Below are 230,686 nucleotides of genomic sequence, written 5' to 3' on the forward strand. Positions count from 1 at the left end.
CAGGGTAAACTGGCTGGAGCAACTGTTACTCAACGTTAGTGAACTCTGGATATCAGTGAATGACGGATAGTAAGCAGTATTATTATATCCGGCTATAAGTAACAGGGCAAGCACTGTCAGTATCGTACCACCACCGGCAAACCAGATTCCTTTATCAAATGTCTTTTTCAGAAGGGTACGCAGAATACCGAATAATACCAGTACCACACCGATCAGGAAAGTAACCAGTACCGCAGGCATCGCCAGGAAGTTATTCAGATACTTATACGGTTCCATATAAATCTCTTTAGTATCCGGATTTACAGCATATCCATCAGCCAATAGTGTACGAATAACGAAAGCCAGGAAAAAAACAAGGAAAAGCCCTGCATTGGCGTAAAGCGCCCGACGACATTTAGTAATCAATGCATCATCTGCAATATTATTAATAAAATAAAGCAATCCTAAAACACGCGCCAGAAAGAACACTGCCAACCCCAGAACAACATTCCATGGATTAAGTAAGGCATCCAGTCCGTGCCAGCCGTTGCCCCACTGACTGATAATGGGCATCATTATATTGCCCATATTCGCTTTATTGATATAGAAATCAGAACCGGTAAAGAAAGTAGCCACAGCCCCACCAAGCAGCAACGGCCCTACTACCCCATTGATCACTAAAAACGTCTGATATGTCTTTTTGCCCAACAGGTTACCTGCTTTACTCTGAAACTCATAACTGACAGCTTGCAGCACAAAGCTGAATAAAATAATCATCCACAGCCAGTATGCACCACCAAAGCTTGTGCTATAAAACAAAGGAAAAGAGGCAAAGAAAGCTCCGCCAAACGTTACCAGGGTAGTAAAAGTGAACTCCCACTTGCGCCCGGTAGAATTAACCATCATTTTACGGTGTTCTTCTGTCTTTCCCAGACAGAAAAGCAACGAATTTCCACCCTGCACAAACAGCAGGAATACGAGTATAGCCCCTAATAAAGAGACTATCAGCCACCAATAATGTTGTAGGAATATATATGTACTCATAATTTAAAGGAGTTAGAAGTTAGTAATTAGTAGCCAGAATCCTTTTCAGAAACCTGAGGTCCTTTCTTTATCTCACGCAACATGATACCGATCTCTGCAATCAGCATGACGGTGAACAACACTACAAAGATAAAGAACGTGGCTTGCACAGAACCAACATCCAGTTTGGAAATAGCCACTGAGGTAGGCATCATATCACGTATCGCCCAAGGCTGACGACCACATTCTGCTACTACCCATCCCGCTTGTCCGGCAATATAGCCCAACGGAATAGTCCACAAAGCGATGTATTGCATCCAGCGCATCTTCGACAAGTCTTTCTTATAAACAAAGAAGAGAACCAGCATAAAGAACAGGATAAAATACCCGCCAAGCATTACCATCACGCGGAACGCATAAAAGTTTAACGGAACATTGGGTACTAACTCGTTCACATCCTTGATATATCCATAGCCAAAATACGGAACATTCTCTTTTAATACCGAATAGGCAATCTGTGCATCGGCTTCATTGCCTGCCGCCTTTGCCGCTTTATAGGCATCCAGTGCAGCAATCGCCGTTCGTCCACGTTCCATCTTTTCGGCAGCAGAAAGGGCTATCGTACCATCCTTCTGCATATACCCTCCTTCAATAATATTATTGATACCGGGGACAAAAGCATTCATCTCGCGTTCCGCCAGCAAAGAAAGCAGTTTGGGTACTTCAATACGGAAGAGAAAAGGTTTCACCCCATCATCATAGGTCTTCTTCTCAGGGTTCAGCATACCGATAGCCACCAGTCCGGCACCCTCCTGCCCTTCATAATAACCTTCTACAGCAGCCAGTTTCATGGGTTGCGTTTGTGCAATCTGATAGCCGGAACCATCGCCCGTCCACAAAGCAAGCAAAGAAGCCGTCAAACCAAAGATTGCTCCGATCTTAATACTCGACATGGCAAACTTCGTATTCCGCTTCTTTAAAAGATACCAGCAACTGACACCTACCACAAAGATAGCACCTAATACCCATCCACTCAGCACCGTATGAAAGAATTTATTGACTGCCACAGGCGAAAGGGCCACTGCCCAAAAGTCCACCATCTCATTACGAACACTATCCGGATTGAACTCCATCCCTACCGGATGCTGCATCCAAGCATTGGCAACTAAAATCCACCAGGCAGAGATTGTCGCTCCTAATCCGGTGAGCCAGGTAGAAGCAAGATGGAATCGTTTGCTTACTTTATCCCATCCAAAGAACATTACAGCAATAAACGTAGCTTCCATAAAAAAGGCCAGAATACCTTCAATGGCAAGCGGTGCTCCAAAGATATCTCCTACAAACCAGGAATAATTACTCCAGTTGGTTCCAAACTCAAATTCGAGAATTAACCCGGTAGCAACACCGACGGCAAAGTTAATACCGAATAGTTTCATCCAGAACTTAGCTGTGTGCTTCCAGAATTCAAACCCTGTCTTGTAATACAGTGTTTCCATGATAGCCATTACAACCGCAAGCCCAAGGGTGAGCGGAACAAAGATCCAATGGTACATGGCTGTCATCGCAAATTGGGCTCTCGACCAATCAATCAATGAGGTGTCAATACTTTCAATCATATTATTTTGTAGTTAGTTGTTATTAGCTCAAAGTAGTAAAAATGGAGAGAAAGAGAGTAGAATCACTCTTCCGGCGGAATAGCCCGCCGAATCAGTTCTTCACCCACGTATTCGCTTTTTTCTTCATCCGAAGACAGATGTCCCAAGAAATTTGGAAAGAAAAATATTCTAAGAATAAAAAACATGATAAACAACTTCACGAGAATGATAAGCCACAAAGTACGACCTAAGGTCATGCTACGAAAGCCCTCAAGATAGAAGTTCCAGATATTCAGGAGTGTATTCTTCATAAACAAAACACGTAGTTAATGATAGCAAACGCTAAAGTACGTTATATATGAAGAATAACAAACAAAAGGAAGAAAAAGTTTAAAAATAGTGAGCAGTGATAAGTGAGTAGTGATTAATGATTAGTGGCTGCGCTATTATGCCGCATGGCACTAATCACTCATCACTACTCACTAATCACTCATTTTTAATACTCTTCACCGGATTCTCATTCGCCACATTCCATGCACGAAAGACAACGGTGCATATAATCAGTGCCAATACAAAGAGTGCTACCCCGATATATGTACAAATACCCAATTGTACGGAGTCACTGAACTGCTCCAGCCATTTGTTACTGATAAGATGAGCAAGCAGTGTACCGATGATTACAGCCGGCAATGCAGTCCACAGGATATTTTCTGAAAGTAATCGTAAAATCCCCGAAGCTTCTGCCCCATTCACTTTACGAATGGCAATCTCTTTACTGCGGTAACGAACTTCGTCATTGGTATAGCCAATCAATCCCATTAATGCTATCAGGAAAATAGAGATGGAAGCCAAGACAACTGCATTCCGAAAACGACGGACATCTGTATATTGTTCCTCCAACATCTGGGGTAATGACAAGAACACAACATCATCGGTAGGAAAGGCTTCTGCCATCTGTCGGTTGAGATCTGCAAGATTTTGCTCGAAAGGCTCTTTCAGACGAAGGTAATTAAAACCGGGATTCTGGCTGGTCATTAATAATATAGGTTCTTGGGGATGATAAGCACTTCTTATGGCATAATCTCCTACAACACCCACTACAAGAAAGTCTCTCCGTCCGTAATGAATCCTCTTCCCTATAGGACTATCCGTCCAGCGTGCCTGCCGTACGAATTCTTCATTCACCAGTATTTCACCTTCAACCGCAATATTCTTTCCTTCCAGAATAGGAATGCCCATCATAGGTACAAAATCCACGCCGATCCAATCTACACGGGCATCTACCATTCTACTCTCACCCACATCAAAAGTATCGCCACTATAACCGTAACAAATCATTTGTGCAGCTGCCGCATAGTCTTCTACCATCGGGAGGTTCTTAAAAAAGCTTTTTGCATTCCCCTCTTCATTTCCAAACTGATGCCAACACATGACTACCCGGTCAGGGTTATATCCCAAATCTTTATTCATTACCGTTTGATACTGTCCAAGTACTATAATAAGGAAACCAAAGATAAACGTCATTCCCATAAACTGGATGAAAAGCAACGGGCGTTTCCATGCGGTTCTCCGTTCGGTATAACGATGGAATACCTGTGTCACAGGAATAGAAGAGAACAATCCTGCGGGCATAATACCAGCCAGTAAAAGTACAGCAAGCACCACCAGAACCGGTACCCATAACGTACGCCATGCAAAGAGTGATACCAAACGGGCAGCTGTAGTTTCTTCAACAAAATCCCGGAACTGGAACATGAGCAATACTGTTAACAGGATAGCAAGCAAAACAATCAGAACAGTCTCTGTGAAAAACATCCGGAATACGGCACCTCCGGTAGCCCCGCTACACTTATGTACTCCTACAGCTTTGGCACGCCTCGCCAGAGAGGCAACCGATATTAATACATAGTTGAATGCAGCTATCAGCAAAATCACAATGGCAAGAACAGACATAACAAGCACCATTGTCCTCACCGTAGGATTGGTAGAGTGGAGATCGGACAAAGGACGGAAAGAACATTCCCAACGATTATTTTCCCTCTTGTTAAAGTTCGGCATATACTTCTTCAACATATCAGGCAGACGGGCTTCTACCGTTTTCATACCGACCTCATCACGGAAACGGATAATAGCCATATAACTAATATCATATCCCCAACCTGCACGGTTGTCTCTCCACAGAGAAGCCATAGGCATTACTACATCAAAAGAGATATCTGTGTTCTCCTTCAAGTCTTCAAACACTCCGCGAACCATCATGGGTTGTTTACGATCCTGATACAGATTCTTGCCTATGACGGAAGATAATTCACCATCCATCGCTCCTATCTTCTTTGCCAAAGTATGCGAGATAAAAATAACATCCGGAGACACCAGGTCCTCCGGTTTACCTGCCAATACCTTCAAGCCCAATGTAGCAAACAGGTTTTCATCTCCATATGTCATATATTCCTGCAACCTGGTATCTCCATTATACAATACTACCTCCCCCCAGTCACGCAAGATCGTAGCATTCTCTACTTCTTTTGGGAAATTCTCTTTCAACGCAGCAGAAAGCGGGCCAAAAGTATAAGAGAATGCTTTCCCTTCTACTCCATTCTGGATATTAGTCATATAAGTAAGATACAACTGTTCCGGCTGGCGAAAGAAGTTATGAAAACTCAACTGAAAAGCAACACTGGCAAAAAGCAGAATACCAACGAATAACCCCAGGGTAAGAGAGATTATCTTAATAAGATTGGAACCTCTCCCACGAATAAGGGTCTGTATCGTGTAATAAAGTTGTCGCATGATCACACAAATTAGTGATAAGTGAGTAGTGATTAGTGATGAGTGATAAGTACCATCCGCCATAATAGCGCAGCCACTAATCACTCATCACTACTCACTTATCACTCATTTTTAATACTCTTTACCGGATTCTCATTAGCAATGTGCCATGCCTTGAGTACCACACAGGCAACGATGAGTAGCAACGTTACGAATGCAATGCCCACGAAAAGCAGTGGATTCAAGTCAATCTGCTCGGCAAACTGATCAAGCCAGGCTCGCCCTATAAAGTAAGAAATAACCGTACCAAGTACTACAGCCAACACCGATACATACAGAATATCACCTGCCAGCAACCGCAGTATTTGTGAAGCCTCAGCACCGTTTACTTTCCGGATGGCTATCTCCTTACTGCGACGTTGCGTTTCATCATTCACATAACCAATCAGTCCCATGATAACAATAAGCAGGATAAAGCCGGAAGTAATCCATACAGAATTGCGGAAACGATATACATCTTTATATCCATCCCTCACCATACGGTCCACCGGAACAAAATGGAGAGATATATTAGGAAAAGTCTTTCCCATAAACTCGTTCAGGCGTTTCAGGTTCTCATCATAAGGTTCTTTCAGGCGGACATTGAATGCATGGAAATTCTGTTCTTCATTTCCTATCAGAACAATAGGTGACTGGGCAGAATAGAAACTTTCGTTGCGTACATCACGAAAGACTCCTACAATCGTTCCTTGCACATCATTCAGATTTTTTCCTACTCCCCCGTCTGTCCACTTCATTAAGCGCACTAACTCTTCATTTACCAACAAATCTCCCTTTTTCTTCAAAGCGGAACCTTGCAGTATTTCCATCCCCATTACTTCGGGATAGTTGTAGTGACAGATATTAAAATTGAGTGTGGCAATGCGTTTCCCTTCATTACTCATCAATCCCCGCGTCCAGTATTGCCCCAGCACACTATGCGTTGCAGCTGTCACATCCTCTACCATTGGCTGACGGCGTAATTCATCTTTAATGTGTTCTACCGTTTCTCTGGAAACCCAACTTTCGGCTTCTGTCAATCCCGGGATCTTGATTCCCATATCACGATTCATCAGATGACTATATTGCAACAAAGTGACCAATAACAAACCAAGTACAAAAGATACTCCTATAAACTGTATAAACAGTAAGGAACGTTTCCAGCTCTTTTTACCGTCAGTATGCCGGCGAAACACCTGCGTAACGGGAATACGTGAAAACAAACGTCCCGGTATACATCCAGCCAGTACAAAAAGTATCCCAATAGTCAGTAGCGGAACCCAAAGCGTATCCCATACAAAAAGAGAAGAAAGACGAACGGAAAGCAGGTCTTCTATAATCTCGCGTGCATTGACTATCAGCAACATGCTAATCAAAACCGAAATCAAGACAAGAATTCCTGTCTCTGCCAGAAACATACCGAATATGTTGGCAGAACTGGCACCGCTACATTTATGCACTCCTACGCCTTTGGCACGGCGACTCAGTGTAGCAATTGAGATCAGCATGTAATTCATAATAGCCACAAAGAAAATGGCAAAGCCCAGGAAGCCATAAATAATCAGCCGCTTTTGTACCTCGGAGGAATCCAAGTGGCGCTTTACAAGTGGAATAACGCTAAAGTCTATCTTCCAATCATCAAACTGGCTCTCCGTATATTTCTCTATTACCCGTTGGATATTATTATTCACCTCATCCACATCCGAAGCATGACGCAAGCGTAAGAATGCATAAAAGACGTCATTCCCTTTCCAGCCGTATCCGCCCTGATATCCTCCATCCTTATGGACAGAGACTACAAAGTCATGAGTAAGCATTGTATTTTCGGGAACATCCTTATAGATACCACGAATGGTAAAATCATGCTGTTTGTCTGCAGAGAGAATTCTGCCGATAGGATCTGTGTCTCCAAAAGTTTCACGGGCAAAGTGCTCGGATACGAAAACACTTCCGGGCATAATCAGGTCTTTGGGGTTACCTTTCAATACCGGTATACTAAAAGTCTGAAAGAAACAGGTATCTACAAATATATAATTCACATCAGGCAGCAGTTTGTCTTCATTATATATGTGGTACTCTTTGGTAGGATAAACACAACTGGCACTCTCAATCTCTTTCGGCATATCTTGTGCCAATACAGCAGCTACCGGATCAAAGACGGTGTAATCGTAATTGGTTCCATCGTCTCCCATTACCTCACCTGTACTGAGATTGGTCATCTGGCAACGTACCATCGCCAGACGCTCTGCCTCCGGGTAGCACTTCTCATAACTCAGTTCGAAAGCTATTTGCGAAAAGAGCAGAATACCAATGGTAAGTCCCAGAGAAAGGGAGATAATCCTTATGATATTGGAGCCGCGTTCGCGCAATAGAGTTCGTATACTATAATAGATTTGTCTCATTGTTCTTCTTATTTTATGCCGTTACACTTGCCACAACACTACCATCGAAGAGGTGTACCGTACGATGTGCAAACGAAGCATCGTGCTGAGAGTGAGTTACCATAATGATAGTGGTTCCTTCTTTATTAAGTTCGGTAAGTAAAGCCATCACTTCGGCACCGTTCTTTGAGTCCAGATTACCGGTAGGCTCATCGGCAAGAATCAGTTTGGGGTTAGTGACTACCGCACGGGCAATGGCTACACGCTGTTGCTGTCCACCCGAGAGCTGCTGAGGAAAGTGTTTGGCACGATGACTGATATTCATTCGTTTCAGAATGTCTTCTACCATGCGGCGACGTTCGGATGCCTTTATACCGAGGTACGTCAGGGGAAGTTCCACATTCTCATAGACGTTCAGTTCGTCTATCAGGTTAAAACTCTGGAATACAAAGCCCAGTTTACCTTTACGCACGCGGGTACGTTCTTTTTCTTTCAGCCCGGCTACTTCTTCTCCCAGCAATTTATAGGAGCCTTCGGTAGGGTTATCCAATAGCCCAAGAATATTCAATAGTGTAGACTTTCCACAACCCGAAGGTCCCATAATGGCAACAAACTCCCCTTCCTTAACATTTAGGTTAACATGATTCAATGCTACGGTTTCTACTTCTGAAGTGCGAAATACCTTACTAATGTTTTCAATCTGTATCATACTGCTATTTATTTTATTGATTTATCTTCTGTTTATTCACTCTTTATACTATTCACCGGATTTTCATTGGCTATACGCCATGCCTTCCAGATAACACAGGCAACAATAACAACGAGGACGCCTATAACCACCCATACATACACCATCCAGTTAAGCGGTACGTGTTCGGCAAACATATCCATCCACATCGTATTGACGTACCACGATGCTACGCTGCCGATAACTGTTGCCGGCAATGCCACATAGAGAACATCTTTGGACAGAAGTTCCAGAATACCGGATGCTTCGGCTCCATTTACTTTGCGGATGGCAATCTCTTTACTACGTCGGCGCACCTCATCTGCCGTGTAACCTATCAATCCCATCAGCATCACAAAGAACATGGCTATAGTTGCCATCAGTGTGGCATTACGGAATACGCGTAATGCGTTATAATTCTCTTCCATACTCTGCTCCAGACTACGGAAACTGACTGTTTTATCGGGGAAAGCTTCAGAGGATTCCTCATTCAGCTTACGTAAATTCTCAGCAAAAGGTTCTTTCAGACGGACGTGGATACAATTGCCAAAGTTTCTGTAGCAATGGACGATGAGCGGTTCCTGTTCGTTATAAAAACTATTGGTACGAAAGTCTTTCAAAACTCCCACAACTTTGTAAGTACTGCCTTCAGCATGGACCATACGACCTACTATCTCATTTCCCCAACGCATCCGTTCTGCAAAGTTCTCATTCACCACCACTTCATCCTTTTCGCGGGCCATACGTCCCTGTTTCATCTTCATTCCCATCATAGCGGGATAGTTTTCTTCTTCCTCACAAAAGCGGGAAGAGAAAAGTGCCTGTCCACCCTCATTCTGTATCATCATACCACTAAAACCAATGCACGGAGGGTATGAAGCAGATGAAACACCCTCCACATAGGGCAATCCTTTGAAGAACTGACGGGCATAATTACTATCTTCTGATGTACCGCCAAAGGTGGAATAGCTATAAACAACCTGTTTTGGATTATAGCCCGTGTCTTTGTTCAATACATATTTGTATTGAACCATCACCACACACATCAATCCGCATATAAAAGTTACTCCGGCAAACTGAATGAACAGTAACGGACGTTTCCAACCCTTTTTTCCCTCCGTATAGCGATGGAATACTTGCGACACAGGTATCCGTGCAAACATTCGTCCCGGCAATATGCCACCTACCAGAAACAATAGGAACACAGTAAATAATGGTACCCAAAGCCTGTCAAAAGCAAACAATGACTCCAGTTTGGCAGCGGTTGTATCTTCAAAAAACTCGCGGAAGTTCACTAATATCAGTAACATCAACAACAGTGCCAGCAGAATAATGATACCGGTCTCCAGCAAGAACATTCCAAAAACCTTACCACCGCTCGCGCCACTACTCTTATGCACACCCACGGACTTGGCACGGTAAGCCAATGAAGAAATAGATATAAGCACATAGTTCAATCCGGCAATGAAAAGAATCGCAAATCCTAAAATACTCATTATACTCTTCATCCGTTTTACCTCATCATAGTTGCGGTATACGTCACGGATTGGTTTCACCATAGCTGTATAGCCATACATTCCTTCTCCTTCTTTGGGAAGATATTTTTGTATCATACCGTCCAGACGTGCAAAGACAGCTTCCTTATCTGCCCCGGGCCGGAAACGGATGTATTCAAAGTAACTGTCGCCACCATCCCAGGAATAGTTGCCTATATCACGACTCCACATGCTGGGCATAGATATCACAGCCTCAGGGCGTAAGGTTGTGTTTTCGGGTAAAGCGGCATAGGTACCTTTTACCGTCATTTCCATGGATTTATTATATCTGAGTACTTTACCGACAGGATTCTCTCCACCAAAGATTTTTGTAGCCAGACGATCGCTCAGGAAAATAACATCCTTCTGCATCAGATCTCTCGGATTACCGCTAAGCACCTCAATACCCATTGTCTGAAAGAAGAGCGAATCTGCCATTATCTTATTATCATCAAACCGGACGCTTCCGTTATATAGAGGTAATGATGCCGCCCATTTACAAATACTGGTAGCAGCTTCTACCTCTTCAGGGAAATTATCAAGGATAGCACCTGCCACAGGACCGTAATTCATATCCTGCGGTTCGCTCTTTTCACCGTTAACAGTGAAAATAGAGAAAACCTGATAAAGGTTGTCATAATCTTTGTAGCATTTGTCGAAACTCTGTTCGAATGCCACACGGGCAAACAACAAAATGCTCATCGTCAATCCCAGTCCAAGAGAGATGATCTTGATAAGATTGGAACCGCGTCCCCGAAGCAATGTTCTAATTACATAATAAAGTTGTCTCATATATCTTGCAAAGTTAATTGTTCTTTTCAGAAACGGAGAAGAAACGTTTCGCAACGTCACTTCTCCCACTGGCAATGCATGAAGCCAGTTAATCTTAAAGAAATCATATTAATTGTTTTATTCATCAGCATTTGTTTCATAAAAACAGATTCTATGTTTCTCTTTATAAAGCAGAAAGTATGCCAAAGCAATTAAAATATTGAGAAACAAAGAAGTACAAGAAAACAGGTTTTATACAGCTGTCTAATTATTAGACAACGTTCGTCTAATTATTAGACAATACTTCTCCAAAATTGTTCTATAACACTGAATCGGAGTAAGCATCTATTGTTCGCCAAGAAGAAAACTTTATCTTTGCGCGAAGTTTTCAATTAACGAATTAGGAGTATGAAGAAAAAAAAGATTAGTGGCTTCTTGATTTATCTGTTTCTACTTTCAGGATGCGATATGATAGATTATCATCCATACGATGTACATATCAAAGGAGAAACAGAGGTCAATGCCAAAAACATCAAAAGAATAGAAGCCAACTGTAAAGACAAAACAACCATCCGTTTTGTAGCCATGGGCGATTCGCAACGGTGGTATGACGAAACTGAGAAGTGTATAAGCTCCATCAACCAACTGGAAAACATAGACTTTGTCATTCACGGAGGAGATGTAAGCGATTTCGGTGTCACCAGTGAGTTTATATGGCAGCGCGATCTCATGAATAGCCTGAAAGTTCCTTATGTGGTTTTATTAGGAAACCATGACTGTCTGGGAACGGGAAACGAGGCATATACCAAAATATTTGGTCCGGCAAATTTCTCTTTCATTGCAGGAAACACAAAGTTTGTTTGCCTCAATACAAATGCATTGGAGTTTGATTATTCCGAGCCGATACCTGATTTCAATTTTATTGAGAACCAACTGACGGAGCGACAAGATGAATTTGAGAAGACCGTAGTAGCAATGCACGCAAGACCCGGTTCCGACGTATTCAATAACAATGTTTCAAAAGTCTTTCAACGTTACATAACACAGTATCCCCAGTTACAGTTTTGCCTGAATGCACATGACCATAGAGTAAGCACGGACGATCTTTTTGACGATGGCGTTATATACTATGGAAGCGATTGCATGAAACACCGTAGCTACATGTTATTTACTATTACCCCTGACAATTATACTTATGAACTGGTCAACTTTTAAATATGCTCTTTGTGCCGGACTAATGCTTCTGCTATTCAGTCCCGGCAGCTTTGCACAACAAGATTCAATTGTAAAACCCAATAAATATGACAAACGTATCCACCGCTACCGTGGACACTGGGAAAAACTAATACCCACACATACCAAAGTACAGTTTGCCGGGAACATGGGATTACTGTCCTTTGGCACAGGATGGGATTACGGAAAAAAGAATCAGTGGGAAACGGATGTGTTTTTAGGATTTATACCCAAATATGATTCCAAGCGTACAAAGGTGACCATGACACTAAAACAAAACTATATGCCCTGGAGCCTCAACCTGGGCAGAGGTTTCTCTACTGAACCATTGACTTGCGGTATCTATTTCAACACGGTATTCGGTAATGAATTCTGGGTTCACGAACCAGACCGGTACCCCAAAGGATATTACGGTTTCTCCAGTAAGATACGTTCACATATCTTCCTGGGCCAACGGCTTACTTATGATATAGATCCCCAACGACGATATACAGCAAAATCAATTACTTTCTTCTACGAATTAAGTACCTGTGACCTGTATCTGATAAGTGCTGCAACAAATAGTTATCTTCGTCCCAGAGACTATCTTAGTCTTTCATTTGGATTGAAATTACAACTGTTTTAATAGGGGGTACGAATCGGTAGTTGACTATTCATTTATCACGAATCACTACTCACAAATCATTTTATTACGTATATTTGTTCCGATATTAACTCTCAAATTTATGAGTAAACAAGGAACTATTCTTATCGTCGATGATAATAAAGGAGTACTGACAGCCGTTCAGCTACTCCTGAAAAACTACTTTACAAAAGTTATCACTCTTCCTTCACCCGTCACTTTACCGGCTGTATTGCGCGAAGAAGCTCCCGAAGTGATTCTTCTTGATATGAACTTTACATCTGGTATCAACAGCGGAAATGAGGGACTTTTCTGGCTACATGAAATAAAGAAACTACGTCCGGCACTACCCGTTATCCTTTTCACGGCTTATGCCGATATTGACCTTGCTGTAAAAGGTATTAAAGAAGGTGCTACAGACTTTATCGTAAAACCTTGGGACAACCAGAAACTGGTAGAAACCTTGCTATCTGCCGCCACCCAGGCAAAAGGTGGAAAGAAAAAACACACAAAGCAGGAAAGCAATTCTTGTAATTCCATGTATTGGGGAGAAAGCAGCGCCATGCAACAACTGCGCCAGCTTATAGAGAAAGTAGCTGTCACCGATGCCAATATCCTCATCACCGGTGAAAACGGCACAGGTAAAGAGATGCTGGCAAGGGAAATACACGCCCTCTCCCAGCGAAAACAAAAGGAAATGATAGCAGTGGATATGGGTGCTATCACAGAATCATTGTTTGAGAGCGAACTATTCGGACATGTAAAAGGCTCATTCACGGATGCATATGCCGACCGTACCGGTAAATTTGAAGCTGCCAACCACAGTACACTTTTTCTGGATGAAATAGGAAACCTCCCCTACCACCTGCAAGCCAAACTATTGACTGCTATCCAACGACGGAGCATCGTCCGGGTAGGTAGTAATGAACCGTTACCGATAGATATACGTCTTATCTGTGCCACTAACCGTAATTTACAGGAAATGGTAAACCGGGATGAATTTCGTGAGGACCTGCTCTATCGTATCAATACGATTCATGTAGAAATCCCTCCTCTGCGTGAACGAAAGGAAGACATTGTTCCACTGGCCGAACGATTCATCGCCCGATTCTGCAAACAATATGATAAGGCTTTGATAAGCCTCGGACCTTCTGCCAAAGACAAACTGACCGCTCATCCCTGGTATGGTAATATCCGCGAATTGGAACATGCTATCGAAAAAGCAATTATCATCTGTGACGGAGCAGTAATACCTGCTGAAATATTTCAGCTCTCCCGCCGTACGGAAATGCCTGAAACAACCGCTTCCACTCTTGAAGAGATGGAAATGAAGATGATACAAAAAGCGTTGGAGAAATGCGGAGGAAATCTTTCTGCCGTTGCTGCTCAATTGGGCATTACACGGCAGACGTTGTACAACAAGATGAAAAAGTTCGGCTTATGAGTTCACTCCTCCGGCAACTAACAGACAAATACTGGTTTCGCGTGCTGCTAAGCCTCTCTCTGGGCATCACCACAACCTTGCTTGCCACAAATGGAACCTTCGTCTGGATGGGCATATGCCTTTGTACCCTGCTATGGAGTCTTTGGTGGCAGTTACGACTTTATCGTCATCATACCCGTCAGGTACTTTTCATGATTGATGCGCTGGAGAACAACGATAACTCCTTTCATTTTCCCGAAGAAGAAAGTACATCCGATAACCGGGAAATAAACCGTGCCCTTAACCGTGTGGGACGTATATTATATAATGTAAAGGCAGACACGGCACAACAGGAAAAATACTACGAACTCATACTCAACTGTATCAGTACCGGATTGCTAGTACTGAATGACAACGGTGCGGTCTATCAGAAAAATGAAGAAGCCCTCCGTCTGCTCGGATTGAGTGTATTCACCCACGTGCAACAACTAAGTCAGATAGATACAGGATTAGTAGAAATACTCTCTTCCTGTCGCCCGGGAGATAAACTGCAAACCACTTTCAACAACGAACGGGAAACAGTGAATTTATCCATACGTGTATCAGACATCACCGTACGGAAAGAGCACCTGCGTATCCTGACACTCAACAATATCAACACCGAACTGGATGATAAGGAAATAGACTCCTGGATAGGCCTGACACGCGTACTGACTCACGAAATCATGAACTCAGTTACTCCTATTACCTCTCTGAGTGATACCTTGCTCTCTCTTGCCGATACAAAAGACGAAGAGATATGCAACGGTTTGCAAACAATCAGTTCTACCGGAAAAGGATTGCTTTCTTTCGTCGAATCCTACCGCCGTTTCACACGTATCCCCGTACCCGAACCATCGTTATTCTATGTCAAGGCTTTTATTGATCGCATGGTAGAGCTGGCAAAGCACCAGAATCCGGACGGTAACATCTCTTTCCGGACCGACGTATCACCCGCCGACCTGATTCTGTATGCAGACGAAAACCTCATCTCACAGGTGGTTATCAATCTGTTGAAGAATGCTATACAGGCAATAGGTGACCAACCGGACGGTTGCATCTCCATCCATGCCTGTTGCAACGAGGCAGAAGAAGTAATCATAGAAGTAAAGAACAATGGTCCTGTGATCCCGCCGGAAGTAGCAGAACATATCTTCATCCCTTTCTTTACCACCAAAGAAGGGGGAAGCGGCATTGGTCTCAGTATATCCAGGCAGATTATGAGGTTGTCCGGCGGAAGTATTACACTGTTGCCGGGAAAGGAAACCAGGTTCATACTGAAGTTTAAATAACCTCTGTGACAATACTTTCTCAAACAAAAAAGTCCGTTCATCTGTTTATATAAGTGTAAATTAACAGAAACACCACTCATGATAATACTTGCCAACAACCCACTATTCAATGGTATTGCTCCCAATGTACTCACCGAAGATCTCAGAGAGATTAATTTTCATACCCGGATCTATCGGAAAGGAGAAATTCTTGCTCACCAGGGCGATGTATGCAACCGCCTCGTAATTCTCATAAAAGGTAGTGTACGCGGAGAGATGATTGACGACTCCGGAAGGTTGATAAAGGTAGAAGACATTGCCGCACCAAGAGCGATAGCACCGCTTTTTCTTTTCGGAAACGAGAATCGTTATCCGGTAGAAGTTACTGCTAATGAGGCTACTGAAGTGATTGAAATACCTAAGACAAGCGTACTAAAGTTATTCAGAAAGAACGAGAAGTTTCTGGAAAATTATATGAATCTCTCTGCTAATTACGCCCATACCCTCTCGGATAAACTGTTTTTCATGTCCTTCAAAACAATCCGGCAGAAACTGGCATCCTATCTGCTTCGCCTATCCAATCAGCAGCAAAGTGAACATATCACACTCAATCGCTCACAACAACAATTGAGTGATTACTTCGGAGTATCCCGCCCCTCACTGGCACGGGAACTGGCTCACATGCAAGAAGATAAGCTAATAATAGCAGATAGAAAACAAATAAAAATACTACAAAAGCAAGCACTGATTCAATTGACGGTGAGTGCTTCCCACACGTGAAAGTGCCATTCGGATGACAGGGAGGAATAAAGTTACTCCTGCACTACACCCACGCAGCCCATTTTCAACTTTCAATTTTCAATTTTCCACTAACTTGTAACATTGGTTACAGAATTGCCTCAAACCATTCCTCTACCTTTGCGTTCAATTAATAACCAATAAATACGTAGAAATTATGAACATGTTCTGTTATCAATGCCAGGAGACAGCAAAAGGCACTGGCTGCACCCTAAGAGGTGTTTGTGGAAAGACATCCGAAGTTGCTAATCTTCAAGACCTTCTGCTCTTTGTAGTAAGAGGTATTGCCGTGTATAACCAAAAGTTACGTGAGGAGAAGCGTCCTTCGGACGAAGCGGACCGCTTTATCTTTGATGCCCTCTTTATAACGATCACCAATGCTAACTTTGATAAAAAAGCCATCATTCGTAAAATCAAGGAAGGATTGAAGCTCAAAAGTAAACTCGCCCAGGAAGTAACGATTGAACATGCCCCCGATGAATGCACCTGGAATGGCAGCGAAGACGAATTTGAAGAAAAAGCCCAAAGCGTAGGAGTGCTCCGCACACCAGACGAAGACATTCGTTCTTTAAAAGAACTGGTACATTACGGGTTAAAAGGCATGGCAGCTTACGTAGAACATGCCCACAACTTAGGGTATGAATCCCCGGAAATATTCGCTTTCATGCAACATGCACTTGCCGAACTAACCCGTGACGACATCACCGTAGACGAACTCACCAGCCTGGTTCTTGAAACCGGAAGACAAGGTGTATCAGCTATGGCGCAACTGGATGCTGCCAATACAGAAACCTATGGTAACCCGGAACTGTCGGAAGTTAATATCGGTGTACGAAATAACCCGGGTATCCTCGTCAGCGGACACGACCTGAAAGACCTGGAAGAGTTGTTACAACAGACAGAAGGTACGGGCATTGATATCTATACTCACAGTGAAATGTTACCGGCACACTATTATCCGCAACTTAAAAAGTATAAACACCTTGCCGGAAACTACGGGAACGCCTGGTGGAAGCAGAAAGAAGAGTTTGAAAGCTTCAACGGTCCGATACTGTTTACCAGCAACTGTATTGTACCTCCCCGCCCGGATGCAAACTACAAAGACCGTATCTACATTACCGGTGCCTGCGGACTGGAGGGTGCAACTTATATTCCCGAAGCCAAAAACGGAGGACAAAAGGATTTCTCTGCTATCATTGAACATGCCAAACGCTGCCAGCCACCCGTAGCCATAGAGAGCGGTAAAATCGTTGGCGGATTTGCACACGCACAGGTTATTGCACTGGCAGACAAAGTGGTAGAAGCCGTCAAGAGTGGAGCCATCCGCAAATTCTTTGTTATGGCAGGTTGTGACGGACGTATGAAGAGCCGTGAGTATTATACTGAATTTGCTGAGAAACTACCTCACGATACAGTAATCCTTACCGCCGGATGCGCCAAATACCGTTACAATAAATTACCATTGGGAGATATTAATGGAATTCCCCGCGTTCTGGATGCAGGACAGTGTAATGACAGTTACTCATTAGCAGTAATCGCCATGAAGTTGAAAGAAGTATTCGGGCTGAAAGATATCAATGAGTTACCAATCATATACAATATTGCCTGGTATGAACAAAAGGCCGTGATCGTACTCCTTGCCCTGTTGTCTTTAGGAGTAAAGAATATACACCTCGGCCCTACTCTTCCGGCCTTTCTTTCACCTAACATCAAGAAGGTACTGATTGATAACTTCGGAATTGCTACAATAAGTACGGCAGACGAAGATATTATGAAGTTTCTGAGCTAAAAGAAGACTATTCTAACCGGTGCTTCCCGCACGGGGAGGTTCGGTAAGCGATGTAGTGGCGGAAGTTTCCGGCACCCCGGTTTGCTCCCCTCCCCTCTCCCTTCTCTTCCTCCCTCTCAATAGATGACTTCTAAAACACAGTAGTTTTCAACAGAAGCCAGACTTTGCGATTATCTGTGTTTTAATAATAAAACAGGTAGAAATATAACATTTTTAAACTATTTAACCTCCTTCCGGGATACAAAATACATCCAAAAGGGGGTTTTATTTGTTATCTAAATTACGTAACTTCGCACGGTGAAGCAAAAAAAGACTTATTTATAACCCTTATAATATATAGCCCATGTTATTCACTGCAGAAAATATTCTACTTGTAGGTTCTATCTTACTTTTCGTCAGTATCATTGTCGGTAAAACCGGATATCGCTTCGGAGTGCCTGCCCTGTTATTATTCCTTGTTGTTGGTATGCTTTTTGGAAGCGACGGCTTGGGCTTTCAATTCCATAGTGCAAAAACCGCACAATTCATAGGTATGGTGGCACTTAGTATTATCCTCTTTTCCGGTGGTATGGATACTAAGTTCACAGAAATACGTCCGATATTGACTCCGGGTATCGTGCTCTCCACCGTTGGAGTGTTACTTACGGCCCTGTTCACAGGGCTATTTATCTGGTGGCTCTCCGGTATGAGCTGGAGTAATATCTACCTGCCAATCACAACCTCACTGCTACTTGCATCTACTATGTCGTCAACAGATTCTGCCTCCGTCTTTGCCATTCTCCGTTCACAGAAAATGAATCTGAAACACAACCTTCGCCCGATGCTTGAGTTGGAGAGCGGTAGTAATGACCCTATGGCTTATATGCTCACGATTGTTCTCATACAGTTCGTTCAGTCTTCCGGTATGGGAGCCGGTGCCATATTAGGCTCTTTCTTTATTCAGTTTCTGGTAGGTGCAGCTGCCGGTTATGTACTGGGTAAATTGGCTATATTGATCCTCAACAAAATCAACATTGATAACCAATCACTCTACCCTATCCTCCTTCTGTCATTTGTATTCTTTACGTTTGCTATCACCGACAGACTACATGGAAACGGTTATCTGGCAGTATACATTGCCGGTATAATGGTGGGTAATAATAAGATCATGTTTCGAAAAGAGATTGCTACCTTCATGGACGGACTCACCTGGCTTTTCCAGATTATCATGTTCCTCATGCTCGGCTTGCTTGTCAATCCGCACGAGATGCTCGAAGTAGCTTGTGTAGCATTGCTTATCGGGGTATTCATGATTGTTATCGGTCGTCCGTTAAGTGTATTTCTTTGTCTGCTCCCATTCCGGAAAATAACATTCAAGTCGCGGTTATTCGTATCATGGGTAGGATTACGCGGAGCTGTTCCGATTATCTTTGCCACCTATCCGGTAGTGGCCAATGTGGAAGGATCAAATGTTATATTCAATATCGTATTCTTTATTACCATCATTTCGCTGGTAGTACAGGGAACTACAGTTTCTTATGTAGCACGTTTGCTTCATCTCTCCACCCCGCTCGAGAAAACCGGAAATGACTTTGGAGTAGAATTACCCGAAGAGATAGACTCCGATCTTCGCGACATGACTGTAACGCAGGAAATGATAGAGAAAGCCGATACACTGAAAGATATGAATCTTCCAAAAGGCACACTCGTTATGATCGTAAAACGTGGAGACGAATTCCTTATTCCGAATGGAAGTCTGAAACTACATGTAGATGATAAGCTACTACTCATTTCAGAGAAGAGCAAAGAATAAAAATCTCCCTTTCAAAAGCCGGATAAAGCTATCAACATGTGACTTTAGAAATGCAGGTGATCGCTAATTAACGCAAATACAATTTAATATTTGCGTTAATTAGCGATCATCTGCGTTTTAATAATGGCTGATTTTACCTTTGGCACACCTCCGTTTATAGCCTATGTGACTTCTATATGCAATCGAGTAATTACTCTATTTTCGCATTGGTTACCCGTTCCAGCAGGAAGCGGCTTTTATTCCAGTGAAACGACTTATACTCCGTATTCATCCGGATACTATTATTACGGAATACAAGTCCGTCTACCGACTTGGCATAAAGAATCGGTGCATCAAAGGTATCGAATTCATTGTCTTCAATCACGATGCCTTCTTCAACTCCACCATGAAAATACTTTTGTTGCGATTTCAGGTCAGGTATTTCAGGATAGATAGAAATTACAGCATTTGTGAACTGAAACATATTTGTAAGTGCATTCACAAAACGATTTTTCCGGATAATTACATTCCGGCAAGCTCCTGTTTCATACCAACCATTACAGTCACCACACAGCAGAATGGCTGTACCGGATGTATGGTCAAACAGGTTATTCTCTGCAATCGTTTTCTTAGGAGTGCTAAACAGTGCACCGCGAGCACGGTTATTACGAATCACATTATCAGCAAATAGCACTTCCGGAGTCCAGGTCAGGTTCTCAATACCAAAACCACTTTCAGCATTGACAACCGCATCAACAGGATCACGGAAAGAAATAACAAACTCACGCGCGCCCTGAACCTCCTCTTTATCATAGGGAGCGATCGCCGTAATGCTATTCTGACTCCCCACAAGCTCCATTGTTAACGAACGTACAAACTGCACTTCATCCTCCGGTCGTCCCCACTCAAATCCCCAGGCCTGGTCGTGCATATACCGTCCTACCAAAGTACGGTCGTCTATCCGCTTGATAACTTTCAGGTAAGTACCATGTACATTGATAGCATCGTCCATCATGCCTTCATAAAGGCCATTCCGGGATATAATCTTTCCTTTACAACCCGAAAAATGAGTGGCGTCGGCCTGAGTAGTGAAATAACGGGGATCATTTTCCCCACGAAGACAGACGTTAAATCCATCTAAGGTTATATTCTCACACAATTGTGCCAATAATCCCATTCCTTCGGCATAATGTACTTTCACGTTTAATAATTGCGTATCTACATCATGTGAAAGAAATATTCCGGGAGTAGGCCGGAAGTAAGTACGCAGAGCAATTACTGTACCTGGAACAAGCCGGTTGTCCTTCCAGCTCTTTATATTGAGACGACGTGAAGCCACTTGGGTTACTCCCTTATTCGGATAATATAAATCACTGGTGTTATAGACTATATGACGGCTTTTAGGATCAAAGGCAATGCCGGAAGAAGGACGAAGTTTCCAACCTTCACCCAATGTCTCAAAAACTGAATCTTTACTGATGTGATAGTTCACCCAGGGAGCTACTTCAAAAGTAATACCATTCTCTACAGAATTCTCTACTATTTGTACCTGTGCTATATGCGGATTCTCAAAGTCAATATTAAAATCTTTCAGTATGCAGTTTTCCGAATACAAAAGAGAGACAGGAATCATGCGACCATGGAAAATAAAATCAGATCCTTGTCCATCCAAAGTCAGATTTTTCATATTCTCAATAGCAATACCTACCTTCTTCGGATTTGTCTGGTCATGGTTAGAAATATAATACTGGCGAGATGCTGCATTCTTTTCAAAGAAATGATACCTGCCCGTCGGAAAACGTAATGTGACATTATCTCCTTCCTGGTAATCTCTTTTGATCTTCTCTAAAATCTTTTGCAATACAGGTGATGCATCTTTCTTTCCATTGGCTTTCAAACCAAAATCAGAGACATCATACACACGATTGGCAGCACATATATCAACGGGAGGTAAAACTCCTAATAGGAGTACAAGCAGAGATGTAAGAACAGTTTTCATAGTAATCTTTTTATCAGACAAGTTTAGTATCCGGTTACAAAGATATACCTTTTGATTATAATTACATTCAGTTCTTACTTAAATTCGTACGGTTTTGAGTATATTTCACCACAGAGTAACACAGAGTTTAAATCTTTATTGAACGCAGAATTAATGCAGACTTTCATCTAAGAGAACTACAGTCTTTTAATCTGTGTTTATCTGTGTTAATCCGAGTTTCATCAGATAAATACTACTCTGTGGAACTCTGTGTTACTCTGTGGTGGGTTTTACTCATTTCTGATCAGTTCCACCTCCCGTTAATTTACCGTAAAACTTTCCGGGAGAACCCCGTCTTTGTTAATGAAATATTAATTTTGCGCAGTTTTAAAACAAATGTGCAAAAAGCAAATATGGAACAACAACAAGGGTTCATAGACTATATAGAGCAAAGTATCATAAACAACTGGGATCGTAACGCCCTGACAGACTATAAAGGAATCACCCTTCAATACAAGGATGTTGCCCGCAAAATAGCAAAATTTCATATTGTACTTGAGAGTGCCGGCATTCAGTCCGGTGATAAAATAGCTGTTTGTGGACGCAATAGTGCACATTGGGCAGTTGCTTTTCTGGCAACAGTAACTTATGGAGCCGTTATCGTTCCCATTCTTCATGAATTCAAAGCCGATAATATACACAACATCGTTAATCACTCCGAAGCTAAACTTCTGTTCGTTGGCGACCAGGTATGGGAAAACCTGAATGAGGATGCCATGCCTCTATTAAAGGGGATCGCTTCTTTGAAAGACTTCTCTGCACTTGTGTCCCGTTGTGATCAACTGACTTATGCCTTTGAGCACCGGAATGAGATCTATGGAAAACGTTATCCCAAATGTTTCCGGAAAGAACACATTTCATATCGCAAAAGCGATCCCGAAGAGTTGGTAATCATTAACTATACCTCAGGAACTACCGGCTACTCTAAAGGAGTGATGCTGCCTGCCCGTAGCATATGGTCCAACATTACTTACTGTTATGAGATGCGTCCTCTGCAAGCCGGAGATACGGTTGTATCTATGCTTCCGTTAGGCCATGTATTCGGTATGACCTATGATTTCCTGTACAGTTTCTCAGCAGGCGCACATCTGTATTTCCTCACCCGGATGCCCTCTCCTAAAATCATAGCACAGTCTTTTGCCGAAATCAAACCGAAACTGATTTCATGCGTACCCCTGATTGTAGAAAAGATCATCAAAAAAGAGGTATTACTCCGGCTGGACAACAGGATAGGCAAACTATTGTTGCGGGTTCCCATCCTCAACGATAAACTGAAAGCAGCCGCCCGACAGACAGCTATGGAAATTTTTGGTGGTAACTTTAATGATATTATTATCGGCGGTGCTCCTTTCAATGCAGAGATTGAAGCTTTCTTAAAAAAGATAGGTTTCCCTTATACAATTGCCTACGGAATGACTGAATGTGGTCCTATTATCTGTTCAGACTACTGGCAAGATCTCAAAAAAGCCTCATGTGGAAAAGCTGCCAGTCGCATGGAAGTAAAAATAGATTCTCCTGATCCCAACACACATGCCGGAGAAATCATCTGCAGAGGAGACAACCTCATGCTGGGATATTATAAAAATGCGGAAGCTACTGCACAGATTATAGATAAAGACGGGTGGCTGCATACAGGCGATCTTGCCACAATAGACGAACAAGGGTATGTGACAATACGCGGACGCAGTAAGAATCTTCTGCTTAACTCAAGCGGACAGAACATCTATCCCGAAGAGATTGAAAGCAAACTGAACAATATGCCGTATGTAGCAGAGTCATTGATCGTATTGCAGAATGACAAACTTGTTGCTCTCATATATCCTGACTTTGACGATGCATTTGCCCATGGTTTGCAACAACCGGATATTGAGAAAGCAATGGAGGTAAACCGGCTGGAACTGAACCTTCAGTTACCTGCATTCAGCCAGATAAGCAAAGTAAAAATACACTTTGAAGAGTTTGAAAAGACAGCTAAGAAAAGTATCAAACGGTTTATGTATCAAGAAGCGAAAGGTTGATTGCCCTTTCGCTTCTTTTACCATCTTTATTATTACCATGCCACTGCGATGTAATTAAATCGAGCGGTTATTCGACCGAAAAACCACACGAGTCTAATTTCCATTCCACTACGGTGCAATTAAAATACATACTATGACTTTCGGTTTTTACTGCTTATTCCACCAATTCTTGAAATAAATCATTCAGTGTCTGATCCAGATTGGCAGAAAAACCTACGTGTGGCCTTGAAGTCTGGATGCAGGAACTTCTCAGAGCCGTCAGCCACCGGAAACGTTCCGGAATATCCAACAGAGCAATTGTTCCTCCAGTCTCATGCCCCGAACAGACCTTACTAAAAGCCTCCATATGCTCGCGAAACGACTCTATATCCAGTTCCGGAGAAAAGGCTCTAAGCCTGTTTTCATTTATCTCATAACGCATTTTTATAAAGTCAGCCTGTTTTGAGAACAGGATAACTCCAACATTCATAAACTCCTCACGTTCCACCTTCGGTACAATGCGGATTACTGCATATTCATATAAGTGCTTTTCTGGCATCCTGTGCTTCTTTTACAAATAGTTCGGAATGACGTATCCTTTCTGTTAGAAATTGAAAATAAATATCTCGTATATCCTGCTGTGTTTCTTCTTTATCCCGCCAATGCAACCAGTCATCGGGTATCAGATCTACTATTTCCCGCAATATTTCATCAGTCAATATCTCTTTGTATTCCCGGTCCACTTCCTCCAGGTCACTCGCTTCGGCCAGCAATGCATGTTCCTTTATCTGTGTAAAAGGACTCAGTGCATGTTTCTTCCAGTTCACCCACGAATGATGGAAAAACAGAGAAGCGCCATGGTCTATCAGCCACAGTTCTTTATGCCACATTAACATATTGGTATTCTTGGCTGTACGATCCACATTAGTTAAAAAGGCATCCAGCCATACTATCTGTGAGGCTAACTTAGCATCCACTTTTGTTACCACAGGATCAAACGGTAATGCTCCCGACAGGAAATGCAACCCCAGGTTCAACCCACGACTTCCTTGCAACAGGTCTTGTATCTCTTCATCTCCTTCCGAACGCCCGAAAGCTTCATCCAGATTTAGAAAAACAATTTCCGGAAGACGCAAACCCAACACACGGGCTACCTCTCCTCCTATCAGCTCAGAAATAAGCGCTTTTGTCCCATGCCCCGCCCCACGAAACTTTACCACATATTTAAATCCATCATCAGCTTCGGCAAGAGCTGGCAACGAACCTCCCTCACGTAAAGGCATGATGTAACGAATTACATCAACGGTTCGTATATCGATCTCATTTCCTCTTATTATCATAGTGTTTCTCTCCTTTCTGTTTATATCATATTTATATAAACAGTTGTGCTTTTAAATAGTTTCAGTTAAAACTTAAATGAAAACAGGAAGACAAATATACTAATAAAAGGCAAACAACATTGTTTTATCCTCATCTTTATAGTATACAGATATTAAAGATGCGATGAAAGTAAAATACACATAAAGAGTGAAAAAACATGATTATACATGCTATATTAGCGTGTATCATGCAAAAATTATATACCTATTACGTTCAATCAGATGGATAAAATAAAAACAAGGGATTATTACTACAATATTTTTTTATAGTTACTAAAACATTTTCGATGAATGAAGTAATAGAGTAATAAGAGCAGAAAAGCGAAATATCAGACAGGTATCTTATTAGAAATCAAGCATTTCAATATAGATATTTATCGCATACAAAAGTACTATTTTAAGTATGCGTTAAATAGGTAATTAATAGTGACTTAAATACGTACTTTTATACCTATAAAGTACGTATTTTTACAATGCTTGTTTAGTATGTTTATACTTCAAAGAATTTGTATCCTTTATTAGCAGCCACATACACCACATACATTTGTATATTATAGTATGGGAATTGTACGCGAATTGTTTCCGCATATTGCTTCACCTGTTCCACATCTTCGCGACGTGGAGCATTGAGTGCCAGTACTTTCTTTGCTTCGCTTGCTTTGAAATACTTGAACTCTACAATCCGGTGATCCTTATAATATTCCGTTCCGGGAATTCCTGTCATCTCAAAATCCGAACGTCCGGCAGGATGGTTCTGTTCTAATGCAAAGGTGTAGCATTGGCTCAGATAACGCGAACACAGTTCAAAGAACGAACAACGAATGAAATTCTCATTCATCTTATCGAATACCTGTGCGGGAAACTGCCCAAGGTATTGATCGTAGTAGTTATGGAAAATACCTTCCATACGCCGGTCGTGAGTAAATTGCTCAAAGGCAGGAACGTAGCGGTTTGCAAAGTTATCAATGTCATTCAACTGGTTATAATAATCCATATAAATGCTACGCATGGTCAGGTTGGGCAACGTCATTCGGAAGGAATTCTTCAATGTCGTCATGCCCAAATAAAACAAGGAGACAGGATAGAAATTCTTGTCGAAAAACTTCTGCTTATTGAACTTGCTTCGCAAATCAGGCTGTGCATAAGCTATTTCATCTTCCATCACCAATGTATTGAGCAACTGTTTGGCATTCTCCTGACTCAACGCAAGTCGACGAATCCAATGGATGTCTGTACGCAAATTCTCATCAATCATTTCATCGGGAACAATACCATTAACAGCAAACTTTTTAAGAAAGTAAGTCAGTATGGTAGAATTAAACAAAGGCTCCGCATTAGGCTGAAACCGGTAACCGTCATAGTTGCTCACGATCAGTTTCCATATTTCATCGAATTGTTCTTCGTTACCGGAATATTTCCGGAGTACATAGCGTAGGTACACTTCTGCCTCTGCATGAGTAAAGCCAAGCATATTTAGAAAGTCAGGTTCAAGTGTCAAGATCTCCGCAATGTTGTATCCACTGGTCAAATCGTCCATTGTGACGGGAAGTACTCCTGTACAGAAACAGGTACGTATGCTTCCCTCGCCGATACCTGCCTTTATTATTTTAAAGAAAGTACGTAAGAAACTGTCGGCAGTAGTCACTTGCTCATAGAGCGGATCTTTGTAAGCAGTCAACAGCTGGTTGGTAAAATTGTCATATTCATCAATAAGAAGATATACCGGAGGAAGATTATGGGACGATACATAACGCAACATATCCTCCAACATCTTTGTGACATCGGTTTTATCACTAAATTCAAAATCCGGGAATAAACGTGCATATCTGGCATCGGCTTTCACCATATCATAGATGACTCCGCAATTCAAATCATTAAAGTTCTTTTGTAACCCTTCCAGTGTATCGGTTACTACCATTTTAGAGAAGTCGAAGCGAAGCACGAGATATTTATTATGCTCTTTTGTAGGATTACTTCCAACGTATGTATCTCTAAACAGTTCTGTAAAACGATCTGCCATATTCAAATCATAGTAAGCGGCCAACATAGACACTAACAAGCTCTTTCCGAAACGGCGCGGACGCAAAAAGACAGGAGCTTTATATAGTTCCAGATCGGGAATAAACATTGTCTTGTCCACATAGTAAAATCCACGTTCGCGCATTTCTACATAGTTTGCCACAGCATAAGGCACAGTGATTCTTACAGTTGATTTCATAACCTACTCTTCTTATATGAATTTGATATTGCGAATATACACCTTTTGGATGAGATAATTTAAGTTTATTCGTATTTTTGCATTTTAATTGAAAAAGCATGAACTCCATAAAACCACGTATCACTAAGCTTCTCAATGCCCTCAACGAAGGCGTGTTTGAGAAAGAACACACCATAGCCCTTTCCCTTCTGGCAGCCATTGCCGGAGAAAGTATCTTTCTGTTAGGTCCTCCGGGAGTTGCCAAGAGCTTGGTAGCCCGAAGACTTAAATATGCATTCAAAGAAAACAGTGCATTTGAGTATCTGATGTCCAGGTTTAGCACACCGGATGAGATATTCGGTCCGGTTTCCATCTCTAAGCTGAAAGATGAAGACACTTATGAACGAATCACGGAGGGATATCTGCCTACGGCCTCGGTAGTCTTTCTGGATGAAATATGGAAAGCCGGTCCGGCAATTCAGAACTCTCTGCTGACCGTTATCAATGAAAAGATATACCGTAATGGGCAGTTCACAGTAAAAGTCCCCCTGAAAGTATTGATTGCGGCTTCTAACGAATTACCTGCCAAAGGAGAAGGACTGGAAGCTCTCTATGACCGCTTTCTGATCCGGCAGTTCGTGGGATGTATTGAACAGGAGTTTGCTTTTGATCGCATGATTGCTTCTACACGGGACACAGAGCCTTGCATTCCGGAGAAACTGACAATCAGCCCTAAAGAATACTCGACCCTGCAGGAGGAAGCGGAAAAAGTAACATTACATTATACCTTCTTTGAACTGATACATACCATCAAACGAACCGTAGAACAGTATAATACACAACGGGAGGCGAATCTTCCTCCTATTTATATATCAGACCGCCGCTGGAAGAAAATGGTTGGGTTGCTACGCACTTCGGCCTATCTGAACGAATCATTAACGGTCTGCTTTGCCGATTGCCTGCTGATCCCCTATTGTATCTGGGACGAGGTAAGCCAATTTCCCATTGCCGAAGATATTGTACAGCGGGCCATCACTGATAGTATCAACACCTATCTGTTAGGCGAAAAACAGCTGGAACAAAAACTGGATGCACTCAAAGAAGATATGAAAGCAGAACACAGTCTGCGGGAAATCAGCGACCCTGCTATTCAGGTGGTAGATACTTTCTATCATCGCATCGAAGGATATCGCATTGCCGGAAACCTGCTTATGTTTGCGTCCGATTATCAGAATCTGAAGAAAGACAGCAACCGCCTGTTTTATATCCAGCAGGATAAATTCCGTCCGGTAAACAAAGTACTGAAGGTATATGATTTTGTAAAAAACCGCAGTATCGCTCAGAAAGATATTTATTCCCTGCGAAAAGGAAACCGTTCCGTGTTTGTCAATAACCAGGAATATCCGCTACTCTGCTATGACGATTGTGCTCCATTACCCGAACAGAATGAAGATACGAGTACCCCCTTTGAGTTCCGGTTACAAGAGGTAATAGATTTACTGCATAACATGGAAACAGAATTTAAAAAACTATCTGAACGGGAAAACGAATATGCCAAGGAGCACCTCTTTCTGAGCGCCAAACAAAAAGGGGAGCTGAAACGAATCCTGAATGGTACAGCCCATATCATTGAAAATTACCGGAACGAGTTGCGAATCATTGCCCATGCCCATGAACAAGAGAACAGGGACTATTAGGCTGAAAGAACTGCAAGACAGGTATTATGACCGTTTGCAGGATATTGCCTACGAGGTATATGATGAGCAGTTGCACAACCTCATCATCAAGCCCGAAGAACTGGATACCGACATCCGGCAATACTTTCGTCATACTCTGCCCTCTCTGCAAGAATTTTATTCAAGGTATGCCAGTCAATGGGAGTATTTTCATGAAACGGATGAAGCTTCGGATACAAAGTTTCTACGTTTTCTGGAGAATAGCGCTTATCCACTTTCCATGAAGTATAACCTGGTAGATCTCAATGTGAAATACTATCTGGAACGATTTCATGCCCTCAAACCCCGTTCTAAAGAGTGGAAAGCATTGCGAATACTTTTCTTCGACAAATGGCACCAACTGTTATCCAACAATGAGTTCAATTACCAGATGGAGCATATCAACCACCTGTGCGAAGAGTTTTACCGCCTGCAATTATCGCTCTCTAAGAATCTGCCTGTCCGGGGAGGTTCCCGGTTGGTATGGTTGCTCCGAAACCATAAACAAATAGCGGAACAGATACTGGAGTATGATGAGACAATCAAAAAAACGCCAGAAATACAAGAGCTTATTGAGAGATTAGGCAAACGGCATCAAGGTATACAGAAACGTTTTAAGATGACAGCCGGAATCCATAAAGAACAGATCATCACTCACTCTACCCGGAGTGACATTACCGGTATTTGTGAAGGTAATGACCTGAACAGCTTGTTACCAATTGAATATTGTTATCTGGCGGAAAAAGCCCTGCAACCTGTTTTCTTTGAGCGATATGCCGAGAAAAAGCTTCAAATGATTGATTATGCCTCGCGTGAGCTACGGGCCATGGATGATAAAAAGATGCCGGGTAACCAGGTTTCCGAGGAAGCCGAAGGTCCCTTTATTGTCTGTATTGACACCTCCGGATCAATGGCAGGAAAAAGAGAGAAACTGGCCAAATCGGCTCTGCTCGCTATAGCCGAACTAACGGAAAAACAACATCGCAAATGTTATATCATAATCTTCTCTGACGATGTGGAATGTATCGAAATAACCGACTTAGGAAGCAGTTTCGATCGTCTGGTAGATTTCCTGTGCCAATCTTTTCACGGAGGTACAGATCTTGCTCCTGCCATAGCTCATACGATCCGGATGATTGAAACACAAGGATATCAGGAGGCAGATATGGTGATGATATCCGACTTTGAGATGATGCCAATAGATAAAGAATTATCAGCCCACATCCGACATATAAAAGAGAACCAAACAAAAATATATGCCCTCTCTATGGGAGAAGAGCCCAAACAAAGCTACCTGGATATTTGTGATAAATACTGGGAGGTGCTTCCCGCACGGGGAGGTACGCCGGGCGATGGAAAATGAAGAAAATTATGTAAAAGAGAAGAAAAATAGACGATTTAATTATTAAAACATGTTATATAACAGGGGATTTTTCTTGGTTAATTTGCAAATGTGCAAAAAGGTGGTACCTTTGCAATGTGTTTTTCATAGTATTAGATTTAAGGTTAACAAAGGTTGGAGCAAGGCGTTGCTCCTTTTTTTATGCCCATACCTGAAAAACATAAATTCTTTTCTACTATTTTAGTCCAAAGAGCTATTTCTTTTTTCTACTTTTGCCCAAACAATCAATACATTTAATAAGAACTATCATGAACAAAAAATCGATCCTCGGAACTCTGACTATAGCCACCGTTTTCCTCTTTTCGTACACTATTATCTGTCAGGCACAAACTATAGAATCCGTCACACCGAAACAAGCCCGTAAATGGACAGAACAAGGTGAATGGACAAACGGATTCAAAGCCACGCCGCATAAGACAACGGATTACGTGGAATTTGCTACCCAGTATCGTAAAAACAAAGAGCTGTGGGATAAAACCTTTCGTTGGCTGGCCGAACATGACCTGACAACTATCCCAGTAGGAAAATATGAAATTGACGGCAAAAGATGTTATATTAATGTACAGGAAGCCAAGACACAGGATGCCAGCAAACGTAAAATAGAATCACATCGCCACTGTATCGATCTGCAATATGTAGTAAAAGGAACCGAACGATTCGGCCTTGTAGCTTTAAAGGATGCCACCCCTATTACAGAATACAAACCGGATGTCACTTTTTATAAATCATCTAAAGTTAAATACATAGATTCTACTCCTGATAAGTTTTTTATGTTCTTCCCTAAAAATTGCCATCAGGCTTTGGTTAAAGCCAATAAGGAAGAAGATATACGTGTTATCGTAGCCAAGATTGAATATATACCTTAGAAAAAACTTCTTCTTCAAGATATCTGCCATAAATATATTCGGAAAAAAAGAGGCGTTTTAACAAAAAAGTAGAGTGACCATACACACATAAAGTCACTCTACTTATAGTTTAAGATGATATTGAAATAGGAGAATTTCGTCTTATCACTTACTCTTTTCCAGCGTTAAGACAAATTGCCGGAGATATACCTGTTGCTCGTCATTACTCATATTCGTAAATCGAACGAATTTCACCGGAGCCCTCCGTAGTTCAGCTGTATATCTGCTACCTTTTTGTACCAGATCAATCGTTTTCCATTCTTTACCATCAGAAGATATATCAAAACGTCCCCACTCACAAGGTTCTTTCTTTCCAAAATCAATCTGGATACTTTCTGCCGGATAAATATGATCCAGTTCTATTTCAACTATATTTCCTGCACCCCATTTCACTACTTCATTTGCAGGTGAAATAAGCACACGGTTTATCTTTACCTGTAACGGCAGGTTCTTTATCTGCTCTACGTTACTAATAAGTTTGTGGGGCATATAGTCTGAAGTAGCATCCAGGGTAGTTCCGTTCTTTTGATTATAACGGTCAACAGTCACCGCAAAAGTCTGATCGATCAACGGTTTTATAACTTTTGTAGCAGTCTTTACTCCCGGTTGATAGGGATTCTGGTTATATGTCTGGTCAATATCAAACATCTGTTGCTGCAAAGCCTTTACATGTTTATATTTGCGTAAGAAAGAAGAATGAGTATCCCGGCTTTCTACCATTTTAAATACTTCCTGCCCGGTTTCGGCTAGCAACCTGAACTGATACAACCACGGTGTTATCTCCTGAATCAATGGTTTATTTTCCGTATTAACCAGCAGAATATCACTGGATTCTATCATTCGCTCAAAAGTGTTCAGCAATGTTTCAAAATCTGCTTTATCATACTCTCCGTTCTTTATATAACTTCCGAGGAAACGTTCAGCAGCAGGCTGAATATCCTGTGACTCTTCTCGACGATATTTATGTCCGTTGATGCCCAAATCCGAATTATGAATAGCGAAACATTCAAGTTCTTCCGAAGCATTCGGCAGAATGGTACGGATAGCCTCTTTCCATGTTCTCCAGGTATCATACTTAGTAGGATTCCATGCATAACTTGCCACACCATAAATCGCAATTTTAGATGCTTCGGCGTGCTCCATCGGATTGGTGACGAAACCCGACATCTGCTTGGCAATTGTAGTATCATTGCCATAAACAGGGCCAAGAAGTAAATGATCGCGTACATAATCGGATACAGGAAAATTCCACCAGATGTAGGCCGGGCGCTTGATTCGTTCGTTAATCCAGTCAATACCGTCGCGGGTAATATCAGAAACAACACGATCGCCTGTCCACATGATCTGAATAGAAGGATTCAAGTTATCCCCCAAAGTAGTCAGATAGTTACCATCCGGATTTGCCCAACTTTTATTATATTCGGTAGGACACATGATCAGCGGAGTAACATCAGGTTTTGTTTGTACAAAGTTCTCATCAATATAGTTCAATAACTCCGCCTGTTTCTGTGGATTGGTCCCTTCACCGGAAATATCATCAAAAAATACAGCAAATGAACGTATGCCGAGCTGATACATTTTCTCGAACTTGGCAATCAGAAAGTCACGATCTTCCTGATTCCATTTGATATCCTGTCCCGGATGAATTGCCCACACAAAGTCTACTTCGTTATCATTGGCTACTGTTACCAATTCCTGTAATTGGGCAGCCTCCTTTTCGGGATAAGGCAAACGCCAGTTGGGAGCACTGTGATATGGATCGTCTTTAGGACCATATATATAGGTATTCATTTTGTTTTCACCATAAAACTTCAGCTGCTTGATACGTGCCTGATGATTCCACGGAGTTCCATAAAACCCTTCTACCACCCCACGATAACGAATAGAAGGATAATCTTTAATTTCCACTTCAGGCAATTTCCCGTCTTTCAGCAGTTGTGCTAAAGTTTGTAAAGCATAGTAAGTGCCTCGCTCATCATTTCCTGCCAATACGATTTCTTTTTCGTTAATGGAGAGATAATAACCCTCATCGTATTTAGGAATCAGATGAGTATACTTATGTACGCTTTTATCTCCTTTCTCACCAATGTTTATCCGAATCCCATTCTTACCCGGTTGTTTATCTGCAAATAGTTTTTTCAATACTTTTATTGCATATGGGTTTGCTTCACTTTCACCATTTACCTGATAGGTGGAGGGTAAGTCTACACTTTTGTCAAGTACAATCATTTGTTGAGGAGGTGGCTGCAAACTGACATTTTGTGCAAAAGCACCGGTAGTACACAGGAGACAGACTCCTACTAAATAAATTTTGCTGTTTTTCATACGTAAATAATTGTTTTGTTCCTCCATTAAATGGGAACATTTTTATACCATCAATAACTATTTTGTCAAATCAGGACAAAAGAAAGTACTTTTAATCCTAACAGATAGTATACGGTCAATCATTTTTCATTTTTTTATAATTTTACAACATCCAATGCTGTTAAAAAATTCAATAGCACATGTTTGTTGCTACATTAATAAAGTAATCTGATGAGAATCCGACAAAGTACATCACCACCTAAAATTCCAATAGCAGCTACTATCCACAAATGAGACTTCTTTAGGTTGCAAGACACTTTCAATGCCTGTACCATCCAGATAATAGAAAAGACCAGAAACGGGAAACCAATCAGCGACAAAACTATTGCCAAGTGAAAATAAGGCATGGAGAGCATTTCCGCCGGTGACATCGTAGGATCTATTTGTGACAATACTTGCATGGGTGGTAGGAAATTTATCAAATTCATCACAAGCATCGGGAGCTGAGCAAACAATACAGTACCAAACACATCTATAATCCGAATTTTAGAGTGTGAGAAAATAAGACCACCCAAATAGAATAAGGTAGCCGGAACTAACCACACAAGAAGATGTTCTGCCAAGTAGCACCACCAGGCGGGATTGGGAGCGGGACCAAAATGAAGCAAGCCGTGATAATGGTAGCCGGATGCCCAACTCAATAATGTAGAAATTACCAATCCCAGTATCCCCCAGACTAATGCCTGCATTCCTGCAATCCGAATAAACGGATTAATAAGTATTTCTATTCTTTTCTTCATTTTATATATTCATTTTAGTTAGTTTTTCAATCAAATCATCCAATATATTACGTACGGTTGGATAACTCACTCCCATACTTTTGGCCATATCTTTCAGGCTTCCACTGGATTTCACAAAATCAATAATAAACTGTTGCTCTTTCTCTGGCAAACGAGCCAGTAAAGGTAATTCAAAACTACCACAGACTTCTGTGGCACATTGCTCACAAAACATACGTCCTACTTTAAGCGGGGCTTCACAAGAAGGACATTTCAACGGTAGACGTTTCTTTAGTTCACTCATTTCTTATTATATTTCTTTATAAAAGTATTCAGTGACGATATAAGAGTCGCATTGACTGGTAAAGAAGGGTTTGTATATATAGACATTTGTTTCTGTGGTTCCATTGTCTCACAATCTTTTAATACGTGATTCATTGAGTCAATCAGAAGTAATTCTGCTGTAGGCTTTGATTTCTTCAACAGTTCGGCATCTTTTACAGAAACCTGAATATCCTTTTTGCCCTGAACTATCAATACCGGTATCTTTAGAGAGGCAATAACCGTCTGAGGGTTGTATTTATACCAGGAAATTAAATAAGGCTGAACCGAAGCACGAAACAGAGACTGCACATACATAGACACTTGCTCTACTGTTTTACCACTCTTCAAAGATTCATTGATAGAAGCAACTTCTTTCTTTATCATTTCCGGCTGAGAAGCAACCTGCTCTTCAATCACTTCATAAGCCGGACGCCCTGCCCCTGCCAGAGAAACCAAAGCTTTCACTTCAGGCTGATTCACGCAAGCCAACATCCCGATCAGAGAACCTTCGCTATGCCCTACCACAGTAATACCAGTAAACCTTTTATCTTTGGCCAGATAATTAATCCACCCTTTTACATCGTTTACATAGTCTTCAAAACGCAGCAGAGATTCTTCTTTTCCGGCAGCCGCACTGGTAGCTATCCCCCGCTTATCAAAACGCAGTGAAGCGATTCCATTGGCAGCCAGTCCTTCTGCAAGAAACTTTAATGAATTGTTTTTCATATTACCAATAGCCGAATTTCCATCCATATCCGTCGGACCGGAGCCAGCAATTAATAACACGACCGGATATGTCTTCCCACCATTGGGAAGAAGCAATTTTCCATTAATAACTCCTTCCTTGGTATCCAGAGTCACGGTCTCACCATTCAATGGCATCAATTGTGCCTGACAAAGAAAGCAACAACAAGAAAATAAACTAACGAAGATTAAACTGATACGTTTCATGATATTTTTTTTAGAAGTTCATCATTATATTTGCAAATATAGATAGATAATTAAATAAATCAAATATATTATTGAACAAAATTAAATACGATATTAATTTTATTCAAAGTTAATTCTTCATTATGAGTTAAACACCATACAAGTTATTCTCACCAAAATACTTTGTTGATGGAGCAATCGGTTTATCTTATGGGAGTAATGATCAGCTTTTCGGATCTTTCAACTATAGAACTCTACACATAGCAGGTCACTACCTGATTGATTTTATCCTAACACATAAATCATATAAAATAGCATAGGAATATACACTCATAAAACACTGATAATCAACACCTAAAAGTGTACACTTTTACATAGCAGGATTGTACACTTTAGTATGACAAGACTGTACAATCCTGTTATACTAAAGTGTACAATCTTGTTATTCTTCTTCAATTCAAGATAAATTCTATATAAATTGGGAGGCATTAATCATAAAAAAAGGTCATCTCAGTTTTACCTGAGACAACCTTCTATTTTTCCCCAAAAAAGGAAGATTCCTTTATTTCTTAATCACTTTAACAGTACTTGTACCATCTTCCGTAGTAACTTTAACAATATACTGTCCGTTTATCAAGTCAGATACATTTAAGTTTGATACGTTCTCAGCCTGTTTTACTGTTACTCCCATTAAGTTAATGACAGCAACATTACAAGGAGTTGTAAAGTTCAATACATCAACTACCGGATTAGGATAAACAGATACACCAGCTCCCTGCTCAGTAGAAGAGATACCTGTGCCACCGCCACCTGTAACTTCGTTTAATGAGAAGATATTTTCCAACTTATCATTAGCAACTTTTGTTTGAGCAGTAGCCAATTTAGTTCCTAAAGCAGCTACACCAGTAGTAAGGTTGGCAGGGTTTGATTGAGTCATGGTACCATTAGAGATATTAACCCAGAAAGCAAGAGGAGTTTCGGCAGCATGAGAAGCTATATCCGAAGAATAACCTATTGCATACACATAATCTCCTGCAAGAGCCATACCACTAAAGACTTCATTCTTCTTTTTCTCTTCACCTTCATTAAATGCAGAAATTGCACTCCAATTCACATCTAATGTATTTGGATTCAAACCAACAACATAGATATCATTAGTAGAAACAGATGTTTTGTTAGTATCAAAGGGTAATTGTTTATTAAAAGTTCCACCAACTAACAATACATTATCCTTGGCAATCATCGATTTAATGATAGAGCTATTGGGTAATATATCGTGTGTTGTAGTATACTTCTTAGTCAAAGCAGATGTACCATCAGTCAAGTCTATGACAGACAGAATATACCCATATTCAGTCATACCTTCTTCTTGAAATAAATTAAATTCCTGCTTTTGAGAACCAATAGTCAATGTTTGTCCACCTGAAACAACAAAACCAGAATACAACTTTCCACCCACAATAGCAAAAGAAGTTGATGATACAGATGCTTCTTCTATACTTTGGCCTCCTGTAACACCTATATTAGCTATAATTCCACTCACTTCCAGTTGATCATTTAAAGAGAAAATTGCACCACACTTCAAATCTCCATAATAAAATCCACCTCCAAAATAATCGAAATAACCACCTTTAAAAGAAAAATTATTATTTTCAGTCAATCCTGTGTATGAGGCTGAAGCATACAGTTTTCCACTATCATATACCAGTGTATTTATGTCAAAACGGTAATCACCAGCCAAAGGATCATACATTCCTGTAGCTTCTAATTCGGGTAAAGCGACAGGTACAAAGCTCTGTACAGCCTTCAATATACCTTCAGGATCATATTTAGCTATAAAACTAGCAGCTTGTTCAGTGATAAAAGCACCGCCCATTTTCACCCCTTCTTTTTCTATCGCCTTTCCATCAGTACTACCAAACTCTACTACATCTGCAAAGTTTCCGGCAATATAAACATTCCCAGACGCATCAGTAGTTATAGCCTTAATAGTAGCAGCACCAGCTAAAACTACCCCCCACTTTTCTGTGCCATCGGCGCCATACTTCAACAAGTAGGAACTCACGGCAATCGGAGCCAAATCTGTACCCGCAAATGAAAAACCATCTCCAGCAAATAAACCCGTTACGTACATATCTCCCTGTGCAGAAAGAGCTACAGGATTACTGTTATTTACATCCTTAACAGGAAGAATACCCATCTGAGACTTTGTCCAACTGTTATTTACAGTCGGCTGTGCCTGTGCTACAACTGATGCAGCCACACATAAAGCAAAAAGTAATACTTTTCTCATAAACAATTTTTGTTATAAATTAGACATACAAAATATATATAAGTCTTTGTTATGGTTAAATGAAAAACATTACAACCATAACAAAGATACCTCCAACTTAGTTTGCCAACCCAGGATTGGCTTCTATTGCTTCACTTGGAATACGAATGGTATAGCGAGAATCATTTTCCTCAAGTACATAACTTGTCCCACCAAACGTCTTTTCCAAACGGGGACGTGTTGTCCTACGAAGATCAAACCAACGATGTCCTTCAAAAGCCAATTCACGGGTACGTTCATTATATATCTCCTGCAATAACTCATCGCGGCCCATGGCATTTACGGCTGCTTCTTTTGTTGCATAAGCATTAGCCGTATATCTTTTCTCCATAAGAGTAAGTAAGTTTTCACGAGCTACATCTATTGCAGCCTCACCTGTCATCAAAGCAGCCTCAGCAGCATTCAAATATATTTCACCAGTTCTAAAAGAACATGCGTATTGATTACTTCCTCCTTTAGCTACTAAAATATTGGAGGCGGTCACCTGATTGAAATATTTTGATCTACGTAAATCGCTCGAACTATACATTCTCCATAAAGTTGTATTCACTTTGGCTGCACGTACATATGCAGAAGTCATCACTTGTTCCAATGCCAAAATATTCTCCGAAGAATTATATTCATTAGGCAATACTGTAGAAGTAGCCATATCTTCCAAATCATGCTTAACATCCAATACAGCCTGTGATGCTTTAAGAGATTTTGCCCATTCGCCCATATATAAATATACACGGGAACGGATAGCATTTACACTCAATGTATTGAAACGATAATTATATCCTAAATCCCACTTATCTACATTCAGATACTTTTCAGCTTCCGTAAGATCAGACAAAACAGAGCTATATACTTCACCTACTGTGTTTCGGGATAAGGTAGCTTCAGTATCACTGTCCAGTTTCAACGGAATGGCCTTTGATGTAGCAGGATCACAATGTGTATAAGGTTCGCCATGAAGATTTACCAATAAGAAATGCATATAAGCACGGAGCATATAAGATTCTCCTACCAGTTGATTTACCTCATCCATAGTTCCTTCCTCTATCCTATCTTTGGATTCAATAACATAATTGGCAATAAACAATGTATGATAGAACTGACGCCACTTAAATGCAGCCGTATTTTCAGACGGACTGACATCATTCCATGTCCATATATCCTTGTAGGAATTCAAATCCTCAGCAGCAAGTGTACCATCCATAATCATTTCGTCTGAACGAAAAGTTGCTAATCCTCTATCTGCCGGAACAGATGAATAAGCCTGAGTTAGTAATGCCCTGAACTCTTTAACTGTCCGGGGAATAACCTTTCCTACCGGTTGTATATCTAAATACTTATCACAACTGTATAAGGCCGCCATACAAAACACAGCACACAGTAGTTTTATATTTTTTAGTATCTTCATAATCTATTAAAAATTCATATTAAGACTGAAAGTAAACGATTTAGGTATAGGTTGTGCAAACTGATTACTCATTGTTTCAGGATCTAAAAAATTCTTGTAATTAGCACCGAAAACAAACAGATTACGACCTTCGAGAGCAACTGTAGCCGAACGTATACCCAATGTATGAATAAACGTTTCAGGAAGTTTATAACCTACCCGGATATTTTGTAACCTTACATGATCCGAACGTTTCACCCAAGTATCCATCATCTGATATGTCGTGAACAAGTCATAATTCGAATATTCAGCCTTACGTTTTGTGTCGGACAACAATGCAGGGAGATTTGTATTTGTATTCGTAGGTGTCCATCTATTCAATATATCCCGATTTGTATTCATTCCTCGGTCAAACTGAGTTAAGGAATAAGAAGGGGAAACCCTTGAATACATTTTCAAATTAAAAATAAAATTGACTACTACTTCAAAGCGTTTAATATTGAATGTATTCACAAAGCCTCCGGAGAATAGTGGATCACTGGAACCTATATAGGAATACAAGTTACGTTGTTCTTCAGCAGATAATGTACTGGCACCTGCACTATTCAGTTTCAACAGCTCTAATGAGGTTACTTTTTCACCTTCTTTATTATAAAACAAAGGATAACCTTCATCGTCCAGTCCCGCTGATTTATAAGCAAATATAGCACCGACAGGATAACCTTCGCGCCCAGGAGTCGTTTGATTAGCTGGTACAGACTCGCGTAAAACTTTATTTTGATTATATCCCAAATTAAAATTCGTAAACCATGTAAAACCGTTACGATTGATATTACGGGTAGTCAAAGCTACTTCAAAACCGTCATTACGCATACTTGCCCAATTGACAGTAGTAGATATAAAACCCGTTTCAAGAGGTAACATTTGCATAGCAATCAAATCGGTACCTTTACGACGATAATAATCTACCGTAACATTCAAAGCGTTATTAAACAATGCAATATCTGTTCCGAAATTCATAGTCTTTGTCTTTTCCCAACGCAAACGCTTATTAGGTGGAGAATCTAACGAAATTAGTTCTTCAGTTATTCCCGGTAACATACTTATATTCTTATAAGTTCCCATTACATAAGAAGAAGTATTTTTATCTATATTTCCTTGTATCCCATAAGACGCTCTAATCACCAGATTATCGATTCTCTTGAAATTTTTCATGAACGGTTCATTACTGATTCTCCAAAGTCCACTAAATGAATACAATGGTAAGAAGCGATACTTTTTAGAAACCCCAAAAATATCAGAGCCATCAAAACGAACGCTCCCTCCTACTGTATAGCGTTGCAACAAAGAGTAAGAAGCTGTTGAAAAGAAAGAAGCATAGGCATTTTCTACATAAGTTTTAGTATGTAACGGATAACTACGCGCCCAGGATTCATTTGGAAATATCACAGGCTTTGTAGTTAAAGTTTTACGGTCATACCCATAGCCTGTACTATTCAAAGAACTATACCAGGTTTTTCGGATCTCAGTACCTGCCATCATTTCAAATTCATGAATATCGTTATATGAATCACGATATTCAGCCTGAGCTTTCCAGTTTACTTGGGAATTGGTGTTTGCAGCCTCCGTATGTTTTCCACCATCAGGCAAGAATGATTTATATTCATTACCTATCCACATAGAAGTGAACTCTTTATCCTTACGCATAGCATATGTGTCATGATCGGCAACAGATTCTTTAGACACAGCATCTAACTGCAATCCTACCTGAGAAGTAGCTTTAAATTTATCATTAAAACGAAGTTCTACATCAAAGATAGCTGATAAAGCATTAGTAGTTTGTTCGTAAGAGGTATTATCCCTCTCTTCAAATACATTAAATTTCATACCTGCTTCACCTTTTCCCTGAACATTCATATCGTAAATATAATTACCATTTTCGTCAAAAGGCAATTGGTAAGGATTGGCTCTACGAGAGTAATATACCGGATTAGTAAAACCATCCGCATCGGTAAGATTAGATTTATTGGTTCTCCGATTAGCAAATAAAGAAGCTCCTACCTTCAATATCTTATTCACTTTATAAGAAGTTTTCAATACCAAACTCAAACGATTGGCTTCTACCCCCTTCACATTGCCTTTTTCATCATAATAACCCAAAGAGGTATAATAAGTAGCTTTTTCTGAACCACCGGAAAGACTTGCATTATATTCCTGATTGAATGTACCTCTAAAAAGAATATCATTCCAATCGGTATTAATTCCTCTTAAATTTGTTATCTCATTCTGAGCTGCAGTAGAAAGAGCATTCCAACCGCCTGCTTTATAAGCATCAGTTAGCCCATAGCGTGAAATAATACCAGCCACATCTCCTTTATTCTCACGAAAAGTATAATCACTTTGTAGCAATCCAAGTTCCAGATTTACCTTCTCGTCAGAGTTCAACAAATTCAAACGATCAATATCAAATTTAGGAGAGTAAGACAGCTTGGTAGAGAAAGTAATCTGAGGTTTACCAGCCTTACCATTTTTCGTAGTAATCACGATCACACCATTGGCAGCACGTGCACCATAAATGGCCGTTGCTGCAGCATCCTTCAATACTGTAATACTTTCAATATCCGCAGGATTCAAACCCGCAATAGCCGACTGATATATATTGTCTATATCTTTCAAGTCTTCCATTGTCGGAATCTCTGTTCCTGTCATCGGCACACCGTCAAGCACCCAAAGAGGGTCTTGCGTACCATTCAAAGAGGCAGTACCACGAATACGGATCTTAGGAGCTGCCCCAGGAGCTCCCGAAGAAGCAATAGAAGACAATCCGGCTACCTGGCCTGAAAGTGCCTGATCAATGCTCATTACCGAACCAATCTTATCATCTGTAATATCCAGTTTAGTAACCGCAGCTGTCAGTTTGCGGCGTTCAATCGTTTGATATCCTGTTACGACAACCGCATCAAGCATATGCGCCGACGGTTGCAGAACAATCTCATAACTGCTTTTTCCGGCAACCAGATGTATGGTTTGTGATTCATATCCTACATAGCTGCACTGAAGAGTGGTCACTCCATCAGGCACGTTGATAGTGAACTTTCCGTCCATGTCTGTTATCACTCCTAAAGTAGTCTGGGAACTCCCTGCTTTCTTTAGGATCTCTGATGACACAAATACCGAGGCTCCAATCAGAGGCTCTTTGTAATCACCAGCAATAACCACACCTGTGATCTTCCTTTCCGCTGCATTTGCTCCAAAGGCAATGATGCAGCAAAGAGAAAATAATAAATAACTGATTATTCTTTTCATCAATAATTACGAATATAATTTTAATTAGCTACTATTTCAATGATTATTTCAAACCCAGTGCAGTGTTAATGCGCAGAATCATATCTTTATAATGATACTTTGTAGCTGTGTCTGATGTTCCCAGACGACTTTGCAACAAGTCTTTTATACGAAGCAATTCACCGCGTTTCACAGAGATTGCATCTGAAATACGATTCAACTGCGAACCGTAGAAGTTTAATTCGCGACGAGCCCCCATACGATCACTATCTAATGAATGATGTGCATACTCATCACAACTACACGCAGGTTCCTGATGATTCAACAAGAAATGATCATTCATCAGCTTTTTGTTAATCTTTACACCTTCACTTTCGGCAGCAGCAGTAATCAAGGCATCCAGGAAATTCTTCTGCAGCGCACGAGTCATAACGTCAGGTATTGCACCACGTTCGGTAGTAGCAAAAATACTACGATGCAAACCATCCATCAGATCCACAGCAGTAAAAGCCTTCTTACCATTCACCGACTCATTTTCGAGCATACGCATCAAACGATTGTTTGATAACAAATCCCATAGAATATATGATTGTGCATTCTTTAATATCAGCGTAGGAGCATTCTCTACTACACCCAACGGAGTGTTGCGAAGCAAATAAGTGTACTCTCCTACTTCTGTATCAAACAGCCATTTAGGATAAGTCAGAACTTCATCAAGCAAGAATTTCAATGCAGCTTGTTGTTTCTCTTTCTCTACGAAAGTATAAGTCTTCTGGCCATCACCAACAGCCGTATTCTCAATATAGATACCACCAATGTTGGCCATCACATGATAAAGATAGTTGTTCCACTGATTGATAACAGCATAGTACAAACGCGAAGCTTCCTCGTAGGTTTGTCCTTTCTCGCCGGTAGTAGTCCACTGGATAATCTGCGGAACAATACGCTTCAGATTCTCAATACCCAAAAGAGAAGAACGTACTGCATCATCACCTAAATCTTCGTTCTGAGCACGTGGATCTACTGCATCACGTACATCCTGCGCTTCGCTATACTTATAAAGACGGTCAGTATGACGACCTAAGAAATCATAAAGCAGTTCTTTTTCCGCTTCCGGAGTTTCCTTGCCGTACCAACGATATCCGTACTCAATAGCAAAGATATCATACGGACCAATATGCGGAGAAAGCACCGTCACCCCATCACCCGGCTGTGCCACATAGTTGAAACGGGCATAGTCCATGATAGAGGAAGAAGTGGAATTCATACGGTCTGTAAATGACTTGGAACGCAATGAGTCTGTAGGAAATGCCCATGACCCCATCATGTTATGACGAAGTCCCAAAGAGTGACCTACTTCATGGCACGCTACGAAGCGCATAGCATCTCCCATCAGTTCATCAGAGAGTTTCACTCCACGAGCCTCAGGACGGATAGCACCCGTCTGCACCGTAATCCATTCCTGCAACATACCCAATACATTGTGCCACCACATGATATCTGCCTCAAGAATTTCTCCCGAACGCGGATCAAGAATAGACGGTCCCATCGCATTGGCTTTTGTAGAAGCAGCATAAGTCAGCACAGAATAATTCACGTCATCCATATCTATCGTCATGCTATCTGTAACCTCTTTTGCGATAATGGCATTTTTAAAACCGGCACGTTCAAAAGCAATCTGCCAGTCTTCAATACCTTGTTTGATATACTTACGCCAACGGTAGGGAGTAGAATTTTCAATATAAAACACAATCGGTTTAGCAGGTTCTACCAACTCACCACGTAAGTAACGTTCACGATCTTCCGGCTTCGGTTCCAATCGCCAACGAGTGATAAATCTTTTTGTATCCACTCGTTGTTGCCCGTCACTATAGCTCAGTAGCGGATTCGTAAAGTAGCCTACACGTGCATTATCCAGTCTGCCTGTCATTGGTTTCTCCGGAAGAAGCATCAGTGAAGAGCTTACTTCTACAGTGACGTATACGGAAGTGGTTCCTTCTGTTACTTTCGTTGTTAACTCGGAAGTAGCTACCACATTGTTTTCAAATGACTTAATAGAAAGGATCCGTGATAAGTTCTTTATAGAAGATGTACCCAGATTAATATTAGTAAACACATTATTGATGCTTGTTTCCGTACCATCATAAATGTCGTTCACCTTAACAACCATCATTGTTGAGTCATTATTAAACGCCTCAATCTTAAAACCAGCGATCAATGGAGAAATATAATTATCACGTACCGATTGACTGATAGCATCTTCGATAGGTGAAAGAGGCAACGGACGACTCTGACGGATAAGCAACTTATTGGTTGCTTTATCAAGTTCGAAACGTACCATCTGGTTTTCGTAGTTAACGCCACGGTTCACTCCCGCTTCATTCAATTCAGCAGGAACGCGTTGCAGTTTATTCACTACCAACATATCTCTACCCAGCAAACTCGCCGGAACCTCAAAATAATAGTCGTTCTTTTTCTGATATACGTTAAACATACCACGACGAACGATGCTACCATCTCCGGTCAGTTTCTCATACTCATTTTTGGATTTAATACTGTCGTTGGATTCACTTTTCTTTTTCTTGCGGAACCATCCCATAGAATCGGGAGTCGGATTTCCGGCATACAATACAACGGAAGGACCGCACAGGAAAGCACCTGTGGCCACCGTAATCAGCAGGCTTGTTCTAAATTTCATCAAGTTAATCTATCAATTATCAGTTATTTCATTCTACTCTATAGAATAAAGGGGACGACAAAGATAATAAAACTATCAATATGAATCATTATTAGCAACAAGTTTTGACCTTTTTTCTTAATTAAAACGAATTTTACTTGCATTTTCATACAAATGCATCCTGCTTTCTATTACACTTTAACAAAGTTTCTCTAAATTGAAATATAAAAAGAGAAGAGATATCACATATCAATCTGCCAATAATACGAATCAGTAATTGAAATTCTATTTTAACCTAATTGGTTTTAGGGTTTAATAACCTCTGCCGTTACTTTCTCCTGTATTGATAAATTCCTGTCTCATAGAGTAACGTACGAAGTCTCGGTAGGTAACGTTGTTTTAGATGTACATGTAAAGCAGTACGACATGTGCATGTGGGACAGTATGACATGTACATGTGGGACAGTATAACATGTACATGTAAAACAAAACAGGGCACCGAGAAAAAGAATGTTCCTTTTCGAGAAAGACAAAGTACAACACCGGGCAAGGACAATAATACCGTTTAGAGGCATCCCATAGCAAAATTAAGCTGCACCTTCACATAAAAAATAAACTCTTTCATTTTATTCTGCACTCAGTTTGTATTATCTTTGCCTACAAATCGAAACTACATGGAACTCTTAGTATATAAAGCCTCTGCCGGCTCCGGGAAGACTTTTACGCTTGCTGTAGAATACATCAAACTACTTATTCTTAATCCGCGTGCCTACCGCCAAATACTTGCTGTGACCTTTACGAATAAAGCTACGGCCGAAATGAAAGAACGTATTCTCAGCCAGCTTTATGGTATTTGGACTGAAGATCCGGATTCTGATGCTTACCTGAAGCGGATCATAGAAGAAACGGGAAAGCAAACTGATGAAATACGAAAGTCTGCCGGAATAGCTCTTAGCTATATGTTACACGATTACAGTCGTTTTCGTGTAGAAACAATAGACTCTTTCTTCCAGTCCGTGATGCGTAACCTGGCACGCGAACTTGAACTAAGCCCCAATCTGAATATCGAACTGAACAACAGCGAAGTGCTGAGTGATGCAGTAGACAGCATGATTGAAAAACTGGCCCCTACCTCTCCCGTGCTTGCCTGGTTACTGAATTATATCGATGAACGTATTGCAGATGACAAACGCTGGAATGTATCGGAAGAAGTGAAAAGCTTTGGCCGCAATATATTCGACGAAGGATACATAGAAAAGGGGGAAGGATTTCGGCAAAAGCTGATTGAAAATCCGGAAATTATAAAAAACTACCGTCGTGAACTAAAGGAAATGGAGACGGAGGCCCTTGAACAAATGAAAGGCTTCTACGATCAGTTTGAAGGAGAACTGGACGGACATGCATTAACTGCAGACGATCTGAAGAATGGTTCGCGCGGAATAGGAAGCTATTTTCGAAAACTCAATAATGGGATACTTGGTGATGATATCCGTAATACAACGGTAGAAAAATGTTTGAGTGATGAGAAGAACTGGGCAGCAAAAACCTCTCCGCGTTATGAAGATATACTTCGTTTAGCTGCTGACAGTCTGATGCCTTTGCTGAACGAAGCAGAGAAATTCCGGTCCAGGAATAACAAGATCGTAAACAGTTGCCGGCTCTCCATGCAACATCTCAACAAAGTGCAGCTACTGGCCAATATAGACGAAGAAGTACGCCAACTGAACCGGGAAAATAACCGCTTTCTATTATCAGATACCAATGCCCTACTCCACCAATTGGTCAAAGACGGTGACTCTTCTTTTGTATTCGAAAAGATAGGAACGAATATCCGAAACGTAATGATAGATGAGTTTCAGGATACCAGCCGGATGCAATGGGGAAATTTCAAATTGTTATTATTGGAAGGACTCTCCCAGGGAGCCGACAGTTTGATAGTAGGTGATGTGAAACAATCTATTTATCGTTGGAGAAATGGTGACTGGGGAATACTTAACGGATTGAATGACCGGATAGAACACTTTCCGATTCGTGTGGAAACACTAAAGATCAACCGAAGAAGCGAAACGAATGTCATACGGTTTAACAACGAACTATTTACAGCTGCAGTAGAGTACCTGAACACTCTGTATAAAAGTGAATTGAACACCGACTGTGAAGCGTTGCAAAAAGCCTATTCGGACGTAGCACAAGAATCTCCTAAAGAGAAACAGATGGGATACGTCAAAGTCTCTTTCCTTGAACCGGATGAAGAGCATGACTACACAGAAAAAACACTTATAAGCCTGGGTGAAGAAGTGGAACAGTTGCTGAGCTCAGGAGTGAAGCAGAACGATATCGCCATTCTTGTCCGCAAAAATAAAAGTATCCCCCGCATTGCAGACTATTTTGACAAAACACTACAATACAAAATTGTATCTGATGAAGCCTTTCGGCTGGATGCTTCGCTTGCCATCTGTATGATGATAGATGCACTGCGCTACCTTTCTGATCCGGAAAACCGGATAGCAAGGGCTTCACTAATTATGAATTACCAATTAAAAATTAAAGGTTTTGAGGGAGAATTGGATGCATTGCTTACAGGAGCACCCAAAGAGTTATTACCGGAAGCTTTTATTGAAAACATAAAGACTCTAAGGTTAATGCCTCTTTATGAGTTGCTGGAAGAGCTATTCAGTATCTTCGAAATGAACCGTATCAGTGCTCAGGATGCTTACCTGTTTGCTTTCTTTGATGCTGTAACAGATTATCTGCAAAGCAATTCTTCTGAGTTGGATAGTTTTATCCGCTTCTGGGAGGAAACATTATGCAACAAGACTATTCCCAGTGGAGAGATAGAAGGAATCCGTATCTTCTCAATTCATAAGTCGAAGGGATTGGAATTTCACACAGTACTCCTGCCTTTCTGTGACTGGAAAATGGAAAATGAGACCAATAATCAGCTCGTGTGGTGTACTCCGGCAGCAGCACCATTCAATGAGCTTGATATCGTCCCCGTCAACTACTCTACACAGATGGCGGAGTCCGTATACCGGGAAGACTACCTGCAAGAACGCCTGCAACTATGGGTGGATAATCTGAATCTGCTTTACGTAGCCTTTACCCGTGCCGGAAAAAATCTGATAGTATGGAGTCGAAAAGGACAACGCAATACAATGTCGGAATTACTCACTGCAGCCCTACCAGAAGTAGCGCGCAGAAATGGGACAGAATGGGACGGAGAAGAACCCTATGAACAAGGAGAACTTTGTCCCTCTTCGGAAGAGAAGAAAAAAATATCTGCCAACAAGCTTACCCGGAAAGCAGAGAAACTGCCGGTCAGAATGGAGTCCATGCGGCATGAGATAGAGTTCCGGCAATCCAACCGCTCAGCGGACTTCATCAAAGGAATTGAGGAAGAAGAATCGGATGACCGCTTTATCAATCGCGGACGGTTGCTACATACTCTGTTCTCGGCTATTGAAACAGAAAAAGACATTGATACGGCCATAGAAAGATTGATCTTTGAAGGGGTTATTGGCAGCAGGGAAATGGAAGAAGAAGTGAGAAAGCTAACACGAAAAGCATTCGCCCTGCCAGAGATACAGGACTGGTACTCGGGATGTTGGCAATTGTTCAATGAATGTGCCATTATATATAAGGAAGACGGAGTATTGCAAACCCGCCGTCCGGACAGGGTAATGATGCGGAACGGGCAAGTAGTGGTAGTGGACTTCAAATTTGGTAAACCCAATAAGAAATATAATAAACAGGTACAAGGATACATGCAATTACTAACGAGGATGGGATATACCAATATTACAGGGTATCTGTGGTATGTAGACGAAGAATTAATTCAAAAAGTGGAAAAGAGATGAATACTGTTCCCATCATAGGTATCAGCAGACATCGGCTTGCAACAGACGGAAAAGGCGTAACCACCCTGGTCGCTTTTCATGGATGTCCGTTGCGGTGCAAATATTGTTTGAACCCACAATCATTGCAACCTGCCGGAATATGGAAACACTATGATTGTCTGCAGGTATATGAGGAAGTAAAAATAGACGAACTTTATTTTATAGCTACCGGAGGAGGTGTTACTTTCGGCGGAGGAGAGCCTTTACTGCAAAGTGATTTCATCTGTGATTTCCGCGAACTATGCGGACCGCAATGGCAACTTACAGTAGAAACATCTATGAATGTATCACAAAAGCAGATAGAAAAACTATTACCCGTAATAGATCATTATATCATAGATATCAAAGACATGAACTGTGATATTTATAAACAATACACAGGAAAAGAGAATCAACAGGTAATTAGTAATCTCCACTGGCTCATATCACAGGGAAAGGCAGAACAAATTACAGTCAGGATACCACATATCCCGTCATATAATACATCTTTGGATATGGAAAAGAGCATGTATCAATTGAAGGAATTGGGTCTATCTCACTTTGATCAGTTTATATACCACACTTAAAAACAAAAGACAGTCATGAAAAGAGGAAAACAGACTTGCAGAATCCTAAAAGAGATTCGCCGGCAAATTGCCGAAGTAAATGACATAGAGTTTATTACTTCTGAATGCCAGTATCAGGGAGACTGTCTGGGTACTTGCCCGAAGTGTGAAACAGAAGTTCGTTATCTCGAACAACAACTGGAACGGAAGAGAATGGCAGGAAAAGCAATCACAATACTGGGAATATCGGCCGGAGTTATGACCATGAATGCACAAAATACAAATTCTTCCAAATGTCAATCTCCTAAAGATACAATAGAAACAATAGTCCAAGGAAGTGATACTTTGGCAATCCCCAAAAAGGTTCCAACCTCCCAACCAGTAGCAGAAGAAGCAGAAGAAGAGGAAGACTTTTTATTAGGCTATATAAATGAAACTATGCCGCAGTTTCCGGGAGGAAATGCTGCACTGATGAAGTTCATTGCAGAAAACTATCAATACCCTACCACTCTACAAGACTCCAATATAGTAGGACGAGTTATCGTCCAATTCACAATAGATAAAGAGGGATATGTGGTCGAGCCTAAAGTAGTACGTTCTTTGCATCCGGATTTAGATAAAGAAGCTCTGAGAGTAATTAGACTTCTCCCCCAATGGAAACCTGCAAGCCAGAGAGGAATACCTGTATGTGTCAAATATACAGTTCCTGTGACATTTAAACAAAAACCGTTATAATTAATTCACATATAGTAAAACAACTATGAAAAGAGGAAAGCAAACTTGCAGAATCCTAAAAGAAATTCGCCGGCAAATTGCCGAAGCAAATGACATAGAGTTTATTACTTCCGAATGCCAGTATCAGGGAGACTGTCTGGGTACTTGTCCGAAATGTGAAACAGAAGTTCGTTATCTCGAACAACAACTGGAACGGAAGAGATTGGCAGGAAAAGCAATTACGGTATTGGGAATATCGGCCGGAGTTATGACCATGAATGCACAAAATTCAAATATAGATTCTATCCAAAAGCAAAGTCTAACTGACATAATAGAAATTGTATCAACAGAGGTATCTGGCACAAATAACACAGACTCATTATTTGTAATAAAAGGAATTGTTACAGATAGCATGAGGAATCCAATTACTGGTGTACTCATTATTGAGAAAGGAACTAAAAATGGAACAGTGACAGACGAATTCGGAAACTTCACATTAAAAGTCTCAGGGAAACATCCATTGGTCGTTCAATCTATAGGCTTTCAGTCTCAGGAAATTGAGATACAAAAAACAGCTTATATACAAGTGGTACTCCAAGAAGATAGTACTCTAATGATGGGAGAAATATTAGTGGTAAATACCAAGAAGAAATCACAGAAAAAAAAGATACTTACTACCTGTGTAAGCGAGACCATGCCGGAGTTTCCAGGAGGAAATACCGCATTAATGAGCTTTATACAGCAAAACATACAATATCCAGATCCTGATATTTGTATTACAGGAAAGGTTATAGTACAGTTTATCATATCAACAGACGGCAATATTACAAATGCTAAAATTGTACGAGGTGTTCATCCTAAATTTGACAAAGAAGCGTTACGTGTAGTCAAACTCATGCCAAAATGGAAGCCCGGTACCCAAAAAGGAAAACCAGTAGCCATGGAATACACAATACCTGTCAGTTTCAGATATCAATAGTTATATTCAAAGTATGAAAACATTTCTCCAACTGGTCGCTCAAGACCTTCATAGCAAAATAGGAAACGATTTATCGCGTGTAGCAATCGTTTTCCCCAACAAACGTGCAAGTTTGTTCTTCAACGAACATTTGGCTTCACAATCCGATCATCCTATCTGGTCTCCTGCTTATGTCAGCATTAGCGAATTGTTCCAGCAACTGTCCGATCAGAAACTGGGAGATCCCATCCGCTTGGTGTGTGAGTTGTATAAGATTTTTCGTGAGGAAACAAAAAGTGAAGAATCTCTGGACGACTTCTACTTTTGGGGGGAACTACTTATCAGTGACTTTGATGATGTAGACAAAAATCTTGTAGATGCAGATAAACTCTTTACCAATCTGCAGGATCTGAAAAATATTATGGATGATTTCGACTTTCTGGATAAAGAACAGGAGGATGCTATTCGTCAATTTTTCCAGAACTTCTCCATAGAAAAACATACCAAACTGAAAGAGAAATTTATTTCTCTTTGGGACAAGCTTGGGGACATTTATCGGAGCTACCGTTCACAACTTGCCTCTTTAGGTATTGCTTACGAAGGAATGCTCTACCGTAATGTCATTGAAGCACTTGATACGAATGCTTTGCGGTATGACAAATATGTATTCGTAGGTTTTAATGTGCTCAACAAAGTGGAAACCCGCTTCTTCTCCCTACTGCAAGAGGCAGGTAAAGCACTTTTCTATTGGGACTATGATTTGTTTTACACCCGTCTGCCCCAGCAAAGACATGAAGCAGGCGAGTTTATTCTTCGTAATCTGGAGAAGTTTCCGAATGAACTTCCCGAAACTGTATTCGATTGTCTGCGTCATCCCAAGAAAGTACGTTTCATCTCTTCTCCCACAGAAAATGCCCAGGCACGCTATCTTCCGGAATGGGTCAGAGATACATTGTTAAACAAAGATCTTCAAGAAAAGCCTTGCGAAGAAAAAGAAAACGCAGTAGTACTTTGCAATGAATCTTTATTACTTCCTGTCCTGCACTCTATTCCGTCAGAAGTAAAAAACGTCAATATCACTATGGGATTCCCATTGGCACAGACCCCGGTTTATAGTTTTATCAATGCTGTCGTTGAGTTGCAAACAACCGGTTATCATTCTGAGACTGGTCGTTACAGCTATGACACCGTACAGGCCGTACTAAAGCATCCCTATACCCGCCAAATCTCTCTCAAAGCCGAACCATTGGAACGTGAACTGACAAAGACCAACCGCTTCTATCCTCTGCCTACAGAACTGAAGCAGGATGATTTTCTATCACTGCTCTTCACCCCAAGAAGTGGTATCCGGGCAATCTGTCTTTACATTACAGAGTTACTGAAAGAAGTATCCACCCTCTATCGCCAGGAATCGGAGCAGGATGATATTTTTAATCAACTCTATCGTGAGTCATTGTTCAAGAGCTACACAATGGTAAATCGCCTGCTCAACCTGATTGAGAACGGAGAGTTACAAATACGTATCGATACTTTGAAGCGCCTGCTTAGCCGTATCCTGAATGCAGCTAACATCCCATTCCACGGTGAACCGGCTATCGGCATGCAGGTAATGGGAGTACTCGAAACCCGTAATCTCGACTTCCGTAATCTCATCATACTTTCGCTCAACGAAGGGCAATTACCTAAGTCCAGCGGTGAATCTTCCTTCATCCCTTACAATCTCCGTAAGGCTTTTGGTATGACAACCATTGAACACAAGAATGCAGTATATGCTTATTACTTCTATCGCCTTATACAGCGGGCAGAGAATGTAACATTGGTATATAACACCTCGTCAGACGGCTTGAACCGCGGAGAATGGTCACGTTTTATGTTACAGTTCCTTGTAGAATGGCCACACGACATCAGCCGGGAATTTCTTGAAGCCGGTCAGTCACCACAAAGCAGCCGTGATATCTGTATTGAAAAAACACCGGAAATATTGAATCGCCTCCGCAATACATACAACTTCGAATCTAATCCCAAAGCATTTGCTCTCTCTCCATCGGCGCTCAATGCCTATCTGGATTGTCGCCTGCGTTTTTATTATCGCTATGTAGCCGGGCTAAAAACTCCCGATGAGGTAAGTGCGGAAATAGACTCAGCCCTGTTTGGTACCATTTTCCACCGTTCAGCGGAACTTACTTACGGTGATTTAAGTGCTAACGGCAAAGAGATAAGAAAAGAAGATTTAGAACGCCTTCTACGTGATGATGTTCGTTTGCAAGGATACGTAGATCGTGCCTTCAAAGAAGAATTCTTCCATGTTGATCTCAACGAACAACCGGAATACAATGGAGTGCAATTAATAAACTCCAAGGTAATAGGCTCATATCTTCGGCAACTGTTACGCAATGACCTGCAATATACACCTTTCTCTATGGTAGGTATGGAAAAGAAGGTACAGGAAGAAGTGACAGTAAATACTCCTGAAAGTCCGATAAAAATACGGATAGGCGGAACCATCGACCGTATGGATTGCAAAGGTGATACACTTCGTATTGTTGATTACAAAACAGGAGGAAGCCCCAAAACACCAACAAACATTGAACAACTGTTCACTCCCGCCGAAGGAAGACCGAATTATATCTTTCAGACCTTTTTGTATGCAGCCATCATGAGCAGGCAGCAATCCCTAAAAGTAGCTCCTGCCCTACTCTATATTCATCGGGCTGCTAATGAAAACTATTCTCCCGTTATCGAAATGGGTGAACCTCGGAAGCCAAAGATACCAGTCAATAACTTTGCCTTCTTTGAAGACGAATTCCGGGAACGGTTACAAACTCTGTTGGAAGAAATCTTTGGGAATGAAACGCCCTTTACCCAAACAGAAAACACGAAAGTCTGCGAATATTGCGACTTCCGTGCTTTGTGCAAAAGGTAAAGATCTCAACGCAACGAGGCCATCACCAACCGGATATCTGCATACGACACGTCATCGCCTAAGCCTGCTTTTATAAGCGTAATGCTTGGGGCATCGGCGTGTTGTTGTAGATACTGTGTTATTTTATTAACCTTCTCTTGTGGGACCAGATCATTAATTCTAATTACTCCTGAACGTACATAATGTTCCAGATGTCCGGCTATCGTACCGGTTACCAATTCACGGGCCTTAGCGATCTCCTCAATGTTCATGCCTTGACGGAACATAGAGAAGCTCACCTCTTTCGTATCTTGCTTAGGAGTTTTAACTATTACTGTTGCATCCGGCTTTGTGGTAACTATCTCCTCTTTTATCTTTTTCTTAGAGGGCTCTGGCATCTCAGGACGTTCCACATTGTTCTCTTTCACATAGTTATTTACCATATTCAGTAATACATCCCCATATTTCTCGGCGCCCTTCTTTCCAAAATAAGGAATACGAACCAGAGAGGGCACATCCACCGGCAACAAATTGACAATACCCAATATGGCTTTCTGTTGGATAATTGTATACACAGGAACTCCTGCCTGTGCGGCTTCTGAGTTTCGCCAGGCTATCAATTGTTTATAGAGCTCAGGATGAAGAATATCGGTAGGAACTTCTATCTTATCGGCTCTCTGTCCTCCTCTCTCCCTCTTTCCTTCTCCTCTCTCTCGTCTCCCCTCACCATTCTCTTCTGTGATCGTCAATATAGCTTTCTGTTTCAAATAGGTTGATACGGAAAAGCCATGTTCCTCCGTTGAGAGCAGAGTTCCCTTTTTTACATGCAATGCCACCCGCAACACACCTAAAGCCTCGGTGATTTTCTTCTTTACCTCTTTATTATCTGTCTGTACTTTGGTTTCAGAGACCAAAGGAAAGACTATCTCCTCCAATTTTTCTCTAAAATAACGGGCACCGGATATTAAACGGCTCTGTAATTGCCGATCACCCACATAATCATCTGTCGCATTCACCAATTCTGTATACTGTAATCGAAAAGTATCTCCTACCTTCGTTATGTTTGCCTTATATAACTCATAAGTTTCTTTATATCGTTCCAACAACTTGGGATAAAGACGATAAAGATGTTCATCCAACAAGCGAAGTACCAATGCAAAATGCCGTTCCAACGAATGAAAGTCAAACTGCTCGCAAAGTAATTCATAAAAATACTGGCGTTGCAACTTATTCAACTTCTGCCGATCCGGAGACAACGCTTCCACCTCACGCGTAAAGTGATCTATTGTATCATCACTGATTATTGCCTCTTGTCTTAGCGGAGAACCCAACACCAATCCTTCCAGACTTTTACAGCGACTCAATGCCACATACACTTGTCCATGAGCAAAGGAAGCATTCGCATCAATGATAGCCCGCTCAAAAGTAAGCCCCTGGCTCTTATGGATAGTGATAGCCCATGCCAAACGAACAGGATACTGTCGGAAACGTCCCTCTACCTCTTCTGTTATCTCTTTCGTTACGGGGTTCAAGGTATATTTACTATTTGTCCACTCCTCAGTCTCTAAAAGAAAAGATTCTGCATCTCCATTACCACGCACCCTAATGCCATCTTTACATACGTCTGTCACCAACCCGATCTTACCATTATAAAACCGATGCTCACCCGAAGAATCATTCTTAATAAACATAATCTGTGCCCCTTTCTTCACCGTCAATATTTCATCGGCAGGATAAGCAGACTCAGGGAATGTACCTTCCGTCTTTGCACGAAAACTATAAGGTTGTCCCGGCAACGCTATCAGCTGGCGGTCATTATATTGCTGAGCCTGGTAATTATGAGTAGTCAAACGGATATAACCCTCTTCTTCTCTGGGACGAAAACCGGGAAGATAACGTTTGTTGAGTTCGGCAAGTACTGACTCATCCGCTGTATTCTCCCGTATCTTATTCAAAAGATTCAAAAAAGTACTATCACTCTGACGATATACTTTTTTCAATTCAATCGTGACATATTCTGTCTCTCTCAAAGTGCGGCTACCAAAAAAGAAAGCAGTATCATAATACGGACTCAACAATTGCCAGTCTTCTTCTTTCACCACAGGAGCCAACTGCTGTAAGTCTCCGATCATCAGGATTTGTACACCACCAAAAGGTTTATGGCGATCACGATATTGCCGTAGTACTGCATCGATAGCATCCAGAAGATCTGCACGTACCATACTGACCTCATCAATCACCAACAGATCCATACTACGTATAATGTTAATCTTCTCTTTACCGAATTTATGAAAAGTTTGTGCCGACATAAACTTTGTATCGGGCACATAAGGTGCAAAAGGAAGCTGGAAGAAAGAGTGTATTGTCACTCCACCGGCATTGATAGCAGCAATCCCGGTAGGTGCTACAACTACCATACGTTTTGGCGATTTTGCTTTCAACTCTCTGAGAAAAGTAGTCTTTCCGGTTCCAGCTTTTCCGGTAAGAAACAGGTGGGTACCAGTATTTTCTATAAACTGCCAGGCAAGTTGTATTTCGAAATTGGTTTCCATGTATATAGTTTTTCCGTCAAAGATACTGAAATTTACAGTACCCCTGCCCCTGTAGTAAGAAAATATTAATATAAATGAAACAGAAATGTAATACTGTATGCAATTTCATTTCACAAAGCTATCCCTATCTTTGCAAACATCATTTATAAAACACAATTTTCATGGATTTTATTCAATTTATTATCGATTTCATTTTACATATCGATGTCCATTTAGCCGAACTTATAGCTCAATATGGAATATGGGTATATGCTATCTTATTCCTGATTATCTTTTGTGAAACAGGGTTAGTTGTTACCCCGTTCCTTCCGGGTGACTCACTACTGTTTGTAGCCGGTGCACTAGGCTCACTCCCTACAAACAATATTAATGTACATATAATGGCACTGGCATTGATACTGGCAGCCATCCTTGGAGATTCGTCCAACTATCTGATAGGACGATTCTTCGGAGAGAAATTATTCAGTAACCGGGACTCCAAAATATTCAAACAAAGTTATCTGGAAAAGACACATGGCTTCTACGAGAAGTACGGAGGAAAAACAATTATCTTAGCCCGTTTTGTACCAATAGTACGTACCTTCGCTCCTTTTGTGGCAGGTATGGGACATATGAACTACAGGCATTTTTCCGTCTTTAATGTAACCGGAGGTATAATATGGGTAGTAATTTTCATCTATGCAGGCTATTTCTTCGGTGGCCTACCTTTTGTTCAGGAAAACCTTAAATTACTCATTCTGGGGATTATTGTAGTATCCGTACTCCCAGGAGTTATTGAAGTAATAAGGAACAAGAGAAGTAAATAAACAAATACAGAGTAAGCCTATTGATAAAAATAAAGAGCAATGTAACACAATCACATTGCTCTTTATTTTTATCAATCAGTCTCCTTTACTATTTCATCGATCCACCTATAATATCCAGCAGTTCATTCGTAATAGCTTGCTGGCGTCCCTTATTATATTGCTTCGTCAGATCCTGAATCAGTTCATTTGCATTGTCCGTAGCTACCTGCATTGCCAACGTACGCGCAGCATGTTCAGATGCATTAGAGTCCATTGCAGCCGTAAAGAGTTTCTGTTTCAATACCTTCGGAATAAGATCAGCTATAAATTGCTCTCTCGAAGGCTCTACGATATAATCCTTTACCACTTTATCTTCCTCTATATCTTCTTCATGCTCCTCCTCTATTTGTGTCAGATCAATAGGTAAATAACGTTCCCGGAGCAGCTCCTGTACTCCCATCGACTTAAAATGATGATAGATCAACTCTACCCGGTCTATCTCTTTGGATACAAAAAGTTCCATCAGACGTTCGGCCAGTGCAGCTGCTTCCTGATAAGTCGGTTTATCCGCTAACTGCTGGTAACTTCCTTTGGGAACAAACCCCATCTTCTTCACAGCCTCTTCTACCTTGCGTCCAACCGGATAAATAAAAATATTATCTTGTCCCAGTTTACGATATTCGCCAACTGTATGTAGAAACATTTTAATAACATTGGCATTGAAAGCTCCGCACAGCGAACTATTGGATGAAAACATGACAATAGCTACGCGTTTTACCTCTCTTCCTTGAATGTAAGGCGACTCTATAGAGAGTTCGCCACTAAGAAAGTTGCGCAAAATCTTATTCATCTGCCTTTGATAAGGCAACATATTTCCAATGGCTCCCTGTGCTTTATGCAATTTGGCAGAAGCCACCATCTTCATTGCTGAAGTGATCTTTCGTGTACTCTGTACCGAATTTATTCTGGTTTTTACTTCTTTAAGTGAAGCCATATTCTTTAGTAGTTAGAAGTTAGTAGTAAGTAGTTAGTAGTCAAGCAGTAAACAGTTAAATAGTAAGTAGCAGATAGTTTAGCGTTAAATACCGCAGTAGTATCCTACTTACTACTTAACTACTTGACTACTTAACTACTGAATAAATTGTTTAGCCACCATCTCTGCTGTTTCCCTGATACCTTTCTCTACATTTTCGTCAATGACACCTGCTTTGAGTACATCAAGTACATCTGCCTGATGATTAATGGCAAGACTCTCCTGAAAGCTACGTTCAAAATCTTCTACCTTATCAAGAGGAACATTACGCAATAGCCCATGAACACCGCAATACAGAATTGCAATTTGTTTCTCTACCGACATCGGACTATACTGCGGCTGTACAAGCAAACGGGTATTCTTCTGCCCCTTATCGATTATATGAGCAGTCACAGGATCCATATCGCCACTAAACTTCGTAAACGCTTCCAACTCCCGGTATTGTGCCTGGTCAATCTTCAATGTCCCAGCCACCTTCTTCATGGCTTTAATCTGTGCATTACCTCCTACACGCGATACAGAAATACCTACATTGATAGCCGGACGATTACCTTGGTTAAACAGATCAGTATCAAGGAAAATCTGTCCGTCGGTAATTGAAATCACATTAGTAGGAATATAAGCAGATACGTCACCGGCTTGCGTCTCGATAATCGGTAAGGCAGTCAAAGACCCACCCCCTTTTACCAATCCTTTCAAGCTATCAGGAAGATCATTCATTTCACGGGCTACTTCCTCCTGGTTGATAATCTTGGCAGCACGCTCCAACAAACGTGAATGCAGATAGAAGATATCTCCCGGATAAGCTTCACGACCAGACGGACGACGAAGGATCAGAGATACTTCACGATAAGCAACCGCCTGCTTGGAAAGGTCATCATAAACCACCAATGCATCCCGACCGGTATCACGGAAATACTCCCCGATAGCAGCACCGGAGAACGGTGAGAAATATTGCAAGGCAGCAGGATCACCAGCTGTAGCAGCAACTACAATCGTGTAATCCATTGCACCATATTCACGCAATGTATTTACAATAGAAGCAACAGTAGAACCTTTCTGCCCAATAGCAACATAGATACAATATACAGGTTTACCGGCCAGATAATTATCGCGCTGGTTGATTATAGTATCAATAGCAATGGCTGTCTTACCTGTTTGGCGGTCTCCAATAATCAACTCACGTTGCCCACGACCGATAGGGATCATAGCATCAACTGCTTTCAGCCCGGTCTGCAACGGTTGATTTACCGGCTGACGAAAAATAACTCCCGGCGCTTTACGCTCCAGTGGCATTTCATACAACTGTCCTCCAATCGTACCTTTACCATCCAATGGTTCCCCCAACGGATCAATAACACGCCCTAACATGCCCTCTCCTACACGGATAGAAGCAATACGTTTGGTACGTTTGACGATATAGCCCTCTTTGATTTTATCTGTAGGTCCCAATAACACAGCACCCACATTATCTTCTTCCAGATTCATCACAATGGCTTTAATACCATTGTCAAACTCCAGCAATTCATTCGCTTCGGCATTGCGCAATCCATAGATACGCGCCACACCATCACTGACCTGCAACACTGTACCTATCTCATCAAGTTGCACGCGTGTATCAATGCCTTCAAGCTGACGGCGCAGAATATCGGAGACTTCGCTTACTTTTATATTTTCAGACATGGTTCTATTTACAATTTGATAATTTACAATTTACAATTTACAATTTACACTCTTACCACATGGCGAATTGTAAATTGTAAATCGTCCAATTGTAAATTATACGATTCTTCTGTTCTTATCAATAAATTGTTGTTTCACTCGTTTCAGCTGGGTAGTTATACTGGCATCAAGACGATAATCATTGACATCGAATATAAAACCACCTTCAATAGACGGGTCTATTACGGTTTCCAGTTCCATTTGGGCATGAAGAATCATACCTGCAGAGTTACGTATCCGTTCTTCTGTCTCTTTGTTGACCGCTACTGCCGTAGTAAGCCTACCCACTCCAATGTGTTTCAACTTCCGGTATAAATCCAGAAAAGATAAACAGATAAACTGCAGAAACTGTTCCCTGTTGTTTTTCAATACCAAAGTGACGAAACGTGAAAACTCACGACTGACTTTCTTATCACCGGTAGCTGCCGTACAAATCAATGAATACTTCTCCCGAATGTTCAAAACAGGATTTGCCAAAGCTTCCCTTAGACGGGGAACTGCACAAAGGCTCTTCGACAACATTTTCATCTCTCTGTAAAGCACATCTTCCGTATGTTTTTCCTTCGCATATTCAATCAGTGCTTTGGCATAACGCATTGAAACAATTCCTATATCCATACTCTTTCACTTAATTCTTGTTGTCCAACACTTCATCCAGCATCCGGTCTATCATAGCCATCTGCTCACTATCTTCATCCAGATTTTTACGGATCACCTTTTCGGCAATATCCACCGAAAGTAAAGCTACCTGGCGACGAATATCACGAATAGCTTCCTCCTTTTCAACCTGAATCTGCTTCTTCACCTCATCCAGTTCTTTCTGAGCTGCGGCTTCTGCTTTTTTGCGGGCCTCGTGAATAATTTTATCACGCTCCTGCATGGCCTCTTTCAAGATACGTCCCTGCTCCTTGTTAGCGGCAACCACAAGTGCTTCACCCTGTTCTTTGAGTTTAGCCAACTGGGCATTCGCCTCCCTTGCCACCTCCAGAGACTGGTCGATGTATGTTTTACGGCCATCCACCATCTTGACGATAATAGGAAAGCCATATTTTGCCAATACAACGAACACAATCCCAAACGAGAGAAGCATCCAGAATAACAGGCCACTATCGGGTAATAACAATGACATAAATTTATTTACAATTTACGATTTACAATTTACGATTTAATACTCTCTACTCTTCTATTTACAAGATACAACTTACAAATCACCAATCGCCAACGTCATAACCGCATGGCAAATTGTAAATTGTAAATTGTCTAATTGTAAATTACAAGAAGAATACCAACAGACAAACAACTACTGCCAACAAAGCCACACCTTCAATCAGCGCAGCAGCAATAATCATATTCATACGAATATCGCCCGAAGCTTCCGGTTGACGGGCAATAGCTTCCATTGCCGAACCACCGATTTTACCAATACCCAAACCTGCACCGATAACGGCAAGACCAGCTCCAATTGCTGCTCCCAACTTTCCGATAGCAGCACCTGCGGCTGCTTGTAATAAGACTGATAGTAACATAATTTTCAGTTTTAAAATGGTTTATATTATTAATTTAAAATTCAGATTAGTCTAACTTACTTTTTTTTATTCAGTCGCTTCTTCTGACTTTCCACCCTCTTGTGCCAATCCGATAAACACAGCAGACAACATGGTAAATACATAAGCCTGAATGAAAGCCACCAACAACTCAAGTGCATTCATAAATATATTAAACAATACAGAAGCAACAGTCAACGTACTATTCAAGGCAGGCCCCATACTTGCCGAGATAAAGATAAGACAAGTCAATACCAACATCGCCATATGTCCCGAAAGCATATTTGCAAACAGACGGATCATCAAAGCAAATGGTTTGGTAAATACACCGAAAAACTCAATAAATGGCATCATCGGTATAGGCACTTTCAACCACCAGGGTACATCAGGCCAAAAGATATCCTTCCAGTAATGTTTGGATCCGAAGATATTTACAGCAAGGAAAGTACAGATAGCCAGCACCATTGTTATGGCAATATTACCTGTTACATTCGCTCCTCCGGGAAAGAAGGGTATCAATCCCATAATATTATTAATGAAAATAAAGAAGAAAGCTGTCAATAAATAAGGAGCAAATTTTTTATAATTAGGACCAACACAGCTCTTTATTACATCATCATGTATCATCATGATAAACATCTCCATAAAGCCTACAAAACCACCTGGAGCCGCTGCACCCTGTTCACGTTTACGATACCAATGTGCCACACCTAAAATAATGATCAGTAGCAGAGCACTGTTTATCAACAATGACAACGTAACTTTAGTAATAGAAATATCCCATGGACGTATTTCCTCACCAGCTGCATCATGTTCTATTATTTTGCCCTCATACCGGCTTCCTGCGGGAGCAATAGAAAATCCTTCGTAGGTTCCTCCATTCTCTTCTAATCGTGAAGATAAAAATGAATGCCAGCCACTATTAGAACTGTACACAATCACAGGCAATGGAATTGTTATATGAGTATCCCCCCACGTAGTGATATGCCACTCATAGGAGTCTCCTATATGTCCAAAGACTATGCTCTTCACATCAACCGTGTTCTCCTTTTGCTCCTGAGGGGTAACATCCTCTTCCTGCGCTACTGCAGGAGAAGCAATCAGCAACCCAAGTATGAGGAGTAATCCTGTGAATATGTTATGCAACTGTTTCATTTTTTGTTTTATTTTTCTTTTGTCGTTTCTTATTCAGTTCATAACCGGCAAAGAAACTTGTCTCAAATATCAAATACAGCAGATAGTACACTATAAAAGTAAGCATAAATGCCACTGCCTCTTCTCTAACTACCATACAATAAATAACAAGTACTATAACAGACAAAATCATTTTAAGCACTTTCATTGCCAAATGCAGCAACAACATCTTGTCCGGAGCAAACCTCCTGCAAGCATCGAACATATAAATATTAAATACTCCAAAAATATAGAAGTATACCGGAATTAACGGATATCCTCCAAAATAATGTTCGGGTACCAAAGAAAAGTAAGTCACACCACCTACCCCACTCAATAAAAGAGTAAGGATCGTAAGATAGAGCAAATACTTACGCTTCGTTAAACTAATGTTCATCTTATATCGCTGTGTTTTTCTGTTAATCTTATTTTTGTCTTGTCAGGAGATGCACACGGAAACCGTTTCATCGCTCATCTCTACAAAACCACCTTCAATATCAAGCGTACACTCTTCATTATCCTCCATCACATAACTCAGTTTTCCTTCCTTTAAAGAAGAGACAATCGGAGCATGCTGTGGCAGAATAGTGAACGAACCTATAACTCCGGGCAGCGTCACGCTATTCACTTCCCCATTATATATCTCTTTTTCCGGAGAAACAATACTCAAATGCAGCCTTTTCATTAACTATTATTTTTTAATTATTTATTTGCCTGTTCAAGCAACTGCTTACCCTTCTCAATAGCTTCTTCTATCGTACCTACGTTCAAGAAAGCCTGTTCCGGCAAATTATCAACTTCACCATCCAGAATCATACGGAATCCTTTTATAGTATCCTCTATAGAGACCATCACTCCCGGCACTCCTGTAAACTGCTCAGCTACAGCAAAAGGTTGCGACAGGAATCTCTGTACACGACGCGCACGGTTTACAATTGTACGGTCTTCATCCGAAAGTTCCTCCATACCCAAAATAGAGATAATATCCTGTAATTCCTTATTACGCTGAAGAATCTGTTTTACCCTTTGAGCCACCTCATAATGTTCCTGCCCTACGATATGCGGATCAAGAATACGAGAAGTAGATGCCAACGGATCTACGGCCGGATAAATACCCAATTCCGTAATTTTACGGTCGAGTACGGTTGTTGCATCCAGATGCGTAAAAGTTGTTGCCGGTGCCGGGTCAGTCAAGTCATCAGCCGGTACATATACAGCCTGTACAGAAGTAATGGAACCATATCGGGTTGAAGTAATACGTTCCTGCATAGCTCCCATTTCCGTAGCCAAAGTCGGCTGATAACCTACCGCCGAAGGCATACGTCCCAACAATGCTGATACTTCAGAACCTGCTTGTGTAAAACGGAAAATATTATCAATAAAGAACAGAATATCCTTCGGACCTTCATCTCCCGAATGCATATCACGGAAAGACTCAGCTACTGTAAGTCCCGATAAAGCCACTGAAGCACGTGCTCCCGGCGGTTCATTCATCTGACCGAACACCAGAGATACCTGAGATTTCTCCACTTCTTCATAGTCCACCTTCGAAAGATCCCAATGTCCTTTCTCCATGCTTTCCTTAAAAGCTTCTCCATAGCGTATAACTCCGGACTCAATCATCTCACGAAGCAAGTCATTCCCCTCACGCGTACGCTCTCCTACTCCGGCAAAAACAGAGAATCCGTTATGCTTTTTAGCAATATTATTGATTAGCTCCTGAATAAGCACCGTTTTACCTACACCAGCACCACCAAACAAACCAATCTTACCACCTTTTGAATAAGGCTCCAGCAAGTCGATTACTTTGATACCTGTATAGAGTACTTCCTGTACAGTTGTTAAATCTTCAAATTTAGGGGGATCACGGTGAATAGAATAAGCTCCTTTACGGCTGAGTTCTCTCATACCATCAATAGAGTCACCAACGACATTCATGAGTCGTCCTTTAATTTGCTCACCTACCGGCATAGTGATAGGGCCACCTGTCGGATATACTTTCATACCACGTTGCAGTCCATCGGTACTATCCATTGCAACGGTTCTTACCGTATTTTCACCAATGTGTTGCTGCACCTCTACAATCAGAATTTTGCCATTCGGTCTTCTTATCTCCAATGCGTCGTGTATACTTGGCAACGCAATCTCAGCTTCCGTAGTTTCAAAGTACACATCAACCACAGGTCCGATTACCTGAGAGATATGTCCGATAATCTGTGACATAAGCAATCTTTTTATATATTATTTTCTAAACTTCATAGTATAGTAAGCCGCGTTTTTACCAACTTTACTATAAACATAACATCTGAGTTTTTCTTTTGTTCACTAACGTATACAAACGAGTAGTTAAACAAACAACTGTGCAAATGTAGAAACAAATGTGATTCATTATTCTGATTTGCTTTTTTTTTGTTTTAGATAACATTCGTTAGTCTTAAAAATCCTACTTTTTGACCTAAATTTACAGTAAACCAGAAGTATTATAATCAAAATATCATTCAGAGATTTATTTCATCAAAAAAACGTTTTCACACAAAAGAGTTTTTTTCTTTCTACGACGGAGTCAACAGATTAAGTTAAAAGAGAAAAAGTAAAATAGACAACGAGTTTCGTGTCCGAACACGCAATAATTCTATATATAATGCCGATCACATAAGAAATACAACAGCAATAGAGTATAAAAAAGACTATATTAATTTTTGCAAATAATAAAAAAATCTCCCGGCAGATTCTTTTTACAGATCTACCGGGAGATTACTTTATTTTTATAATGTAGAATGGAGTTACTACATCCCTACAATCACTTCTACTACCCTTCTGATATCATCATCGGTCAACGTAGGTCCCGAAGGCAGACACAAACCGATATCAAACAAATGCTCACTCGTACCGTTTCCATAAAAAGGAGCATCCTTAAATACCGGTTGCAGATGCATCGGCTTCCACAACGGACGGGTCTCTATATTCTCTGTATCCAGCTTCAGACGAATATCCTCACGGGTTTTACCTGCTATCGAAGGATCAACCAGGATACAAGTCAGCCAAAAGTTAGAATTGAAATTATTGTCTGGGTTTTCCATAACAGTTATCCCATCTATATTCTTAAAGAGCTCTGTATACAAAGCATGAATCGCCCGTCTGCGTGCCACATGTTCCTCCAGCACAAACATCTGTCCACGGCCAATACCCGCACAAATATTGCTCATACGATAGTTATAACCAATATGTGTATGCTGATAATGCGGAGCTGCATCACGAGCCTGTGTAGCATAAAACTTTGTAAGTTTAGCTTCCTCTTCCGTTTTACACACCAAAGCACCACCACCCGAAGTAGTGATCATCTTATTGCCATTGAAAGAAAGTGCAGCCAATTCTCCAAACGTACCACATTTCCGCCCGTTCAATTCCGAACCTAAGGCTTCAGCAGCATCTTCCAACACGGGGATGTCATAACGTCCGGCTATCTCCATAATCTCATCCATCTTGGCAGGCATACCATACAGATGCACGGGAAGAATTGCTTTCGGAAGTTTTCCTGTTTTTCTCAAACGGTCTTTGATAGCCTCCTCCAATAATACGGGATCCATATTCCAGGTATCCGTCTCACTATCCACAAACACAGGTTTTGCTTCCAGATAAGAAATGGGATTGGCAGAAGCAGCAAAAGTGAAACTTTGGCAAATCACTTCATCTCCCGGTTTTACACCAAGAAGTATTAATCCTAAATGAAGTGCAGCCGTACCGGCACTCAATGCTACAACCCTTCTATCACTGTCAATTGTCAATTGTCCATTGTCAACTAAGAATCGCCTTAGCGATTCTTCAAAGGCGTCTACGTTAGGTCCCAAAGGAACAACCCAGTTCGTATCAAAAGCCTCTTTTATAAAGTCTTGCTCACGGCCACCCATGTGAGCAAGCGAAAGCCAGATTCTCTTGTTCATTTTATTTCTATATTTATAAGTTCTTTATTATCTTACAGCGATTACCCACCGCCAATACATGATCCGGAATATCTTTGGTTACAACAGAGCCAGCGCCTATTACACTCCAACTACCAATTTTCACACCCGGAGCTATTGTAGATCCGGCACCAATCAACGTACCTTCGCCCACATATACATTGCCACAAAGTGTAGAGTGTGGAGCGATGTGTACATAATCACTTATTACGCAATCATGATCAACCGATGCACCAGTATTAATGATACAATGCTTCCCAATACTGACACAAGATTGAATAATGGCACCCGGCATTACAACGCTACCTAAATGAATGTTTGCGACTTGTGAAACAATAGAAAGCGGATGAATAGCCCGGCCGAACTCTACTGACAACATCTTCGCTATATTAGAACGTATCCTGTTGTTTCCGATACTGATTATCAACGGTCCTCGGACTTCCGACGGACGTAGTACGGGATAGTCAAGAAGATGAGTAAGCGACTCATCATCGTCAAACAAAGCTTCAATCGATTCATGATTAGCTTTTAAAATATCAATGATCACTTTGGCATGACCACTTGCACCATATAAATACATTCGTTTAATTATTTCCAGTAAAAGGTTCCATTGTAACAGAAGTATCAGAACTGATTCCTTCACGAACAAAAACTTTCCTGATAGTCAAGAGGAAAATCCTCAAATCCAACAGAAAAGAACAATGATCCACATACCACACATCCAGTTCAAACTTCTTCGTCCACGAGATAGCATTACGACCATTCACTTGAGCCCAGCCTGTTATACCCGGACGAACTTCGTGACGCCGAGCTTGCTCTTTATTGTATAAAGGTAAATATTGAGGTAATAAAGGACGAGGCCCTATCAAAGCCATATCACCTTTTAGCACATTTATTAATTGGGGTAGTTCATCAATAGAAGTAGAACGGACAAACTTACCAACTTTTGTCAGACGCTGTTCATCAGGTAAAAGACAACCTTTTGAATCACGCTCATCCGTCATGGTTTTGAATTTTATAACTTTGAAGATTTTACCATCTCTGCCGGGACGATTTTGCAAGAAGAAAACGCCCGCACCTTTATTAGCAAAATGTAACCAAAGAGCAATAATGAAAAGTACAGGACAACAAATCACCAAAGCACAAAAAACAAGACTAAAGTCAATTAAACGTTTCAAAAAAGAACGATACATATATTATAGCCAGAATTAAAAAATTAATCTGTCGAAGAAATTTCTTCAAGAAACGATACAAAATCATCAGCCAGTTTTATTCTTGAAAAATTAGCTTCTGCAAACCTCCTTGCGTTTTGTCCGGCATTCATTCTATAATTATCATCATCTACCAGCTTAATCAAACCATCCGCAAAAGCTTTTGCATTATTCGGTGGTACCACTACTCCCAATTCATTTTCTTCAATCATATCGGCCAACCAACCGGGATAATTATTCAAAACAGCTAATCCCGATGAGATATAATCAAAAAACTTATTAGGTGAAGTTCCATAGTAAAATGCAGGAACATTCGCCAATACCATTAACCCCACATCTGCCGATGCAACAATTGCATTTAATTCTTTCTTAGGTATCGGGGCATAAAACCGACAATTATCCAGTTTTTCTCTTTCCACCCGTTCCTGTAGATGAGGTTTCATTTTTCCATCCCCGATAAACGCCAATACAATATCATTTCTGCCTCTATTTTTTAATTCATTTGCAGCATCCAATATCGCATCCAACCCATTAGCAATTCCATGTGCTCCTGTAAATACAGCAACTTTGTCTGTTGGTTTTATACCCTTTAGTTTCAAAAGCTCCCTTGGAGCGGGTTTAAATATATCCAAATCACACCCGTTGGGTATCATAGCTATGCGTTTTCCTGATTGACTACGCTTTCGAATACCTTCACAAATCCCCGGTGAAAGTCCCACACAAGCATCCGAATAATGATAACTTAACCATTCCAGAACACTCATTCCCCATAAAAGTAGCGGATTCTTCATCCCCAATGCTTTAGGAAGTTCCGGCCATAAATCGCGTACCTCGAATATAAATTTCTTCTTTCGGAACAGTTTCATCACAATTCCCGGAATACCAGCCGTCAATGGCGTTGAAGTGGCAAACAATAAATCGTACTCTTCTTTTAATGCGATTTGTACTCCTTTCCAGCCAAACTTTATAAACGTTAATGCTCTTTTAGCTATCCCATCCTTATTCGAATAGGGCAAAGCTATTTGTATCACGTCAATTCCATCTACCATCCCTCTGTGTACATTTTTCATTTGAGTGTGCGGTAAGTCCAACTTTGCAGTTTCACCACATACCATGCAAACCGAATGTCCACGTTCAACGAGCCGTTTTGCCAATTCATAAGATCGTGTACCTCCAGCCTGAGTAGGAACCGTAAAATGTTGATGAAAATAAAGAACTTTCATTTTAAATCACTTGAATAATTGTTGTTATAGATTTAGATTCTGAATCACTTATAAATTCGATTTCTTTATTCTCTTTTTTTTGTCCATAATATTCAGAGTACATACCCTTGGACGAAATGTAATTATGACTTACAGATTTAAAGTCTATTCTTGAAGACTGGGTATGCCACAGTTGGCGTATTTTGCTCCCTTGAGGTTTATTCAAAACAATATCCTCAACCATCCATTCCGGAGCATTTTTCTTCTTTATAATCTTTCTTGAATGAGCTATATCGTGTCCTAATTGCCTGAAACAACTTACTACTCCCGAAAAACAATAAGAATCATCCAACTCCTGTATAGAGGCCTTTAAAGCTTGCGACCAATAAAACCACATAAATCTTGCCCCTTTCAACATTTGGTTATTATTGCCCAACATGATTGTGTTGTGAGATTGGGTCCCCATAAAGTAATTGATATCCGAAGCATCCGTATTATACTTATAACTACCTCCATCCATCAATATATTTTCTCCTTTATACCAAACATCCATATGCAAATTATCTGCATGTGCCGGACGATCCTTATATTTACCGCAACGAATAAAAGTCAATGTATCCTGTTCACGTATCAAATAGTACCCTCCTACATCAAAAGAGATACATCCTATCTTCTGCTTGAGAGGAGCAAATTCAGCATGTATACAATTCCGATTATTTGCATACCAACCTCTATCCTCATATACATCATCATAAAGATTTTCACCGGTAAGCAGGTAATGAAGTGCATCAAGCTGAGGACGGTAATCTCTATAATCCGAATCATTTAATTTAAAAAACAGAGCTCCATCATTCGAACCATAATTAGGTAAATATCCATTTGATAATTCCTGGCACTGATATAGAAAATTGACAGATTGATAAGCGCGCTGATAGACATGTTCGCTAAAACATTCTCCATTCCTTTGAGCAAGAGCAATGCCCCATGTCAGTAATTGAATCACCACCCTGTGATAATTCATGCTAAACTGAAGGTACGTTCCATCTTCTGCTATCTGATATTCGATCTCCTTTTCGAACCACTTTTTTCCCTTTACTTTCCATAACTTCGCATCCGGAAACCAGGGAAAAAGTAAACCTACAATATATAATGTTAATGTCTCTGTTATAGCATGATTATTACGAACTGCTATTCTTGAGAAATTAATATTACCATAGACGTGCTTTATCTGCCAGTATATGGAATTTATGATCTTCTGAAAACAACTTTCTGTTAAAAGAGGAGATGATTTGTAATAATACAGAGCAAAAATCCAATTGAGAACCCTTAACGAAATCTCTTGACTACACTTATAATTCGGTCCGCAATTCAGAGGATTTTTATCAATCCAGTCCTGTATCTGATCAAATACGAACTGACTATGATCTTCGCCGGTTGAGTGGTCATATCTTATCACCGTATAGAGATATGAGAATCTTGACTTCTCCCATACATACTTGATATCTCCGGCTTCTTGTACAATGTCTTCCACCTCTGTCCAATGCTTGGATACGTCATATTTATAATTTGTATCAGGATTAGTCACCCAATCATAATCAGTACCCAAATCATACCATGCAGATGAAAAAAAACAGCACTCCCCTTTTACAACCCGATGGAAATCAGAAGCCAAATTATCTGTATGCACTCTACTGAATGAGACCTCTTTTGACGAATCAAAGAAGAACGGTAGTGCTTTCTCTTTCCATTCCTCCAATGAAAAAAACTTCTGCAACGTATAGTTCACCGGATATCTAAACCGTAATAAACCCGATTTATGTTGCATTTCATAAGAGGCACGAAATAAAAAATATCTTCCTCCCATATTTTTCAATATCTGGGAGTAGAGATTGAGTCGATTCATCACTTGACCTCTATCCAGCTATTCTGCTTCAAACTTTCGATACAAGCAAACGAAGCTTTAGTAGTATTAAGAATAGAATCGAAACTAATCAGTTCCTCTCCACCTTTAATGATTCTTTCATTCAGCAAAGCAAACTGAGCAGCGTGTCCTTTATCCATCGTGCTTTTCATTTTACTGAACCCCTTAAACCCATATCCTCTTAACTCTCTCCAGTTATCCAAAACCAGTGTTTTTTCTTGTGAGTACACTTCTATTCTTTCTTTCGAATATGCTTTACTACCATTGGCAAAATAGTTTATCACGGCATTTGATCCGTTCTCATATCTCAATATAATACTTACATTATCCGTATTTTCAGCAGGAGTTACCCCCATTGAATTCATACAAACAGATACAACTTTACTATCAACCAGGTACGAACACAAATCAATAAAGTGGCAAGCCTCTCCAATAATACGCCCCCCTCCTACTTCCAAATCATGCACCCACACATCTGATGGAATAAAACCAGCATTCATAGTAGCTATTATATTTTTGACTCCTTGTCCAGATAACTGTTTCATTTTCCGAGCAAAAGGAGAAAAGCGACGATTAAACCCAACAGTTAATGTAATACCCTTTCCACTAATCTTTTTATAAGCATTCGTAATTTCCTGCAACTCCTGATCTGTCAAACACAAAGGTTTCTCAACAAAAACACTTTTGCCGGCTTGCAATGACTCCAATACCATAGAAGCATGCAAGTTGTGCCGGGTTGTAATCATTACTAAATCTACCTCCTTATCTGACAAAATCTCTTTATAATCAGAAGTTGCTTTCAAAGCACCTGATTTCTTTGCCAATATTTTAGCAGATAGCCCTTGAGCGCTGGCAATGTATCTTATCCTCGCTTTGGCTTTCATCAAAGCAGGAATCATTGTTGCAGAAGTAAAGTTACCTGCCCCTATTATCCCTATCTGACCGGCAGAAGCCGAAAAAGTAGAAGAGTTCACATCAATAACAGAATCTGCTACCGTATCTTCCGGATATTTAATAATAGAAGCAATGGAGCCATGCTTACGCATATCACCATAAATCAAATTATAATCTTTCAATTCTACCTCTTCTGTAATCAACGACTTTACGTCCAAATTACCCATTGAGATAGCTTGCAATATCGTATCAAAATTTCTCTTCTCCGTCCATCTCACAAAAGGCAACGGATAATCAATTCCCTTATTTTCATAATTCTCATCATAACGTCCGGGACCATATGAACATGACACCTGAAAAGTGAGCTCTTTCTTATAAAAATCATCTCTGCGTATATCGAGACCTATCACCCCGACAAGTACTATACGTCCTCTCTTACGAGACATCTCAGCGGCCTGATGAATGACATCATTCGTTTTGGCAGAAGCAGTTATCAGAACAGCATCTGCACCTATCTGATCGGTCTCTTCCATTACAAATTTTACAGGATCTGTTCCCTTAGCCGGATTTATAGCAACAATCCCCTTTGCCCGTGCCAGTTGTATTTTCTCTTCATCAAAATCTATTCCGATAACCTTACAACCATTTGCTTTCAATAATTGTGCAGCTATCAGTCCAATCAGTCCCAATCCTGTTACAACTACCGTTTCTCCTAATTGCGGATTTAACAATCGGATACCTTGTAACCCTATCGAACCTATCACTGTAAATGCAGCTTCTTCATCCGATACATTATCAGGGACTTTTGCCACCAAATTCTTAGGAACACAAACAAATTCGGCATGTTGTCCATTAGAGGCTACCCTATCTCCAACCTTTAACTCTGTAACCCCTTTTCCAATAGCCACAACTGTACCTACATTGCAGTAACCTAAAGGTAAAGGTTGCCCAAGTTTATTAAACACGGCTTCCAAAGTAGGTTGCAAACCATCCGTTTTTATTTTATCTAACACTTGCTTTACTTTGTCTGGTTGTTGACGAGCTTTCTCTATCAGATTGGCTTTACCAAACTCTACAAGCATTCGTTCAGTACCTAAAGATACCAAAGATCTTGAAGTCTTAATTAATACACTGCCTGACTTCACTTGTGGTGACGGAACTTCTTCGAGCATAGTTTGCCCGGATTTCATATCTTGAATGATTTGTTTCATTATTACATTACTGATTTATAAACATTTAAAATTTCGTCCACTGTATTATCACTAATATAAATCTTATCCTTTACTAAAATATTTCGATTCATATAACAATCCCAAACTTTCCGTTTCAAATCTTCAAAATTTCTATTTCCAAATAAAATAGCTTCTTTAGGTCTAACACAAACATCACTTGCTATTGCCAATGTACCGCAAAATAGAGCTTCTTTCACTGATATACCCTCTATATCAGTAGAAGTAGGTCGAATAAACAAATCTGACAATTTCCAAACTTCAAAACCATTAGACAACTCTTTTTGTACTATTAAAATATTATTTTCTAAACCCCAATCTACAATTTTAGATAAACATCTATTATAATATTCTACATCACCAATAGCTGGTAAACAGAAAATTAAACCTACATCGACTTTCTCATCTTTCAACTCTTTAACAAGCCTTATTAGTAAATCCAATCCATATACATCAATATTATTCTCCAAACGTAATTTATAGGCATTTGCAGACAATACAAAAGCATGATTATTTCTGAAATTATGTATATCAGCACTCAAACCTTTATATTCCATTTTCATAGGAGGGAAAAAGGCAGGCAATATAAAAATATGTTTTGACTCACATTGAAATGATTCAATCAATTTATCCTTATAATCTTGATCATTTAAAATAATAAAAGCAGAACTTCGTAGAAACCTTTTTATTACTTTCTTTTTAACAAAAGAAGTCTCTTTTATTAAGTTTTTATTATGGATAGTAACCCCAACCTTATGTCTAAAACCAAACAAAATAAATAAGAAGAACGCCAATACATTATTAGAATGTAAATGGATTACTCTTCTGGCTCCAAACAATAATTTAACAAATTCAACCCAGAAATTATTTAAAGGCTTTATATAGGTAAATGGAGGTAAAGTCTTTCCAAAGTTTCTAAGAATAATGGAATCATCCTTTTCATGTAAATAATGAATTAATCTATAAATATGAATGGAGACCCCTCCAATGGGAGGAGGATAGGTTCCCCAAAGTTCTATACGCATATTACTTATATTTAATAAATCGCTAAGAAAACCATGACTCAAGTTTCACTATGTATTTAATAGAAATCAACAAATATTATATCCTGTATTTTTTATATTGCGTTCAATCATTCTTTGAGATTTTCAAAATATTAAAAGACAAGTATAGGTATTCCTACAAATTTTATTTATTTTCAAACTCAAAAAAAAATAGACAATACAAATAAGGTAATACAGATACATTTATCAACTTAACCATTGGAATTGAAATATAATTAATTGTCCTATAACCCATACAAAATTGTTTATTAAGCAAACTACTTGTATTTATAGTGTTAAACACAAAAAGTAATACCACTGTAACAGTTATACAGACCCACAACGCAGGATATATTCTAAGAAATCTATTCTTGAAATATTGCTTCAAATTTGCGTTTCTATTAAGCGAACCATATATCAAAAGCCCCACTAATTGTAAATAAAACAGTAACACCAGGGAAATACTTTATTATTTCCCGAAAATAAAATAAATCAATCTCAAGAGACTCAGCTGTATACCATATACCACTTGGAGTGCGGCAACCAATCTCAATAAGTCAGAATTATTAAATTGGGAAATTTTTGTACTCATATTGTATAATCTAAAACATTATATATTAGTCCAAAATGGGGAATTTAACCATTGAAAACACAAGATTATCTATAAAATAATTTAAAGATAAATATTATATAGCTATAAAAATATTCTAAAAGATAATGTCTTCAATTGAGATATAAGCTTAGCTATTCCATCCTTAAATAGAGTAAACAAACTTACATTAAATTCGCGTAAAACAAATTGCGGCCATCTCCAATTATTATATGATAATTGAACAATAAAATGAGCAAGAATAAGACTCATAACTCCCCAGCTAGTAAGAGTAATCAGTAATATAGCTAAAATAGTAGCCAATAATGCAGACACACAATAAGCATTAGAATAAGGAATATAATTAGATGTAGATATATATGAAGTAAACAAGGATTGATTAGCTTCCAAAAACATATATATAGCCAGAAATAAAAACATATTTATATTCAAAAGAGTATCGTGCTTAATTAGATTAACCAAAGGAATACCAATAGTAATCATTACCAATATAAATAGTACATACATCACAATAAAAATAACCCACGATTTCGAAAATATATTATACTTCAGAGAATGATTCTTTTCAACACTTGCTGCGTTCAATAAAGGTTGTTGTGTTGTATAATAAATAGATGAAATGGATGAAACGATTGTCAGTATCTGTACAGAAAGGGCATACCCTGCCGTCTCTGTTAATCCCAAATAGAGAGAACATAGTACAGTATTTGATTGTGTAACAAAATACCTGGAGATCATTACTAACCCATCTTTTCTTGCATTACTCCAAATAAGCTTAAAATTCTCATACCTTTCATTAATAGTAAAATTATTTTTAGATTTATAATATTCTTTACCCACTTCCGTTTTTTTCCGAAAAGCATGCGACAAATAGAAACGAAACATAATTCCACTAAGCAAATAAGCAATAGTAACAGCCATTATATTTCTACATAACACTAAAAGAGTAACAGATGCGATTATCTGAATCAATTTTGATAAAGCAAGAGCTTTATTTAAATCGACAAAGTTTCCAATTCCTCTAAAAATAGCCGTATAATACAAGTATAATATATTTATAAAACTAGCTATTACAAAAACACCCCAAGCATATAGAATGTACGCTGACAAATGTCTGTCAGATACGGTATAGATGTAATAAGTACCTCCTGTCGAAAGAAGTATAAAAGCCAATAATGCAATAATTAAATATATACTCTTAGCCGTACAAATTACTTTTTTTAAAAGATATATATTAGAATCTTTTCTATCCCCCAATGTAGCTGAAACAACTCCAACTTTTTGTATTTCATCCGCACCCGCATAAGAATAAGTTATAACTCTCGCAATTTGTGGTGAAAACCCAAAGTCAAACATAGCAACAAAAGCCCCTACACTCAAAAATATATACCATAAGCCCAATTCTTCCGTAGGTAAATAATATAGAACAATCGGCAACAATAAAATATTAGTACCAAATGAAAAACCATATCCCAAATAATTCCAAATAATATCTTTGCGAGATATGCTAATTCTATTTTTCATTGAAACAGAATTTATTTGATTCATAAAATCCCAATACTAAGGAGGGAATCCCAAAGAAAGCTAAATTAAAAGAATATCCCCAAAATAAAAATAGCCACAAAACACCAATAATTACCCATGGAGTTAGAAAGAAACACCTTATCCCTCTTCTTATACATAAAAAAAAACAAAAAAGGCCCCAAAGACCAAATTTAAGAAAAAGAACATTAAATGCTTCATGCATTAGAATAAAAGTCCCATTCTGATATTGATCCGGGCTAAATGCAGCATCATTATAAAATCCCATTGTATTTCGATGATCTTTTATACTTCCTCCAAAACCTTTACCCAACAATGCATAATAAGGTTTCTTGATATATTCTGCTGCAATATTAAAAAACTCTTCAATCCTATATTTAGGAGACAATGGCATATTCTCATACCAATCAAGATCAAATACTGAAATCAACATTGTTGCCTGTATCAATTTAGTAGAAGATAATTTATCCATATTTTTTTGCGTTTCAAACAAACTACCTAATCCTATTAAGAAAGGAACGAAAAATACAAATATTGATAATAGAACTAATTTCTTCTTCCGCTGATTTAAAATAATAACTATAGAAAAAATTATATATATCAATGCTAACCAAGACTTTCCCCCCAAAGCATTGGAAGTAGTTAATTGTAACCACAAAGCTAAAACAGAACAGATAAATAACAACAATCTCTTTCTATATTCCTTATAAAAGAAAAAAAGAATAATTAACGGCGAAAAGAAAAAAACTAAAGGCATCAAAACAATTTCCTCATCTCCATAATATCCGCGTTTACCTATTATTATAGATATAAATGCCGAAAAAATTACTCCTACCAAAATGGAAAACATCATTCTTTTAAAGCGTATATAAGTATCTTTCTGAACAACACAATATGAGAAATAAATTACAAGCAGACTATAAATACTTAACTTTAGAAAGTCTAAGAAAAAATATCTAATATTACCTGTATTTATAATATCATTATCATTTATCAAGATAGAAAAAAATCCTGTAATCCCCCCAATAGGTATCATCAAGATTGCAAATTTTAAAAGAAAGAAAAGATTTTTACTTTGATGTTTAATTTTATTTATCCACCGAAATTTATCCTTTTTATATATCATTAATAGAGGAATTAACAACAAGATAAAGAAAGGGTAACCTTTAACAAGCGGCAACATAAATATAGAATATGCTACAAATTCTGAATTACCAGAAACAAAAGAAGAAACATCAAAACTAGAAATACTAAACAACATCAAAATCAATAAAAAATCTTCCACTCGCTTTTTTATCAAATAAATCAAACAAATGGAAAATTCTATAATACTAATCAATGCAGCTATAGCAGGAAAATTTACAGTAAAGACATGAAGCAAACATAAAAATATAGTTAAACATATTCTTCCTATATAAGAAACATCTTTATCTTGTAATTGATAAAAATTCATTTTAATGAAAAAATTTCTATTATTTCTTTTCTAATTTTCTGATCACTATGATTAGTAAGAAATTGATTATACTCGGCATCACTAAAAACAGTATTATTAAATTGTATCAATTTCAGAAACAAATCCTCCACAGAATTAAACGTTCTACAGTTATTAGGATACAAACAAGAAAAATATTTTACTATAGGGATATTAATTCCTATAATTTTTTTCTTATGTCTGAAAGCATCCAATATAACTCCTGAGTATCTGTTCATGTATTTGACAGAATATAGCAATAAAACAGCTTGAGAACTCTCATAAATAGATTCATATTCGTCTTTTGGTAAATGTCCATTTATAATTCTTATATTCTTATATTCGTAAGCTTTTTGAACACGAGAACGAATAATCAGCAATATATCATTCTTATATAAAAGATGATATTTATTTTCATAATTTATAATTTGCGAAATAAGTAGTTCATCATTTGCATAACCCAATCCTATATATATTTTCTTATTTATATTGTTTTTATTTATATCACTACCTGTAAAACCATTTAAGGGATGAGTTAACACATATACATTACTTTGATTCACTCCTATGCCAACCAAATATTTACCAATAAAATCTGCAAAAACGATATGTTTCACCTTATTTTTATAGGTATCAAAAAATCTTTTCTTATATTTATTCTGTAAATGATCTGTGTTATTATGATGCAATAAGTATACTTCTTTTTTCCCAAAAAGAAATCTCATTATAGCAATATTTAGTGTATCAAAAGTAAAAAACACAACAATATCTGATTTATATGAGTATGAATAGATAATCCCTATTAATGTATTAATAGCCAGAACGATTTGATTTAACAATAAATTCTTCCTTTCTTTTAAATGTATAATCTTTTTATATTGAATAGAACTATTTTCATTTGATTCATTATAAAAATCACTAGCATTTAATATTAAGAGCTCAACATTTTCTGGAAATAATGTTATCAAGCTTTGATATAAATCTTTATGTCCAATTGGGAATATTGTATCAAATATGAGTATTTTTTTCACCATCATATTCTAATTAAGTGAATTCAATACTGAATAGTAAAACATATTTTAATCAATGAAAACAATGAATATTATATTGATATCGCCGACTTTACAATAGCCTCCAAGTTCACCCCATTGTATAAACATCTCGTTCCAGCAACATATCCTTCATAATCATGACCTATCTCCTTCACAGCTTTACAAATATTTTCAACAGTTAGCTCTTCTATGCAAATTCCTGCTTTATAAGTTGTAAAAGCATCCTTTAGTGCCGGTACATTATTAGATATCATTGGGATCTGAAATTTTGCGTACTCATATAATTTATTAGGAGCACAATAAAGGGCATTTATAATCATCCCTATATCATAAGGTATTGGCGTATAACTCAAGATACCTATATATGCATACTTAGTGACTTCTAAATGCAAAGGAGGAGGGAGAAATGGCATAAAAACGATACGTTCATTTTCATATGTACCTTTTAATAATTTAAAATACGAATTATTAGGTCCCATCAACATCAGTACATAATCTTCCGGTAATAGCTCCATTGCTCTCATAAAATCATCTAATTTTCTTTCTTCATGAAACCCTCCTTGATAAAGAATAATCTTCTTATTTTCATATTTCGATAAAATAGTTGATACATCTTGTGGCAGGTTTAGGAAATTGTCTAAAATTCCGTTTTCATATGGTTTATTAGGTAATACTATCGGACATGTCGATAAGTTGAATAGATATTTTGTTATTAACGCTCTATTATATTCACAGCAAATAATTTTTTTAGCATACGAAAAATCATGAATAAAATCTCTAAACGGATTCAATAGTTTATATGCTAATTTTAATCTTGAATCTCTAAATTCCAATAAATGAGCAACTGTATCATACTTTTTCAAAAAGGAAGAAAATAAAACAACTGTTTCAAAATGAACCAACCAAAGTAAAGAATTATCAGAAAAATATTCTTTTTCTATGATTCTTTTTACTCTTTCTCTAAATTGTAATTGTTGTAAAAACCTCTTAACTCCATTTCCACCATATTGAGGTTGCTTATACACTTTTACATTAAATAGCAACAATTCTTTTTCTATATTACTATCAGAACAGGCTCCAATATATACAATGTCGCAACCTAAATCATATAAGATTTTACACACGGATATTACTGGTGGATAAAAAGTAATATCATGCTTCATAACAATTATAATTTTCCGCCTTTCCATCTTCATCTATTTAAATATTCAACTATCCGTTCACACGCCAATCCATCTCCATACGGATTTACAGCCTTACTCATCTTATCATAATATTCTCTATCATCCAGTAAAGCAGAAACTTCATTTACAATCTTATCATAATCCGTACCCACCAGTTTTACTGTTCCCGCTTCTAAAGCTTCCGGACGCTCCGTGGTATCACGCATAACCAAAACAGGCTTACCAAGTCCTGGCGCTTCCTCTTGAATGCCTCCACTATCGGTAAGAACAATGGTAGATTTCTCCATCAAATAAACAAACGAAAGATATTCCAATGGCTCTATAAAGAACATATTATCCAAATCGGATAAGTCTTCACCAAATACTTCGTGAATGGGTTTGCGAACATTGGGATTTAAATGCATCGGATAAACAAAATCAACATTCGGATACTTCTCAGTCAAAGCCTTTATTGCTCTGCACATCGAAATAAAACCTTCACCAAAATTCTCACGTCGATGTCCGGTAATGAGAACTAACTTTCGAGTACCATTCAAACGATTTACGTCATAACCGGATTCACGAAGTAGGGTCTCCAACTCCTTTCCTAACTGCTTATCCGATTTAATCTTATCTACCACCATATAAAGAGCATCAATCACAGTGTTGCCTGTCACGATAATTGATTCTTCACTTATCCCTTCATCCAATAGATTTTGTTTACTTAATGCAGTTGGAGAAAAATGATAAGTAGCAATACGACCGGTTATCAAACGATTCATTTCTTCGGGCCAGGGACTATAGATATCATGGGTACGAAGTCCTGCCTCTACATGACCAACAGGAATTTGCTGATAAAAGGCAGCTAAAGCTGAAGCTGTGGATGTAGTGGTATCACCATGTACTAAGACAACATCCGGATTTGCTTCTTTTAAGACGTCACGCATACCTAAAAGTACTCGGGAGGTGACATCATAAAGATCTTGCCCCTGTTTCATGATATTCAAATCATAGTCCGGCTTAATGTCAAAAAGATGAAGCACCTGGTCAAGCATTTCACGATGCTGGCCTGTTACACACACAATGGTTTGGAATGTTTCCGAATGCTTCTGGAACTCCTTTACTAATGGAGCCATTTTTATAGCTTCGGGACGCGTCCCGAAGACTAACATTATTTTCTTCATAATAATATACTTATTTTTTATAGATCCCACAAAAATCAAGTATCACTTTTGTGTCATCATAAGGCAAAGCTTTAAATACAGAATGAGCTACCAAGAATACAACAATATCCGCCTGCTTATAAGCTTCTTTATAATCAGTGAGTTTAAACACTTTATGCTCTGTCACATTCGGTTCAACTACCAATATATCTGCATTATTGCAACTTTGCATCACCTTTGTTGTGATGTATTTTGCCGGTGCTTCACGTAAATCATCAATATCCGGTTTGAAAGCCAACCCCATCATGGCGACAACAGGCTTGCGATGGTGCTCTAACTCAAACTTCAACATTGCATTTTCTACTTTCTCTGCACACCAGAAGGATTTATAGTTATTAATCTCACGGGCTTTTGATATTATCTGAGATTCTATCGGAAAATCGGCTGTGATAAAATAAGGATCCACAGCAATGCAATGCCCTCCTACCCCACAACCCGGCTGGAGAATATTTACACGCGGATGCTTATTGGCTAAACTGATCAATTCCCAAACATTGATACCTGCCTTATCACAAATGAGAGATAATTCATTTGCAAATGCTATTTGGACGTCTCGTGAAGAATTCTCTGTCAGCTTACACATCTCAGCAGTTTTACAATTAGTCCGATGTAATGTACCTTGTACAAATTGGCTGTAAAACTCAATTGCTTTATCTGTAGATGCTTCATCTATACCGCCAATCACACGATCGTTGTGTACCAACTCATGTATTACATTTCCCGGTAATACACGTTCCGGACAGTACGCTATAAATATTTTGCCTTCCAATTCTGGACGAAGGCTAAATATTAAATGAACCATTTTATCTGTTGTGCCTACCGGTGAAGTAGATTCGATAACATATAAGTCACCTTCCTTCAACAAAGGGATTACTGCACGGGTTGCGGATTCCACATACGAAATATCCGGTTCGTGATTACCCTTAAAGGGAGTGGGTACTACCATAAAATAGGCGTCACTGATTTCAGGAGTAGTAGAAGCTTTTAACTGCTTGGCAGAAACAACTTCCTGAAGAAGTTCCTGCATACCCGGTTCAATGATATGTAATTGCCCCTGATTGGTCATCTCAACAACTTTCGGATTAATATCAACACCGGTAACTTGAATACCGTGTTTAGCTGCTATAATAGCAGTAGGAAGGCCAATGTAGCCTAAGCCCATAAAACAAGCTTTCATTTGAGTATCTATTTAAGTAAGTATCTTGTGGGGTTGACCTATAATATATAGATATACTATAAACTTTTATACAGGTCAGTTATCATATAGGTAAAAAAAACAAATTTGTAACGAATTAAAAAATATCAGACAATGGTTTCTTAAAAAAAGTGCTATTTCTATATTAAGAAATATAAATACATTTATAGTATTACATAAAACATTAGTTATCAAGTAATTGCATATAACACTTTTTTCTCTACGAGGAATGATAAGAAACTCTACGAGAAACATCCCGATTCTCTACGAGAAAAAGGATTATTCTCTACGAGAAATAAATCAAAAAGTCATATTATGTAACAAAGGGAATATAAGTTATGAAATCCTCAATTCATATTTGTAAAAAAATAAGGCAGAACCATTATTCAAAATCACTATATGGATATTGATTTTCCTCCAAATTCCGAAGATTCTCAACAACCTCTTGCTCTTTGGCCGTCAGCTCTCGTCCCTGCCAACTATCAATGATTGCATGAGCTTCTTGTGCTAACTCTTCCTCAAAAACTTCACCATAACAATACGTCAGCAACTGACATTTTAATAAAGAAGGAGGAAGTTGCTCTAATACCTCCCAAGCACGGTCGAGAATGGACTGTTTTTTCGCTTCTTTATCTTTATCACTATAGATAGTGGCATTGTAACCCATCAACAAAGCCAGGCAAATGCCGGCTTCTTCTTCGGGAGTATCACCCTTAACAGAATAAAGAGCATCGGAAAGAATCTGAATTTCTTTATTCAAACGACTAAAATGCTCTGCGTAAATTGGGTCACCATCCAAACCTAAGTAGAGTGATTTTTGAGCAAGTTGCTGCAATTCTTCTGTTTTATTCATAAAATTAACTGATTACTTTCAAATAACTTTTCGCCACTTTTACGCTGGCTGTCAATACACCTTCAATACGAATGATGACATAAGTTTTATTAGCCTCTAAAGCCAACTCACCTTCAACACCACATAAATCACCTTTCATCACACGAACTTTACTACCAACAGTGAGAACTTCATTGTCAAAGCTGATATTATCGGGATTAAGATCCATTATTTGTTTAAAGTCCTCCATCTGTTTATCGGGAACAATAAGCATAGCACGAGTCACAAAATCCTTTATATAATAAAGTTGAACACCATACTTATTTGATAAATCGCAGGCATCCTGTTTAGTGGCACGAACAAAGATCAAGTTTCTAATAACAGGAACTTCAACACATTTACGACGGTATTTTAATTGGCGAATAACAAATTGAGTAGGAAGATAATATTCAATATTAATATCGGCTCTCAATTTTTCTAAAGAATCCCGGATGACAAATTCTTGCTTGTCGCGAGTACGGGCGGCAAACCAATATTGTTGTTGTTCAGACATTTACGAGAAATGATTGGGAAGTTTTTTCCTTAGTTTCGGGTGCGCTTCGCGGTTTGAATGAGACATAGAACCTCTTTCAAACCGTCAACTTTTTAGAATTTATTTAATATTGGAAACGAAGCGTTTAGAAGATAAAAACGTTTCAATAAACGTTCGTTTAATGGCACACTTTTTTTGAGGTCTTTTTAAGAGAAATATTTAATGGAGGAATACATGAAAATATTAATTTTTCCGGAAGATCATATTATTGAATATCAAAGATATACAACGTAAAAAAATAATGTTTTGAATTTTATATATAGAAATATTTTGTACTTCTAATTATACGTTTTACCTTTGTGCCATTAAACGAACGTTTATTGAAACACTTTTCTTAATAACAACCAGAATTCACAAATCATCAATTATCTCTTTATTATAAATAATGAGTTGAATATATCTCTATAGTATTTCAACGCACTATTTCATTGATAAACAACGTTTTATTATATACCATTTATTCATTACAAAGTAACGTATTTAAATCTCCGTTAATTACCTAATTAACCCATATTTAATATGCATAATTTACACCTATAAAATACGTACTTTTATAATATAAAGAATAGGATGCCTGATGTGGCGTTAACAATGTTAATACAAAAAGGGCTACACACCAGAATTAAACATCCTGCATGTGCAGCCCTCTTATTTTATCTATTTTCTATAATTATCAGAAAACCTCTACCTTTTCAGCAATTCGTTTTGCCTTATCGCGTAATGCATCCAAATCCGAACCCAAAGGAGCATAACAAAGCACCACTCCCATACGACGATTAACACGGGTAAAAGGCTTACCAAAAATACGCAGATATGTATCTTCTTCGCGTGTCACCTCTTCCATCCCTCGATATTGAGGACGCTCCTGACTGGCAATTGTTGATAGAATAACAGCACTGGCTCCTATCCTCTCCTGCTTGATGTCCGGAATAGGTAAACCAAGTACGGCACGCAGGTGAAGCTCAAACTCATTCAGATTCTGTGTTCCTGCCAAAGTCACCATACCCGTATCATGCGGACGAGGAGAAAGTTCGGAGAAATATACTCCGTTCTCATGGCTCAGAAAGAACTCTACTCCCCACAAACCAGCACCGGTTAAAGCACGAGTCACTTTTTCAGCCATTTCTTCCGCTTCTTTCAAATGAGCAGGATCAATATGTGCGGGCTGGAAGCTTTCACGATAATCTCCTCCCTTTTGTACATGTCCGATAGGCGGGCAGAAAAGAGTGGGACCATTCTTTTGAGTAACAGTAAGCAATGTTATCTCACTGTCAAACTTAATAAATTCTTCAATAATAAGCTCACGAATATCTCCACGGCTACCACTGCAACCATACTCCCAGGCATGTTCCAATTCATCGGCACTTTTCACCAATGACTGACCTTTACCGGAAGACGACATCAATGGCTTCACCACGCATGGAAAACCAATTTTAGCAGCAGCCTCTTTCAATTCTTCCAGAGAAGTTGCATAAAAGTACTTAGCCGTTTTCAAGCCCAACTCCTGAGCTGCCAAATCACGAATAGCTTTACGATTCATTGTAAAGTTTACTGCACGCGCACTGGGCACTACTTGTATTCCCTCCTTTTCAAAGTCATACAGGCGTTCTGTACGAATGGCTTCAATTTCCGGTACAATAATATCCGGCTGATGTTTCCTGACTACACGTTCCAGTTCTTCTCCATCGAGCATGTTGAACACCTCATACTCATCAGCCACTTGCATAGCAGGAGCTCCGGCATACGAATCACATGCAATGATATATTGCCCTTTACGCTGGGCAGAAATAACAAACTCTTTTCCTAATTCACCGGAACCGAGCAAAAGTATTTTCTTCATTGGTTTTGAGTGTTTAATTTTAATGCTACAAAATTAGTACATTTAGAGAAACATTGTATACATAAAGAGAAAAACAAAAGATTTTATGTACATTTGCGTAGTTATTCATCCATATAACCTAAGAATTCATGAAGTCGATAGTCATTAAAAACTATAAAAATATCAAAGACCTCTCTATTGACTCATTGGCACCAGTCAATCTGATAGTAGGACGAAACAATGTAGGTAAATCAACCTTACTGGAAGCCATCTCTATTTATGCTGCCGGTGGAAATATCGAATGGCTGAAAGAAATCCTTGAATTTAGAGGAGAATCTGTTAATATCGGATATCCACTTAGAGATACAGATATTGAATTCGAAAATATTATGACAGAACATTTCTTATCCTTCTTTCCGGAAAGAAAAGCAATTTTTTCTGAAAACAATAGTATCATTATCGGAGAAATAGAAAATAATTCTACCCATACCGGAACCTTATCCATACGATTAGCCCATATAGCTGAAGAAATATTTAAAACCGAAACAGGATCTCATAGAAGTATAACAACTTTAACCGACGAAGAATTATTAGCAGACAAATCTTCTACCTATTCCAGTAATTTGGTAGGAGACGGACTGGAAATAACATTTGCCGAAGAAATAGTTATAGTTCCCTTTTATAAACGAAATCCATATTCCATAGCCAAGATAAAAGGAATACCATTTGAATATATAAAAACAAATGACTTCCAAAGTACACAAAATGCATCTTTATTCGATAAAATTTCCCTCTCACCCGAAGAAAAATACATTATTGAAGCATTGCACATCATAGAGCCGGATATAAACAAACTAAACTTTCTCAATGATGATTTGCGTACAAAAAGAAGAATTCCCTATGTCACATTAAAAGGTAAGGAACAGCGCTATAGACTTAGCTCTATGGGAGACGGCATAAATCGTATTCTTACCATTATTCTTGCACTTTTAAATTGTAAAGGCGGTATTTTATTACTGGATGAGTTTGAAACCGGATTACATTACTCTACACAAATTAAGTTGTGGAAAATCATTTTTATGCTTTCTGAGAAGCTAAATATTCAAGTCTTTGTTACATCACATAGCCAAGACTGCATTAACAGTTTCGTAGAAGCCAACAACAAACAAAAGGGCAAATTGATACGTCTTGAGAACAGGAACGGAAACGTAGTGGCAGTGAATTATGATGACGAAAAGGAACTGCGGTTTGCTACCGACAATAACATAGAGATTCGCTAAAATGAAAATCACAGAAAAACACACTTACAAACTATTGGTAGAAGGAAATGACGATCAACATGTTATATGGTCGTTTTGCCAGCATCATCAATTAGCAGAAAATTTCGATGTAATAGATTGTAATAGTATAGAAAATGTATTGGGACAATTAAAAACAAGGCTATCCAACCCATCAGCACATCAAAGAATAGGCATTGTAATAGATGCAGATGTTGATTTAAATAAAAGAAAAGCACAAATTCTGGAGGTTTTAAGACAAAGTCAGAAATATAACTGTGCCGATTGTGAATGGCCTGCATCCGGACTTATTCTCAAACCTATCGACAGTTATGACGCAACAATTGGAATTTGGATTATGCCTGATAATAATATAAATGGAATGCTCGAGGACTTCATAATTAGCTTGGCACCTGAAGCTGACCCTTTAATGCAAAAAGCAGAATCCATACTAAACGAATTGGAAGAAAGCCAGATACAACAGTACAAATCAGTACATCGTTCAAAAGCAAAGATCCATACGTTCCTGGCTTGGCAAGATGAACCAGGTAAGCCTATGGGAACGGCTATTACTGCAAAAATATTAAATCCAAATTCAGAACATGCAGAAGTATTTGTGCATTGGATTAAACAATTATTTACCTAACAAAAATATTTCTATTGTATTAAAAAAGCCAGCCTCCTTTGCATGGAGTCTGGCTTTTTTTTTTCTATTTCAATGCGTTTATTGATGTTGCTCACGCAATAAATCATTCACAGTTTTTACAGGATTGAAAGTAGAGAGTGGCACTTCTACAAACACGGTGCTCCAGTCACTCATTGCACCATTCCACAATCCGGGAAGTTCAAGAGCCTTGAGATCTTTGCCATTCTTGGACTTATAAGATATGAACCCGGTAGCTTTATCTACATACTTCGTCAAATCAAATTTATGGCCTTTATAATCACGCACGGCACATACCAGATCTACCGGATTAAAGTGAGTACCTTTCTCAAACATCTCTTTGGCAGTAGGATCATTCATATCAATCTGAGAGCTTTCCAGAATCTGCAATGAGATAGTACCATCATTGTTATAGGCTAAGAACGGACCACCTCCCGGTTCGCCTACATTCTTTACCATACCACAAACACGCATCGGACGATTCAGTTTCTTTCTCAGATACATCACCAATTCTGAATCTTCCAGATTCTTGGTCTCCGGATTCTTACAGAATAGTTTCTTTTGTACGAACTGAAGAATTTCCATCACCTGTTCATGAGAATAATCACCGCTATCCAACAATTCCAGATATTCAAAAGCTTGTTTTTGCAAAGCAACCAGCACTCCGGCAATCAGTTTCTTATAAAGCACCGTATCTGCTTTCAATCTATCAGGTACTACATTATCGATGTTTTTGATAAAGATAATATCGGCATCAAGATCATTCAGATTCTCAATCAGTGCTCCATGACCACCCGGACGGAACAACAGCTTACCATTATCACGGAAAGGCTGGTTATCCATATCGGCAGCAATCGTATCTGTACTGGGCTTCTGCTCTGAGAAAGTGATATTGTAATCTACCCCATAACGCTGGGCAAACTCTCCGGCTTTCTCTGCTACCAGAACTTTAAACAGTTCACGATGCTCAGTAGAAACAGTAAAATGCACATTCACCTTGCCACACTTTCCGGCAGCATACATAGCACCTTCGGCCAGATGTTCTTCAAGCGGCGTGCGTGACCCTTCTTCATATTTATGGAATTTGAGTAGTCCTTTAGGCAAAGCACCGTAGTTCAATCCGGCTTCTTCGAGCAGAGCAGATACCACTGCTTTGTAATTTCCTTCGGCTATTAATCCGCAAATGTCCTTTCCGGCTGTACGCTGACAGGCTACATTCAAATCATCATAAAACGCAAACTTCTCAATACTCTCAAAGAAAGCCTGCTCAAATTTCGTTGTAGGCTGGTCATAGTCGGCTCCCAAAAACTCAAACAAATTCTTAAACATACGACTGGCTGCTCCGGAGGCAGGAACAAACTTCACAATCGTCTTCTCTGTATTCTTATATGCATCCCAGGCTGCAAGATATGCCCCCTGCTCATCTGCATCAGGAGCAAGAATCCCCTTCTCAACCGATGCAGCTGCATCCAATTTCAAAAACGGAAAACCTTTCTGAAAGCATGCCAGTTGTTCGGCTATCTGAGTTTCCGAAATACCTTTTTTGGCAAGCAACTCTTTGTCTTGTGGTGTCATCATACGTATCTATTTTTATTAATTGATGCCCAAAAATACAAAATGTTATTTAGTTATGCCCTTTTACTAAACAAAAAAAACTACTTTTACATCGAAATAATGTAGTAATGTGCCAATATGCCAATGTGCCAATTACCATTCGGTATCACAGCGCAGCTAATTGGCACATTGACATATTGGCACATTAAATAATTATTTATCATGGAGGATATTTCATTTTTCACAGAAAAAGAGAAAGCTGAGTTATTCGCTTTATATAAACGGCTGATACGGTCAGCAGGAGAAAGTATCACGAAGGACGATACCCGGAAGCTGAAGAAATACCTTATTCATGCTGCACAGTGCAATAGTCTGTGCCGTAACAATTTTGGGATGAATCCTGTTATAAGGGATTTACAAACGGCTGTTATTGTGGCCGATGAGATAGGAATGAAAGGATCGTGCCTGATAGGTATCATGCTGCACGAGATTGTAAAAAATAACGTATTATCTCCCGCAACTGTCCGCAGTGAGTTTGGAGAGGATGTTTCGAGTATTATCACAGGATTGGTAAAGACCAATGAGTTGTATGCTAAAAGTCCTGCCATCGAATCAGAAAACTTCCGTAACCTGCTTCTTTCTTTTGCAGAAGATATGCGCGTAATCCTTATTATGATTGCCGACCGTGTAAATGTAATGCGGCAAATCAAGGATTCGGAAAATGAGGAAGACCGTATCAAGGTAGCCAATGAAGCGGCCTATCTGTATGCACCGTTAGCTCATAAGTTAGGGCTCTACAAACTGAAGTCGGAATTGGAAGACTTGTCTCTGAAGTATATTCACCGGGATACTTATTATTTCATTAAAGACAAACTGAATGAAACAAAAGCATCGCGGGACAAGTACATTGCTGCTTTTATAGAACCGATACAAAAGAAAGTAAAAGAGGCCGGGCTGAAATTCGACATTAAGGGGCGTACCAAGTCCATCCACTCTATCTGGAACAAGATACAGAAACAAAAAACGCCTTTTGAAGGTATCTATGACCTTTTTGCCATTCGAATCATTCTCGATTCGGATCCGGACAAAGAGAAACAGGAGTGTTGGCAGGCTTATTCTATCGTGACAGATATGTATCAGCCCAATCCGAAGCGTTTGCGTGACTGGCTGTCTATCCCTAAAAGTAATGGATATGAATCGCTCCACATCACCGTAATGGGACCGGAAGGAAAATGGGTGGAGGTACAGATACGTACCCGTCGCATGGATGAAATAGCCGAACGGGGTCTTGCAGCTCACTGGCGGTACAAAGGTATCAAAGGAGAGACAGGACTGGACGAATGGCTGACCTCTGTACGTGAAGCACTTGAGAATCCGGACAATGATTCAATGAAAGTGATGGACCAGTTCAAAATGGATCTGTACGAGGATGAAGTATTCGTATTTACACCCAAAGGAGACCTTTTCAAACTGGCCAAAGGAGCAACTGTACTCGATTTTGCTTTCCATATCCATAGCAAATTAGGTTGTAAATGTATCGGTGCAAAGGTCAATGGCAAAAACGCCCAGTTGAAACAAAAACTGAACAGCGGTGACCAGGTGGAGATCATGACATCGAACACTCAGACACCCAAGCAGGATTGGCTGAACATTGTAACCACCTCCAAGGCTCGTACCAAGATTCGACAGGCACTGAAAGAGATGGTGGCACGCCAGCATGACTTTGCCAAAGAAACACTGGAACGTAAATTTAAGAACCGGAAGATGGAATACGATGAGGGTACAATGATGCGCCTCATCAAGCGATTAGGATATAAGGTAGTGACAGAGTTCTATCAGGCGATAGCCGATGGTACACTGGATGTAAACGATTTGCTCGACAAATACATAGAACAGCAAAAACGAGACAACGATACACATGATGAAATTGTATATCGCAGTGCCGAAGGATATAACCTGCAAAACCAGATAGAAGAGACGAATGGCAAAGAAGATGTACTTGTCATTGATCAAAATCTGAAAGGACTGGAGTTCAAACTGGCTAAATGCTGTAATCCGATCTATGGAGATGAAGTATTCGGGTTTGTTACTGTATCCGGAGGTATAAAGATTCATCGCATGGATTGTCCGAACGCAGATCAAATGAGAGAACGCTTTGGATATCGTATTGTAAAAGCCCGTTGGGCCGGAAAATCACAGGGAACACAATACCCCATCACACTCCGTGTAGTGGGACATGATGACATTGGTATTGTCACAAACATTACTTCGATTATTTCTAAAGAAAACAATATCACGTTACGTTCCATTGGCATTGACTCCCATGATGGCCTGTTCTCGGGTACAATGACTATCATGGTAGGTGATACAGGTCGTCTGGAAGCTTTGATAAAGAAATTAAGGACGGTAAAAGGAGTGAAACAAGTGAGCAGAAATTGAAAAATAATGAATCAATGTGCCAATATGCCAATGTTTTATTGAAACGCGAATGATCGCAAATTTTCGCAGATTAGATGGCTTGCTACATTTGAGAGACGATATTCTTTACGTAAATTTGCGATAATCTGCGTTTCAATGATACGATCATTTAATTAGGATACAGTACTTATGGAATCATTCAGTATAAAAAAACGTCTGAAAAGCTTTACCTATGCATGGAAAGGGATCAGAGGCTTTGTATGTAGGGAACACAACGTATGGATTCATCTGACAATTGCTATGTTAGTAATTATTGCAGGCTTTATTTTCGATATAGAGAAGTTCGAATGGGTAGCAATTATTATCTGCATAGGGGGTGTTATCGCGGCAGAAGCATTCAATACAGCCATTGAGCGACTCGTGAACTTAGTATCTCCTGAATGGCATCCGATAGCCGGTGAGGTAAAAGACATTGCAGCAGGCGCCGTACTGATATGTGCTATCGCAGCAGCAATCGTAGGATTGATTATCTTTATACCATATATTAATTGAAAGTTGAAAGTTGAAAATGGAAGAAAGGCAGAAGAAACATGCTGGAGATTTACCAGCAGTCTTTCATTTTCAACTTTCAATTTTCAATTATTCAACTATCGTACCCGCTTTTTCTTAAAATAAGGATAGGTCAGCAATATGAAAAATAGCAAAGCTATCGGAGTCAGAATACGCCCTAAATGATAAACGGCATCTACAGAAGACTCAGTGCTCAGATAGCAAGCAGCAGCAACTCCCAAAGACATGCCTGTTTCCCATGCTAAAAGATGAGTGGTATTGGCAGTGCCACGCTGGCAATGTTGTGACAGTTTTACAAACATCAGCAAGAACTCAGGAGTAACCAATCCAAGTCCCACTCCCAACAATATGGCAGTTACAATAGCCGGCAGTTCTTTCAGTAAAATAAAAGAAACCATCATCAGGCTAATTCCTAAAGTAATAACCCTCAGCGTTTTCTCCTCACGATAAACAAACCTTGCCAGCAATACAGAAAACAGGAACCCCACTCCTACTATTGCAAAAAACGGAATTTCGATATTACCTATAAACACATCACTCAATGAATTATGAAAAACAGGTAACAATAATCCCGGAATAAAAGCTATCAACATAAGATTGAAAGCGGGCAACCATCCTCGTAAAAGTAAAAAACGGTCGGACGAACATAGGTTAGTCACAATCGGTGCACGGAAAGGTACATAAACACGGGAAACAAAGAAAATGCCTGCCAATCCGGCAATAACCGATACATACAATAAGGTTTTAAAATCATACCACTGATACAAACCTACCCCCAATGCTATGCCGATAAGCATTCCTAACCGGGCCGTCCACGAGAAAGCAATATTCCCCGAACTACGCAGATTAGTATTGGTAATATCAATAGCCAGCGTAATGCCTGCCGTAGTAGCCATACCAAATGCAATACCTTGTACGAAACAAAGCAGCAACAGCTGTGTGATATCATTAACAAAGCCATATCCCACCGTAGCCGCTACCATCGTTGCAAAAAAGAAAGCACAGACATACTTCCGCTTGTATGCATCTACCAGGTATGCATGAAAGGGACCAATGGCAAACATTCCCAAAGTAAGCAACAAAAACATTGCTCCGGTTTGAGAAACTGGCACACCCAAGTGGTCCGCCATCTCTACCGGAACAACCGGAAATAGCATATACAGGGATATGAACAACAGCAAATTAGCAACACATATCCGCATAAAATGAATTGTCCACAAATGGTTTGTCATAAATATTAATATTGTTCCTTCTCGTTCGGGAAGTCACAGTTCTTTACGTCCGATACGTAGTGACTGATAGCATCCGTCATCACTGTGAACAAGTCAGCATAACGGCGCAGGAAACGAGGACGGAAACCATTGTTCATACCCAACATATCCTGAATAACAAGCACCTGACCATCTACATCACCACCGGCACCAATACCAATGACAGGAATAGTCAGTTCACTTGCCACACGTTTAGCCAGTTCGGCAGGGATCTTCTCAAGAACCAGTGCAAAACAACCGGCTTCTTCAAGTAAGTGTGCATCACGAATCAGCTTTTCAGCTTCTGCTTCATCTTTAGCACGAACCGTATAAGTACCATATTTATTGATTGACTGTGGCATCAGTCCTAAGTGACCCATGATAGGAATACCTGCACAAAGAATGCGCTTTACAGTTTCGATAATTTCTTCGCCACCCTCTAATTTTAATGCATCGGCATGGCTCTCTTTCATAATACGAATAGCAGAAGCAAGACCCTCTTTTGAATTTCCCTGATAGGAACCAAACGGCATATCTACTACCACCATAGCACGTTTCACTGCACGCACAACAGACTTACCATGGTAAATCATCTGATCGAGCGTAATAGGAAGAGTTGTCACATTACCCGCCATCACATTGGAAGCAGAATCACCGACAAGAATCACATCCATTCCGGCACCATCAACAATCTGTGCCATTGTGTAATCGTAAGCAGTCAACATAGATATCTTCTCGCCTCTTTCTTTCATTTCTATTAGGCGATGTGTAGTCACTTTTCTGGTGTCATCTGATATATATCCAGCCATGTTTCTATATATTTATGAATTAATAAATTGGGCGCAAAGGTATAACTTTTAATTTATAACAAACAAGAAAAGAAGAAGAATTCATATTTTAGAGAATTTCCCAATCCGTTTAATTACTTTATTATCAGAATTATTACAACTTTGATGATACTCCAATAAACCAAACAAGAAACAAGCAAGCTCCCGGCCCTATGCAACGAGAGTACTTGTTGAAAACATTAAATAAGTTAGTGGCAGAATAAGTTTCATTTCACCATAGACAGTAACTTCTCATAGGTCATTCCCATGAAATCATCCATGATAACATCTGCTTTATCTGTGATCGTTTCACGGGAATTTGTGGTTGCCAATCCTATAACAGTAGCACCGGAAGAACGCCCGGCTTGCAAGCCATGAAAAGAATCTTCAAATACAAAACTGTTCTCCGGAGTAGTCCCAAAGATCTTCATTCCAAGCAAAAAACAATCCGGAGCCGGTTTAGAATGTTCAAACATCTCTCCGGTAAGAATACGATCAAACTGTGTCTTGAATTCGGGATGAGCATGATAGACATTTTCCATCTTCTCTTCGTTGGAACTGGTGACAAGAGCGATCTTCACACCATGACGACGAAGATCGGCAAGGAAACCTTGTACCCCCGGAAGATATTCATAGACCATATCTTTCTCAAACTTATTTAGTTCACGAGTAATCTGCTCACGTACCGGAACAAGATCTCCGGAAAAGTATTTATCATAAATCTGCACCAGGGTCTGTCCTTTTATTCCGGGACCAAAATTCTCTTTATGCAGATACTTTTGTCCCTGTTCATTCCAAAAAATAGTATACTGTGATTCTGTGTCCATTATAACACCGTCAAAATCGAACAGTGCAGCAATTGTCTTTGTAGCATCCATAAACATCTTTTACCTTTAAACGTTAAACGTTGTATTTACATCGGCGCAAAGTTCAGAATAATCAATGGATAAGGCAAATTATTTGTACCTTTGCGCCACTTAAAAAACCGTAACGACTCAATATATGGCTCAACAAACCGACCCACGCATTCTGGGAACCGAAAAAATCGGGAAACTTCTGTTACAATACTCTATTCCCGCTATTATCGGAATGACTATTACTTCACTTTACAACATTATTGATAGTATTTTTATCGGGCACGGTGTAGGAGCTATAGCCATTTCCAGCCTGGCCATTACATTCCCGCTGATGAATCTTGTGGTAGCTTTCTGTGTACTTATTTCGGCCGGTGGGGCTACAATTTCTTCTATTCGCCTGGGGCAGAAAGATATGGAAGGCGCAACAGAAGTACTAGGTAACACATTAATGCTGTGCCTTATTAACTCGGTAGTATTTGGCGGCATTGCTTTTATTTTTCTGGATCCTATACTAAATTTCTTCGGTGCCAGCCCTGCTACATTACCCTACGCACGCGATTTTATGCAGGTAATCCTACTTGGTACTCCTGTGACATATACCATGATAGGTTTGAATAATGTAATGCGTGCCACCGGATATCCAAAGAAAGCGATGCTGACTTCTCTGGTAACTGTATTAGCCAACGTAATTATTGCTCCTATATTCATATTCCATTTCCATTGGGGAATCCGGGGAGCGGCTATGGCAACTGTAGTATCGCAATTTATCGGTATGGTATGGGTAGTGCAACATTTCCGCAACAAGGAGAGTTTTGTACATTTCCGTCCTGGTTTCTGGAAAATGAAAAGACGTATTGTAGCCAGTATCTTTTCTATCGGTATGTCCCCTTTTGCAATGAATGTAACCGCTTGTGTCATCGTGATCCTTATCAACAACAGCTTACAAAAGTATGGTGGAGACATGGCTATCGGCGCATACGGTATTATGAACCGGTTGTTAATGCTCTACGTTATGATTGTAATGGGACTGACCATGGGGATGCAACCCATCATCGGTTACAACTACGGTGCACAAAAACAGGATCGTGTAAAACATACGCTCCGCCTGGGTATCATCGTTGGTGTACTGATCACAAGTAGTGGTTTCATTATCTGCGAACTCTTTCCGCACACCGTTTCTGCTATATTCACTGACAGTGAGGAGTTGATTAATATGGCAGCAACAGGACTGCGTATCTGTATCTTGATGTTCCCTCTGGTTGGTGCACAGATTGTTATTTCTAACTTCTTTCAAAGTATCGGGAAAGCAAAAGTCAGCATATTTCTCTCGTTGTCCCGCCAATTGGTATACTTACTGCCCTGCCTTCTGTTATTTCCCGGTTGGTATGGGTTAAATGGCATTTGGATGAGTATGCCGGTATCAGACGGACTGGCTTTTATCACAGCAGTAATTAGCCTGATGATCTATATAAAAAGAATAAAACACAATGCCTAAAACCAATTAAGATTTCGGATTCAGTGTCCTTGTTTTATAGCATTTGTACGAAAAAGAAAGATATTAATTACAACTGTTTTCAAAACAATCCTTACAAACAGTAGGTTTATTTAAAAAAAGCATTTATATTTGTTAGTCAATAAAACCTTTGAACTATAAAACAAATACCTAAGCTTATGAAAACTATAAAAAAACTAATCTGTTTATTATTTTGCATTTTGTCATTGTTTGCATGCAGTAAAGAAGAATCCAATCCCCAATATGATCCGTCTAATGTCTTGTTCAAGGACATCCCTATTAGCGCCATAAAAAGTTGCGTTATAGGCCATTGGATACCATTCCGTCAATATGGAGGAGTTGCCGGTATAACAGAACTCAAAGATATTTATGAAGAATATCAAGAAAATGCACTTATTATAGAAAATAGAGCAACAAATGATTATACAAGAATAGAAATAAAAAAGTGGATTAAACAGGATGATGCTTGCATACTAATAGGGACAGATAACACTCCTATTTTGTATATGTATGGCATAAAAAAAGATATACTTTCTACTTCAATGGGAAAAGAACCTTCACCTGATAATATGGTAACCCTGAGTTCACGAACAAAATAAAAGCATGAAAAGAAATCCATTATTATGGATCATTTGTCAAATGTATAACTCGATACAATAGCGTTAATATTGTTAACGCTATTTTTAACATCCGAGTTTTATTTCATAAGAGTGTACACTTTAGCATATCAAGAATGTACAATATAGTATAGTAAAAGTGTACAATTAACACTTACAAAACTGTACACTCTTGACAACCTATAAACAAGAGTTTCTGATTCATTATAAATCAGGCTATTACATAGGTATAAACATTCATCGTCTTCCCTCATTTTTCTCCTTAAAGGATTCATATAATTACTTTTTTGACAACTATGTATTTAGCGGATAAATCATAGTTATCTTATCGACATAAATAACTCATTCGGCGGCGAAACTTCCCCTTACGTCTATCATTTTTGCAACAGTTATTATAGGTACGTACCTTCGCATACATCAAAAAGAATAATAAACTGTAAGAAGTATGATAAATGTAAGAAGATTGACAGTAATAACACTCTGCGTAACCAGTAGTAGCATAGGTGGCAATGTCCTCAGGGCACAAGATAATCCTGCTATGAACACTTACGCTACTCCAGCCACAGAACAAGCGGTGGAGAACAACTCTCTACAACTCCCTGCCGAATGGACTTTACAAGACTGTATCGACTACGCTTTAGAGCAAAACATCACTCTACGTAAAAGCCGTATTAATGCAGAAAGTACAGCCGTTGATGTAAAAACAGCTAAAGCAGCTCTTTTCCCAAGTCTCTCATTTTCTACCAGCCAGAATATGGTGAACCGTCCATATCAGGAATCAAGCAGTACGGTAAGTGGAACCGAAATTCTACGCAGTAACAGTAAAACCAGTTACAATGGTAACTACGGACTAAATGCACAATGGACCGTGTACAATGGCAGTAAACGCCTGAAAACAATTGAACAGGAAAAGCTGAACAACCGTGTAGCAGAACTGGATGTAGCTACCTCAGAAAAGAATATCGAGGAAAGCATCACACAGACCTATGTACAGATTCTCTATGCTGCCGAATCGGTGAAAGTTAATGAAAGCACCCTTGCTGTCAGTGAAGCACAATGCGACCGTGGAAAAGAGTTACTTGCTGCCGGTAGCCTGTCTAAAGCCGATCTGGCACAATTGGAAGCACAAGTAAGTACTGATCGTTATCAACTTGTTACTGCACAAACTACTTTGCAAAACTACAAGTTGCAACTGAAACAATTACTTGAGCTGGACGGTGAAGAAGAAATGAACCTCTATCTGCCTGCGCTGGATAATAGTAAAGTACTCTCTCCCCTACCTACCAAAACGGATGTTTATCATGCAGCTCTTGCCGTACGTCCGGAAATTGAATCGGGAAAACTGAACATACAGGCATCCGAATTAAATATCGATATCGCCCGTGCCGGATACATGCCCAGTGTCAGCCTTAGTGCCGGGATTGGTACAAACAATACCAGTGGTTCTGACTTTACCTTTGCTCAACAAGTAAAGAATGGCTGGAACAACTCTTTGGGATTATCTATTAGTGTACCTATCTTCAATAATCGCCAGACGAAAAGTGCTGTACAGAAAGCTAAATTACAACGTGAGACCAGTATGTTAAACCTGCTGGACGAACAAAAAACATTGTATAAAACCATTGAAGGGTTGTGGCTTGATGCCAATAGTGCTCAGCAACGTTATGTAGCTGCACAAGAAAAACTCCGTAGTACTCAGACCAGCTTCGATCTGGTTAGTGCACAGTTCAACCTGGGTATGAAAAATACCGTAGAACTGCTAACGGAAAAGAATAACCTTCTCAGTGCCCAACAAGAAACCTTGCAGGCTAAATACATGGCCATATTAAATGCTCAGCTACTAAAATTCTACCAGGGAGGGAATATCGAATTATAGACAGATTACGTGTAACCTGCCTAATGGTATACGCAAATCAAATAGTAAATAGTAAACAGTAAATTATAAAATAGTAAATATAACCATGAACAAGAAAAAAATCATCCTCATCGGTGTTACCATAATAGTGGTGGCAGGTGTAGCGATATGGGCTTTAAGTGGTCGGGTAACCAAGCACAAAATCTCATATGTCACAGCTACCGTGAGCAAAAGTGACATCTCTAACTCTGTAACGGCTACAGGAACGATTGCGCCTGTAACGGAAGTAGAAGTCGGTACACAGGTATCCGGTATCGTAGATAAGATTTACGTCGATTACAATTCTGTAGTTACAAAAGGAGAACTTATTGCAGAAATGGATAAAGTGACACTCCAAAGTGAACTTGCTTCAGCACGTGCAACTTATGACGGAAATAAAGCTGAATACGAATATCAGAAGAAGAATTACGAGCGTAGCAAAGGATTGCATGAGAAAGCTCTTATCAGCGATACAGATTACGAACAAGCCGTATACAATTACGATAAGGCTAAAAGCATGTTCGACAGTAGTAAAGCCGCTTTAGCCAAAGCCGAACGTAACCTTTCATATGCTACCATCACTTCGCCTATTGATGGTGTAGTTATCAGCCGTGATGTAGAAGAAGGACAGACAGTTGCTTCCGGATTTGAAACGCCTACCCTGTTCACTATTGCCGCAGACCTGACACAGATGCAAGTTGTGGCCGATGTGGATGAAGCCGATATAGGTGGTGTAGAAGAAGGACAACGCGTAAGTTTCACTGTAGATGCATATCCCAATGATATGTTCGAAGGTAAAGTCACTCAGATACGCCTGGGAAGTACAAGCAGTAGTACAAGTACGAGTAGTAGTACAACAACAAGCGTAGTGACATATGAGGTAGTCATCTCTGCACAAAACCCGGACTTAAAACTCAAACCTCGCCTGACAGCCAACGTCACAATCTATATCCTGGACAAGAAGGATGTTCTCAGCGTACCTTCCAAAGCATTACGCTTCACTCCTGAAGTTCCTCTCATCGGTAAAGAAGACATTGTAAAAGATTGCGCGGGCGAACATAAACTTTGGACAAAAGAAGGTAATACGTTCACTGCACATCCTGTACAAATAGGTATTAGTAATGGAATCAAAACTGAAATCACAGGTGGAATCAACGAAGGTACCCAAGTGATAAGTGAAGCCAATCTCGGTGCAACTACAAGTAATACAGCAGAAATGGAAGCTGGCGGCAATACAGAGAAAAGCCCCTTCATGCCTGGCAGACCGGGAGGAAATAAGAAAAAATAAATTAATGTTCTCAATAATATGAGCAAGAAAGTAATTGAACTACATAACATCAAACGGGACTTTCTGGTGGGGGAAGAGATTGTACACGCCCTGCGTGGGGTCTCCTTCACCATCAACGAAGGAGAGTTTGTAACCATTATGGGTACGTCGGGTTCAGGCAAGTCAACCTTGTTAAATACGTTGGGGTGCCTGGATACTCCAACAAGCGGAGAATATCTGCTTGACGGAATATCTGTAAGAAGCATGAGTAAATCTCAACGGGCCGTACTACGAAACCGGAAAATAGGTTTCGTATTCCAAAGTTATAACCTGCTGCCTAAAACAACTGCCATAGAAAATGTGGAACTTCCTCTGATGTATAATGCCAGCGTCAGTGCTTCCGAACGTCGTAGACGGGCCATTGAAGCATTACAGGATGTAGGACTGGGTGATCGACTGGAACATAAATCCAACCAGATGTCCGGAGGCCAGATGCAACGTGTGGCTATTGCCCGCGCATTGGTCAATAATCCGGCTGTAATACTGGCGGATGAAGCAACGGGTAACCTTGACTCACGTACCTCATTTGAGATACTTGTACTGTTCCAGAAACTTCATGCCGAAGGGCGTACTATTATCTTTGTCACCCATAATCCGGAATTGGCACAATACAGCAGTCGCAACATCCGGTTGCGGGATGGCCACGTGATAGAAGATACGATCAATACTCATATCCTCTCCGCAATTGAAGGATTGGCGGCACTGCCGAAAAATGATGAGGACTGAAAGGATTTACGATTGGACGATTTACAATTTACGATTGAAGCCACTCTTTAAATTATAGATGAAAGTAATCTCAATTGTAAATTATCTAATCGTAAATCAAAATGACTTCAATCGTAAATTGTCTAGTCGTAAGTCGAAGTACCCTCAATCGTAAATCGTAAATTGTCTAATTGTAAATCAAAATAATGAACGGAACCAATTTATTCAAAATAGCCCTTAGGGCATTAGCCAACAACAAGTTGCGGGCTTTCTTGACGATGCTTGGTATTATCATTGGCGTAGCATCCGTTATCACCATGCTGGCTATTGGTCAAGGCTCCAAAAGAAGTATCCAGACGCAAATAGCCGAAATGGGATCGAACATGATCATGATACATCCCGGAGGTGACATGCGTGGTGGTGTACGTCGTGATGCATCCGAGATGCAGACGTTAAAGCTGGAAAACTATGAAAAGCTGCGTGAAGAAACAAACTATCTTTCAGGGATAAGTCCTAATGTATCTTCTTCCGGACAGCTTGTTAATGGTAACAGCAACTATCCGTCATCCGTTAATGGAGTAGGACTGGATTATCTAAAAATCCGCCAATTGGATGTAGAAAACGGAGAGATGTTCACCGAGGCAGATATACAGAGCTCTGCTAAAGTCTGCATCATCGGAAAAACAATAGCTGACAACCTCTTTCCTGACGGATCTGATCCTGTTGGAAAAGTTATTCGCTTCAATAAAATACCTTTCCGCGTAGTAGGTGTACTCAAAGCCAAAGGATACAACTCCATGGGCATGGACCAGGACGATATTGTACTGGCACCTTATACTACGGTAATGAAACGTTTGCTGGCCGTCACTTACCTGCAAGGTATCTATGCCTCTGCTCTCTCCGAAGATATGACAGATTATGCCATTGAAGAAATCACAAGTATCCTGCGTCGCGAACATAAGCTGAAAGACAGCGATGATGATGATTTTACTATACGCAGCCAACAGGAGCTTAGTACAATGCTCAATTCTACAACCGACCTGATGACTACCCTACTCGCTTGTATCGCCGGTATTTCATTGGTAGTGGGTGGCATTGGTATTATGAATATTATGTATGTATCTGTCACAGAACGTACCCGTGAAATCGGACTCCGTATGTCGGTAGGTGCACGAGGGATAGATATCCTCAGCCAGTTTCTGATAGAAGCTATCCTGATAAGTATTACCGGAGGTATTATAGGCGTAATTATAGGTTGTGGTGCCAGCTGGATCGTTAAGAGCGTAGCCCATTGGCCTATTTTTATACAACCGTGGAGCGTATTCCTATCATTTGCCGTATGTACTGTCACAGGAGTATTCTTTGGTTGGTACCCGGCTAAAAAAGCAGCGGACCTTGATCCGATTGAAGCAATACGATACGAATAAACAGCAATAGTAAAGAATGAGTAGTGATAAGTGATGAGTACTATGATCCGCATGGAACTAATCACTTATCACTACTCGTTAATCACTAATTTTACTATCTTTGCAAATATGAAACAATCTACAAACAGCCGCGTTCGCTTTGCCATGGTACTAACCCATATCATTAGCTGGGGTATCATTTTTGGCTTCCCGTTCTTTTTCATCAACCGGGGAGGAGAACCTATTGACTGGATAGGATACATACGCCGTAGTGGAGTACCTCTTAGCTTTTGTATCGTATTCTATTTAAACTATTTCATTCTTATCCCCCGTTATCTGTTTAATGAACGCATTCAAAAGTTTCTATTGCTGAATCTCACACTAATCGTTCTTATGAGCGGTGGGCTTCATTTATGGCAAACCATCATGTTTGTTAACGATATTCCCAAAACTCCCCATAAAAACATGCCTCCCGGCTGGATCTTTTTTGTTCGCGATATGTTCTCGATGGTACTTACCATAGGACTTGCTGCCGCTATCAAAATGAGTATCCGATGGGGACAAATTGAAGCTGCACGACGGGAAGCGGAAAGAAGCCGTACTGAAGCCGAATTAAAGAACTTACGGAATCAGCTGAATCCTCATTTCTTACTTAACACACTGAATAACATCTATGCCCTTATCGCCTTTGATACAGACAAAGCACAACAAGCCGTACAAGAGTTAAGCCGGCTTCTTCGCCACGTATTGTATGATAATCAGCAGACATTTGTCTCTTTAGGGAAAGAAATGGATTTCATTCGCAATTACATAGAGCTAATGCGTATCCGCCTCTCCTCCAATGTAGTAGTAGAAACAAATATCGATATCTCTCCGGATAACCGGACAGAAATCGCTCCGCTCATTTTCATATCACTTATCGAGAATGCCTTTAAGCATGGTATCTCTCCTACAGAACCCAGCTTTATCCGCATTGCTTTTTCTGAAGCCAACGGAGAAGTGAGATGTGAAATTACAAACAGTTACCATCCCAAAGCCGAAACAGATAAAAGCGGTTCGGGTATCGGACTGGAACAAGTAAGCAAACGTCTGGAATTAATCTATCCCGGACGCTATCAGTGGCAACACGAAGTGAGTAAAGATAAAAAAGAATATTCATCAAGATTAGTGATTAGGGAGGAGTGATTAGTGATAAGTGATTAATGATTAGTGACATGCGGTTCACAGCGTAGCCCACTAATCACTTATCACTAATCACTATTCACTAATCACTATTCACTAATCACTAATTATTAAAATCATGACTCTAAATTGTGCCATCGTAGACGATGAACCTCTGGCTCTTGATCTGTTGGAAAGTTATGTCAACAAAACTCCGTTTTTGTCTTTAACCGGTAAATATTCGAGTGCTGTACAAGCAATGAACGAGCTTCCGGAAAAGAAAGTTGATCTGCTTTTTTTAGATATTCAAATGCCGGAACTTAACGGGCTTGAATTCTCCAGAATGGTAGACAAAAATACCCGTATTATATTCACCACTGCTTTCAATCAATATGCCATCGACGGGTATCGGGTGAATGCTCTCGATTATTTACTAAAACCCATTTCATACGTCGACTTCCTGCAAGCAGCCAACAAGGCGTTACAGTGGTTTGAGCTCGTACAGAAACCGGAAGAGATCGAAAGTATCTTCGTAAAAAGCGATTATAAACTGGTACAAGTAGAACTTAAAAAGATTCTTTATATCGAAGGATTGAAAGATTACATTAAAATATATACCGAAGATCAGCCCAAACCCATCCTTTCGCTGATGAGCATGAAATCTATGGAGGAATTGCTCCCTCCCACTCGCTTCATGCGAGTACATCGTTCATTCATTGTGCAAAAGGATAAAATACGGATCATAGATCGTGGTCGGATTGTCTTTGATAAGACATATATCCCCATCAGTGATAGCTACAAACAAGTTTTTCAAACTTTTCTTGATGAAAGAAGCTAAGAAATAACCCGTTTATCGGTAAAAAGCCCCCATTTGTCTATTCTTATTTGCAAAATAGATGACAAATATGTATCTTTGTACCGAACAGAAAGGAGTTGTGAAACTCTGAGAATAGAATAGTTTAGTTAAGTCTAGTTTAGTTTTTGTGTTAAGAGGCTTCCTCGTCGGCGGACGAACAAGGAAGCCTCTTTTTTATTTACTTATTTTCAATTAATTACAAATACAAATCGGGTATTTTCTTTCTTAATTAGTATTTATCATTGAGAACCCCAAAACGTCACTTTGGGCGCTATTCTATTGCCGTTTTATTGCTGCAATACTAAAACAAAAGAAGAAGAATAAATTAAGGCAGCTTATCAGGCTGCCTTAATTACTAATTCGCTACTACCATTCGTTTGGTATCAATCAAACAATCATCAACTATAAGAGAATACATATAAACTCCATTAGTTAGTTCTGTAGTGTTTACATCAATACTATTTTGGCCAATAGAAGTTATTGGTATTTTCAGGACTAAAACTCCCATCATATTGTAAAATTGTAAATAAGCACTTTTTCGAATCTCAGGTATCACAAAAGAGATGGAAGTCATGAATGAAGCCGGATTAGGAATATTCTGACCCAATTCCGAATTATCTTTTACCTCATCATTAATACCAGTTACAGAACTTCTTGTAAACAAGGGTGGAGCAGAAGGAAGTTCATTATATATTCTAACTACGCTTCCCTGTTCTGCTATGAAGCCTGGTAAGATTCTAACAGAACGATATCCATTAAAATTAACAGTTACATTATTCCTAACTTGAACATTTATAAGAGTCAAATATGTCCCACTCTCATTATCGTTATATTCATACTCTTTATTGGCAATTGCCACATTACAAGGTTGCACACCAATACTCCAAGAAACATCCCCCACCCAAACGTCATGTTTCAATATTAATTTAGCTTCCTCATTCGTACCAATACAATCCCAGATTACAGAAATAGGTTTATAAGTAAGATCCATGTAATCTCTATTTACCGTAGTCAACGTATAATTTCCATCTTGATCTCTTATCTTTCCATTGATAACTTCCCAAGTATAAACATCTTCTGAAGCTTTTGATACTCCGCCAGTAATTAATCCTGCTGCATATTCGTATGGAATACCCGGTATAGGATTATAATCTCCAAACAAGTGCCACTGCGCATTTAGCTTTGCAGAAAAGCATATTAGAATTAATATAATCTTGAATTTCATGATAATCTATTTATTATTTAATGCCTTTAATTGTTCTATCTCTTCCTGTTGTTTTATTACATACAGAGTCAATTCCTCAATCTTTTGAAGTAATAAAGCATTCACTTCACCCAAACTAACTCCATTGGCTTTAACATCTGATTCACTAGGAATACCTGGTAAAGTACCTTTTTCTGTAATATGCTTCTTTACCTCTCCTAATGTTGGAAGTTTATAATCCTTCTTAAAAACAAAGTCGGCCCAATCAGAGTCTACTTTTATTTCTTTTGCACGAATAGTACCATTAACAGCTAATTTATATCCTTGCGGATCCAGTGTACCAATACCAACATTATTATCTTTTGAAAATAAGACAACTGGAACATCATCGGTTATTGATCCATTACGAAACCTTAAATCTCCGGAATAATTAATATAACAGGAACCATTATTATCATTCCCATTATATGATATTCGTAAACTATGATTTCTATCAGAAGTATTACCAAAAATCAATTCTTTATTAGAAGGAATAAACAAGTATTTGTTTACATGTATATTTCCATTAACATACTGGTCTCCATTAATTGTTTGAACCCCATTAAAAGTATTTACTCCTCTGGTGGCAAACTCCTGCCAATTGTTATTATACTCAGTATCCGTTTTCAAGTGGGCCAGTTTTCTAAAAAAGATTCGGTCGTCATGTTCAAAAGTTGTGGAAATTTGAAATTGATAATTAAGGTTTGAATCATTATGACGCATAACAAATAAATATTTCCAAGGCCATTGAGGAATTTCATAAGGATAGTTTGTTTGAACTTTGTCTGAATCATAAATACCTGTATTTAATATACTATTAAAACTATTAATAGTTTGTGCATAACCATCTCCTATTTGTTGAGCAAAACCCAATCCCACACTAAATAGTGACACAAAAAGTAGTAGAATCTTTTTCATAACCTATAAATTTAAAAGTCAGTAAATTAATAGCTATTATCTTTTTTTTAACTCATTGATTTCTTTCTTCATTTCAATTATGTATAAAGTTAATTCTTCTATCTTTTGAAGTAACAAAGCATTGGTTTCAGCTAAATTCACTCCATTGGCTTTTACTTCTTCTTCCGAAGGCATACCCGGTAAGGTACCTCTTTCACCGATGTGTTGCTCTACTTCCTCCAATGTAGGGAGTTTATAGTCTTTCTTAAAAACAAAATCAGCCCAATCGGACTCTACCTTGATCTCTTTGGCACGGATAGTACCATTTACATCCAATTTATTTTGAGGATTAGTTGTTCCAATTCCAATATTCCCATCTGTCACTAATATGCTATTACTTCTGATTGTACCATTTACATCAAGCTCATACAGAGGATTATCATTCTTTACCCCAACTTTACCGTCAGCCTGTACAACAAACATTGGTGTAAATACAAAACCAAATAAATTGGTAAAGCCAACAGAAAATTTATCACGCCCATCAATACAATCGCCGATACTCACCCTTAATTCACTTGCATCTAATCCGGTATTATACCTAGCCATAAAAACCGGATCTGTATTATCATCCAAATGGCTAAACCACAAATAATGCCCCCAGTCTTTCACCCAATCTCCAGATGACACAGTTGGACCAAATTGAAAATCACCATTTAATTCCAGTTTATTATTAATTATTTCTTGGGAAAATAAACTTGCACTACTCAAAACAAAAGCTAATAAAAGACTACTTCTTTTCATAATAATAAATTTAAAAAGTGAACACTAATAAAGATTATCTCAATTAATAAAATATCGTAGTAAGTATATACTATCAGAAGCAATGGCTTCTTAAGTCGGAAAACAATCATTTTAGACAAAAATAAAGAAAAAGATCAAAATATCCTAAAAAGCTACCCGGACAATTACAATGTTTATACATCATAATAAAAATCTGTATATCAATATCATATACGTTTCACAAAAAAAAGAACCCGGACAATTCAAGATTTATTTTTATGCTACAAAATGAGATTGTAGAAAAAATAGGCAGATAGTGTTAGTTTATTAGAGTATTCATAAAAAATAAACCTTGATTCTGAAGAAACGAAACCTGCTTAAAATGCTTCACTTATCATGTGACTCACACATAACTCATCGTAAAGTGCCTCACTCCTACAGTTATCCTCAACCCTAATAGCATGAACATCACAAATCACAATCCTCTCTTATTTATTTCTCATAGCATTTATTAGCCACAAATAAAAATCATATCAGTTGTTTACAGAGTAGGCGTAGTCTACATGCAGGTAAGGTATAACCTCTAAACAAGCCTTATAAAAGGATGATAATGGGGTATTATTACAGCCTAAAGCATACAAATCTTAAATCCCCTCATCATATTTTTTCATTATTCAATTATTTATATTATCTTTGCACATATAAAAGCCATAAAACAACTTCGTGCTGGCTTATAAGGTTGTCTTTTTCTATTTTTTGGGCACCTCTATTTACTTATCAAACAACAATAATATATCACTATTTGAAATTCTGATTAATATATTAGTCAGGCTTGTGAAAGTCTGTATATATACTTTTTTAAATTATAGCATAAGATTTGATAAATCTCTATGTAAGAGATTTCTTGTCCGCCCAGCCTGTGAAGGTAGGGCGGATTTTTGTTTATATAGCTATCATACTTAATAATTCGTTAAACAGGACTAAGAATTAAGCTAAATACAGAACCTTTTTAACCAAATATCTGTTTTGATTTAAAACTTAAACTTTTTATACGGCAGGCCATCTGTGAAGACAGCAAGCCGTAATATTTTATTTCTATTCATTTATTATTTAAAAAGCGACTTAGTAAAAAAATAATATATCACAAATAGTACAATTTTATTATTATAGCATTATCTTTGTACCCGTTAAAACAGATGAGATGAACGAAGAAGAATTAATGCTAAATGGCCTCCTGATTGACAAATGCAAAGAAGAAGGAATTATGATAGCTTTGGTTGCTATCAACAGAGAGACAAAAGAAATTGAATTACCACAGAGCTTTAAAGATATAGTAAACGACCCTAACTACTATATTTGCTACTGTCATAGAAATGAAAAAGAAGAATACCTTATTGAGAAAATAAAAGAAGTACCCGATTAAAAAACAGATAAGAATGAATTATACAAAGCCATTCTTATCACAGGTTTCAATACGAAAAGAAAGCCGTTTCTTATCGTATTGAAACAACTTTCTTATATAGATATTTCAGAAGATACTACAATCAACTTATTAACCGATCAATCCGGTATTTCTTCTCTATTTATTTTCGCAGCCGCATAATCATCAAGAAAGAGCTCTACATTCTTAGCATGATGGGCAATATATGCAGCAGGGCCTGTGTCACCAGAGGTACAAATCTCCTCCACCACTTCAGCTTTACTTCTGCCTGTGATCAAGAAGATTACCCGACGGGCATTAATAATAGGACACCCCGTCATCGCAATACGTTTCTGGCCATTATTCGGGTTATAACTTACTTCATAAATCCGATCAGCAGACAATAGTTTCTCTTGTCCGGGAAAAATTGATGAAGTATGCCCATCTCCACCTGCTCCTAACAATATTATATCAAATACAGGCCAACCATCCTGCAAAGGAACCTGGCTTTCTACTACCCGGGAATACCGGACCGCTTCCTTATCCGGTCTATCCTCTCCTCTGATACGAAACACATTTTCATAATCAATAGGAACCACGCCCACCAACAATGAACGTACCATTCCATAATTGCTATCTGAGTTCTCGGGTGGAACACAGCGTTCGTCTACAAAAAAAACTTTCATCCGCGTCCACGGAGTAATATCGCTATATTCGTTTGCCCACAAGTCAAACATCAATGCAGGAGTACTTCCACCACTTAAAGCAATATTGAAAGTCTTGCCGGGTTCATCTATCATAATCTTTATCAGATGAAGAATCAGTGCGCGTGCCGTCTCAATGGACGAAGGATAAATAAAAGGTTTCATAGTTCACAATATTGGTCTGTGTTTGTCAAATTTTTACAAGGATTAGTCCATTCAGCACTATGTTCGTGCATCATAGCTTCACTTTCGAGAGGACCCCATGTACCGGCCGGATAACCATAAAGCGGTGCATCGGGATGTTCTTTCCAATAGTGGAGAATTGGATCAAAGAACCGCCAGGACGCCTCCACTGCGTCACTTCGTGTAAAGAGCGTAGGATCACCCTGGATACAGTCATCAATCAAACGGGCATAAGCATCGCCACCAGGTACGCCACCAAGCTGGTTATAACTGAAATCCATTGTTACTTGTTTCACTTCAAATCCTGCACCAGGTACTTTCATACCTATTTTCAGAACAATACCTTCATTGGGTTGAAGGCGAAGGATTAGTTTATTGGCACGAGGACAATTACCTCCCGCACAATGAAACATCTGATGTGGTGTTTCACGGAAGTGTACCACTATTTCCGTAACCTTGGTAGGCATTTGCTTTCCGGTACGGATGTAGAATGGAACACCACTCCAACGCCAGTTACTAATTCCCAGTTTCATAGCAATATACGTCTCCGTCCGTGAATCGGGATTTACATTTTTCTCTTCACGATATCCCTTCTTATTACCAGAAGCGGTGTATTGCCCCCGAACAATATGTTCTTCAAAATCCTCTTCGGTCAATGGAGTCAGAGATTCATACACTTTCACCACTTCATTACGGAATGTATCAGCATTAAAGATGGCAGGTGGTTCCATTGCCGTAAGTGCCACAAGTTGTATGAGATGATTCTGCACCATATCACGTAAGGCCCCGGCAGTATCATAGAAACCACCACGCTGCTCAATACCCAGATTTTCAACAGCCGTCACCTCTATATAATCGATATAATTACGATTCCACAGAGGTTCAAATATCCCGTTAGCAAAACGGAAAGCAAGCAGGTTTTGAGCAGTTTCCTTACCCAAAAAATGGTCAATACGGTAAATCTGATGTTCATCGAAAACAGAAGCATAAATACGATTCAACTCTTCAGCAGACTGAAGATCGTATCCAAATGGCTTCTCTACTATAATACGTGCCCTTCCGCGATTAAGATGCGCTTTTTTAAGGTGCAACGGAATCACTCCATATAAAGAAGGAGGTGTAGCCAGATAGAACAACAGATTATCCGGTTCCTTCTCTCCGGCAAGTTCTTCAATACGCTGACGAAGGCGGACATAGCCAGCCTCTATAGCAGGATCAATAGCCAGATAATAAAGATGTTGTGTAAAGCTATCCATCAACTCTTTATCCTGTTCTTCGGGTTTCACAAATTGTTCAAGTTCTGTATATATGTAAGCACGATAGTCAGTATCCGAGTACACAGTACGTCCCACACCTATCACAGAAAACTCCCCTGTGAGACGCTTATCTCTATACAAAGAGTACAAGGCAGGCATCAGCTTACGTTTAGTAAGGTCACCCGAAGCGCCAAAGATTATCATTACAAATTTATCCATCATCTTAGTGATTAGTGATTAGTCGTTAGTGGTTAGTGATAAGTGATTAGTGATTAGTGGCTGCGCTATTATGCCGGATGGCACTAATCACTAATCACTTATCACTAACCACTAATTATTGTATATTCCTGATTTCGTATCACCACCATGTCCTGTCCAGTTCTCATGGAAGAACTGTCCGCGGAGTTCATCTTTTCGTTCAAAAGTATGTGCACCAAAGTAATCGCGTTGCGCCTGTATCATATTAGCAGGCAAATTGGCGGATACCAATGAATAGAAATAATTCAATGCCGAAGAAAAAGCGGGAACAGGAAGCTCCTCATGCATAGCCTGTACTACGAGCGTTTTCCATCCGGATAACAGCTCCTTTATTTCATCCCGGAAATAAGGTGCCAACAAAAGATTTTTCGGTTTATCCTTTGCCTCGAAAGCAGCAGCAATGTCATTTAAGAAGATACTACGAATGATACAACCGCCACGCCACATACGTGCAATAGAAGCCAGATCGAGTTTCCAGCCAAAAGTATCAGAAGCACGCTGAAGTACAGCGAACCCCTGATCATAAGAAACCAGCTTGGATGCATATAATGCAGCATAAATTTCCTTCACCAATTCCGGTTTATTATAAACAGCTTGTGCACGTTTGCACTGAAATTGCCGTGAAGCTGTCTCGCGCAACTCTTTCTGAGCCGACAAACTACGTTCAAATACCGCAGTAGCAATCAGTCCCAAAGGCATACCCAGCTCCATGGCATTAATAACGGACCATTTCCCCGTACCCTTCTGTCCTGCAGTATCCAGAATTTTATCCAACAAATACCCTCCCGACTTATCTGTATGCCGCAAAATATTTGCTGTAATTTCAATCAAATAACTACGAAGTTTCCCTTCATTCCAATGAGAAAAGACATTTGCCATCTCTTCATTCTCCAGGTCAAGCAGATTCTTCATCACCCAGTACGCCTCAGCAATAAGTTGCATATCGCCATACTCTATGCCATTGTGTATCATCTTCACAAAATGTCCGGAACCAGCCGGCCCAATCCAGTCGCAACAAGGTGTACCGTCTGATGCTTTTGCTGCAATACTTTGCAGAATAGGTTTCACCTCCGACCAGGCTGCTACTGAACCGCCTGGCATAATGGAAGCACCATTCAAGGCTCCCTCTTCACCACCAGACACACCTGCACCGACGAAAAGAAATCCCTTCGACTCAGCCAATTCCACACGACGATTGGTATCCTCATAATTGGAGTTACCACCATCAATCAAAATATCACCCGGAGAAAGCAAAGGAAAAAGTTGTTCCATTAATTCATCTACAGCACTACCGGCACGAACCATCATCATTATCTTTCGAGGCAAGGCTATTGAATCTACAAATGCAGCAATATCAGTAAAACCTTCGATGTTTAGACCTTTAGCCCGCCCATTGAGAAATCGTTCTACCACTCCTTCTTCTACTCCGGGCACTGTACGGTTGTATACCGATACATTCCATCCTTTACTTGCCATATTCAAAGCTAAATTTTCGCCCATTACAGCCAAACCAATCAGCCCAACATCTGTTTTATTCTGTATTGACATAATTGTAAGTTTTATCTAATTAGTTGTTTATTCTTTATTAATTTACTTATTTACTATAACATATACAATAAAATTTTGTTCGGCTATTTACAGAAAAAATGCTACTTTTGTAGCAATTAAATAAAGTTTCGATCATGAAGAAAATCCATATCGGGCTGTTACCCCGCATTATTATTGCCATTTTGTTAGGAATTGCAGTTGGACACTTCTTTCCGGCCTCGTTAGTTCGCATATTTGTAACATTCAATGGTATCTTTAGTGAATTTCTAAATTTTTCTATTCCGCTCATCATTCTCGGACTGGTCACAATTGCCATTGCCGATATCGGAAAAGGAGCCGGCAAAATGCTGATTGTAACTGCACTGATTGCCTACGGAGCGACATTGTTTTCGGGTTTCCTCTCCTACTTTACCGGTGCTACTTTATTCCCATCCTTGATAGAGCCCGGAAGACCACTCGAAGAAGTGAGTGAAGCACAAGGCATACTTCCTTTCTTCTCCGTTGCCATCCCACCGCTAATGAATGTAATGACATCTTTGGTTCTCGCTTTCACACTGGGATTAGGATTGGCCACACTACGCAGTGATGCCCTAAAGAATGTGGCAAGAGATTTCCAGGAGATTATTGTCCGCATGATCAGTGCTGTCATTCTGCCTTTGCTACCGCTCTACATCTTCGGTATATTTCTCAACATGACACACTCCGGACAAGTATTCTCCATCCTAATGGTATTCATCAAAATCATTGGAGTTATTTTCGCTTTGCACATTTTCTTATTGATTTTTCAATACTCTATTGCTGCACTGTTTGTTCAACGCAATCCTTTCAAATTATTAGGACGGATGCTACCGGCCTACTTCACCGCATTAGGAACTCAATCATCTGCTGCTACCATCCCTGTCACCTTAGAGCAGACAAAAAAGAATGGAGTATCAGCTGATATTGCCGGTTTTGTCATTCCACTCTGCGCCACGATCCATCTTTCGGGCAGTACACTAAAGATTGTAGCCTGTGCTTTGGCTTTAATGATGATGCAAGGTATGCCATTCGATTTCTCTCTTTTCGCAGGATTCATTTTTATGTTAGGCATCACCATGATAGCCGCACCTGGTGTTCCCGGAGGAGCTATTATGGCATCTTTAGGTATTTTACAATCCATGTTGGGCTTTGACGAATCAGCACAAGCACTAATGATAGCGTTGTACATTGCAATGGACAGTTTCGGCACAGCATGTAATGTCACAGGTGATGGGGCAATTGCATTGATCATTGACAAAATCATGGGAAAAAGTAAACTATGAAACTATACGAATTAAACAAGCAGGGAGGATCTCCTCAATACCCGAAATGAAAAGGATAGCGACTGCCCTCCCTCTCAATAGTCAGAATATTAAAAAAGGCGAACAATAGAGATGATACCCTGTTCTTTCAATTCCTGTAATATTTTGCTTTCTTTGTTACTACGGGCCTTAGAACCATGTGCCAGCTCATAAACCCGCCATGGAGCAGTTTTAAATTGAGATGCCACCTTAATATAAACCATTCGTCTACTCGAGAATAAAAAACAACCAAACCACTTAATCATAAGTTAACAGTTTTACTTGTTATTAATACATGCTTTAAACAAAACAGACGCGTCTATGCATAGTACGCATCTCGCCCAGATATCTGCATACAAAATTAATTGCAAGCCAGATGCTTTCCAACAAAATCAATCTTCAGTATATACCATCTTGTCCAAAGATTATATCACTTTGTCCCTCTCAATTCATATCACACTTATTCTCAGGAAGTTTAAATATGTCACTAACTCTGTTATACAATGACATAAGGATTTTCTCCTCTTCAACCGGTTTTCATATCTCACCGCCCATACAGGTATCACAAAAGTATCTCATAATGAACACATAAGCAAGCTACTCCTCTTAATTTAATGATTATGTAATATGTATTTCAAAATTACAAAAAGACAAAAACAGACTCCTCCTCCAATCTATTTTTTATATCAGAAAAACAGATAAAAAAGAATTGTTGCAAACAAAAAATCTCTCAATAGTTTTTGCGTATTGAGAGACTTTTATTACATATCATCTCAAAAAGAGACTTATTAACAAGATGGTAAAGGAGAAAAATATTTCTTCATAAACAGAAATGGAATACTGGTATTTCCGATGCGACAAACCGATATTCTCATGAAGTATCAAGTGATGGATGATATAAGCACATTATCCACCCCATAAACAACTAACAGATTGTTTTATCTAAAGAGTTTATCACTTTACAGTGAAGTTATTTGATACAATGGTAGAAACAGACTATAAAACACTGAAAACCAAGCAATAAAAAAGTACGTACTTTTGGGGTACAAAAGTACGTATTTAAATCACTATTAATATGCATTTTAAGTCACCGTTAAAATACTAAGTTTGCAAACAAGAGATTAAAGAGTTGTGGCAGATAATAATAAATGTTACAACATTTCTGCCAATTTCCACACCTGTATATGTCGTATGCCTTCTTTTGACGGCAATGCTACATTATCAAGAGATACTATCCACTTTTCATAATTATCCTGTATTGCCTCCAACGAAGCATACAAAGACTGCATCGTCAACTCATTATCCAAAGCACACACACACTGAATGTAGATAATCCGGTCTCCTTTCCGTGCAAGAAAGTCAATCACTTTATTACGATGTACACCTACATAAACAGCATATCCGGCACGTCGTAATTCAAGATAAACATGATTTTTGAACTTTGCGTCCTGTTCGCGGACAAAGAACGGATAAAGAAAACGCATGAAAGCCCAATCATTAATATAATAACGACAACTGCCCAGCACTACTTCTTTACTACGAACCTGACAGCGCTCTACACGATGAATCAGGAAAGTATTCTCGAGGTAACTGATATAATTGGCAATCGTATCATAACTCGTCTTTCGCTGCTGCGAATTAAAATGAGTAACCAGATTAGTAACAGATACCAATTCGGACAGATGTGCTGCTAAATAGATAAGTACATCTTCAAAAAGCCGGGGATCTTTCACACGATACTGTTGCACAATATCACGAAACAGTGCGGTATCTTTAATAGAGGAGACATAATTCCATTTTGCATCTTCCGTTGATAAAACAGAAAGCCGGGGCAAGGAACACCCTTCCATATATGCAGCATAGCTCTTACCGGAAGCTTCTTCCCGCACACGTTCTCTATACTCTGCATAACTAAAAGGAAAAACCTCAAAACTCACATAATGCCGGTCCGGCATCCCTTCCGCATCGCAAGGAAGTATCTCTCTACCGGACCCACTGATAAACAGCTCACTACTGTTGACATAATCCTGCGAATGAGAATATACAAACTCTTCCCAACCTATGATGTTCTGTATCTCTTCAATAAATAGATAGATTTTTCCTACCGGATGAATTCGTTCCCGATAAGTAGATAAAAGTTCTTCAAGTCCTTCACGTCCGGATATGAAACCAGAATCGGTGAATGAACGATTTATATACAATATATTCCGTGCCGATACTCCCTCATCAAGTAAATGAAGCATAATCTGCCGAAGCAGATATGATTTCCCTGCCCCACGTTGGCCTATCAGTAACTTTATCAGTTTATTACCGATATAGCCAAAAATACGATTGGTATAACTCTTACGAATGAATCCGGCTTCCGGCAACCGTCCGTTCCAATAGTTAGAGAGACTTAATTCATTAAAACAATCATTCATATCCGAATATATTAATACTATAATTAAAAAATTCAAATAAAAATGATATTTACAAACCAAACAATATAATTTTCATTTATACTTGAATAATATTCGGCAAATATAAATATTTTCTGTTTAAACTAAAAAATTCCATCCTTATATATAGCTCTTATCCGAAAGAAAATACCGAATATTGCAACGATATTAGAAGCCAGAGTTAGAAGTTGGAAGTCAGTAGTTAGTAGTTAGAATCTATGCAGCGTGATTATTTTTATGCCGAAGGGATTCTAGCTACTAACTACCAAATTCTAACTACTAACTATTAGCTTCTAACTACCAACTACCAAATTAATTATTTATAATATGAAGAAAGCTCTTATTTCTGGGATCACAGGGCAAGACGGTTCATTCCTTGCCGAATTTTTATTGCAAAAAGGTTATGAAGTACACGGTATACTCCGTCGTTCTTCTTCTTTCAACACCGGACGCATCGAACATCTTTATTTTGACGAATGGGTGCGCGACATGAAACAGAAACGTACTATCAACCTGCATTATGCCGACATGACTGATTCAAGTTCATTGATACGTGTCATCCAAATGGTACAACCCGACGAAATATACAACTTAGCTGCACAAAGCCATGTTAAGGTATCTTTTGATGTACCCGAATACACTGCGGAAGCAGATGCTATCGGCACACTACGTATGCTCGAAGCAGTACGTATCCTGGGACTGGAAAAGAAAACACGCATTTATCAGGCTTCTACCTCAGAGCTTTATGGCAAGGTACAGGAAGTGCCTCAGAGTGAAACAACTCCGTTCTATCCACGTAGTCCGTATGCAGTGGCCAAGCAATATGGCTTCTGGATTACAAAGAACTACCGCGAAAGTTACGGTATGTTTGCTGTAAACGGTATCCTCTTTAACCATGAGAGTGAACGTCGCGGAGAAACATTCGTAACCCGTAAAATAACACTGGCAGCAGCACGTATTGTACAAGGTGAACAAGACAAATTGTACTTGGGAAACCTGGATGCACGCCGTGACTGGGGATATGCGAAAGATTACGTAGAATGCATGTGGCTTATCCTGCAACATGATGTTCCGGAAGACTTTGTGATTGCTACCGGAGAAATGCACACCGTACGCGAGTTCTGTACACTTGCTTTTGCCGAAGCAGGAATCAACCTGCGTTGGGAAGGCGAAGGAATAGATGAAAAAGGTATCGACACCGTTACCGGAAAAGTATTGGTAGAGGTTGATCCGAAATATTTCCGTCCGGCTGAAGTAGAACAGCTACTGGGTAATCCTACGAAGGCTAAAACCGTATTAGGCTGGAATCCGTGTGCCACTCCATTCCCCGAATTAGTAAAGATTATGGTACGCCATGATATGAGAAAAGTACAAAAAATGATTGCAACCAAACAGGAGTAAGATCAATGGATAAAAATGCAAAGATATATGTAGCAGGACACCACGGACTCGTGGGTTCTGCTATCTGGAAAAACTTGCAGGAAAAAGGATACACCCATCTTGTAGGACGTACACACAAAGAGCTCGATTTGCTGGATGGTGTTGCCGTTCGCAACTTTTTTGATGAAGAACAACCGGAATATGTATTCTTAGCTGCTGCATTCGTGGGTGGCATCATGGCCAACAGTATTTATCGCGCTGACTTTATTTACAAGAATTTGCAAATACAGCAGAATGTTATCGGCGAAAGTTTTCGTCACCATGTGAAGAAACTGTTATTCCTGGGCAGCACCTGTATCTATCCGCGGGACGCCGAGCAGCCAATGAAAGAGGAGGTACTGCTGACTTCCCCGTTGGAATACACCAATGAGCCCTATGCCATCGCCAAAATTGCAGGATTGAAAATGTGCGAAAGCTTCAATTTGCAATATGGAACGAATTATATCGCTGTAATGCCTACCAATCTATATGGTCCGAATGATAACTTCGATCTGGAACGTAGCCATGTGTTACCGGCCATGATACGCAAAGTCCATCTGGCACACTGCCTGAAAGAAGGAAACTGGGAAGCAGTACGTAAAGATATGAATGCCCGTCCGGTAGAAGGAATCGACGGTAATAGCCCCCAAGAAGATATTCTGAATATCCTGAAAAAATATGGTATCAGTGATACGGAAGTATTGCTTTGGGGCACCGGAACACCGTTACGCGAATTCTTATGGAGTGAAGAAATGGCCGATGCCAGCGTATTCGTGATGGAACATGTAGATTTCAAGGATACCTATAAAGAAGGTAGCAAAGATATTCGCAATTGCCACATCAACATTGGTACAGGCAAAGAAATATCTATCCGCCAGCTCGCCGAACTGATTGTAGAAACAGTTGGTTATAAAGGTAAACTAACTTTTGACAGTACCAAGCCGGACGGTACGATGCGCAAGTTAACAGATCCTTCCAAACTACACGGATTAGGATGGCATCACAAAATCGAGATAGAGGAAGGAGTACGAAAAATGTACGACTGGTACCTTAGTTGAAAACTTCTTTAATTGAAAGTTGAAAATTGAAAGTTGAAAATTAGCTGCGCAAACATGCTGCATAGCAACTTTCAGCTTTCAATTTTCAGCTTTCAACTCTATAAGTTTTCAACTTTCAATTAAAGAAGTTTTCTGTTCTCAATTAAATACCTATATTTGCACAATTTAATACCAAATGTGCAAAAAACAATGGAACAAAGTTTTATAGCTTACATTGAAAACAGTATCAAGAATAACTGGGACCTGGATGCCCTGACTGATTATAAGGGAGCCACCCTACAGTATAAAGACGTAGCCCGCAAGATCGAAAAGCTGCATATCATCTTTGAAGAAAGCGGTATTCAAAAAGGAGACAAGATAGCCGTCTGCGGACGAAACAGCTCTCACTGGGGAGTCACTTTTCTTGCTACATTAACCTACGGTGCAGTAATTGTACCGATTCTGCACGAATTCAAAGCAGACAATGTACACAACATAGTCAATCACTCTGAAGCCAAACTCCTTTTCGTTGGCGATATGGTATGGGAAAACCTCAATGAATCGGCTATGCCACTACTCGAAGGTATCCTGATGATGACAGACTTCACCCTGCTGGTAACACGCAGTGAAAAACTGACATACGCCCGCGAACATCTGAACGAATTATTCGGCAAGAAATACCCGAAGAACTTCCGAAAAGAACATGTAGAATATCACAAAGACCAGCCCGAAGAGCTGGCGGTTATCAACTATACATCCGGAACAACAAGTTATTCGAAGGGGGTAATGCTCCCCTACCGTAGCCTGTGGTCAAATACCAAATTCGGTTTTGAAGTGCTAACGTTAAAACCGGGTGACAAGATTGTATCTATGCTGCCAATGGCGCATATGTACGGGCTGGCATTTGAGTTCCTGTATGAATTTTCCGTAGGTTGCCAAATCTACTTCCTTACCCGGATGCCAAGTCCCAAAATTATCTTCCAAGCATTTGCAGAGGTGAAACCCAATCTGGTAGTAGCTGTACCACTTATCATCGAAAAGATTATAAAGAAGAATATCTTGCCTAAACTGGAAACTCCCACCATGAAGCTATTGCTGAAAGTACCTGTTATTAATGATAAGATCAAGGCAACAGTACGCGAACAGATGATACAGGCCTTTGGGGGCAACTTTGAAGCTGTGATTGTGGGTGGTGCCGCTTTCAATCAGGAAGTGGAGCAATTTCTCAAGATGATTGAGTTCCCCTACACAGTGGGCTATGGAATGACAGAATGTGGTCCGATCATCTGTTACGAGGATTGGAAATATTTCAAACCGGGTTCATGTGGAAAAGCTGCGCCCCGTATGGATGTGAGAATTCTTTCATCGGATCCTGAAAACATACCGGGAGAAATTGTTTGCAAAGGTCCCAATGTAATGCTGGGATATTACAAAAATGAAGAAGCTACCAAACAAGTAATTGATAAGGATGGCTGGTTGCATACCGGTGATCTTGCTTTGGAAGATGCCGAAGGAAATATCACGATCAAAGGTCGCAGTAAGAATATGCTATTAGGTCCAAGCGGACAAAATATCTATCCTGAGGAGATTGAAGACAAGTTGAACAATCTGCCTTACGTATCGGAAAGTATCATCGTGCAGCAAAATGAGAAATTAGTGGGTCTGGTATATCCCGACTTCGACGAAGCTTTTGCACATGGCTTGAAAAATGAAGATATGGAACGCGTAATGGAAGAAAACCGCGTTGCACTGAATGCCATGTTGCCGGCATATAGCCAGATTTCAAAAATGAAAATATATCCGGAAGAGTTCGAGAAAACTCCGAAGAAATCAATCAAGAGATTCCTGTATCAGGAAGCAAAAGGATAAGAAAAAAAAGATTTACGATTGTCAGCATTATGAGAAACAAACTATTACTATCCGCAGCCATACTCCCGGCGTTAAGCATTAGTAGCGATGTTCATGCAGCACAAAATCAGAAACATCCTAATATTATTATGTTTCTGGTAGATGACATGGGATGGCAGGACACCTCTCTTCCCTTTTGGACACAGCGTACACATTATAATAATATTTATGAAACGCCCAATATGGAGCGTTTGGCGGCACAGGGTATGATGTTTACACAGGCCTACGCTTGCAGTATCAGCTCTCCAAGCCGTGTCAGTTTGTTTACAGGTATGAATGCAGCACGTCACCGGGTAACCAGTTGGACACTGCGCAAAAACACAACGCATGAGCAACCGGACTCCGTTATGATATATCCGGAATGGAATGTAAATGGCATTTGCCAAGAACCGGGAATAGAACGAACAACTCAAGTCACCACGCTGGCGCAAGTTCTGAAAGACAACGGTTATCACACTATTCACTGTGGGAAAGCTCATTTCGGAGCAAATGATACTCCGGGTGAAGATCCGCTGAAAATGGGATTTGAAGTGAATATAGCCGGACATGCCGCAGGTTCCCCTGCAAGTTATTACGGTAAAGAGAACTTTGGAAATAAACCCGATGGTAAAAGCCCGTTAGCTGCCGTACCGGGTCTGGAAAAATATCACGGTACAGATACATTTCTGAGCGAAGCACTCACACTGGAAGCAGAAAAAGTTCTGGATAATGCACAGAAGAGTGACAAGCCATTTTTCCTGTATATGGCTCATTATGCCGTACACACGCCTATACAACCTGATCTGCGTTTCTATCAGAAGTATCTCGATAAGGGATTGCCTCCGGTAGAAGCTGCCTATGCTACTCTTATAGAAGGGATGGATAAAAGCCTCGGTGACCTGATGGACTATCTGGAAAAGAACAATCTGAAAGAAAATACCGTTATTCTTTTTATGTCAGACAATGGCGGACTGGCTGCGCATACACGCGCAGGGCAACTCCATGTGCAGAACTATCCACTCAACAGTGGTAAAGGCTCTGCTTATGAAGGAGGGGTTCGTGAACCAATGATTGTCAGTTGGCCCGGTAAAGTTAAACCCGGAAGTAAATGTAATCACTACCTGATGATCGAAGACTTCTTTCCATCCATATTGGAAATAGCTGGTGTATCGGACTATAAGACGATACAGCAACGGGATGGTATCAGCTTTGTACCTCTTCTTACTGAAAAAGGCAAAGTGCAGGATAGGGATATCTATTGGCATTATCCACACAGCTGGGGACCTTCGGGACCGGGAATCGGGGCAACGTGTGCCATTCGTTCGGGAGACTGGAAGCTGGTCTACTATTTTGACTCCGGTAAACGGGAGTTATTCAATATAGCCAATGACATTAGTGAAAAACAGGATCTGGCAGCAAAAGAGCCATGCATCACGAAACAGTTGGCAGAGAAATTAAGCAACTACCTCCGTTCTGTTGATGCACAACGCCCCGTATTACGTAAAACTCAACAATTGGCACCTTGGCCGGATGAAGTAAAATAAGATGTATTCACCCTTAAAATTAGTAGACAAACAGATGAATAAAAGAATATTTTTTCTACCTCTTTCACTACTTTTCATAGTCACAGGCATAGCCTCCGCTCAAAACAAAAGTGCAGGCATTAATTTGTCTGTATGGAAAGGGATCAGCACCCAACCGGCTGACAGTGCACAGACAACCTATTTTAACCTGGGGATCCTTTCCACCATGAATAGGTTGAACGGAGTAGGATTTAATGCATTTGGCAGTGTCATTGGTGGTAATATGAACGGTATACAATTCTCCGGACTTGCCAATATGGTAGGCGGAAGTATGCGCGGCATACAATTATCGGGTATTAGTAACATCAACGGAAACAATATGATGGGATTATCCGCCACTGGTCTTGTCAACATTGCAGGTAATCAATCGAAAGGTGTCATGCTATCCGGAATGACGAACATCAGTGGAGACAATACATCCGGCGTGATGGCAAGCGGTATTATGAATATATCGGGAGACGGAGCAAGTGGTGTACACCTGGCAGGACTTGCCAATATCACAGGCGCTACTTTCAGCGGAGTAACAGCAGGAGGTTTACTGAATGTGATAGGTGAACACCTGAATGGCGTACAAATATCCGGACTCGCCAACATAGTGGCATCACGAATGAACGGTGTACAGATTGGATTGGGAAATTACGCAACCAAAGCCAAAGGGGTACAGATTGGATTAGTGAATTACTATAAAAATGAAATGAAGGGATTCCAATTGGGACTTGTCAATGCCAATCCGGACACAAAAGTACAAATGCTGATCTTTGGAGGTAACGCAACGAAGGTCAATATAGGTGCCCGATTCAAAAATAAACTGTTTTATACCATTATAGGTGCCGGAACGTATTATCTGGATTTCAGTGATAAATTCTCTGCAGCATTATTCTATCGGGGTGGTATTTGGTTACCTCTCTGCAAAGACTTGACAATTAGCGGCGACTTAGGATATCAACACATTGAAACATTCAAAAACAAAGATTACGGTATTCCGGCACGCCTCTACGGACTACAGGCCCGTTTAAATCTGGAATATCAAATTACAAAGAAATTCGGCATATTTGCCTCCGGTGGTTATGGTGGCAGCCGTTACTACAATAAAGACATCACATATGACAAAGGGGTGATTGCAGAAGCAGGAATCGTATTGTTTTAAGTGATAAGTGATTAGTGATAAGTGATTAGTGGGCTGCGCAATCGTTGATACAGCGCAGCCCACTAATCACTTATCACTAAATCACTTATCACTATTTATTGCTTTTCCTTAATCAACCCCGTCCTATACGCCACCAACAGTTTTTTCAGATCCTGAATCTGCGTAACCAATTCCTTCCCTTTATCCGTATCTTTTACCATCATACGCTGAGAATTGAATTCAATTACAAAAGTGGTTGATTTGATATCCTGTCCTTCTTCTATGGCTTTTTGTGTAGACTGAAAGGGCTCGTGTTGCACCAGCTGTAAACCATGAGAGTGATATACCAATGTATATCCGGCAATACCAGTTTCCGGCTGATAGGCTTTTGAGAAGCCTCCATCAATCACAAGTAACTTTCCTCCGGCTTTCATTGGTTGTTCGCCTTTAATGGTTTTCACCGGTACGTGTCCGTTAATGATATGTGTATGCACGCCTGTCACACCAAATTCTTCAAGTATCTGGTTACATATCTTCTCATTATCACGCAAAGTATAGTAATACCCTTTCTTTTCCTTATGCAACTTTTTGTCGGCAATAAAATAACGTTCAAAAGTAGCCATCTTATCTTTATCGAACGAAGGAGCATCGGGGCCACACCACATATACCAGATGTAATCCATCGCAAAAAGCCTGTCACCATCCTCGTCTTCGTCAAAATAGGCCGTACGGATTAACTGATCAATCTTATCCATCAGATTCTTGCCCCAGTATTCTTTCCCGCGAATAGTTACATGCTTGAAGCTACCATCTTCATTTAGAGGAACAGAAGCATGATACAGAAGATTGGAATTGCACACCAGATACATCCCTCCATACGTAAACAGGCAACGCATATGTTTCTTCAACTTCTCGCTATTCATAAACGAATAATGCAGCTTATCTACCAGTTCCCTTTCTTCATCGGTCAGGCGATATGGATCTTTGGGATCTATGGTTGGGAAATTAGTATCACGCATCTCATATTCCACACCTTCATAGACAAATACGCCCCGCTCGAAATCAATCTTCTCCAGCAGCTTCCGGTTCTCCATACCAAACTCCGGGCGACGATTAATAATATCCGCTTCCAGCTTAAACTGTATAATTGTAATGGCCTTATGCATCTGCGTGATAAGACGCAATGTCTTCTCATTATATGCCGAATCAGCAAAATTCATTTTCGGTGCAAAAATAGTACAGGGATCATCGGCATAAGTATCCATAGCAAAGGTTGCCAGTGGTAAAAGATTAATGCCATATCCATCTTCAAGTGTACCCAGATTACCATAACGCATGGACATACGAATCACATTTGCCATACAGCTCGTATTGCCTGATGCAGCTCCTATCCAGAGAATATCATGGTTGCCCCACTGAATATCAAAATTATGATAATTACACAATGTATCCATAATGATATGTGCACCGGGTCCACGATCGTAAATATCACCAACAATATGCAACGAATCGATAGTCAAACGCTGAATCAGATTGCACATAGCTATAATAAAATCATCAGCACGTTTGGTAGATATAATAGTACTGATAATGACATTGATATAAGCATGTTTATTGGGTTCAATGCTCGATTCGTGCAATAACTCCTGAATGATATAAGAAAATTCTTTAGGTAGAGACTTACGCACTTTGGAGCGGGTATACTTGGAAGATACATTCTGACACACTTTTACCAATTGGTTAAGAGTGATCAAATACCAATCATCAAGATCTTTCTCACGAGCCTTGACCAGTTGCAGTTTCTCTTCAGGATAGTAAATCAGTGTACTGATCTCCTTCTTCTCTGATTCACGCAAGGTATTACCAAAAATCTCATTTACTTTTCGCTTCACCGCACCCGATGCATTTTTCAATACATGTTGAAAAGCCTCATATTCACCATGAATATCTGTCAGAAAGTGTTCTGTACCTTTCGGTAGATTCAGAATGGCTTCCAGATTTATTATCTCCGTACTAGCGTCGGCAATAGTAGGAAAACTACGTGACAACAACTGCAAATAACGCAGGTCGCTCACAATACTTTCAGGGGTTATATTACTTTGGGCAGTCATGATATTTACAATTTATTCCCTACGGTCATGACCATTATTAATCTATAACACATAGGTACGTTGACAATTTACAATTTTACGATTTAAATTACTTATTTGTTTATTTTAAAGCCTATATACAAACTTCACAGCGCAGCCAATTTTCAACTAAATAAGATTTTCAACTCAGCAAAAACATGAGTAATATCTGAGCAATAATGACACGCAGAAACATACACAACGGATATACCGTGGCATAAGCTACAGACGGATTATCACCCGGAATAGTATCATTCGCATAGTTCAATGCCATTGGATTTGCCATACTTCCGCATAACATACCAGAGACTGAGCCAAAATCAATTTTCATTATCTTGAAAGCAAACATTCCAACAATTACGGTAGGAATAATAGTTAACCCGGCACCCAGACCTATCCACAACAATCCTTCAGGACGGAATACCGTATCGAAGAAATGCGCACCGGCATCAAGCCCCAGGCAAGCCAGATACATGGAAAGTCCTAATGCACGAAGCATCAGATTGGCACTACGGGTAGTATAAGTGATCATGTGCATACGCGGGCCGAACGTACCAATCAGAATACCAACAATGATAGGTCCACCTGCCAATCCCAGTCTCACAGGAGCACTAATACCAGGAATAGAAATAGGAATAGCCCCAAGAGCCAATCCTAATATAATGCCGATAAACACAGCCACCAGATTGGGTTCTTTCAAGCTTTTTACGGCATTTCCCAATACTTTTTCTACATTCTGAATGGCAGCCGCCTCGCCTACTACTGTCAGGCGGTCACCAAGTTGTAAAGTAAGCTCTGAAGTAGCAAGTAGCTGTACACCCGAACGGTAAACACGGCTGATATTAATTCCATAGTGGTTTCTCAAACGAAGTGAACCAAGTTTCTTACCGTTCAGTTCGGGGCGGGTCACCACAATACGCTGCGAAATAAGCTGGCTGTCAATAGCATTCCAGTCAATATCTTCTTTATTCCAGTCTGTGTTTTCCTGTTCCCCAAACAACACAGTCAGAGCCAATACATCTTTTTCAGAAGTTATAACTAACAGACGGTCACCCTCTTTCAGAATCTTTTCAGAGGTAGGGATACTCACATTGCCGTCTCTCCACAAACGAGATATAACAAATTTAGGATAGCTCATATGGGCTATATCCTTGACACTTTTATTGAAAACAGCAGGATTGTGTACCTGAAAAGCAGCAATATAAGTTTTGTTAGTATCGTCTTTTTCTTTAATGGTGAGATCCTCCTTGCGCACTAATACTTTCCGGATAAGTAACACTGCAAGAATCACTCCTATTACCCCCAATGGATAAGCAACCGCGCACCCCAAAGCAGGAGTACTACTCTCCAACCCCATCTGTTTTAAGGTTTGTTGTGCTGCTCCCAAAGCAGGAGTATTAGTGGTAGCCCCGCAAAGAATACCAACCATATTAGGCAAGGAAACACCTGTTGTATAACTGCATAACACCGTAAGAAGGGTACCCAAAAGCACTACGGCAAGGGCCAGCATATTCAGAGTGATACCACCTTTACGAAAAGAACTGAAAAAACCGGGGCCCACCTGAAGGCCCAATGCATAAACAAAGATGATAAGTCCGAAACTCTCGGCATAATTCAACATCTGCGGATCAACTGATAATCCGAAATGTCCGGCAAAGATACCCGCAAAAAACACGAAAGTCACTCCAAGGGATATACCGCAGATGTGTATTTTGCCTAATCCCAACCCGATGGCAGATATAAGTGAGATAACAACTACGGCCTGCAAGGCTGAATGCTCAATGAAGAGACTATATAACCATTCCATAAATATAATTATTCAATGTGCCAACATGCTAATGTGCTAATTAACTGCATTGTAACATGCCACATGGTAATTGGCATACTGATACATTTGCATACTGGCACATTAATTTTTGCAAAGATAGAAACTATTTATGCGCGTACAAAACTTTTGTGTATCCATTTCATACTGTACCAACGGCGAACAAAGATGATACCCCGAATGTTTTCGTCCAGCAAAAAGGCCACCCACATACCACACAAACCCCAACCCCAATGAACTCCAAACAGATAGCCTCCGCCTACTGCCACAGTCCACATTACAACCAAACCGACGTAAAAAGGATAGTTCACATCGCCTGCTGCACGCAAAGCATTGGTAGCAAAAATATTGATAGGACGCCCTATTTCCAGTACGGTATCTATAACCAGCACGATAACTCCCATACGAATAATCTCCGGATTGGTCGTTAGCCACCCCAAAATAGTATGCCCGAAAGCAGCAAGGATACAAGAAAGAATAAAAGTGATCATCACCGATTTTTTCATCACATACTTTCCTAACAGAAAAGCAGCATGAGGTTTCTTTTCTCCTATCAGGTGACCGATACAGATAGCTCCTCCCTGTGCCATTGATATACTGAAAAGATATACAAACATGATGATATTAACACAATAAGTTCGCGTTGCCAACGCTTCTACTCCCAGCATATTAATAAAGAATGTAATGACTACCTGCGAAGAGCTGTAAGATAACTGTTCACCCGCCGAAGGTAAACCTACTTTCATCAGATTTTTCAGTTCTATCCAGGGAAAAGGACGGAAATAGACAAGCGGAAAACGATGAATATGTTTGCGGAAAAGAATTATGAACAGAATTACCATTGCTACTCCCCGGCTGAATGCCGTAGAGATAGCAGCTCCTTCCACACCTAATTCCGGAAAACCAAACTTACCGAAAATCAATGAATAGTTCCCAATGATGTTGATAATGTTGACAACCACTGTGACCAACATCGGATAAATAGCTTTATTAGCACTACGAAGCGATGCCGATAAGGTGAGAGATATAGCCTGAAAGAAAGCAAACGAGCCAACAATACGCATATACTCTGCACCATCTGCCATTAGTTCCGGACCAAGCCCCATCCAACCGAGTATGGTTGTATTCATTGAATAAAGAAAAAGACTGATTATTCCTCCTACAACCAGATTCACTAACAGTGATACTCCAACAACCTGTACCACTTTTTTTTCGAGCTTTGCACCTAAATATTGTGAACATAAAACGGACGTTCCCAGATTGATTACCTCAAATACCAGGAACGTCAGCATTATAATTTGATTGACTACCCCTACGGCAGCAACACTGTTATCGGAATGACGGCTTAACATGATAGTGTCTACTGCACCAAGCATCATGATAAGCAGCGTTTCTATAAAGATAGGAGCAGCCAGCTTGGCCAGCCTCTTCTTAATACTCTCCTGCTGAATTTTGTGTGTCACTTTTTACCTCGTCTGAATTTCGGGGTGCAAAGGTATTCAATTTTAACGAAACCGAGAGTTGATTTATATCAAATAAGTTAGAGCCTGCCTTTATAGACTACATAGTTATCCCATCCATCCAGATATCCTTCAAGGCGATTCCCCCAAAGATTTACTTCATCGAGATAAGACACATCATTCGGGCCATATACCATGCGAAGAGATGACTGTACTGCATTTTCCCAGTTCCAATTGAAACGATATTCATCCTCCCGTATTCTTCCATCAGGATACTGTATACGAATGTAATCCACTCCCCTCCTATCCAGATAAAAATCAATCTCCTGCCGGCAGTAATAACCATCCATATTATAGTAAGTTCTCACCCAGGTACGACTGCACAGATCACGTGACTTATTATAATAGCTACCGCCAATATCGTCATCATCATAAAAACCATCTATTTCAATCTCACAGGCTGTTAGATTAACCATAGCAAAGGTCAGCAATACCAGTTTCAAATATTTAAAAGCTTTCGTTTTCATAATCTTTTTCCTTTCTTTTATGTGTTTTTGCATAAAACAAAAGTAGGCAAACGTTTGATTGAGCCCAAAAGAAAAATCCCACATTCAATAAGGGAATAGCCTAATCCTTAGAGGGAAATCTCACCTTTTTACTACCAAACGTTAACATCGACACCAAACTTCTTAATTCATGTTATAAATCAAGCTATTAAGCCTCAAAAGTTTGCTATTTTCCCAGAAGCATGTATCTTTGTACTGTGTTTTTCATAGTATTAGATTTAAGGTTAACAAAAAGATTGGCTGTCTGGGATAGATAGCCTTTTTTTATGCTCTTATTTTAATTGCTATCCTCTTCCCTCCTGTTCTGAACAAAATCTCCTTTTAAGTGTATATAGGAAAATCATTCATTCTAAAACACTTAATTATGAAAATCTATTTTGTAAAAGCTGCTGCATGGACAATACTTACATGCACTACTTTATTTTTCACCGCATGTTCCAAAGACTCAATCAATATCAATATTGGCGAAAATGGGACAGAAGAAGGCCAATCTGATAACGGAACAGGAACTCCGGATCAAAAAGCATTAATCACTTTTCATGCTTCTATAGAGAGTAGAAATATGACACGCTCTCTTTCACCGATGCGTAAAGGAATAACAAGTTCCATATACGCATTCAAATCACCAGTTACTTCACTTGAAACTCCTTCTGCCGAGGGTATCTATACCACTGCTACTGTAGGCGTACTAACCGGGGTAGAAGGATATAAAATGTATCTGCCCAATGGCGTTTATTATTTCTACGCCATCTCTAACAACGCTTCTACGACTTCTGCTAAATTCATCAACGAGCGTTCAGAGCCTTTGACCAACGGAGTAGATTATTTGTGGGCAAGTAACAAATTACAGGACGTTACGAGTACACAAGTGAGCATGCCTGTTCTTTTTCAACACTGTGCCACCCAGATAGTATTCAACATCTCTGCCGGTAGCGGAATAAAACTGGACAAACTGGTATCAGCTTCCATCACTCCAACAACCCCGGGTGCTACTATGGATATGATTACCGGAGAAATAACTCCGTCTACAACGTACAGTACCGAAACAGCCAATATGGGAATCAATGGTTTCACAGCTCAATATATCATGCTTCCACTAAAAACCAATACAGCGATGCCGCTGACCCTGCAAATACTGGCAGATGGCGAAAATACTCCACGTACCTATAACGTAAACATTCTTTTACCCAACGGAGAGTTGGCAGGAGGAGATTCTTACGTATTCAGTGCAGTGATTGATGGAAATTCTGTTTCATTTCCTAATGTTGAAGTATTAGGTTGGACCGAAGTAGACGAAACTGGTAAACCTCTTTATCCATTACAAAAACCGGACTAAAAAAGTTTTCGCGTTTAACATTTGAAACATAGCCAATTAACGATATGTGGAAGAAAAAGTAGAAAAAAATCTTGCAGAAAGGTTTGCATAGTTCAAAACTTCCTTCTATCTTTGCACCGCATTTGAGAGAGAATGCGGGTTCAAGGAAGTTTGGGTGAGTGGCTGAAACCACCAGTTTGCTAAACTGACGTACGGGTAACCGTACCGCGAGTTCGAATCTCGCAGCTTCCGCTTAATCTCAACAAAAAAAGAGCTAAGTTATTAAGACTTGGCTCTTTTTAAATCTAAAATCGGTGGGTTCGTCTAACGGTTAGGACACATGCCTCTCACGCATGTAATACGAGTTCGATTCTCGTACCCACTACTAACTAAGAATCAAGCAGTTACAAAAATAAGTAACTGCTTTTTTTATGCCATTTTAGTTTTTTAATCCCGCTTTATAGGGTTTCTGAGGGGTATTATTTATCTTTGTGGTGCAAATTTGGTGCAAATGATTTGCACCAAAAAACATTCTTTATGGATTCATTAAATAGACTATTCAAGAAGTTAATTAGTTTATTTGCACCAAATTCCCCAAAAATAATCGTTATGGCAACTGTTAATTTCTATTTAGACACACGTAGAGCTAAAAGTGATGGCTCCTACCCTATTAAACTACATGTCCGACACAACGGTAAATTTCTAATCGGAACAGAGTTTACGGCATCACCGAACACATGGACGGGATTTGAATACAACAAAGATGCAAAAAATTATAAGGCTAAAAATGTAGCAATACGAAATCTTATTAATAAAGTAGAGACCTATCTTATTAGCCTTGATGCTACTGAAAGATTAAAATCGACAAGCGATAAGGCACTAAAAGAACAAATAGAGAACCTTATCAAAAACAATGCTGTCAGTAAAAAGAAGTTCATAGACTACATAGACGACTTCATTGCAACTAAAAACAAAAAAAACACAATAGACTGCTATAACAGCACTAAAGTAAAATTATCTTTTTATGATCCTGATTGTGCATTTGAAACGATGGATCGCAAATGGCTCGAAGCCTTCAATAAGTGGATGTGCGATTCTGGAATGAAAACAAATTCGCGCTCAATACATTTACGCAACATCCGCGCTGTCTTTAATTATGCTATCGATAATGAAGACACCGACCTGTATCCGTTTCGAAAATTCGCAATAGAAAGGGAGGAAACACGCAAACGATCACTCAAAGTAGAACAATTAATCCTGCTACGAGACTATGTAGGGGAAGAGTATCAAAAAGAATATCAAGACATGTTTATGCTTATGTTTTACCTTATCGGCATAAATGGGATAGACCTATTTAATATAAGGGAAATACATGATGGTAGAATTGAATATAAACGCGAAAAAACCGGAAAGCTTTATTCAATTAAGATAGAACCGGAAGCAATGGAAATTATTGAACGCTATAAAGGGGATAAATACTTATTAAATATAACTGAAAAAAATAAAGGTAACTATCGAAATTATATGGCGGCAATGGGAAGAGGGCTACAAAAGCTTGGAGATTTCGAACGAAAGGGTTTAGGAGGGAAAAAGATAAGAGAGCCATTATTCCCTAAAATAACATCGTATTGGGCCCGCCACACGTGGGCTACCATTGCTGCTTCACTGGATATACCCAAAGAAACCATATCTGCCGCCCTCGGACATGAGATAGGTAGTAAAATCACGTCTATTTATATAGATTTCGATCAAAAGAAAATAGATGAAGCTAATAGAAAAGTAATAGACCATGTAAATAACTCACGAAAACAAAGGACTACATAGAAATGAGGGCGGATATAATGATGACGAAAGGATAACCTCCCCCACCCTTATTTTAACAAAATCAAATATCTCACCTAATCTTAGTCTGAAATATCTGAGATATCTGATTTACTAAAAACAGAAAAACAACGAAGAACAAGCTACAACCATTGCCCGTTCTTCGTTGAATTGATAGCTTAGATATCATTATTCCACATCTATATTCGATGTGAAACTAAGCCCTTTAGCACGATTATGGAAATAGTGTAAGGATCTATCAGTTGTGATTCTCCCAAACTGCGTTTCAAGTACAATCCACTCCCAGCTTTCACTATAAGCATCACGAGGAATGGTACTAGTGAGTTGACGTACCACAATTACATTATCACCATCGTTGATAACCATCGGACTCTCACCAGAATATATCAAACCATTGACATAACCCTTATCGACCGGTCCGTATTCGTATTGATCAATGTGATAAAGAGCTTGATTTATAAAAGGTGCACCCGTGATGGTAAAGTGAAGGTAATAATCATACCACGCCGAACCGGGAACAACAACATTTTTACCTGTTTCAGGATCATAAGACGTAGCAGGATAAGGACCTTGGAATACTTCATAATTATCAAACTTCACTGACACAGGTTGGTCATATACTAACACATATTCTTCCGGAGCGCTATACTCATACTCCGGCAATCCGTTTTGCACATCTATAATGTTACGGCGGAACCATGTACCAAGCTGTATACGTTTTTTAGCTATGTGATTAGTACAGTCGAAAAGATCCATTTCATTTACCCCATACTTTACATAAATTTCCTGCACGAAAGCAGAAGCACCTTCCGGAGCTGTGTAACAAGAACGATAGCCGTTTTCCATCCAATACACTCCCCACTCTTTTACTTCTTCCGAATTACTCATTGTCGCAGTCACATTACCATGAAAATAAACCAGATCGATCATAGACCCTTCAGAAGTGGCTTTAAAATCGGTAATACCTGATTTAAATGTACTGTAATACAAAGTCTTTCCATATCGGATAAACGGAAGCGAATGTCCTTCCTTGTCAACTTGCGAGGAACGAATATAAGGACGGAAGTAATATGATTTACCTATACTAACAAGAAAATCAAAGTTCTCAAACTGTTGTTGAAACCCACCTTCCGAGTCTTTTTGAAGGAGACGTTCATCCGCACGATAGTGACAATAGTCCAAGCGCGGTTCAGGTAGAAGCTGTGGACCTTCAAGCACAACCACACCTACATACACATCGTGCTTCCCAGCATCAAGATAGTTATCCGGAATACTCTCAATACCGGATATTTCAACCATAGCTTGTAATGTACAGTGTTGACTGGAGTGAGTATTTTGCGTAATTTTATAGACATCAGGACAAGCTTCGCCATAAATCAATTCAATATAGTATGGAATTAGGAAAAAACGTTCATTGAGAGCATCAATACTGATCACAGCACTAATCTCCTCGGGAATAACAAATGCGCCAACAGCCATCGCCGCAACACTTTGAAAGAAAGTACCAAAATCTTGCTCAGCAAGATTTTGTGCCAAATCAAGAAAATCAGGTATCGAAAGCACTGTACCTATACCACTTGCCACTTGTTTAGGACGAGAAGTAACGACTACACGCCCTTTCGTATTTTGTTTGAGAGAAAAGCGTAAACATTCCTGGATATTCTCTTTCGTTGATTTGGCAAGCGTGAGTTTCTTGGAAGCTGTATCTACCAAATAGAGTTTCGAATCAATCTGTACAGCCAAAGGCTCATAATCCCAGTTAAAAACAAAACAAATGGCTTGTTCTACCGTATTCCCACTCTTATTAATATAAGCGTACTGCAAACCACGAAGCGAGTCAGCTTCATAGGTGATATAAAAGCCGGAATCATCAGTGTAACCTTCGTCCCAACCGTTGAGTTGATCTTCTGATATTTTATACCACGTGGTTTCGCTATTAGTTTCTGACAAATCCGCCAATGGATCATTTGAACAAGCGTATAGCCAAACGAATAACAAACTTAAAAAGAAAAAATTAATTATTTTCATATTCACTCCATAATATAAATTTACACAAAAGTTTCATTCCAAAAAGATAATAAAAGTAGAGCAAAATTACAGATAATACCTGATTTCAAAAACAAAATTTACAGAAAAAGGCAGCTTATTCGGCTGCCTTTCCTTCCATCTTTTCCTTAAACTCCCACAAACATTCAATATATGGGTGGAAAGTGGGATTCTCCCAATGCGCCGAGATGGTAGCTATTGCACTATCGAGATAATGCGCACAATCAAGTATCTTTGTACATTTATTAAGCTGATAAGGAACTTCAGGATATGCCTTGTTTTCAAGCATATTCTTTGCCCAAGAGAGTAGTTCTTGTACTGATTCGCGGTCGTAATTATGTGCCATGATTATGTATTTTTTAGCAAAGATAGTAATATTTGAAATATAAAGATTACCCTCGTAATATGAAATACCTACTAATACTTTTCTCGATTGTAGCTGTCAGTTGCAGCCGTGAAGAAATTACAGAGACAAACAAACAAGAGTTAAAAACAGATACAACTCCTACTGTAGTGGATAGTACTGAGAACGATCTTGATCCTGATATTGGAGATTGGAAACCAGGAAGTCACGGAGAAGTGGATCTGGAAGAAAAAGAAGAATAAACAGTAGGCAGCTCAATAAGCTGCCTACTGTTTACTTATTTATTATTTATGGTAGTAATAGTTATGAAAGCTCTATTTAGGTGCCCATTTTGTTCTACACTTTTCACTGTTACTTTAAATTTTTTATATTTAGAATCATGAAAGACCTTACTATGAATAGTCTTAACATACCCTATATCAATCCCGTCTTTAAAAAGTTGCACTGCATATTTATCATATGGGTTCTTTTTATCAAGTTTCCATTCAAGAACATCTCCTTTTTTCAATGTTCCAGATGGTAACTGGCGCCTAGTTAATCCACAAACTTCACTAGTAAAATTCAATCCTCGTACAGGGAAATATTCAGCTACAAATTCAAAGTTATCAGTAGATAGTAGTCCCTGCGTTTGAGCTAACACATAATACTTATTATCTTTTAATGTCGGCAATATTTCCCAATAATCATAATATTTTTGTATATCAGCTCTTTCCGTATTTGTCAATCGCTGGGCAAATGTCTCAAGTACATTATTTTTATATATAACATAAGGATTAGGAAAATCAGGATACATATTAAAACCTTTTTCTAAAGCTTCTTTCACTCCATCAGATATATATTCAAACTTAACTCCTTCAGTTTGATTACGAGTTATTTTGCCAACCTTTATACGACTGTCATTTCTTCCACGTCTCCACACTAGATAGATATGTTTTATATATCTCTTCATAATAATATGTTTTTTAATTTCAAAAAGCGTTCATTTATCAACCTAAAAATCAATTCCTTACGAGAAGTAGAAAGACCATATTCTTCCCGTAAACCTTCAGGTAACTCTCTATCTATATTAAAAACAATCTCACGTATTTTGTTCTCATCGTACAAAGATATAACATTATTTATTATGCCATCCACAGTTTCCCGAAATTCACCTCTTATATTTTTAACAAGATCAAAATGATTTAATTTAATCCCATTATTACCCCATCTTATTTCCGACTTTCCCCTATTAATAAAACTATCAAACATAGTCTTATCGTTTAACATTTGCTTCACAGCGACTTCATTTTTTTCTCTAGCTAAACAACAACCACTATCATATATAGGAGAATATTTACCTTCCATCCTGAGAATTTTCATCTTTACATGTCCATTTATAGTAAAGCTTCCATTCTTTGTTAGAAAATCCTTTATCTGTTTAAACCTATCCTTTAATTTAGAAAAGATACGACTTGCTTCTTCACTAGTTAATTCTGTTTCCTTATAAGGTGTAATAAATCCCCAATTTTCCTGATGTCTATCACTATTTCCTATAATGCTATCAAATATGATTGTTTTTATAATATCTTCAATATGTTCACCAAAATTAAAACTCTCAATAGCCGCTTTTATAAAATGAAAAGTATAAGCAGAATACGAAGCTTTATTTTCAGGTTCATAGGTATTGTCGTAACCAGTCAATATACTTACTCCCTCAGTCAAACATTCTTCCTCAGTATTCATAGACTTAGAAATACACCCAACTTCATCTCCATGTTTTGCTATATTATATTCTAACACATTAAATCCCAGAAAACGGCCAATTTCAGAAGATATAATTTCAGACCAGAACTCTGGTTTATAATCTTTCCCTTCTTTCAACATCGAAGTCTTAAAAAAATAAACACTGTCGTCTACAGGATCACTAACTACACACTTATTACGTGTTCCCTTAGTATTAAAAAAAGGTTTTTCATTCCATTCTGTAATATCGTAAAATTTAGCCATATCATTTTTTTTACAAACATACAAATAAGATACAGTATTTACAAAAAAAACACTAAAAAGCCCCAATTCAAAAAAAACTGAGGCTTTGCCACTTGTCGCTACAAGTAAGCTTCTACACATATATAACAATTACCACATAAATAAGTTGTAACTAATGCCTGCACCGATATACCAACCATGCGGATAACCGTATCCAGCCTGTAATCCAATCCCCCAACGTTTTTTCTTCGGTATAATAGAATGATAAATATCATTTGTTACCGTTTGGTACACTGTTCTCGGAAATATCTGCATACTATCCAGTCTCGGCCGATAACCGGACACCCATACCCGGTAAAGACTATCCTCATAGTATGCTTGCTCACGATGAATCACAGTATCACCTACATGCATCGTGTCTGTCAACCTAATGATTAATAGAGGCACCATAGGGGAAGGAATCAATAATGTATCAACCTTGACAATCGTCTTTACCTTTGTCTCGGTCTTGATTTCTGCCGGAAATTGCTTGAGTGGACGGAACCAAGCCGCCACACAAACAATTAATAATAGAATTACAAATATCCACGGAAGTACTTTCATAGTTTCACTACTACATTACGCAAAAAGTTACTGAATTCACTACGTACATCGAAACACGGGCAAGCCTTGATATACTCAGCCGGTTCAACTTCACCATTTCCATTAAGATCAGGAGATGTATCCCGGTGGCCCAATAGCTCAATGATATCGTACTCTTTGCATAGTTTGGCTACAAGATCACGAAGGGCGTTCTTCTGCGCTTCAGTCCGAGTGTCTGCCGGATGTCCGTTTGCATCCAATCCGCCGATATAACAGATACCAATACTGTGTTTGTTGTATGATAGCCCGGAGAATCCTTTGGTATTACAGTGTGCACCGTCAATAGAAAGTGGGCGACCGTTCTCTACAGTACCATCAAGATCAATTACGAAGTTATATCCGATCTGGGAAAAGCCTCTTTGTCTGTGCATACGATCAATGTCTTTTGCACGCAGATCCTGCCCGGTACGTGTGGCCGAGCAGTGGATAATAATGGAATCTATTTTATTCATGTCTCTATTTTCTTATTAATTAGTAATCACTCGGTGGCTGCCGGTTAGCACACCCTCTCACATCACACTTCTTTATCTCGGCCTCTTTTAATCGTAGTTCAAGTTCATGCCTATCCTTTATCAATTCAAGTTGTTCTGAACGCAACTTATTATTCTCAGAATAAAGGAAATCAACCTTAGCGTCTCTGGTAGCCATCCGTTTCTCCTGATTATCAATCTGCGATGACTGAGCATTGATAATATTCAATAGATTCTGTATCTCCATTCCATCAGCAGAAGCGTCTTCTTTCCGGGCATTCGTCTTACGATTCACCCAGAAAGTGATTAACCATGTGATCGTAGAACTACCTCCTATAGCCCCGATAATTGCCAGCCAGTCATTTAATCCCATCTTTTATTGTTTATAAATTTATTAATACTTTATACCATTTGTCATTACTATTACAAGCAATTACCGTTTGTATCTGCCCGGACTGTGAAACTCGAGCGAGATTTTTAATCAAAAGGAGTATCAGGATAAAATCTAACTAATATTCCATGATCATTAGTTAGAACTTCCTCCGCTTAGATGTATCCATTTTATATTTTGCTTCTTAATATCATCAGAGTCATTCGAATTACCTCTTTCTAATACTACACATTTCAATCGAACCAAGTCAATGGGATTTAAGATTATATTTTTTTCCTTTTGCTTATTGATATCATAAGCCCCAACGATGATGGCATACGAAATTAAAGTCCTATATGACGCTATGTTAACTTCCACTCCATCATTATCGTAATCATATGGAAGGCTTATAACTACAGGTTCAATAGATAAATGATTGCCAATCTTATAATTAAAACCATGTTTGTTTGATATGTTTATAAAGATTCCCGTGTTATCCGGATATATTACCGAGTATTCTTCATAATTATCGTCCGTTATCTCAATAAAAGGAGTCGCAACCGAACCATATGCAACAATATTGTTAGCTATTACTTTGCCATTCTCATCTACCCTAAACGGAGCTGTTTGCGGATCATCCGATCCGGCATAGAACCTTATACCGGAATCACCCGAACCGGAACCGGAAACCCCGGCCGTAACCTTATCGTTTGTATCGAGGATACGTATCTCGTTACCAGACAGGAAATCCAACTTCGCGTCACGGGCAATAATCAAGGATGCAAGGATACCGACAGTATTGGTAGGAAATTCCTCCCAATAATCTGTATTTCCCGGAGCATTATCATTCGTACTGACATGTGTCTGCAAACACTTGTACCCTCGCCATCCCAAAGCATTTTTTGCACGTACCAAAACGGTATCGATATAACGTGTATTGACAGTTTTTAATCCTTCGTCATTCCGATACTCAATACCGGATTTCCACTCTGAACGGCGTATGGCACATCCGGGAATGCCATTTTCACCGGGCTTGCCTTCTGTTCCGTCGTATGTTCTAAGAACGGTTATCTCTGCAACCGTCTTTTTAGATGCTTTATCAAAAAACGATACGGCAAAGCTGTCATAATAGTTATCCGCTACTTCAAATTCATAATCAGATACGGGGACACCGCTTTCTTCTTCGTCACTGATATCGACATCTGTATTCATTGACACTACCTTGCAATAGAAGTCGGAACATATAGTCCTTTCACCATTGCCGACCTTTTTATACAGCCTTGCAAAAGCAGTTGGCTCTAATTTAGGATATCCTTCCGCGTCACTGGCTATCGTATTAACAGGCTTTCCGTTCTGCAATATATCAATACTGTACTGCACAGCCGGAGCACCGTCATATACCTTTGCCAAACTGGTATCTATGATGACCTTTCCGGATGGCGAATCAATAAATCCGACATGAATCAAATCGTAATCACCGGATACATCAAAAGTATAGCTACCAGATGGAGAGGTACTGACGCTTGCATCACTCTGCGTACCATTCTTATAGTAAACGACTACGCAATAAAAGTCCTCGCAAAGAACCTCAGTGTTTCCGGTTATCTTATACAGATATGCCGTAGCCTGATTATATATCTTCGGATTTCCATATGCATCGCAAGAAATCGAATCAACGACACGGTTTAGTTGGCTTACCACTATCTTGTATTGTACGGGAGACACGCCATCTTCCACTATAGTAAGGACCTCAGACGCAATTATCGCGTTAGGTACATTGTCACCCGTGACTTTTACAGCCACCACCCCTGCATGCACCGGAGAAGCAATCATATGGCTGTATACTACGGAATACGGCTGGAAGCTGCCTCCTACAATGCGCCCCCACTGATATTTGGGGTTATCCACATTCTGTACGACAGCTTCAAGCGTAATCGTAGCCGGCTCATAAGTCCCGTCCGAAAGCTTATGGAACACCCGTTCACCCGGAAGGATTGATACTGACGGGGTATTAGAAATCCTTTTTAAAACAACACTACCTCTTGACCTCATATTTAATTAGGAGTATCTGATGCTTCTATTTCAAGATTCAGTAAATCATTCTTGGCTTTATTAAAATCGTCTTTTGTAGCCTTGAAGGAATTGTTCTGTAGTTTAGCACCTCCGGTACCATTAATATAATCAGAACCACTCATCAATGCAAAAGCAAACCATTTGAATTGGGTAGCTTCTACTCTTGAATCCCTATGTACAACCTTTACCGTAGTAGTTATTCCGTTCTGCTCATCTAATACTCCTTCAAACTGAGTATCATACGAAAATTCCATTTCGTAAGGATCTGACCTGTCTTCTACTGCTACAAATGCAGAGTATTGCTCTGCCCCGTTTACAATAAATTTAGCGACGAGTACGCCACGGGTGTCAACATCAGAACTGTTAATTGTCAAAGGATTGGTTTTACTTTCAATCTCTTCAAGTCCATCAACAGTACCGTCGGTGTCATTCGGCACTACCCAATACCAGTTTACACTAAAATTCGAAATACTATCACCTCCTTTTTCCAACTTAGCAGTCGCCTGTATTTCAGTAATAGACGCATCGAATACAGGAGGGTTAAGTGAGATATATCCCATATATGTAGCTTCTGATCCGGATTCTCTGCTTACTTCAATAGTAGCAGAGACATTCTCATTAATACCATCAATATTCACTACAGCAGTACAGGATATTAACTTAAAACTTGTCATATCAAGAGCCAAGTTAGATTTAATGGTAAGACATGGAATCTGAATGCTTCCATATGATACCGTCTGTGTAAGGTCAAAACGTTCATCGGAATCCGAAATAGGTACACCGTCATAAGACCATGAAACGCTGACAAATTCTGATATAAAATCTGAATACCTTGAATATTGGGCTAATGGATATACTTTGGGATGATTACCTTCTTGAGTCCAATCATCATTGACCATATTACCTGTCACAGTCTGTTTTAAAGGACGACCTCCTTCGGTAAATAACTGCATGGATAACATTCCTGTATTTCTTATTCTCTTTAGTACTACACTACCTCTTGCTGTTCCCATAATAAATCTCCTTTTTGTTATTTATATACTTTAACTTTAATTCCATTCTCTCTTCTGTAGTTCTCTTAATGCCTGCTTTGTATCCATCACAGTCGCACCAAGCTCTTCAATCACTTTGTCAACGTTGTTACCGAGCTTTTTAAGCTCATCCTCGATCAACACCACTGTCGTTGCATTCTGACGACAAGCGGATTCCGAGGTGATAAGACCCTTTTCAAGGGCTTTTTTTCTGTCTATAAATATATATCTTGCCATAATTTTTGATTTTTTTATTATACAGGGATCAGTTCATATTCTCCCCCTTTAATGAAGTTTATTTTATTTTCTGTATCCGCTTTGTCTGAAAATATTTCATCGTTGGAACTTCCTTTGAAATCCCATTTATGCAGGAGCACATTCTCCGGAGAATAAATTTCTATTAATGATGCACGCGAATCTGCATCGACAATAAAGGAATCCCCTCCACCATTTTCGATATCACCAAATGTACCGGTATAAAGTTTTCCGTTTAAAAAAAGCTGACACTCTTCCAAGGTTGCACCGATTCGTAACTCATAACGCTGAATTACACTTTCTACATATTTTATAATGGTTGACATTCTTTTATTATAGCCATATATAAACAGAGAAACATTTCCATTAGGATTATACAATATCAATAAGCCAACTCCATTCTTCCGGGTACTAATGTAAGCATTACTATTAGGGGTATTAGGTGGAACTTCTACAACAATCCTGCTTCCTTCGACAAAATCTTCCAAATTATCAACTAGTAAAAATATTCCACTTGCCGCATACTTCACATACTCAAGCCCTTCAACCACATCCGGCTCAACCTCCTGTATACCCATACCGATATCGTCAGCATCCAAAAGCACATTCATACCCTTCAAGCCATTCCCCCAGTCAGCAGAGAAGTATCTCCCAGGATTGTCTAGCGTACCAATACCAGCAACGTCTACCTGTATCCAAGCAGGGAATAACTTAACGTTATTGGGGATAGAAATCACACCGGAATCATCTCCATAAGGGGTGACAACTTTGACGTTATATGCCGGCATTTCAGATGTCAATGCAAATTCATGATCAAACGTCTTTCCTTGCACGTCCGGACGGTATCCCTCCGGCAATTGTATCGATTCAGACTCTACCTCAATATCCGGTGCGGATGGAATGAAATGTGGAGTATAAGCCGGCATGGACGGAAGGACTGTCTCACCTTGCAAAAGACGGATGTTTGTGAATTTAACTGTGTTTCCGGCAGTATTATTCCCTCTCCCTGCGTAAACAAGAATAATAACATTTTCCGTATTCGGATCATATTTATCATTAATTGTCAATGTAAGTGTATGATTATCTTTCGTCACAATCCCGCTTGCCAATATTTTGCCTTCTTGGGACACAGTAACAGCATACTCTGTAGCTTCACCGGATATATTGACGATCTCATCGAAGCTGGCAGTGTATTTACCACCCACTGTCAGCTTCTCTTTTACCTTAATTGTCTTATATGCATTTGAATTTTCACCAGCTTCAATAATAACCTCTTCTATATCCTCACCAAGCACATTCCATGCGTACTCGCCTTCAAGGAGTTGGACGTTATTGTACTTGACAGAGTTGCTGGCAGTAGATCCTGATCTACCTGCATAAAGCATAATAATAGCAGGCTGCGAAGCGTCATATTTATCTGTTAAATTTAATACCCCTGTCTTTCTACTTTTAGAAAGAACAATAAAATCTGCAACTATCGAATTGACTGTTCCGTAATTGTACATAGATACTGAATACTCTGTTGCATCACCTGCTATATTTACAACATCATCAATACCAACAGTCACTTTTTTTGAAGATATTTTCGGGCTTATAGGCATAGATGCATAGTTAGTATTACTATCACTTGGATTTACAGTCACCTCTTCCGTATCCCCTTCAAGCAGGTTGTAGTTGTAATCCTCGGTGATCTGGATGTCGTAGATGTAAGATATAGCAACAGCGATATATGTACATGAAATATGTGATATGGTTTTCCCAATATCACTTTTTATAACATATTCCATTTTTTTATTTGTATCCCCAATTTTAAAATGATTTGATTTTGAGCCATCTGTATACATCATATTTAGAGTAAGCCCCATTTGGTTTATGTATTTACCACTAACTCGTATAACGTATACAGTATTTTCTTTAAAAGAAATCTTCCCACCAAACAAATCACCATATTTTCCTTGACCTACATATGCATAAAGAGCAGCAGGATTAGGTATGCATATATACTTCCCATCCGCATCTTCCCCTTCAGTTACTACACCGGGATTGATCTCATCATTCAGGTCAAGGAAGTACTGCTTAGCCAACAAGTTACGCGGATAGCCGGATATCTTGTCGAGATTCTCCTGCAAGTATCCGTTTCGTACTTCTGTCAAATCCTGACGGCAGTCCTGCACCTTGCAGAGGTAATTGTTCAGTGTACCTATTTTCAAGCTTGCCGAAGGAACTTGCAATTCGCGAAGGTTATGTCCGACATAATCAGTAATTAGGTTATTCTGTCCGTTTTCTTTCTTGTACCACCAGTAAGCGGCAGGAATGATGGTGTTTCCGGAATATAGGTCTGCCGATAGAGTCATGTACTTCAATTCTGAAAGAGGATTGTATCGTGTTCCTCTTAGAGTTTCCGTTTTGAGTACAATCGGAGAAGAAGCTGATATGCTGGAAGATAATATTACACTTCCCAAGAATGAAACTTTTCTGCGTACTTTCCCATTAACGATATCGGCATAGTTTGCCGTAAAGAACAATGTAATGGGACTATCCGAATTTACATTCTTATAAACCGTTATTCTTCCCCGATTATTCGTTTCAGAAGAATAATCTATTTTATAATGAATACTTGTTGGCGATATCAGATTTACGTCCTTAATTCCGTTCTCATACCACTTCACATCCGTAATATAGCGGTTTACTATTCCGCTCTCAATTATTTCTGATGTATCTGTGATGCCACATACCGGAAGTATCGCCGTAGGACGTATGCGTCTGTCCGGTGTATAGATCTTGTTGTTAGCATCATACTCCTGCGTTAATGTCCCTTCCGCTACATCCATTGAGAGCTGGGTGCGTAATGGGGAATAAACTCTGTTAATTATTGCCATATATATTTCTTTTTAAAATGTTACTTCTTCTCTGACCTTTGCCACACCTACCGTGGCTTCACATATGAATTTCACAGAATCGGTCCTTACGTCGTCTTCAGTTATATGTACACTCTCACGGGCGGAGGAATGATTTTCATTCCAGATTGCATCACTCGCTATGTCTACCAAGTCTGTCCCGGATTCCCTGGTCCATTCCCATCTGGTCGCTTCACCTGTAACATTCTTGAAATAGCGTAATACTTTAGCTGTGAGTGTCGTATCTATCTTATTGTCGATAACAAAATATCCGTCACTTGAATCAATCTCCATACGTAAATCACCCGTACCCAAAGTATCTTCAACGATCTTTTCCAACTGTTCTATCTTTCCGGTAAAATACAAGCTATCGACATAAGCCGAATACCCGGTCATGTCCGCACCGAAAACAGAGAGATTGGCAAGATCACCGAACTGCATTGCAATGTTAGAGAAGGAATATTCCCACCAATCAACATTCTTTAGATAGCGCGTATAAGTACGCGTCTGGTACATGCTTGACTGACGGGACTTATTGCTAACATTACCAAAGCATACGAAGTGCATCATTGCAGTAGGCGATACGGGATTAGGATAGTTATCCGAAGCATTACGAAGCTCAAAACGGAATTTACTGTTAAGTCCCGTTCCTATGATTTCAGTAATGCGGAAAAATACAGTCGTGAACCCGGCGAACCTACGGTTACCCTTTCCGTCATCGTAATCCTCCGTAGCATTGCCTGATTCATAATGGTACATGCCCATTGCCAGGTCATCGAAAGCGACCGCGCCAATCTGCCCGGCTTCCAATTTCAAGGTCACGACACCGGTATTCAGTTCATTCCCTTCCGGATCGGTATCCATTACAACGGACTCTATAATGCCGCCACCCGGGGCAGACCACTTCTCACCGGTGGTAACGTCCACATAGTTGTACCTGAATTCAGAAGTTTCAAACCACTCATTGACACGTAACGATCTGAGTTCGCCGTGACCGGATGCGGTAAAGAGACCGCCATGTCCGGTTATACCGCCGGCAAAACTCTCGCCCAACTGCATACCGCCACCTGCGGTGACCAAGCCTTGAGAAATCAAGCCTTTTATGAAGGTGATAAGCTCGGATGCTGAATTCGGGATGTCTTTACGAAGAAAAACATCATAGAGTTTTTCAATCTTACCCAGTACAACTTTTATAGCTGCATCAATTTCCGCAAGTGTACGAAGAGAAGATAGTGTGTTATCATCAGTCAGTTCCGCATCCTTATTGCCTTTCTCGATAATACGGGATCGGATCTCAAGAAGAGTACGTAATGCCGATAATACATTTTTATCTGTTAATGACTTTATATCAGTAGTTTTTACTATATCAACAGATTCGCTTCCACTGCCCCCACCAGGGATAGTTACGGTATTACCATCGGAAGAACGTATAACCGTAGTTCCGATCGGATAATTTTTCGATCGTGGTTGGGCAGGAATAGCCTTTGTTTTTATAGTTACATCTTTCATACTTCAAGCATAACACACCGGAATTTGTTCATTTTATAATCTATGCTGCCTCCGGTATTAATAAATATCTTACCAACCATAAAGTTGTCCGACAAACGGGTAATAGGTGCTAATTCTGACGTCTCTTGTATTTCTTGGGTAAGCTTTGTATGTATATCCCCATAGCGATTTATTATACGCCGTATAAGTTGTTCCTCTGGACGGATCGTTTTTTCTTCTATTGCTGAATAAAGATTATCTTCTAAGTATTTATCTCCAAGCATGACTTTACTATAGCAGGCACCATCATTGTTATATGAGGATATTTTAAACTCTATTTCGTCAAGTTCGTTGATATAAACCTCATTGACTACATTTTCATAATAACGGTCTGAATTCGATTCTTCATTATCGGAATTATCTTCCTTTTGATAAACCAATTTAAAATCTTTAAGAAAAATCCCATAAGGAATTTCCCCATTAGGGTACTTCCCTCTCAAATTTATACCAATCAGTTCCAATACCAACTCACCTACCATTTGTTCCGATATTGGTATTACATAACCCGATAATCCCGTATAGGGCATCGATAACGTTTTAGTGTTTCTAAAAGGGATATATTCTGAATTATTATCCTGTTCATACGGAAGGCGAAAAGAAGCAATTTCATCAACCCACACTGAACCATTAAAATACTTTTGCCCTATTCTTAATCTGAATAACAACTGGTCTGATGTTTTTAAATCCGATGAGGATATATCAGCATTCCTAAATGGAGACATTTCTTTATCAACAAAGAATTTGACACTACCTGAAATACTTAGCGCCCCATCCGAATAAGACCCGGTAACTCCCTTTAATACTAATATAGAATGTTTGTTATCAAATCCAGAAAATGTACTATCAAGCCTTTGCCTAATCTGGATAACATCAGTATAATTATAATCGCGTATATTGGGATTACCATCTTTTACTTCATAATTACAATATTGCAATGGAAGTGCTCCAAGAAGATTACCTACATCAACCTTACCTTGATAGCTTTCAAGATTTTCAACAAGAGTTAAAGTGGCACGATCATAGGTATATTGTTTCATATCCCATTTACAAGGTATTTTATACCGTCGGTGTGACACTTTTTCTCCTTCCGAGATATCGGTTATGGATAGTATTTTTAATTCATCAATATCCTCTTCTGGTATAGCATTGTTAATAGGATAATTACTGGTCTTAACGGTCACTTTATTAAATCCGGGGACAAGATCCAAAGTATGGTCATTTCCTGCAAACCCGGCCTTTTGTACATTCAACACTCCCGGAAGAGAGACGGGTTCCCACGTTTCTAAATTAGAGGAATAACGACGGTAATCCCCTTGGTAGTCCATATCTACAAAGTACAATTCACCTTTCCAATCAACGCACGTCCAATTTAACAATTTACAAATCTCTTCCAATACCTCTTTATTGGTCATGGCCTTATCGTCTTCATCAAAAAAATCTTGTTCGCTGACTGTCATCTCGGACAATACATTATCTGTACTGGCTTTATAGTCTGATTCTGATTTTGAATACACATACGGAATATATACAGCGTTATATCTCGCATTAGACAGTTCTATTCCTTTTTTCACCAAATTCCAAAGGGACACAAAGTCCTTTCCGCCTTCTTTCATTTGTTTATATGGAATAAACTCTAAGGTAGACATTGCAGACTGGCATTCTATTTCCAGCTCGAACAACGCTGAGCTATAATCTTGGGTATAAAGTTCTGGCTTTATGAATCCGCACCAAGTAACAATCCCGTCCCTTTTGAAAGTAACACGATATTGCTGATAAGAAGTGGAATACAGATGTTGGAGGTAATCACTGCCGACGACACGGATATTGGCCGTACTAAACCTTGTGGGAACATACGCAAAATCATCATCGTCAATCTCTACCGTAAAAGGGGATCCGGCAGGTATGAGTTCCATAACTTCACCGACATAATCCTCTTTTTCAATTTCGATCGTACAAGATTCATTCCTAAGAGTCGCAAAAGATATTGTATAGATCAATCCGTAATTCATAATGGTTTCTTTCCTTGTGATTTAAGTTCATTATTTATTGTCAATAGCAAATCCTTTCCCCTCACTTTCGTTGTCATGGATTGCGATACAGACGGTGTACCAGCCATCGTCCTTCCCGATTGTATTGCCTGCCATAACCTTGACTGCTGGCTTTGGTTCAATATCATTTCACCGGCATTGACACGGGCCAATATTTTATCTCCCGAAGTAGGACCACCGGTAACAATACCACCATTAGCAAATTTAGGAACGGCAGCCATAGCGATAAGACTCTGCATCGCAGCAATCTGTGCTTCTGCAAGTCCTACACCGACAAAAGGTATGGCCGCATATGCTGCAGTACTTTTTGCAGCCATCTCGACAGAAGCGGCTCCTGCCTTTGCCGTACTTGCCGCCACCTCCGTGACCGCTTGTGTGGCCAAAGCAGCTGTTTCTGTGGTTATATTGGTAACTTTTGCTGCTGTTGCCGCCGACTCTATTGCAGTTTCCGTCTCTTTAGCCTTGACTAATTTATTTGTCAGATCGGTCATGTTCTCAATCATTTTGGCAATGGAGAGGAAGGAATCAACGACATTGGTCATCGCATTCCAAACAGCCATAACCTTTTCCCATCCGGATGCGTCGACATCGTTCATTATATCCCGGAGTTGTGAAAAAGCATTCACTACACGATCAGAGCTACCGGCAATCTCTTTTATCCCGGAATATACTCCTTCATTAAGCTCTTTAGTGAAATTCTTAATGTCCTGCTTTACTTGTGCCAGTTTCAAGGCTTCTTCCAGAGTAGGAACGTTAGCTATAGCATTGGCTATTTCATCCGATAGGGTTTTTCCTATGCTACGAGCCTGTTCTTTTAGTTTATCTGCATATTCTTTTGCTTTATCCAAATTCTCAGTGGCAATATCCACTTCACCTTTCTTGTAATCAAAAGTGGTATCACGGGGCTCAATTTTAATGGGACTTTTCAACATTTCCGCATTCATTTGCATCGCGGCAATAAACAGATTAGCTTCATTCCCTATCCCCTTAATGCCCGCAGCAGATTTCGCTGCGTCCAAAGCTAAAGAAGCAAGATTCTCATTCAATTCTTTTTGGGAAATAAGCCCTTTTCCAAACTGAACCTGATACTCCTTTACCTTATCACTATAGCCCTTTTGTATTCTCTCGAATTCAACAAGAGCGGCATTCTTATCCTGATCTTTAACTGCTTTCTCGGCAGCCATCTTCAGATTTTGATAATACTCACTTTCGAGAACATCTTTATCCCCAGTACCTTTAGCCTGGGTGAACATTTTTACACTTAACTCGCCTAAAGACTTATTATATTCAGCTTGAGTAATCTTACCGATCTCTAATTCAGCACCTAATTCCTCTAATTGTTTATCGTATGATTCCTGTTGTTTTTGAAGAGTGGTTTTCTTTTTATCATCATCGGATTCAATAATAGAAGACGTGGTGTGGTCTACTTTTATTTTTTCAGAGTCAAGCCTTCCTTTGGCGTCTTTTAATATTTTAGCATATTCAATAAAAGAATCAAGATCATTACGTAATCCATTTTCCCAACCAACGGCATCAACCATTGAAACTTTGTATTTCGCTTTAAACTTTTCCTCTTTAACCATATCTCCACGAGCCATAGCCCAATCAGGAGCCATATCTTTAATAGACTTTCCATTATAGGATTTCTTTCCTATTTTTCTTAATTCGTTTTCACTACTTGCCACCTCTTGTGCTGCCAATTCCGCACGTGCTACCCCTTCCAGTATTGCAATTCGATCAGCTATTACTTTATTTACATCTTGATTTACAGTAAGCTGTGTACCAAGTATGCTATTGATCTGACTGAGTATGCTTTTTTTCTCCGATAAAGTCACGTTAGCTGCATTATAAGCAGACTGTAGAGATTTTATTTTAATAATTTCTGAATGAGACTCAGATACATTATCTATCCGGCCTTTGTATTCATCAAATAATCCTTTTATTCGCTTGGACTCTTCATAGGCGTTATACAGCTTGGCTACTACAGCGCCAATCACCGATAATATAGCAGTCGGAGCTAATGAAATAAGAGTTGCTTTTATAGAAGATATAGCTCTTTTAAACGCCATCCTTACAGATGCGCTCATTTTATTAGCTTTCCATTCAACTTCATTAAATTTTTGTCCGGTTTCTTTAGCCGTACGACGTGCCGCAGATTTAGCTGCAAGTTCTGCCTGGGAAATAGCAATAATTATTTTGTTAACTAACCTGCTTGTAACCATTACTAATATGGCCGCAACCAAGTAAGTTATAATACTTCTTATATTATCAGACGCCTTCTGTACACATCCAGCCAACCAATCTATCAAAGCTTTATACTTACTTTGTACATCTGTTCCATTGACGAGCTCTGTAAATACGTTCTTTAAACGATTCACAGATGTTTCCAAATTATCCGTATCCACATTCGGAATCATCTCATTAAGAGCATTTGCAAATTTAGGAAGGATATCAGCACTCATCAGCTTACCTTGCTTCATCAGCTTGTCAAGTCCAGCAACAGAGGTTCCTGCCGCTTTAGCCATTGCCTGTAATGCAATAGGTAGTCGTTCTCCCATCTGTAAACGTAACTCTTCAGAACTGATCTTTCCTTTACTCATCATCTGAGAAAGAGCAAGGAAAACACCATTACTATCATCAGCACTCATACCGAAAGCTGTAACAGCCCGGGAAACAGATTCAAAGATTTTACGCTGGTCCATCATGGAGATACCGGAAATGGAAGCAGCAGCCGTAAATTTGGCAAAATTCCCGGTCAAAGCGTTAATCTCTAATCCGTACTTCTTTGCCATATCGATCAGAAACCTTTGATTATCGGCAAACTGTGCCATTCCTCCGGAAACATTCTTCAATGCTGTAGTTACCCGGTTGGTCTCCCTGGCTACATCGATAAGACGGGAGACGAAATTACTCAGCCCTAAACCACCGGCACCCAAAGCTGCTGCAAAAGTTAAAAACTGCATCTGCATCGATTTGAATGCAGCCTTCACTTGACTTGTACCTCTTTTAAAGTTCTCTGTCAAGAAATTGATCGCTATCGAAAATGATAATCTACCTGCCATTATAATCGGATTTTTTTGTTTTCATAAATTTTTCAAATCTCTCAGAATCTTTGTTGATAGCTCTTTCCGCTTCACGTTTTACCTCTGCTTCCTCCCAGGGGAACATGATAAGATCCCGCGCCCCGTTCTTCATTTTCTTTGCGTCGATATGCGGCAGCATGGTGAAGAATGTCCAAAGGCGACTACTCTCCATATTCTCTTTTTTTTGCTGTTCGTGTGAAGCGATATACATAGGGAGATCGCATAGTTCCATCTCATTCAATGCATAGCTTGCATCTAACCCCACCATAATAAGAGTCGATACAATATCCTTGATATAGCTCTGCGAACCGATATCTGTATCACCTTCTGTTTGCCTCTGCTCTTGGAACTGCGCCAATACAGCAGTTTCCCGTTTTAATGCCATTACCATTTCGCGGGTAATCTTATTGTTTGATAGCGTTTGTCGAAACACCTCAAAAGTGAACATCTTCCCCGGAGAATTACATATTGTAGTAGTATACAATAATACCTCTACATCTTCCTGATTCGCATAATCCATAAGGGAAAAAGGCTTCTTGCGAAATTGTTCCCAACGTATAATCGCTTTTATTGTCAACCCTATTTTCATCGCTTGCTAATTAAAAAAGGCGGCCATCATAGACCGCCTTTACGACATTTTCTAATATTTCTTTAAACCGGACATTTCCATTCTTACCCACCGGAAACCACTATACTTTCTACAGGTTTTAATGCGCCAACTCCCTTGAAAGAAGCACTGACAGACACAATCTGTCCGTTATCAGACTTGATAGACAAGGATGTGATTATCACTTTACCGGTATAATTCTTTTCTGTCGTATCTTTATTGAATGTCCCTCCAAAATTATCTTGATCTTCCGCTTTTGCACTCCCAAAGAAAAAGTCCAAAGGATCGCCGGCTATTTGCTTATCCAACAAGGTATCAAAGCTCATAGCACCCTGTTTACGTGTCAACAGGGATTCACTCGAAATAGTGAAGCTTTTTTTGCCGGCCAGTGAACCGGCCCAATCACCCATCATTTTGTTTGAGATATCAAGTTCTTCCGTGTTGATGTCAAGTCCTGCACTTGATCCGAATGCTATCGGATCTTCTCCTATGAAAAGCATGAGTTCACCATCGAAGATGTCTACACTCGAATCTAATTTCTTATCGGCCATATTTACTTAAAGTTTTAATATTACGTTTCATTTTATTCTACTGAAAATTGAAGCACTTGAAAATATTTTCCATCCGAATAATCTTCTGTGGAATCTTCCAGATGTATGGTCATATCCGGATTAGAAAAGCTACCTTCCAAAGCCTCGTATATAAGAGAAGCCAATTGCAGGCTACGTTCATAATCATCACTGACCGCGTTTACAAATACTGTAGGAATCTGCCGGGCAACCCCCATCTTCGTATATTCCTGTTTGTAACCATCACGCTGATAAATGATAAAGTCTCCTTCCGTATTCATTGGAGCAACAACAGGAAACACCTTCTGTCCTATCAAAGAGGTAATTTCTTCTGTTTCAAGCAGAATGCCCCTAACCTCGGTTGTAATTGCCAGTTTATTCATTTTTTAGCTCCTATTATTAATTCGCTGGACGGCTCTTTGAACACCTTTATAAAGAGCGTCCATAGCCTTGTTTTCTTCGCTTACCTTTGCATCAGACCAAAAACGGTTGGCCGGCATAATACCCCGGTTAGCCCCTCCTTTTGTTCTCCTTACTTTCGTACCGGAATCAACCAAATGCGCGTGGTTACCACCGGGACGGGCAAAACCGGACAGCGCTCCTAACTTATTACGCTTTACCCGGTTGGTAAATGAATTCATCAGGTGGTTTGTCTGTTTTCCGTGACGGAGAATACGAGACCGGAGGTTAGCCCGTCCCTTAACCCTAAAAACATTAACAGCAGACCGGAGACCGCTCCTAATAGCCTTATCCTTTTCAAAATTCTCCAAATTATATATGAAGTATTGAATGTTTTCACGATCTATTTCCTTGATCTCAATCATGTGTCAATTTTTTCCAGGGTTAATAACAAACTGTTGTCGTTTATCTGCAAATTCACCATTTTAAGATTATACTCATTACCATTATAGACAACATGCTGGTTTTCTTTAATAACCGGATAATTACGTACTTGAAAAACAAGCGTATGCCCGATAAATTGTTCCATCGCACTGACGCCGTCCCTGTCTGCAATAAGTGACATCTTCTTTCTACATGCCCGGCATTGAAATACCTCTTTATACTCTCTCCTTACCGCCCCTGTAGGTCCCTGTGTTTCTATCGCAGACTTGAATACAAGCATCTCGCGTAATAATCCTGCTCTCATTTTGAATAATCCCTATAAAGATCAACTAAGTATTTCGCCCCTTGAGGGATTTCTTTCAAAGTGGCGTATGCCGTATTTTCCCGATTTGCATAATAGGCACCAAGACACAACAACATCGCCTGAATCAGTGGAGCAGGAATAACCTTACCACCATCAATGGTGGCAAGGTCTTCTACAGACACACAAAGCTCTTTCGCTGTTTTTTCTTCAGCTACAGTAATCAGAGCTTCTATATAAGAATCTTCATCCGTATACGAGGGCTCTATATTCAAGTGCCTTTTTGCCATATCTAAGGTCAAGTATGCCATGCTATTTCATAGAGGCGATAGAGAATGATTCTGAACGAATCATACCCATATTCCAATAAGAATTAACAACCAAACGAACTACACCTTCTAACATACGGGAATATGGGTCTACTTTGATTTCCAAAGCTCCCCACTGACCAATGAAATAATCATTCCAGTTACCAAAGATTATTCCATATTCGTCTTTACTTTCTTGTAAGTCCTTAGGTAAATTGTTAGTACGCAGAGAACGATAACCATTCAACATTCCCATCCCGTTTTCTCCGAAAATGAAACCACCGGCACCAGAAGCATCTTTTACTTTCGTCTTAGCCTTCCCGACTAGGGCCGGATGCATAATATATGCCAGATTACCGTATAAAGCATTTTGCAAATCAGCATTCGTTTCCAACTCTACGACCTTTGCCCAATCCATCGTACCGGAAATAGTCGGTACGTCTCGAAATAGCCCATCGGGTTTGTTATCATCATGCGCATGAGTCCCAAATGCTGTCTGTTCCACTTTTTGGGCGATAGCGGTTGCCAGAGTCTGGCGAATAATAGCTTCAACGGATGTATTTTCCTGAATAAGTAACTGCTCGGAGATATCAACATAGGCAGTCAGACGTTTCGGTTTGTACGCATCCCCTTTGGAAAATTCACCTGCTCCATCTTTTGCTTTAGCGTTCTCACCTTCCCAGAACACATTTGAACCGCTATATTTAGGCCAATAGATATCTCCCTGCAATCCTGTCATGAACCGGGCTCCGGCTTTCGCCAGCACTAAAGATGCCTGTAAGGGCAACAACATTTCTTGTTGCTCCTGATCTATTACAACTCCGGTAGTTGATTCTGTAGCTGCTGTAAATGTGGCGCGTGACTCAATAGGAAGCACAAGTGATGTCTTAGAAGCCCGCTGAACACCACAACTGTTATGAAAATTCGTTGTTGATTCAATTACGGATGCATCAGCTGCATTTTGTTCTTGACCGGACACATAATTAGCCAATGCTCTACGGAATGAAAATCTTTCTTGTCCAGGTTGTACATGCGGTTTTGCAATTCCACGGTTCATAATTTCACGTTCCTCAATCTCAAGCTCGATCTCAGCCCTACGGCGCTGGTTTTCTCCCAGTTCTTCCGTTTCTTCCGGCTTAAACTGGCGGTTCTCAGTTCTAGCTGCGTTAATAATTTCCTTAGAACGGGTAATCAACTGATTCCTTTCGTCCTTTAACTCTGTGATACTCTTCTCTTTTGCCATAAATTTATAAATTTAGTGATTTCTCTATAACCTGATAGTACTCCTCCGGTACTGCCTGTTCACGCTTACGGAGTTCCTCTTCCGCCTGTTCTTTACCGCGAAGACACACGGATGTCTTACTGTATGCGGCATTATATACCGGTGCCACATCGTACAAATTGCCGATTTTGTGAACAGTACGTTTCCATGTTCCGTTGTCCTTTTTCTCCCAAGTGTCACTTTCTACGTCAAAGCAGAAAGAACTCTGATCTATCTCCCCACGACGGAGATTTTCTAATAATTCCTCCCCTAGTGCCGTTTTAGGAGCTTCAAACCGATATTTAAGCCCTTTGTTATCTACCGATAAATGCAATGAACCGGTACCCTCCTTACTTCTTGCAAGGATTCCCCGGTTTTTGTCATGGTTAAGAGCAGCAAACACATCACTCCTTGCAACAACACCGTCCAAAGCTCCGCGTTCTATAACCTCCTCAAACCACAATCCGTCAGAAGGAGTGTCAAACAGTAGCGCATACCCCTCTACAGTCCTTTTTTCCTCCGCATCCCCAGTAAGTTGCACTTGGAATGCAGTATTTCTTATTTCTCTTTTTTCGTCCATAACTACATTTTTAATCAATAACCACAGAGTTGTCCGACACTTTTTGATTATTTTGTGCATCTACTACTTTTTCCTTCACGGCATTGTCAATGGTCTGCACATTCACCTGTACAAAAGCCTTGTCACCATTCTCTATCCTTGGAAGATTGTTCTCCCTGCGGATCTCGTTCGGAGTGGCTGCACCAACGTTGGCCATATCTTTCCAATAAGCAGCCTGGGCACTTTTATCTGTCCTTAATATGGCGGACGTATCGAACTCAGAGATAAACTTCCCGCGTTCGGAAGGCAAGAATACTTTACGGTTGATCTCAAGTTCTATTTTGGTAATAACCGCCAATGCCGTATCGGTAAGATATTGTAGTTGTGTAGCCTCAACTGTGGAATAGCTTGATTTGGAAAGGTCGAACGCTTTTACCGGAGATACAGAGAAAAAACGGCAAAGGTCTACAACGTTAAACTGCCGGCTCTCGATAAACTGGCTGTCTTTCGGGCTAATGGAGATAGGCTGATATTTCATATTCCCCTCAAGAACGGCAATACCGTTCGGATGCCCTGTTATGGGGTTCGTGCGTTCTTCCCATGTCCGATAAATCTGATCCTTTTTATCTTTATCCAATCTCGCCCCCTCCACAGTCAAAATACCGGCGACACTCGCACCGCTTTTAAAGAAACCTTCGGCGTGCTCCTCCGTACTGGTTGCGATACCAAGTGATTGCCGGGCATGCTCCAACGTAGATACACCAATTATGCCGTCATAAGAGAAATTAAGCACATGGATCATGTCGCGCGGCTCTACCAATTCCTTGAACCCCGTCACCTGATACCGTTTACGCATAATACCATTAGGATCCGTCACCCATGTAATCGCCACTTGGTTGGACGGAAGATATATGAGCTGTACGGCATTCATCTTGCCGTCCCTCTCGATATAGGCATAGCCGTTTCCCGTTAACAGGACAGAAGCCATCAGCGTCTTGAAAAAGACATACCTCGTCATGTCTTCATTAGGTTCCATATCAAGCAGGTAATATGCCGGATGTTCTTTCGCTTCCGATTTAAAGCCTTCCTTGTCGAGATGGTAAGTCTTCAAAGGAAGCACAGCCACACTATCTGAAATAAGGTCGACACACCTGTATACAGTAGAAAGAAGCATCGGTTTACTCCTGCTTGTGAATATTGGGCGAGCACCGTTGGAACTCCATGCCGTTACCCGTGAAGTTTCCTGTTTTGTCGCTTTTCTGATTTCAATATTGGTAAATGGTATTTTCATTGTGACATATTCTTAAATTCATGATAAAAATCCTCATCTACAAATGGGCATATGTGTTTAAACTTTTTGCGAGTATTGTCTAATGAAAAGGGTTTATATTTCTCTCCTACCTTATGCCATCCATTCAAGATACCATACGTGGCATCTTTGGTGTTATCGTTCCATGCAATAACCAACTTCCCCAAAAGTTTATCTACCCCTGTTTTCTCCCTGCGAATCATATACTTGTTCCTCCTTTTTCATGTTAACCAAAAGATTGTCCGACACCCTAATAAAATTCTCCATATCTCGGAGAAACCAAGTACACCCCCAAGGCTTCCAGCTTAGCTATTACGCCGTCTATTTTCTTTTCCTCAAACTGTTTTGACGGTTTGGTATTGCCATTACGGTCACGGGCCATAACCACATTACGGAAACAGTGCCGGTTAATGACATTGTTATCAATGACAGCTTTACCCGATAATATCAGACGTTCCATCTCTTTTGTCGGACGGTTAAAATTACCAAGAGCCTGACTAAAGGGTTCCATTGGTAATCCCTGTTCTTCGGCATTGATCACAAATTGGGTGGAGTTCCAAGAGTCATATGCAATTTTCTGGATGAATACTATTTCCCGGATACGCATTATATCATTCAAAATGTAATCGTAATCCGTCACATTGCCGGGTGTAATGGTGATAAGCCCCTGTCTCCGCCATTCTCCATACAGATCCTTGAAACGTTTTTCATACAAAGCAGCTTCCGGTAGGTAATAAAGAGTTTTGAAATAGTATTTATCCTGCGTTGGGAACATGAAGTCGACACAGGTAAGGTCACTTGTACTCGACAAGTCAATGCCGCCATAACAGTCCATGTCCCGGAATTGCTCAAAGTCGAGGTTGGCAGAAGCATTCAGGATATAGTGGTCCGGAATCCAAACCGTTTCCGCATCGCACCACATATTGATATTCTTGGTTTTGATACTCACTTCCTCAGACGGCGAGTTAATAGCTTTCCGCACCTGTTCACGCAAATATTTCGGTTTTACAGTAACCCCCAGATTAGGATTACTCTTAGCCCACACCTTTTCATCTTTCCAATCATCGCCTTCATCCAAAGAATAAATTAAGGCAAAAAGGGTATCATCCTCTTTCAATTCCATTAAAACCTCGGTACACATCTCCCTGAATTGATAGCATGGCCCCAACTTATCAAAACCGGCGGTAGTGATAATGATCAACATCGGATCATCACGCATTCCCTGTCCGGATTGAAGTACATCTTTCAGTCCGGAATTTTTGGCCGCATGGTATTCATCGAGCAAAAACATGGACGGGTTTGGCCCGTCCAATTTGGATGAATCGGCGGCCAATACCTTCAGGAAAGATAAGGTCTTGTCGAAATTTATCTGATCCCGGAATGATTCTAAGTATTTATGTTTCGGGTCAAGTCCAGATACAAAGTTCCGGCACATTTTAAAGCTGACTTTTGCCTGGTCCTTACTATTGGCGGCAAGATAGACCTCGGCAGCAGACTCACCGTCGGCGATAAGATGATAAAGGCAAAGAGCTGCCGCAAAAGCAGATTTTCCGTTTTTACGGGCCATTTCAATGTATACGGACGAAACCATCCTGCACCATGAGCCGTCATCGTCTTTTTTATAAAACCCATAGATACTCGCTACTGCAAACTCCTGCCACGGTAACAGTTCAAAAGGTTTTCCTGCATGCCTGCCTGTATAATGCCGTAATAGGGCAATAAACTCAATGGCATAATCCGCACGTTCCTCACGAAATTGAATGTCATCACGCTCAAACAGGGAATAAAAACGCCCGACAGCCAATTTTATGAATTCACCTACAAGAACATTACCGTCACGCACATCAGCGGCATACTGATAATACCCTTTCATCGCTTTTCACGTGCGCCTTTCTTTAAAAACCGGTCTAACGGCGAATCGTCTTTTTCTTCGGACTTCATAGCTTTAATACTTCCGCGACTTTTGATCGTAAGACCGTATTCCGTCATGATCTTCATCACTTGGGAATAGTTTTTTGTTGCGATATTCTGAGCAGGATTAGCCGCTTTCTCGTATTTAATCTGAATAACCGGCCCTTCCTCAAGCAATATTTCCGTAGCCTGCAAATACATCTCGTAGCTGGTTGCCAACATACGGATGGCACCAAGATCAATATTCTGAATAGCTTTTCTGGCATTCAGTTCTTTCACGACATCCTTGATAAACTTCTGAGTTTCATCGGATAAATTATCTGGCATTGCAAATTTCACCATAACTATTTTTTAGAACAACCATACAGATGTCCGACAAATAGAATTGTTAATAAATTAACAAATTCAAAATTTGAAAAAGTGCCGTGCGTGTAAAGAAGGCTGGGGCGAGGTTTCGAAAGAATTATTTACAAAAAAATGACCCCATATCCCCTACTGAATAGTTTGATAGGGAAATCCCTATTTATTTACAATCACATAATCTTTTGCATATGATTTCTTTTGCATATACAAAAGATTATGTATCTTTGTACTGTCAGATAAACGAAGTATTAACCATTAAAAAGAAAGGAATGAAAGAACTTAATGAAATTGAAAGAATTGAATTAGAAATCGAAAAGGAGAAACAAAATCTCAGAGAATGGAAGCGTAAGGTATTTATATTGGAAATAGGAAAAGAGGATGATGAAACCAGAACAAACGCTATTCTTGAAAGAATATCAGAACTCCTTAAGAGAAAAGAGAATTTAAAAAAGTAATTAACAACCCCTCTTCGGAGGGGTATTAAAACATTATGATATGAGAACTTTAAAAGATGATTTATTAAAAATGGATACTTTGCACGGGGAAGAATTAGATGCACATTTGATTGAAATGAAGGCCCTGTATACAAAGCCGGAAGAAAAGGAAGCTATAAGAAAACATCTTGATGCAGAACTTAACGCAATAGAGAATAGGGTTGATTCATTAGATAAAAGTATTACCATCAGAGAACAAATGAATGAAATCATAGATTTAGTCCCTGTATCGTACATTGCAAAGAACTACTTTGGCAAAAGCCGTGCATGGCTCTACCAGCGGATCAATGGATACAAGGTAAGAGGACGTGTTTATTCTCTCAATGAAAAAGAAGTTGAAACATTTAATCGTGCATTAAAAGATATTAGTAATAAAATCGGTTCTCTTTCAGTAAGTTAATACTGGATGTTATCTGACACTGCCTTTGTCTTGAGCCGTACAAAGGCATTTAGGGAGTAGTTATTTGCTACTCCCTTTTTCATTATACTTTATCAGGATGTCGGAACATATAACCTTTAATCTGTTTAATGTTACCTTTCTCTTTTCTATTCAGGTAGAATATGATGCTTTCTTACTAAAATAGTCACAATATCTTTCATGTCTTCTTTTATCACCTTAAGTTCCATTTCTTTTTTAATAGCATCAGATAAAGCAAACCAACCTGCAACAGTATTACAGTGAAATATATTAATTAAGTTTTTCAAATTAAAATCTAATCCAGATTTGACATCTACACTATACCCAGTAGATAAATCACATATAGGCAACCCATTCATTCCTATATCTTGCATATATTTCATAGCAGAATTCCGGATATCTCTATTATGCTTGTTAAATTCTCTTTTGAATTTCTTTAAAATATATTCTTCATTTACACCATGGTATATAGCCTTTTCCATCTCATTGAAAGCATTGATATAATTCTCTTTAAACTTAGCTGCTACTTTTCCTGTAAAACCCATTGCAAGAAAAGTAAAGCCATCACGAGTAAGGTAATACATAGGCTCTTTCTTTTTTGCATTATTAGGTAAGTCCCTAATATAGAACGAAAGCGAAAAATTTCGCTCTTGAAAACTGCTGCTACATTCTATTTTTCTAATTGAAGTCAAGACATCTTTGTGTGATTTCCCAAAATAATCGGAGACTTGCAATGATGTAGTTACCACTTGATTATTACGAATAAATACTAAAGCCGTATCGTGGCCGGACGTGTTTGTAAGAATACTATTATTCTTCTTACTTACATTTTCATTTGTTCTTGGCATTTACAGAATGAAAAATAAATCAAATAAAAAAGGCTATCGCCTCCCGTTCCGCCAAGAACAAATTACTGACAATAGTCGAGCAATCCTGTAGGGATTTGATAGCCTTATATCTTTTGCAGGTACAAGCCGTAATGACACAAAAAAAATGCATCAACTATTAATCAATATATCTGTTCTTGGCGTGAACTCTGCAAAGTAAACTACTATTTTTCATATCTGCAATAATTTTAATCATTTCTTTTATTATGAATATTTTGATGGCATTTTTTGCATAGACTCATAAGATTGTCAAAGTCATAGGCTAAGAATATACGCTGATCCGTATCATCTACACTCATAAAAGAGATAATGTGGTGTATATCCTCCGCCGGAGTAATCACGTCTTTGCTCAGACAAACCTCACACAACGGATTACACGCAAATTTCCATGCCCGCAACCGTCGCCATCGTTCTGAATTATATATTTTGCGACGTTCCGTGTCATAGAAATCACCTGTTTTCTTCTGTACCCTTTTGGGTCTGGATATAGTCGGCATAAGGAGTGATATTTATTTGTTGTGAATCTTTAATTGTCTGATATTCTATCATTCTGTAACGGTACATGAAGTATTCTATTAACTCTGAATCTGTTTTACCCAAAGCTCCGACATCTTGTATGACATACAAAACTGTATCTTGAAAGATATCTTCATAGCTACGGGAACCATAAAAGCCATGAGAACCTTTATAACATAAGGCTCTCAGCTTTTTATAATTGCGCCCTATTGCTTCAGAAACAGATGCATAGTATTTAGCCTTTTTGTACCGGTTTCTCATTTATTTTAAAATTACCAGAATCATCCATAATTTCGTCCATACCGCGAATAACCATTCCACGTATGATTACCGATATGCTCGCACCTGTTTTCTTTGACAATTCGTTAAGCAACATCCATGTGCGCTCATCAAATCGAACTGATCGTCTATTATTTCCCATATGATAATCTTATTTTATTCATTGTATTTCTTATCGGTTTTGACCATTATATTCCTTTTTTCGATATATTTGCATAACATCTAATATATATGTCAAGTAAATATAAAATTATAAATGTTATTGTCTGGTTTATAGCAATCATAGTAATCATGTTGATTGCTCTTCTTATTATATCGGTAATAATACTTGGAGACCAATATGATATCCATTCATAAATACTTATTTCTTGTTTATTACGTAAGATATTTATTAATTCTTCGGTTCTATTTGTCTTTTTCATAAACCACCATCCATATTGTTATATAAAGTAAAACTATTTCAAAAACGAATAGTTCCCTTCTTATAGCGAAAGGATTATCAAACATAAGTTCTATTTTGAAGCCTCTGAATTTCTTTCCTACCCCAACAAACCAGCGTATCCTACCTGAGAACTTTTTTATTACTCTCATTATTTTATTATTATGCTGTTAATCTTTGACGAATCAAATTCAGATTCTTTCTCACAAGACTCATAATACGCTCATGATATTCCGTATTTTTGTTACAAATGCCACGAGACTGAATAATTTCAAAAGTCTTCAACGACATCTCTATTGTCTCAATACGCTTTTCTCCAATACGAGCTGAAAGAATAAGACAATCATTACGCTTGTAGTATTCGTTAGTGTATACGCAATGGTGCATTGCTTTCCCTTCTTGGTAGAACTGGACTATGCTTTCCAATGGACGAATAGTTATACTTCCGTCCGTTATCTCCAAGCCGAAGAACTTTTCCATTCTCTTGTAGAACTTAATGATGTTCTCTCTACGTTCCTTTTCACGACGGATTGCCGCCATCCTTTCCCGTTCCCTTCTCTGCTTGGCTTCAATGTTCCTTTTCTTGTTCATTAGTAAATCATGTTCGGCTTCCAGGTTCTTAGGACAGACATATTTGGCGTTACGTACGTCTTTCTTGAAATAGAGTAGCAAGTCAATATAATCATTCCACATACCGGCATCCTTAATGATATAGTGATTGCGATTACAAATATTGAAAGACGGTTTATAACGAAGTTGGCAATACCCCTCTTTAAACATATGCTTGAGCATAGACATTTGCCCTGTCTTCAGGCAAAGTTCAGCATCGTTATTCCCCTGCAAAAGAGAACGTATGAGCCTTGACGGGTTAACATCAGGAAATTTTCGGCCAATACCACGTTTCTTCAACTCCGGTATTAGTTCTACCTTGGAATATAGATATCCGAATATAGCATATACATCCCCATAACGATAATAACTATTACCACCGTACTCATCCTTTATACTCATAGGCTCAGAATACAGCCATCCGTTTCCACCCATATTCATAGGCCTGGCCATAACCGTACGTTTCCCGTCCACCCTAATCCATTCCTGAACAGTTTCCGAAAATGAATAATGAATATGGGAAGATATATTCGGGTAAGCGCTCTTTTTATAGCTATCCCTGCAACATAGTATATGTCTTATCACCTGGAATCCTTCTACAACCTGCAGAACGGACATATACACCCCATCAGAACTTTTCTTCTTCCGGCTTACCTTTACCTTTAGTTTGTGATGACAATACGGACACTCGGTATTGTCTCCTAAAACAATAGTACCAAGCTCACTATTATTTGTATCTATCCACACTCCACCACAATCCGAACACCACAACTCTCCTTTACATCTATAGGCCTCATGGGCAAACAGGTGTTCTTCGGTCCAACGCTTATGAACATCAGTTATACCAGACAACCTGCTACTGAGTTCTGAAACTGTTTTCTGTAATTTAGTCCTCGGTTTCATAAGTTAAAACAATGACATTTGACGTGAATCTTCCAGTTCTTTCTTTAATGTTCTTTTCCTCTTTGCCGGTTCTTTCTTCTGTTGTAATTGAACTGGAGCAAGTTCCGACATACGGTTCACTACCACACGAGCATTGACGGGCTTTACATCTTTAATGTTATCCTCATCATAATAATGAACGGCCATACCATATATCTCAGCGTCCGTAAACCCGTTACAACCTGACTTGTGTACAGTACTTAGAATATAATTGCAACATTCATCAATGCTTTTATTCGCCTTAGCATATGACACAGCAAACAGTCCATCTTCTTTTGCACGCTGCTCCAGGTACTCTTGTATTGCTTTCTTAAATTCCTGTGACGATTTCATATATTTCACTTTTATAGTTATCAGCCTTATAATGTCGGTTCCCGACAACCCTCCGGGCTGTATAGGACAAGTTGCCGTAAAATGTTAAATTCTCATCTTTTAAAACATAACCAACTGATTATAAGATAGTTATTCATGCACCATAAGGTGCTTTTTACAAAACCACATAAACAATTGATTATCAAACACTTACAATTTCTTACAAATGGGCATAAATATCCCTGTCTGATAACCGGCCAGAAGTTTATCTTTGAATTCGCGTTCCAATTCACCAATTATCTCTACATACTTCTCACGCTCCTCGGGCCAATTACGAATAAAGACACGTATTGTCTCCCATTGTTTTTTGGTCAGTTTCCTATCCAAATAGAGCTGCTTGTAGCGTTCTTTGTAACGGGTCACTCCGATCCGGTATATCTCCCTGGCACGGTCAAGCTGGGAAATCTTTATCCCCTTCGCAGCAGACAATTCCCTGACAAAGCGTATCTCTGACCAGTCTTTATAAAAAATACGTCCCATTTTATTCAGGAATAAATTATCTGTGAATTCCATCATCGGAACAGACTGATGCTTATATATCGTTTCTATGCGTAGGATATTGGCCCCTACATTTCGTCCTTTCTCACCAGCCTCAAAGGTCTTATCATAAACCTTTAAAACCTTACGGAAATACTTGCTTTTTTCTGTAGTCTGCTGCTTGAATGCAGAATAGTTCGCATCATTCCAAAGGTATTTCCCGGAAACCTCGTACATCTGCTTTATGTATGAATCCGCAGGGAGAGACATCTTCATTGTAATCCCGATTTCATAGTATGTTACCACTGCATTCTCCATCCTTACACATAACCTTAACAAGACTTCCTTAATTGTCCTTACCGCCATCGCAAAGGTTATCGGGCGGCTGTTATCCAACTTCCCATACTTCCCTTTAAAATAAAGCTTGCAAATAGAACAGGTGCACCGCAACCTATTCCCACGTAACTCAATAAAGCAACCGTCAAAATTCGCATATGCCGTCGATTTGTAATAGACTTCATCACCTTCCGTACATTGCTCAAGGTAATTCCGAAGTATAATCGTATCGATATCAGATGTATCAACCGTTGCCTTTATGACCACTTTATCAAACATAATGCCGACTGTTCTTCATTTTACATAATGTATCTTGTATCCTATGGCCTGTTGGGTCTCTATGACAAAGTTTGCGATTTCCCCGGTATCAACCAGCAATTTTATTGCCACGAGCCCCTCTGTTTTGGGCTTTTGAAACAACAGCGAACATGGTTTGTCATACTGTACCCAGTGATAGAGGAATTCGGCCAAAAGAGAATCCTGTATCTGGATGATCAACTTTTCGGGTTCCATCACTTCACCACAAATATAACCGGAGTCCGATCCGGACGTAAATGTCCCATACAGAATGCTGCCATACGACAATACTTTGCCCCAAAGCTATTTTGAAATGTACACCCTTTGCATCCTTCGGTAGAAGGCAGTACCTTAATCCTCTTATCTTCTGAATATTTCATGGTAGGACCGCCCACCCTGAGCCATCTGAAATTTTCTTCATTCATATCATTTATCTTTTATATTTATCACCATAATGGAATTTCATATCATTCACTCCCGGAATACACTCTACCATGTCCCTACTGAAAATGGCCCAATGCAAATCTTTCAACGCATCCGATGGCAGAGCAACCTGCACCTCTTGATTTCCTTGATATGGCTTCATACTAATCTCGATAGTCTTTGCTATCTGGTTAGAACCACAATAATATACACCGTACCGTATTCCTCCCTGTTTCCGCTCATACATCTTATTTGTAATAAGCGGATCTGTACGTATCAGCTTAGTACCCAATTTCCTAAACATCTCATACGCTTCTTTAAAAGAATCAGCATAATAAGTCCTTTGGCAATTCTCGTAAAAGCGAGTATCTATTTGATATATCACTATTTCTCTCTTTAAAAAGTACAGACACATTCTTGCTCCCACAGAGCGATTACATCCATGAATCGGACAATAGCACATTAAGTTCTTCACAGGACCGGCACGCAGACAATGCCGGCAATCACATTTGATCTTTCCAATATCCACTTTACCCATAACCAAAGATTTAAAACTCCCGGATATTTCACCGGGAGAGATTGATAAAATTAAAACTTAAACCGGGGCTGTCCCGACGGTGTCCTTTTCACCGGCTTTTTAAGTGATTGATTATTTCCTGCATCTCAGCAGGGTTGATTTGATTATGATTGCTTTCCCTGTCAAAATCGTAGTCTCGTTAGAACGGTGCAGAAGGGTACTCTTCTTTATCCCCACTTCACTTTCATCCAAGTAGTCATAGACAGCACTTAAAGAACCGAAGTAGTAATTCTTCTTTTTGAAGATCAAATACACATGTACGACTTTCATTATACCAAAAGTTCCATATATGATTTATTTAGAAACCTTACGCAATTTCTTTCTCATCTTATTACACCTCCGTACCAGATCCCTGGCCGGCGACGTAGGAGAAGAAAGAATTTCAATTTCTTCTGAGCATTGCCGAAGCAACCGCTCTATAACCTGTATATCCGTTTTGCATATTTCCGGCATAACTCAACCTATTTGCTTTTCCAATTTCAACCGCTTAACCTCTTTCTTGTAGTAGTCGATCATGGCTCTATACTCAAAATCAGAGATCTTATTCACCTTGTTCTTCATTGATTCAAGTAAAAGGACGACAGATTCCCCATACTTGGCTATAAGTCCCCTGCGATATCCTTGCATGTTTCCTTCATCAAAGCGGTTACAAGACCGGCATTGGGCGTTACAATTCTTCTCACTAAATCTGGTTGCCATATGCTGGCGGTTGATATAATGGCCGCAATCGGCCTGGTCGAACGGAAGAACCCGGTTACAGGATATACATCGAAACGTACCATCCTTACGCGCATCCCGTAAACGGATATACTGGCTGAATACCACATCAAGCTTCGCTTTCAAATTCGCCTTCTTTACCATGACCGCTTTGGAGTATCTTGTTATACTGTTCTTCATTGCGAAATCTAATAGCATGGTGATACCATAGTCCATTGGATGATCGAAACAGGCTTTCTTCTTCGGAGAAGTTATAATCACTTAATTGAGCGATAATGGCTGCACCCGGCCTTTCCTGCCCCCAGAATATAGAAAGATCACCCTTTTCGGGTATATACTCTAAATCATCTGTGATGTCACAGAAAAGGGCATTGTTAGCTTGAGGTTCAAATAGTAATATCAAACTATTATCTATTACTTCAGCCGTAACAAATTCACTACCTTCCGGAATCCTGCATACTTTCTTCATTGTTACTTACTTTACTGATTATTTTCCAAACAATTCATCAATCTCACTTTCAAGCCTTTTACTATTCTTACCCATGTAAATACAGTCGGCAGCAAATACAAAAAATGCTAACCAGAAAACAAGATCACAATTCATGCAGGTGATAGCCATTGTAACAAAGGATATACACCATATAAAAGTTAAGGGTAACACTTTCATACTACTTTGTTTTTAAGTATAAACCGATCAAGACTTGCTATATCATACCATATCATTCTGCTACCGAATTGAGAGAAAGAGACAAGCGCTTCATTACGCAATCGATCAAGAAAATCCTCCCCTACTCCCAGATAGGCCATCGCCTCCTGTTTGTTGAGCCAGCGTTTGGGAGCCGGCTCTACTTTTACTGTTGTTCTTGTTCGTCCCATAATTCTATTTTTATTTCAGATCAAGACTATTCAAATAATCCCGCAACCTTATCGCCTCATTAATATCAAAGGTGATTGACCCATTCTCTTCTGAATGAATCCAGAGTTCCTTACCAGTTGGAAAGCTTAAAAGTTGCATCTCTACACCTCCTTCTATCGTAGAGAATGAATTACTACTTAATACTGTATTATTCATATTCATTGTCACAAATTTATTATACATTTTCAAAATATAAAAATCTAATTTTCAGCTAATTAAATAATCAAATTAATAACCTGTAATAATCGTAAATAACCTTCTTAAACGGGATTTTAATTTAGAATCATTCTAAATATATTTTAATTCTTCAAATAACAGCCAAAGCACATGATTTTGTTTTTTTTCAAGTCCTAAAAGATAATTCTCTAAATTTCTAATTGGGTCCTCTGATGCCATATACGTCTCTGGACTCATTTTATCCCTATATATTTCTTTGCCATTGACTGTAACCGTTCTGCTTACAGATGATAATATATGATAGGAACTACTATCGCTATTGGCTTCTACCTCACCGGATATTGTAATTTCAATAGAATTTAATAATAATGTTTCCATGGTTATACCTCCTTACTTTTTTCTACATGCACTAATCTGAATAAATCAGGATTATAGCCACTAATAATAGATTGTATATTACATTTCCTAGGTAATAGTATCGTTATCATCTGTTTAAACTCGATGGGGTTTCCGTAAGCATCCCATACGCCACGCATCTTTATTCCTTTTATAACTACAGTTCCGCTGACAGCTATTACTGTCGTTTTTGTTATATCTCGTATTATACGATCAACATTGACGGCTATTCCTGCGATTAAGGCATATTCTTTATTGCCAATGAGTGAATTAAAATCAAATTCTTCCTGATTGCTATTTTCAGGAAAGAAAAGAAAGTTTGAATTTTCCATAATCATTTAAAATTTATAAGTTGAAGTATTATTTTTTTGTTCCTCTTTCTTCTCTCCCCAGATAAGATCCCATATATAGCAGACATTAAAAATAAAAACTATATCGAATGTTATTGTACTCATTATCCCAAAAATAACTACCCAACCAGGTAACTCGACCCCTCTTATTCTTGCATCACATATAAAAAAAACTATAGCTATAAAACCAATTATAACCAAAATCAGAATGGTGATAAACACCGATACTTCCATAACTTTCCTCATACATTTCCCTCCCTACTCTATTCTTGTTACAACCAGATTGGGACGATCAATCTTAGTCTTGAATACTTTGCCAGTAGTTACTGATACCTGACCACATACAGACTTCACTGTATTCATTCTTGAGAGTGGATAAGAATGAGTCTCTCCTATTTCCATCTTTTTTAAGATTGGAAGAATAGGCTCTTTCACTTCTTTCTGATTAACTTTTTCCATCTTTCTAATAGTTTATTTGGTTTATTAATTAACTTTATGGTGCAAATGTAATCATCAATATTACATGTAATACAAAAGTATTACATTATTTATATATATTAACTTTTTATTTATTACATCTTAATTTTTGCAAATAAAAAACCCTCAATAACTTTATTGTATGAAAATCAACAGATTAAACATTGGTCAGGTAGTCCGCAAAAAGGTGGAAGAAAGTGGAATCTCAAAAGCTAAATTCGCTGAATTACTGGGAATTGCTCGACAAAACATAGAAAAAACAGTATTTCAGAAGCATAGCCTTGACACGGATTTGCTCTGTAATATAAGTGAAGTCTTAAATTGTAATTTTTTCGATTACTATAAATCAGACAATCAATGTAATAAAATAGATTACACTGAGAATAAAGAAATTAAAGCAACCTTATCTATAGAAATGGGGGCAGAAAAAAAAGAACAAGTACTTCGATTCGTATTTGGTGATAATAATATTGAAATATTAAATAAATAATATCAATGGAAAAAATTAATAAGAACTATCCTTGTAGTATTCAAGTATGGTGGGGCTCAGACGAACCAATTTTAGAAAAAACAGATTTATATTTCTCTAATAAAAATGAAGTTATTGAATATTTGAATACACACCTTCAAGAATATAAAGGAAAAGATGTAGAATGTTACGTTTATCAATTTTACAATAATAGCCCCCATGAAATTCCCGTCAATACAATTATTAAATAAATACAAATAATTTGAAGATGAAATAATACAAACATCTTTCCTTAACTACATATATCAATATATAAACTATAATACAAAATACCATTTAATTATTTCAAGATCATGGATGAATTAATAAAAGATCTAATTCAAGCAGATATTATCGGCAAAGTTCTGTCAAATCAAGGAGGGTGGATTAATACGTTTATAAACTCTTTTAGCAGTAATATTCAAAAGGCATTAAAGTTTCTCATGAGCAAAAAAATTGCTCAAAAAGAAGGTGAATGTGCTTTAATAAAAGCCATTTACGAACAAGCAATAGAAGAGGTTAAAAACAATGCAACTCAAAGAGATATTTTTGAACTTAACAATTTATTATGTATTGCTGGAATAACAGTCAAAGAAATTCCAACTCCAAACAAAACTGGAATTAATTTCGATTGGATGTGCCAATTCTCTGATAAAGCAAGATTTGTATCTAATCAAGATATGAGATTAATATGGGGAAAAATCTTAGCAGGAGAAATAAATAATCCTGGAAAATATTCTATTAATACATTATCAATATTATCAAGAATGTCAAAAGAAGACGCGGAAGAATTCTCTTCATTGTCTTCTGTGTTATTCAACGACAATTTTATTGTAATAAGTGAAACTACCAACAAAAGTTTAATTGACTTTGAAAATATCAAAAGATCAATCAATCTTGGGTTGATTACCCCCATAGAGGTTACTGAAACTTATACAATAGAAGATAGAAACCACATTTCTATAGGAAACAAATATATCACTTTAATGTTAAAAAATAAAACATCCGCATGTTCATTCAATGTTAACGGTTACACACTATCCAGCTCTGGTACAGAACTTGCGCAATTAGTAACAAATCATCCCAAAATAGAGGAACTTACATTCTTCAAAGAGTATATTGAACATAAAAATAACAATATAATAGTAGACATTAATTAATAATTTTATCTATCCCCAAAACATCTATCGGCAACTACACCTCTCAAAGCGTTTAACCCAGTTGAGTTTGGTTGTTGGGCTTATAAGATTATAAAAATTGATTAGTTACTATTACTACATATAAACAAAACAGTATTATGAAGAAATTATTACTTGCTTTAATTTTACTGCTCCCATTAAGTGCATATGGGCAAACAAAACCTAAATCACAGAAAAGTGTAAAGCATACGGTAGATAACATCCACAACCGTAAAAGTAACTATGGTGACACTTACGTAGATCCTTTGAAAGAAAAGAAAGAATCGCGCAAAAAAGAGTTTCTTGCAATGTCCAATACGGCCCGTGCAGGTGTATATATGAATAAATCATATAATTATCAATATGGAGCTATTGGGTGTGCTGGCGTATCCGCCGGACTTCTGATCGGATACAGTAGTCTGAAAGATAAATTTGAACTCAACGATAATGGTAAACCTAAAATGACCAATAAGGCTAAAGGGTTAATTATTGGCGGAAGTATATTTGCCATTACCGCAATCGCATTAGAAATTAGCGCAATAAATTATAAAACAAAAGCAGGAAAGTGCTTACAGTTACAAGCAACAGAAAACGGAGCTGGATTGGCGTTTGTATTCTGAGACAGCCGATAAATCAAGATTAGTTATTATTACATAATAAACAAAACATCATGAGGAAGTTTTCAACATTATTAATCATGACTGCTTTATGGTTAGCATCTTGTTCAACTCCCCAATATTATAAAGGAGTGAACTTTTTAGACTATTCAGTATTTAAAGCAAAAAATATATTTGTAACAGAATCAAATAGCACTACTTTTGAATATGAAGCAAAAGGACATATATCTATAGTAGAATTATCCGGATACCAAAAGGGGAAAGAAATAAAATCAAAGCAATTAAGCCCTTATGACGAAAAGAAATATGAAATGAAGTATCTTTCAGTGGATTATACAGAATTATGTAAATCTTTATGCGATAAAGTAAAAGAAGTAGGAGGAGATGGAATAATTAATCTTATGATCATTGATATTCCTGCTACTTCTAACAATGGATCTGGCATCAAATTATCAGGTATGGTTATTAAGAGAAAATGAAATAATTCGCCTCATCAGTACCATGCCTACGTAGGCATGGTTTTAAAAAGTCAGTGCAAATTTGGTGCAAATAAAAATACATCTACCTACAACACACTTATTATCAGAGATATACATAGTACAAAAAATCGCCTCTCACGCATGTAATACGAGTTCGATTCTCGTACCCACTACTAACTAATGATAAAGCAGTTACAATTCATTGTAGCTGCTTTTTTTTATTATATTTATTTTTTAATTCCCATTTAATAGCAGTTTTCAAAAAGTATTAACTAAATTTGTAGTAATTATTTAGTAAGAAAATATCTACAGAATTAAAAATGATAAAATCATAATACTATGGAACAAACAATATGGATTTTTTGGATCATATGGCTTATAGCAATAATAGCCCAGTTAGTAATGGTTATTAAATTCTTTCAGATGTCCTCAGATATCAAAGACATAAAAGAAATGATGAAGTATGATTTACGAACAAAATATCCCGAACTACAGAAAAACAAAGAAACAGAAGCACAAGTAGAAGATATAATAAAAGATAACCCAGGAAAATTCACGTGGCAAAGTTGGGTAGCTTTAGCTATCCTATTAATAGGGATATTTGTTTATCTTTTTAGCGACAAATAGATTTACTCATAAAATAATGATTATTAGGAAAGGGGGGGGGAATGCCTTTTCCACCCGATCCATTGATTTACGTCAACTAACTTCATGCTTTTGCAAACAATATCAATTACTGCTTATCAGAACACGTTATAGCTCTATTTAGAAAATAATTCACATAAATGATTCTTATTTGTAATTTATAAATGCATGCCGATATCCTTGTATTTTATTCCAGTTCCCTCTTGTAAAATCCGGTATCTCTACAGGGACAGATCCGTTCTCTATCGAAAGTTTAGTCAAAGGAATTAGTGAACACCATTCTGCAAGATCATAAACATCCATATCTAATGGTAATCCGTGATGCAGACAATAGATTAATCTCGAATCCATGATGAAGTCCATACCACCGTGTCCACCTACTTCTTTAGCCTGTGCTTCCATGGTTTTGACAATAGGATCTTTATACTGATTCATTAACCGGTTCTTTATTTCTTCGGGCATATACTCATGAGCAGTAAAATTTTGCCCGTTTGTAATATCCGAAGGCAAATCACCGCTATTCAATGCATAGCCTTCCACCGGATATTTATTGGCAAATCCTTTAGTACCTGTGAGTTGGTATAAGCGACTGTAAGGACGTGGCGAAGCTACATTGTGCTCAATCTGAATTGTCTTTCCTTTTTCCGTACGTATTAAGGTAAGCGTGACTTCTCCATTTTTCACCTTTTGTGCATCTTCACTATTTCCATGTTCTTTCAAATACTGAAGTAAAGAGAGAGGATCACTATCCATTGCCACCAAATATTTCATCCGATCACCACGATGAATATCGAGTAGCTGACAAGCTGGGCCCATACCATGTGTGGGATACACATCTCCCCTATTATTGAGATTGTATTGCATACGCCAGTCTGCATTGTAGTCTCCCCAGTAATCTTGCAAACAATGATTATAAGCACCTTTTACATGGGTAATATCTCCAAATAGTCCTTGTTGTGCCATGTTCAGAGTTGTAATCTCAAAGAAATCATATACACAGTTCTCCAACATCATACAGTGCTTTCGAGTACGTTCTGCTGTATTTACGACTTCCCATATCTCTTCCAAACTCATGGCTGCAGGCACTTCGCAAGCTACGTGCTTGTCATGCTCCATAGCATAAACCATCATGGAGGTATGATGCAGCCAATCAGTAGCTATATAAATAAGGTCGATATCCGGTCTTTCGCACATTTGTTTCCAGGCATCCTCACTACCATAGTATTCAGTTGCTTCAGGCATATCGGCCTGATGAAGCATTTGTTGGCAACTATCTACTTTCGATTGATGTAGATCACATAGTGCTTTTATTTCGATTCCTTTTTGGTAAGTAAAACGCCGGATGGCTTCACTACCTCGTGAACCTAATCCGATAAATCCAATACGTACAGTTTTAATAGGAGGACAAGTTAACCCAATAACATCTTGCTGCCCGAAAGGGCGTTCAGGAGTAAATATAACAAGAGACTTGACATCCTTTCCCTCTTTTTGCATATTTGCAGTGAGAAACAAACCTGCCGCTATGCAAACAACTACAAGTATAATAGTCAACGGAATGTATTTTTTCATGATAATAAAATTGGGAGATTGATAATTAATACTTCTTTTCTTCTTTTATGCTCTAAGGTTTATATTTTAAAAGAGCTATTGAGTAATTAAAATACTCACAGGAATATAAAAATAAAATATTAATTAACACTTTAGCTTATATGAGTCTTCAAAAGGCTTTCAAAATGATGTGAGTAGGCTATAAATTCGTTCTTTTTCTTGGTAGACAATGTAGAATTATCTATATTTGAAGACTTCTTTTTAATGCTTAGGTTCTATTCTTTTATGAACTTAAATAATTCAGGTATGTCTATTATAAAACTATTATTTCTGAAAGGAGGCAAGTATGGAAGAACGCATGCTTTTCTCTAAGATACAGCAAGGGGACACAGCATCTTTTGAATGGTTATATAAGAAGTATCATCCCAAAATGTATATGTTCTGCAAAGGGTTTCTACACGACGAGGATAAAACAAAAGATCTTGTTCAAGAATGTTTCATTGCCTTTTGGGAACATCGTACTCAGATTAATGCACCAGAAGCAATAAGCGTCTATTTATTCCGCATCATGAAGCATCTTTGCCTAAAACAAATTCGGCGGGATTCATTACTCAACAATTTCTCTAATATAAATGAAGTGGCACTGAGGGAACTGGAACTTTCTTATTACACCCCGGAATGCAATATTCTAAATGATTTGTATTTCAAAGATCTGAATGAACAATATCAAGAAGCACTTGATAAGTTGCCCAAACAGTGCCAGAACATTTTTCGAATGAACCGGAATGAAGGTATGAGAAGTGAAGAGATTGCCGCAGCACTGAACTTGTCAGTTCGTACTGTTGAAAATCAATTGTATAAAGGACTAAAACAAATTAAGAAGTCAATGCAGGAATATCTTCCTTTATTGACTATCTTATTAATTAAGAACTTTTTAAAATAATATTGTGATGATTAGTATCAATGAAGATTATTTTATGAAATATCTGAAGAATGAACTTACTGAAGATGAGACACGCCAATTAGTAGCATGGCTGCGTGATAACAAAGAGAATCAGAAGTTTCTTTTTTCATTGAAAGATTCTTATCTGTATCTAAATTATGAAAAAGATAAGAAAGAAGCCGATACTGAACATGAGTGGAAGAAATTCTCAGAAAGAACCGGTCTTACTCCTAAATCAGCTCCTTCCGGCAAGTATTTATCCTTGAAACATGTTTGGTTCTCTGCAGCTATCATCCTGTTGTGTATTCTAAGTGGCTGGATAGCCGGAACTATTTACACAGGGCTGAAGATGCCGCAAGGGCTGGTGACTTTAGAGACAGAAGTAGGACAACAAGCAAAAACAGTATTACCGGACGGCACAACAGTGCTTCTGAATGCTTGCTCCAAACTGACCTATTCTCTGGAAGGCTGGAATAATACACGCAACGTACGTTTGGAAGGTGAGGCAATCTTTGATGTAGTACACAAAGAAGATAAACCTTTTTACGTGCATACCCATAACTATTGTGTCCGCGTATTAGGCACTAATTTTAATGTAATGGCATATGGAAATGATCCGGAAGGAGTTGTTACATTAAAACATGGTAAGGTAGAGATTGGCATAGCGGGCAGTAATAAGAATATGTTTCTTCAGCCGGGAGAAAGTTTTGTATATGACAACCAAGCCGGAACTTATCGGATAGAACAACGTTCGCTAAAGCATGTCTATGCCTGGGAACGCAAAGAGATTATCTTTGAAGGGCATACGCTGGAGGAAAAGAAAGAAGAGCTTTCAAGACATTTCGGATATAAGTTTGAGGTAGCTCCGGAATTACAGAAAATGAGTTATAAAGCTACACTTCGCGACGAAAGTCTGAACGAATTTCTTGCGGCATTGGATAGTATTACTCCACAGATGTCTTACCATATTGATGTAAACCGAAAAATAGTCAAAGTGAGAAAATAAACGTATGGAAAAGATAAAGACTACTTTGATAGGTGCAGGATACCGAGGAAAACAATTGCTAAAATTTCTACAAAACTCTTCTTTTTTTGAAGTAATGGCAGTTGCCGATCCGTATATTGAAGAAACCGATATACCCGAAATTGTTTGCTACAACAATGGCGAAGAAGATTATTTAAATATGCTTGACCAGTATAAACCGGAGTTGGTGTTCATTACCTCTCCCTGGCAGTGTCATGTTCACCATGCAATACAGTGTGTGGAGAGGCGGTGTCATGTTGCTTTAGAGATAAAAGGCGGGCTTTATTTAAACGAGTATCAACCTTTGATTGATTTGGCAGAACAAAAAAGTTGTCGTGTTTTTCCTTTAGAGAATACGCTTTTCCGACGGGATATTTTGGCTTTATGCAATATGGTGGATGCCGGTGTATTCGGAGAAATTATATATATGCGCGGTGGATACCGGCATGACTTACGTTCTTTATTGCTAGATGATTCCGGTAACATCGGTCATCGTGGTAAAACAGAAAGTGTATGGCGAAGCAAATTCTACCAGAGCGAAAACGGCGATCTTTATCCGACACACGGATTAGCTCCTCTTTGCATGATTGCCGGTATCAATCGGACGGATCACTTCAAATCTTTGACCTCGCTCGCTTCTAAGTCGGCTGGTTTATTGCAACGAATAAAAGACTTAGGTGGAGATACAAATGTAGAAATCAAGATGGGAGATATTGTTTCTACTCAAATAGAAACTGAGAAAGGAATTCTTATCTCGCTAATTCATGATACCACGTTACCTCGTCCTCGTAGTTTGGATTTTGAAGTACAGGGAACAAAAGGTATATGGCAGGGAGATAATAGCCGTATCTATGTGGAAGGTGTCAGTCCGGATGAAACCTGGGAACCTGATCTCTCCTACATTGAACGTTACGAAAGTTTATATTGGCAACAGTGGGGTGAAGATGCTCTATTGCGGGATGCGCATCATCAAGGCATGGATTATATTATGTTGAAAGCATTAGAAGCTGATTTACAAGGAAAACTCGTCTATCCGGCAACTCTCAACGATCTTGCTTTGTGGACTTCCATTTCTCCGTGGTCAAAAGCTTCAATTGCTGAGCGGAAAACAATTTACTTTCAATAAAAGAATCTTTATTCTGAACTGTTTCAAAAATTAAAGAGGTCCGTCGTTTCCGACGGACCTTTATTAGTAGCGTTATTCAAAAATTAAGCTACCTATTGAAGCGTGTATCTCAACGTAAAATTACCGCTACCATTAGGAGTAACTGTGGCAGGATTACCTTCTGATATAGTAATTCCATCTTTCAAATCGACACTTACCTTATAATATCCTTCAACAGTCGGTAGTGTGAAATGAGTTGCATTGCCGTTTAGTATATTAGAATTTGCATCGAAGTTTGCATTCGGTAATTCTATTTTTGTTTCACCGGAAGGATTTGTCAGTATAAATGCTATATCTCCTCCCCAACTGAACACGTAACATGTACCTTCGTAAACAAAACTGTTTCCTACGCGTACTAACGGGAGTGCGCTATCTGCCTGCCAGTTCTGAGCTGTACCCGTTTGCGAATGTGCCCAACTCCATCCATACATATAGATTGCATCCGGATATCCACTTGTCGGACGGGTATAAGAGCTACCACTGAAAGCATCTATCTGAATAAAATATTTGCCGGTAGAGCTTGTTAAGGTCCAGTTTGCGTTGCCACCACCCGTGAACAAATCTTTATTTGGAGTGCAAAACGATAAATCTACAGTATTGGAACTAATCGTCTCTCCTTTTGTTAGTTCAACTTCACCTTCATAGATATAGCTTGTGCCACTCTTTAATTGTAGTTGAGTGCCGGCAAAATCAATTCCATTACCCAGAGTTACACCATTTGCCTTTACTTGTTCACTTGCAAATTCAAGAGTACGTTCACTACCTATAACAGAAACTTTGGTACATTCATCTCCTTCAAAATATACACGGATTTCAAAAGCACCACCTGCAGTAACCGGGAAGCTCTTACTTATATCATATGCCGAACCAGTCGTGAGCTGAGTACCGTTCCATAATATAAATGAATCTTCTCCGGCCTTCTTCAACTGGAAGGTTCCTGCAGCAATAGAACCCCACATTCCAGTTTCTACATTATCTCCTTCGGGTGGGAACCAGGTATAGTAACGTAAATCACCGCTTTCATATCCTTGCATACGCATCTTCGCTTTCTCTTCTTTTATTTCTCCATCTTGCCAGTGACCGGAAATAGTACCGAGAATATAATAACTATCTATAGATGGAAGAGATGTCCAGCCATGTCTTTCTCCAAAAGTCAGTTCAAAAGTTTTAGGATTGAATGTGATTTTGCAAGAGGCTTCAATATCACCACCAATAACAATGGAGTCTTTAGCCATTGTCTGGATCTCTCCATTGGTGGTTCCCCAATATAATCCTGTATTGGTAGGAGTTGGAGAAATAATACCTTTTATGTTGGCAGGAAAAGTCTCATCAGCTTCAAATACATCTCCGTTCGGATATAATTCGACTACAGACTTATTGCCCAACAAGAGGTATAACCTATTGAAGGTTGGTACTTGTAAGGATGTTAAATCAAAACTTTGCACCGCCTCTCCATTCCGGCTGTTTTCCAGAATCACCTCCACTTTAAAAGTTCCTTCTTCTGCATTTTTCGGAAGAGGGATAGAGAATGTTTCATTCATTTGAAAACTCTGTCCCAATAACATCTGCTCTTTGCGATAGAGTTCTGTATCATTTCCGTCTTTCAAAAGAATGGTATACATTTTAAGATTCTTTTCGTCTGTTAATGTACCCGTTACGGAGACCTTATCTCCATAGAAAAGTCCACTTTGCGGAGATACAATAATGTTCATCTCCGGCTTGGGGGCGTTACCTGCATTTGCAGGTTCATCGTCATCACAACCGCAAAAAAGTAACGGTAGTATAGCTGATAGTAATATAAAAAATCTTTTTAAGGACATAATTATATTTTTTAAAGGGTTAAGCTTTAAGGAATATTTTGTGGTCATACATCCACTTGACAATCAACAGTACGATAGCTGATTGAAAGCAAATGCCAACCAAAGGATAATACACTCCGAACCACTGTTCCAGCCCGAAAAACAGAGAGTCTGATATACTGCGGAAGTTCACCACTTCAAATAAACAGTATGCAGCTATGGAATTCATTCCATAATAATTGAGCCAATTTACTGCTCCCGACTTCCATCCTTTTATATCAATCAGATAATAGAAGATACCCATGAGTAAGAAGCAGACACCGCCATAAAAGAGGGTCATCGAGCTGCTCCATATGTGTTTGATAATTGGGAAAAAGGGATCCATCAACAAGGCTGTGGCCACAAGGAAGCCACCCGTCAGCAGTAGCACTTTCAACCGTTGAACAGGCTCTTTCCGAAGCCGGAGGATATGACCGGCAAAACTGCCGAGCATTACAGTGACAATGAAGTTCAAACTACTTAATATCCATGTGTAGTGGTAAGACGAATCGAAGCTCCATGTTCCGTTTGTCCAGGTAACTCCATCACGCAAAGAGCCCAACACACAACGGTCTATCTCCTCTGCAATATTAGTTCCCGGTTCATAATTCATGTTACCTACTGTAACGAAAACTAATAAATAAGCTATGAAACATAGAACCGTAAAACCAATTTGCGTACGAAATGGGCACCATACGTAAAGCAGAGCTGCTACCACATACCCCACAGCAATCGCCTGGAGTGTATTTGCAAAAATGTGAAATTGCCTGATGTCTAATGCTAATAAGTTTCCTTGCACTACCCAGCCCAAAAAGAACAAGACAAAGAAACGCTTAAAAAGCCGGAAATAGAAATGACGGTCTATCTTTTCTCCTTGTTTGTATTTTGACATGGCAAACGGGATGGTGATGCCGGACATAAACATAAACAGTGGCATTATCAAATCCCAGAATGCAACACCCTGCCATTCTACATGAGTGAATTGGTTGGCAATAGGATCCAATGACGGATTATTCTCTATTTCCAGCCAGGTCATAAGGATGGGTTGAAGCATCAACAAGCAGAACAGGTCAAAGCCCCTTAACAGGTCCAAGGAAGCCAAACGTTTATTAGCAGTTGCCATAAGTTATTTCTTTAAAGTAAATCTAATGGATGATTGGCTCGCGGGCAAATCTGAAGATTCACTTACCTGAATGTCTATGCCCAGGTCATTGTATCCGGTTGCTGCTTCCCAACAATCTTTATTACCCAACCGAATAGCATATTCCGGTCGGTCATGTATAGTACTCACCGGATCCGGCAGATACAAATACAATGTGTAATCCCCTACCGCCAAATCAGTGGGCAATGCAACCTTTGCATTTATAGTCTCAACTTTATAGGGCTGCCATTTCCGTGGATCATCCGGCAAGGAGGCTACATAAGTAGTCTTTCCATCTTTTGAACGTAAAATCAATTCAACTTTTCTCGCATTGAACGGAGGAGCATAGCCTAAATTCTGCAAGGTGATAGCCGCATAAAGCTCACTACCCGGAGCATGTTTTTCAGAAAATTCCCCTTTTTGCAAGACAATCCTATACCCCATTTCACGGATAATTCTGTCCATACATCCACCTGTGATCCAGGTATCGTTTACCCCTTTGTAATAATCTTCATTCAAATAAGACCAACGAAGATTACGCATCTCTGCTTGTGCTTTGTCACAATCAGCAGGATCTACCCCATCCGGCGGACAAGTTTCGCCACCTATCGGCAGATAAAGTCCCTCCGCATTCAAATAACTTTTATCAACAGCTGCGTCTGTATAAGTACCATAATCATCAACACTGGCCATGAAGCAATCGTTATGATGTCCTATTCGGGCAACAACTTTACCACTGAATGCATCCTCTGCTTTGATAGCGGTCTTCACTCCTATATAATTGCGTTTGTAATTGGGGGTCCTCACTTGCACGGTACGGTCTGTCGGCAAAACTTCCAGAATTTTATCCAGTATCGCTTTACGGGCTGCATCATTATTCAGATTATTGGTCGTATAGTACCATTCTCCCCATGAGCCGATAAAACCCGCCTGCAATACAGCAATCACATCTTTATCTTCCTGGAGTATAGGTTTGATTTGATCCAGATGTTGCAGGATGACCGCGAGTGGTGCATCCGGTTCATCCATAGCCAGAGAATAGGCAAAACGCAGAATCATTTTTATACCTGCCTTACGGGCTACCTCCATGTCTTGTTTAATCTGTGAGAGGAATGCATCGCTAATCGGTGCATTCTTGAAATCTTTCAGATAATACAGACGATAGATAAGGGAAATCTGCTTTTGCCGGTAACTACGCAATGTTTGTTCCGAAAGTGCGGGTGTGCCCTTGCTGTCTGTATATTTGTAGAAACCACGTTCAGGGTTAGGGAACAGGTCGTTCGTTGAGATATAATTCACCGTTTTTATCGGGCCTGTTACCGTTTCATTAGAACCCTCGTCGTCAGTATTCGACTGATTATCACCACCACATGCCATAATACCCAAAATAAACAAGAAAGGTAATAAGGCCATTAAACTGCTTCTTTTAAACATTCTATTTATCATAACCTGGATTTTGTTTTACTTGTCCTTTACCGTCTGTTATGACAGAAAGAGGCAACGGATATAATTCTTTATATTTATTCGCATAAGGAGTTTGAGCTACGTCAATAGCACGCTGTACAAATTTATCATGACGGATTAAGTCTGCACGGTATTGACCATTCTCACACCAGAATTCATGGCTTCTTTCTGTCAGAATCTGATCAATAAACTTCTCTTGAGTATTGACATCTTCCAATTTTAAAGCTTTCAGTTTAGCGCGTTCACGTATTTTGTTGACATACCCCAAGGCTTCGGCGTAATCATTTGAAGTTGCTTCCGGTTTCATAATAAGCGCTTCTGCCAATGAAAGGTACACATCTGCATAACGATAAATGATCACATCAATATCAGAATAGCCACCCGAACCTAATACCGCAGGATCATATCCGATCTTCAACGGAATAGGACCTGTTGCCAAAGGTGAGCCGGGAGTATTGCGATCCACTACTTCTCCGGCTGCATTTGTGTAATAGCTGAGTAAATAAGTCTTTCGGGTATCAGCAGACTCAAATGTATCATAGAACCACCAGGTACTGGTACATATACCCCAACCGGCTCCCATACCATTCTGGTTAAAATCAGTAGGAAGTGCTCCCATATGCCATTGATTCATACTCGGACCTTCGCCAGAAGAAGGGATAGCCCAAATAATCTCTTTATTGGCACTCCCTTGCCCACCAAGTTCGAACATAGCAGGATAGTCACTCATCAGTCGGTATCCATATTTGGAGTCCATTAGTTCGCGAGCTAAAGTTTCTACCTTAGTATAGTAATCTTTGTTATTCACCGTTTCATGCAAATAGAGACGGATAAGCAACATTTTAGCCAGCCCTCTGCTGAATTTACCATACTCCGCAGCTCCCGGATAAGGAAGGTGTTCAGAGGCAAATATAAGATCATCTTCAATGAACTTCACCATTTCTTCATGCGACAGTCGTGGCAAAGGAACTTCTTCCAGAGGATTTAGTAAGACCTCAATCGGAGCCACAACCAAAGGTCCATACATATCAAATAAAATATAAGAAAGCATACCGCGTGCACATCTGACTTCTGCACTATAGCGGGCTTTCAAATCGTCTGATAATGAACTTTTTTCAATGTAATCCAATACGAGCGTACAGCGGCTAATTTTATTGGCATATCCGTAAGGTTCTTTATTTTCATAATAAAAGAAAGTCACTCCTTCTGTTTCCGGAAAGAAATTGAGTAACGAACAGTCGTATGCCGGCCCCCACGTTTGGGTCAGAATTTCAGTGGTTGCATCATTTACAAACATCACTCCCCGTTCAGAAGGAGAATGTATTCCATCCCACCAGTTACCACGAAGTGGATAATAACAGGAAAGAACCAGGGCTTTCAGGTCTTCCTCACTTTTGGGGAAATTTGAAGGATTGATCTCTGAATAATCTACAGGATCAAGATCAATACAGCTACTTAGGCAGGTACCTATAAATACAATGGCTGCCAGATATGTTTTAATGTATCGTTTCATTATACTTGATTTTAGCGTTAAAAATATCAGAATGAGATATCAACTCCGAAGCTGAATGTTCTCGCATTAGGATATGAAGCGGTATAATAGTCCGTTTCAGGATCCAAACCGTCATAAGGAGTGATAATAAAGGCGTTGTTTATGCTGGCATGTACGCGAAGGTTGGAAATCACTTTAGTTTTTGCCAACAAGTGTTTGGGCAATGTATATCCTAAAGTAATATTCTGCATACGGATAAACCATGCTTTCTGGTAATAAAAATCACCGGAACTATACGTATTTTCCCATCCCTGGAATGTACTGGGATTGGTTGTAGACGGATTATCCCAAGTCCAGCGATCTTTAACCGATCGGAGAGCATTCAAGCCATACCGTGCAATACCGTCGCCGGAAATTCCATACTCCATTGCAGTAGGATCTTCCATGATACGGTCAAACATCCCATTGAGATGGAAGCTAAGATCAAAGTCTTTGTACTTGAAAGTATTCGTCATTCCTGCCAGCCAACCCGGATCACTGGTTCCTATTAATTCCATATCAGCATCATCAATAATGTTGTCCGGATGGCCCAACAACTGGAAACGTCCGTTTTCGTCAACCACCGGGTCACCATTTGCATCGCGTACATATCCGTTGATATCTTTGATTACCAATTGTCCCGGAAGCAATAAAGGTTGTGCATCGGGCACTTTCTCACCAATTTGCAGAATATGATCGGCACGACGGGAGTAAATGGCTCTGATAGGTGCGTCATATTTTTCATATACGGCTGGTTTCCAGTCTGGGGTACGCTCCTTCCAACGGTCTTTGTACTTTGTAAAAGTAAGGTCGGTAGACCAAAAAAAGTCTTTAGTCACAATATTTTTGGTATTCAGAGTTACTTCAATACCAGTACTCTTTGTTTTTCCAATGTTCGCAATCACCTGCGTTATAGTCTGATAAGAATTTAAGGGTTTATAGTTCAAAAGATCTGAAATAACCTTATAGTAATATTCCACAGAACCACTGATGCGTCCATTAAAGAAGCCGAAATCAAGTCCCGCATTCCATTCGGTTGTTGTTTCCCATTTCAGGTCAGGGTTTTCCAGACGTCCTTGAAACACACCTATTTGCTTAGATTTATCTTCTTTATTATAGGCTTCCTGAGCATAGTAACTTGCAAATGCATTGGTGCTGATATCAGCATTACCGGTTTGCCCCCAGCTTAGTCTCAGTTTTAACATACTCAACCAGTCAGAAGCTTTCGCCATAAAATTTTCCTCACTAATGGTCCACCCTAAAGCAACAGAAGGAAAATATCCCCATTTATGGTTTCGGGCAAATACACTGGCACCGTCAGAACGTAGAGTAGCTGTCAATAAATAGCGGTCTTTTAAGATATAGTTGGCGCGAAAAAAATAAGAAAGCATCTTATTTTCTGAACTGCCGGAACCTACTATCTTGTTTCCTCCACCGGCTCCCAGATTGTTATAAATAAATCCGTCCGTCAGGAAATTATTGTTTCCTGCATTCACTCCTTCATAATTGAATTGTTCGTAAGAAGTTCCTGCCAACAGATTTATTTTGTGAATTTTTGCAAAAGTCTTCAGATAGGTTGCCGTAGCCTCAAGCAAGTACTGGTTGTTATCCATACTGTATACGCTGGCTACTCCCTGCAGGTTGTATCCATTTAAAGTACTTTTAGGCTGATATGTTTTTCTACTTTGGGCAGCACGGTCTATACCTGCATTTACACGCAATGTCAGTCCGTCCAAAGGACGTGCTTCGACAAAGATATTACCCAATACACGGTCCGTATTGCCACGGTCCACGTTATTCAATAAAGAATAAGGATTCGGACGGGTACCAACCAATGGATTGGTAGGGTATTTGCCTGTTTCAGGATCATAAGCCTGTATTTGCGGACCCATTTCGACGGCCGAACGGATAAGGCCTGAATTTTCCCATTTATCCGAACCGAGTTGTGTATTGTCATTAATAATACGGGTCATGGTCAGGTTTAACCCGGCTTTGAATATATTCAAAAATTCCTGGTCGATATTGGCCTTCATCGTGTAACGGGTCATTCCGGAGTTGCGTATAATACCTTCATGGTTGAAATAGTTGAATGACAACATATATTGAGTTCCCTTATTTCCACCTTGTAAGTTGATGTTGTGTTCCTGAATCAAACCGTTTCGTGTTACCAAATCCAACCAGTCTGTACCCGCTCCCGCATTGGCTATTTCTTGTTCTGTGTACGGACGGTTATATCTGATACCATTGACGGGAGACATTAACGCTTCCTCCAACGTTTTTGTACCCCAAGGAGCTACCTTATTATTCCAGATCCACAATTCCCAACTTGTTTTGTTTTTCTCTTCCATCCATTCCGGTAGAGAAAGTAAGTCATAAGTATCCGAATATTTCTGATAAGAGTAATTATAAGAATAGCTAACTTTCGTTTTTCCTTCTTTTCCACGTTTGGTTGTGATGATTACTACACCGTTGGCTGCACGAGCACCGTAGATAGACGTAGCACTGGCATCTTTCAATACTTCAATAGATTCTACATCATTAGGATTCAAGAAGTTGAGTACACCTTGTGTTCCCGGGTCCATTTTACGGTCTGAAGAAGCAATCTGGTCTAACTTTGCAATTGGAAATCCATCCACGATATACAACGGATCATTGTTTGCATTGATAGAACCGGCTCCACGTACAAGAATGTCGAGCCCCCCACCCGGCTGTGCACTGTTTTGGCGGACATACAAACCTGCCGCTTTTCCTTCCAGGGCATGACCGATAGAAGAAATACCTGCCAGCCCCATCTCGTCTGCTTTTATTGTAGAAATAGCTCCTGTCAAATCTCTCTTCTTAACAGTACCATAGCCTACAACAACTACATCGTCAAGCATATTTATATCTTCTTTAAGAACTATCCTCTGCCAATTGTTATTCTTTAAAGAGATCTCCTGAGGAATGTAACCGACGTACGTTACAACGATAGCATCACTGTTGTCTGGTAGTACCAACCGATAATTACCATCACCGTTGGTTATTGTACCAACCGCTTTTCCTTTTACCTGAATACTGACCCCTATCAACTGGGTTCCATCTTCTCCCACTACACTTCCTGTGATTTCTTTCGGAAGTGCCTTCCCCCTTTGAAGCTTTGGGTTTTCTTGTTTCTTTAAAAGAATCTTTTTATTGGCAATTGTATAGGTAATATTTGTACCACTCAATACCTTGTTCAGTACTACTCTTACATCCTGACTCTGTACTCTCACATTTACAAGCCGGTTCACATCCACACTTTGTTCTTCAAAGAAAAATTTGTAATCCGTTTGTTGTTCCACTTGTTTAATAAAAGTAGAGAAAGGCTGGTTGATTAAATCCAGAGTAATTGCTTTTTGGGCGTACACAGGTAAAGATACCCACCCACCAAATAGAAGTAAAAGGCTTAAACAGAGTCTTCGTATGAGGCTCGCTGTCATAAGATGCCCCTTTCGTGCTCTTTTCATACGCGTAAGATTTTAATTGTTTAACTAAGGTTTTATGAAATCTCGTTTATATTATACAAAGAGGCAATCGGAGGAAAAAATACTCATTCGTTTTTTATGTTATAAAGCATAAAATATTCAGGTTGGGTATCTATGAGAAGATAGAAACCAAATCAGGTATAAGCTGACAATCTTATATTTGAAAAATTCAACCAGACTCTTCAATTGTTAATTATCATATTATTCTTAATATTGCAATGAGTATTCTAACCATCAACCGTCTCTTTATAAAAATAAGAGGCCAAAGCACGAAAAGAAAAGTCATTTCAAAATATATCCCAACTTAAATAATTAACATAATATTATGAAGAAAGCATTTATTAGTATTTTGATCTTATGTTCTGCTGTTTCTGTCATAGCACAGCAGTATGAAACAGCCGTAGCACCATTGAAAGGTGAAAAATGGTGGGGTGGTTTGGTTGCGCTGGGTAGTCATATGCCTTTTACTTCAACAACAGAATGGTACGATTTGAGTAAAAAGAACCTGAACAACCAGATTGTTCCGCTGATATTATCTTCCGAGGGCCGTTATATCTGGAGCGAACAGCCTTTCCGCTTCCGATTGCAAAATGACACACTACTTCTTAGTTCTGATTATGAAAAACTAAATGCTGTTTCTGCCGGAAAGACACTAAAGGATGCTTATCTGAGTGCTTCGGCTCAACACTTTCCACCTTCCCAGAAAATACCGGAAGAAATATTCTTCTCCAAACCGCAGTATAATACATGGATTGAGTTGATGTACAACCAGAATCAGATTGACATAGAAAAATATGCCCAAGATATATTGGCTAATGACTTTCCAACAGGTATCTTTATGATAGATGATAACTGGCAGAAATATTATGGTAATTTTGAATTTAAGCCAGAAAAGTTTCCGGATGCAGCAGGAATGATCGACCGTCTGCATAAACAGGGATTCAAGGTAATGTTATGGATAGCGCCCTTTCTCTCTGCAGATAGTCCCGAGTATCGTTTGTTGGCAAAAAAAGGGTATTTGGTAAAGGAAAAAGACGGTATCACACCGGCTATGATACATTGGTGGAATGGCGTGAGTGCTTGTTATGATATGACAAATCCGGAGGCAGCTTCTTATCTGGAAGAACAGTTGCTTACTGCTCAAAGAAAATACGGAATTGACGGTTATAAATTTGATGCAGGTGATGTAAACCATTTTACAGGCGAATATGCCTTTCATGATCCGACTGCCAATGCATGTACTTTTTCTCAAAAGTGGGCAGAACTGGGATTAAAGTTTCCGTATAATGAATTCCGTACTTCATTCAAGTTGGGTGGTCAGGCAATTGTACAGCGTTTGGGTGATAAATCTTATTCCTGGCATGCTTCCTCGTTGTTAATTCCTGATATGATAGCGGCTGGTTTATTAGGGCATGCTTATACCTGCCCTGATATGATCGGTGGTGGAGAGTTCGGTTCATTTTTGAATATTGATACCGATAAATTCGATCAGGAATTGATTGTGCGTTCTTGTCAGATTCATGCATTCATGCCAATGATGCAGTTCTCAGTAGCTCCCTGGCGCATTCTTGACAAGAAACATCTGGATATATGCCGTAAATTTGCTCAATTCCATGAACAGATGGGAAGTTATATTTTGCAAGTAGCTATACATGCTTCTCACACAGGTGACCCCATTGTACAACACTTGGAATATGCATTTCCGCATCAGGGATTTGCCGATTGTCATGATCAGTTCATGTTAGGCAATAAATATATGGTAGCTCCTATGGTAACAAAAGGAACTCATAGGACTGTAAAACTACCTAAAGGTGAATGGCGTGATGATATGGGTAAGAAGTTAAAAGGTCCGAAAACAATTGAAATAGAAGTTCCATTAGAACGTCTGCCTTATTTCGAACGTATTAAATAATACATTTTAATAAAAGGATATGTGTATCCACCGAAATGCCCTCACTAAGTTATACAAGCGATATGATTGTTAACAGATTCAACTTAATGGGGGCACTTCAATAAAACAAACTATCTTTTCCGCCCGATTCATTGATTTATGTCAACCGATTTTGTATTTTTGCAAATATTATCAATTACTACTTATCAGAACACGTTATGGATCTATTAAAAGAAACAGTAGATGCTGTTGTAAATTCCCGATTTCCGGAAATGAGTAAAGAGGGGCGCGAACTGTTGGCAGAAGTCCTGATACGCAAAGAAAGTAATAAGGGAGAAATTGTGCTAAATGAAGGGCAAGTTTCTCATGATTTAATCTTCGTCGGAAAAGGGATGCTTCGCCAGTTCTATTACAAAAACGGAAAAGATGTTACTGAGCATTTTTCGTACGAAGGCTGTATCGTGATGTGTATTGAGAGTCTGCTTAAACAAGAACCTACCCGACTGATAGTAGAGGCACTGGAACAATCTACCCTCTTCCTCTTTCCCTACAATGCGTTGCAAAGATTGGTAGAAACATCACCGGAAATCAATATGTTCTATCGAAAGATACTGGAATATTCCCTTATCGTTTCACAGGTAAAGGCAGATTCCTGGCGCTTTGAAACAGCACGTGAACGCTATAACCTGCTACTCGAGCATCATCCGGAAATTATCAAACGGGCACCACTATCGCACATAGCCTCTTATTTATTAATGACCCCCGAGACACTAAGCCGGGTACGGTCGGGAGTATTATAAAAATCCTCCCTCAACTTCGTCTGTACTCTTTGGGAGACATCCCAACGTAGTGCTTAAAATACTTGCCAAAGAAAGACTGATTGGCAAAATGAAGATATTCGGCTATCTCCTGTATACTCATTTCTGAGGATTTAAGCAAAGCGCGTGCTTCAAGAATCACAAAATTATCAATCCATTCACCTGCCGTTTTGCCACTCACTTCTTTCACTACTCCGGAAAGATGTTTAGGAGTAAGGCACAACTTATTGGCATAGAATATTACGGAACGCTCCATTTTGTAACAGGCAGACACTTCACGCATAAATTTCTCAAAGAGTTCTTCCTTACGTGTCTTGGGACGAATCTCATCAATAGGCATATGCTTGCGGCAGAAGTTATAAAGATCATAAAACATAGCCGAAAGGATACCTTTGGCTATCTCCTTACGGAATATATTATCTTTCATTTTCACCTTCTTCCATAAGAAAGAGTGATACTCCAACATGCAGTCCTGCTCGGTCTTGCTCAAAGGTATACAGGGATGCTCTTTGATATAAAACATAAAAGAAAGCAACTCTTTCATCTGCGTAAAAGTCCTGTCTATAAACTGAGGGGAAACAGCGATATAAATAGCACTGAAATCGTCACTGACACCCAAGCTTTGAATTATTTGTTCAGGAAGAGTCATTAGCAAAGTTCCGGCAGTTACTTCAAACTCTCTCAGGTTAACTCCTACCTTTCCCGACCCGGTAAGGCAAACGGCTATCACAGCAGCATTAATACGGTTAGGAAACTCATCCATAGGAACATCCGAAACATCATCGAATATGGCAAAATCATTATCTATAAAATCAATCCTCCGTAATCCCTGCACAGAGGATATATTCACTTGTGGAATTACTTCATTCTCCATTTTATCGTATCTTTTTCGCAAATATATATATTATTTCCATTCATATTAGTCTATATATCGAATAAAGCGAAAAATAGAACAATTATAAATCAAAAAATGCCATACGTTTTTATTTCGCATGGCATTCATTCTGCATTTACAGACTGTATAATCAGTTCATGATCTTAATACCGATAAAATAGGTTCTGGGCTGTGTAGGGCCATAGAAATAACCCGAATCACGAAGTTCTCCTTTATCAAGATCTTTTTGAAAGCTATTGAATATGTTTTGTACACCACCATTCAGTTGCAGTTTAATATGGTCGTGTAGTATAAAAGTATAGTTCAGTTTCAGATTAAGATCGAAGAATTGAGGAGTGTGTTCCATACGATCTTCGGGGATATAACCTGCCATATGGGGTACAATCATCTTTCCGGTATAAGTACCTGACAGAGAAAAGTCAAAGTGCTTGGTAGGTGCAGAGGTAAAAGTAAAGTATCCGTAATAATCGGGAGTACGGGGCATACGCCGGGTAGTCAGTGCAGGCACCCCCTCTTCTTCTACTGCGTCACGCCATACCACATCATGAGTATAACGGCTACGCTGTGCCGTAAAACCTAACTGGAATTGAGCTTCACGCCCATGAGCAATCTTCGCATCAAGATTTGCACCATAAACACGTGCACCATGAGCATTACGACGTTCTTTTATCATATCTCCGTTTTCATCTTCACCAATATCTGCCAGTGTAAACACATGACGCAGATCGGTGTAGAAGCCTTCCAACAATATATTTGCCTGCCAATGCCCAATAGGCAATGTCCAGTCCACAGAGCCGCTGTAACTATTAGAACGTTCTTCACGCAAATTATCTGCCAGTTTGATCTGAATACCTTCACCTCCTACGGCCGTCACATGAAGATCTTCGTCATAAGCCTGTGGAGCACGGAAACCGGTAGAATATGTGAGGCGCGCCTGAAGATTATCCATCGGCTTATAAAGCAGATTGACACGGGGACTGAAAATCAGTTTATCAATCAGGTTGTGCTTATCCATACGCAAGCCAACGAGCATCGTGAGCTGTCTCATACGCCATTCATTCTGAATAAAAGTACCGGCTATGCGCACATTTTGTTTCATATCTCGGTGATACCCGGTCATGACATCATGTAAAGCATTATCCTGATATTCAAAACCACCGGTAAAAGTGGCCGGAGCGAAAAGGCAATTATTCATCTGCCCCACATACATGCCACCCAGTACCCAGGTAAGATCATCTGTTTTACCATACGCATTGAGATTCTTCTGAGCACCATAATAGCTGTTACGATCAGTGTGCTGGATAGAACCGTATAAAGACATTTTATGTTTTGCTTCATTCCAATAGTGATCATAGCTCAATCCACCACTATTAATAATATGTTTGGTCTGTTCAGTTATATCGGTTTCATGTGGTTGAAGATTAAATTTGTTTCCGCCACGGCGAAACTCATTGGTAGTGTGATATTCAATATTGATACGGCTATTGTACGAAGGACGATAGTAAGCACGGAGTCCAAAAGTATTCATATTCAGTTTGCCCAATTCGGAAAATCCATCACCATCGGCATCATAAGGGTTACGGTTACGATACGTCTCATACAAAGCAATGCCATACGTATTATCTTTGGCAACAAGAGAAACATTGCCACCCATATATTGTTCCCAGGATTTACCATTCATATTTGACATCATGCTGGATACCTGGAAAGAGTTACTGACAGGGTCTTTCGTGATAATATTGATAGTACCTCCTACGGCATTGGCACCAAATAAAGCCGATCCACCACCACGCACTATCTCTACACGTTCTACCATATTCACTGGAATCTGTTCCAACCCGTATACCCCGGAGAGAGCACTAATAACCGGACGGCTGTTTATCAAAATCTGGGAGTACGGACCTTCCAAACCATTGATACGTACCTGTGGAAAGCCACAATTCTGACAGTTATTCTCCACACGAAGTCCCGACTGATAATTCAGCGACTTAGCAAGATCAGTAGAGTTTACCGTTTCAAATAGCTTTGCACTCATCACATTAACTACTACAGGAGCTTCCCGGCGGCTGACCTCATTACGATTGGCAGAAACCACTACTTCATCAGTCATGAAGCTCTCTTCCTCCAATTGGAAATGAAGAACAGCCGTAAAGTCTTTACTCACAGCCACTGTCTTCTCCTGACTTTTATAGCCCATAGCTTGTACCCGCAGTGTATATTTACCCGGAGCAAGGTTACGAAACTCAAACTGCCCTTCATCATTAGAGACAGCACCGGATGTACGAAGCTTTTCGGGAACAGTACCACCATTATAACTAACCACACGTACAGTGGCATAAGGAACATTCTCTTCGGTTCCTTTCACAATAACGTGACCGGAAATCATATTGCCTTCCTTGATAGGATTGACGGCATAAGTAATCATGCTCAGGCATAGAAGCATAAGCAGGATGATATTTTTTTTCATTCTGAAATTACAATATTATATATAATGAATAAAGAAAAAAAAGAGTAATAATTTAATAATCAACAACAAAGATACACTGAACGTATCTTCTACAGCAAACTATTAAATTATCATTTTCAAGCCCGGATTACAGGCGGAGCACGAAGAGAAAGTACCCGCAAATGCATTCCTGACACAACAGGAATCTCCGGCTGTACTTCCACGTAGAAAAGTAACGGACGTACAGGATCTATTACATTGACCGGTATATCAGCTTCCAGTGAATGGAAAGAAGATAAACGGTTAATTACAACAATCTCGGTTTTAGTGTGGGTGTGTTTGCCATGACTGGGGTGAGAGTGAACTATCATGACACCATTGACGTAGTGTACATGGGTAAACATCGTAATGCCTGCCTGATACACGGTAAATAGCGTCAGCAACAGAAGGGATGATAGAACTCTTTTTACACGTCTCACCTGTTATAGTCTCTTTATTTTAAAATTGAGGTGCAAAGATAAGCATTATCTCAAAGACTTTTAAATAAAAAGGGGATGTATTTAACAAATCATCTACAAATAGGTACAAAGTTCTTCGAGATACTTCCTATCCGTTTCATCAAAAGTACTCAGTTGCTCACTATCAATATCGAGTACTCCCCACACCTCACCATCTTTTAGCAACGGCACTACAATTTCCGAACGAGACAGAGAGCTACAGGCTATATGTCCCGGAAAAGCATCTACATCAGGTACAATCAGTGTCTGCTTCTCCTGCCAGGCAGTACCACAAACCCCTCTCCCCTTACGAATGCGTGTACAAGCAATAGGTCCCTGAAAAGGAGCAAGCACCAACTCATTCTCCTTCACCAGATAAAACCCAACCCAGAAGAAGTGAAACGCCTCCTTCAAAGCAGCAGTAACATTAGCCAAGTTGGCTATTAAATCGGTCTCTCCTTCAACAAGAGACTTTATTTGTGGCAACAAAGAAGAATATTGCTCTTCTTTACTACCGGATATAAGAATTAAATTTTCAGACACAACAAGAATAATTAGTGAGTAGTGATTAGTGATTAGTGATTAGTGAGCAGGTGAGTAGTGATTAACAACTACACTATAGTCCGCATGGAACTAATCACTTATCACTAATCACTTACCACTATTTAAACAGTCTTTTATAATCTCTCTCTGCAGCCGGCACCGTCCAATCTTCTGGAATAAACTTCCACTGATTCAAAGCACGAGGATCGAGCGTACCTTTCTTCTCAATGTAATTCATCAGATAGTAGCGTAAATCTTTATCTGTGGAAAAGATAATACGGTCTTTCAACTCATTCTGAGGGATACCTGCACCTTTTGTCAGCAGTTCACCTCCCCCATTGCCACGATAAGAGTTGAGAGCAACCTTATAAATCTTATCCATGCTGAAAGGAGTACCGTCTGCCATACTGATAATCGTCACTTTTTCCCCTTGAGGTTTCGTAACATCTACTGTATAAATGATGCCCGCAGCAGAATCAAAATTAAAGCTGAAGTTCTGAAACGAAGCACGATCTTCTGCTCCTTCACGACGTTTCTTCTTAAACCACAACAGATGATCATTGGGAGATTTCATCTGATTAGTCCACATATAATAAGAAGCTTCAAGAACGTCTTTTATCTCCCTGCCGGAAAGTGTCATCACATAAAGCATATTCTCATACTTATATAAATTGAACATATCGCTGACATGAATATCACCTTTTTTAATCTCGGCATCAAATGACAGCGGAGCAGTAAAAGAAATATCAGCACCAGATATATCAAGTTGCAGGGAATGAATAAAATCAATAAAAGCCGAAGGACCAAAATAGGCCGGACGGGTAGATATATCTTCAGTAAAAGTACCTATTTTTTTTGATACAAACTGCTCTACTGCATTATACTGAGGAGCAAATTCTTTTATAAAATCCTCACTGATACCATAGTCTTCTGTGGGAGTAAGCACTCCTTCAATCTGCTTGCTCTGCACTTTACCATCTTTCAGTTTTACCGTCACATCCACATTGGAAACTACAATTCCATTACTGGCCGGATCAATAACCAACACAGAATCCCCCGCAACGTTCATAATCTTTTTACACTCACGGGCATGATCATGCCCCATCAATACAATATCAAAACCGGGAACATTTTTTGCCACATTCAGTGATGCATTCTCATTGTACTTGCCAGACATACGAAAAGCATCCTGCCCGGCATGGAAAAGCCCGACTACAATATCCGGATTCTCTTTCTCACGGATAATCTTCATCCATTTCTGTGCCGTTTGCTCCATATCATCGAAGCGAAGTCCCTGCCACAGATTTTCAGAAAGCCATGCAGGAATAGCAGAAGTAATCATGCCCAATACTACTATTTTAACTCCGTCCCGTTCTAATACTTTATAGGGTTTCAGATGAGTTTCACCAGTGGCAGTATCAATAATGTTTGCACCAAGCACAGGAAAATTGCATTCGCCAATCCAACGATCAAAAACGCCACGACCGGTTTCTACATCATGATTTCCCATATTACCGGCATCATACTTCATATAGTTCATCATTTCGGCACAGAGATGAGGAGAAACCGTATCTATATAATTATAATAATAAGCGGTAGGCTGGCCTTGCAATATATCACCGTTATCAAGCAGAATAAGATTATCTTTGTAAGTCTCACGCTCCTTCTGCACCAATGCATAAATACGCGCCAGACTTCCTCCCCATTCTTTCTGAGTAATGAAATTATAGGGATAATAATTACCATGTACATCACTGGTCTGTACAATTTTCAATTTCACCTCACGCTCTTGTGCCGGCAACGCCAACATAAAGCATAACAGCAAGGTACAAATAGAAATAAATCTTTTCATAATGTCTATTTAATGTAATAAGGAAATAGAGTTATTTTACAAACTCATTCTACCGGCATTGAAAATACAAAACGGGCTCCTTCGGTATAGTCCGGATCCACCCATATCTCACCACCCCATTTCTCAACAGTAAGTTTACAGATGGACAATCCCAATCCTGTCCCTTGTGCATATTCGTCTAATTTTTCAAAGCGTTCAAATACTAACTTTTGTTTCTCCTTTGGAATGCCGCAACCAGTATCAGTCACAGAGAAAAAGGCTAATTTCCGCCCTTCATCCACCGAAAAGTCCAAAGTAATAACACCATCTTGTGTAAATTTAGCAGAATTGGAAAGCAGATTAATAATAACTTGCTGCAACCGCTGTACGTCCGTATTGATTACAAAATCCTCATACTTACTGGTGAACACAAACTTATTATTGGATTTACGGGAAAAATTTACTGAAGTCAATACCTGCCGGCACAACTGAACTACATCACAAGGTTCTTTCGTCATCCTCACCCTGTCTGCATCGAGCCGGGAGAGATCAAGTATATCATTTATTAATCGAAGCAACAGGTCTGAATTGGATTTAATAATTTCCGAATACCCCTTTCTATCTTCGTCAGAACTTCCTTCGGCGGTCAACACATCCGAAAAGCCCACAATAGCATTCAGCGGAGTACGTATCTCATGGCTCATATTGGCCAAGAAGGCACTCTTCAGCCGATTGGATTCTTCGGCACGATCTTTGGCTTCACGCAAATCTACTTCCGATCTTTGCAAGTCGTCCTTCAAACGCTTTGTTCTGAAATAGAAAAAGAGTGAAATGATCAGTCCTCCTGCCAATATTACAAATATGCTGATTGCCGCCCATATCTGATACATATATTCCTGATAGAATGATACAGGCCTACCAACTATTTCAACACGAAAAGGAAGAGATTTTATATCCAGTTTCAAATCCTTCACTTTTTTATAGTCAAGCACAGCTTTACTGCCTACTATCTCTACATGACTGACCGTATCTTTCGGATTGTCAAGCATACGAATAGCTTCACGAGCCATTTCACGACCAAAAGAGCGATAAGCAGGAATTACCCCGCCTACAGCCCAATACCCCAGTCCAATGGAAGCCGGAGTAAAAGCAGGTACCGTAGGATTAGCCTCCATCATCATATAAGTGGCATTACGCATAAAATAGCTCTCATTCATATCCACACGCCAGGTACCCACCATGACCGCCGTATTTTCAGGTAACTTCTGAAACTGATCCAGTATCGTATAAATTGTATTGGAACGCCCGTCCAACAATATCAAATCCATCTCCGGGAACTTCTTCATTTTTTCTCTCACAAGTGCCTGCATGGCAACTCCTCCATACGTATTATCGGATATGAAAGCGATATGACGTGTATTGGGATAGAAGTGTTTAAGTAATTGAATATTACCTTCAATATCATATTCGTAAACAAATCCCGCCTTCACTTTATGGTGTCCAAGATCATCGGAAAAGAAATCTACAGACTCCGGCATCCATTCTTTCAGGTTGATTGTATCTTCCGGCAAAATCACTGCATTACGGCTGGTCAAACTACACATAGCCGGTATTTGTGCCACCAATGAGTCTTCCTGTGATAAATAAGACGCCCATGCCTCCTGCCCCAATAAGATAATAAGCTCCGGCCGTTGAATACCCGTATATTTAGAAAGTATCTGATGCATCATTCCCTTCCACTGAGGAGCCTCCGAGAAACTTTTACAGTTCATATTCTCAATCTCAATATTGTACTTGCCACCGCATTTTGTATATTCATCCATGAAATCAGAGATGGTTACCGAAGTCTGATGAGCGGCCGGATTATAAGAGCAAATAATCAGAATAGACCGGGTATCCTGAGCTGCATAGCCCACCACTGGCCAAAGAAAAACAATGGGAAGGAGGAAGGAAAAGACATATCGGATATATGGCAACATATTTATATATACGCGTTTTTTTTGTTGCCGCAAATATACTAAAAGTTGGCAATTAATAGGAGATTAATATGTACATTTGTCAGCGAATCATTATAAAAACATTTATGGAATTATTTCACAAGATGATTTCTGCTGCTTTGAATATATCAGAGAAGCAGGTCAGTAACACTTTGAATCTACTAAAAGACGGCGCTACCATTCCTTTTATCAGCCGTTATCGTAAAGAAGCTACAGGAGGCCTGGATGAGGTACAGGTAGAAAACATAAAAACCCAGTACGACAAACTCTGTGAGATAGTCAAACGTAAAGAAACCATTCTTACCACTATCAACGAACAGGGCAAACTGACTGCCGAACTGCAAAAACGTATTGAAGGCACCTGGGATACTACCGAATTGGAAGACATCTACCTCCCCTATAAGCCCAAACGTAAAACCAGAGCGGAAGCCGCCCGCCAAAAAGGGCTTGAACCCCTCGCAATGGTATTGATGCTACAACGCGAAAATAATCTTGATGCTAAAGCTGCCGCCTTTGTAAAAGGAGACGTGAAAGACGTGGAAGATGCCTTGAAAGGTGCGCGCGATATTATAGCCGAGCAGGTTAATGAAGACGAACGTGCCCGTAATGCTATACGTAACCAATTCAATCGTCAGGCTATAATCAGTGCCAAAGTGGTGAAAGGCAAAGAAGAGGAAGCTGCAAAATACCGCGACTACTTTGATTTTTCCGAACCATTAAAACGTTGCACTTCGCATCGGTTATTAGCCATCCGCCGTGCCGAAGCAGAAGGTTTGCTAAAGGTATCTATTACCCCGGATGACGAGGAATGCATCGAGAGGCTCGAACGCCAGTTCGTTCGTAGCAATAACGAATGCGCCCGACAAGTAGCAGAAGCGGTACAAGACTCTTACAAACGACTGCTAAAGCCCTCCATCGAAACCGAATTTGCCGCCATGACAAAGGAGAAAGCTGACGAAGAAGCGATTCGCGTATTTGCCGAGAATCTTCGCCAATTGCTCCTTGCCCCGCCATTGGGGCAGAAACGGGTATTGGGTATAGATCCCGGATTCCGTACAGGATGTAAGGTAGTATGTATGGATGCACAGGGCAATCTGCTGCATAATGAAAATATCTATCCTCATCCACCTGTAGATAAGAAGAAAGAGGCGGCAGCCAAGCTACGTAAAATGGTAGAAGCCTATCAAATAGATGCCATCGCCATCGGAAACGGTACAGCCAGCCGGGAAACGGAATTCTTTGTTACCACCCAGCAGTTCGACCGTCCTTTACAGGTATTTGTTGTCAGTGAGCAAGGTGCTTCCATCTATTCAGCTTCTAAAATAGCCCGTGATGAGTTCCCCGAATATGACGTAACCGTACGTGGTGCCGTTTCAATAGGACGCCGATTAATGGATCCGCTTGCCGAACTGGTAAAAATTGATCCGAAATCCATCGGTGTGGGACAGTATCAGCACGATGTAGACCAAACCAAACTAAAAAAAGCACTTGATCAGACAGTAGAGAATTGTGTAAACCTGGTAGGCGTTAATCTCAATACAGCCAGTAGTCATCTGTTGACCTATATCTCCGGATTAGGACCACAGTTGGCACAAAATATAGTGAACTATCGTGCCGAAAACGGTGCTTTCGATTCACGTAAAGCATTAATGAAAGTTCCCCGCATGGGTGCAAAAGCATTTGAACAATGTGCCGGCTTCCTCCGTATTCCACAAGCCAAGAATCCTTTGGACAATACAGCCGTACATCCCGAAAGTTATTGCATCGTAGAGCAAATGGCTAAAGATATGAAATGCAGTGTTGCTGAATTGATTACCAATAAAGAGTTACGCAGCAAAATCAATGTATCAGCTTACGTCACTCCAACAGTGGGTATGCCTACTCTGCAGGACATCATGCAGGAGCTTGAAAAGCCGGGACGTGATCCACGCCAGACGATCAAAGCCTTTGAATTTGATAAGAATGTACGTACCATCAATGACCTCCGTGAAGGAATGATACTTCCGGGAATTGTTGGTAATATTACCAACTTTGGCGCTTTTGTAGATATAGGTATCAAAGAGAACGGACTGGTGCACCTCTCGCAATTAGCCGAACGCTTCATTTCCGATCCCACAGAAGTAGTATCTATTCATCAGCAAGTTATGGTGAAAGTTATGAGCGTAGATAATGAGCGAAAACGCATACAATTAACAATGATTGGTGTAGAGCAAAGCTAACGCAAATATCTTGATTATCTTAAAACAAAAATCGCCCGATTCACTCCTAAGAATGAACCGGGCGATCTCTTATTTATATCTATTTGTCCGCTAAGCCATCATAGCCTGTCCGCCAAATACACCAGCCAAGGCACTTGCCACAGCTATAACCACTTTCAAAATCGTATTCCAAATCGTCTTTTTCATTTTCCTCCCATTTTAATAACGTATCAAGTGCCGCGCAGCCAACTTTCAACTCTCAATTTTCAACTTTCAACTCTCTAAGCTTTCAACTAAATAGAAGGATCTTCCCCCTCACCCTCACCACCAGGGTTTCCTCCCTCGGTCATGCTCTTCAGCAAATCAGCATGTACAAACTGTACACCTTGCAACAGGGCACGTGTGGTACCAATAGCTGCCGGGCGAGTATACTCAGCCGTAAACTGGCACTTCAAAGCTGTTATCTGATTCGGGTTTACCTTATCGGCACTCTCTACTCCCCGGCCCTGCGTACGGGCTTTCATTGTAAATGTTCCCAAGCCATCCAAACGTACCGTACGGCTGTTCAGAAGTTGTTCCCGCATCGCCGACATCAGGTTACGTACCACATTCTGTACATCACCCGGGGTAAGGGATGATTTCTCAGCTATTACCTCAGCCAATTGCTGAGTAGTTACTGCTGCTCCGGTTTTAACCAGATTAAGATGCCATAACTTAGCTCCCGCTTTGTTGGCCATCGGTGATTGCACCGCTCTGTAAAATAAAGGCATAATTACCTCCTCTTTTTAATGTTACTAATCGTTTTTTTCATTCACACGTTTCGTTGATCAACATTGCAAAGATGAGAGTTTATTATCGGGTGGCAAACGAAAAAGAGGGAGGTAAAGCTGTTTCTCTCAGAAAGTTTGTAGAGGGATAATTATCAGTTAGTTGGAAGAAAAATACAGGTAAAAGTATTTATGCATAAACAAGACATATAGAATACTTAATACCAAAATACTGCTCAATAAATACCAGTAGCCATACACCTGGAAATAGAAATAACCCACTATTACCAATGCTTGTATCACCATATATACAAAAGAAACTACCACATGAGGTACCTTCAGTTCATTTGCCATAATCTGATACAGATGTTTCCGATGAGGTAATCCAATATTCTCATGAAGCATCAGACGATGAATAATGGTAAGTACACTATCTACCCCATACACTACTAATAGTATAATCCAACTGAAATCCTCCGTCTTGATTATCAGCTTACCGATAAGAAACAAAACGATAAATGCTATACTAACAGAACCTACATCACCGGCAAAACACTTTGCACGCTTTCGGAAATTAAAGAAATTAAAAACCAGTACGGAACAAAGGATAGTAAGAATCAAATCCTGTTCTACAAAAGGAATAATCTCTTTATTTATATAGGCGAGAGCTACTAAAACAATCAAAGAGTATCCGCCTGTGATACCATTAATACCATCCATAAAGTTGTAAACATTGATAATACCCGTACAAATGATTAACGCTACAAAGATTGTCCACCAGGGAAGAGAGAATAATCCCCACTGATAGAACATCAAAGCCATAGCAGAAAAATGAAACACTAATCGTAATGCCTGAGAGGTAGAACAGATATCATCTATAAAGCTGATAAAGGTGATCAGAGTCAAGGCAAGCATGAACCAGGGATATTCAAAATGATTCGTAAGGAAATAAGCCAATACGCCAAAATAGAAGATAACTCCCCCACCCCGTAAAGTGATCCGGGTATGTGAACTGCGCTCATTGGGTTTGTCAATGATATTGTATTTATCGGCGATATGAAAATAAAAAAGTTCTATAATTAATAGAACAACAAAAAGAACAAAAAAATACATATTCCCAAATGAATGAATTGAATTAATAATTATTACCTTTGTCATAAACTAAAAGAATAAATATGAGCCCTATAAAAAAAATAAATGTTAATCATTTGGAGATTTCTATTTCAATAGAATCGGGCAAAGAAGATTATTTCTGTTTAACAGATATTATTAAAGATAAAGAGGGTGAAGACCATATACGCAATTGGATGCGTAATAAAAATACAATAGAATTTTTAGGTACTTGGGAAATTTTAAACAATCCCCACTTTAAAGGTGTCGAATTCGACACCTTTTTAAATCAAGCAGGATTCAATAGATTTAATATGACTCCTAAAAAATGGATCGAAGCAACAAATGCTATTGGAATCATATCAAAATCCGGCAGAAATGGTGGTACATATGCCCACAAAGATATAGCGTTAGAATTTTGTTCATGGTTTAATCCTACCTTCAAGCTATATCTTATAAAAGAATATCAACGTTTAAAAACAATAGAAAATAATCCATTAAAATTGGAATGGAAAATAAAACGTATCCTATCCAAAACAAATTATCAATTGCATACAGATGCAATAAAGGATTATATTATACCTAAATCTCAGATTCTAAAAGATTCTCAATGGATTATATATGCCGAAGAAGCAGATTTACTAAATGTGGCAATATGGGGCTGTACAGCGTCCGAATGGCGAGATTTTAATCCTCAGCACGCATCGAAAGGATTAAATATCAGAGATATGGCAAGCATTAATGAACTTGTAGTTTTATCTAATCTCGAATCATTCAATTCTGAATTAATCAAATTATCTATTCCCAAACATAAACGTTTTGAACAATTATGTCAAATAGCAAAAACTCAATTAACACAACTAAATAAATGGGAATCAGAAAAAAAATTCAGAGAAATTGATGAGAACTTAAAACAGCTTGAATAAATATGTCAGTATAGTATCATAATAACATTGTCAGTTTATAAATGAACAAATAGTTTTTATTAATCCTTCTTTTGCAGTAACAGGCATTTTATCAATGCCCAGTGCCCTTTTTATCTTGTCATTACTAACTACATAATTTTCTGTTAACTTCCGCAGACGTTCTGTATTCAATGGCAAATGAAGTAAAGTACCAATCCCGGCACATCCTTCCATCAAACCTTTATTCATCTTCCAAATATGCGGTTTCTTTCCCATCACCTCACACATAGTAGCTATCAACTCATTAGTAGACATCGCTTCATCATCCCCCATATGATAGATACCTCCCGGAACATCCTTCGTCAACAACCCTTCTACCACATAGCAAAGATTATCAATCGAAGTAAACGAACGGCGATTCTCGAAAGCTCCCAAAGGCCACGGAATGCCTTTCTTCACCACATTATAAAGCAAATTCAGATTCCCTTTATTCCCCGGCCCATGTATCATGCAAGGTCTTAATATATAAACCTGCTTGTTTAATTGACAGTTGACAGTGGACAATTGACAATTAGCTGCGCTATCATGCTGCATAGCAACTGTCAATTGTTCACCATCAACTGTCAACTGTCCATTGTCAACTGTCAATTTATTAAGAATGTACTCTTCCGCCTTAATCTTGCTTTCTCCATAAGGACCAACCGGAGTTGGAATAACATCCTCGGTGAGTATATCCCCTACTACGCTATCGGCAGCAGCTTTTACAGAACTGAAGAAAATGAATTTCTTAGCTGATGACTTCAGAAAAAAATCAAAGATCTTTTGAGTCAAACCTGTGTTGATATCAAAATAAGACTGAGCTATTGATTGTTTTTTTGTGTCATGAGCTTTACCCGCAAGATGAATGATAGCATCAAATTGAGGTAGTTTTTGAAATAAGGAACAAGATGCTTCTATCTCTTTCCAAAGAAAAGTTTTCATCACTCCCTCTTTCTCGGGAGCAATGATATCAAGGCCGTAAAGAGTATAATGATCTTTTAAAGCCATAATAAGATTGGAACCCACAAAACCATGAGCACCGGTAATAAGTATATTCATTCTTTTACAAATAACAACTCAAATACTTTCACTAAATACTTCAAGAATAAAAGTGGCATGCAAGTCCAAATACCATTTTCTTTACAAGCTCTGACTATCTCTTTATTCAATAAAATATTGCTTCTTATAGATGCGGTACTGGTACCCCCTGTACGCATTTTCATAAAATCGAATGGTAAATATTGACTTTTCAATTGATGTACATACAAGAAACGAATAAGGAGCTCATAATCAGCAGCTATTTTATAATCAGTCTTATAGTAACCAAACTCTTCAAAATATTTTCGATAAGTAAAAAAAGTGGGATGAGCAGGCATAAAACCAAATCGAAACATCTCAGGAGTAAACCTCTTAGAAGAGTAATAACGCACTGTTTTATCTAAATTCTGAGGATTTACAAAACGCACATCTCCATAAACAGCTCGTATATCACTATTTTTAAAGGCTTCAGCAACCTTCATTATAATATCTCTCCTATGATAAAAATCATCAGAATTAATAATGCCGATAATATCTCCTGTAGCCATCCGGATACCTTTATTCATGGCATCATAAAGTCCATTATCCTTCTCACTAATCCATTTTAGTCGGCCATGAAACAAAGGTTCATACTCTTTTATTATATCAATGGTTTTATCTTGAGAACAGCCATCTACAATAATATATTCAATATCCAGATAAATTTGAGATAAAACAGATTGAATGGTATCACGAAGAGTTCGGTAACTATTAAAAGTTACGGTAACTAAAGAAATTTTCATCAAAAACAGTCTGATTCTATTAGAATTTATCTCTCATACCACACCTTTTGATATTGTGAGAATATCGATTTCATGGTATAGCATGCCAGCACTTTTCTCTTTCCGTTAATAGCATAATCAAGGTGATTATCAACACCGGAAAACTTATCAAGCACTTCTATTATTGCATCTGCCGATTTTGCTTCAAAGCATATCCCGGCAGCCTGTTCACTATCCGCATCTATCATATCCCGAATGGCTCCTACCGGAGTAGCCAACACCGGACAACCCATCGCCATCGCTTCAAGTACTACATTGGGGAATCCCTCTGTATAAGATGGTAGTATGAGAGCATCGGCCTTGCTCATATATTCAAGCACTACCTCCGATGGTTGATTACCCAAGAGACAAAACCAGTCACCCTCTCTCCGTTGGGAAATAGTCAACAAATCATTCTTTATTTTTTCATCATAAGGACCTATCATAGTCAAATGAGACTCATTTCTCAATTGAGAAAAAGCATCTAATAATTCATATACCCCTTTAGTCCTTATTATCTGCCCTACAAAAACATAATGATTTTTTTGCTTCTCTTCCACATCTTGATTTGCCAACAAAGCTACTTTAGGCGAACAAGGATTACCTATGAGTCTTGTTTTACTTTCAAACCCGGTATCACATAAAGCCTTATAGGAAGGAGCATCTATAACAATAATCCGGTATGCATGTTTCATATTAAAGCATAACAAGTTCCATTCCCAGTTTTTGCGCTCACTTAATTCCGGTATCCGGCCAAAACGATAATGAAAAATACATTTCGCCCTAAAACACTTGGCTATAATAAGATAAAACACATCTTTACATAGAGAAAGTGAACCCGAGGTAGCTATATGAATCACAGCAGGATGGTATTTAAAGCAATTCTTAACTAACAAATAAAAGATATGTATAGTATCCACTATTCCACTTACCACCCTGTAAAGTGGATGAATTGCATTATTGGGATTTTTAAATTTAACAGAACCGTCTACATGGTAAACATCTTGTATTTCAGCCTGTTGAATATAGTCCAGCATATTTTTTGTCCAACTTGTAATTCCTCCTGTAGGAAACAAGGGAGATAAGAATATAACGCTCTTCCTATTTTTCATCTTATCACTCTCGCAGGATTTCCTCCTATTATTACATTATCCGGGAAAGTTCCCGATACAACACTACCGGCCCCAACGATTACTCCGTCTCCCAATACAGTACCTTTCAATACAATACTATTCATCCCAATAAAACAATCATTCCCTATGACAACGTCCTTTTTACGAATATATCTTTCATCCACGCTTCTTCGCCTTACTTCTTTTTCTAAAGGATGAAAATCATTATCTATAATTTTGCAGTTAGCTCCAATCTGACAGTTATTCCCAATCGATATATTTGACATCGCATAGATTGTAGAACCCGAAATACCACATTTCTCTCCTATAGATATTTTGCCACCATAACGAGCAACAATTATCGTTCTTTGGTAAAGACCTAACATATTGCTTACCGGAGAAGAGTTTATAATACTTCCATTACCTATTTCTATTCGCGAGTTTTTAAATGAGAAAATGATTGTAAATCCATTAAATTTCACACCTCGCATAAACAAGATATTTTTAAAATATAGAAGCCTAAATAAAATTGTTCTGATCAGCATATTTTCAGCACATTAAGAAACACGAAATTGTTCTATATTTGAATGGCTTTTATCCATTGATTTGTAATTTTCTCTTTTCCAAATAATATTTCTGCTTTTTTATTTGAATTCTTTCCCAAAGAGACCAATTCTTCTTCCGAACACTCAAGTAAAATCTCCAACGCTTCCTTAATAGAAAAAACATCGTTCCAGTCACATAATACACCATTATTACTATCCACCAACGTCTGATAATCAGAAACTCTACTCATTACCACAGGCTTAGATAGCAACATTGCCTCACAAATTACATTGGGTAATCCTTCAAGTCGGCTGAATAGCCCTACCACATCAGCTTCATGCATTCTATTTACAACATCACTGACTGCCTCATTCAATCTGAATATATTCTGAAGACAATATTTTTTTCTTAAAAAACAAGCATCATCAAAAGCTCGGGTATCGCTATCCGTAGCTTCTTTTCGCCCATACCAGTCTATCTTCAATTTTTCTTTCAGATCTTCATCTAACAAGTTCACCGCTTCAATCACATTGATAGGATTCTTTAAATACTGATAACTGGCTGCCACAACTATATGAATTTTCCCGTCTTTACGAGGTATATAAGTGGAGGTTATTTCAGGAAGAGTTACTATATTGTATATTACCTCCAATTTATCTCTATAGTAAGGATAATACTTCAGCCATAGATTCCGGGCATTCTCCGAGTTACAAACAATCGCATCCGAATATCCCTTCATCCACCCTATTAGTTTCCCTCTAAGCGTATGAAAATTTTCCTCTTTTGCACTGCGCTCACTTGTTATCACTTTCCAGCTATGCCCACCAATAGCCGCTATACAATTCAATAAATCAGGTGTATCCAAAAATGAAATAACTGCATTATAGTTTCCTTTACGTATAAAGTCACGTATTTTCAAAATACGTATTAAATAATTCTTCAGAGTAATCCAATGAATAGGAATGCCATTTTCTAATAATGCATGGGCAAAAAATTCATTCCGACAATAGCACAATACCTCAACATCTATTCCTTGTTGTTTGAGTAAAGGAGCAATAGTAGTTAATTGACGTTGAGCACCGCCAGAACCCAAAGAATCAATAAATAATAATAATTTCATAATAGCACATGATTAAATAGAGCTTTCACTATTTATTGCTATATATATACAATTTTCTCTTTACGACTCCCAAAACCATTCCACATGAAAAAACTTTACTAACATCTTCAATCAATCCATAGCCAAATACAAAATAGAGTGGAAAAAGACTTAAAACGATTAGCAACATATATAGTTCAGGCTCTTTATTCCGAAGAAACAAACACCAATATCTGAAAAAGATTCTCAAGTACTTGTATATCAAAATAAAAACAAAAAAACCAAAAGTATATACCAGAGCAGCTAAGCTACAATCTGATATAGAAGATTGAGTCCAATTCGTTTTTTTAAAACGTGGAAGTCCTTTCCAAACCGGAAAGCCATGAGGAATAAGACTTTGACCTGGATGCTTAAGAATATACATCAGATGATAGATCCGGGTTTGGTCTCCAGATGCATCATTATTAGAAGGATCCACCTTAGTATACAGACGGTGATGCATAGACGGTGACGTTTGGAGTATTTCATCTTCTAAATTATTATATGCAAAAATGCCTATTAAAAATAGAAAAACAAAGATGAACAATAACTTAAAATAAGATTTATATATAGTGCATAAAGCAAAAAATGAAAAAATCAGTGCAACAATTGCATATAATAATATCCCACGTGTTATTGACAGGAAAGAGGCTGTCAATGCAATACATAGAAGAACAAGCATTTGTATTTTCGATTTTACCAGTAATGAGCAAGATATTAAAATTCCAATCAAGATAAAGTTGGCATTATTTACCATTGGTATATCTTCATTAATAGAATTCAAGTTTTGAATTTTATTAATCAATACCAAACCGGCCAATAATTCAAAAACTGTCGTAAAAAAGGCACACCATGCAATATCTTTCATAGATAAAAGATCGCTATATCTAAATAGCATAAAACCGATTACGAAGAAGAAATAATATCGTAATGACGATAATAATTCTCCCAATTCAGAATCATGCCAAAACATTCCTAATCCATATAACAAGAGCCCGATTATTATAAACTGCATTTGCACCATAATCGGTAAGAAAATGCGTTTTCTATGATAGAATAAAAAAATCAACAATAAGACCTCAACAGCCTTAAAAGGAAAGCCCAGAAAATCCATTAACACAATTCCACTTAGAGAAGATAAGAAAAAGGAGAAAAAAATAATGAACAATCTATTGATTTTATTCACTCTAAATCTATAACTGCCATGCATACTTTTTGATTAATCTGTTAACAAAATCTCTTTCGGGACTTGTTATTCCAAAACAATAAATTGCAATAAGAGACACTGAGAATGAAGTCACAAAGACCACAATAGTTCTGTAAGGCAATGTTTGAAAGTATATATAAACTAAAGAAGTAAACAACACACAGAGCATAAAAGGCCATAATATCCGAAGAAGAACTTGAGAAACATAGTTTCTCAAAGAAAAATGAAGGATAGAATATACAAAGTATATTTTTATAATATAAGATATGAATGAAAAGACAACATTAATAACAAATACCACTTCAGCCTTTCCACCAAAAGACAAGAATATGTATGATATAGGAAGAATCAGCAATGACGTAATAGTCATAACAATTTGGAAATTTTTTATCCTGCCTGTAGCCATTACGGAAACGGTTAGCGGATTAGACATTACACTGAATATAGCCTCAAACAGCATAATACGTATAAATATAGCCGTATAATCAGGAACTGTCTTTATCCACCAGGTAAGTATGCTCTCTATCTCAAACCATATAGGAAGCGCCAAAATAAATAATAAAAAAAAAGCAAATTTAGAACTCGTATAAACGAGTTTCTGCATATAACTTAAATCATCTGATGCATACGACTTGATAATCTGAGGATTAACCGCCACTTGAAAATTAATACAACATTTAGCAACTGCCTGTTGAACCTGAAACATTATTCCACGAGCAGCATTAACAGATGGACCATAAAATAAATTAAGCAAAACATTCAATCCCTGATTAGAACATACACCTCCAAATTCTTTCGCTAAATTCCAACCTAAGAATGGCAAGATCCCTTTCATTATCTCTTTATCAAAATCTAATCTGAAACTTGTTTCATCAAATTTCCTTCTACAATAGACTATATACAAACATTGTAAAACGCATTGTATGAGTAAATACGCAATAGAGTATGATATCAATTTATCAAAAGGTAAAATAGGAAGCAGAAAAAGAATTAAAACTTTCAAAGTAGCATCAATAATCCCAATGTATGCATACGCATCCATTCGTTCATGAGATATGATAGAAGCATTGTATGGTACATTGATAATCGTTATAATTAAGGAAAACAAGACACTCTGATAAACAAAGATTCCTGCAATCAATTTTCCGGGTGCCATCTGTATCTTATTACATACAAACCAAAGGCCTATCGTTTCGCCCAAAATTAATATCAGAAACGCAATGAATATATGAATTGTTAAACTTACGTGAAAAACCTTTCTTAATTTATTGATATCAAAATCTTTTTTACCCAATTCATAAGTTAGAAAGCGTGACGTAGCAGTTGCCATAGACGAATTTACAAAACCAAACATGGCGACAATACCTCCAATAACCTCATATAATCCATAGTCCTGTATCCCCAATATATTAATAATCACCCGGGATGCATACAGTCCAATAAACAGCATAATGAACATTCTGATGTATAGCATCATCGTATTCTTTGCAATTCGCTTACTGGAAGTCTGGTTATCGGAATTTATCATTGAATGTGCCACTTATCCGTATCAATGTATCTCACTCTGTCCTCTGGCATAGCCATACCGACAAAAGCCCCTACATTTGAGCTACACGTACCTATAAAAAGCTTTGATTTTCTTATAATTTCAACACTTGCATACAGATTCAGCATTTGTTTATCCACAGCAGCAAATTCTGAAGATTGAAATTTTGAATTATCATATCCGGTTTCCGTATTAGAGGCCAAAGTATAAAAACGCCATAACGGATATCTTTTTGTCAATGATTCATATATTGAATAATCATCAGTAAGTACATAAGCAACTTTTAAGTTTGACTCACGCTCAGCTATCTGTATATACTCATCTTCTCCATATAAATCATGTTCAATAATCTTATCTCCTCCCCGAATATGCATGGCTATATAATCTTGAGGTAATTCCAACTGTTCCGTTAAATTCTCAATTTTATTTTCATATTCCTCATTGAACTTATAAAATGAACTAACAAAGCCGAATGCAATTTCTCTAAAATCACCTTTTAAACCCAAAGTTGGAAAATCAAAATCCTTTCCTACAAATGACTTAGAACGAGAAGTTCTAAAGATATCTTGCGTTAAATATCTGCCTGTAATTAGTTTATACAACAATTCACCTAATAGCAGACTCTTTTCTTTTAAATTAATAGAAAGACAACGTTCATTTGAATGATAGTCAGAAAACCGTTTATTAAAATAGCGATGAAAAAAATTCGTATTTTCTCTATGAAAAATTTTGAATATCTTAGAATATCCTTCATAATTAAAAAGAATTGTTCTTTTTGAATAAATCCGAAACTGAATCTTATAATAGTAACAATAAACCATGGCATAAATCATACTGTTATATTCCGAATAAAAACCGGCTCCTGAATTCCCTAAATGAAAGATCAACTTCTTTTTAAAGGATGCATTCTCTTTTTGATATCGCTTTACAAATTTTTCTATATCCATTTTATATATAACTATTAAATCTTAATATTTAAACTTATACAGTTTTAAAAGTTCTCATAATTTTCTTCCATACTATTTTACATAGATTTAACCGGGGTATTTTAGACGAAAAAAGAATTTCTCGATACCTGTACACAAAAGCCCCTTCGGGTACCCTTTTTGCTGCACTTATCTCCTGTGCAAAAATAGAGTCTATAAAACAGACATAATTTGTCATACGTTGTTTAGATCTCTCAACCTGCTCTTCCGTTTGCCAAGGTTCCGATATTATCTCACACCATAAATCGTCATTAATATCTATTTCTTTTATTCTATTGAGTATTTCTTGTTGTGACTCAAATTGATGACAATTAATAAAGGATTTAGGATTCAATTCTAATATAATGTCTGGATTTCCCCAATAGACAGGTACGGTATGAGCGCATAGACTCGTTAATATTTTCTCAGAAGTATATCCCTTATAATTTGCATTCTCCGCTGCAATGGAAAATTTATAGCTACTTTTCATAGGTATACATTCCAAACGGTGCCCGATATATCCCGTAGCTCTATTGCCCACATTATTCAAATGTTTTCCAAGAGAATCTACTTTCTTATAATTTGAAATTAGATAAAATAATTTATCCCTATTGGGGTGTGCATTATAATTTGAATATAAGAAATTACAAAACTTTTTTTTCTCTCTTAATATGCCATAGGCTTCATTTACTGAATTTATTTTATTCCGGAACTCTCCTTCATAAAATTCTTTATAAAATAACGTAAAAGGAGGCAGTATGCAAAAGCGATCTTCATTAGACAGATGTGCATCAAAACCAATTGCATAGTCAAACAAGTTCCAATCAGGAGAAAATGCTTCTGCCGCATATATTATTTTAATTGAAGCCTTATTATATAGTTTTTGGAATCGTCTCCAGTTCTTTTTACACGTATATATTTCATCTGATGCGAATAAATAGCTTGGATCTTTTGAATTCCATATAAAATTATAATAACTTTCTAACTCATCTATTTTGAGAAAAGCGACAAATTCTGTTGCTGAGTTCACTTTAGAGTGAAACATATAGACATTTATATCTTTTTTCATAGTTTTCTAATTTTTATACTGCAATTTATGATCGATCCTTTTAAAACGACACTAATTATTTATCAGTGTACCCAATTCATCTGAACTCATAAATTCCACATCCGGCCAAAGCTTCATGATTACTTGTAGTAATTCCGCGAATTGGCGTAAGTTATTATCTCTGTTTTGGGGGTGTATAGCCCCTATAAAGTTGAGTCGGTGCGCGCTGATGATGGCAGGCTTCTTTAATTTAAAAGCTTTTTCAATACCTTTCAAGCAGTATTCCTTATTCAAGCGGTGATCTTGTGTCGGTTCAAAAAGACAGTTACGTACCAAATAGGTTTGCCCCAATTCATTTTTCTGTCCCATGTAATGATGTATAGTATCTGTTATCTGACTCTCTTTTGAAAGATACTGAGAATAACTACCTTGCAAAATATCGACTCCTATTTGTTTTAACGTTTCATTCAACTCCGGATTCCAGATATAACAAGGAGCTATAAAAGATTTTGAAACATAGCCAAATATCTCTCGAAATAACCTCATCCCATCTTTCAGGATTTCTTTTTGTAACTTAATAGACTTCTCTGAATTAACCATAAATTCTCCAAGTACATGATTCTTCTGTTTGTTATAGCGAATCCCCCATGTTTGCAAATCGAAGCATGCCCTCAGTTCCGGATTCCCTTCTTGCAATTCAGACATCCACTTTTCTATATTCAGATGTTCCCTGCCATGGAATTGAGGTACAAAAAGACTCTGTGTAATACCTTCTTTCCAACTATCGAATAAACAGTTAGGATAACGTTCAAGAGTAACTGTAAAAGGTTCATAGAAATAAGATGTAAAACCGGAAGCTCTTATCCTCTCAAAGTCAGGGTTGGCAACACAGATATTCGCCGTGATTTTAGGTGAATTTCCTTTAAAGTCTTTATAATGTGACAACACGTCAAATAACAATGATAAATCTTCCTTCGTAGCAAGTGAATCATTCTCATTATAGCAACGTCCAACTACGTCTAATCCCAATGATGCCATTTTATGAAATACATCTAACGAAGGCATTCGTATGCTCCCCCAGTCATCAGATTCTATTACGATTATTCTCCGATTAGTCGTATACCCTCTACGTTCATTTATATATGTGTATAAATGACTTTTAGCAGCAGATTGATAATGTTTTAATGTATTCATTTATACAAGTTTTCAATCATCCAATATTGAGGAATAAATGTTTCTTCATGATAGACTAAATCCGATGTCCAATAGCCATGTACCATCTCTTCCTCATCAAACCCAAATCCATAACTAGCTTCTACCAATAAAGGAGTATTATTAGATTTATCAATCACAAAATCAAAAGCAACAGATTGCAATGAAAACTTTTTAGATATTTCTAAAGCGATTTTGATTATGTCAATTGATATAAGTTCATTATTAAAAATCAATGTACCGCTACCTGAAGCACGAAAATCATCTTTTCTAACAGCCCTTTGAAATCCCCAACACTTACCATCTACAACTTTAATTCTATAATCGGTTTTATTGCCAACAATAAACTCCTGAAAATAAGCATACCCTTTCTCCGGTGCATGGAATTTAGCAAACTCAGTGGGTATCACTAAACGAGCTACCCCTTTGAGCACACCTGTAAAAGAGTCTTTCCCGGTTCTCCACTTATGAAAACGCTCCTTCAAATTTCCCCATCTATCAAATTGGGAAAAACCTTTTCCAAAAGCCTTATTGATTAACCGGATTGCATCTTGCCGGGTACGAACCAGTTTCACATTGGCAGCACCGGCACCACCGCGCAGTTTGAAAACTTTAGGAAAAGTAGTTTCATTTGCCCAATGTATTGCCTCCGCTTTTGTATAAAACACATACGAAGGAATCAAAGGTGCGCCAATCGCTTCAAACAGATATTTCTGACCTACCTTATCATCAAAATGCCAACCGGTGGCAAAATCTGGAAAGACTTTCTTACCGGCCGATTGCAGTGAATAAAGTAGCTGTTTGGCAAAGAGCGTATCTTTATAACTCCCATGATGATGATGCCACATAAAAGCATCACAATCACTCACCTCCTGTATAATATCATTATCATAAGCATTAACCAATTTATAGGCAATCTTATGCTCTTTACAATATTCAATCCAACGGTCACTAAACGAACCCTTATTATGATGAATGGCTATTTTCATTATCTTATAATCTGGCGTCTATTATCTCTGAATCCAAAAAGCCCTTGACATCGAAAACGACAGCGATTTCTTTCTCTATAAGCTGATTAATATCAAGCACCTTAAACTCATCATGTGCTACAGCTAAAATAATAGCATTGTATTTCGCAGAAGGCAATTCATTAATAACTTCTATACCATATTCATGCTGTGCGATAACCGGATTGGCCCAAGGATCATAAACCGTAATATTAATATTATACGTTTGCAATGCTTTATAAATATCAATGACCTTCGTATTACGTACATCCGGACAATTCTCTTTAAAAGTAAAACCAAGTATTAATATGTTGGAATTCAATACCTGAATACCTTTCTTTAACATAAGTTTCACCACTTGATTGGCTACATATTCTCCCATACCATCATTCATCCTACGCCCTGCAAGAATAATCTCAGGATTATAACCATAGCGCTGTGCACATTGGGCCAAGTAATAAGGATCTACACCAATGCAATGGCCGCCCACCAAACCGGGTTTAAAAGGTAAGAAGTTCCACTTAGTGCTTGCAGCTTCGAGTACATCCAATGTGTTAATACCCATTCTATTGAATATCTTAGACAACTCGTTCACGAAAGCAATATTAATATCACGCTGTGAATTTTCAATCACCTTTGCAGCTTCGGCCACTCGCATGGTAGGTGCCAAATGTGTACCGGCTGTTATAACAGAAGCATATACTGCGTCTACTCTTTTCCCTATCTCAGGAGTAGAGCCCGAAGTTACTTTCTTGATTTTCTCTACCGTATGGAGTTTATCACCCGGATTAATACGTTCGGGAGAATAGCCGGCAAAGAAATCTTCATTTAACTTCAAGCCGGACACCTTTTCTACCACCGGAATACATTCGTCTTCGGTAACACCCGGGTAGACAGTTGATTCATAAACAACGATATCTCCTTTGGAAATCACTTTGCCTACAGTGGTACTCGCACCATAAAGAGGTGTCAAATCCGGATTATTATTTACATCGACAGGAGTGGGAACTGCCACTACATAGAAATTATAATCTCTGATATCTTCTATATCAGATGTACAGGTAAAACCACCGACAATGGCAGATTGTAACAGTTCGTCACTTACCTCAAGCGTAGAATCATGTCCTGCCATTAGAGCCTCTACCCGCTTTGAATTCATATCAAAACCAACCGTTTTGTATTTTGTTGAAAATAATCTTGCTAACGGCAAGCCAACATAACCTAAGCCGATCACACAAATTTTAGTATCCATATATGTATCATCTATGTTTTATCTATTTCAAGTTCTCCCAATACCAGGCAACCGCTTCTTTCAATCCGTTACGCATACTATATTGTGGGGTATAGTTAAGAAGAGCCTTGGCTTTGTCTATACATGCCAAAGAATGAGGGATATCGCCTATTCGATTAGGCCCATGCAGTATTTCGATATTGGCTATTTCCGGATCAAAATCACTTAGAAACTCTTTTAAATAATCAACCAATTGATTTAAAGTGGTACGTTCTCCAAAAGCTGTATTGTATACCTGATTAACCGCTTCAGAAGAGATAGTTTCCAATGCCAACAGGTTCATCTGCACCACGTTCTTGATGTAAGTAAAATCGCGGCTATACTCTCCGTCACCATTAATAACCGGCGATTCATGATTCATCAATTTCTTTACAAAAAGAGGAATCACAGCAGCATATGCTCCGTTAGGATCTTGTCTTCGACCAAATACGTTGAAATATCTCAAACCAATGCACTCCATGCCATAAGTTTTGGCAAAGACATCAGCATAGAGTTCATTTACATATTTAGTAATCGCATAGGGAGAGAGTGGCTTACCTATCACATCTTCAACCTTCGGAAGACTTTTGCTATCACCGTAAGTAGAAGAACTGGCTGCATAGACAAAGCGTTTCACGCCTGCATCTCTGGCAGTAACCAGCATATTAAGGAAACCGGAAATGTTCACTTCGTTGGTAGTGGCAGGGTCTTGGATAGAACGAGGCACTGAGCCCAGGGCTGCTTCATGCAATACATATTTGTTGCCTGCTACGGCTTTCCGGCAGTCTGCCAGATTACGAATATCGCCTACGACGAGTTTAAAGGTAGTTGGATATTTGTTGATCAATGGTAATAAATTCTCAATATGACCCGTGGAAAAATTATCCAGGCAAGTCACGACATCACCTCTTTCAAGCAAGGTCTCACAAAGGTTAGAGCCGATAAAGCCCGCCCCGCCAGTTACTAAAACATTCATTTAATTTATTTTCTATAAAGTTAAAAAGCATGCGACATTTACGTATGTATGTTTTCTACTTATTCTATTACTTCCCAGTTCGGATACGGATTAGCCTCCAGACTCTCCAGATAGTCAAAAACCTCCCGCTCTGCCAAAGTCAAATCACGCCCTTCCCAACCATTGATTATTGCATGGGCTTCTTTCGCTAACGCATCGTCAAAAGTTTCTGCATAGCAGGCTACTAAAAGCTGACACTTCAATAGTGAGGCGAGAAGTTGGTCGAGTATCTTCCAACTACGATCGAGAAGAACCTGGATCTTTTTATTCTTGTTACCATTGTCATAAATGGTGGCATGGAAACCACTCAACAGGGCGTAGCAAAGCCTGGCTTCTTCTTCGATATTGGAACTACGACGGATGTAGAGATCTTCGGACTGACGGTATACCTCGAGATTGAGTTCACAAAAACGGTCGGAGTAAATGGGACTACCATCGAAACCTAAGTTGAGAAGTTCGTGCGTGATATGGCACAGGGCATCAATTTGGGATTGTAGAAACATGAATTTATTTACAATTTTCGATTTACAATTTACGATTGAAAAATGATGTAGTTATCAATTAGATGATTTACAACCAATTATAATGAGGAGTCGGAAATGCGTTCTATCAAGGAAGGATGGATGTAGGCAGTAGCTACTGCCATGACTCCCTGAATACAAACCGACACGCGGCGGTCTCCCTTGACACGGATGATGACTCCTTCCACACCCTCGAAGATACCACCGGTGACACGAACACGGTCGCCTTTCTGTAAGGCGGTGGCGACGGGATCGAGGTAGACAATCTGCTCTTCGTAATTGCCCGAAACGGCAATGAAGCTACGCATCTGGGAATCCGGGATGGTAATCGGACGACGAAGCTCCTGATTGAAGATGTAACGGACAGCCAAAGAGAGGGCGATGGACTGACGGATATCTTCGATACATTGCAGTGAGGAACGGACGAAGATAAGGTTATGCACCACGGGAACGAGTTTGCGGATTTTACGGTCCGCTTTCTTGATGTACTCGTAGTGCATGGGGATGAAGTTCTCAATCTTTTCGGCATCTAAAATCTCTTTCAGGAGAAGCTCGCGGCTATAAGTGACGCGAAGCGGATACCAGTGTATGTCAGTGGATTTGTTCACAATTGGATATTCTTTAGGGACACCGGGGTAGTGAAAACTCCTTCCGGTTAAGCGTGTATAAGTAGAGATTATCAATGAGTTATACACTTGCCCTCAATAGTGGCCCTATCACAGGGAACGAACATAAAGAGGGGATTTATGAGGTGTGCAAGGACTTGTTTTTATTGAAAACAAAGCGGGATGCACAACTTATTATAAACGAGCCGACTGAAAGCAATAAGTGTTTCAATAGACGTTCGTTTAATTGAACGCTTTTTTTACACATCATATAAAGGGAAAATATCATAAAAGCATACAGATAAAAGAGTAATTTATTTAATATCGTATATTACTAATAATCAGACCATTGAGGGTAATTCAATAAATATAATATCATTTTTTTTATTAAACATTTTGCCAGTATAAAAATACCTCATATCTTTGCGTTCAATTAAACGAACGTTTATTGAAACACTTTTATATTCGATAGATATTTTATTGATTTACAATACAATACACACATAAAACAAGCATTTTCCTTCATTTTACCCCATAAATAATCCATACTAAATGAATTAATTAACTACTTTCGCGATTTTAAACATTTTTATCATTAACTAAATTAAAATCGCGAATTATGAACCAAAAACTACAACAGAAAGAGGATAGTAAAAGAGTAAAAAAAACGAGGATAAAAAGTATTTACTAACTAATAAACAGGAAACTCAATCAAAGAAAGGAAGAAAAAAGGAGAAACCAATGTGCGGTATTATTTCCTGTCACGAAGAATATATCAGAGACATGATATTGTTGTGCAAAAAAGGAGCAATGGGAGAAGATTTAAAGACATGTCAAGCCAGTTTAGCACGATTTATTTTTGAAAGAAGCACACTCATTCATATAGTCAACGGGGAATACAAACAACTAAAATACAGCACTATAAAAACCTACATATCCCAAATATGGAATGAAGAGGAATAACACTAATCCGGTTATGAGGAGACAGCGAAATTACAGGACACCTATTTTGTAAATTCATTTTAGAATAATAAGCATATATTCGCAGCAGATTGAAGCGAAAGATGTAGGAGTGCCGCTTTCTCAGGATGCGGCACTTTCTTTGTATACAGCATCAACCTGAAAAAAAATAATTATTCATCATTTTAAATTCAGTATTATGAAAAAGCAGAAAAGGCAGGTGTCACAGAGTGAAGCAATGAAAGCAAGATGGAAAAGACGGATCGTGATGGAAAAAGATTACCCGGAGAGTACCGCACAATGGATGGCAGAACGACTGGAAACATTGTTGGACCACATGCTGTATGGGCATGCCATGATTGCCTATCACAAGCAGAACGGAGATTTCAAGTTTGTGAAAGGGACACTGATCTATTACGAAGCAGAGTTTCACAAAGCATACGATCCAACAAAGGTGGAAGGAGCCGTCGTTTACTGGGATGTGGAGCAACAGGGATGGAGAACGTTCCTGGTGGAGAACTTTATGGAATGGAGACCGGTTGTTTAATGGAAAATTGAAAGTTGAAAATTGAAAATTAGCTGCGCTATCATGCTGAATAGTAATTTTCAATTTTCAACTTTCAACTTCCAATTAAATAAGAAGTTACTATGCAGCGCATAGCGCAGCCAACTTTCAACTTTCAATTTTCAATTTTCAACTAAATAAACATGGCTACAGAATACTATGGAATAAACTACTTCCCGTTACTGACGGGATTTTTTCACTGCGATACGATAGAACTGATTACGGCGATACATGGAGTGAAAGGGCCGCATGCGGTGATCATGTTGCTGTGCAAGATATATACTGACGGGTATTACATTCATTGGGGAGAGGACCAATGCATGATTTTTGCAAGGAAGTTAGGACCGGAATACGATAAAAAGACAGTGGAAGAGATCGTAAACCTGCTCATCGAAAAAGAATTTTTCGATAAAGAAAGCTACGAAAAACACGGAGTGCTGACTTCTGTGGAGATACAAAAGGTATGGTTGGAGGCTACAAGCCGCAGAAAGAAGGACTTAACCAAACTGCCCTACATGCTGACAGAGGGAGCGAACTCAAAAAATGTATGCAAAACAGGTAGTTCAACTACAGAAAATGTAGACAAGTTACCGACTCAAATGGAGTTGAACCTCGAAAATGCAGACAATTTCAGACAAAGTAAAGTAAAGCAAAGTAAAGCAGAGAAGAGTAAAGAACTTCCCCCCTCTAATCCCCCCACCGGGGAGAAGGAGGAAGAGGAGGATATTTCTTTGCTTCCTCCCCCACCCGAATACGCACTCAATGAGAAAACACACAATTACAGCGGGCTATTGGAGAGCCTGAGGCTGCACAATGTGAAAGACAAAACCGAGATTAAAGCGATACTGAGATTGTCGGACTACGGCAGGAAGGGAACGGAAATATGGAGAATACTGGCAAAAACAAACTGGAGCAGGATTGAGGCACCGGGGAAATACATCCTGAAAATACTCAGGACATCTCAGTAAAAAACAGGTTTAAAAACCTGGAAATCAAGCAATAAAAAAGTACGTACTTTGATACCCCAAAAGTACGTACTTAACACACTATTAATATGCATTTTAAGCCGATGTTAAAATACTAAGTTTAAAATCAGACTATTAAAGGCTTGAATACATAAAAAAAGTTTTAATTTTATGTTATATTGATAAGTCCTTTAATCAAAACTTAAAAAAACAACTAACACTTACTGTTAGTTAGAATAAAAACACTATCTTTGCAAAAAGAATAATTATCTTCTTTTTCAATTAACACCAAAGAGCAATCAAAACTAAAAACAAAAGGAGTGGAAATATTGTTCCAAGATAAAAAACTTAGTAAACAAGCGGAGGATTACAAGAAATGTAAAAAAGAGCAAGGAGAAATCAGAGCTAAATTATTCATGAAAAGAATTGGCGATTTATACAATGCTGAAACTCTTGAAGATGTACGATATTTACCGGGCCATTATCACGAGTTAACAGGAGATCGCAAAGGAGAATGGGCCTGTGATCTGGACCAGCCCTATCGATTAATTTTTGAACCTCATGAAAAACCTATACCAACCGATAAAGACGGGAAATATATCTGGCTGGAAATAAAAGAAATAGAAATAATAGAAATTAGTAACTATCACGGTAAATAAGAACAAATATGGCAACAACAATGAATCATTATACTCCTCCAGTAGCATTCCATCCAGGAGAAACATTAGCTGAAAAGTTGGAGGAAATGGGAATGAGCATTAAGGAGTTTGCTATTCGTGTCACTAAACCAGAGAAAACGATAATAGCAATCATCCGGGGAGATAGCTCTATAACCTCCGATATGGCAGTATCATTTGAGAGTGTTACCCAGATTCCCGCACATTTTTGGATGAACAAACAGAGAGTTTATGATGAATATATAGCTCGCGAAAAAAGAGAGAGATTGATTCAAGAATCAGTAGAATGGATCAAATTATTTCCTATAAACGATATGATAAAAAAAGGTTGGCTTTCTCCATGTAAAAATACCGGAGAAAAAGTTTATCAAATATTCTCGTTTTTTGGAGTCAGTACTCCTAAAGCATGGGAAGATTATTATTTCAACCAACAATTAAAAGTTGCTTTCCGAATTTCTTTAACAAATACCAAAGAACCATATGCCATTTCAGCATGGTTGAGACAAGGAGAACTACAAGCCACCAAGCAAATAGCCAACACGCCTTATTCGGATAAAAAACTGAAGGAGATACTACCGGAAATGAAAAAACTAATGGTAGCCCAACCTGACAATTTTCCATTTCAACTTCAAAAACTTTGTCTACAAGCAGGCGTCAAGTTAGTCTATACCCCCTGTTTGCCTAAAGCTCCCATAAATGGTGCTACCCGCTGGATAGGTGATTATCCATGCATACAACTTTCCGGACGTCATAATCGGAATGACATCTTTTGGTTCTCATTCTTTCATGAAGTGGGTCACATCCTCCTACATGGCAAGAAGGATATTTTTCTGGAAGATATAGAATATACCGACAAACAAATAAAAAAGGAACAAGAAGCTGATAATTTTGCAGAAAAAATGACTCTTACAAAATCAGAAGAAGCTGAAATTATCAACTCCAAAGATTATTCTACTCAATCTATTAAACGTTTTGCTAAAAAGATAAATACACATCCTGCCATTATAGTAGGCCGATTGCAACATCTGAAAATTATAGACTATTGGCAAGACCAGCAATTAATAGAAAAAATTGATTTATTCAAAGACGTATAAAAAAAATGAAGGCCATATACAGCCTTCATTCTTTTTATACGTCTTTATTCTACTTGTATTCCTCCCAGCTCTTTATAGCAATATCATCAACACTCATTGTACAGAAGGCATTGATAAATGCACTTGCCAAACGGGCATTGGTAATCAGAGGTACATTCAGATCGATAGCTGCACGGCGTATTTTATATCCATTGTCGAGCTCACCGGCAGTGAGGTTCTTCGGAATATTAACTACCATATCTATCTCTTTATTATGGAGCATTTCAAGCGCTTGCGGATGCTTGTCCGACTCACTCGGCCAATAGACCAGGGTACTCTCAATGCCATTCTCGGCAAGAGTTCGGTGTGTTCCACCGGTAGCATACAGTTTATACCCCTTATTGACCAGCATACGGGCCGCCCCCATCATATCTATCTTTTGCTTGGGTGTACCGGTAGAAAGGAGAATGTTCTTCTTAGGAATACGATAGCCAACAGAAAGCATGGCTTTCAGAATGGCACAAGAGGTATCAGAACCAATACAGCCAACCTCACCGGTAGAAGCCATATCTACGCCCAGCACAGGATCGGCCTTCTGCAAACGATTGAAGGAGAACTGTGATGCTTTAATACCAACATAATCAAGCTCAAAAAGATTCTTCGATGGTTTTTCTACAGGCAGGCCGAGCATTACTTTAGTTGCCAGCTCGATAAAGTTAATCTTCAACACTTTGCTGACGAAAGGAAAACTACGCGAAGCACGCAGGTTACACTCGATAACCTTAATATCATTCTCACGGGCAAGATACTGGATATTGAACGGACCGGAGATATTCAATGCTTTCGCAATCTCACGGCTGATACGCTTGATACGACGGACGGTTTCTACATACAGTTTCTGAGGAGGGAACTGAATAGTAGCATCTCCGGAATGTACACCGGCAAACTCGATATGCTCACTGATAGCATACGCGATGATCTCACCATTCTGCGCCACAGCATCCATTTCTACCTCTTTGGCGTGTTCAATAAACTGGCTTACCACTACCGGATGTTTTTTAGAAACATTGGCTGCCAATTTAAGGAAACGTTCCAGCTCTTCCTGGTTGGAACAGACGTTCATGGCTGCACCACTAAGCACATAGGAAGGGCGAACAAGCACCGGAAAACCGACCTCATCAACAAACTCATTAATATCGTCCATAGAGGTAAGCTCGCGCCAGCGAGGCTGATCTACACCAATACGATCGAGCATGGCAGAGAACTTCTCGCGGTCTTCGGCATTATCTATACTCTTGGCAGAAGTACCTAAGATATTGACTTTCTGTGCATCCAGACGCAGAGCAAGGTTATTCGGAATCTGACCACCGGTGGAGACAATGACCCCATGCGGATTTTCCAGTTCAAGAATATCCATTACGCGTTCAAAAGTCAATTCGTCAAAGTAGAGACGATCGCACATGTCATAGTCTGTAGATACCGTTTCCGGATTATAGTTGATCATAACGCTACGCCAACCCTCTTTACGAATGGTATTCAGTGCCTGCACACCACACCAGTCAAACTCTACGGAAGACCCGATGCGATAAGCACCGGAACCAAGTACGACAATGGATTTATGATCGCCCAGATAGGTTACATCATTGGCCACACCGCTGTAAGTGAGATACAGATAATTGGTCTGCGCAGGATATTCGGCCGCCAGTGTATCAATCTGCTTCACTACAGGCAGGATGCCTATACTCTTCCGATAATTACGCACATAAAGGATACCATCTTCCATATCCCCCTGAAAACCGATACCACGAGCTATCTGGAAGTCAGAGAACCCCTGTACCTTCGCTTTGCGAAGTAGTTGTGGGCTGAGATTTGACAATTGAGAATTAAAAAATGCAGCAGCATCTTTCACTGTCAATTGTCCACTGTCCACTGTCAATTGCCTAAGCTCCTCGGAAGTACGCATGATATTCATCAGTTTCTGAAGGAACCATTTATCAATCTTGGTCAGATCGTGTACCTGGTCAATCGTATATCCGGCACGGAAAGCTTTGGAAATAACAAAGATACGTTTATCAGTAGGTTCACGCAGGGCTTTATCAATATCGGCTATCACGAGTTCTTTGTTTTCTACAAAGCCGTGCATGCCTTGGCCTATCATACGGAGACCTTTCTGGATAGCCTCTTCAAAGGTACGGCCGATAGCCATCACCTCGCCTACGGATTTCATAGAGGAACCCAACTCTTTGTCTACACCATGGAATTTTCCTAAGTCCCAACGGGGTATCTTACAAACCACATAGTCCAATGCAGGTTCAAAAAAAGCACTGGTAGTTTTAGTGACGGAGTTCTTCAAATCGAACAGGCCATAACCGAGTCCTAATTTGGCAGCAACAAAAGCCAACGGATAACCGGTTGCCTTGGACGCCAATGCCGATGAACGCGAAAGACGGGCATTTACCTCGATAACGCGATAATCTTCCGACTCAGGATCGAAGGCATACTGCACGTTACATTCACCCACGATGCCAATATGACGAATGATACGAATGGCGAGTTCACGCAGTTTGTGGTATTCTTTATTGGTCAATGTTTGTGACGGAGCAATTACAATAGATTCCCCGGTATGAATGCCCAGCGGATCGAAGTTCTCCATGTTACAAACGGTGATACAGTTGTCGAAGCGGTCGCGTACTACCTCATACTCCACTTCTTTCCATCCTCTTAGTGACTTTTCGACAAGCACCTGCGGAGAGAAAGCAAAGGCTTTCTCAACAAGCACATCCAGCTCTTCTTCGTTATCACAAAAACCGGAACCAAGTCCGCCAAGCGCATAAGCGGCACGAACAATCACCGGATAACCTAACTCCCGGGCTGCTCGGCGTGCATCTTCTGCATTTTCTACGGCTTCACTTTTGATGGTCTTTACATCAATCTGATTCAGTTTCTCCACAAAGAGCTCACGATCTTCCGTATCGATAATGGCCTGCACGGGAGTACCGAGTACCTTTACATTATATTTTTCAAGGGTGCCTTCCCTGTAAAGGGCCACCCCACAGTTCAACGCAGTTTGCCCACCGAAAGCAAGCATAATGCCTTCCGGTTTTTCTTTCTGAATTACTTTCTCTACAAAGTAAGGAGTCACAGGAAGGAAGTAGATCTGATCGGCTACCCCTTCACTGGTCTGCACCGTAGCAATGTTGGGGTTGATAAGAATGGTTTCTATGCCTTCCTCTTTCAGAGCCTTCAGGGCTTGCGAACCCGAATAGTCAAACTCTCCGGCTTCACCGATTTTCAAAGCACCGGAGCCGAGGAGCAATACTTTCTTTATATTTTGTTCTTTCATTGATTACATATTTTTGGTTGCACCACAGAGGACACGGGACTCTCCTCTCCCGTACTCTCGCTTACACTGCGGTAAATATTGAATTACAATAGCTTTACGAATTCGTCAAACAAGAATTCAGTATCCGTTGGGCCACTGGCAGCTTCGGGATGGAACTGTGCCGAAAACCAGGGGTTTGTTTTGTGACGAATACCTTCATTAGAACCATCATTCATATTAATGAAGAGTGGCTCCCACTCAGCACCCAATGTATTGTTATCAACGGCATAACCATGATTCTGGCTGGTAATGAAACAACGTTCCGTGCCCACCATGCGTACCGGCTGGTTGTGGCTACGATGACCATATTTGAGCTTGTATATCTTAGCACCACCCGCTTTTGACAGTAACTGATTTCCCATACAGATTCCAAAAATAGGAAGTTGGGGATTCTGCATCGCTTTACGGATATTCTGTACGGCAGCATCACAGGTATCAGGATCACCCGGACCATTGGATATAAACAGACCATCAAACTGTAATCCGTTAAAATCATAATCCCAAGGGACACGAATGACTTCAACATTACGTCTGAGCAGGCAACGGATAATGTTTGTTTTTACTCCACAATCTACAAGAACAACCCGCTTTAGTTGACAATTGACAGTTGACAATTGACAGTTGAGCTGCGCAATGGGGAGATCTATACTAAAAGAGCGACTTTCACCGTTCGCATAGACGATAATCTCTTTGCAAGAAACCTTATCGACATAATTGATATTTTCATAACTATCCACTGTCAACTGTCCACTGTCAATTGTCAATTGTCCATTGTCCACTGTCAACTGCTCACCGTCAAATACAATCTTACCCATCATCACCCCATGTTCACGCAACACTTTGGTCAGTTCACGGGTATCAATGCCTGTAATACCGGGCACTTGTTCACGCTTCAGCCAGTCGGCAAGGCTTTCCACTGCATTCCAGTGACTGTATTCTTCTGAATAGTCACTCACAATGATAGCTTCGGCATGAATTCTCTCACTTTCCATAAAAGTAGCCAATCCATTAGATTCAAAAGTGAAAGGAGGCACACCATAGTTACCCACCAATGGGTATGTCAGTGTCATCAACTGTCCGGCATATGAAGGATCAGTCAGACTCTCCGGATAGCCTGTCATGGCGGTATTGAATACTACTTCGCCCGCCACCGGCTTCTCGTAGCCAAACGACTTACCATGGAAACGGCTCCCGTCGTCAAGGATTAAAGTTACATTTCGCATCAATTTATTTACTATTTGACAATTGAAAAGATTGACGATTAGACGATTTACAATTTACGATTGGGATGACTCCCATTTGCCAATAAAGTAACTTCAATCGTAAATTGTAAATCATAAAATCGTAAATCTCAAAATTGGTATACTTGTTCTATATAATTTATAAACGCTTCATTGAGCAGCTTCACACCACCCGGCGTAGGATAGTTGCCACTGAAATACCAGTCACCCGTGTGATGAGGACAAGCCTCATGTAAGCCACTGAGCGGTTGATACACAATCTCTACTTTGGCCTTCGTGCCTTTCGGAGTGAGCAATTCCACCATTTTGGCAGAAATCTCCTCATCGGTGAATGGGGCATAGATGTCCTTTACGTAATTCACCAACTGCTCTTTAGGTAGGCCAACCTGATCTTTCGACTTACGATAGGCAGCAGCAATCACATCTTTCATATCACGCTCTTTCAGGAGTTCTACAGCTGCTTTAAAGGCTATAAACTCACTCATCTTTGCCATGTCAATGCCGTAATAATCGGGATAACGCACTTGCGGCGAAGAGCTTACAATAACAATCTTCTTCGGATTCAGACGATCGAGAATACCGATAATGCTCTGTCGGAGTGTTGTACCGCGCACAATACTGTCATCAATAATCACCAGATTGTCTATACCGGCACGGAGGCTGCCGTAAGTGATATCATATACATGCGCAGCCAGGTCGTTACGGCTATTGCCCTCGGCAATAAAAGTACGCAACTTGATATCCTTGATAGCAACTTTTTCACTACGAATGCGCCGCGAAAGGATACATTCAAGTTCTTCCATATTAGGATTGTGTCCCAAAGCAGCTATCTGCTGTACTTTCTCTTCATTCAGATAATTGTCCAATCCCTCGAGCATTCCGTAGAAAGCTACTTCGGCTGTGTTCGGAATAAAAGAGAACACCGTATGATCAAGGTCAGAGTTTATCGCTTTCAGAATACGGGGAATCAGTTTCTCTCCCAACAACTTACGCTCTTTATAAATGTCTGCATCGCTACCACGAGAGAAATAAATACGCTCAAAAGAACAGGCTCTCTTCTCACGGGGTTTATTAATCTGAGTAATACGAATCTGCCCCGTCTTGTTGATAAAGAGTGCTTGTCCCGGTTGCAATTCTTTAATTTCCTCAACAGGTACATTGAGTGCTGTCTGAATCACAGGACGTTCAGATGCCAGGACAGCTATTTCATCATCCTGATACCAGAAAGCAGGACGGATCCCCCACGGATCACGAATAGCGAAAGACTCACCACTTCCGGTCAGTCCGCAGATAACATATCCCCCATCCCACTCTTTACTGGAAGAACGCAGCACATTGGCAAGATCGATATGCTCTTCAATAAACCGGGTGATACCCATACCCGTCTGCCCTTCTGCTTCTGCAAGATTAAAGAGACGTTCTACTTCCCGGTCGAGACGATGCCCTACCTGTTCGAGCATAATATAAGTATCGGCATATTTGCGCGGATGCTGTCCGATAGCTGTAATGCGGGTAAAAATCTCATCCACATTCGTCATATTGAAATTACCGCAAAGGGCCAGGTTCTTGGCACGCCAGTTGTTCCTTCTCAGAAACGGATGAACATAGGAAATACCGGATTTTCCGGTGGTAGAGTATCGCAGATGTCCCATATACACTTCACCGGCAAAGGGCAAGGTACGTTTGGCAAAATTAGCATCGTGCAACTGTTCAGAGGTCAGATCTTTAAAATTGCCTTGTACGGTCTCAAAAATCTCAGTAATGGCACTCGATCCTAATGCACGCTCACGGAACATATATTCTTCTCCCGGATTGGCTGCCAGTTTCACACAAGCCAGTCCGGCGCCTTCCTGTCCACGATTGTGCTGCTTCTCCATCAGGAGGTAGAGCTTATTCAATCCATACATCCACGTTCCGTACTTCTTCTCGTAATATTCCAACGGTTTGAGCAGGCGTATCATGGCAACGCCACATTCATGCTTTAATTGTTCCACCTTGTTTATTTACTATTTGACAATCTATTTTAATTTACAATTAGACGATTGAAGGAATTTACAATTAGACGATTGACAATTTACGATTGGGATTACTTCCCATTTATAGATTAAGGTAACTTCAATTGTAAATAGTAAATCGTCTAATCGTAAATCCCTTTATTCTACCGTTACCGACTTCGCCAGATTCCTTGGCTGATCCACATCCATCCCTTTACATACCGCCACATGATAGGCAAGCAATTGTAAAGGCATTGTGGTAATAAGCGGATCAAGACACTCCAGTGTTTCGGGAAGTTCGATACAATAATCAGCTACTTTGCTGATCACTGTGTCTCCTTCGGTGACAACAGCTATGACTTTTCCCTTACGGGCCTTTATCTCTTGTATGTTGCTGAGTACTTTTTCATACATTCCATTTTGAGTAGCAATAACTACCACAGGCATTTCGGCATCAATCAAAGCAATAGGGCCATGCTTCATCTCCGCTGCCGGATAACCTTCAGCATGAATATATGAGATTTCTTTCAGCTTCAAAGCTCCCTCCAGAGCTACCGGATACGAATACCCGCGACCAAGATAGATAAAATTATGCGCATACGTGAATATTTTAGATAATTCTGCGATTTTATCATTCAGTTTCAGTACTTTTTTCATTTTTTCAGGGATGCGGCTCAATTCGTGTACTACACTAAGGAAATGGGCCTCATCAATGGTTTGCTTCTCCCGCGCCAATGTCAGTGCAAGCATAGTGAGCACCGTAACCTGTCCGGTGAAAGCCTTGGTAGATGCTACGCCTATTTCGGGACCTACATGTATATAAGAACCTGTGTGCGTAGCACGCGGTATAGACGAACCGATAGCATTACAAATGCCGTAGATAAATGCACCACGGCTCTTTGCCAACTCAACGGCAGCCAGTGTATCGGCAGTCTCACCACTCTGAGAGATAGCAATCACAACATCACTTTCGTCAATCACCGGGTCACGGTAACGGAATTCGGATGCATATTCCACCTCCACCGGAATG

Annotated in this window: 196 protein-coding genes and 2 tRNA genes (2 of these 198 cut by a window edge); 60 read left to right on the forward strand and 138 right to left on the reverse strand. The window is 39.3% G+C overall.

The window, feature by feature from the left end:
* The 7 genes from cydB to VCM39_RS11835 all read right to left on the reverse strand — a co-directional run.
* Positions 1-1,023 carry the 5' portion of a cytochrome d ubiquinol oxidase subunit II gene (gene cydB, locus VCM39_RS11805; protein ID WP_002560610.1) on the reverse strand. Its footprint begins 126 nt before the window's first position, so only the first 1,023 of its 1,149 coding nucleotides appear in the window; its start codon is at positions 1,021-1,023; its stop codon lies beyond the left edge, outside the window.
* Positions 1,024-1,049: 26 nt separating this feature from the next.
* Positions 1,050-2,618: a cytochrome ubiquinol oxidase subunit I gene (locus VCM39_RS11810; RefSeq protein ID WP_195349668.1), complete on the reverse strand. Its 1,569-nt coding sequence runs from the start codon at positions 2,616-2,618 to the stop codon at positions 1,050-1,052.
* A 62-nt stretch (positions 2,619-2,680) separates the two neighbouring features.
* The gene (locus VCM39_RS11815) at positions 2,681-2,908 is read right to left on the reverse strand and encodes a DUF4492 domain-containing protein (protein WP_002560612.1); all 228 of its coding nucleotides are present in this window, start codon (positions 2,906-2,908) and stop codon (positions 2,681-2,683) included.
* A gap of 175 nt (positions 2,909-3,083) precedes the next feature.
* On the reverse strand, positions 3,084-5,387 hold the full coding sequence (locus VCM39_RS11820; protein ID WP_322932625.1) for an ABC transporter permease: 2,304 nt from the start codon (positions 5,385-5,387) through the stop codon (positions 3,084-3,086).
* A 101-nt stretch (positions 5,388-5,488) separates the two neighbouring features.
* Positions 5,489-7,807, reverse strand: a complete 2,319-nt coding sequence (locus VCM39_RS11825) for an ABC transporter permease (RefSeq protein WP_322932624.1) — start codon at positions 7,805-7,807, stop codon at positions 5,489-5,491.
* A 13-nt stretch (positions 7,808-7,820) separates the two neighbouring features.
* Entirely contained in the window at positions 7,821-8,495 is a 675-nt protein-coding gene (locus tag VCM39_RS11830; protein ID WP_007485251.1) for an ABC transporter ATP-binding protein, read from the reverse strand.
* A gap of 32 nt (positions 8,496-8,527) precedes the next feature.
* A complete protein-coding gene (locus tag VCM39_RS11835) occupies positions 8,528-10,840 on the reverse strand; it encodes an ABC transporter permease (RefSeq protein ID WP_221648908.1) in 2,313 nt (770 codons plus the stop codon).
* A 387-nt stretch (positions 10,841-11,227) separates the two neighbouring features.
* Here VCM39_RS11835 and VCM39_RS11840 point away from each other — a divergent pair, with 387 nt between their 5' ends.
* The 7 genes from VCM39_RS11840 to VCM39_RS11870 all read left to right on the forward strand — a co-directional run bounded on the left by VCM39_RS11840 (position 11,228) and on the right by VCM39_RS11870 (position 19,786).
* The gene (locus tag VCM39_RS11840) at positions 11,228-12,034 is read left to right on the forward strand and encodes a metallophosphoesterase family protein (protein WP_221648909.1); all 807 of its coding nucleotides are present in this window, start codon (positions 11,228-11,230) and stop codon (positions 12,032-12,034) included.
* Between the two features lie 22 nt (positions 12,035-12,056).
* Complete coding sequence (locus VCM39_RS11845) at positions 12,057-12,677, forward strand: hypothetical protein (protein WP_223382408.1); 621 nt, start codon at positions 12,057-12,059, stop codon at positions 12,675-12,677.
* A gap of 100 nt (positions 12,678-12,777) precedes the next feature.
* A complete protein-coding gene (locus VCM39_RS11850) occupies positions 12,778-14,118 on the forward strand; it encodes a sigma-54 dependent transcriptional regulator (RefSeq protein ID WP_322932623.1) in 1,341 nt (446 codons plus the stop codon).
* Positions 14,115-15,428 (forward strand): sensor histidine kinase, encoded by a 1,314-nt coding sequence (locus VCM39_RS11855; RefSeq protein WP_322932622.1) that lies wholly within the window; start codon positions 14,115-14,117, stop codon positions 15,426-15,428. The genes VCM39_RS11850 and VCM39_RS11855 overlap by 4 nt, the downstream gene beginning before the upstream one ends.
* Before the next feature lie 78 nt (positions 15,429-15,506).
* Complete coding sequence (locus VCM39_RS11860) at positions 15,507-16,187, forward strand: Crp/Fnr family transcriptional regulator (RefSeq protein WP_322932621.1); 681 nt, start codon at positions 15,507-15,509, stop codon at positions 16,185-16,187.
* A 175-nt stretch (positions 16,188-16,362) separates the two neighbouring features.
* A complete protein-coding gene (gene hcp, locus VCM39_RS11865) occupies positions 16,363-17,994 on the forward strand; it encodes a hydroxylamine reductase (RefSeq protein WP_322932620.1) in 1,632 nt (543 codons plus the stop codon).
* A 343-nt stretch (positions 17,995-18,337) separates the two neighbouring features.
* Positions 18,338-19,786, forward strand: a complete 1,449-nt coding sequence (locus VCM39_RS11870; RefSeq protein ID WP_322932619.1) for a potassium/proton antiporter — start codon at positions 18,338-18,340, stop codon at positions 19,784-19,786.
* A 190-nt stretch (positions 19,787-19,976) separates the two neighbouring features.
* Here VCM39_RS11870 and VCM39_RS11875 read toward each other — a convergent pair whose 3' ends face one another.
* Entirely contained in the window at positions 19,977-21,764 is a 1,788-nt protein-coding gene (locus tag VCM39_RS11875; protein ID WP_322932618.1) for a hypothetical protein, read from the reverse strand.
* A gap of 392 nt (positions 21,765-22,156) precedes the next feature.
* Here VCM39_RS11875 and VCM39_RS11880 point away from each other — a divergent pair, with 392 nt between their 5' ends.
* Positions 22,157-23,821 carry a long-chain fatty acid--CoA ligase gene (locus VCM39_RS11880; protein ID WP_221648916.1) on the forward strand — a complete coding sequence of 555 codons (1,665 nt, stop codon included), beginning with the start codon at positions 22,157-22,159 and terminating at the stop codon, positions 23,819-23,821.
* A gap of 154 nt (positions 23,822-23,975) precedes the next feature.
* On the opposite strand, the gene VCM39_RS11885 is transcribed toward VCM39_RS11880, so the two are convergent.
* The 3 genes from VCM39_RS11885 to VCM39_RS11895 form a co-directional block, all read right to left on the reverse strand.
* Positions 23,976-24,359 (reverse strand): DUF3037 domain-containing protein, encoded by a 384-nt coding sequence (locus VCM39_RS11885; RefSeq protein WP_007485243.1) that lies wholly within the window; start codon positions 24,357-24,359, stop codon positions 23,976-23,978.
* Positions 24,337-25,119, reverse strand: coding sequence for a HipA family kinase (locus VCM39_RS11890; protein ID WP_221649085.1), 783 nt, complete (start codon positions 25,117-25,119; stop codon positions 24,337-24,339). Before VCM39_RS11890 ends, VCM39_RS11885 begins: the two co-directional genes overlap by 23 nt.
* Positions 25,120-25,669: 550 nt before the next feature.
* Positions 25,670-27,397 (reverse strand): ATP-binding protein, encoded by a 1,728-nt coding sequence (locus VCM39_RS11895; RefSeq protein WP_322932617.1) that lies wholly within the window; start codon positions 27,395-27,397, stop codon positions 25,670-25,672.
* A gap of 98 nt (positions 27,398-27,495) precedes the next feature.
* On the opposite strand from VCM39_RS11895, the gene VCM39_RS11900 reads away from it, so the two are divergent.
* The 3 genes from VCM39_RS11900 to VCM39_RS11910 all read left to right on the forward strand — a co-directional run bounded on the left by VCM39_RS11900 (position 27,496) and on the right by VCM39_RS11910 (position 31,359).
* The gene (locus tag VCM39_RS11900; protein WP_322932616.1) at positions 27,496-29,073 is read left to right on the forward strand and encodes an AAA family ATPase; all 1,578 of its coding nucleotides are present in this window, start codon (positions 27,496-27,498) and stop codon (positions 29,071-29,073) included.
* Entirely contained in the window at positions 29,048-30,454 is a 1,407-nt protein-coding gene (locus VCM39_RS11905) for a VWA domain-containing protein (RefSeq protein ID WP_322932615.1), read from the forward strand. The genes VCM39_RS11900 and VCM39_RS11905 overlap by 26 nt, the downstream gene beginning before the upstream one ends.
* Positions 30,455-30,741: 287 nt before the next feature.
* Positions 30,742-31,359, forward strand: coding sequence for a YhcH/YjgK/YiaL family protein (locus VCM39_RS11910; RefSeq protein ID WP_322932614.1), 618 nt, complete (start codon positions 30,742-30,744; stop codon positions 31,357-31,359).
* Between the two features lie 144 nt (positions 31,360-31,503).
* On the opposite strand, the gene VCM39_RS11915 is transcribed toward VCM39_RS11910, so the two are convergent.
* The 8 genes from VCM39_RS11915 to VCM39_RS11950 form a co-directional block, all read right to left on the reverse strand.
* On the reverse strand, positions 31,504-33,723 hold the full coding sequence (locus VCM39_RS11915) for a beta-N-acetylglucosaminidase (protein WP_322932613.1): 2,220 nt from the start codon (positions 33,721-33,723) through the stop codon (positions 31,504-31,506).
* Positions 33,724-33,917: 194 nt separating this feature from the next.
* Positions 33,918-34,502: a YIP1 family protein gene (locus VCM39_RS11920; protein ID WP_221648923.1), complete on the reverse strand. Its 585-nt coding sequence runs from the start codon at positions 34,500-34,502 to the stop codon at positions 33,918-33,920.
* A 1-nt stretch (position 34,503) separates the two neighbouring features.
* Positions 34,504-34,785, reverse strand: coding sequence for a DUF2089 family protein (locus tag VCM39_RS11925; RefSeq protein WP_002560633.1), 282 nt, complete (start codon positions 34,783-34,785; stop codon positions 34,504-34,506).
* Positions 34,782-35,756: an alpha/beta hydrolase family protein gene (locus VCM39_RS11930; protein WP_322932612.1), complete on the reverse strand. Its 975-nt coding sequence runs from the start codon at positions 35,754-35,756 to the stop codon at positions 34,782-34,784. Before VCM39_RS11930 ends, VCM39_RS11925 begins: the two co-directional genes overlap by 4 nt.
* A 541-nt stretch (positions 35,757-36,297) precedes the next feature.
* Positions 36,298-38,028 carry a T9SS type A sorting domain-containing protein gene (locus tag VCM39_RS11935; protein WP_322932611.1) on the reverse strand — a complete coding sequence of 577 codons (1,731 nt, stop codon included), beginning with the start codon at positions 38,026-38,028 and terminating at the stop codon, positions 36,298-36,300.
* Positions 38,029-38,125: 97 nt separating this feature from the next.
* Positions 38,126-39,472 carry a RagB/SusD family nutrient uptake outer membrane protein gene (locus VCM39_RS11940; RefSeq protein ID WP_221648926.1) on the reverse strand — a complete coding sequence of 449 codons (1,347 nt, stop codon included), beginning with the start codon at positions 39,470-39,472 and terminating at the stop codon, positions 38,126-38,128.
* A gap of 6 nt (positions 39,473-39,478) precedes the next feature.
* Entirely contained in the window at positions 39,479-42,757 is a 3,279-nt protein-coding gene (locus VCM39_RS11945; RefSeq protein ID WP_221648927.1) for a SusC/RagA family TonB-linked outer membrane protein, read from the reverse strand.
* A gap of 43 nt (positions 42,758-42,800) precedes the next feature.
* The gene (locus VCM39_RS11950) at positions 42,801-45,434 is read right to left on the reverse strand and encodes a zinc-dependent metalloprotease (protein ID WP_322932610.1); all 2,634 of its coding nucleotides are present in this window, start codon (positions 45,432-45,434) and stop codon (positions 42,801-42,803) included.
* A 653-nt stretch (positions 45,435-46,087) separates the two neighbouring features.
* Here VCM39_RS11950 and VCM39_RS11955 point away from each other — a divergent pair.
* The 5 genes from VCM39_RS11955 to VCM39_RS11975 are packed head-to-tail and all read left to right on the forward strand — an operon-like array spanning position 46,088 to position 54,449.
* Positions 46,088-49,270, forward strand: coding sequence for a UvrD-helicase domain-containing protein (locus VCM39_RS11955; RefSeq protein ID WP_322932609.1), 3,183 nt, complete (start codon positions 46,088-46,090; stop codon positions 49,268-49,270).
* Positions 49,267-49,875, forward strand: coding sequence for a radical SAM protein (locus VCM39_RS11960; RefSeq protein ID WP_002560645.1), 609 nt, complete (start codon positions 49,267-49,269; stop codon positions 49,873-49,875). The genes VCM39_RS11955 and VCM39_RS11960 overlap by 4 nt, the downstream gene beginning before the upstream one ends.
* 15 nt (positions 49,876-49,890) lie before the next feature.
* Positions 49,891-50,589: an energy transducer TonB gene (locus VCM39_RS11965; protein ID WP_195349704.1), complete on the forward strand. Its 699-nt coding sequence runs from the start codon at positions 49,891-49,893 to the stop codon at positions 50,587-50,589.
* A gap of 25 nt (positions 50,590-50,614) precedes the next feature.
* On the forward strand, positions 50,615-51,547 hold the full coding sequence (locus VCM39_RS11970; RefSeq protein WP_221648932.1) for an energy transducer TonB: 933 nt from the start codon (positions 50,615-50,617) through the stop codon (positions 51,545-51,547).
* A gap of 13 nt (positions 51,548-51,560) precedes the next feature.
* Positions 51,561-54,449, forward strand: a complete 2,889-nt coding sequence (locus VCM39_RS11975) for a PD-(D/E)XK nuclease family protein (protein ID WP_322932608.1) — start codon at positions 51,561-51,563, stop codon at positions 54,447-54,449.
* 5 nt (positions 54,450-54,454) lie between these two features.
* Here VCM39_RS11975 and VCM39_RS11980 read toward each other — a convergent pair whose 3' ends face one another.
* Positions 54,455-56,980, reverse strand: a complete 2,526-nt coding sequence (locus tag VCM39_RS11980) for a helix-turn-helix domain-containing protein (RefSeq protein WP_322932607.1) — start codon at positions 56,978-56,980, stop codon at positions 54,455-54,457.
* A 170-nt stretch (positions 56,981-57,150) separates the two neighbouring features.
* On the opposite strand from VCM39_RS11980, the gene VCM39_RS11985 reads away from it, so the two are divergent.
* Positions 57,151-57,786 (forward strand): DedA family protein, encoded by a 636-nt coding sequence (locus tag VCM39_RS11985; protein ID WP_196811942.1) that lies wholly within the window; start codon positions 57,151-57,153, stop codon positions 57,784-57,786.
* An 88-nt stretch (positions 57,787-57,874) separates the two neighbouring features.
* Here VCM39_RS11985 and VCM39_RS11990 read toward each other — a convergent pair whose 3' ends face one another.
* The 25 genes from VCM39_RS11990 to purT form a co-directional block, all read right to left on the reverse strand.
* Complete coding sequence (locus VCM39_RS11990) at positions 57,875-58,759, reverse strand: F0F1 ATP synthase subunit gamma (RefSeq protein WP_289292138.1); 885 nt, start codon at positions 58,757-58,759, stop codon at positions 57,875-57,877.
* A gap of 135 nt (positions 58,760-58,894) precedes the next feature.
* Positions 58,895-60,481, reverse strand: a complete 1,587-nt coding sequence (gene atpA / locus VCM39_RS11995; RefSeq protein WP_221648938.1) for a F0F1 ATP synthase subunit alpha — start codon at positions 60,479-60,481, stop codon at positions 58,895-58,897.
* Between the two features lie 96 nt (positions 60,482-60,577).
* A complete protein-coding gene (locus tag VCM39_RS12000; RefSeq protein ID WP_221648939.1) occupies positions 60,578-61,138 on the reverse strand; it encodes a F0F1 ATP synthase subunit delta in 561 nt (186 codons plus the stop codon).
* A 10-nt stretch (positions 61,139-61,148) separates the two neighbouring features.
* Positions 61,149-61,649: a F0F1 ATP synthase subunit B gene (gene atpF, locus VCM39_RS12005; RefSeq protein ID WP_221648940.1), complete on the reverse strand. Its 501-nt coding sequence runs from the start codon at positions 61,647-61,649 to the stop codon at positions 61,149-61,151.
* 142 nt (positions 61,650-61,791) lie between these two features.
* Entirely contained in the window at positions 61,792-62,046 is a 255-nt protein-coding gene (gene atpE / locus VCM39_RS12010; protein WP_002560656.1) for an ATP synthase F0 subunit C, read from the reverse strand.
* A gap of 66 nt (positions 62,047-62,112) precedes the next feature.
* Positions 62,113-63,219 (reverse strand): F0F1 ATP synthase subunit A, encoded by a 1,107-nt coding sequence (gene atpB / locus VCM39_RS12015; RefSeq protein WP_221648941.1) that lies wholly within the window; start codon positions 63,217-63,219, stop codon positions 62,113-62,115.
* The gene (locus VCM39_RS12020; RefSeq protein WP_221648942.1) at positions 63,203-63,634 is read right to left on the reverse strand and encodes a hypothetical protein; all 432 of its coding nucleotides are present in this window, start codon (positions 63,632-63,634) and stop codon (positions 63,203-63,205) included. Before VCM39_RS12020 ends, atpB begins: the two co-directional genes overlap by 17 nt.
* Positions 63,635-63,676: 42 nt before the next feature.
* A complete protein-coding gene (atpC, locus tag VCM39_RS12025; protein ID WP_221648943.1) occupies positions 63,677-63,922 on the reverse strand; it encodes an ATP synthase F1 subunit epsilon in 246 nt (81 codons plus the stop codon).
* A 17-nt stretch (positions 63,923-63,939) separates the two neighbouring features.
* Positions 63,940-65,460 carry a F0F1 ATP synthase subunit beta gene (gene atpD, locus VCM39_RS12030; protein ID WP_221648944.1) on the reverse strand — a complete coding sequence of 507 codons (1,521 nt, stop codon included), beginning with the start codon at positions 65,458-65,460 and terminating at the stop codon, positions 63,940-63,942.
* 563 nt (positions 65,461-66,023) lie between these two features.
* Positions 66,024-67,178 carry a DegT/DnrJ/EryC1/StrS family aminotransferase gene (locus tag VCM39_RS12035; RefSeq protein ID WP_221648945.1) on the reverse strand — a complete coding sequence of 385 codons (1,155 nt, stop codon included), beginning with the start codon at positions 67,176-67,178 and terminating at the stop codon, positions 66,024-66,026.
* A gap of 13 nt (positions 67,179-67,191) precedes the next feature.
* Complete coding sequence (locus VCM39_RS12040) at positions 67,192-67,776, reverse strand: acetyltransferase (protein ID WP_221648946.1); 585 nt, start codon at positions 67,774-67,776, stop codon at positions 67,192-67,194.
* 4 nt (positions 67,777-67,780) lie between these two features.
* Complete coding sequence (locus VCM39_RS12045) at positions 67,781-68,389, reverse strand: sugar transferase (RefSeq protein ID WP_221648947.1); 609 nt, start codon at positions 68,387-68,389, stop codon at positions 67,781-67,783.
* 23 nt (positions 68,390-68,412) lie between these two features.
* Positions 68,413-69,630 (reverse strand): glycosyltransferase family 4 protein, encoded by a 1,218-nt coding sequence (locus tag VCM39_RS12050; protein WP_322932605.1) that lies wholly within the window; start codon positions 69,628-69,630, stop codon positions 68,413-68,415.
* A gap of 1 nt (position 69,631) precedes the next feature.
* Positions 69,632-71,512: a heparinase II/III family protein gene (locus VCM39_RS12055; protein WP_323673961.1), complete on the reverse strand. Its 1,881-nt coding sequence runs from the start codon at positions 71,510-71,512 to the stop codon at positions 69,632-69,634.
* Positions 71,512-73,635 carry a bi-domain-containing oxidoreductase gene (locus tag VCM39_RS12060; RefSeq protein WP_322932603.1) on the reverse strand — a complete coding sequence of 708 codons (2,124 nt, stop codon included), beginning with the start codon at positions 73,633-73,635 and terminating at the stop codon, positions 71,512-71,514. The genes VCM39_RS12055 and VCM39_RS12060 overlap by 1 nt, the downstream gene beginning before the upstream one ends.
* A gap of 2 nt (positions 73,636-73,637) precedes the next feature.
* Positions 73,638-74,678: a glycosyltransferase gene (locus VCM39_RS12065; protein WP_322932602.1), complete on the reverse strand. Its 1,041-nt coding sequence runs from the start codon at positions 74,676-74,678 to the stop codon at positions 73,638-73,640.
* 712 nt (positions 74,679-75,390) lie between these two features.
* On the reverse strand, positions 75,391-76,830 hold the full coding sequence (gene wzx, locus VCM39_RS12070) for an O-unit flippase-like protein (protein WP_289292156.1): 1,440 nt from the start codon (positions 76,828-76,830) through the stop codon (positions 75,391-75,393).
* Positions 76,820-78,301: a hypothetical protein gene (locus tag VCM39_RS12075; protein ID WP_321028979.1), complete on the reverse strand. Its 1,482-nt coding sequence runs from the start codon at positions 78,299-78,301 to the stop codon at positions 76,820-76,822. Before VCM39_RS12075 ends, wzx begins: the two co-directional genes overlap by 11 nt.
* Entirely contained in the window at positions 78,298-79,356 is a 1,059-nt protein-coding gene (locus VCM39_RS12080) for a hypothetical protein (protein ID WP_289292160.1), read from the reverse strand. Before VCM39_RS12080 ends, VCM39_RS12075 begins: the two co-directional genes overlap by 4 nt.
* Before the next feature lie 65 nt (positions 79,357-79,421).
* Entirely contained in the window at positions 79,422-80,534 is a 1,113-nt protein-coding gene (locus tag VCM39_RS12085) for a glycosyltransferase (RefSeq protein WP_289292161.1), read from the reverse strand.
* Between the two features lie 29 nt (positions 80,535-80,563).
* A complete protein-coding gene (gene wecB / locus VCM39_RS12090) occupies positions 80,564-81,718 on the reverse strand; it encodes a non-hydrolyzing UDP-N-acetylglucosamine 2-epimerase (RefSeq protein ID WP_322932601.1) in 1,155 nt (384 codons plus the stop codon).
* A 10-nt stretch (positions 81,719-81,728) separates the two neighbouring features.
* On the reverse strand, positions 81,729-82,934 hold the full coding sequence (gene wecC / locus VCM39_RS12095; RefSeq protein WP_289292165.1) for a UDP-N-acetyl-D-mannosamine dehydrogenase: 1,206 nt from the start codon (positions 82,932-82,934) through the stop codon (positions 81,729-81,731).
* A 400-nt stretch (positions 82,935-83,334) separates the two neighbouring features.
* Positions 83,335-83,805 (reverse strand): UpxZ family transcription anti-terminator antagonist, encoded by a 471-nt coding sequence (locus tag VCM39_RS12100; protein WP_221648954.1) that lies wholly within the window; start codon positions 83,803-83,805, stop codon positions 83,335-83,337.
* A 4-nt stretch (positions 83,806-83,809) separates the two neighbouring features.
* A complete protein-coding gene (locus tag VCM39_RS12105) occupies positions 83,810-84,337 on the reverse strand; it encodes a UpxY family transcription antiterminator (protein ID WP_002560678.1) in 528 nt (175 codons plus the stop codon).
* 712 nt (positions 84,338-85,049) lie between these two features.
* Positions 85,050-86,234, reverse strand: a complete 1,185-nt coding sequence (gene purT, locus VCM39_RS12110; protein ID WP_322932716.1) for a formate-dependent phosphoribosylglycinamide formyltransferase — start codon at positions 86,232-86,234, stop codon at positions 85,050-85,052.
* A gap of 110 nt (positions 86,235-86,344) precedes the next feature.
* Between purT and VCM39_RS12115 the strand changes: the two genes are divergently transcribed.
* Together VCM39_RS12115 and VCM39_RS12120 are read left to right on the forward strand one after the other, a co-directional pair.
* Entirely contained in the window at positions 86,345-87,475 is a 1,131-nt protein-coding gene (locus VCM39_RS12115; protein WP_322932600.1) for an AAA family ATPase, read from the forward strand.
* A gap of 1 nt (position 87,476) precedes the next feature.
* Positions 87,477-88,118: a DUF3226 domain-containing protein gene (locus tag VCM39_RS12120; RefSeq protein WP_007485194.1), complete on the forward strand. Its 642-nt coding sequence runs from the start codon at positions 87,477-87,479 to the stop codon at positions 88,116-88,118.
* A gap of 78 nt (positions 88,119-88,196) precedes the next feature.
* On the opposite strand, the gene VCM39_RS12125 is transcribed toward VCM39_RS12120, so the two are convergent.
* A complete protein-coding gene (locus tag VCM39_RS12125) occupies positions 88,197-89,714 on the reverse strand; it encodes a DUF4301 family protein (protein WP_322932599.1) in 1,518 nt (505 codons plus the stop codon).
* Between the two features lie 198 nt (positions 89,715-89,912).
* On the opposite strand from VCM39_RS12125, the gene VCM39_RS12130 reads away from it, so the two are divergent.
* Positions 89,913-92,129 carry a RelA/SpoT family protein gene (locus VCM39_RS12130; protein ID WP_322932598.1) on the forward strand — a complete coding sequence of 739 codons (2,217 nt, stop codon included), beginning with the start codon at positions 89,913-89,915 and terminating at the stop codon, positions 92,127-92,129.
* A 168-nt stretch (positions 92,130-92,297) separates the two neighbouring features.
* Positions 92,298-92,660, forward strand: a complete 363-nt coding sequence (locus VCM39_RS12135; RefSeq protein WP_322932597.1) for a diacylglycerol kinase family protein — start codon at positions 92,298-92,300, stop codon at positions 92,658-92,660.
* Positions 92,661-92,755: 95 nt separating this feature from the next.
* Here VCM39_RS12135 and VCM39_RS12140 read toward each other — a convergent pair whose 3' ends face one another.
* From VCM39_RS12140 to VCM39_RS12150, 3 genes are all read right to left on the reverse strand, one after another.
* Complete coding sequence (locus VCM39_RS12140) at positions 92,756-93,910, reverse strand: MFS transporter (RefSeq protein ID WP_221648958.1); 1,155 nt, start codon at positions 93,908-93,910, stop codon at positions 92,756-92,758.
* Positions 93,911-93,915: 5 nt separating this feature from the next.
* Positions 93,916-94,737: a 3-methyl-2-oxobutanoate hydroxymethyltransferase gene (gene panB, locus VCM39_RS12145; protein WP_002560691.1), complete on the reverse strand. Its 822-nt coding sequence runs from the start codon at positions 94,735-94,737 to the stop codon at positions 93,916-93,918.
* Between the two features lie 245 nt (positions 94,738-94,982).
* Positions 94,983-95,633, reverse strand: a complete 651-nt coding sequence (locus VCM39_RS12150) for an HAD family hydrolase (protein ID WP_322932596.1) — start codon at positions 95,631-95,633, stop codon at positions 94,983-94,985.
* 124 nt (positions 95,634-95,757) lie between these two features.
* On the opposite strand from VCM39_RS12150, the gene VCM39_RS12155 reads away from it, so the two are divergent.
* The 8 genes from VCM39_RS12155 (at position 95,758) to VCM39_RS12190 (ending at position 105,073) form a co-directional block, all read left to right on the forward strand.
* The gene (locus VCM39_RS12155) at positions 95,758-97,107 is read left to right on the forward strand and encodes an MATE family efflux transporter (RefSeq protein WP_322932595.1); all 1,350 of its coding nucleotides are present in this window, start codon (positions 95,758-95,760) and stop codon (positions 97,105-97,107) included.
* A gap of 176 nt (positions 97,108-97,283) precedes the next feature.
* Positions 97,284-97,724 (forward strand): hypothetical protein, encoded by a 441-nt coding sequence (locus VCM39_RS12160; protein ID WP_221648960.1) that lies wholly within the window; start codon positions 97,284-97,286, stop codon positions 97,722-97,724.
* A 463-nt stretch (positions 97,725-98,187) separates the two neighbouring features.
* Positions 98,188-99,618: a TolC family protein gene (locus tag VCM39_RS12165; RefSeq protein ID WP_289292187.1), complete on the forward strand. Its 1,431-nt coding sequence runs from the start codon at positions 98,188-98,190 to the stop codon at positions 99,616-99,618.
* A gap of 85 nt (positions 99,619-99,703) precedes the next feature.
* Positions 99,704-100,924, forward strand: a complete 1,221-nt coding sequence (locus VCM39_RS12170) for an efflux RND transporter periplasmic adaptor subunit (RefSeq protein ID WP_322932594.1) — start codon at positions 99,704-99,706, stop codon at positions 100,922-100,924.
* Between the two features lie 18 nt (positions 100,925-100,942).
* Positions 100,943-101,689: an ABC transporter ATP-binding protein gene (locus tag VCM39_RS12175; RefSeq protein WP_221648963.1), complete on the forward strand. Its 747-nt coding sequence runs from the start codon at positions 100,943-100,945 to the stop codon at positions 101,687-101,689.
* A gap of 185 nt (positions 101,690-101,874) precedes the next feature.
* Positions 101,875-103,095 carry an ABC transporter permease gene (locus tag VCM39_RS12180; RefSeq protein WP_221648964.1) on the forward strand — a complete coding sequence of 407 codons (1,221 nt, stop codon included), beginning with the start codon at positions 101,875-101,877 and terminating at the stop codon, positions 103,093-103,095.
* A 108-nt stretch (positions 103,096-103,203) separates the two neighbouring features.
* Complete coding sequence (locus VCM39_RS12185; protein ID WP_289292194.1) at positions 103,204-104,259, forward strand: sensor histidine kinase; 1,056 nt, start codon at positions 103,204-103,206, stop codon at positions 104,257-104,259.
* Positions 104,260-104,374: 115 nt separating this feature from the next.
* On the forward strand, positions 104,375-105,073 hold the full coding sequence (locus VCM39_RS12190; RefSeq protein ID WP_002560700.1) for a LytR/AlgR family response regulator transcription factor: 699 nt from the start codon (positions 104,375-104,377) through the stop codon (positions 105,071-105,073).
* A 373-nt stretch (positions 105,074-105,446) separates the two neighbouring features.
* Here VCM39_RS12190 and VCM39_RS12195 read toward each other — a convergent pair whose 3' ends face one another.
* Genes VCM39_RS12195 through VCM39_RS12205 form a run of 3 tightly spaced genes read right to left on the reverse strand, consistent with a single transcriptional unit; the run spans position 105,447 to position 108,032 of the window.
* Positions 105,447-106,316 carry a T9SS type A sorting domain-containing protein gene (locus VCM39_RS12195; RefSeq protein WP_322932593.1) on the reverse strand — a complete coding sequence of 290 codons (870 nt, stop codon included), beginning with the start codon at positions 106,314-106,316 and terminating at the stop codon, positions 105,447-105,449.
* 6 nt (positions 106,317-106,322) lie between these two features.
* Positions 106,323-107,252 (reverse strand): hypothetical protein, encoded by a 930-nt coding sequence (locus tag VCM39_RS12200; protein WP_322932592.1) that lies wholly within the window; start codon positions 107,250-107,252, stop codon positions 106,323-106,325.
* A 36-nt stretch (positions 107,253-107,288) separates the two neighbouring features.
* Complete coding sequence (locus tag VCM39_RS12205; RefSeq protein WP_322932591.1) at positions 107,289-108,032, reverse strand: hypothetical protein; 744 nt, start codon at positions 108,030-108,032, stop codon at positions 107,289-107,291.
* 1,180 nt (positions 108,033-109,212) lie between these two features.
* On the opposite strand from VCM39_RS12205, the gene VCM39_RS12210 reads away from it, so the two are divergent.
* The gene (locus VCM39_RS12210; protein WP_221648970.1) at positions 109,213-109,434 is read left to right on the forward strand and encodes a hypothetical protein; all 222 of its coding nucleotides are present in this window, start codon (positions 109,213-109,215) and stop codon (positions 109,432-109,434) included.
* Between the two features lie 137 nt (positions 109,435-109,571).
* On the opposite strand, the gene pgl is transcribed toward VCM39_RS12210, so the two are convergent.
* From pgl to gnd, 3 genes are all read right to left on the reverse strand, one after another.
* Entirely contained in the window at positions 109,572-110,300 is a 729-nt protein-coding gene (gene pgl / locus VCM39_RS12215; RefSeq protein WP_289291436.1) for a 6-phosphogluconolactonase, read from the reverse strand.
* Positions 110,297-111,793: a glucose-6-phosphate dehydrogenase gene (zwf, locus tag VCM39_RS12220; protein WP_221649087.1), complete on the reverse strand. Its 1,497-nt coding sequence runs from the start codon at positions 111,791-111,793 to the stop codon at positions 110,297-110,299. The genes pgl and zwf overlap by 4 nt, the downstream gene beginning before the upstream one ends.
* Before the next feature lie 111 nt (positions 111,794-111,904).
* Positions 111,905-113,380 (reverse strand): decarboxylating NADP(+)-dependent phosphogluconate dehydrogenase, encoded by a 1,476-nt coding sequence (gene gnd / locus VCM39_RS12225; protein WP_322932589.1) that lies wholly within the window; start codon positions 113,378-113,380, stop codon positions 111,905-111,907.
* Between the two features lie 134 nt (positions 113,381-113,514).
* On the opposite strand from gnd, the gene VCM39_RS12230 reads away from it, so the two are divergent.
* Entirely contained in the window at positions 113,515-114,681 is a 1,167-nt protein-coding gene (locus VCM39_RS12230; protein ID WP_289291440.1) for a dicarboxylate/amino acid:cation symporter, read from the forward strand.
* A gap of 89 nt (positions 114,682-114,770) precedes the next feature.
* Here the strand turns inward: VCM39_RS12230 and VCM39_RS12235 are convergent, their stop codons facing one another.
* Complete coding sequence (locus VCM39_RS12235; protein ID WP_289291442.1) at positions 114,771-114,965, reverse strand: hypothetical protein; 195 nt, start codon at positions 114,963-114,965, stop codon at positions 114,771-114,773.
* Positions 114,966-115,850: 885 nt separating this feature from the next.
* On the reverse strand, positions 115,851-117,119 hold the full coding sequence (locus VCM39_RS12240; protein ID WP_322932588.1) for an ATP-binding protein: 1,269 nt from the start codon (positions 117,117-117,119) through the stop codon (positions 115,851-115,853).
* Positions 117,120-117,464: 345 nt separating this feature from the next.
* On the opposite strand from VCM39_RS12240, the gene gmd reads away from it, so the two are divergent.
* The 5 genes from gmd (at position 117,465) to VCM39_RS12265 (ending at position 124,210) form a co-directional block, all read left to right on the forward strand.
* Positions 117,465-118,538 carry a GDP-mannose 4,6-dehydratase gene (gmd, locus tag VCM39_RS12245; protein WP_002560711.1) on the forward strand — a complete coding sequence of 358 codons (1,074 nt, stop codon included), beginning with the start codon at positions 117,465-117,467 and terminating at the stop codon, positions 118,536-118,538.
* Positions 118,539-118,543: 5 nt separating this feature from the next.
* Positions 118,544-119,614: a GDP-L-fucose synthase family protein gene (locus VCM39_RS12250; RefSeq protein WP_221648976.1), complete on the forward strand. Its 1,071-nt coding sequence runs from the start codon at positions 118,544-118,546 to the stop codon at positions 119,612-119,614.
* A gap of 189 nt (positions 119,615-119,803) precedes the next feature.
* Complete coding sequence (locus VCM39_RS12255) at positions 119,804-121,462, forward strand: AMP-binding protein (protein ID WP_322932587.1); 1,659 nt, start codon at positions 119,804-119,806, stop codon at positions 121,460-121,462.
* A 29-nt stretch (positions 121,463-121,491) separates the two neighbouring features.
* Positions 121,492-123,024: a sulfatase gene (locus VCM39_RS12260; protein WP_322932586.1), complete on the forward strand. Its 1,533-nt coding sequence runs from the start codon at positions 121,492-121,494 to the stop codon at positions 123,022-123,024.
* A gap of 34 nt (positions 123,025-123,058) precedes the next feature.
* Positions 123,059-124,210 (forward strand): LA_2272 family surface repeat-containing protein, encoded by a 1,152-nt coding sequence (locus VCM39_RS12265; protein WP_255585414.1) that lies wholly within the window; start codon positions 123,059-123,061, stop codon positions 124,208-124,210.
* A gap of 95 nt (positions 124,211-124,305) precedes the next feature.
* Here the strand turns inward: VCM39_RS12265 and VCM39_RS12270 are convergent, their stop codons facing one another.
* The 4 genes from VCM39_RS12270 to VCM39_RS12285 form a co-directional block, all read right to left on the reverse strand.
* Positions 124,306-126,300 (reverse strand): fructose-1,6-bisphosphatase, encoded by a 1,995-nt coding sequence (locus VCM39_RS12270; protein WP_221648979.1) that lies wholly within the window; start codon positions 126,298-126,300, stop codon positions 124,306-124,308.
* A 160-nt stretch (positions 126,301-126,460) separates the two neighbouring features.
* Positions 126,461-128,125: a putative transporter gene (locus tag VCM39_RS12275; protein WP_221648980.1), complete on the reverse strand. Its 1,665-nt coding sequence runs from the start codon at positions 128,123-128,125 to the stop codon at positions 126,461-126,463.
* 128 nt (positions 128,126-128,253) lie between these two features.
* A complete protein-coding gene (locus VCM39_RS12280) occupies positions 128,254-129,606 on the reverse strand; it encodes an MATE family efflux transporter (RefSeq protein ID WP_221648981.1) in 1,353 nt (450 codons plus the stop codon).
* Positions 129,607-129,683: 77 nt separating this feature from the next.
* Positions 129,684-130,130 carry a hypothetical protein gene (locus VCM39_RS12285; protein ID WP_289291453.1) on the reverse strand — a complete coding sequence of 149 codons (447 nt, stop codon included), beginning with the start codon at positions 130,128-130,130 and terminating at the stop codon, positions 129,684-129,686.
* A gap of 403 nt (positions 130,131-130,533) precedes the next feature.
* On the opposite strand from VCM39_RS12285, the gene VCM39_RS12290 reads away from it, so the two are divergent.
* From VCM39_RS12290 to VCM39_RS12305, 4 genes are all read left to right on the forward strand, one after another.
* Positions 130,534-131,505 carry a fimbrillin family protein gene (locus tag VCM39_RS12290; protein ID WP_322932585.1) on the forward strand — a complete coding sequence of 324 codons (972 nt, stop codon included), beginning with the start codon at positions 130,534-130,536 and terminating at the stop codon, positions 131,503-131,505.
* A gap of 144 nt (positions 131,506-131,649) precedes the next feature.
* Positions 131,650-131,736: transfer RNA gene (locus VCM39_RS12295), tRNA-Ser, on the forward strand.
* Positions 131,737-131,797: 61 nt separating this feature from the next.
* Positions 131,798-131,869: transfer RNA gene (locus tag VCM39_RS12300), tRNA-Glu, on the forward strand.
* 224 nt (positions 131,870-132,093) lie between these two features.
* Positions 132,094-133,308 carry a site-specific integrase gene (locus VCM39_RS12305; protein WP_323673967.1) on the forward strand — a complete coding sequence of 405 codons (1,215 nt, stop codon included), beginning with the start codon at positions 132,094-132,096 and terminating at the stop codon, positions 133,306-133,308.
* Positions 133,309-133,494: 186 nt separating this feature from the next.
* Here the strand turns inward: VCM39_RS12305 and VCM39_RS12310 are convergent, their stop codons facing one another.
* Both VCM39_RS12310 and VCM39_RS12315 read right to left on the reverse strand, forming a co-directional pair.
* Positions 133,495-135,354, reverse strand: a complete 1,860-nt coding sequence (locus VCM39_RS12310; protein WP_322932583.1) for a hypothetical protein — start codon at positions 135,352-135,354, stop codon at positions 133,495-133,497.
* Between the two features lie 115 nt (positions 135,355-135,469).
* Positions 135,470-135,718, reverse strand: a complete 249-nt coding sequence (locus VCM39_RS12315; protein WP_322932582.1) for a DUF6965 family protein — start codon at positions 135,716-135,718, stop codon at positions 135,470-135,472.
* Positions 135,719-135,777: 59 nt separating this feature from the next.
* On the opposite strand from VCM39_RS12315, the gene VCM39_RS12320 reads away from it, so the two are divergent.
* Positions 135,778-135,978 (forward strand): hypothetical protein, encoded by a 201-nt coding sequence (locus VCM39_RS12320; protein WP_322932581.1) that lies wholly within the window; start codon positions 135,778-135,780, stop codon positions 135,976-135,978.
* A 35-nt stretch (positions 135,979-136,013) separates the two neighbouring features.
* Here the strand turns inward: VCM39_RS12320 and VCM39_RS12325 are convergent, their stop codons facing one another.
* The 23 genes from VCM39_RS12325 to VCM39_RS12435 all read right to left on the reverse strand — a co-directional run bounded on the left by VCM39_RS12325 (position 136,014) and on the right by VCM39_RS12435 (position 160,128).
* A complete protein-coding gene (locus VCM39_RS12325; protein ID WP_322932580.1) occupies positions 136,014-136,685 on the reverse strand; it encodes a hypothetical protein in 672 nt (223 codons plus the stop codon).
* Entirely contained in the window at positions 136,682-137,722 is a 1,041-nt protein-coding gene (locus VCM39_RS12330) for a hypothetical protein (protein WP_322932579.1), read from the reverse strand. Before VCM39_RS12330 ends, VCM39_RS12325 begins: the two co-directional genes overlap by 4 nt.
* Positions 137,723-137,851: 129 nt before the next feature.
* The gene (locus VCM39_RS12335) at positions 137,852-138,304 is read right to left on the reverse strand and encodes a DUF6808 domain-containing protein (RefSeq protein WP_322932578.1); all 453 of its coding nucleotides are present in this window, start codon (positions 138,302-138,304) and stop codon (positions 137,852-137,854) included.
* A complete protein-coding gene (locus VCM39_RS12340) occupies positions 138,301-138,795 on the reverse strand; it encodes an N-acetylmuramoyl-L-alanine amidase (RefSeq protein ID WP_322932577.1) in 495 nt (164 codons plus the stop codon). Before VCM39_RS12340 ends, VCM39_RS12335 begins: the two co-directional genes overlap by 4 nt.
* A 19-nt stretch (positions 138,796-138,814) precedes the next feature.
* Positions 138,815-139,186, reverse strand: a complete 372-nt coding sequence (locus VCM39_RS12345) for a hypothetical protein (protein WP_256142540.1) — start codon at positions 139,184-139,186, stop codon at positions 138,815-138,817.
* A 153-nt stretch (positions 139,187-139,339) separates the two neighbouring features.
* Positions 139,340-141,235 (reverse strand): hypothetical protein, encoded by a 1,896-nt coding sequence (locus VCM39_RS12350; RefSeq protein ID WP_322932576.1) that lies wholly within the window; start codon positions 141,233-141,235, stop codon positions 139,340-139,342.
* 2 nt (positions 141,236-141,237) lie between these two features.
* Positions 141,238-142,269 carry a hypothetical protein gene (locus tag VCM39_RS12355; RefSeq protein WP_322932575.1) on the reverse strand — a complete coding sequence of 344 codons (1,032 nt, stop codon included), beginning with the start codon at positions 142,267-142,269 and terminating at the stop codon, positions 141,238-141,240.
* 36 nt (positions 142,270-142,305) lie between these two features.
* Positions 142,306-142,524 (reverse strand): hypothetical protein, encoded by a 219-nt coding sequence (locus VCM39_RS12360; RefSeq protein WP_002560880.1) that lies wholly within the window; start codon positions 142,522-142,524, stop codon positions 142,306-142,308.
* Between the two features lie 17 nt (positions 142,525-142,541).
* A complete protein-coding gene (locus VCM39_RS12365) occupies positions 142,542-145,421 on the reverse strand; it encodes a hypothetical protein (RefSeq protein WP_322932574.1) in 2,880 nt (959 codons plus the stop codon).
* 12 nt (positions 145,422-145,433) lie between these two features.
* Positions 145,434-146,948: a hypothetical protein gene (locus VCM39_RS12370; RefSeq protein ID WP_322932573.1), complete on the reverse strand. Its 1,515-nt coding sequence runs from the start codon at positions 146,946-146,948 to the stop codon at positions 145,434-145,436.
* Positions 146,945-148,996 carry a hypothetical protein gene (locus VCM39_RS12375; RefSeq protein ID WP_322932572.1) on the reverse strand — a complete coding sequence of 684 codons (2,052 nt, stop codon included), beginning with the start codon at positions 148,994-148,996 and terminating at the stop codon, positions 146,945-146,947. The genes VCM39_RS12370 and VCM39_RS12375 overlap by 4 nt, the downstream gene beginning before the upstream one ends.
* Positions 148,993-152,097 carry a tape measure protein gene (locus VCM39_RS12380; protein WP_322932571.1) on the reverse strand — a complete coding sequence of 1,035 codons (3,105 nt, stop codon included), beginning with the start codon at positions 152,095-152,097 and terminating at the stop codon, positions 148,993-148,995. The genes VCM39_RS12375 and VCM39_RS12380 overlap by 4 nt, the downstream gene beginning before the upstream one ends.
* Positions 152,087-152,707 (reverse strand): hypothetical protein, encoded by a 621-nt coding sequence (locus tag VCM39_RS12385; RefSeq protein WP_322932570.1) that lies wholly within the window; start codon positions 152,705-152,707, stop codon positions 152,087-152,089. Before VCM39_RS12385 ends, VCM39_RS12380 begins: the two co-directional genes overlap by 11 nt.
* Positions 152,708-152,790: 83 nt before the next feature.
* Positions 152,791-153,276 carry a phage tail tube protein gene (locus VCM39_RS12390; RefSeq protein WP_322932569.1) on the reverse strand — a complete coding sequence of 162 codons (486 nt, stop codon included), beginning with the start codon at positions 153,274-153,276 and terminating at the stop codon, positions 152,791-152,793.
* A gap of 32 nt (positions 153,277-153,308) precedes the next feature.
* Complete coding sequence (locus VCM39_RS12395) at positions 153,309-153,677, reverse strand: DUF3168 domain-containing protein (RefSeq protein WP_211458561.1); 369 nt, start codon at positions 153,675-153,677, stop codon at positions 153,309-153,311.
* A gap of 3 nt (positions 153,678-153,680) precedes the next feature.
* On the reverse strand, positions 153,681-154,118 hold the full coding sequence (locus VCM39_RS12400; protein WP_320997392.1) for a hypothetical protein: 438 nt from the start codon (positions 154,116-154,118) through the stop codon (positions 153,681-153,683).
* A complete protein-coding gene (locus VCM39_RS12405) occupies positions 154,115-154,441 on the reverse strand; it encodes a head-tail adaptor protein (RefSeq protein WP_322932568.1) in 327 nt (108 codons plus the stop codon). Before VCM39_RS12405 ends, VCM39_RS12400 begins: the two co-directional genes overlap by 4 nt.
* Entirely contained in the window at positions 154,438-154,749 is a 312-nt protein-coding gene (locus tag VCM39_RS12410; RefSeq protein WP_320997394.1) for a head-tail connector protein, read from the reverse strand. The genes VCM39_RS12405 and VCM39_RS12410 overlap by 4 nt, the downstream gene beginning before the upstream one ends.
* Before the next feature lies 1 nt (position 154,750).
* Positions 154,751-155,989, reverse strand: coding sequence for a phage major capsid protein (locus VCM39_RS12415; protein WP_322932567.1), 1,239 nt, complete (start codon positions 155,987-155,989; stop codon positions 154,751-154,753).
* A 4-nt stretch (positions 155,990-155,993) separates the two neighbouring features.
* The gene (locus tag VCM39_RS12420) at positions 155,994-156,587 is read right to left on the reverse strand and encodes an HK97 family phage prohead protease (RefSeq protein ID WP_322932566.1); all 594 of its coding nucleotides are present in this window, start codon (positions 156,585-156,587) and stop codon (positions 155,994-155,996) included.
* Between the two features lie 10 nt (positions 156,588-156,597).
* The gene (locus VCM39_RS12425; RefSeq protein WP_322932565.1) at positions 156,598-157,857 is read right to left on the reverse strand and encodes a phage portal protein; all 1,260 of its coding nucleotides are present in this window, start codon (positions 157,855-157,857) and stop codon (positions 156,598-156,600) included.
* Positions 157,858-158,125: 268 nt separating this feature from the next.
* On the reverse strand, positions 158,126-159,748 hold the full coding sequence (locus VCM39_RS12430; RefSeq protein ID WP_322932564.1) for a terminase large subunit: 1,623 nt from the start codon (positions 159,746-159,748) through the stop codon (positions 158,126-158,128).
* On the reverse strand, positions 159,745-160,128 hold the full coding sequence (locus VCM39_RS12435; RefSeq protein ID WP_320997399.1) for a phage terminase small subunit P27 family: 384 nt from the start codon (positions 160,126-160,128) through the stop codon (positions 159,745-159,747). Before VCM39_RS12435 ends, VCM39_RS12430 begins: the two co-directional genes overlap by 4 nt.
* Before the next feature lie 290 nt (positions 160,129-160,418).
* On the opposite strand from VCM39_RS12435, the gene VCM39_RS12440 reads away from it, so the two are divergent.
* Together VCM39_RS12440 and VCM39_RS12445 are read left to right on the forward strand one after the other, a co-directional pair.
* The gene (locus VCM39_RS12440; RefSeq protein ID WP_251235005.1) at positions 160,419-160,604 is read left to right on the forward strand and encodes an acyltransferase; all 186 of its coding nucleotides are present in this window, start codon (positions 160,419-160,421) and stop codon (positions 160,602-160,604) included.
* Positions 160,605-160,644: 40 nt separating this feature from the next.
* Positions 160,645-161,043, forward strand: coding sequence for a DUF5053 domain-containing protein (locus VCM39_RS12445; protein WP_251235006.1), 399 nt, complete (start codon positions 160,645-160,647; stop codon positions 161,041-161,043).
* 146 nt (positions 161,044-161,189) lie between these two features.
* Here VCM39_RS12445 and VCM39_RS12450 read toward each other — a convergent pair whose 3' ends face one another.
* The 18 genes from VCM39_RS12450 to VCM39_RS12535 all read right to left on the reverse strand — a co-directional run bounded on the left by VCM39_RS12450 (position 161,190) and on the right by VCM39_RS12535 (position 170,230).
* The gene (locus VCM39_RS12450; protein WP_322932563.1) at positions 161,190-161,909 is read right to left on the reverse strand and encodes a Rha family transcriptional regulator; all 720 of its coding nucleotides are present in this window, start codon (positions 161,907-161,909) and stop codon (positions 161,190-161,192) included.
* Positions 161,910-162,136: 227 nt separating this feature from the next.
* Positions 162,137-162,445: an HNH endonuclease signature motif containing protein gene (locus VCM39_RS12455; RefSeq protein WP_251235008.1), complete on the reverse strand. Its 309-nt coding sequence runs from the start codon at positions 162,443-162,445 to the stop codon at positions 162,137-162,139.
* Complete coding sequence (locus VCM39_RS12460) at positions 162,399-162,725, reverse strand: hypothetical protein (protein ID WP_322932562.1); 327 nt, start codon at positions 162,723-162,725, stop codon at positions 162,399-162,401. Before VCM39_RS12460 ends, VCM39_RS12455 begins: the two co-directional genes overlap by 47 nt.
* Positions 162,700-162,885 (reverse strand): hypothetical protein, encoded by a 186-nt coding sequence (locus tag VCM39_RS12465; RefSeq protein ID WP_211458529.1) that lies wholly within the window; start codon positions 162,883-162,885, stop codon positions 162,700-162,702. The genes VCM39_RS12460 and VCM39_RS12465 overlap by 26 nt, the downstream gene beginning before the upstream one ends.
* Positions 162,886-163,344: 459 nt before the next feature.
* The gene (locus VCM39_RS12470) at positions 163,345-164,694 is read right to left on the reverse strand and encodes a PcfJ domain-containing protein (protein ID WP_322932561.1); all 1,350 of its coding nucleotides are present in this window, start codon (positions 164,692-164,694) and stop codon (positions 163,345-163,347) included.
* 3 nt (positions 164,695-164,697) lie between these two features.
* On the reverse strand, positions 164,698-165,066 hold the full coding sequence (locus tag VCM39_RS12475) for a PcfK-like family protein (protein ID WP_322932560.1): 369 nt from the start codon (positions 165,064-165,066) through the stop codon (positions 164,698-164,700).
* Positions 165,067-165,255: 189 nt separating this feature from the next.
* The gene (locus VCM39_RS12480; RefSeq protein ID WP_322932559.1) at positions 165,256-166,197 is read right to left on the reverse strand and encodes a hypothetical protein; all 942 of its coding nucleotides are present in this window, start codon (positions 166,195-166,197) and stop codon (positions 165,256-165,258) included.
* 15 nt (positions 166,198-166,212) lie between these two features.
* On the reverse strand, positions 166,213-166,431 hold the full coding sequence (locus tag VCM39_RS12485; protein ID WP_211460443.1) for a hypothetical protein: 219 nt from the start codon (positions 166,429-166,431) through the stop codon (positions 166,213-166,215).
* A complete protein-coding gene (locus VCM39_RS12490) occupies positions 166,431-166,640 on the reverse strand; it encodes a hypothetical protein (RefSeq protein WP_320997407.1) in 210 nt (69 codons plus the stop codon). The genes VCM39_RS12485 and VCM39_RS12490 overlap by 1 nt, the downstream gene beginning before the upstream one ends.
* Positions 166,641-166,645: 5 nt before the next feature.
* Positions 166,646-167,176: a hypothetical protein gene (locus tag VCM39_RS12495; RefSeq protein ID WP_322932558.1), complete on the reverse strand. Its 531-nt coding sequence runs from the start codon at positions 167,174-167,176 to the stop codon at positions 166,646-166,648.
* A gap of 111 nt (positions 167,177-167,287) precedes the next feature.
* On the reverse strand, positions 167,288-167,485 hold the full coding sequence (locus VCM39_RS12500; RefSeq protein ID WP_323673960.1) for a hypothetical protein: 198 nt from the start codon (positions 167,483-167,485) through the stop codon (positions 167,288-167,290).
* Positions 167,486-167,671: 186 nt separating this feature from the next.
* The gene (locus VCM39_RS12505; protein ID WP_322932557.1) at positions 167,672-168,112 is read right to left on the reverse strand and encodes a recombination protein NinG; all 441 of its coding nucleotides are present in this window, start codon (positions 168,110-168,112) and stop codon (positions 167,672-167,674) included.
* A complete protein-coding gene (locus VCM39_RS12510) occupies positions 168,042-168,401 on the reverse strand; it encodes a hypothetical protein (RefSeq protein WP_320997411.1) in 360 nt (119 codons plus the stop codon). The genes VCM39_RS12505 and VCM39_RS12510 overlap by 71 nt, the downstream gene beginning before the upstream one ends.
* 194 nt (positions 168,402-168,595) lie before the next feature.
* The gene (locus VCM39_RS12515) at positions 168,596-168,808 is read right to left on the reverse strand and encodes a hypothetical protein (RefSeq protein ID WP_322932556.1); all 213 of its coding nucleotides are present in this window, start codon (positions 168,806-168,808) and stop codon (positions 168,596-168,598) included.
* A gap of 10 nt (positions 168,809-168,818) precedes the next feature.
* Positions 168,819-169,010, reverse strand: coding sequence for a hypothetical protein (locus VCM39_RS12520; protein WP_322932555.1), 192 nt, complete (start codon positions 169,008-169,010; stop codon positions 168,819-168,821).
* Between the two features lie 126 nt (positions 169,011-169,136).
* A complete protein-coding gene (locus VCM39_RS12525; RefSeq protein WP_322932554.1) occupies positions 169,137-169,403 on the reverse strand; it encodes a hypothetical protein in 267 nt (88 codons plus the stop codon).
* Positions 169,404-169,405: 2 nt separating this feature from the next.
* A complete protein-coding gene (locus VCM39_RS12530; RefSeq protein ID WP_322932553.1) occupies positions 169,406-169,753 on the reverse strand; it encodes a hypothetical protein in 348 nt (115 codons plus the stop codon).
* A 276-nt stretch (positions 169,754-170,029) separates the two neighbouring features.
* Positions 170,030-170,230, reverse strand: a complete 201-nt coding sequence (locus VCM39_RS12535; RefSeq protein ID WP_224206111.1) for a hypothetical protein — start codon at positions 170,228-170,230, stop codon at positions 170,030-170,032.
* Positions 170,231-170,390: 160 nt separating this feature from the next.
* Between VCM39_RS12535 and VCM39_RS12540 the strand changes: the two genes are divergently transcribed.
* From VCM39_RS12540 to VCM39_RS12565, 6 genes are all read left to right on the forward strand, one after another.
* Entirely contained in the window at positions 170,391-170,738 is a 348-nt protein-coding gene (locus VCM39_RS12540) for a helix-turn-helix transcriptional regulator (protein WP_322932552.1), read from the forward strand.
* A gap of 5 nt (positions 170,739-170,743) precedes the next feature.
* On the forward strand, positions 170,744-170,968 hold the full coding sequence (locus tag VCM39_RS12545) for a hypothetical protein (RefSeq protein ID WP_322932551.1): 225 nt from the start codon (positions 170,744-170,746) through the stop codon (positions 170,966-170,968).
* Positions 170,969-171,070: 102 nt separating this feature from the next.
* Positions 171,071-171,916 carry a DUF2806 domain-containing protein gene (locus VCM39_RS12550; RefSeq protein WP_322932550.1) on the forward strand — a complete coding sequence of 282 codons (846 nt, stop codon included), beginning with the start codon at positions 171,071-171,073 and terminating at the stop codon, positions 171,914-171,916.
* A gap of 137 nt (positions 171,917-172,053) precedes the next feature.
* Entirely contained in the window at positions 172,054-172,554 is a 501-nt protein-coding gene (locus tag VCM39_RS12555; protein ID WP_322932549.1) for a hypothetical protein, read from the forward strand.
* 50 nt (positions 172,555-172,604) lie between these two features.
* Positions 172,605-173,030: a hypothetical protein gene (locus VCM39_RS12560; protein ID WP_322932548.1), complete on the forward strand. Its 426-nt coding sequence runs from the start codon at positions 172,605-172,607 to the stop codon at positions 173,028-173,030.
* Between the two features lie 339 nt (positions 173,031-173,369).
* The gene (locus tag VCM39_RS12565) at positions 173,370-173,657 is read left to right on the forward strand and encodes a hypothetical protein (protein WP_322932547.1); all 288 of its coding nucleotides are present in this window, start codon (positions 173,370-173,372) and stop codon (positions 173,655-173,657) included.
* 165 nt (positions 173,658-173,822) lie between these two features.
* Here the strand turns inward: VCM39_RS12565 and VCM39_RS12570 are convergent, their stop codons facing one another.
* Positions 173,823-175,244, reverse strand: a complete 1,422-nt coding sequence (locus tag VCM39_RS12570) for a Gfo/Idh/MocA family protein (protein WP_322932546.1) — start codon at positions 175,242-175,244, stop codon at positions 173,823-173,825.
* Positions 175,245-175,569: 325 nt separating this feature from the next.
* Between VCM39_RS12570 and VCM39_RS12575 the strand changes: the two genes are divergently transcribed.
* Genes VCM39_RS12575 through VCM39_RS12585 form a run of 3 tightly spaced genes read left to right on the forward strand, consistent with a single transcriptional unit; the run spans position 175,570 to position 178,316 of the window.
* The gene (locus VCM39_RS12575; RefSeq protein WP_221648986.1) at positions 175,570-176,166 is read left to right on the forward strand and encodes an RNA polymerase sigma-70 factor; all 597 of its coding nucleotides are present in this window, start codon (positions 175,570-175,572) and stop codon (positions 176,164-176,166) included.
* Between the two features lie 7 nt (positions 176,167-176,173).
* Positions 176,174-177,172, forward strand: a complete 999-nt coding sequence (locus VCM39_RS12580) for a FecR domain-containing protein (protein WP_221648987.1) — start codon at positions 176,174-176,176, stop codon at positions 177,170-177,172.
* A 4-nt stretch (positions 177,173-177,176) separates the two neighbouring features.
* The gene (locus VCM39_RS12585; RefSeq protein WP_322932545.1) at positions 177,177-178,316 is read left to right on the forward strand and encodes a Gfo/Idh/MocA family protein; all 1,140 of its coding nucleotides are present in this window, start codon (positions 177,177-177,179) and stop codon (positions 178,314-178,316) included.
* A gap of 92 nt (positions 178,317-178,408) precedes the next feature.
* Here the strand turns inward: VCM39_RS12585 and VCM39_RS12590 are convergent, their stop codons facing one another.
* Genes VCM39_RS12590 through VCM39_RS12610 form a run of 5 tightly spaced genes read right to left on the reverse strand, consistent with a single transcriptional unit; the run spans position 178,409 to position 187,814 of the window.
* A complete protein-coding gene (locus VCM39_RS12590) occupies positions 178,409-180,175 on the reverse strand; it encodes a hypothetical protein (RefSeq protein WP_322932544.1) in 1,767 nt (588 codons plus the stop codon).
* A gap of 19 nt (positions 180,176-180,194) precedes the next feature.
* Complete coding sequence (locus tag VCM39_RS12595) at positions 180,195-181,316, reverse strand: DUF5009 domain-containing protein (protein WP_322932543.1); 1,122 nt, start codon at positions 181,314-181,316, stop codon at positions 180,195-180,197.
* Positions 181,317-181,319: 3 nt separating this feature from the next.
* Positions 181,320-182,768, reverse strand: coding sequence for a DUF4832 domain-containing protein (locus VCM39_RS12600; RefSeq protein ID WP_255585416.1), 1,449 nt, complete (start codon positions 182,766-182,768; stop codon positions 181,320-181,322).
* A 1-nt stretch (position 182,769) separates the two neighbouring features.
* Positions 182,770-184,311, reverse strand: coding sequence for a RagB/SusD family nutrient uptake outer membrane protein (locus tag VCM39_RS12605; protein WP_221648991.1), 1,542 nt, complete (start codon positions 184,309-184,311; stop codon positions 182,770-182,772).
* Between the two features lie 26 nt (positions 184,312-184,337).
* Complete coding sequence (locus VCM39_RS12610) at positions 184,338-187,814, reverse strand: TonB-dependent receptor (protein ID WP_221648992.1); 3,477 nt, start codon at positions 187,812-187,814, stop codon at positions 184,338-184,340.
* 343 nt (positions 187,815-188,157) lie between these two features.
* Here VCM39_RS12610 and VCM39_RS12615 point away from each other — a divergent pair, with 343 nt between their 5' ends.
* The gene (locus VCM39_RS12615; protein ID WP_322932542.1) at positions 188,158-189,744 is read left to right on the forward strand and encodes a glycoside hydrolase family 31 protein; all 1,587 of its coding nucleotides are present in this window, start codon (positions 188,158-188,160) and stop codon (positions 189,742-189,744) included.
* A gap of 197 nt (positions 189,745-189,941) precedes the next feature.
* On the forward strand, positions 189,942-190,523 hold the full coding sequence (locus VCM39_RS12620) for a Crp/Fnr family transcriptional regulator (RefSeq protein WP_256143468.1): 582 nt from the start codon (positions 189,942-189,944) through the stop codon (positions 190,521-190,523).
* A gap of 10 nt (positions 190,524-190,533) precedes the next feature.
* Here the strand turns inward: VCM39_RS12620 and VCM39_RS12625 are convergent, their stop codons facing one another.
* The 6 genes from VCM39_RS12625 to VCM39_RS12650 form a co-directional block, all read right to left on the reverse strand.
* Positions 190,534-191,415, reverse strand: coding sequence for a helix-turn-helix domain-containing protein (locus tag VCM39_RS12625; protein WP_221648995.1), 882 nt, complete (start codon positions 191,413-191,415; stop codon positions 190,534-190,536).
* A 151-nt stretch (positions 191,416-191,566) separates the two neighbouring features.
* Positions 191,567-193,903, reverse strand: coding sequence for a TonB-dependent receptor (locus VCM39_RS12630; RefSeq protein WP_221648996.1), 2,337 nt, complete (start codon positions 193,901-193,903; stop codon positions 191,567-191,569).
* 116 nt (positions 193,904-194,019) lie between these two features.
* Positions 194,020-194,361 (reverse strand): hypothetical protein, encoded by a 342-nt coding sequence (locus VCM39_RS12635; RefSeq protein ID WP_322932541.1) that lies wholly within the window; start codon positions 194,359-194,361, stop codon positions 194,020-194,022.
* A gap of 93 nt (positions 194,362-194,454) precedes the next feature.
* Entirely contained in the window at positions 194,455-194,922 is a 468-nt protein-coding gene (locus tag VCM39_RS12640) for a GAF domain-containing protein (protein ID WP_002560789.1), read from the reverse strand.
* A 118-nt stretch (positions 194,923-195,040) separates the two neighbouring features.
* Positions 195,041-196,774, reverse strand: a complete 1,734-nt coding sequence (locus tag VCM39_RS12645; protein WP_322932540.1) for a bifunctional metallophosphatase/5'-nucleotidase — start codon at positions 196,772-196,774, stop codon at positions 195,041-195,043.
* A 44-nt stretch (positions 196,775-196,818) separates the two neighbouring features.
* Positions 196,819-198,732 carry a sensor histidine kinase gene (locus VCM39_RS12650; RefSeq protein ID WP_221648999.1) on the reverse strand — a complete coding sequence of 638 codons (1,914 nt, stop codon included), beginning with the start codon at positions 198,730-198,732 and terminating at the stop codon, positions 196,819-196,821.
* A gap of 104 nt (positions 198,733-198,836) precedes the next feature.
* Between VCM39_RS12650 and VCM39_RS12655 the strand changes: the two genes are divergently transcribed.
* Positions 198,837-200,969, forward strand: coding sequence for a Tex family protein (locus VCM39_RS12655; protein ID WP_221649000.1), 2,133 nt, complete (start codon positions 198,837-198,839; stop codon positions 200,967-200,969).
* A 90-nt stretch (positions 200,970-201,059) separates the two neighbouring features.
* Here VCM39_RS12655 and VCM39_RS12660 read toward each other — a convergent pair whose 3' ends face one another.
* The 3 genes from VCM39_RS12660 to VCM39_RS12670 all read right to left on the reverse strand — a co-directional run bounded on the left by VCM39_RS12660 (position 201,060) and on the right by VCM39_RS12670 (position 202,828).
* Positions 201,060-201,155 carry a smalltalk protein gene (locus tag VCM39_RS12660; RefSeq protein WP_002560793.1) on the reverse strand — a complete coding sequence of 32 codons (96 nt, stop codon included), beginning with the start codon at positions 201,153-201,155 and terminating at the stop codon, positions 201,060-201,062.
* Between the two features lie 86 nt (positions 201,156-201,241).
* Positions 201,242-201,718 (reverse strand): HU family DNA-binding protein, encoded by a 477-nt coding sequence (locus VCM39_RS12665; protein WP_221649001.1) that lies wholly within the window; start codon positions 201,716-201,718, stop codon positions 201,242-201,244.
* 156 nt (positions 201,719-201,874) lie between these two features.
* Positions 201,875-202,828, reverse strand: a complete 954-nt coding sequence (locus VCM39_RS12670) for a glycosyltransferase family 4 protein (protein ID WP_323673965.1) — start codon at positions 202,826-202,828, stop codon at positions 201,875-201,877.
* Positions 202,829-202,890: 62 nt separating this feature from the next.
* Between VCM39_RS12670 and VCM39_RS12675 the strand changes: the two genes are divergently transcribed.
* Positions 202,891-203,751 (forward strand): KilA-N domain-containing protein, encoded by an 861-nt coding sequence (locus VCM39_RS12675; protein WP_322932538.1) that lies wholly within the window; start codon positions 202,891-202,893, stop codon positions 203,749-203,751.
* 30 nt (positions 203,752-203,781) lie between these two features.
* Here the strand turns inward: VCM39_RS12675 and VCM39_RS12680 are convergent, their stop codons facing one another.
* The 15 genes from VCM39_RS12680 to VCM39_RS12750 all read right to left on the reverse strand — a co-directional run bounded on the left by VCM39_RS12680 (position 203,782) and on the right by VCM39_RS12750 (position 218,802).
* Positions 203,782-204,828, reverse strand: coding sequence for an NAD-dependent epimerase/dehydratase family protein (locus VCM39_RS12680; protein ID WP_322932537.1), 1,047 nt, complete (start codon positions 204,826-204,828; stop codon positions 203,782-203,784).
* On the reverse strand, positions 204,825-205,589 hold the full coding sequence (locus VCM39_RS12685) for a glycosyltransferase family 2 protein (RefSeq protein WP_322932536.1): 765 nt from the start codon (positions 205,587-205,589) through the stop codon (positions 204,825-204,827). The genes VCM39_RS12680 and VCM39_RS12685 overlap by 4 nt, the downstream gene beginning before the upstream one ends.
* A gap of 26 nt (positions 205,590-205,615) precedes the next feature.
* The gene (locus VCM39_RS12690) at positions 205,616-206,719 is read right to left on the reverse strand and encodes a glycosyltransferase (protein ID WP_322932535.1); all 1,104 of its coding nucleotides are present in this window, start codon (positions 206,717-206,719) and stop codon (positions 205,616-205,618) included.
* On the reverse strand, positions 206,716-207,210 hold the full coding sequence (locus VCM39_RS12695; protein WP_289293282.1) for an acyltransferase: 495 nt from the start codon (positions 207,208-207,210) through the stop codon (positions 206,716-206,718). The genes VCM39_RS12690 and VCM39_RS12695 overlap by 4 nt, the downstream gene beginning before the upstream one ends.
* Before the next feature lie 86 nt (positions 207,211-207,296).
* Positions 207,297-208,385: a glycosyltransferase gene (locus tag VCM39_RS12700; protein ID WP_322932534.1), complete on the reverse strand. Its 1,089-nt coding sequence runs from the start codon at positions 208,383-208,385 to the stop codon at positions 207,297-207,299.
* 28 nt (positions 208,386-208,413) lie between these two features.
* Positions 208,414-209,613: a hypothetical protein gene (locus VCM39_RS12705; RefSeq protein WP_322932533.1), complete on the reverse strand. Its 1,200-nt coding sequence runs from the start codon at positions 209,611-209,613 to the stop codon at positions 208,414-208,416.
* The gene (locus VCM39_RS12710) at positions 209,597-211,138 is read right to left on the reverse strand and encodes a hypothetical protein (protein ID WP_322932532.1); all 1,542 of its coding nucleotides are present in this window, start codon (positions 211,136-211,138) and stop codon (positions 209,597-209,599) included. The genes VCM39_RS12705 and VCM39_RS12710 overlap by 17 nt, the downstream gene beginning before the upstream one ends.
* Positions 211,135-212,103, reverse strand: a complete 969-nt coding sequence (locus VCM39_RS12715) for a hypothetical protein (RefSeq protein WP_322932531.1) — start codon at positions 212,101-212,103, stop codon at positions 211,135-211,137. Before VCM39_RS12715 ends, VCM39_RS12710 begins: the two co-directional genes overlap by 4 nt.
* A 34-nt stretch (positions 212,104-212,137) precedes the next feature.
* On the reverse strand, positions 212,138-213,190 hold the full coding sequence (locus tag VCM39_RS12720; protein ID WP_322932530.1) for a glycosyltransferase family 10 domain-containing protein: 1,053 nt from the start codon (positions 213,188-213,190) through the stop codon (positions 212,138-212,140).
* A 51-nt stretch (positions 213,191-213,241) separates the two neighbouring features.
* Positions 213,242-214,363 (reverse strand): hypothetical protein, encoded by a 1,122-nt coding sequence (locus VCM39_RS12725; protein ID WP_322932529.1) that lies wholly within the window; start codon positions 214,361-214,363, stop codon positions 213,242-213,244.
* Entirely contained in the window at positions 214,360-215,370 is a 1,011-nt protein-coding gene (locus VCM39_RS12730) for a hypothetical protein (protein ID WP_322932528.1), read from the reverse strand. The genes VCM39_RS12725 and VCM39_RS12730 overlap by 4 nt, the downstream gene beginning before the upstream one ends.
* 4 nt (positions 215,371-215,374) lie before the next feature.
* The gene (locus VCM39_RS12735; RefSeq protein ID WP_289293270.1) at positions 215,375-216,640 is read right to left on the reverse strand and encodes a nucleotide sugar dehydrogenase; all 1,266 of its coding nucleotides are present in this window, start codon (positions 216,638-216,640) and stop codon (positions 215,375-215,377) included.
* Positions 216,641-216,662: 22 nt separating this feature from the next.
* Positions 216,663-217,634, reverse strand: a complete 972-nt coding sequence (locus VCM39_RS12740) for an SDR family oxidoreductase (protein ID WP_289293269.1) — start codon at positions 217,632-217,634, stop codon at positions 216,663-216,665.
* 59 nt (positions 217,635-217,693) lie between these two features.
* Complete coding sequence (locus VCM39_RS12745) at positions 217,694-218,176, reverse strand: UpxZ family transcription anti-terminator antagonist (protein WP_289293267.1); 483 nt, start codon at positions 218,174-218,176, stop codon at positions 217,694-217,696.
* A gap of 77 nt (positions 218,177-218,253) precedes the next feature.
* On the reverse strand, positions 218,254-218,802 hold the full coding sequence (locus tag VCM39_RS12750; RefSeq protein WP_289293266.1) for a UpxY family transcription antiterminator: 549 nt from the start codon (positions 218,800-218,802) through the stop codon (positions 218,254-218,256).
* 1,156 nt (positions 218,803-219,958) lie between these two features.
* Here VCM39_RS12750 and VCM39_RS12755 point away from each other — a divergent pair.
* The 4 genes from VCM39_RS12755 to VCM39_RS12770 all read left to right on the forward strand — a co-directional run bounded on the left by VCM39_RS12755 (position 219,959) and on the right by VCM39_RS12770 (position 223,060).
* Complete coding sequence (locus VCM39_RS12755; RefSeq protein WP_322932527.1) at positions 219,959-220,306, forward strand: SH3 beta-barrel fold-containing protein; 348 nt, start codon at positions 219,959-219,961, stop codon at positions 220,304-220,306.
* A 161-nt stretch (positions 220,307-220,467) separates the two neighbouring features.
* On the forward strand, positions 220,468-221,292 hold the full coding sequence (locus VCM39_RS12760) for a DUF4373 domain-containing protein (protein WP_321028776.1): 825 nt from the start codon (positions 220,468-220,470) through the stop codon (positions 221,290-221,292).
* A gap of 317 nt (positions 221,293-221,609) precedes the next feature.
* Positions 221,610-221,948, forward strand: coding sequence for a type II toxin-antitoxin system RelE/ParE family toxin (locus VCM39_RS12765; protein WP_002560817.1), 339 nt, complete (start codon positions 221,610-221,612; stop codon positions 221,946-221,948).
* A gap of 8 nt (positions 221,949-221,956) precedes the next feature.
* The gene (locus tag VCM39_RS12770; protein ID WP_322932526.1) at positions 221,957-223,060 is read left to right on the forward strand and encodes a HigA family addiction module antitoxin; all 1,104 of its coding nucleotides are present in this window, start codon (positions 221,957-221,959) and stop codon (positions 223,058-223,060) included.
* 49 nt (positions 223,061-223,109) lie between these two features.
* Here VCM39_RS12770 and carB read toward each other — a convergent pair whose 3' ends face one another.
* The 4 genes from carB to glmS form a co-directional block, all read right to left on the reverse strand.
* The gene (gene carB / locus VCM39_RS12775) at positions 223,110-226,382 is read right to left on the reverse strand and encodes a carbamoyl-phosphate synthase (glutamine-hydrolyzing) large subunit (protein ID WP_322932525.1); all 3,273 of its coding nucleotides are present in this window, start codon (positions 226,380-226,382) and stop codon (positions 223,110-223,112) included.
* Between the two features lie 83 nt (positions 226,383-226,465).
* Positions 226,466-227,644, reverse strand: coding sequence for a glutamine-hydrolyzing carbamoyl-phosphate synthase small subunit (gene carA, locus VCM39_RS12780; RefSeq protein WP_322932524.1), 1,179 nt, complete (start codon positions 227,642-227,644; stop codon positions 226,466-226,468).
* Positions 227,645-227,772: 128 nt separating this feature from the next.
* A complete protein-coding gene (locus VCM39_RS12785; protein ID WP_221649016.1) occupies positions 227,773-229,656 on the reverse strand; it encodes an amidophosphoribosyltransferase in 1,884 nt (627 codons plus the stop codon).
* Positions 229,657-229,815: 159 nt separating this feature from the next.
* Positions 229,816-230,686 carry the 3' end of a glutamine--fructose-6-phosphate transaminase (isomerizing) gene (glmS, locus tag VCM39_RS12790; protein WP_221649017.1) on the reverse strand. The gene runs 974 nt beyond the window's last position, so only the last 871 of its 1,845 coding nucleotides appear in the window; the start codon falls outside the window, past its right edge; the stop codon is at positions 229,816-229,818.

Source organism: Bacteroides mucinivorans, assembly GCF_034654355.2.
Taxonomy (GTDB): domain Bacteria; phylum Bacteroidota; class Bacteroidia; order Bacteroidales; family Bacteroidaceae; genus Bacteroides; species Bacteroides nordii.

Coding starts and splice junctions, on each gene's coding strand:
- VCM39_RS12185 (WP_289292194.1), top strand. CDS start 103,204: ATGAAACAATCTACAAACAGCCGCGTTCGCTTTGCCATGGTACTAACC.
- VCM39_RS11880 (WP_221648916.1), top strand. CDS start 22,157: ATGGAACAACAACAAGGGTTCATAGACTATATAGAGCAAAGTATCATA.
- VCM39_RS12680 (WP_322932537.1), bottom strand. CDS start 204,828: ATGAATATACTTATTACCGGTGCTCATGGTTTTGTGGGTTCCAATCTT.
- VCM39_RS11970 (WP_221648932.1), top strand. CDS start 50,615: ATGAAAAGAGGAAAGCAAACTTGCAGAATCCTAAAAGAAATTCGCCGG.
- VCM39_RS12205 (WP_322932591.1), bottom strand. CDS start 108,032: ATGAAAAGAAGTAGTCTTTTATTAGCTTTTGTTTTGAGTAGTGCAAGT.
- VCM39_RS11960 (WP_002560645.1), top strand. CDS start 49,267: ATGAATACTGTTCCCATCATAGGTATCAGCAGACATCGGCTTGCAACA.
- VCM39_RS12440 (WP_251235005.1), top strand. CDS start 160,419: ATGAAAGAACTTAATGAAATTGAAAGAATTGAATTAGAAATCGAAAAG.
- VCM39_RS12345 (WP_256142540.1), bottom strand. CDS start 139,186: ATGGGATTAAATGACTGGCTGGCAATTATCGGGGCTATAGGAGGTAGT.
- VCM39_RS12585 (WP_322932545.1), top strand. CDS start 177,177: ATGGAAAAGATAAAGACTACTTTGATAGGTGCAGGATACCGAGGAAAA.
- VCM39_RS12555 (WP_322932549.1), top strand. CDS start 172,054: ATGAAGAAATTATTACTTGCTTTAATTTTACTGCTCCCATTAAGTGCA.
- VCM39_RS12505 (WP_322932557.1), bottom strand. CDS start 168,112: ATGAAGAACAGTATAACAAGATACTCCAAAGCGGTCATGGTAAAGAAG.
- VCM39_RS12620 (WP_256143468.1), top strand. CDS start 189,942: ATGGATCTATTAAAAGAAACAGTAGATGCTGTTGTAAATTCCCGATTT.
- VCM39_RS12330 (WP_322932579.1), bottom strand. CDS start 137,722: ATGGCTAAATTTTACGATATTACAGAATGGAATGAAAAACCTTTTTTT.
- VCM39_RS12600 (WP_255585416.1), bottom strand. CDS start 182,768: ATGTTTAAAAGAAGCAGTTTAATGGCCTTATTACCTTTCTTGTTTATT.
- VCM39_RS11910 (WP_322932614.1), top strand. CDS start 30,742: ATGAACAAAAAATCGATCCTCGGAACTCTGACTATAGCCACCGTTTTC.
- VCM39_RS11975 (WP_322932608.1), top strand. CDS start 51,561: ATGAAAACATTTCTCCAACTGGTCGCTCAAGACCTTCATAGCAAAATA.
- VCM39_RS11895 (WP_322932617.1), bottom strand. CDS start 27,397: ATGAAATCAACTGTAAGAATCACTGTGCCTTATGCTGTGGCAAACTAT.
- VCM39_RS12650 (WP_221648999.1), bottom strand. CDS start 198,732: ATGTTGCCATATATCCGATATGTCTTTTCCTTCCTCCTTCCCATTGTT.
- VCM39_RS12715 (WP_322932531.1), bottom strand. CDS start 212,103: ATGGATATAGAAAAATTTGTAAAGCGATATCAAAAAGAGAATGCATCC.
- VCM39_RS12170 (WP_322932594.1), top strand. CDS start 99,704: ATGAACAAGAAAAAAATCATCCTCATCGGTGTTACCATAATAGTGGTG.
- VCM39_RS12155 (WP_322932595.1), top strand. CDS start 95,758: ATGGCTCAACAAACCGACCCACGCATTCTGGGAACCGAAAAAATCGGG.
- VCM39_RS12500 (WP_323673960.1), bottom strand. CDS start 167,485: ATGAAAGTCGTACATGTGTATTTGATCTTCAAAAAGAAGAATTACTAC.
- VCM39_RS12200 (WP_322932592.1), bottom strand. CDS start 107,252: ATGAAAAAGATTCTACTACTTTTTGTGTCACTATTTAGTGTGGGATTG.
- VCM39_RS12385 (WP_322932570.1), bottom strand. CDS start 152,707: ATGAAAATAGGGTTGACAATAAAAGCGATTATACGTTGGGAACAATTT.
- VCM39_RS12305 (WP_323673967.1), top strand. CDS start 132,094: ATGGCAACTGTTAATTTCTATTTAGACACACGTAGAGCTAAAAGTGAT.
- VCM39_RS12275 (WP_221648980.1), bottom strand. CDS start 128,125: ATGGAATGGTTATATAGTCTCTTCATTGAGCATTCAGCCTTGCAGGCC.
- VCM39_RS12695 (WP_289293282.1), bottom strand. CDS start 207,210: ATGCGAGGTGTGAAATTTAATGGATTTACAATCATTTTCTCATTTAAA.
- VCM39_RS12460 (WP_322932562.1), bottom strand. CDS start 162,725: ATGAGAAACCGGTACAAAAAGGCTAAATACTATGCATCTGTTTCTGAA.
- VCM39_RS11900 (WP_322932616.1), top strand. CDS start 27,496: ATGAACTCCATAAAACCACGTATCACTAAGCTTCTCAATGCCCTCAAC.
- VCM39_RS11870 (WP_322932619.1), top strand. CDS start 18,338: ATGTTATTCACTGCAGAAAATATTCTACTTGTAGGTTCTATCTTACTT.
- VCM39_RS12760 (WP_321028776.1), top strand. CDS start 220,468: ATGGCTACAGAATACTATGGAATAAACTACTTCCCGTTACTGACGGGA.
- VCM39_RS12000 (WP_221648939.1), bottom strand. CDS start 61,138: ATGGATATAGGAATTGTTTCAATGCGTTATGCCAAAGCACTGATTGAA.
- VCM39_RS12160 (WP_221648960.1), top strand. CDS start 97,284: ATGAAAACTATAAAAAAACTAATCTGTTTATTATTTTGCATTTTGTCA.
- VCM39_RS12415 (WP_322932567.1), bottom strand. CDS start 155,989: ATGGCAAAAGAGAAGAGTATCACAGAGTTAAAGGACGAAAGGAATCAG.
- VCM39_RS12465 (WP_211458529.1), bottom strand. CDS start 162,885: ATGGGAAATAATAGACGATCAGTTCGATTTGATGAGCGCACATGGATG.
- VCM39_RS11885 (WP_007485243.1), bottom strand. CDS start 24,359: ATGCCAGAAAAGCACTTATATGAATATGCAGTAATCCGCATTGTACCG.
- VCM39_RS12610 (WP_221648992.1), bottom strand. CDS start 187,814: ATGAAAAGAGCACGAAAGGGGCATCTTATGACAGCGAGCCTCATACGA.
- VCM39_RS11840 (WP_221648909.1), top strand. CDS start 11,228: ATGAAGAAAAAAAAGATTAGTGGCTTCTTGATTTATCTGTTTCTACTT.
- VCM39_RS12705 (WP_322932533.1), bottom strand. CDS start 209,613: ATGCATGGCAGTTATAGATTTAGAGTGAATAAAATCAATAGATTGTTC.
- VCM39_RS12665 (WP_221649001.1), bottom strand. CDS start 201,718: ATGCCTTTATTTTACAGAGCGGTGCAATCACCGATGGCCAACAAAGCG.
- VCM39_RS12515 (WP_322932556.1), bottom strand. CDS start 168,808: ATGGGACGAACAAGAACAACAGTAAAAGTAGAGCCGGCTCCCAAACGC.
- hcp (WP_322932620.1), top strand. CDS start 16,363: ATGAACATGTTCTGTTATCAATGCCAGGAGACAGCAAAAGGCACTGGC.
- VCM39_RS11905 (WP_322932615.1), top strand. CDS start 29,048: ATGAACAAGAGAACAGGGACTATTAGGCTGAAAGAACTGCAAGACAGG.
- wecB (WP_322932601.1), bottom strand. CDS start 81,718: ATGAAGAAAATAATGTTAGTCTTCGGGACGCGTCCCGAAGCTATAAAA.
- VCM39_RS12595 (WP_322932543.1), bottom strand. CDS start 181,316: ATGGCAACTGCTAATAAACGTTTGGCTTCCTTGGACCTGTTAAGGGGC.
- VCM39_RS12135 (WP_322932597.1), top strand. CDS start 92,298: ATGGAATCATTCAGTATAAAAAAACGTCTGAAAAGCTTTACCTATGCA.
- VCM39_RS11855 (WP_322932622.1), top strand. CDS start 14,115: ATGAGTTCACTCCTCCGGCAACTAACAGACAAATACTGGTTTCGCGTG.
- VCM39_RS12430 (WP_322932564.1), bottom strand. CDS start 159,748: ATGAAAGGGTATTATCAGTATGCCGCTGATGTGCGTGACGGTAATGTT.
- VCM39_RS12240 (WP_322932588.1), bottom strand. CDS start 117,119: ATGAATGATTGTTTTAATGAATTAAGTCTCTCTAACTATTGGAACGGA.
- gmd (WP_002560711.1), top strand. CDS start 117,465: ATGAAGAAAGCTCTTATTTCTGGGATCACAGGGCAAGACGGTTCATTC.
- VCM39_RS12310 (WP_322932583.1), bottom strand. CDS start 135,354: ATGAAAATAATTAATTTTTTCTTTTTAAGTTTGTTATTCGTTTGGCTA.
- VCM39_RS11930 (WP_322932612.1), bottom strand. CDS start 35,756: ATGAAACGTATCAGTTTAATCTTCGTTAGTTTATTTTCTTGTTGTTGC.
- VCM39_RS12165 (WP_289292187.1), top strand. CDS start 98,188: ATGATAAATGTAAGAAGATTGACAGTAATAACACTCTGCGTAACCAGT.
- VCM39_RS12075 (WP_321028979.1), bottom strand. CDS start 78,301: ATGAATTTTTATCAATTACAAGATAAAGATGTTTCTTATATAGGAAGA.
- VCM39_RS12735 (WP_289293270.1), bottom strand. CDS start 216,640: ATGGATACTAAAATTTGTGTGATCGGCTTAGGTTATGTTGGCTTGCCG.
- VCM39_RS12115 (WP_322932600.1), top strand. CDS start 86,345: ATGAAGTCGATAGTCATTAAAAACTATAAAAATATCAAAGACCTCTCT.
- VCM39_RS12065 (WP_322932602.1), bottom strand. CDS start 74,678: ATGCGTATAGAACTTTGGGGAACCTATCCTCCTCCCATTGGAGGGGTC.
- VCM39_RS12020 (WP_221648942.1), bottom strand. CDS start 63,634: ATGAACATTAGTTTAACGAAGCGTAAGTATTTGCTCTATCTTACGATC.
- atpA (WP_221648938.1), bottom strand. CDS start 60,481: ATGTCTGAAAATATAAAAGTAAGCGAAGTCTCCGATATTCTGCGCCGT.
- VCM39_RS11935 (WP_322932611.1), bottom strand. CDS start 38,028: ATGAGAAAAGTATTACTTTTTGCTTTATGTGTGGCTGCATCAGTTGTA.
- VCM39_RS12655 (WP_221649000.1), top strand. CDS start 198,837: ATGGAATTATTTCACAAGATGATTTCTGCTGCTTTGAATATATCAGAG.
- VCM39_RS11830 (WP_007485251.1), bottom strand. CDS start 8,495: ATGATACAGATTGAAAACATTAGTAAGGTATTTCGCACTTCAGAAGTA.
- VCM39_RS12045 (WP_221648947.1), bottom strand. CDS start 68,389: ATGTATCGTTCTTTTTTGAAACGTTTAATTGACTTTAGTCTTGTTTTT.
- VCM39_RS11940 (WP_221648926.1), bottom strand. CDS start 39,472: ATGAAGATACTAAAAAATATAAAACTACTGTGTGCTGTGTTTTGTATG.
- VCM39_RS12590 (WP_322932544.1), bottom strand. CDS start 180,175: ATGTCCTTAAAAAGATTTTTTATATTACTATCAGCTATACTACCGTTA.
- carB (WP_322932525.1), bottom strand. CDS start 226,382: ATGAAAGAACAAAATATAAAGAAAGTATTGCTCCTCGGCTCCGGTGCT.
- VCM39_RS12510 (WP_320997411.1), bottom strand. CDS start 168,401: ATGAAGAAAGTATGCAGGATTCCGGAAGGTAGTGAATTTGTTACGGCT.
- VCM39_RS12710 (WP_322932532.1), bottom strand. CDS start 211,138: ATGATAAATTCCGATAACCAGACTTCCAGTAAGCGAATTGCAAAGAAT.
- VCM39_RS12370 (WP_322932573.1), bottom strand. CDS start 146,948: ATGAAAGATGTAACTATAAAAACAAAGGCTATTCCTGCCCAACCACGA.
- VCM39_RS12390 (WP_322932569.1), bottom strand. CDS start 153,276: ATGGCCGATAAGAAATTAGATTCGAGTGTAGACATCTTCGATGGTGAA.
- VCM39_RS12125 (WP_322932599.1), bottom strand. CDS start 89,714: ATGATGACACCACAAGACAAAGAGTTGCTTGCCAAAAAAGGTATTTCG.
- VCM39_RS12755 (WP_322932527.1), top strand. CDS start 219,959: ATGAAAAAGCAGAAAAGGCAGGTGTCACAGAGTGAAGCAATGAAAGCA.
- panB (WP_002560691.1), bottom strand. CDS start 94,737: ATGGCTGGATATATATCAGATGACACCAGAAAAGTGACTACACATCGC.
- VCM39_RS12350 (WP_322932576.1), bottom strand. CDS start 141,235: ATGAGGTCAAGAGGTAGTGTTGTTTTAAAAAGGATTTCTAATACCCCG.
- VCM39_RS12485 (WP_211460443.1), bottom strand. CDS start 166,431: ATGGAACCCGAAAAGTTGATCATCCAGATACAGGATTCTCTTTTGGCC.
- VCM39_RS12720 (WP_322932530.1), bottom strand. CDS start 213,190: ATGAAAAAAGATATAAATGTCTATATGTTTCACTCTAAAGTGAACTCA.
- VCM39_RS12375 (WP_322932572.1), bottom strand. CDS start 148,996: ATGAATTACGGATTGATCTATACAATATCTTTTGCGACTCTTAGGAAT.
- VCM39_RS11835 (WP_221648908.1), bottom strand. CDS start 10,840: ATGAGACAACTTTATTATGTAATTAGAACATTGCTTCGGGGACGCGGT.
- atpD (WP_221648944.1), bottom strand. CDS start 65,460: ATGTCACAGATTATCGGACATATCTCTCAGGTAATCGGACCTGTGGTT.
- VCM39_RS12545 (WP_322932551.1), top strand. CDS start 170,744: ATGGAAAAAATTAATAAGAACTATCCTTGTAGTATTCAAGTATGGTGG.
- VCM39_RS12420 (WP_322932566.1), bottom strand. CDS start 156,587: ATGGACGAAAAAAGAGAAATAAGAAATACTGCATTCCAAGTGCAACTT.
- VCM39_RS12230 (WP_289291440.1), top strand. CDS start 113,515: ATGAAGAAAATCCATATCGGGCTGTTACCCCGCATTATTATTGCCATT.
- VCM39_RS11925 (WP_002560633.1), bottom strand. CDS start 34,785: ATGAGTGAACTAAAGAAACGTCTACCGTTGAAATGTCCTTCTTGTGAA.
- VCM39_RS12435 (WP_320997399.1), bottom strand. CDS start 160,128: ATGGTGAAATTTGCAATGCCAGATAATTTATCCGATGAAACTCAGAAG.
- VCM39_RS12360 (WP_002560880.1), bottom strand. CDS start 142,524: ATGGCAAGATATATATTTATAGACAGAAAAAAAGCCCTTGAAAAGGGT.
- VCM39_RS12210 (WP_221648970.1), top strand. CDS start 109,213: ATGAACGAAGAAGAATTAATGCTAAATGGCCTCCTGATTGACAAATGC.
- VCM39_RS12450 (WP_322932563.1), bottom strand. CDS start 161,909: ATGCCAAGAACAAATGAAAATGTAAGTAAGAAGAATAATAGTATTCTT.
- VCM39_RS12325 (WP_322932580.1), bottom strand. CDS start 136,685: ATGAAGAGATATATAAAACATATCTATCTAGTGTGGAGACGTGGAAGA.
- VCM39_RS11920 (WP_221648923.1), bottom strand. CDS start 34,502: ATGAAGAAAAGAATAGAAATACTTATTAATCCGTTTATTCGGATTGCA.
- VCM39_RS12625 (WP_221648995.1), bottom strand. CDS start 191,415: ATGGAGAATGAAGTAATTCCACAAGTGAATATATCCTCTGTGCAGGGA.
- VCM39_RS12040 (WP_221648946.1), bottom strand. CDS start 67,776: ATGTATTTATATGGTGCAAGTGGTCATGCCAAAGTGATCATTGATATT.
- VCM39_RS12335 (WP_322932578.1), bottom strand. CDS start 138,304: ATGAAAGTACTTCCGTGGATATTTGTAATTCTATTATTAATTGTTTGT.
- VCM39_RS12395 (WP_211458561.1), bottom strand. CDS start 153,677: ATGAATAAACTGGCAATTACAACCGAGGTTAGGGGCATTCTGCTTGAA.
- VCM39_RS12685 (WP_322932536.1), bottom strand. CDS start 205,589: ATGAAAATTTCTTTAGTTACCGTAACTTTTAATAGTTACCGAACTCTT.
- zwf (WP_221649087.1), bottom strand. CDS start 111,793: ATGGATAAATTTGTAATGATAATCTTTGGCGCTTCGGGTGACCTTACT.
- atpF (WP_221648940.1), bottom strand. CDS start 61,649: ATGTCATTGTTATTACCCGATAGTGGCCTGTTATTCTGGATGCTTCTC.
- carA (WP_322932524.1), bottom strand. CDS start 227,644: ATGCGAAATGTAACTTTAATCCTTGACGACGGGAGCCGTTTCCATGGT.
- VCM39_RS11980 (WP_322932607.1), bottom strand. CDS start 56,980: ATGGAAACCAATTTCGAAATACAACTTGCCTGGCAGTTTATAGAAAAT.
- VCM39_RS12670 (WP_323673965.1), bottom strand. CDS start 202,828: ATGTATTTTTTTGTTCTTTTTGTTGTTCTATTAATTATAGAACTTTTT.
- VCM39_RS12575 (WP_221648986.1), top strand. CDS start 175,570: ATGGAAGAACGCATGCTTTTCTCTAAGATACAGCAAGGGGACACAGCA.
- VCM39_RS12675 (WP_322932538.1), top strand. CDS start 202,891: ATGAGCCCTATAAAAAAAATAAATGTTAATCATTTGGAGATTTCTATT.
- VCM39_RS12255 (WP_322932587.1), top strand. CDS start 119,804: ATGGAACAAAGTTTTATAGCTTACATTGAAAACAGTATCAAGAATAAC.
- VCM39_RS12520 (WP_322932555.1), bottom strand. CDS start 169,010: ATGAATATGAATAATACAGTATTAAGTAGTAATTCATTCTCTACGATA.
- VCM39_RS11875 (WP_322932618.1), bottom strand. CDS start 21,764: ATGAAAACTGTTCTTACATCTCTGCTTGTACTCCTATTAGGAGTTTTA.
- VCM39_RS12730 (WP_322932528.1), bottom strand. CDS start 215,370: ATGAAAATAGCCATTCATCATAATAAGGGTTCGTTTAGTGACCGTTGG.
- VCM39_RS11965 (WP_195349704.1), top strand. CDS start 49,891: ATGAAAAGAGGAAAACAGACTTGCAGAATCCTAAAAGAGATTCGCCGG.
- VCM39_RS12565 (WP_322932547.1), top strand. CDS start 173,370: ATGGAACAAACAATATGGATTTTTTGGATCATATGGCTTATAGCAATA.
- VCM39_RS12645 (WP_322932540.1), bottom strand. CDS start 196,774: ATGAAAAGATTTATTTCTATTTGTACCTTGCTGTTATGCTTTATGTTG.
- VCM39_RS12250 (WP_221648976.1), top strand. CDS start 118,544: ATGGATAAAAATGCAAAGATATATGTAGCAGGACACCACGGACTCGTG.
- VCM39_RS12535 (WP_224206111.1), bottom strand. CDS start 170,230: ATGGAAAAAGTTAATCAGAAAGAAGTGAAAGAGCCTATTCTTCCAATC.
- VCM39_RS12480 (WP_322932559.1), bottom strand. CDS start 166,197: ATGTTTGATAAAGTGGTCATAAAGGCAACGGTTGATACATCTGATATC.
- VCM39_RS12490 (WP_320997407.1), bottom strand. CDS start 166,640: ATGAATGAAGAAAATTTCAGATGGCTCAGGGTGGGCGGTCCTACCATG.
- VCM39_RS12525 (WP_322932554.1), bottom strand. CDS start 169,403: ATGGAAACATTATTATTAAATTCTATTGAAATTACAATATCCGGTGAG.
- VCM39_RS12150 (WP_322932596.1), bottom strand. CDS start 95,633: ATGGATGCTACAAAGACAATTGCTGCACTGTTCGATTTTGACGGTGTT.
- VCM39_RS11825 (WP_322932624.1), bottom strand. CDS start 7,807: ATGAGACAAATCTATTATAGTATACGAACTCTATTGCGCGAACGCGGC.
- VCM39_RS12035 (WP_221648945.1), bottom strand. CDS start 67,178: ATGAACAAGAGAATCTGGCTTTCGCTTGCTCACATGGGTGGCCGTGAG.
- VCM39_RS12355 (WP_322932575.1), bottom strand. CDS start 142,269: ATGGGAACAGCAAGAGGTAGTGTAGTACTAAAGAGAATAAGAAATACA.
- atpE (WP_002560656.1), bottom strand. CDS start 62,046: ATGTTACTATCAGTCTTATTACAAGCAGCCGCAGGTGCTGCTATCGGA.
- VCM39_RS12260 (WP_322932586.1), top strand. CDS start 121,492: ATGAGAAACAAACTATTACTATCCGCAGCCATACTCCCGGCGTTAAGC.
- VCM39_RS12570 (WP_322932546.1), bottom strand. CDS start 175,244: ATGAAAAAATACATTCCGTTGACTATTATACTTGTAGTTGTTTGCATA.
- VCM39_RS12690 (WP_322932535.1), bottom strand. CDS start 206,719: ATGAAAAATAGGAAGAGCGTTATATTCTTATCTCCCTTGTTTCCTACA.
- VCM39_RS12475 (WP_322932560.1), bottom strand. CDS start 165,066: ATGAAATCGTCACAGGAATTTAAGAAAGCAATACAAGAGTACCTGGAG.
- VCM39_RS12630 (WP_221648996.1), bottom strand. CDS start 193,903: ATGAAAAAAAATATCATCCTGCTTATGCTTCTATGCCTGAGCATGATT.
- VCM39_RS11950 (WP_322932610.1), bottom strand. CDS start 45,434: ATGAAATTTAGAACAAGCCTGCTGATTACGGTGGCCACAGGTGCTTTC.
- VCM39_RS12400 (WP_320997392.1), bottom strand. CDS start 154,118: ATGATTGAGATCAAGGAAATAGATCGTGAAAACATTCAATACTTCATA.
- wecC (WP_289292165.1), bottom strand. CDS start 82,934: ATGAAAGCTTGTTTTATGGGCTTAGGCTACATTGGCCTTCCTACTGCT.
- VCM39_RS12060 (WP_322932603.1), bottom strand. CDS start 73,635: ATGAAACAAATCATTCAAGATATGAAATCCGGGCAAACTATGCTCGAA.
- VCM39_RS12120 (WP_007485194.1), top strand. CDS start 87,477: ATGAAAATCACAGAAAAACACACTTACAAACTATTGGTAGAAGGAAAT.
- VCM39_RS12700 (WP_322932534.1), bottom strand. CDS start 208,385: ATGAAATTATTATTATTTATTGATTCTTTGGGTTCTGGCGGTGCTCAA.
- VCM39_RS12175 (WP_221648963.1), top strand. CDS start 100,943: ATGAGCAAGAAAGTAATTGAACTACATAACATCAAACGGGACTTTCTG.
- VCM39_RS12340 (WP_322932577.1), bottom strand. CDS start 138,795: ATGAATAAAATAGATTCCATTATTATCCACTGCTCGGCCACACGTACC.
- VCM39_RS12050 (WP_322932605.1), bottom strand. CDS start 69,630: ATGAAAGTTCTTTATTTTCATCAACATTTTACGGTTCCTACTCAGGCT.
- VCM39_RS12265 (WP_255585414.1), top strand. CDS start 123,059: ATGAATAAAAGAATATTTTTTCTACCTCTTTCACTACTTTTCATAGTC.
- VCM39_RS12380 (WP_322932571.1), bottom strand. CDS start 152,097: ATGGCAGGTAGATTATCATTTTCGATAGCGATCAATTTCTTGACAGAG.
- VCM39_RS12365 (WP_322932574.1), bottom strand. CDS start 145,421: ATGGCAATAATTAACAGAGTTTATTCCCCATTACGCACCCAGCTCTCA.
- VCM39_RS12660 (WP_002560793.1), bottom strand. CDS start 201,155: ATGAAAAAGACGATTTGGAATACGATTTTGAAAGTGGTTATAGCTGTG.
- VCM39_RS12055 (WP_323673961.1), bottom strand. CDS start 71,512: ATGAATCGACTCAATCTCTACTCCCAGATATTGAAAAATATGGGAGGA.
- VCM39_RS12130 (WP_322932598.1), top strand. CDS start 89,913: ATGGAGGATATTTCATTTTTCACAGAAAAAGAGAAAGCTGAGTTATTC.
- VCM39_RS11850 (WP_322932623.1), top strand. CDS start 12,778: ATGAGTAAACAAGGAACTATTCTTATCGTCGATGATAATAAAGGAGTA.
- VCM39_RS12080 (WP_289292160.1), bottom strand. CDS start 79,356: ATGATGGTGAAAAAAATACTCATATTTGATACAATATTCCCAATTGGA.
- pgl (WP_289291436.1), bottom strand. CDS start 110,300: ATGAAACCTTTTATTTATCCTTCGTCCATTGAGACGGCACGCGCACTG.
- VCM39_RS12495 (WP_322932558.1), bottom strand. CDS start 167,176: ATGGGTAAAGTGGATATTGGAAAGATCAAATGTGATTGCCGGCATTGT.
- VCM39_RS12560 (WP_322932548.1), top strand. CDS start 172,605: ATGAGGAAGTTTTCAACATTATTAATCATGACTGCTTTATGGTTAGCA.
- VCM39_RS12455 (WP_251235008.1), bottom strand. CDS start 162,445: ATGCCGACTATATCCAGACCCAAAAGGGTACAGAAGAAAACAGGTGAT.
- VCM39_RS11845 (WP_223382408.1), top strand. CDS start 12,057: ATGCTTCTGCTATTCAGTCCCGGCAGCTTTGCACAACAAGATTCAATT.
- VCM39_RS12740 (WP_289293269.1), bottom strand. CDS start 217,634: ATGAATGTTTTAGTAACTGGCGGGGCGGGCTTTATCGGCTCTAACCTT.
- VCM39_RS12105 (WP_002560678.1), bottom strand. CDS start 84,337: ATGTCTGAACAACAACAATATTGGTTTGCCGCCCGTACTCGCGACAAG.
- VCM39_RS11945 (WP_221648927.1), bottom strand. CDS start 42,757: ATGAAAAGAATAATCAGTTATTTATTATTTTCTCTTTGCTGCATCATT.
- VCM39_RS12085 (WP_289292161.1), bottom strand. CDS start 80,534: ATGAAGCATGATATTACTTTTTATCCACCAGTAATATCCGTGTGTAAA.
- VCM39_RS12270 (WP_221648979.1), bottom strand. CDS start 126,300: ATGACTGCCCAAAGTAATATAACCCCTGAAAGTATTGTGAGCGACCTG.
- VCM39_RS12180 (WP_221648964.1), top strand. CDS start 101,875: ATGAACGGAACCAATTTATTCAAAATAGCCCTTAGGGCATTAGCCAAC.
- VCM39_RS11820 (WP_322932625.1), bottom strand. CDS start 5,387: ATGCGACAACTTTATTACACGATACAGACCCTTATTCGTGGGAGAGGT.
- atpC (WP_221648943.1), bottom strand. CDS start 63,922: ATGAAAAGGCTGCATTTGAGTATTGTTTCTCCGGAAAAAGAGATATAT.
- VCM39_RS12405 (WP_322932568.1), bottom strand. CDS start 154,441: ATGAGAGCAGGATTATTACGCGAGATGCTTGTATTCAAGTCTGCGATA.
- VCM39_RS11915 (WP_322932613.1), bottom strand. CDS start 33,723: ATGAAAAACAGCAAAATTTATTTAGTAGGAGTCTGTCTCCTGTGTACT.
- wzx (WP_289292156.1), bottom strand. CDS start 76,830: ATGAAAAATAGAATTAGCATATCTCGCAAAGATATTATTTGGAATTAT.
- VCM39_RS12605 (WP_221648991.1), bottom strand. CDS start 184,311: ATGAAACGATACATTAAAACATATCTGGCAGCCATTGTATTTATAGGT.
- VCM39_RS12770 (WP_322932526.1), top strand. CDS start 221,957: ATGGCAACAACAATGAATCATTATACTCCTCCAGTAGCATTCCATCCA.
- VCM39_RS12540 (WP_322932552.1), top strand. CDS start 170,391: ATGAAAATCAACAGATTAAACATTGGTCAGGTAGTCCGCAAAAAGGTG.
- VCM39_RS12745 (WP_289293267.1), bottom strand. CDS start 218,176: ATGTTTCTACAATCCCAAATTGATGCCCTGTGCCATATCACGCACGAA.
- VCM39_RS12285 (WP_289291453.1), bottom strand. CDS start 130,130: ATGAAAACGAAAGCTTTTAAATATTTGAAACTGGTATTGCTGACCTTT.
- VCM39_RS12320 (WP_322932581.1), top strand. CDS start 135,778: ATGAAATACCTACTAATACTTTTCTCGATTGTAGCTGTCAGTTGCAGC.
- VCM39_RS12315 (WP_322932582.1), bottom strand. CDS start 135,718: ATGGCACATAATTACGACCGCGAATCAGTACAAGAACTACTCTCTTGG.
- VCM39_RS11990 (WP_289292138.1), bottom strand. CDS start 58,759: ATGGCTTCACTTAAAGAAGTAAAAACCAGAATAAATTCGGTACAGAGT.
- VCM39_RS12410 (WP_320997394.1), bottom strand. CDS start 154,749: ATGGCATACTTGACCTTAGATATGGCAAAAAGGCACTTGAATATAGAG.
- VCM39_RS11955 (WP_322932609.1), top strand. CDS start 46,088: ATGGAACTCTTAGTATATAAAGCCTCTGCCGGCTCCGGGAAGACTTTT.
- VCM39_RS12140 (WP_221648958.1), bottom strand. CDS start 93,910: ATGACAAACCATTTGTGGACAATTCATTTTATGCGGATATGTGTTGCT.
- atpB (WP_221648941.1), bottom strand. CDS start 63,219: ATGAAACAGTTGCATAACATATTCACAGGATTACTCCTCATACTTGGG.
- VCM39_RS12425 (WP_322932565.1), bottom strand. CDS start 157,857: ATGAAAATACCATTTACCAATATTGAAATCAGAAAAGCGACAAAACAG.
- VCM39_RS12550 (WP_322932550.1), top strand. CDS start 171,071: ATGGATGAATTAATAAAAGATCTAATTCAAGCAGATATTATCGGCAAA.
- VCM39_RS12445 (WP_251235006.1), top strand. CDS start 160,645: ATGAGAACTTTAAAAGATGATTTATTAAAAATGGATACTTTGCACGGG.
- VCM39_RS12235 (WP_289291442.1), bottom strand. CDS start 114,965: ATGATTAAGTGGTTTGGTTGTTTTTTATTCTCGAGTAGACGAATGGTT.
- VCM39_RS11810 (WP_195349668.1), bottom strand. CDS start 2,618: ATGATTGAAAGTATTGACACCTCATTGATTGATTGGTCGAGAGCCCAA.
- VCM39_RS12470 (WP_322932561.1), bottom strand. CDS start 164,694: ATGAAACCGAGGACTAAATTACAGAAAACAGTTTCAGAACTCAGTAGC.
- VCM39_RS11815 (WP_002560612.1), bottom strand. CDS start 2,908: ATGAAGAATACACTCCTGAATATCTGGAACTTCTATCTTGAGGGCTTT.
- VCM39_RS12530 (WP_322932553.1), bottom strand. CDS start 169,753: ATGGAAAATTCAAACTTTCTTTTCTTTCCTGAAAATAGCAATCAGGAA.
- gnd (WP_322932589.1), bottom strand. CDS start 113,380: ATGTCAATACAGAATAAAACAGATGTTGGGCTGATTGGTTTGGCTGTA.
- VCM39_RS12195 (WP_322932593.1), bottom strand. CDS start 106,316: ATGAAATTCAAGATTATATTAATTCTAATATGCTTTTCTGCAAAGCTA.
- VCM39_RS12615 (WP_322932542.1), top strand. CDS start 188,158: ATGAAGAAAGCATTTATTAGTATTTTGATCTTATGTTCTGCTGTTTCT.
- VCM39_RS11860 (WP_322932621.1), top strand. CDS start 15,507: ATGATAATACTTGCCAACAACCCACTATTCAATGGTATTGCTCCCAAT.
- VCM39_RS12725 (WP_322932529.1), bottom strand. CDS start 214,363: ATGAATACATTAAAACATTATCAATCTGCTGCTAAAAGTCATTTATAC.
- VCM39_RS12190 (WP_002560700.1), top strand. CDS start 104,375: ATGACTCTAAATTGTGCCATCGTAGACGATGAACCTCTGGCTCTTGAT.
- VCM39_RS12290 (WP_322932585.1), top strand. CDS start 130,534: ATGAAAATCTATTTTGTAAAAGCTGCTGCATGGACAATACTTACATGC.
- VCM39_RS12580 (WP_221648987.1), top strand. CDS start 176,174: ATGATTAGTATCAATGAAGATTATTTTATGAAATATCTGAAGAATGAA.
- VCM39_RS12100 (WP_221648954.1), bottom strand. CDS start 83,805: ATGAATAAAACAGAAGAATTGCAGCAACTTGCTCAAAAATCACTCTAC.